181 protein-coding genes, 2 tRNA genes and 3 pseudogenes (2 of these 186 only partly in view) are annotated in these 230686 nt (G+C 42.3%); 80 read left to right on the top strand and 106 right to left on the bottom strand.

Annotated elements, in window-relative coordinates:
- Positions 1–639: the 5' portion of a fimbrial biogenesis chaperone gene (locus ES754_RS02090; protein ID WP_147221619.1), read on the bottom strand. Its footprint begins 123 nt before the window's first position; the window shows 639 of its 762 coding nt (coding positions 1–639); the start codon lies at positions 637–639; its stop codon lies beyond the left edge, outside the window.
- A 5-nt stretch (positions 640–644) separates the two neighbouring features.
- Positions 645–1148, bottom strand: a complete 504-nt coding sequence (locus tag ES754_RS02085; RefSeq protein ID WP_147221617.1) for a spore coat protein U domain-containing protein — start codon at positions 1146–1148, stop codon at positions 645–647.
- Positions 1149–1518: 370 nt separating this feature from the next.
- On the opposite strand from ES754_RS02085, the gene ES754_RS02080 reads away from it, so the two are divergent.
- Positions 1519–2271, top strand: coding sequence for an IS5 family transposase (locus ES754_RS02080; protein ID WP_147221615.1), 753 nt, complete (start codon positions 1519–1521; stop codon positions 2269–2271).
- 603 nt (positions 2272–2874) lie between these two features.
- Here the strand turns inward: ES754_RS02080 and ES754_RS02075 are convergent.
- Positions 2875–3351, bottom strand: a complete 477-nt coding sequence (locus ES754_RS02075) for a hypothetical protein (protein ID WP_147221614.1) — start codon at positions 3349–3351, stop codon at positions 2875–2877.
- Between the two features lie 222 nt (positions 3352–3573).
- Here ES754_RS02075 and ES754_RS02070 point away from each other — a divergent pair, with 222 nt between their 5' ends.
- Positions 3574–4236 carry a hypothetical protein gene (locus ES754_RS02070; protein WP_147221612.1) on the top strand — a complete coding sequence of 221 codons (663 nt, stop codon included), beginning with the start codon at positions 3574–3576 and terminating at the stop codon, positions 4234–4236.
- 146 nt (positions 4237–4382) lie between these two features.
- Here ES754_RS02070 and ES754_RS12065 read toward each other — a convergent pair whose 3' ends face one another.
- The 5 genes from ES754_RS12065 to yghU form a co-directional block, all read right to left on the bottom strand.
- Complete coding sequence (locus ES754_RS12065; RefSeq protein WP_170231081.1) at positions 4383–4511, bottom strand: hypothetical protein; 129 nt, start codon at positions 4509–4511, stop codon at positions 4383–4385.
- A gap of 76 nt (positions 4512–4587) precedes the next feature.
- Positions 4588–5832 (bottom strand): DUF819 family protein, encoded by a 1245-nt coding sequence (locus ES754_RS02065; protein WP_147221610.1) that lies wholly within the window; start codon positions 5830–5832, stop codon positions 4588–4590.
- A 273-nt stretch (positions 5833–6105) separates the two neighbouring features.
- Complete coding sequence (gene csdA / locus ES754_RS02060) at positions 6106–7755, bottom strand: DEAD/DEAH box helicase CsdA (protein WP_147221608.1); 1650 nt, start codon at positions 7753–7755, stop codon at positions 6106–6108.
- Positions 7756–8219: 464 nt separating this feature from the next.
- Positions 8220–9302 carry a DUF1176 domain-containing protein gene (locus tag ES754_RS02055; RefSeq protein ID WP_147221606.1) on the bottom strand — a complete coding sequence of 361 codons (1083 nt, stop codon included), beginning with the start codon at positions 9300–9302 and terminating at the stop codon, positions 8220–8222.
- A 321-nt stretch (positions 9303–9623) separates the two neighbouring features.
- The gene (gene yghU, locus ES754_RS02050) at positions 9624–10490 is read right to left on the bottom strand and encodes a glutathione-dependent disulfide-bond oxidoreductase (protein WP_147221604.1); all 867 of its coding nucleotides are present in this window, start codon (positions 10488–10490) and stop codon (positions 9624–9626) included.
- A 302-nt stretch (positions 10491–10792) separates the two neighbouring features.
- On the opposite strand from yghU, the gene ES754_RS02045 reads away from it, so the two are divergent.
- The gene (locus ES754_RS02045; protein ID WP_147221602.1) at positions 10793–12169 is read left to right on the top strand and encodes a DHA2 family efflux MFS transporter permease subunit; all 1377 of its coding nucleotides are present in this window, start codon (positions 10793–10795) and stop codon (positions 12167–12169) included.
- Positions 12170–12311: 142 nt separating this feature from the next.
- On the opposite strand, the gene bfr (ES754_RS02040) is transcribed toward ES754_RS02045, so the two are convergent.
- The 8 genes from bfr (ES754_RS02040) to ES754_RS02005 form a co-directional block, all read right to left on the bottom strand.
- Positions 12312–12794 (bottom strand): bacterioferritin, encoded by a 483-nt coding sequence (gene bfr, locus ES754_RS02040; RefSeq protein ID WP_147221601.1) that lies wholly within the window; start codon positions 12792–12794, stop codon positions 12312–12314.
- 68 nt (positions 12795–12862) lie between these two features.
- Positions 12863–13351 carry a bacterioferritin gene (gene bfr, locus ES754_RS02035; protein WP_147221599.1) on the bottom strand — a complete coding sequence of 163 codons (489 nt, stop codon included), beginning with the start codon at positions 13349–13351 and terminating at the stop codon, positions 12863–12865.
- A 366-nt stretch (positions 13352–13717) separates the two neighbouring features.
- The gene (locus ES754_RS02030) at positions 13718–13909 is read right to left on the bottom strand and encodes a (2Fe-2S)-binding protein (protein WP_147221598.1); all 192 of its coding nucleotides are present in this window, start codon (positions 13907–13909) and stop codon (positions 13718–13720) included.
- A gap of 474 nt (positions 13910–14383) precedes the next feature.
- On the bottom strand, positions 14384–15106 hold the full coding sequence (locus ES754_RS02025; RefSeq protein ID WP_147221596.1) for a sulfate/molybdate ABC transporter ATP-binding protein: 723 nt from the start codon (positions 15104–15106) through the stop codon (positions 14384–14386).
- A gap of 67 nt (positions 15107–15173) precedes the next feature.
- Entirely contained in the window at positions 15174–16121 is a 948-nt protein-coding gene (gene cysW / locus ES754_RS02020) for a sulfate ABC transporter permease subunit CysW (RefSeq protein WP_147221594.1), read from the bottom strand.
- A 1-nt stretch (position 16122) separates the two neighbouring features.
- On the bottom strand, positions 16123–17004 hold the full coding sequence (gene cysT / locus ES754_RS02015) for a sulfate ABC transporter permease subunit CysT (RefSeq protein ID WP_201538789.1): 882 nt from the start codon (positions 17002–17004) through the stop codon (positions 16123–16125).
- 235 nt (positions 17005–17239) lie between these two features.
- A complete protein-coding gene (locus ES754_RS02010) occupies positions 17240–18364 on the bottom strand; it encodes a sulfate ABC transporter substrate-binding protein (protein WP_147223197.1) in 1125 nt (374 codons plus the stop codon).
- A gap of 212 nt (positions 18365–18576) precedes the next feature.
- A complete protein-coding gene (locus tag ES754_RS02005; protein WP_147221592.1) occupies positions 18577–19692 on the bottom strand; it encodes a sulfate ABC transporter substrate-binding protein in 1116 nt (371 codons plus the stop codon).
- A gap of 385 nt (positions 19693–20077) precedes the next feature.
- On the opposite strand from ES754_RS02005, the gene ES754_RS02000 reads away from it, so the two are divergent.
- Positions 20078–20641 (top strand): hypothetical protein, encoded by a 564-nt coding sequence (locus ES754_RS02000; protein WP_147221590.1) that lies wholly within the window; start codon positions 20078–20080, stop codon positions 20639–20641.
- Between the two features lie 163 nt (positions 20642–20804).
- Here ES754_RS02000 and sat read toward each other — a convergent pair whose 3' ends face one another.
- Positions 20805–22076, bottom strand: coding sequence for a sulfate adenylyltransferase (sat, locus tag ES754_RS01995; protein ID WP_147221588.1), 1272 nt, complete (start codon positions 22074–22076; stop codon positions 20805–20807).
- Positions 22077–22541: 465 nt separating this feature from the next.
- Between sat and ES754_RS01990 the strand changes: the two genes are divergently transcribed.
- The 9 genes from ES754_RS01990 to ES754_RS01950 all read left to right on the top strand — a co-directional run bounded on the left by ES754_RS01990 (position 22542) and on the right by ES754_RS01950 (position 35574).
- On the top strand, positions 22542–24227 hold the full coding sequence (locus tag ES754_RS01990; protein ID WP_147221586.1) for a nitrite/sulfite reductase: 1686 nt from the start codon (positions 22542–22544) through the stop codon (positions 24225–24227).
- The gene (locus ES754_RS01985; RefSeq protein WP_147221584.1) at positions 24220–24810 is read left to right on the top strand and encodes a DUF934 domain-containing protein; all 591 of its coding nucleotides are present in this window, start codon (positions 24220–24222) and stop codon (positions 24808–24810) included. The genes ES754_RS01990 and ES754_RS01985 overlap by 8 nt, the downstream gene beginning before the upstream one ends.
- Before the next feature lie 75 nt (positions 24811–24885).
- Complete coding sequence (locus ES754_RS01980; RefSeq protein ID WP_147221582.1) at positions 24886–25524, top strand: phosphoadenosine phosphosulfate reductase domain-containing protein; 639 nt, start codon at positions 24886–24888, stop codon at positions 25522–25524.
- A gap of 235 nt (positions 25525–25759) precedes the next feature.
- A complete protein-coding gene (cobA, locus tag ES754_RS01975) occupies positions 25760–27505 on the top strand; it encodes a uroporphyrinogen-III C-methyltransferase (RefSeq protein WP_147221580.1) in 1746 nt (581 codons plus the stop codon).
- A gap of 180 nt (positions 27506–27685) precedes the next feature.
- Positions 27686–28015 (top strand): hypothetical protein, encoded by a 330-nt coding sequence (locus ES754_RS01970; protein WP_147221578.1) that lies wholly within the window; start codon positions 27686–27688, stop codon positions 28013–28015.
- Complete coding sequence (locus ES754_RS01965) at positions 28000–28413, top strand: hypothetical protein (protein WP_147221576.1); 414 nt, start codon at positions 28000–28002, stop codon at positions 28411–28413. Before ES754_RS01970 ends, ES754_RS01965 begins: the two co-directional genes overlap by 16 nt.
- 38 nt (positions 28414–28451) lie before the next feature.
- Positions 28452–30065, top strand: a complete 1614-nt coding sequence (locus ES754_RS01960; protein WP_201538790.1) for an exonuclease SbcCD subunit D C-terminal domain-containing protein — start codon at positions 28452–28454, stop codon at positions 30063–30065.
- Between the two features lie 80 nt (positions 30066–30145).
- Positions 30146–34150 carry an AAA family ATPase gene (locus ES754_RS01955; RefSeq protein ID WP_147221574.1) on the top strand — a complete coding sequence of 1335 codons (4005 nt, stop codon included), beginning with the start codon at positions 30146–30148 and terminating at the stop codon, positions 34148–34150.
- 104 nt (positions 34151–34254) lie between these two features.
- Positions 34255–35574, top strand: a complete 1320-nt coding sequence (locus tag ES754_RS01950) for a WG repeat-containing protein (protein WP_147221572.1) — start codon at positions 34255–34257, stop codon at positions 35572–35574.
- Between the two features lie 97 nt (positions 35575–35671).
- On the opposite strand, the gene ES754_RS01945 is transcribed toward ES754_RS01950, so the two are convergent.
- On the bottom strand, positions 35672–39031 hold the full coding sequence (locus ES754_RS01945; protein WP_227677754.1) for an NAD-glutamate dehydrogenase: 3360 nt from the start codon (positions 39029–39031) through the stop codon (positions 35672–35674).
- A gap of 445 nt (positions 39032–39476) precedes the next feature.
- Between ES754_RS01945 and purD the strand changes: the two genes are divergently transcribed.
- The 4 genes from purD (at position 39477) to ES754_RS01925 (ending at position 44289) form a co-directional block, all read left to right on the top strand.
- Positions 39477–40790 carry a phosphoribosylamine--glycine ligase gene (gene purD, locus ES754_RS01940; protein WP_147223193.1) on the top strand — a complete coding sequence of 438 codons (1314 nt, stop codon included), beginning with the start codon at positions 39477–39479 and terminating at the stop codon, positions 40788–40790.
- Positions 40791–41067: 277 nt separating this feature from the next.
- A complete protein-coding gene (locus ES754_RS01935) occupies positions 41068–42474 on the top strand; it encodes an ABC1 kinase family protein (RefSeq protein ID WP_147221570.1) in 1407 nt (468 codons plus the stop codon).
- A gap of 317 nt (positions 42475–42791) precedes the next feature.
- A complete protein-coding gene (locus ES754_RS01930) occupies positions 42792–42986 on the top strand; it encodes a DNA gyrase inhibitor YacG (protein ID WP_147221568.1) in 195 nt (64 codons plus the stop codon).
- 121 nt (positions 42987–43107) lie between these two features.
- Positions 43108–44289: an aspartate aminotransferase family protein gene (locus tag ES754_RS01925; protein WP_147221566.1), complete on the top strand. Its 1182-nt coding sequence runs from the start codon at positions 43108–43110 to the stop codon at positions 44287–44289.
- 232 nt (positions 44290–44521) lie between these two features.
- On the opposite strand, the gene ES754_RS01920 is transcribed toward ES754_RS01925, so the two are convergent.
- The 6 genes from ES754_RS01920 to ES754_RS01895 form a co-directional block, all read right to left on the bottom strand.
- Positions 44522–45421 (bottom strand): LysR family transcriptional regulator, encoded by a 900-nt coding sequence (locus ES754_RS01920; RefSeq protein WP_147221564.1) that lies wholly within the window; start codon positions 45419–45421, stop codon positions 44522–44524.
- A gap of 221 nt (positions 45422–45642) precedes the next feature.
- Positions 45643–47670, bottom strand: a complete 2028-nt coding sequence (gene dnaX, locus ES754_RS01915; RefSeq protein ID WP_147221562.1) for a DNA polymerase III subunit gamma/tau — start codon at positions 47668–47670, stop codon at positions 45643–45645.
- 188 nt (positions 47671–47858) lie between these two features.
- Entirely contained in the window at positions 47859–49382 is a 1524-nt protein-coding gene (lysS, locus tag ES754_RS01910) for a lysine--tRNA ligase (protein ID WP_147221560.1), read from the bottom strand.
- A gap of 173 nt (positions 49383–49555) precedes the next feature.
- Positions 49556–49951: a hypothetical protein gene (locus tag ES754_RS01905; protein ID WP_227677756.1), complete on the bottom strand. Its 396-nt coding sequence runs from the start codon at positions 49949–49951 to the stop codon at positions 49556–49558.
- 131 nt (positions 49952–50082) lie between these two features.
- Positions 50083–51174 carry a peptide chain release factor 1 gene (gene prfA / locus ES754_RS01900; protein ID WP_147221556.1) on the bottom strand — a complete coding sequence of 364 codons (1092 nt, stop codon included), beginning with the start codon at positions 51172–51174 and terminating at the stop codon, positions 50083–50085.
- Positions 51175–51454: 280 nt separating this feature from the next.
- Positions 51455–52600 (bottom strand): beta-ketoacyl-ACP synthase III, encoded by a 1146-nt coding sequence (locus ES754_RS01895; protein ID WP_147221554.1) that lies wholly within the window; start codon positions 52598–52600, stop codon positions 51455–51457.
- Positions 52601–52891: 291 nt separating this feature from the next.
- On the opposite strand from ES754_RS01895, the gene pnuC reads away from it, so the two are divergent.
- The 3 genes from pnuC to ES754_RS01880 all read left to right on the top strand — a co-directional run bounded on the left by pnuC (position 52892) and on the right by ES754_RS01880 (position 55477).
- Positions 52892–53623: a nicotinamide riboside transporter PnuC gene (gene pnuC / locus ES754_RS01890; RefSeq protein ID WP_147221552.1), complete on the top strand. Its 732-nt coding sequence runs from the start codon at positions 52892–52894 to the stop codon at positions 53621–53623.
- On the top strand, positions 53574–54164 hold the full coding sequence (locus ES754_RS01885; RefSeq protein ID WP_147221550.1) for an AAA family ATPase: 591 nt from the start codon (positions 53574–53576) through the stop codon (positions 54162–54164). The genes pnuC and ES754_RS01885 overlap by 50 nt, the downstream gene beginning before the upstream one ends.
- 419 nt (positions 54165–54583) lie before the next feature.
- A complete protein-coding gene (locus ES754_RS01880; RefSeq protein ID WP_147221548.1) occupies positions 54584–55477 on the top strand; it encodes a DMT family transporter in 894 nt (297 codons plus the stop codon).
- An 87-nt stretch (positions 55478–55564) separates the two neighbouring features.
- Here ES754_RS01880 and ES754_RS01875 read toward each other — a convergent pair whose 3' ends face one another.
- Positions 55565–56164 (bottom strand): class I SAM-dependent methyltransferase, encoded by a 600-nt coding sequence (locus ES754_RS01875; protein ID WP_147221546.1) that lies wholly within the window; start codon positions 56162–56164, stop codon positions 55565–55567.
- Positions 56165–56366: 202 nt separating this feature from the next.
- Between ES754_RS01875 and ES754_RS12455 the strand changes: the two are divergent.
- Positions 56367–56930 (top strand): annotated as a pseudogene (locus tag ES754_RS12455) (benzoate/H(+) symporter BenE family transporter); the annotation flags it as partial.
- A 378-nt stretch (positions 56931–57308) separates the two neighbouring features.
- Here ES754_RS12455 and ES754_RS01865 read toward each other — a convergent pair.
- From ES754_RS01865 to ES754_RS01815, 11 genes are all read right to left on the bottom strand, one after another.
- Positions 57309–57563, bottom strand: coding sequence for a hypothetical protein (locus ES754_RS01865; protein ID WP_147221544.1), 255 nt, complete (start codon positions 57561–57563; stop codon positions 57309–57311).
- Between the two features lie 404 nt (positions 57564–57967).
- A complete protein-coding gene (locus tag ES754_RS01860) occupies positions 57968–58327 on the bottom strand; it encodes a hypothetical protein (protein ID WP_147221542.1) in 360 nt (119 codons plus the stop codon).
- Positions 58328–58489: 162 nt separating this feature from the next.
- The gene (gene hrpA, locus ES754_RS01855) at positions 58490–62728 is read right to left on the bottom strand and encodes an ATP-dependent RNA helicase HrpA (RefSeq protein WP_227677758.1); all 4239 of its coding nucleotides are present in this window, start codon (positions 62726–62728) and stop codon (positions 58490–58492) included.
- Positions 62729–62914: 186 nt separating this feature from the next.
- Positions 62915–64306: a guanine deaminase gene (guaD, locus tag ES754_RS01850; protein WP_147221540.1), complete on the bottom strand. Its 1392-nt coding sequence runs from the start codon at positions 64304–64306 to the stop codon at positions 62915–62917.
- 108 nt (positions 64307–64414) lie between these two features.
- Positions 64415–65464 carry an XdhC family protein gene (locus tag ES754_RS01845; RefSeq protein ID WP_228267748.1) on the bottom strand — a complete coding sequence of 350 codons (1050 nt, stop codon included), beginning with the start codon at positions 65462–65464 and terminating at the stop codon, positions 64415–64417.
- Positions 65457–68036, bottom strand: coding sequence for a xanthine dehydrogenase molybdopterin binding subunit (xdhB, locus tag ES754_RS01840; protein ID WP_147221538.1), 2580 nt, complete (start codon positions 68034–68036; stop codon positions 65457–65459). Before xdhB ends, ES754_RS01845 begins: the two co-directional genes overlap by 8 nt.
- 98 nt (positions 68037–68134) lie before the next feature.
- The gene (gene xdhA, locus ES754_RS01835) at positions 68135–69802 is read right to left on the bottom strand and encodes a xanthine dehydrogenase small subunit (RefSeq protein WP_147221536.1); all 1668 of its coding nucleotides are present in this window, start codon (positions 69800–69802) and stop codon (positions 68135–68137) included.
- 176 nt (positions 69803–69978) lie between these two features.
- Positions 69979–71343, bottom strand: a complete 1365-nt coding sequence (locus tag ES754_RS01830; RefSeq protein ID WP_228267747.1) for a uracil-xanthine permease family protein — start codon at positions 71341–71343, stop codon at positions 69979–69981.
- Between the two features lie 377 nt (positions 71344–71720).
- A complete protein-coding gene (locus tag ES754_RS01825; RefSeq protein WP_147221534.1) occupies positions 71721–72410 on the bottom strand; it encodes a 1-pyrroline-5-carboxylate dehydrogenase in 690 nt (229 codons plus the stop codon).
- Between the two features lie 11 nt (positions 72411–72421).
- Positions 72422–75673 carry a bifunctional proline dehydrogenase/L-glutamate gamma-semialdehyde dehydrogenase PutA gene (gene putA, locus ES754_RS01820; RefSeq protein ID WP_147221532.1) on the bottom strand — a complete coding sequence of 1084 codons (3252 nt, stop codon included), beginning with the start codon at positions 75671–75673 and terminating at the stop codon, positions 72422–72424.
- A 616-nt stretch (positions 75674–76289) separates the two neighbouring features.
- Positions 76290–77585, bottom strand: coding sequence for an NCS2 family permease (locus ES754_RS01815; protein WP_147221530.1), 1296 nt, complete (start codon positions 77583–77585; stop codon positions 76290–76292).
- 481 nt (positions 77586–78066) lie between these two features.
- Here ES754_RS01815 and tolQ point away from each other — a divergent pair, with 481 nt between their 5' ends.
- The 4 genes from tolQ (at position 78067) to ES754_RS01795 (ending at position 81876) form a co-directional block, all read left to right on the top strand.
- A complete protein-coding gene (gene tolQ, locus ES754_RS01810; RefSeq protein WP_147221528.1) occupies positions 78067–78813 on the top strand; it encodes a protein TolQ in 747 nt (248 codons plus the stop codon).
- Positions 78810–79268 (top strand): protein TolR, encoded by a 459-nt coding sequence (gene tolR / locus ES754_RS01805; protein ID WP_147221526.1) that lies wholly within the window; start codon positions 78810–78812, stop codon positions 79266–79268. Before tolQ ends, tolR begins: the two co-directional genes overlap by 4 nt.
- Before the next feature lie 72 nt (positions 79269–79340).
- Positions 79341–80375 (top strand): cell envelope integrity TolA family protein, encoded by a 1035-nt coding sequence (locus ES754_RS01800; RefSeq protein WP_147221524.1) that lies wholly within the window; start codon positions 79341–79343, stop codon positions 80373–80375.
- Between the two features lie 202 nt (positions 80376–80577).
- Positions 80578–81876, top strand: a complete 1299-nt coding sequence (locus tag ES754_RS01795; RefSeq protein ID WP_227677761.1) for a translocation protein TolB — start codon at positions 80578–80580, stop codon at positions 81874–81876.
- 121 nt (positions 81877–81997) lie between these two features.
- Here ES754_RS01795 and ES754_RS01790 read toward each other — a convergent pair whose 3' ends face one another.
- The 6 genes from ES754_RS01790 to ES754_RS01765 form a co-directional block, all read right to left on the bottom strand.
- Positions 81998–82678 (bottom strand): c-type cytochrome, encoded by a 681-nt coding sequence (locus tag ES754_RS01790; protein ID WP_147223184.1) that lies wholly within the window; start codon positions 82676–82678, stop codon positions 81998–82000.
- A gap of 47 nt (positions 82679–82725) precedes the next feature.
- Positions 82726–84327 carry a flavin monoamine oxidase family protein gene (locus ES754_RS01785; protein WP_147221522.1) on the bottom strand — a complete coding sequence of 534 codons (1602 nt, stop codon included), beginning with the start codon at positions 84325–84327 and terminating at the stop codon, positions 82726–82728.
- Positions 84328–84447: 120 nt separating this feature from the next.
- The gene (locus ES754_RS01780) at positions 84448–85875 is read right to left on the bottom strand and encodes a cytochrome c (protein ID WP_147221521.1); all 1428 of its coding nucleotides are present in this window, start codon (positions 85873–85875) and stop codon (positions 84448–84450) included.
- Positions 85876–86637: 762 nt separating this feature from the next.
- The gene (locus ES754_RS01775; RefSeq protein ID WP_147221519.1) at positions 86638–87240 is read right to left on the bottom strand and encodes a flavodoxin family protein; all 603 of its coding nucleotides are present in this window, start codon (positions 87238–87240) and stop codon (positions 86638–86640) included.
- 63 nt (positions 87241–87303) lie between these two features.
- A complete protein-coding gene (locus ES754_RS01770) occupies positions 87304–88293 on the bottom strand; it encodes a purine nucleoside phosphorylase YfiH/LACC1 family protein (RefSeq protein WP_147221517.1) in 990 nt (329 codons plus the stop codon).
- 132 nt (positions 88294–88425) lie between these two features.
- Positions 88426–89550: an RluA family pseudouridine synthase gene (locus tag ES754_RS01765; RefSeq protein WP_420825344.1), complete on the bottom strand. Its 1125-nt coding sequence runs from the start codon at positions 89548–89550 to the stop codon at positions 88426–88428.
- Positions 89551–90292: 742 nt separating this feature from the next.
- Here ES754_RS01765 and ES754_RS01760 point away from each other — a divergent pair.
- The 4 genes from ES754_RS01760 (at position 90293) to ES754_RS01745 (ending at position 96792) form a co-directional block, all read left to right on the top strand.
- On the top strand, positions 90293–91522 hold the full coding sequence (locus ES754_RS01760) for an outer membrane protein assembly factor BamD (protein ID WP_147221515.1): 1230 nt from the start codon (positions 90293–90295) through the stop codon (positions 91520–91522).
- A 143-nt stretch (positions 91523–91665) separates the two neighbouring features.
- Complete coding sequence (locus tag ES754_RS01755) at positions 91666–93891, top strand: DNA primase (RefSeq protein WP_147221513.1); 2226 nt, start codon at positions 91666–91668, stop codon at positions 93889–93891.
- Between the two features lie 473 nt (positions 93892–94364).
- The gene (gene rpoD, locus ES754_RS01750) at positions 94365–96284 is read left to right on the top strand and encodes an RNA polymerase sigma factor RpoD (RefSeq protein WP_147221511.1); all 1920 of its coding nucleotides are present in this window, start codon (positions 94365–94367) and stop codon (positions 96282–96284) included.
- A 124-nt stretch (positions 96285–96408) separates the two neighbouring features.
- A complete protein-coding gene (locus tag ES754_RS01745) occupies positions 96409–96792 on the top strand; it encodes a YbeD family protein (protein ID WP_147221509.1) in 384 nt (127 codons plus the stop codon).
- A 9-nt stretch (positions 96793–96801) separates the two neighbouring features.
- Here the strand turns inward: ES754_RS01745 and ES754_RS12060 are convergent, their stop codons facing one another.
- Complete coding sequence (locus ES754_RS12060; RefSeq protein ID WP_170231066.1) at positions 96802–96939, bottom strand: hypothetical protein; 138 nt, start codon at positions 96937–96939, stop codon at positions 96802–96804.
- A 378-nt stretch (positions 96940–97317) separates the two neighbouring features.
- Between ES754_RS12060 and nrdA the strand changes: the two genes are divergently transcribed.
- The 5 genes from nrdA (at position 97318) to yfaE (ending at position 103065) form a co-directional block, all read left to right on the top strand.
- Entirely contained in the window at positions 97318–99594 is a 2277-nt protein-coding gene (gene nrdA, locus ES754_RS01740; protein WP_147221507.1) for a class 1a ribonucleoside-diphosphate reductase subunit alpha, read from the top strand.
- 705 nt (positions 99595–100299) lie between these two features.
- A complete protein-coding gene (locus ES754_RS01735; protein WP_147221505.1) occupies positions 100300–101001 on the top strand; it encodes a hypothetical protein in 702 nt (233 codons plus the stop codon).
- A 106-nt stretch (positions 101002–101107) separates the two neighbouring features.
- Positions 101108–101488, top strand: coding sequence for a hypothetical protein (locus tag ES754_RS01730; RefSeq protein ID WP_147221503.1), 381 nt, complete (start codon positions 101108–101110; stop codon positions 101486–101488).
- 106 nt (positions 101489–101594) lie between these two features.
- The gene (nrdB, locus tag ES754_RS01725; protein ID WP_147221501.1) at positions 101595–102728 is read left to right on the top strand and encodes a class Ia ribonucleoside-diphosphate reductase subunit beta; all 1134 of its coding nucleotides are present in this window, start codon (positions 101595–101597) and stop codon (positions 102726–102728) included.
- A 70-nt stretch (positions 102729–102798) separates the two neighbouring features.
- A complete protein-coding gene (gene yfaE / locus ES754_RS01720) occupies positions 102799–103065 on the top strand; it encodes a class I ribonucleotide reductase maintenance protein YfaE (RefSeq protein ID WP_147221499.1) in 267 nt (88 codons plus the stop codon).
- Between the two features lie 132 nt (positions 103066–103197).
- Here the strand turns inward: yfaE and ES754_RS01715 are convergent, their stop codons facing one another.
- On the bottom strand, positions 103198–104517 hold the full coding sequence (locus ES754_RS01715; RefSeq protein ID WP_147221498.1) for a S1C family serine protease: 1320 nt from the start codon (positions 104515–104517) through the stop codon (positions 103198–103200).
- A gap of 279 nt (positions 104518–104796) precedes the next feature.
- Here ES754_RS01715 and ES754_RS01710 point away from each other — a divergent pair, with 279 nt between their 5' ends.
- Positions 104797–105630 (top strand): Nif3-like dinuclear metal center hexameric protein, encoded by an 834-nt coding sequence (locus ES754_RS01710; RefSeq protein WP_147221496.1) that lies wholly within the window; start codon positions 104797–104799, stop codon positions 105628–105630.
- A 433-nt stretch (positions 105631–106063) separates the two neighbouring features.
- Positions 106064–107272: a transglycosylase SLT domain-containing protein gene (locus ES754_RS01705; protein WP_147221494.1), complete on the top strand. Its 1209-nt coding sequence runs from the start codon at positions 106064–106066 to the stop codon at positions 107270–107272.
- Between the two features lie 105 nt (positions 107273–107377).
- Here the strand turns inward: ES754_RS01705 and ES754_RS01700 are convergent, their stop codons facing one another.
- The 3 genes from ES754_RS01700 to ES754_RS01690 all read right to left on the bottom strand — a co-directional run bounded on the left by ES754_RS01700 (position 107378) and on the right by ES754_RS01690 (position 112419).
- On the bottom strand, positions 107378–110083 hold the full coding sequence (locus tag ES754_RS01700) for a lytic transglycosylase (RefSeq protein ID WP_147221492.1): 2706 nt from the start codon (positions 110081–110083) through the stop codon (positions 107378–107380).
- A 220-nt stretch (positions 110084–110303) separates the two neighbouring features.
- Positions 110304–110798: a hypothetical protein gene (locus ES754_RS01695; protein WP_147221490.1), complete on the bottom strand. Its 495-nt coding sequence runs from the start codon at positions 110796–110798 to the stop codon at positions 110304–110306.
- Between the two features lie 379 nt (positions 110799–111177).
- Entirely contained in the window at positions 111178–112419 is a 1242-nt protein-coding gene (locus ES754_RS01690) for a CNNM domain-containing protein (protein WP_227677763.1), read from the bottom strand.
- A 458-nt stretch (positions 112420–112877) separates the two neighbouring features.
- Between ES754_RS01690 and yajC the strand changes: the two genes are divergently transcribed.
- From yajC to ES754_RS01660, 6 genes are all read left to right on the top strand, one after another.
- The gene (gene yajC / locus ES754_RS01685; protein ID WP_147221488.1) at positions 112878–113204 is read left to right on the top strand and encodes a preprotein translocase subunit YajC; all 327 of its coding nucleotides are present in this window, start codon (positions 112878–112880) and stop codon (positions 113202–113204) included.
- Positions 113205–113567: 363 nt separating this feature from the next.
- Positions 113568–115445: a protein translocase subunit SecD gene (gene secD, locus ES754_RS01680; RefSeq protein WP_147221486.1), complete on the top strand. Its 1878-nt coding sequence runs from the start codon at positions 113568–113570 to the stop codon at positions 115443–115445.
- Between the two features lie 9 nt (positions 115446–115454).
- Complete coding sequence (gene secF, locus ES754_RS01675) at positions 115455–116744, top strand: protein translocase subunit SecF (protein ID WP_147221484.1); 1290 nt, start codon at positions 115455–115457, stop codon at positions 116742–116744.
- A 195-nt stretch (positions 116745–116939) separates the two neighbouring features.
- On the top strand, positions 116940–118358 hold the full coding sequence (locus ES754_RS01670; protein WP_147221482.1) for an MATE family efflux transporter: 1419 nt from the start codon (positions 116940–116942) through the stop codon (positions 118356–118358).
- A gap of 146 nt (positions 118359–118504) precedes the next feature.
- Positions 118505–119164: an AzlC family ABC transporter permease gene (locus ES754_RS01665; protein ID WP_147223178.1), complete on the top strand. Its 660-nt coding sequence runs from the start codon at positions 118505–118507 to the stop codon at positions 119162–119164.
- Positions 119154–119510 carry an AzlD domain-containing protein gene (locus ES754_RS01660; protein ID WP_147221480.1) on the top strand — a complete coding sequence of 119 codons (357 nt, stop codon included), beginning with the start codon at positions 119154–119156 and terminating at the stop codon, positions 119508–119510. The genes ES754_RS01665 and ES754_RS01660 overlap by 11 nt, the downstream gene beginning before the upstream one ends.
- Before the next feature lie 124 nt (positions 119511–119634).
- Here the strand turns inward: ES754_RS01660 and purF are convergent, their stop codons facing one another.
- The 11 genes from purF to ES754_RS01605 form a co-directional block, all read right to left on the bottom strand.
- A complete protein-coding gene (gene purF, locus ES754_RS01655; protein ID WP_147221478.1) occupies positions 119635–121170 on the bottom strand; it encodes an amidophosphoribosyltransferase in 1536 nt (511 codons plus the stop codon).
- A gap of 329 nt (positions 121171–121499) precedes the next feature.
- Positions 121500–121997: a CvpA family protein gene (locus ES754_RS01650; RefSeq protein ID WP_147221476.1), complete on the bottom strand. Its 498-nt coding sequence runs from the start codon at positions 121995–121997 to the stop codon at positions 121500–121502.
- A 102-nt stretch (positions 121998–122099) separates the two neighbouring features.
- A complete protein-coding gene (locus ES754_RS01645; protein WP_147221474.1) occupies positions 122100–123134 on the bottom strand; it encodes a quinone-dependent dihydroorotate dehydrogenase in 1035 nt (344 codons plus the stop codon).
- 152 nt (positions 123135–123286) lie between these two features.
- Positions 123287–123688, bottom strand: coding sequence for a DUF4870 family protein (locus ES754_RS01640; protein WP_147221472.1), 402 nt, complete (start codon positions 123686–123688; stop codon positions 123287–123289).
- Between the two features lie 221 nt (positions 123689–123909).
- The gene (gene gspM / locus ES754_RS01635; protein WP_147221470.1) at positions 123910–124455 is read right to left on the bottom strand and encodes a type II secretion system protein GspM; all 546 of its coding nucleotides are present in this window, start codon (positions 124453–124455) and stop codon (positions 123910–123912) included.
- Between the two features lie 119 nt (positions 124456–124574).
- A complete protein-coding gene (gene gspL / locus ES754_RS01630; RefSeq protein WP_147221469.1) occupies positions 124575–125870 on the bottom strand; it encodes a type II secretion system protein GspL in 1296 nt (431 codons plus the stop codon).
- 80 nt (positions 125871–125950) lie between these two features.
- Positions 125951–126409: a phosphohistidine phosphatase SixA gene (gene sixA, locus ES754_RS01625; protein WP_147221467.1), complete on the bottom strand. Its 459-nt coding sequence runs from the start codon at positions 126407–126409 to the stop codon at positions 125951–125953.
- 62 nt (positions 126410–126471) lie between these two features.
- Positions 126472–127812 carry an NAD(P)H-dependent glycerol-3-phosphate dehydrogenase gene (locus tag ES754_RS01620; protein WP_147221465.1) on the bottom strand — a complete coding sequence of 447 codons (1341 nt, stop codon included), beginning with the start codon at positions 127810–127812 and terminating at the stop codon, positions 126472–126474.
- 112 nt (positions 127813–127924) lie between these two features.
- Positions 127925–128584, bottom strand: coding sequence for a nitroreductase family protein (locus ES754_RS01615; protein WP_147221463.1), 660 nt, complete (start codon positions 128582–128584; stop codon positions 127925–127927).
- 87 nt (positions 128585–128671) lie between these two features.
- Entirely contained in the window at positions 128672–129772 is a 1101-nt protein-coding gene (gene zapE, locus ES754_RS01610) for a cell division protein ZapE (protein WP_147221461.1), read from the bottom strand.
- A gap of 252 nt (positions 129773–130024) precedes the next feature.
- On the bottom strand, positions 130025–130684 hold the full coding sequence (locus ES754_RS01605; RefSeq protein WP_147221459.1) for an alpha/beta hydrolase: 660 nt from the start codon (positions 130682–130684) through the stop codon (positions 130025–130027).
- A 299-nt stretch (positions 130685–130983) separates the two neighbouring features.
- Between ES754_RS01605 and ES754_RS01600 the strand changes: the two genes are divergently transcribed.
- The 3 genes from ES754_RS01600 to xseB all read left to right on the top strand — a co-directional run bounded on the left by ES754_RS01600 (position 130984) and on the right by xseB (position 133474).
- Positions 130984–131343, top strand: coding sequence for a hypothetical protein (locus ES754_RS01600; protein WP_147221457.1), 360 nt, complete (start codon positions 130984–130986; stop codon positions 131341–131343).
- A gap of 250 nt (positions 131344–131593) precedes the next feature.
- The gene (gene xseA / locus ES754_RS01595; protein WP_147221455.1) at positions 131594–133165 is read left to right on the top strand and encodes an exodeoxyribonuclease VII large subunit; all 1572 of its coding nucleotides are present in this window, start codon (positions 131594–131596) and stop codon (positions 133163–133165) included.
- A 57-nt stretch (positions 133166–133222) separates the two neighbouring features.
- The gene (gene xseB, locus ES754_RS01590; protein ID WP_147221453.1) at positions 133223–133474 is read left to right on the top strand and encodes an exodeoxyribonuclease VII small subunit; all 252 of its coding nucleotides are present in this window, start codon (positions 133223–133225) and stop codon (positions 133472–133474) included.
- 14 nt (positions 133475–133488) lie between these two features.
- Here xseB and pncB read toward each other — a convergent pair whose 3' ends face one another.
- The 5 genes from pncB to ES754_RS01565 form a co-directional block, all read right to left on the bottom strand.
- Positions 133489–134736 carry a nicotinate phosphoribosyltransferase gene (gene pncB / locus ES754_RS01585; RefSeq protein WP_147221451.1) on the bottom strand — a complete coding sequence of 416 codons (1248 nt, stop codon included), beginning with the start codon at positions 134734–134736 and terminating at the stop codon, positions 133489–133491.
- 330 nt (positions 134737–135066) lie between these two features.
- Positions 135067–136872, bottom strand: a complete 1806-nt coding sequence (gene msrAB, locus ES754_RS01580) for a bifunctional peptide-methionine (S)-S-oxide reductase MsrA/peptide-methionine (R)-S-oxide reductase MsrB (RefSeq protein ID WP_147221449.1) — start codon at positions 136870–136872, stop codon at positions 135067–135069.
- Positions 136873–137360: 488 nt separating this feature from the next.
- Positions 137361–138272 (bottom strand): ATP-binding cassette domain-containing protein, encoded by a 912-nt coding sequence (locus ES754_RS01575; protein ID WP_147221447.1) that lies wholly within the window; start codon positions 138270–138272, stop codon positions 137361–137363.
- Positions 138273–138333: 61 nt separating this feature from the next.
- Complete coding sequence (locus tag ES754_RS01570) at positions 138334–140295, bottom strand: glycine betaine ABC transporter substrate-binding protein (protein WP_147221445.1); 1962 nt, start codon at positions 140293–140295, stop codon at positions 138334–138336.
- Positions 140296–140613: 318 nt separating this feature from the next.
- Positions 140614–142089 carry a coniferyl aldehyde dehydrogenase gene (locus tag ES754_RS01565; protein WP_147221443.1) on the bottom strand — a complete coding sequence of 492 codons (1476 nt, stop codon included), beginning with the start codon at positions 142087–142089 and terminating at the stop codon, positions 140614–140616.
- Positions 142090–142409: 320 nt separating this feature from the next.
- On the opposite strand from ES754_RS01565, the gene ES754_RS01560 reads away from it, so the two are divergent.
- The 3 genes from ES754_RS01560 to ES754_RS01550 all read left to right on the top strand — a co-directional run bounded on the left by ES754_RS01560 (position 142410) and on the right by ES754_RS01550 (position 144702).
- Positions 142410–143249: a lipoyl protein ligase domain-containing protein gene (locus ES754_RS01560; RefSeq protein WP_147221441.1), complete on the top strand. Its 840-nt coding sequence runs from the start codon at positions 142410–142412 to the stop codon at positions 143247–143249.
- 261 nt (positions 143250–143510) lie between these two features.
- On the top strand, positions 143511–144041 hold the full coding sequence (locus tag ES754_RS01555; protein WP_147221439.1) for an inorganic diphosphatase: 531 nt from the start codon (positions 143511–143513) through the stop codon (positions 144039–144041).
- A gap of 196 nt (positions 144042–144237) precedes the next feature.
- A complete protein-coding gene (locus tag ES754_RS01550) occupies positions 144238–144702 on the top strand; it encodes a hypothetical protein (RefSeq protein WP_147221437.1) in 465 nt (154 codons plus the stop codon).
- Between the two features lie 58 nt (positions 144703–144760).
- Here ES754_RS01550 and dusB read toward each other — a convergent pair whose 3' ends face one another.
- From dusB to ES754_RS01530, 4 genes are all read right to left on the bottom strand, one after another.
- Positions 144761–145792 (bottom strand): tRNA dihydrouridine synthase DusB, encoded by a 1032-nt coding sequence (dusB, locus tag ES754_RS01545; protein ID WP_147221435.1) that lies wholly within the window; start codon positions 145790–145792, stop codon positions 144761–144763.
- 82 nt (positions 145793–145874) lie between these two features.
- Positions 145875–147920: a BCCT family transporter gene (locus tag ES754_RS01540; RefSeq protein ID WP_147221433.1), complete on the bottom strand. Its 2046-nt coding sequence runs from the start codon at positions 147918–147920 to the stop codon at positions 145875–145877.
- A 263-nt stretch (positions 147921–148183) separates the two neighbouring features.
- The gene (locus ES754_RS01535) at positions 148184–150232 is read right to left on the bottom strand and encodes a BCCT family transporter (RefSeq protein WP_147221431.1); all 2049 of its coding nucleotides are present in this window, start codon (positions 150230–150232) and stop codon (positions 148184–148186) included.
- Positions 150233–150621: 389 nt separating this feature from the next.
- Complete coding sequence (locus ES754_RS01530) at positions 150622–151062, bottom strand: HIT family protein (RefSeq protein ID WP_147221429.1); 441 nt, start codon at positions 151060–151062, stop codon at positions 150622–150624.
- Between the two features lie 221 nt (positions 151063–151283).
- Between ES754_RS01530 and ES754_RS01525 the strand changes: the two genes are divergently transcribed.
- From ES754_RS01525 to ES754_RS01515, 3 genes are all read left to right on the top strand, one after another.
- Positions 151284–152036 carry a hypothetical protein gene (locus ES754_RS01525; RefSeq protein WP_227677767.1) on the top strand — a complete coding sequence of 251 codons (753 nt, stop codon included), beginning with the start codon at positions 151284–151286 and terminating at the stop codon, positions 152034–152036.
- A gap of 198 nt (positions 152037–152234) precedes the next feature.
- Entirely contained in the window at positions 152235–154124 is a 1890-nt protein-coding gene (ilvD, locus tag ES754_RS01520) for a dihydroxy-acid dehydratase (protein ID WP_147221425.1), read from the top strand.
- A 244-nt stretch (positions 154125–154368) separates the two neighbouring features.
- Positions 154369–155619, top strand: coding sequence for a cation:proton antiporter (locus ES754_RS01515; RefSeq protein WP_147221423.1), 1251 nt, complete (start codon positions 154369–154371; stop codon positions 155617–155619).
- A gap of 195 nt (positions 155620–155814) precedes the next feature.
- Here the strand turns inward: ES754_RS01515 and ES754_RS01510 are convergent, their stop codons facing one another.
- Both ES754_RS01510 and surE read right to left on the bottom strand, forming a co-directional pair.
- On the bottom strand, positions 155815–156567 hold the full coding sequence (locus ES754_RS01510) for a M23 family metallopeptidase (protein ID WP_147221421.1): 753 nt from the start codon (positions 156565–156567) through the stop codon (positions 155815–155817).
- A 107-nt stretch (positions 156568–156674) separates the two neighbouring features.
- Complete coding sequence (gene surE / locus ES754_RS01505) at positions 156675–157568, bottom strand: 5'/3'-nucleotidase SurE (protein WP_147221419.1); 894 nt, start codon at positions 157566–157568, stop codon at positions 156675–156677.
- 683 nt (positions 157569–158251) lie between these two features.
- Here surE and ES754_RS01500 point away from each other — a divergent pair.
- Both ES754_RS01500 and ES754_RS01495 read left to right on the top strand, forming a co-directional pair.
- Positions 158252–158686, top strand: coding sequence for an MCR_0457 family protein (locus ES754_RS01500; protein WP_147221417.1), 435 nt, complete (start codon positions 158252–158254; stop codon positions 158684–158686).
- Between the two features lie 394 nt (positions 158687–159080).
- Positions 159081–159359 carry a hypothetical protein gene (locus ES754_RS01495; protein WP_147221415.1) on the top strand — a complete coding sequence of 93 codons (279 nt, stop codon included), beginning with the start codon at positions 159081–159083 and terminating at the stop codon, positions 159357–159359.
- A gap of 3 nt (positions 159360–159362) precedes the next feature.
- Here ES754_RS01495 and ES754_RS01490 read toward each other — a convergent pair whose 3' ends face one another.
- The 13 genes from ES754_RS01490 to ES754_RS01430 form a co-directional block, all read right to left on the bottom strand.
- The gene (locus tag ES754_RS01490; RefSeq protein WP_147221413.1) at positions 159363–161318 is read right to left on the bottom strand and encodes a sensor histidine kinase; all 1956 of its coding nucleotides are present in this window, start codon (positions 161316–161318) and stop codon (positions 159363–159365) included.
- A gap of 181 nt (positions 161319–161499) precedes the next feature.
- Positions 161500–162951: a ribosome biogenesis GTPase Der gene (der, locus tag ES754_RS01485; RefSeq protein ID WP_147221411.1), complete on the bottom strand. Its 1452-nt coding sequence runs from the start codon at positions 162949–162951 to the stop codon at positions 161500–161502.
- Positions 162952–163266: 315 nt separating this feature from the next.
- Positions 163267–164475, bottom strand: a complete 1209-nt coding sequence (gene bamB / locus ES754_RS01480) for an outer membrane protein assembly factor BamB (protein ID WP_147221409.1) — start codon at positions 164473–164475, stop codon at positions 163267–163269.
- Between the two features lie 144 nt (positions 164476–164619).
- Complete coding sequence (locus ES754_RS01475; RefSeq protein WP_147221407.1) at positions 164620–165456, bottom strand: YfgM family protein; 837 nt, start codon at positions 165454–165456, stop codon at positions 164620–164622.
- Positions 165457–165569: 113 nt separating this feature from the next.
- Positions 165570–166865 carry a histidine--tRNA ligase gene (gene hisS / locus ES754_RS01470; protein WP_147221405.1) on the bottom strand — a complete coding sequence of 432 codons (1296 nt, stop codon included), beginning with the start codon at positions 166863–166865 and terminating at the stop codon, positions 165570–165572.
- Positions 166866–166995: 130 nt separating this feature from the next.
- Positions 166996–168111: a flavodoxin-dependent (E)-4-hydroxy-3-methylbut-2-enyl-diphosphate synthase gene (ispG, locus tag ES754_RS01465; protein WP_147221403.1), complete on the bottom strand. Its 1116-nt coding sequence runs from the start codon at positions 168109–168111 to the stop codon at positions 166996–166998.
- 81 nt (positions 168112–168192) lie between these two features.
- Positions 168193–168978, bottom strand: coding sequence for a helix-turn-helix domain-containing protein (locus ES754_RS01460; RefSeq protein WP_147221401.1), 786 nt, complete (start codon positions 168976–168978; stop codon positions 168193–168195).
- Positions 168975–169850: a type IV pilus biogenesis/stability protein PilW gene (pilW, locus tag ES754_RS01455; protein ID WP_227677769.1), complete on the bottom strand. Its 876-nt coding sequence runs from the start codon at positions 169848–169850 to the stop codon at positions 168975–168977. Before pilW ends, ES754_RS01460 begins: the two co-directional genes overlap by 4 nt.
- 185 nt (positions 169851–170035) lie before the next feature.
- Entirely contained in the window at positions 170036–171301 is a 1266-nt protein-coding gene (gene rlmN, locus ES754_RS01450) for a dual-specificity RNA methyltransferase RlmN (protein WP_147221397.1), read from the bottom strand.
- 335 nt (positions 171302–171636) lie between these two features.
- Entirely contained in the window at positions 171637–172068 is a 432-nt protein-coding gene (gene ndk / locus ES754_RS01445) for a nucleoside-diphosphate kinase (protein ID WP_147221395.1), read from the bottom strand.
- 391 nt (positions 172069–172459) lie between these two features.
- Positions 172460–172876, bottom strand: a complete 417-nt coding sequence (locus tag ES754_RS01440; RefSeq protein WP_147221393.1) for a lysozyme inhibitor LprI family protein — start codon at positions 172874–172876, stop codon at positions 172460–172462.
- Between the two features lie 259 nt (positions 172877–173135).
- Positions 173136–174425, bottom strand: coding sequence for an adenylosuccinate synthase (locus tag ES754_RS01435; RefSeq protein WP_147221391.1), 1290 nt, complete (start codon positions 174423–174425; stop codon positions 173136–173138).
- A gap of 110 nt (positions 174426–174535) precedes the next feature.
- Positions 174536–175858 carry an ATP phosphoribosyltransferase regulatory subunit gene (locus ES754_RS01430; RefSeq protein ID WP_147221389.1) on the bottom strand — a complete coding sequence of 441 codons (1323 nt, stop codon included), beginning with the start codon at positions 175856–175858 and terminating at the stop codon, positions 174536–174538.
- A gap of 673 nt (positions 175859–176531) precedes the next feature.
- Between ES754_RS01430 and ES754_RS01425 the strand changes: the two genes are divergently transcribed.
- The 5 genes from ES754_RS01425 (at position 176532) to ES754_RS01410 (ending at position 181434) form a co-directional block, all read left to right on the top strand.
- Positions 176532–176921, top strand: a complete 390-nt coding sequence (locus ES754_RS01425; RefSeq protein ID WP_147221387.1) for a DUF2237 family protein — start codon at positions 176532–176534, stop codon at positions 176919–176921.
- A gap of 55 nt (positions 176922–176976) precedes the next feature.
- Positions 176977–178191 (top strand): magnesium/cobalt transporter CorA, encoded by a 1215-nt coding sequence (gene corA / locus ES754_RS01420; RefSeq protein WP_147221385.1) that lies wholly within the window; start codon positions 176977–176979, stop codon positions 178189–178191.
- 152 nt (positions 178192–178343) lie between these two features.
- Complete coding sequence (locus ES754_RS12155) at positions 178344–178745, top strand: hypothetical protein (protein WP_227677771.1); 402 nt, start codon at positions 178344–178346, stop codon at positions 178743–178745.
- A 43-nt stretch (positions 178746–178788) separates the two neighbouring features.
- Positions 178789–179730: an RCC1 domain-containing protein gene (locus tag ES754_RS01415; RefSeq protein ID WP_227677773.1), complete on the top strand. Its 942-nt coding sequence runs from the start codon at positions 178789–178791 to the stop codon at positions 179728–179730.
- Positions 179731–179901: 171 nt separating this feature from the next.
- Complete coding sequence (locus ES754_RS01410; RefSeq protein ID WP_147221384.1) at positions 179902–181434, top strand: di-heme oxidoredictase family protein; 1533 nt, start codon at positions 179902–179904, stop codon at positions 181432–181434.
- 121 nt (positions 181435–181555) lie between these two features.
- Here ES754_RS01410 and folD read toward each other — a convergent pair whose 3' ends face one another.
- Positions 181556–182458 carry a bifunctional methylenetetrahydrofolate dehydrogenase/methenyltetrahydrofolate cyclohydrolase FolD gene (gene folD / locus ES754_RS01405; RefSeq protein ID WP_147223177.1) on the bottom strand — a complete coding sequence of 301 codons (903 nt, stop codon included), beginning with the start codon at positions 182456–182458 and terminating at the stop codon, positions 181556–181558.
- Positions 182459–182908: 450 nt separating this feature from the next.
- On the opposite strand from folD, the gene ES754_RS01400 reads away from it, so the two are divergent.
- The 4 genes from ES754_RS01400 (at position 182909) to ES754_RS01390 (ending at position 184729) form a co-directional block, all read left to right on the top strand.
- Positions 182909–182982 (top strand) — tRNA-Cys (locus tag ES754_RS01400).
- A gap of 137 nt (positions 182983–183119) precedes the next feature.
- Positions 183120–183206 (top strand) — tRNA-Leu (locus tag ES754_RS01395).
- Between the two features lie 163 nt (positions 183207–183369).
- Positions 183370–183756 carry an integrase arm-type DNA-binding domain-containing protein gene (locus tag ES754_RS12150; RefSeq protein WP_227677775.1) on the top strand — a complete coding sequence of 129 codons (387 nt, stop codon included), beginning with the start codon at positions 183370–183372 and terminating at the stop codon, positions 183754–183756.
- A gap of 70 nt (positions 183757–183826) precedes the next feature.
- A complete protein-coding gene (locus tag ES754_RS01390) occupies positions 183827–184729 on the top strand; it encodes a tyrosine-type recombinase/integrase (protein WP_227677777.1) in 903 nt (300 codons plus the stop codon).
- 252 nt (positions 184730–184981) lie between these two features.
- On the opposite strand, the gene ES754_RS12145 is transcribed toward ES754_RS01390, so the two are convergent.
- On the bottom strand, positions 184982–185503 hold the full coding sequence (locus tag ES754_RS12145) for a helix-turn-helix domain-containing protein (RefSeq protein WP_227677779.1): 522 nt from the start codon (positions 185501–185503) through the stop codon (positions 184982–184984).
- Positions 185504–186422: 919 nt separating this feature from the next.
- On the opposite strand from ES754_RS12145, the gene ES754_RS01380 reads away from it, so the two are divergent.
- The 3 genes from ES754_RS01380 to ES754_RS01370 all read left to right on the top strand — a co-directional run bounded on the left by ES754_RS01380 (position 186423) and on the right by ES754_RS01370 (position 187905).
- Positions 186423–186731 carry a mobilization protein gene (locus tag ES754_RS01380; RefSeq protein WP_147221381.1) on the top strand — a complete coding sequence of 103 codons (309 nt, stop codon included), beginning with the start codon at positions 186423–186425 and terminating at the stop codon, positions 186729–186731.
- A gap of 25 nt (positions 186732–186756) precedes the next feature.
- Positions 186757–186879: a YHYH domain-containing protein gene (locus ES754_RS12450; protein WP_147221379.1), complete on the top strand. Its 123-nt coding sequence runs from the start codon at positions 186757–186759 to the stop codon at positions 186877–186879.
- Between the two features lie 711 nt (positions 186880–187590).
- Positions 187591–187905 carry a DUF421 domain-containing protein gene (locus ES754_RS01370; RefSeq protein WP_147221377.1) on the top strand — a complete coding sequence of 105 codons (315 nt, stop codon included), beginning with the start codon at positions 187591–187593 and terminating at the stop codon, positions 187903–187905.
- An 87-nt stretch (positions 187906–187992) separates the two neighbouring features.
- Here the strand turns inward: ES754_RS01370 and ES754_RS01365 are convergent, their stop codons facing one another.
- Both ES754_RS01365 and ES754_RS01360 read right to left on the bottom strand, forming a co-directional pair.
- Complete coding sequence (locus ES754_RS01365; protein WP_147221374.1) at positions 187993–189540, bottom strand: alanine/glycine:cation symporter family protein; 1548 nt, start codon at positions 189538–189540, stop codon at positions 187993–187995.
- Positions 189541–190132: 592 nt separating this feature from the next.
- The gene (locus ES754_RS01360; RefSeq protein WP_147221372.1) at positions 190133–192220 is read right to left on the bottom strand and encodes a catalase; all 2088 of its coding nucleotides are present in this window, start codon (positions 192218–192220) and stop codon (positions 190133–190135) included.
- Positions 192221–192575: 355 nt separating this feature from the next.
- Here ES754_RS01360 and ES754_RS01355 point away from each other — a divergent pair, with 355 nt between their 5' ends.
- Positions 192576–192821 (top strand): hypothetical protein, encoded by a 246-nt coding sequence (locus ES754_RS01355; protein WP_147221371.1) that lies wholly within the window; start codon positions 192576–192578, stop codon positions 192819–192821.
- A gap of 74 nt (positions 192822–192895) precedes the next feature.
- On the opposite strand, the gene ES754_RS01350 is transcribed toward ES754_RS01355, so the two are convergent.
- Complete coding sequence (locus tag ES754_RS01350; RefSeq protein ID WP_147221369.1) at positions 192896–193234, bottom strand: hypothetical protein; 339 nt, start codon at positions 193232–193234, stop codon at positions 192896–192898.
- Positions 193235–193571: 337 nt separating this feature from the next.
- Here ES754_RS01350 and ES754_RS01345 point away from each other — a divergent pair, with 337 nt between their 5' ends.
- On the top strand, positions 193572–194276 hold the full coding sequence (locus ES754_RS01345; protein WP_147221367.1) for a hypothetical protein: 705 nt from the start codon (positions 193572–193574) through the stop codon (positions 194274–194276).
- A gap of 685 nt (positions 194277–194961) precedes the next feature.
- Positions 194962–196266 carry an NAD(P)/FAD-dependent oxidoreductase gene (locus ES754_RS01340; protein ID WP_147221365.1) on the top strand — a complete coding sequence of 435 codons (1305 nt, stop codon included), beginning with the start codon at positions 194962–194964 and terminating at the stop codon, positions 196264–196266.
- A 23-nt stretch (positions 196267–196289) separates the two neighbouring features.
- On the opposite strand, the gene ES754_RS01335 is transcribed toward ES754_RS01340, so the two are convergent.
- The 3 genes and pseudogenes from ES754_RS01335 to ES754_RS01325 form a co-directional block, all read right to left on the bottom strand.
- The gene (locus tag ES754_RS01335; protein ID WP_147221364.1) at positions 196290–197486 is read right to left on the bottom strand and encodes a leucine-rich repeat domain-containing protein; all 1197 of its coding nucleotides are present in this window, start codon (positions 197484–197486) and stop codon (positions 196290–196292) included.
- A 229-nt stretch (positions 197487–197715) separates the two neighbouring features.
- On the bottom strand, positions 197716–198642 hold the full coding sequence (locus ES754_RS01330) for a dienelactone hydrolase family protein (RefSeq protein WP_147221362.1): 927 nt from the start codon (positions 198640–198642) through the stop codon (positions 197716–197718).
- Positions 198643–198732: 90 nt separating this feature from the next.
- A pseudogene (locus tag ES754_RS01325) lies at positions 198733–198933 on the bottom strand (IS982 family transposase); the annotation flags it as partial.
- 29 nt (positions 198934–198962) lie between these two features.
- On the opposite strand from ES754_RS01325, the gene ES754_RS01320 reads away from it, so the two are divergent.
- Positions 198963–199706 (top strand): ACP-like domain-containing protein, encoded by a 744-nt coding sequence (locus ES754_RS01320; protein WP_227677781.1) that lies wholly within the window; start codon positions 198963–198965, stop codon positions 199704–199706.
- Between the two features lie 165 nt (positions 199707–199871).
- Here ES754_RS01320 and ES754_RS01315 read toward each other — a convergent pair whose 3' ends face one another.
- The 5 genes from ES754_RS01315 to ES754_RS01295 all read right to left on the bottom strand — a co-directional run bounded on the left by ES754_RS01315 (position 199872) and on the right by ES754_RS01295 (position 204854).
- Complete coding sequence (locus ES754_RS01315; RefSeq protein ID WP_147221360.1) at positions 199872–200066, bottom strand: hypothetical protein; 195 nt, start codon at positions 200064–200066, stop codon at positions 199872–199874.
- 96 nt (positions 200067–200162) lie between these two features.
- Positions 200163–200909 carry a carbon-nitrogen hydrolase family protein gene (locus tag ES754_RS01310; protein WP_147221358.1) on the bottom strand — a complete coding sequence of 249 codons (747 nt, stop codon included), beginning with the start codon at positions 200907–200909 and terminating at the stop codon, positions 200163–200165.
- Positions 200910–201305: 396 nt separating this feature from the next.
- Positions 201306–202454, bottom strand: coding sequence for a catalase family protein (locus ES754_RS01305; protein ID WP_147221356.1), 1149 nt, complete (start codon positions 202452–202454; stop codon positions 201306–201308).
- A 54-nt stretch (positions 202455–202508) separates the two neighbouring features.
- On the bottom strand, positions 202509–204086 hold the full coding sequence (locus tag ES754_RS01300) for a Dyp-type peroxidase (protein WP_201538793.1): 1578 nt from the start codon (positions 204084–204086) through the stop codon (positions 202509–202511).
- Between the two features lie 150 nt (positions 204087–204236).
- The gene (locus ES754_RS01295; RefSeq protein ID WP_227677784.1) at positions 204237–204854 is read right to left on the bottom strand and encodes a hypothetical protein; all 618 of its coding nucleotides are present in this window, start codon (positions 204852–204854) and stop codon (positions 204237–204239) included.
- A gap of 1046 nt (positions 204855–205900) precedes the next feature.
- On the opposite strand from ES754_RS01295, the gene ES754_RS01285 reads away from it, so the two are divergent.
- A complete protein-coding gene (locus ES754_RS01285) occupies positions 205901–206143 on the top strand; it encodes a hypothetical protein (RefSeq protein WP_147221352.1) in 243 nt (80 codons plus the stop codon).
- 779 nt (positions 206144–206922) lie between these two features.
- On the opposite strand, the gene ES754_RS01280 is transcribed toward ES754_RS01285, so the two are convergent.
- Complete coding sequence (locus ES754_RS01280) at positions 206923–208179, bottom strand: LD-carboxypeptidase (RefSeq protein WP_147221350.1); 1257 nt, start codon at positions 208177–208179, stop codon at positions 206923–206925.
- Positions 208180–208763: 584 nt separating this feature from the next.
- Here ES754_RS01280 and ES754_RS12445 point away from each other — a divergent pair.
- A pseudogene (locus ES754_RS12445) lies at positions 208764–208860 on the top strand (YkvA family protein); the annotation flags it as partial.
- Positions 208861–209095: 235 nt separating this feature from the next.
- Here ES754_RS12445 and ES754_RS01270 read toward each other — a convergent pair.
- The gene (locus tag ES754_RS01270; protein WP_147221348.1) at positions 209096–209401 is read right to left on the bottom strand and encodes a hypothetical protein; all 306 of its coding nucleotides are present in this window, start codon (positions 209399–209401) and stop codon (positions 209096–209098) included.
- Between the two features lie 84 nt (positions 209402–209485).
- Positions 209486–210064, bottom strand: coding sequence for a hypothetical protein (locus ES754_RS01265; RefSeq protein WP_147221347.1), 579 nt, complete (start codon positions 210062–210064; stop codon positions 209486–209488).
- Between the two features lie 257 nt (positions 210065–210321).
- Between ES754_RS01265 and dnaQ the strand changes: the two genes are divergently transcribed.
- From dnaQ to ES754_RS01225, 8 genes are all read left to right on the top strand, one after another.
- Entirely contained in the window at positions 210322–211920 is a 1599-nt protein-coding gene (gene dnaQ / locus ES754_RS01260; RefSeq protein ID WP_147221345.1) for a DNA polymerase III subunit epsilon, read from the top strand.
- Between the two features lie 144 nt (positions 211921–212064).
- Positions 212065–213747, top strand: coding sequence for a hypothetical protein (locus ES754_RS01255; RefSeq protein ID WP_147221343.1), 1683 nt, complete (start codon positions 212065–212067; stop codon positions 213745–213747).
- A 157-nt stretch (positions 213748–213904) separates the two neighbouring features.
- A complete protein-coding gene (gene nudC, locus ES754_RS01250; RefSeq protein ID WP_147221341.1) occupies positions 213905–214957 on the top strand; it encodes an NAD(+) diphosphatase in 1053 nt (350 codons plus the stop codon).
- Between the two features lie 114 nt (positions 214958–215071).
- Positions 215072–215959, top strand: a complete 888-nt coding sequence (locus ES754_RS01245) for an RnfABCDGE type electron transport complex subunit B (protein ID WP_147223161.1) — start codon at positions 215072–215074, stop codon at positions 215957–215959.
- 136 nt (positions 215960–216095) lie between these two features.
- Positions 216096–216791, top strand: coding sequence for an endonuclease III (gene nth / locus ES754_RS01240; RefSeq protein ID WP_147221339.1), 696 nt, complete (start codon positions 216096–216098; stop codon positions 216789–216791).
- A gap of 395 nt (positions 216792–217186) precedes the next feature.
- On the top strand, positions 217187–218353 hold the full coding sequence (gene metK / locus ES754_RS01235; protein WP_147221337.1) for a methionine adenosyltransferase: 1167 nt from the start codon (positions 217187–217189) through the stop codon (positions 218351–218353).
- Between the two features lie 357 nt (positions 218354–218710).
- Positions 218711–219007 (top strand): DUF3144 domain-containing protein, encoded by a 297-nt coding sequence (locus ES754_RS01230; protein ID WP_227677984.1) that lies wholly within the window; start codon positions 218711–218713, stop codon positions 219005–219007.
- A 211-nt stretch (positions 219008–219218) separates the two neighbouring features.
- Positions 219219–219560 carry a hypothetical protein gene (locus tag ES754_RS01225; protein ID WP_147221333.1) on the top strand — a complete coding sequence of 114 codons (342 nt, stop codon included), beginning with the start codon at positions 219219–219221 and terminating at the stop codon, positions 219558–219560.
- 135 nt (positions 219561–219695) lie between these two features.
- Here ES754_RS01225 and ES754_RS01220 read toward each other — a convergent pair whose 3' ends face one another.
- From ES754_RS01220 to ES754_RS01205, 4 genes are all read right to left on the bottom strand, one after another.
- The gene (locus ES754_RS01220) at positions 219696–221351 is read right to left on the bottom strand and encodes a BCCT family transporter (protein ID WP_147221331.1); all 1656 of its coding nucleotides are present in this window, start codon (positions 221349–221351) and stop codon (positions 219696–219698) included.
- A 213-nt stretch (positions 221352–221564) separates the two neighbouring features.
- Positions 221565–223214 carry a BCCT family transporter gene (locus tag ES754_RS01215; RefSeq protein WP_147221329.1) on the bottom strand — a complete coding sequence of 550 codons (1650 nt, stop codon included), beginning with the start codon at positions 223212–223214 and terminating at the stop codon, positions 221565–221567.
- A 315-nt stretch (positions 223215–223529) separates the two neighbouring features.
- Positions 223530–226127, bottom strand: a complete 2598-nt coding sequence (clpB, locus tag ES754_RS01210; protein WP_147221326.1) for an ATP-dependent chaperone ClpB — start codon at positions 226125–226127, stop codon at positions 223530–223532.
- Between the two features lie 190 nt (positions 226128–226317).
- On the bottom strand, positions 226318–227433 hold the full coding sequence (locus ES754_RS01205; RefSeq protein ID WP_147221325.1) for a DNA topoisomerase IB: 1116 nt from the start codon (positions 227431–227433) through the stop codon (positions 226318–226320).
- 217 nt (positions 227434–227650) lie between these two features.
- Here ES754_RS01205 and ES754_RS01200 point away from each other — a divergent pair, with 217 nt between their 5' ends.
- Positions 227651–228106 carry a GNAT family N-acetyltransferase gene (locus ES754_RS01200; RefSeq protein ID WP_147221323.1) on the top strand — a complete coding sequence of 152 codons (456 nt, stop codon included), beginning with the start codon at positions 227651–227653 and terminating at the stop codon, positions 228104–228106.
- Positions 228107–228242: 136 nt separating this feature from the next.
- Here ES754_RS01200 and ppnP read toward each other — a convergent pair whose 3' ends face one another.
- From ppnP to ES754_RS01180, 4 genes are all read right to left on the bottom strand, one after another.
- Positions 228243–228527 carry a pyrimidine/purine nucleoside phosphorylase gene (gene ppnP, locus ES754_RS01195; protein WP_147221321.1) on the bottom strand — a complete coding sequence of 95 codons (285 nt, stop codon included), beginning with the start codon at positions 228525–228527 and terminating at the stop codon, positions 228243–228245.
- 50 nt (positions 228528–228577) lie between these two features.
- Positions 228578–229673 (bottom strand): peptide chain release factor 2 gene (prfB, locus tag ES754_RS01190; protein ID WP_147221319.1). Its coding sequence is split into 2 segments (ribosomal slippage): positions 228578–229600 and positions 229602–229673, totalling 1095 coding nucleotides; the frame shifts between segments, so codons are not numbered across the junction.
- 115 nt (positions 229674–229788) lie between these two features.
- Positions 229789–230481 (bottom strand): HAD family hydrolase, encoded by a 693-nt coding sequence (locus ES754_RS01185; protein WP_147221317.1) that lies wholly within the window; start codon positions 230479–230481, stop codon positions 229789–229791.
- 46 nt (positions 230482–230527) lie between these two features.
- Positions 230528–230686, bottom strand: partial view of a gamma carbonic anhydrase family protein gene (locus tag ES754_RS01180; RefSeq protein ID WP_147221315.1) — the end only. Its footprint extends 378 nt past the window's final position; the window shows 159 of its 537 coding nt (coding positions 379–537); the start codon falls outside the window, past its right edge — the gene reads right to left on this strand; it ends in the stop codon at positions 230528–230530.

Raw genomic sequence — 230686 nt, 5'->3', positions numbered from 1 at the left:
ACCAGGTAACACATAGCCCAGCAGCCCCGGATTAATATTTGTATTATCACCCGCAGTATTTACAAAGCTCAACCCAGCCAATTGGGCATGACCATTACCAGTATTGCTGACGCGGAGTTTTATCTCTTTGCTATCTGGTTGCAAATGGGTACTCCACTGCAGCTGCGGGCTAGTCTTAGCGACCCCAACGGGCTGCACAAAAACCGGTAAAGAGTAACTCAACGCAAATTGTAAGCCTGTTGTTTGATTGGCAGGTTTGATAGGTAGCTCATTAACCAAAACCCGGTAAGCGTCTTCTACAGCGCCACTGCCTTGCGGCGGAGCCTTAGCACGGATAATTCGGATGAGTTGTTTTTCACCCGGTTTTAGCTCAATCATTGGCGGGCTGGCCAATAATCCTCGTGAGGGAGTGATCTGGTCGCCTTTTTCGTCCTGTAACCACTGATACACCCGCACCTGCGCGCGTATCATATCGTTACCAGAATTACTAAGAGTCAGACCACTAGCACTCTCTCGAGCCTGCAGGCTCAATGAGGTGGGAGAGACCTGCAGCCCGCTTGCTACTGCCAAACTAGATGACAGTAGCAAGGCTGAGACAAGCGCAGGTCTAGCAACACGGCGTAACCAAATATTTAACATGAGTACTAGAAAGTTAAATTAACAGTAACAGTGTCAGTATAGGCACCAGGGGCAACGTCGGTAGCACTAGTGGTTGTAGCTGTTACACTATGAGATTCGCCAGCAAGTACGCCATCACCAATTTCGTCTAATGTATTTGTACCGACGATATTGCCCCAAACCGCACTGCCAACTGTTTGGGTTAGCTGATAATCAATACTTGTCCCTGCGCCTGCCACTTGCAAAGCGCCAATACCAACGTCGCTGTCACTGCTTGGTGTCAGTGCAAGCTGGTAAGGAGTCCCTAAACTGCATAATACCTCAATAGAAGTAGTTGCAGTTTTTATACTACCATCGTTAACCGTACCGAGATCAATATCAGCAGTAGCGCCTGTAGCGATATTACATGCAGTTTCAACTGCTAGTGTGATACCAAAAGTATCTTCAACTGCAGCATTCGCACCAGACATAGCGGCGAATCCACCAAAGGTAAGCAATGTAGCAGTCAGTAGGTTTTTATTAAATGTCATGGTAATTCTCCAGTGAGTATAAATTTCTTAGTGTTTCGGTGTCATAAAGGACAATATCAAATTGATCATTGACCTCTACCTTGCTAAATAACAAAAATCACGTATTTTGGTAATCCACTGGTATAAGGTACTTACCTGAGACCACCTCATTATTGCACTTACAAACTGTAAGCCATCTTTAATGTTTCTTAACTTATTGTAACATATCATGTAGGCCATTGCACGCTAAGTGATTGATTACTATTCTATATTCCTTTTAAAATCTTAATTTATTATATTAGGGCGTGTTGAACATTGGCGACAAATTAGTGGCAAAAAAATAGCAAACTATTAATCTTTAAGTTCTCACACAAAAAAGACTTCGTTTGCTATGCCTCGCACTATGCTCAAAGATGAACATTGGACAAGACTAAGACCCATATTACTAGAACGTAATATCTATGACAAAGGAAATCTTAGGAATACGGTTGAAGGTGTGCTGTATCGTATGCGTGTTGGCTGTCCTTGGCGTGATCTGCCAACTCACTTTGGCAAGCCTAATACGGTCTACAAAGCCTACCAGCGTTGGTTTCGCAGCAATAAGTTAATTCAACTGTTTGCTTTGTTAATCAAAGATGCAGACCTTGAATGGGTGTTTATAGATGGGACTCATATCAAAGCGCATCAGCACAGTAGTGGTGGTAATGAAAAGGCACAAGCTATCAGTAAAAGTGTAGCGGGTCGTGCTACTAAGATTCACTTAGTGGTGGATGCTCATGGTAACCCGATTAGCTTTATCTTATCAGATGGCACCACTCACGATGTGAAGGTAGCACCAGACTTAGTTGATAAGATAGATTTAAGCGAAACAGATATAGTGTGTGCTGATAAAGGCTATGACTCTGATGCGCTAAGAGAGCATATTAAACAAGCAGGGAGCTGTGATAATATCCCTAGAAAGCAGAATAAGAAATCAGATAACAACCATATAGACTGGGACTTGTACAAAGTCCGTCACTTAGTTGAGAATGCATTCGCTCACTTAAAACGGTTCCGAGCAGTGGCCACCAGATTTGATAAGCTTAAGCAAAGTTATGAGAATACGGTGGCGCTAGCTTGTGCCTTTATCTGGCTTAAATTATGAATGTTCAACAGACCCTAAATTTTTACAATACTTTTATTGATAGCAATATTTTGTTTCGCTAATCAAAACTCGACGCCTAAAGAAATTATATCGATTATTTACCATAGTTAGGTGCCGGTAGTAGAGACGATCATATATATTATTAATTTTAATAGAGTAGGGGTGTGGCAGGATGCATTAGTAGGACTCATTCTGTATAGAAAAAGACTAATCACTGTTAAAAATTTCAATATAACAATTAACTAAGCATGCCGACAAAGGAGTCAGCAATGTAGATAGAGCTATCAAGAAGTTTTTTGAGATCATAATCTTAAAGTTATATAACCTTAATGGGTAACTATAACTATAGGTGTCTAACAAAATGTTTTTAGCTGATTAGTAGTGTATGTAGTCGCATTTAATTATCAATTACTACAACTTTAATCTTATGCGTAGGTATACGAGATTCGGCTACGGCTTGGGGATAGTTACTCATAATAGAATATAATACATTCTATTTAACATAATATACATTATGCGAAAACATACTAACGGCTATAGAAATCACTATGAGTTAATATCAATACATTCCTTTGGTCCCAATATGCTGCAAACAAACTTTAGCTAACGACAAGCTTCAATCAAATACTCTCGTAAAGAAGTGCCATCGTCATCCACAATAACATCTGCCACGCTACACTCAGAATCATCGCACGATAACTTATAATAAATATCACTGCCTTGCGCTAAGCTGACCTTAACCAAGCCTTGCTTCGTCATTGAGATTCGCTTGTCTTGCCCATAGTCAGGATCTTGAGCATCCCATAATACATCGTAACCAATATGACAGGACATCTGCTCTCTATCAAAATACTCTCGTTCCAGTTGCATTGCTGCCTGTAGCTCTTGATTGCCGTATTGCTCCAGCGTCACCGGATAATCCTGTCCTTGATTGCTCGCATCTTGCTGATACATTTTTTCAATAGTAGCCACTGTCATAGCAGCCTGTGTCTGCATGTCCTCTGCTGGATTAGCAATGGCAGTAGTCGCAGTCGCGATTCCTACTAATAGGACCAGCGTAGATAATTTTAATTTTTGCATTGCGTTCTCTATAAGCTCTAAAGCGATGATTTCGTGATTGGCATTCCTTATTACACCATATCTATGACAACAATTTTCTGCTTCATTGTATTCGTTAGGTTCAACGGCTAAAACAACAATTAACACAGATTTGTCATTAATTTTGCTAACTTATTCTTACTATATTATTTAGTATCATTCAATCTATATTGATTCTGATATTGCTGCGTTAAGGATAATATTATGAAAATGCCATTTTATTACAAATTAGCTACTGGTAGCTGTTTAGCACTCCTACTTACGGCAACAGGTTGTCAATCTCCAGTCGCTACTATTCCTGTTGTACCAAATACTCAACATAACGCCCAAAGCAGCAACTCACCCAATCAAACCAACCCACAAGCCTTTCAGCAATCTCTTACCCAGCAAGCGTTACATATTCAGAGTGCACTGGCCAATAAAGACTATGCTAGCATCATTAATGACATTCATCCGACCCGTGGTGTCCGCTTTTCGATGTATGCGTATGTACATCTAGACAAAGATAAATTATTTAGTCGTGCACAGTTCGCTCAATATCTTAAAGAATCAAAAGTACGTTTTACGTGGGGCGAGCTAGATGGTGTTGGCGAAACATTTGTCGTGCCACTACCGGAGTATTTAGACACTTGGATCGATAGTAAAAATTATAATAACGCACGTATCACGGTCAATACCTTTGAAGCTCGCGGAAATATGATTAATAACGTTAATGAGGCCTACCCTAAGTCAGACGTGGTTGATTTTTATTATAAAGGTAGTGACAAGTACGACGGTGTGGACTGGCGTGGCGTGCGAATGGTATTCGATGACTATCAGGGAAAACGTTATCTCATTGCTATTATTAATGACCAGTGGACGGTTTAAGGCTGTAACTGTCTCGTAAAACATCAAAGATGGGCAGTGCATCGTTTGTATAATGCACTGCCCTTGCCTGTTATTATTACTCCATATTATTGATTGTAAAGTAAGGGTTAACTATCGAAGATTTAGAGTATAACTATCGCGTCAATCTACTGCATAATCGTGTGCGTCAGGCTTAGCGCAGCAATAATATTCATGTAGTGTTTAATGCCATTGTGATCTAGCATGCGCTCACGGCGGTCTTTTAGCCACTTTTGCGCAGGCTGGTAACCACCGATATAGAACTTCCATAACCCTCATTATAAAGCTTTTGTGGCTGAGCTTTTATTATGAGACTTAAGTTTTAAACTATACTTATGTCACTACCAATCGCATCAATTGAGTACTGATATAACCCCCTACTGTACCCATTGCATAACCTAAGATACCTAAAAACACCCCAACTGGCGCGAGCGATGGGTGAAAAGCGGTGGCAACAATCGGTGCTGACGATGCACCGCCCGTATTGGCATTGGAGCCGACAGCTAAGAAGAAAAATGGTGCCCGAATGATTCTAGCGACGATAAATATAATAATTATGTGGATAATCATCCATACAAAGCCGATTAATAGTAGCCTCCACTGGGAGACGATACCTGCTAAATTAATCTGCATACCAATAGCCGCAATCAATACAAAGATAAAGACGGTACCAATTTTAGACGCGCCAACATGATCCAGCCGTCGAATTTTAGTGAACGAGAAACCTACCCCTAGTAAGGTGATAATTACCACCATCCAAAAGAAGGAACTGGCGAAGCTATATTGCACTGCCCAATCATAGGGCGCAAAAAATCTAGCAATTTGTCCGCCAGCAAAATGTGCTAACCCAACCATGGCAAAGCACAGCCCAAACATCACCATCAAATCATTTAAAGTTGCCGGACGTGCATGGTCACGCTCATAACTCTCAACAGCAGCGATGACTTTATCGATACTGCTAGTATCTGCTTTGAGCCAGCGGTCAATCTTAGCACTGTGTTTTGCCATGACTAAAATTGCCAGCAGCCATAATGATGCATTAGTAGTATCAACCAATATCATCATCCCAAACAAGTCGTCACTGACCCCAAACAGCTCTTTCATAGCCGCTTGGTTAGCGGCCCCGCCTATCCAACTTCCTGCTACCGCTGAAAATCCACGCCATAGTGTATCGTCGGTGAACATCTCTGGAGATACCCATTTAGCCAGTCCTAAGCTAATTGGTCCGCTGATAATAATAGCGACACTTGCTGCTAAAAACATCGCGATTGCTTTCCAGCCTAAGCCGAGTATCTTTGGCACATCCATCGACAAAGTCATTAATAGCAAGCTTGCTGGTAGCAGATAAGTAGCTGTGAAGCCGTATATCTGTGAGCCAACACCCTCAGCAAACACGCCAAGACTATTGAGCGTTGCTGGTATAAAACAGCACAATACAATACCTGGGAGCACCGCATAAAAGCGTCGCCAGAACTTACCCGGTAGTCCTTGGGTATAAAACACTAAGCCAATAATGGCCATAATAATACCAAACGCTACCGGTAAACTATCAATGGCTAAATGGGAAATAGCGGGCATCAAATGGCTCCAAGTTACAGCAGATAATAAAAATTTGCCAGTATAGACAAAGGTCAAAACTAGCGCAAGCAGCGATTTAGCTTGTTTGAAGTGTCATATATAAACGAGAGAGTTCTCATAGGAATTTATTTAAAGGGAATAAACGAAGATTTTACAAAAAAACCATGCAAGCACAAAAAAGCCAGATAGCAAGTATCTGGCTTTTCTTTATTTAGAACTCATTGTTAGCGATTGGACTGGCTAAAATTAGCCTAGCTGCTAAAGATTCGCTTATTACGAGTTTTTGTTACGGTTACCGCCAGTTGGGCGGCCGCCTTGGCTATTACCTGAACCTGAACGGCCAGTAGGACGACCTTGGCCGCGACCCGTTGCTGCGCGATCACCGCGTGGTGCGCTTGTGCCATCACCACGGCTAGGAGCACCAGTGCGCTTGCCTTGATACGGCTTGCCACCTGAACGCTCACTTGGCTTGCCAGATGAATCACGTGGCTTACCTTGATAACCGCTGTCATTGCTTGCGCGTTGACCAGTGCCAGTGCTGCTATCGCCTGATGGACGACCACGTTGATTACTAGGCTTGCCCTGATAACCACCAGCTGAGCGACCACGGCCTTGACCGTTACCGCCGCCTGAGCGACCACGCCCACGGCCATTGCCTTTATTTTCGCTTGGAACATAAGTCTTTTTAGGTTCCATGCCTTCGATGACACAAACTTCCATTTTACGATCTAAATAACGGTTAATCGCGTTTAACTGTGGACGATCATCCATGCTACATAAGCTGATGGCTACACCAGTACGGCCGGCACGACCACAACGTCCAATACGATGCACGTAATCTTCAGTTTGGCGCGGTAGGTCATAGTTAATGACATGTGATAGCGCTGGTACATCAAGACCACGTGCAGCAACGTCAGTCGCTACCAAAATTTTGCATTTACCATTGCGTAGGTCTTGAACGATACGGTTACGCTTGCTTTGTGGCAAATCACCATGTAAGAAGCTGGCTTTATGACCCTCTTCTTGTAGAGATTTTGCTAATTTTTCAGTGCTACGCTTAGTTGCTGCAAAAATGATCACTTGTTCCATATCTTTTTGGCAAACGATTTTGTCAAGCAATCTGTTTTTATGATCAAAGTCATCACAGTAGTACACTTTTTCGTCAATATGTGCTGATTCTACTTTAATAGCAACGCGCTCAGGATTCTTAGTAAAGCTGGCTGCAATTTTGCCAACAGGACCATCCCAAGTTGCAGAACACATGATGGTTTGACGATCACTCGGTGCTGCTCGTAAGATATCACTGATGTCATCAGCAAAACCCATATCTAGCATACGATCTGCTTCATCAAGTACCAATACTTCGAGCTGTGATAAATCAACACGGCCAGCATTAATATGATCAAGTAGACGGCCAGGGGTTGCGACAATAACTTGTACGCCTTTTTTCAAAGCCGTAATCTGACCATTGTACGGTGCGCCGCCAACCAGTGGTACGCAGAACAAACCACGCATGTCTTTAGAATAGGTACGCACGCTGTCATGTACTTGCTGAGCAAGTTCACGCGTTGGCGTTAAGATAAGGGCTTTGGTATATTTATCGAAGCTAGTCGCACGGCTTAAACGGTCTAATAATGGAATAACGAATGCAGCCGTTTTACCACTACCGGTTTGCGCTGATAACAAAAGATCGCGACCCGCTAAAGCAAAAGGAATCGCTTGTGCTTGAATAGGTGTTGGGTGGGTATAGCCACTGCGTTCAAGCGCGGTAAGGATTGGCTTGGCAATGTTAAGATCAGTAAAGGTCACTTGATCGTCGTCAGTAGTAGTAGTAGCCGCTTCATTACTAGTAGCAGTATTTGGGGTGTCGGTGTTTTCGATGATGCCGTTTTCAGCTGCGATTGCAGATAAGATGTCAGTCATGATTATCCTTGGTAGTATAAGCTGCTGTAAATTCAACAAGCTTGATGCATACCACTGATAACCGTTCATCACGCAGCTTGTTTATCGAAATATCGATAAATAGTAAGCTTGCATGCTGTCTGACGTATTTTGGTGGTAATGCCGAGAGTCTCATCTTTGTTTGTTATAAACGGATTATCATTACTTTGTCTAAAGCACGTAAACCTAACAACAATCAATCTAGCCCGTTAAATACGGCACTGGTAGATAAGATATGAGTATTAAATAATAGGATTATTTAATCACACAAAATCATCGGCAACAATTACTCATGGTCATCCTAGACCCAAAATCGCAGGCGATGTTATCAATCTCATAATTCACGTCAGTCTATGCTAACGTGGCGACGCAGTATAGCACAGTAAATATGCCAACTGTATTTATTTTTTAATTTGTTTTAAAAACCTTTTTTATGTTAACCACTCTTAGCGCAGTGTTTTAACTTCTGTGACATAAGTGGGTAATTGCCAGGCTCCACCCGCCTCTACCATACGGCATAACCCTGTCGTACTTTCATGACTTTTCGCAAAGCTTGTTCCTGTCCATATCCAATATGTCTTACTCAAGCAATCACCGATACCGCGGCCTTTTTGTACCGAACTTATTTTGCCGTTATCATAGTCTGTCGCACTGGTGGTAACCAATATAGGGTTATAAGGTTTGCTATCTTTCATCACCCAAGCGCCAGTGCCAGCATTGTAAGCACCTGACCAGCAATTGTGCTGCACCAACAGCTGCGTACTATTTAGACGACTGACACGCCATGGCGAACTATCCCCTAAGCTTGGGCAGTCGTTACTCACCTCTTTTATAGTGCCTTGCATCAAGGCTGATAATTGTGAGGACTTCATGCTGAACTTTTTATCAGTGTTAGAGCGGGCTTTGGGGTTTGGGGTCACCAAGCGCAGCTGCGGGGTGGGTTTAGGTGCTAACACACTGCTATTATATTTATTAGCACTATCGGCACTAATAAAAGCGCTTGTGGTTCCTACGCGCCCTTGTGCCTCATCGGCCTTTAGCATCACTGCAGTTGCCCCTTTATCAGACAACTGCCAGCGTGAATTACGGAGTACCAGCTCAATCTTGCTAGACTTGGTTAATGCCTCAAGCAGCGCCGTAACTTGAGCAGGCGTAAAATCAGCATCGCCGGTCACGGTTGAAAATGCTTTGGTCTCGCCTAAGTCTTTATCATTGATAAACAATGAGATACGGTGACGACTACCTAACTGCAATAAGGCTTTAGATGAGCTGTCTTTAGCGCCGCCAAGTTTGACCTTTCCAGACACGCCAGCATTGACACCAGCACGGCGAATCAATAATACAGATACTGGAAAATCACTATTATTCTCAGCTTGATAGCCTGCCAGCCGGCACGTGCGCGTGTTGTCACAGACCACTTGCCAATCTTGGTGGATAAACTCAGCGGGTGCTGCTGCCATGCTCATAGGACTAACTAAGCCCGCACTCATGGCAGCCAATACCGAAAACAACATTTTATTCTTTACCATAGACAGGTCATCTTAGTTATTATTATAAAAGTAAGGGTCCAAAAACAATCCGTTGAAAACAAAATGATTAATAGTAAAACTATTAAAACCATAGACCGCGAAAATCTGTTTTCACGTCGTATCTTAACCTACCGATGTTTCTGACTGTTGTACTAATGTATCACTGTGTAAATATACAAGCAAATGTCTTTTAAAAATAACCTCTCAAACATAATTGCTGACCAAAGTTAAGGCCGATAAGTGATTACTTATCAGCCTTATTGGTATTCAAATTTTTATTAGTAACAGACAGTTCATACTAACTCACCTGCTAAACCCAAACTAACCAATTGGTTTTAATGACAAATTTACCGCACGTTTTACTGCAGGACGCTCCGCTATTTTTTGTGCCCAGCGTTGGACGTTTTTATAGCCGTCAACTTGCAGAAATTCAGCCGCATCGTATAACTTACCTAATACCAGCTGGCCATACCATGCCCAAATAATAATATCCGCGATATTATAGTCTGCTTCATTATTACCACACATGTATTCACTATTTTTTAGGTGTATATCAAGCACATCGAGCTGACGCTTGGTCTCCATAGTATAGCGATTAATCGGATATTCCATTGGCTCAGGAGCATAGGCATAAAAGTGTCCAAAGCCGCCACCTAAGAAAGGTGTACTACCCACTTGCCACATAACCCAAGACAGACACTCAGCGCGCGCTTGCCCTTGTTGCATCATGGGCACAAACTTGCCAAATTTTTCTGCTAAGTATAATAAAATAGCCCCAGACTCAAAAATTTCGACAGCTTCGCCATCCTTTTTATTGGCATCTTTTACAGCAGAGTAATCAACGAGCGCTGGAATTTTTGAGTTGGGGTTAATGGCGACAAAATCTGAGCCAAATTGGTCACCCGCAGAAATATCTACTTGGTAGGCATCGTATTCAGCGCCTTTGACGCCAATCTCAGCCAGCTCTTCTAACAGGATATTGACCTTAACCCCATTTGGAGTATTCAGTGAGTACAGTTGTAGCGGCGCCTCTCCTATCGGTAGGGTTTGCTTGTGACGCGCACCAGCCGTTGGGCGATTAGTGCTAGCAAACTTGCCACCATTTTCTTTATCGTTTGTCCACACTTTAGGAGGGGTGTAGTCAGCGTCCTGCACGTTAGTGGTATTATTTTTATTAGTATTACTCATGGAATATCCTTAATTATTAATGAACTTTATTTTGAGTAGGAATATAAGTGAAACACTTATATTAAATGGTTATAGTAAACACAGACGTTTCCTACTATAACGAGGGCTTGCCTGCCTATACAGGCCTCTCCTGTAATTAATGTAGCTGTTGTTTAAATCGTTGCTTTCAAACCATACGTTTGCATCGTTACCTTGCTTATCTTTTATTACCTGAAAGTTATTCTTATACTACGGGCATGGTAAGGCGTGCTTCATAATTAAAGACGCTATGATAAATAGATTAAAATTTTGGTGACAGTCGTATGGTGACGCTAACAGCAGTACAAAGCAAATATCTACCCTATGTGTTGGCAGTGGCGCTGTTTATGCAGATTTTGGATGCCACCATTTTAAATACGGCATTACCGCAAATGGCACAAGCATTGGGAGAGTCACCGCTAAAAATGCAGTGGGCAGTTATCAGCTATGCGTTGACTTTGGCTATCTTTATTCCGATTAGCGGCTTTTTGGCAGATAAATATGGCACGCGGCGCGTATTCTTAACGGCGATTATCATTTTTTGTATTGGCTCCATCTTATGTGCCGCCTCAACTAATTTAGATTTTTTGATTGGCTCGCGTATTGTGCAAGGTATTGGTGGCGCGATGATGACGCCCGTTGCGCGCTTGATTTTGGTCAAGTCCTATCCGCGCAATCAGCTACTAACTGTCATGAATTTTGCGGTAATTCCAGCATTGATCGCCCCTTTAGTAGGGCCGTTACTTGGCGGCTATATCGTACAGTACGCCAGCTGGCACTGGATATTTTTAATTAACATTCCGATGGGAGTAGTCGGCTTTATGCTGGGTAAGAAACTAGTTCCCGCATTATTTGAAGATACCAAACGCTTAGATTGGCGGGGTTTCTTCTTATTTGCTATTGCTGCTTGCGGCTTTACGCTAGCAGTTGAGTTTGGCTCACAAACTGGACGTGGAGTATATGGTTTGGTGCTTGCGCTAGTAGCGACTGTCTTAATAGGGGCTTATATTTGGCATGCTAAACGTCGACCAGCGGCCATATTTCCCTTGAGCCTATTTAGCATTCGTACCTTTCGTATTGGGATTACAGGTAACTTCTTTACCCGCTTAGGTATCAGTGCCGTACCATTTTTACTGCCGCTGTTATTACAAGTGGTCTTTAAATACTCACCCTCGCAGGCAGGTTGGCTGCTAGCCCCTATTGCAGTCGGTGCAATAAGTGTTAAGCCTTTTGTCAGCAAGCTGATTCAGCGCTATAGCTATCGTACCGTTCTGGTCTATAACACCTTTTTATTAGGAGTCTTAATTATCGTTCTAGCGCAGTTCAATGATCCGACACATTGGCCGTGGTTTATCCCTATTTTAACCTTGATGGGCGCTTGTAATTCGATGCAGTTTAGCGCTATGAACACCATTACGATTGGCGATTTACAAGGGACAGAAACCAGTAGCGGCAACAGTCTGATGGCGGTCAATCAGCAATTAGCGATTACCTTTGGTATTGCTTTTGGTGCTGCATTACTTAATTTATTGCGCGAGCGTTTGCAAATAGATACGTTAACGGCCTTTCATATTACCTACTGGATACTGGGCGGAATGACGATTCTTTCAGGGTTATATTTCTTGCGCTTACAGCCAGAAGATGGTCGCGGATTGTATTAAATATACGATACTGAACTGGGAACCCAAACGGCAAGCTCAGCCAAAATTTAGACCCAAAAAAGCCAGCATGCTCTCCTTTATAATAGAAAAGAGAGCATGCTGGCAAGTTTAACTTAAACTACCGCTATAGGTTGTTTAAGCATTAAGGCGCTTTATCATCACCCATCTGTGACTGGATATAATTCTGTATTCCAACTTCTTTAATAAGGTCTTCTTGAGTCTCTAACCAGTCTTCATACTCTTCGTTACCATCTTTGAGTGTTACCAACAGCTGGCGCGATACGTAATCATGACGCTCTTCACATAAGGTGATGGCCTCTGTAATGATAGCGAACTTTTGCTTCTCTAAGCGCAGGTTACTGTCAATAATCTCGGGTACATCTTCACCAACCAGAACTTTACCCAAATCCTGTAAGTTTGGTAGACCTTCTAACAATAAAATGCGCTCAATGAGATCGTCAGACCACTTCATCTCTGCAATAGACTGATGGTATAGTGAGTCATTAAGTAACTCAAGCCCCCAATACCGTGCGATGCGTGCATGCAAAAAATACTGATTGATCGCAATTAATGACTGACCAAGCACCTTATTTAGCGCACGAATAACGTCTTTATCACCTTTCATACTTTCTCTCCCTGTTTATTACCTTTATGCTCATATGACTGATTTTATACCGCTACTGTCTTAGACAATTAGACAAGATTGGGCGGTACTTCAGCCATCTGGCTTTGTAGGTAATTCGGTAGACCGATCATCTCAATAAGACGCAGCTGCTGCTCAAGCCAATGCGCATGATCTTCTTCAGTGTCTCTTAGCTGAACCACGAGCATCTCGCGAGTGACATAGTCGTGCTCTTCTTCACATATGGCAATACCGTCTTTAAGATGCTGTCTTACCTCATATTCAAGATCAAGATCGAGCTGCAACATCTCAGGGACAGTACTTCCAATATGAATATCATTGACACTCATGTTTGGCCTGCCGCCAAGCATCAAAATACGGCGGATAATGTCCTGTGCGTGCAAGGTTTCATCCTGCATTTCATGGCTAATACGGTCATACAACCTGCCATAATACCATTCAGCATACATCTCAGAATGAATGAAATACTGGTCACGAGCGGCCAGCTCACCACCAAGTAAGAAGTTTAAATAATCAATAACTTTTTGGCTGCCTATCATAACGTGTACTCCTCTATTCTTCAGATTACCCTATTATCATCACGGTTAACTTAAAGCTAATAACAACAATGCTAATAATAATGATACTAGGGGCAAACTGGTTGGTAAGACCAATTAGTAAAAATCAGACACCACAAAGTGTCTTATAACTTTAGACAGATAGTGTAACACATAGGCAAAATATGGCTTGTAATGTTAGGAACTAAGAATAAGGTGCTAATTGATAACCATAGTTAGCTAGAATGATTTTGAATAAACTTAGATAGGAAAGTTCAGAAAAAAGAGGACGCCTTACTTAATGTAAAAGGTAAGGCTATTGTGATAGGTTTGCTAAATCTCTCATACAGATATAGTAGAGAGTCAGTCTTAGACTGCGAAAGCCAATACATCAAGCTTGGCATGATACTCATGTAGATAGTCATTGACCATCGGCTCACAACAACCACAGCAAGTAGCAACGTCGAGCGTATCTTTTAAACCATCAAGGGTATCAACACCAGAGGCAATCGCTGCTTGGATTTGCTTATCTTTCACGTTATTGCAGATACATACGTACATGTGCTGGCTCCTACCGTTAAGGCTACTATTACTAGTTTTACTACTAAGGTAATGTTATCGGTTAATGAGCTCAATCGTTGTGTCACTAAAAATGAAGCTAATTATTAGACTGGGTTAAATAACGCTTTAAATAAACCTACTTAGCAATCAATATCTTACAACGTTTGGCTGAGTGGTTATTATAATAACGATAATTATTACCATTTACAATAACTTTTTATAATATTTATTAGCTAAGCCAGCCTCCCATGTGATACCTATCAATTTTAGGATAAAAAGTGGTAGTAGCAAATATCTTACCTGTATGAGGTAAAATGTTTTAGAGACCACGTAACAGACGCCAACCAAGCAAATGGATAGCCATAAACTGGGCTCGCTCATAGCATATTTCTATGTGGTATAAAATATGGGACACAAAAAAAGACCTGTACGTATAGGTCTTTTCTATTGATTCAACTTACAGTTAAAGTAAAACTATACTAAGTCCAAAAAATCGCTGACAAAAGCGTTGGCTGGCCGGTTTATCAGGGCTTCTGATGTCCCTACTTGTTCGACACGGCCATGGTTCATGACCACAATCTCATCGGATACGGCGCGGGCTTCTTCTTGGTCATGGGTGACCATAATGCTTGTGATACCCAGCTCATGATGGATCTCTTTTAGCCACGTACGTAACTCTTTACGTACTTTGGCATCCAGCGCCCCAAACGGCTCATCGAGTAATAATAACTTAGGCTTTACTGCTAAGGCACGTGCCAGCGCAATCCGCTGACGCTGACCACCTGACAATTGATGCGGATAAGCATTGGCCAGTTGCGGTAATTGCACCAACTCTAATAGCTCTGCCACCCGTTTATTAATATCCGCTTTACTTGGACGTTCTTTTTTTGGTAATAAGGTCAGCCCAAATGCCACATTATCGGCGATATTTTTATGACGGAACAACGCATAGTGCTGAAACATAAAGCCGATATGGCGTTTTTGTACTGGCGTATTAGTTACATCAATCTCATCAAACAATACCTGCCCTGAGTCTGCATACTCAAGCCCCGCAATAATACGTAGCAACGTTGTTTTGCCACAACCTGAGGGGCCAAGTAAGGTGGTCAGCTTACCAGTAGGTACGGTGATGTTGATATCATTTAGGGCAGTAAAATCACCAAATTTTTTATTAACGTGTCTAATCTCGATGCTCATAGTGGTGTCTCTTATAATGTCTTTTGTCTTATTATGGCCGATTATTTTTAGCAGTATCTTTAATCACTTATTTAGTACTGTCAGACTCATTATCAGCAGTACTCATCACCGTTGCGTTGGCGCTAACCGGTAGCTGGGGCGCACTCACCAGACGCTCAGATTTAGCAAACTTACGATCTTGTAGCTTAGTCATTACTTGTTGTACCAGCAGTGTGACCAGAGCCAAGGCAGCAAGTAAGCTCGATAACGCAAAAGCGGCCGTAAAGTTATAGTCATTATAAGCAATCTCAACCAATAGTGGCATGGTGTTGGTTTCACCGCGAATATGCCCAGAGACCACACTTACCGCCCCAAACTCTCCCATTGCCCGCGCATTGGTCAAAATCAAACCATACAGCAATGCCCATTTGATATTAGGTAAAGTCACATGCCAAAAGGTCTGCCAACCACTAGCACCAAGTGTCAATGCCGCTTGCTCCTCAGAATCACCTTGAGTTTGCATTAAAGGTATCAACTCACGAGCAACAAAGGGGAAAGTCACAAATAACGTGGCCAACACGATGCCAGGAACAGCAAAAATAACTTGAAACCCCATCCCCTCAAGCCAGCCGCCAATGGGAGAATTAAGACCAAACAACAAGATAAACATTAAGCCTGCGACCACCGGCGATACCGAAAACGGCAAATCAAGTAAGGTAGTGACCAGCTGCTTCCCTTTGAAATGATAACGGGTCACAAGCCAAGCAATTGCGATACCCATCACCATATTAATCGGCAATACGATAGCGGCAGTCAGTAAGGTCAGCTTAATGGCTTGCTGCGCTTCAGGCTCGACGAGGGAGGCAATATACAGCTGCCAACCATTTTTAAAGGCTTCATAAAATACAGCAAGCAGTGGAAAAACCAACATAACAATCATAAACAAGACGGCAATGGTAATAAAAATACGTCTTATCCACGGCGTGTCTTTAGTCGCAGGGTTGCTTTGGTAGTCATAGCTATTGGCTATTTGCATCTTAGCGTGCTCCTACGCGGCGCGACAGTTTCCACTGTACGATATTAATGGTTAATAAAATCACAAAGGATATCAGCAGCATAAACAATGCCACGGCGGAGGCGCCTTGGATATCAAATTGCTCAAGCTTACTAATAATAATAATGGGCAAAATCTCAGACTCCATCGGAATGTTACCCGCGATAAAAATCACTGAGCCATACTCGCCTGTCGCCCGCGCAAACATCATACCGGCGCCCATAAGTAATGCCGGCAGTAGCTCGGGCAAAATAACCTTGGTAAACGTGGTGAAGCGATTGGCACCCAATACCGCCGCCGCCTCTTCAAACTCAACGGATAGCTCTGCTAATACGGGCTGTACTGCCCGCACAATAAATGGAAAACTGACCACGACCAGCGCCAGCCAAATCCCAATAGGCGTAAAAGCAACTTGTATACCGATTTTTTCAAACCACTGCCCGATGAGACCATTCGGTGCATATAAAGTAGCAAGGGAGATACCCGTCACCGCAGTTGGCAGCGCAAAGGGCAAATCGACTAAGGCATTAATTAAGGATTTACCCCAAAATTCATAACGCACCAATACCCAGGCCACCAAAGTACCAAATACCATGTTGGTTAACATCGCTAAAAACGACATCCACAAGCTCAGCTTAATAGCAGCGGCAACCTGTGGCTGATTAATGGTTTCCCAAAAGCCCGTCCAACCCATCTGCGTTGTGGTATACGCCATCATCGCAAACGGCAATACCACCAATAACGATAGGCTAAAGACAGTGATGCCCATGCTCAGACCAAAGCCTGGCAGCACATTGCGCTGGCGCATGCGGGTCATCCAGCCCTTTTTGTTAGGTGTACTGGCATGAGAATTAGTTGCACTCATAGTGATGTCCTATTGCCTATCTGATGGCACTTGTCATCAAGCCCATGTCATATTAAAGGTGTGATTGTTTTTTACGTGCTTTTTTGCGTGCTTTGTTAAGGTAGTGTTTTGAGGCTGTTTTAAAATATCGTGCTAAGGTTATAAAGGAAATAAGGACATAGCGCGGTAAGCCATGTCCTTATGAACGCGTTGTTTAATCTGATGTTATTTGAAAGAATTGTGCCAATATAACGACTTACTGCGGCGCATTAACGGCCAATTGATCAAACACCCCGCCATCGCTAAAGAATTTACCCATGATGTCATCCCATGAACCAAAGGTGTCATTCGGACGGAAAGTGTCAATGGATGGCAATTTATCGCCATTTTTATCAAGGACGCTTTTCACGCTAGGACGTAAGTAGAGGTCAGCCGCCAACTGTTGCGCAGGCTCGCTCCATAAGTAATCAAGATAAGCTTTTGCTGCCGCGGTGCTGCCTTTTTTATCCGTCACAGCTTTCACAATAGCAACCGGACTTTCTGACTTGATAGAATATTTAGGATAAACGATGTCTACTTTACCAGCGCCAAATTGAGTCACGGCAAGATTGGCTTCATTTTCAAACGTTACCAGCACATCACCGATACCGCGCTGGACAAAGGTCGTCGTTGCCGCACGGCCACCATTCTCATAGACTTTGACGTTTTTGAGCATATCTTTTACGTAGGTTTTAGTCGCAGTTTCATCATTATTGAAGGCATGCAGACCATAACCATAAGCGCCTAAAAAGGCATAGCGACCATTACCGGTAGATTTTGGATTGGCCAACACAATCTCAAGCCCAGGCTTCGTTAAATCTGCCCAATCGTTGATGCCCTTAGGATTGTCTTTACGCACCAAAAATACGATAGTACTGGTAAAAGGGACGGCATTATCAGGAAACTGCCCTTCCCAATCGCTTGCAACCAAACCTTTTTTCTCAAGCAGCTCGATATCTGAGCCTTGATTCATGGTGGCGACATCGGCTTGCAGACCATTAGCAATCGATAAGGCTTGTTTGCTTGAGCCGCCATGAGATTGATTGACAGTCACATTACTGTTGGGGTTTTCGGCTTTGTAATGCTCAACGAACAAAGGGTTATAGTCTTTGTAAAAATCGCGCGCCACATCATAAGAGACGTTTAGCAACTCGATATTTTGACTCTCTGTTGTCGCAGGTGTGCCGTCGGCTGTCGCCTTGGTATCTGCTTGCTCACTATTGCTACAGCCTGCAAGTCCCAAAGTCATGGCAACGCCTGCAATACTTAAGACGTTAAGTGCTTTGTTGTTGTAAGGGCTGGCGGTTTTGCCGAGTGGTTTTCCTGCTGCGTAAGATGTCATAGCTGCCTCAAAAGTAGGTGTTGTCATGCAGGTATGCTAACAGTGACAGCTTATTATCTTTAATGACGAATATGCGTATATTATTGCCAAAATGGAATAAGCAAGAATATGGTGGTGGCATGACTGCTTCTACCACGTTATTTATTCATTAATTGTTTATTCCATTTTTGGCTTTGTGGCTTTGTGATTATAGATAAAGGCAAATACTTTACTTATTTTTTAGGTTTTACGGCAAGCTTATCAAACAGAGCGCCGTCAACAAAAAAGGTGGCCATGATATTGTTCCAATCTCCAAAAACGTCGACGGGCTCAAAGGTTTGAATATCTTTTAGCGTGCCTGCATGCGCAGCCAATACCTCTTTATTGCTGGGTCGCAGGTACATCTGCGCCATCAGCTCTTGCGCAGGTTTGTCCCAAAGCGCTTTAAGATAAGCCGTTGCTGCCTCCGTGGAGCCTTTTTTGTCAGTCACTGAGCTGACCACTGCTACTGGGTTATGGATGGTAATGGAGTAGCTGGGATAAACCACCTCAACTTGTCCTTTGGCATGCTGAGTGGCGACCAAATGCGCCTCATTTTCTGTAGTGACCAGTACGTCGCCAAGACCACGCTGGGTAAAGCTGGTCGTTGCGGCGCGCGCACCATTGTCATAAGTGACGACATTGGAGAGCACTTTTTTTATAAAGTCATCAGTTTTTTGCGGCTGATTGACCGGCTCTTTAAATTGATGCAGTCCTGCGCCATAAGCACCCAAAAAAGCATAGCGTGCGGTGCCGCTGGTTTTAGGATTGGGCATAATAACTTCGACATCAGCACGTGCTAAATCCTGCCAATCTTTGATCTGCTTTGGATTGCCTTTACGAACCAGTAATATCATGGTGGTGGTATAAGGGACAGCATTATCAGGAAAAGCCGTGCGCCAATCAGTTTTGACCAGCCCTTTTTTGACCAGCATATTCATGTCGCTTTCTTGGTTTAATGTCACTACATCTGCCTGCAAACCATTGGCAACGGATAGCGCCTGCTTACTGGCACCGCCATGAGATTGCTTAATATCGACGGTGCTATCAGGATACTGAACTTGATAAGCGCTGCTAAATAAAGGGTTGTATTCTTTGTAAAAATCGCGGGACACATCGTAAGAGACGTTCAGTAAGCTGACATCTTTGCTAGGGCTTTTCGCGCCCTCATTTTGATCGGCATTGGTAGGGCTACAGGCACTGAGCATCATGATGGCACTAATAGCGCTACCAGCAATTAAGGTACGCGGCACACGGGGGATAACTTTATTAGCTTGGTTGTTTGTAATAATTGGCGTGATGCTAGGCATAACAGTTCTCTATAAAGTTTAAGGAACAGGTCAAATTGGATTATTAGTGAGTCAGAATTATTCAACGTTTTTTATCATGCCATTCGTACCACAGATGCTGTTATGACTTGATGGGGTTATGCTATCAGCTTGTTGCGCGCAGGCTTAGTGACAAAAGCGCTTATCAAGTTATTAACTTGGCATAAGTGACTTTATTAGGTATTCTTTATTATTCAAGATTGCTAACTGGTTATGCGATAAGCTGATAAGCTTGATAACGTATAGGTTAGGCGACATATTTTGGTATACTCTAGCGTGACGCTGCGCCTCTGTTTAATGACTCACCTATGGCTATTAGCGTCTTTATTCCTAAGCCCCATCTCCTTATTCCTGTTAAGGCGCTTCTATGTCCACATTCTGTAGGTACAAACTCTGGCAACAACGCGTATTTTTGTCTTCTGCGACGATCGCCAGTGCCTTTCTGCTGTTGACGGGTTGTCAGACCGTGACGCCCAGTAGCTCAACTAGCGCTGCCGATACAACCTTACCGACCTCGGTAATTCAGCCGCTAACAGTACTCACGCCAGCTGTAAAAACTGTGGTCGGTGATTATGCTACTGACGGCTATGCCCCGAGCGACTATAATCAGCGCGCGCAAGGGTATGACTGGGTGGGCGTGATGGTGCGTCCGTTTGGTGATGCCGAGATTGATATTAAAGTACGCGCGCGTAGCGATATCAAAAAGCCCAGTTGTCGCTTTGATGGCAAGGCGACGCTGATGGGTCAGGATAGCGCGCATGGCGTTATTTTTCAGACCATCGCTAACGGTAGTGTGATGTTCTTGCAGTTTAAAGAGGGTGTCTTGACTATTGACAGCCAAGATAAATATGCGCTTAATTATTTTTGTTCAGGTGGGGCGACGCTTGCCGGTAACTATCAAAAGATTACTGGTAACTTAAACTTTAGCTAAAAACGCAACTAAAAATACTTTTGTTTAAAAGCTTATCACAAAACTAAGTTAATCAAAACTAAGCTAAAAGTCTTAATAGCTAATTCTAGAGAACAAAAAAGATGTCAGATGATAAATCTGACACCTTTTTCTATTGCCTGTTCTATTCAGTAAGGAGTTTAGTTTATACCGCAGACGCCCCTACTAATTTAACTTCAGCGCGTTCATCGATAGCAATGTTGGCATAGTAGCTGCGTAAAATATCCAACACCTCTGGACGGCTAAAGTTGTCTGGTACCTCTTCATCTTCTGATAATGCTTTACGTAACTTAGTGCCCGATACTTTGACATGTTGGCTGGCATCATGCGGGCAAGTTTTGCTGGAAGCCATCGCCTCGCACGCATTACACCAAAATGTCCAATCTATCTTTAACGGTTGAGTCAATAAATCATCTTTTTCGATTTTCTCAAAAATGGTTTGCGCATCAAACGCGCCATAATAATCGCCAACTCCAGCGTGATCACGGCCAACGATTAGGTGGCTACAGCCATAGTTTTGGCGGAATAAGGCATGTAGTAACGCTTCACGTGGGCCCGCGTAACGCATATCAAGCGGATAGCCTGCCTGAATGACCGTGTCTTGTTTAAAGTAATTATCAATCAAAGCTTTAATGGCTTCTTGACGCACTTCAGCTGGGATATCACCTGGTTTAAGCGCACCTAACAATGAATGTACCAAGACGCCATCACAAATCTCAATCGCAATTTTAGCTAAATATTCATGTGAGCGGTGCATGGGGTTTCGGGTCTGAAAGGCAGCAATCGTTTTCCAGCCTTTATCCGCTAGTATTTGGCGGGTTTGCTCAGGGGTTTTATAAGTGTCAGGATAAAGCGTTGGGAATTCGCCTTCGCTTAACACCTCAACACGACCGGCAATATTAACCTCATCTTGGCTCTGTACTTGCTGCACACCCGGATGCTCACTATCAGTCGTGGTAAAGACTTGCTGGCACTCATGTTCTTTATCGATGGTATAGGTTTCCTCTACCGTCAACACGCCCATTATTTCGCCGTTTTCCGCGATCAAAGCGACTTTATCACCTTGGTTTAAGCTATCAGCAGTCGTTTTTGGTGCAGACAAAGTAATCGGTATCGGCCAAAACAAGCCCGCATTGGCGCCAGTTTGCAAACGCATATCATCCACCACCCCTTGCCAATCGGCTTGATTCATAAAGCCATCAAGTGGGGTGAAACCACCAATGCCCAGCATAATTAAATCACCGCGCTCACGTGAGCTTAGGGTAATTTGTGGCAAAGTGCTGGCAAGTTTAAGGGCTTGCTTGCGCGCATCACCAGTTAACAATAATGGCTTTAGCTCACTGCTGCCATGCGGTGGCACTAAATTAGATTGGGAATTAGAGGTGGCGGTGGTTTCGGCTGCTATAGACTGGGTCATATTGATATTTAAAACCTTATATAAAGGAGAGTTGAATAAAATATAGAAAATAGTATCGACTAGATAGGTTAAGTGAGCGATTTGACAAAGATAAACGAGCGACTTTGAGAGCCTGCGAACAACGGAGTCGAGTAATCTTTACCAAGTTGTAAATGAAGTCTCGTCATTAAGTCATGCCGCAATTTTAATTTGGGATGCCCATAGGCTACCTAACTTTCGTTATGAAAATTTATGCAGTGTTTTACTATGGATATGACTTAAAGGAATTTATATTTTGAGACGCCAGCTTATATGATGTGAAGCTAAGTTGTCTTAAGCCTATTTTTTGAGACGCAACTAACCACTTTTTTTGGTGCCACTACCTAGCAAACCACCTTTTCCGCCGCTCTTTGCCTTGATTTATTGCACTGACTTAGCGCACTTTTTGATATCCTTTACGTTTGAAAACAAAATTGAGAGTACGTCATGTATCAATATAACTATGCCGACCAAGCCTTGGTTGAGGAACGGGTTGCCCAATTTCGCGACCAGACTGAGCGATTTTTGGATGGCTCACTGCCAGAAGAGCAGTTTTTGCCGCTGCGTTTGCAGAATGGACTTTATATCCAGCGTTATGCGCCTATGCTGCGTATCGCCATTCCTTACGGCCTACTTGCCAGCTATCAGTTGCGCAAATTGGCTGAAATCACGCGCAAATATGATAAAGGCTACGGGCATTTCACCACGCGTACCAATATTCAGCTGAACTGGCCGAAACTAGAAGACGTGCCTGATATCTTGGCGGAGCTTGCCACGGTACAGATGCACGCCATTCAAACGTCAGGCAACTGTATTCGTAATACTACTACCGACCCGTATGCAGGCATTCATCAAAGCGAGATTGCGGATCCGCGTCCTTATTGCGAGATTATTCGTCAGTGGTCAACTTTTCATCCTGAGTTTGCCTTTTTGCCACGTAAATTTAAGATTGCGGTTATCGGTACTGAAAACGACCGCGCTGCCACCCAAGTTCACGATGTGGGCTTGCATGTAAAAATGAATGATGCTGGCGAGATTGGTTTTGAAGTGATCGTCGGTGGTGGTTTGGGTCGTACGCCCGTGATTGGTAAAACGATTAATGAGTTTTTACCACGTGAGCACCTGCTGAGCTATCTAGATGCTATTTTGCGGGTTTATAATCTGCATGGTCGCCGTGATAATAAATATAAAGCCCGTATCAAAATCTTGGTCGAAAGCATGGGCGGCCGCGAATTTGCCAAATTGGTTGATGCTGAATGGGAAGCACACACCAAAGATGGCGCATTGACATTAACGGAAGACAACTTTGCTACCGCAGCAAGCTTCTTTACTGCGCCTGATTACCAGTCATTTGATGCGCTGCAAGTGCAGTCTGAGCTGGAAACCCTGTTAACCAGCAATAAAGACTTTGCCAATTGGTATACCCAAAATACTGTCGCTCATAAAGTGGCCGGTTACCGTGCTGTAGTGATTTCTCTAAAAGCCGGCTTGGTCGATGGTACTTATGTGCCCTCCGGTGATGTGAACGATACCCAAATGGACGCACTCGCTGACTTATCAGATAAATACAGCTTTGGTGAATTACGCGGTACTTATCAGCAGAATTTAGTATTTGCTGATGTACAGGTCAGCCATTTATATGAGCTATGGCAGCAACTTGATGCACTGCATTTAGCCCGCGCCAATATCAATACCTTAACCGACATGATTGTTTGCCCAGGTTGGGACTATTGCTCGCTTGCCAATGCGACGACTCATAATATCGCTGAACAAATCGAAAAGCAGTTCGATGACCTCGATTATCTTTACGACTTAGGCGATATTCGTCTCAATATGTCCGGCTGTATGAACGCTTGCGCCCATCATCACGTTGGCGATATCGGTATCTTAGGCGTCGATAAAAAAGGCGAACACTGGTATCAAATTAGCCTCGGCGGTAACTCTAGCGATGATGCTAAGCTTGGCAAAATTCTAGGTAGAGCGGTTCCTGCGACTGACGTTGCCAGTACCTTGCAAGTTATTTTAGACACCTATCTTGAGATACGTGCTAATAGTGAGAATGAGGTAGAAGGCTTTGGCGATGTGATCAATCGCGTTGGCATTGCCCCGTTTAAGGAGAAGGTCTATGGGTAATCACCATATTTTAAACAGCCAAGGTATTGATATTAGCAGCAAAGATACTTGGTATGCGCTCACCACTACTGAGTTACCAGATGGCATTGCGCTGACAGATATCTCATTGCTTGAGCTGCTACATAAACAAGAAAAGCTCGATGTGCTCGTACCTCTTGCTGATTTATTAAGTCCAACGGGTCTTCTTGTGAGCGGTCTATTGCAACAAGTTTATAAGTTACTCATCCATCATAGCAGTCGCCTTGGGATTTGGATTAACGCCGATACTGATGCCGATGCGCTCACAAATCTGACAGAGTTTTTATTAGAACAGGCCCTGATTGTCATTCATGTGCCCTTGTTTGCCGATGGTCGCGGGTTTAGCTTTGTGCAAACGCTGCGCCAGCTGGGCTATGAGGGTGAGATTCGGATGGCTGGCGCGTTTGGCCGAGATCAGATTGCTTATTTATTGCGGGTTGGTGCCGATAGTTTTGTGCTAAGCGAGCATGATATAAGGTCTGATATTAGCCAAGCATTTACCGCCCTTGCCAGCGCCTATGATGGTCAAAATGCAGCGGCCTTACCGATGTTTGCAGGTGTTTAGTTTTGATATTTAATGATTTTAAAGTTTTATATGAACCCCTACTAATTTTTATTTAACCTCAATCAAGGAAGAAACATGAGTAAATTACACCCAAATTTAGATATAGACCAAGCCAATAAAGAGTTGCAAGGCAAGACGCCTGAGCAAATCGTTGCATGGGCATTGACCCAAGCCAAAAACCCAATCATTACCACTAACTTCCGTCCTTATGAGTCAGCGATTTTGCATTTGGTTGCTAAGCAGCGCCCAGATATCACGGTATTGTGGGTAGATTCAGGCTATAACACTGATGCCACTTATCAATTTGCCAATAAAGTGATTCGTGATTTGAACTTAAACGTCATCACCTATATCCCTAAGCAAACCAGCGCCCATCGTGACGTGACGATGGAAGGCATCCCGGGTATTGATAATCCGCTACATGACGAATTCACTGACCAAGTAAAGCTTGAGCCCTTCCGCCGCGCGCTTGATGAGCTAAAACCTGACGTTTGGTTCAATGCCATTCGTCGCGACCAAACTGAGTTCCGTCAAGGTCTTGATGTGCTAAGTTTATCAAAAGATGGCGTGTTAAAAGTAGCGCCGTTGTTTGAAAAAACAGATACGGATTTAGATGGTTATTTGACTGAACATAACTTACCTAATGAGTTCGATTACTTTGATCCAACTAAGGTTGAAGAGCATCGCGAATGTGGTTTGCATACCCAGTTATAGTCAGCCAATCATTAAATGGTAATTTAAAAAATCAATACTAAAAATTCTGCTTACCTCAATAAATGAGTTAAGTGGGATTTTTTTACGTCATTATTTTATACCGCTATTCCCTTTATCATTAAAAACTATCATCAATAGGTAAAAAACGAATATGCTAATGCCAATTCGCTAGGTGAGCCATGGGAAAATTTAACCCATAATGGCTGCATAAATTGAATCGATTGCTGGTAATCCTATGAACACCTTTCCGCTATTTTTTAAATTAGAAGGCCGCAAAGTGCTTATCGTCGGTGGCGGCGATGTGGCGTTACGTAAAGCAGACTTACTGAGCCGTGCGGGTGCAGCAATTACCATTCTTGCGCCCGATATTTGTGCTGAATTGCAAGCCTTACTGACCAATGACAAAATCGATAATAACCATCATCTGATTTATGAAAATTACCACAAGTCTTATATGACAGGCGCACGGGTGATTATCGCAGGCACCGATGATGAGGCGCTAAATCACCAAATTCATGCGGATGCCACTGAGCTGAATATTCCGGTGAACGTGGTCGACACCCCGCATTTATGTGACTTTATCTTCCCCGCTATCGTTGATCGTAACCCGATTGTGATTGGTATCTCCTCCAATGGTAAAGCACCAGTGCTGGCACGTCTGTTACGGGCGCGGCTAGAGACTTTAATTCCGCAAGGTTATGGCAAATTGGCTAAACTTGCCGGCGATTTTCGCGCAGAAGTGAAAGTTAAAATACCAACCCTCACGGGACGGCGTCAGTTTTGGGAGCGCGCCTTTGAAGGTCAAGTGAGCGAGCTGATGTTTGCGGGTAACGAGACCCAAGCCGCTGCACAATTACAAGCGGATTTGGACAGTACCGCTGCAGATATTATTAAGAAAAATGCGCCTACGAGCCAGCACACTAACGTGGCAGACGCACAGGCAACAGCTACGACGCCCATGATTAAACACTCAATAAGAAAGCCAACCACAGACTCAATCATTACCAGTCACGATGATACAGCCGCCAAACATGTACAGCCGGTTGGTGAGGTGTATATCGTTGGCGCAGGACCAGGTGACCCAGAGCTACTGACTTTTAAGGCGTTACGCTTGATGCAACAAGCCGACATTGTGTTTTATGATGCGTTAGTGTCGCCGCAAGTGCTCGATTTGTGTCGCCGTGATGCGGATAAAGTGTTCGTCGGTAAAAAGCGCAGCAATCATGCCGTGGCGCAATTAGGTATCAATGAGCTACTGATCAATGAGGCCAAAAAAGGCCGGCGCGTGGTGCGACTCAAAGGTGGCGATCCGTTTATCTTTGGCCGTGGCGGGGAAGAAATTGAAAGCCTACGCGCACACGATATTCCTTACCAAGTCGTACCCGGCATTACTGCTGCTAATGCTGCTGCCAGCTATGCCGGTATTCCGCTAACCCACCGCGACCATTCACAATCAGTTCGCTTTGTGACTGGATTTTTAAAGGCAGGTGCACCCAATAACAACTTTAAGAACTTTTTAAATACCGATGAGACCGTAGTGTTTTATATGGGTCTGCATTCGCTGGCACGTTTGACTGAAGGGTTAATTGACGCGGGTCGCAGTGGTGATACCCCTATCGCCATCGTCTCCAATGCCAGCATGCCCAATCAGCAAGTCTTAACCGGGACGCTTGGCACTATCACCGCCCAACAAGAAGAGGCACAACTGCCCACGCCTGCGCTATTGATTATGGGCGATGTGGTCGCTTTGCATCATGACTTGGCTTGGTATAATTTACACCATCAGCAGCACAATCAAAATGCCAGCAATACTGATGACAATTGGTTACGTGGGGGAACGGCTGCTACGCCAAAAGATGACTTAACATCCAACAGCTCTATTAATAGCTCTTCTCGCCAGCAAGCGCATGCGTTATCGATGGTAGCCAATCTTGCCGAGCAGAAAGAAAGCGATAGTTTAGAGCAGTTGGTGATTAGTTGATTTATGTTTGCGTGGTAAAATAAACCACGACAACCAAAAAGAAAAATCACTATGCCACAGCCACAAAAATCACGTTTACCAATTATTTTTACAATAGGCTAGATTGCTATATAAGCAGCACTGGCTATTCCCTACTTCCCCTTAAACAATATTGGTAAACTAGGAGTTTATATTTCAGGTGTGTTCTCACCTTTAGCTTTGTTATGGTTTTACTTAAGCTATCAATCACAAAGCAAAGAATTAGAGTTGCAGCGTGAATCATTAGATAAACAAGTTACTGCTCAAAAAGGGTCTGAAGAATCATTAAGAATCTTATCAGGCGCTGTAGAAAAACAATTAGCTATGATAGAAAAACAGTTCCGTAATTATGAAAAAGCAGTTATAGGTAAGCAGCCTAATTTTGAGTTGGTTGAATATTTTGTAACCACTCTTTTTTATTCTGATTTAGAGGTAAGTCCTGATGAACAAAGAATTTCTAGAGCAGTAAAAAAATCTTGCAAAACACAATAGTTATTAGAGCTACTTTAAAGTTAAAAATAAAAAATATTGCGGATGATTGCAATTTAAAAGATATTAAACCCAACGAAAACCAAAAGCTTATAGAGAAAAACAACTTAGACATTATTTTTGATTCTCGCGTTAAAAATGACTCTTATAATGTAAAAATAGAACTGCGCTTAGGAAATGGAACTTCTGCCAAACGTCTACTTTCCTCAGCTTACACTGCATCTTTAAATTCAAAAGAAGTTTATAAGCAAGTAGACAGAACATTTTCAAGTTTTTTGTTAGATTTTTTCTACAGTTATGATGTTACTTCTTCGTCTGATATATATCAGCTACAAACGAAAAAAGATTCTGCTACTTTTTCTCTTATATCCAACACAGCAAACCCCGCTAATTCTTGCTAGAATAAAGGCTTTCTATTTACTCTAATAATAGCCTGCTTATGTCCCTATCCGCTGCTGCCATACCTTTGACTTCCAACACTCATACTAAACCTCTTAATATCCTACATACCTCCGACTGGCATTTGGGGCGACGGCTCTATGGACGTATGCGTTACGAGGAATTTGAGGCGTTTTTAAGCTGGCTACAAGAAACGATTAGCGCCCAACAAGTAGACATACTAATCGTTGCGGGTGACATCTTTGATACCATGACCCCAAGCAATCGTGCGCAAAACTTATATTACGATTTCTTAGGTAAGGTTTCAAAGACCTGCTGTCAGCATATCGTTGTTGTAGCAGGTAACCACGATTCGCCAACATTTTTAGATGCGCCCAATCAAGTATTAAAGTTTTTAAACGTACATGTCATTGGTATGGCTTGTGAAGACTTAAATGACGAAGTGTTGGTTTTAAATGACAGGCACGATATTCCATATTGTATCGTGACCGCTGTACCTTATTTACGCGATCGTGATGTCAGAAACAGCAGCGCTGGCGAGTCGATGGATAGCAAAGATGCCAATGTAATCAACGGTATTCGCGCGCACTATGATGGTGTGGCTGCTATAGCCAAAGCCAAGCAAGTTGAGCTTACTGAGACAGTTGACCACTATATCCCTATTATTGCGACAGGGCATTTATTTGCGGCAGGTAGTAATATTTCTGATAATAATCAAGGCGTACGTACTTCTGATGATGGCGTACGTGACTTGTATGTCGGCAACTTAGGTAAAATATCCGCCGATATGTTTGATGAGTGCTTTGATTATGTGGCGCTTGGACATTTGCATGTACCGCAGCGAGTTGGAGGGCGTGAGCATATTCGCTATTGTGGCTCACCTATTCCCATGGGCTTTGGCGAAGCGCGCCAACAAAAATTGGTGTTATTAGTACAGTTTGGCGCGGTAGCCCATAACGTTTATAGTGATTACAACAATAATAGTGACCATCTAATATCAGATAGCGACATTGACGTACCAAAGTGTCAACCTGAAATCATCTCAAGTTACCATGCTAATAGCAATAATGATTATATGGATGACTTGTTTGGCTTTGAGGATACTTCTAATGACAAAGTTATATCATCAGATAATAACGCTCATCTAGATAGTAATCGCCAGCCATTACCTTCGTTTATGAGTAATACAAATCCTAGTACGGCTTCGACATTGCTACATCATGACAATGACCATAATATGCAAGTCGTCTCTCTTCCCATTCCCTGCTTTCAGTCATTAGCGCAAGTCTTAGGTGATATGCAAACTATTGAGATGACCATTCGCACGCTTACGCAGTCGCGCTCATCGTCAGAACCAATTTGGCTTGAAATCACCTATACTGGCGATGACATTGTTGCCAATCTGCGTGAACAAATAGAGGCCATAGTAGACGGTTTGCCATGTGAGGTACTTATAAGTAAAAACCCGACCAAATATAATAAAGTACTCAACCAAGAACATTCCTCTGAAACCTTACAAGATTTAAATGAATTAGAAGTTTTTGAGCGCTGCTTGACGCTTAATGAGGTAACAGAGGCACAAAAAATAAGCCTACGCGACGCTTATGAGCAAATACTGTACGCCATTCATCATACAGACAGTCGCGCTGAATAAAATAAGTGCCAAATAGCATTAAAAATAATATCAAAACTACTATAAAAAATATCTCCTTAACTCATAAGTAAGACTTGCTCATGCGACTGATTGAACTGCGCCTAAAAAATCTAAACTCTCTCAAAGGTGAGTGGCATATTGACTTCACTGACCCCGCCTTTGTTAACGAAGGCATTTTTGCCATTACCGGGCAGACAGGAGCTGGCAAGACCACCATTTTGGATGCGATTTGCTTAGCGCTATACAGCCAAACGCCGAGACTGGGTGATATCACAGCTTCCTCTAATGAGATGATGACCCAAGGTACCGGTGAGTGTTCAGCTGAGGTGATCATAGAAATTAGTGGCAAGCATTATCGCTGCTTTTGGTATCAGCATCGCGCGCATAAAAAAGCTAAAGGCAATCTTCTACCTATCAGACATGAAATAAGTGATGTTGAAACCGGTGATATCTTAGAGGATGCCAAGTCTAAAACAACACCGTTTATTAAAGACTTAATTGGTATGGATTTTAGCCAATTTACACGCTCAATTATGCTGGCACAAGGTGGGTTTGCTGCTTTTTTAAAGTCAGAAACGTGGGAAAGAGCAGCTATTTTAGAGAAAATAACCGGCACTGCTATTTATGCACAAATCTCTAAAAATGTCTTTGAGAAAAAACGGGATATGGAGCATAAGCTTGCTAAATTGCAAGCTGGCGTGGACAGCTTACCCTTGTTAAGTGCTGAGGATGAAGCACAGCTGATAATAGATCTACAAACGCAGCAAAGCTTACAAAAAAAGCAGCGGCAAGACTTTGATACCGTCACTAAGCAATTGGGCTGGCTAGAGGATGTTGCGCAATTAAAGCAAAGCTTAGCGCAGAACCTCACCACACTGACGAGCGCCACACAAGATGAGCAAGACTTTATTCCAAATGCTTTGCGCCTAAATGCGGCAAATAAGGCACTTGAAATTGAAAGCGCTTTTCAAGCACTGACGCACAGTCGTGATACAAGCAAACAGCTCAAAAATGAACAACAAGGTTTACTTGATAAAACATCTACTCAAACCACATTACTAGAGAAATCCACCGCTAATTTTGACGCTGCCAATACGTCTGAATCACAACTGGCAAATGAGCTACGCGACACCCAACCCATTATCGATAACGTGCGACAACTCGATGCCAAGATACAGCAGCATATACATACATTAGCCGCTGACAATCAGCGCAAAAATACCTTAACATCGAGTATCCAGCGCTTATCACAAGAGATAAGTAGCCATCAATCAGCAGAGCAAGACATTAAGAGCGAGCTGACCTGCATCGCAAGCTATTTAAGCGAGCGCAGTGCGCTAAATAATATTGATAGCGATATTATTACCTTTAATAATAATTGTACTCGTATGAAATCATTGCTACAAATCAATATTCAATCAAGTGACAACAAACAGGCGTATCAAAACGCAAATAGTAAGTTGCAAAAACAACTCTCTACTCTCAATCAGCAGCAAGAAGCAGACGACAAAATCATTGGGGAGAAGCAACACGCATTCAAAGAGTTACAATATCAGCAATCGGTATTACTACAAGATAAGTCACTAAATGGGCTGCGCGCTCATATTGATTATATCGACGCCCTTATGCAGCACAACGAACAAGTACGCCTTGGGCTACAACAGTTAGCTGACGTCTCAGAAAAAATAACTATCGTCAGTAAAGCTGTGCCGGATATCCAACGAGCATTGAGCGCCCTTAAAGATACAATCGCTCGCCATGAATCAGATATTAAAGGTGCAAAAAATCAACGCCAAGACAAGCAATACTATCTTGAAGCACTACAAAAAGTCGCTAATCTTGAGAATTATATTATCGAGTTACAGGATGGCACACCATGCCCGCTATGCGGAGCGCTTGAACACCCCTATGGAGATGAGCACCCTCTATTAGACAGTCATGATAGCCAACATGAAACCTCGTTAACTGAGCAAACACGGGAACAAATTGCTAATATCGATACGCGTATAGATAATATGACGCACGAATTATCAGATTCTCAAGGTCAATATGCTGGCAAACAAAACCAGCTGCAACATGAAAACAATCAACTCGCTATATTACGTATGCAAGCGCAAACGCTTTGTACTGATATTAATAGTCATATCAAAAATGATATTAATGCGATAAGTGTAGCAATGTCTAGTTCAGCTAATGACACTGCTATTAACACTATCGTTCAGACTATAAAAGACATGAGTAATGAAATACTCCCTATTGTTGCTCAGCATTTAGCTGGTGATGTCGTCGATAGTATAGGCACAGATCAGCAATTGCTCAGTCATTTGTTATCTACCGTCAACGATACCAAATCAGCACTGAACCAAGAAAAAGAAAATATCAAAACTACGCTCAACCAATATGATAGTTTGACTCAAAAACTGTCCGAGACGACTAAAACGCTTGATAATGCTCAAAAACAACAGCAGCACTATTACAATGATAATAATAAGATAACTACTGATATCAAGCTCAACACTCAGAGAATAGACGACATAGATAACGTGCTACAGGCAAGTTTTGTAGAGCTGACTACCGTAACAGCTGCGGTAGCGACTGTGGTAGAAACCTATCCGGCTGATAAGTATCAAAATCACTTAAGCAAGATATCTAATAAGGGATTAAGCGACGGTGTAATAACAGATTCTAGCCCAATAAAAGATACGCTATTAATATTAAATAGTAGCGTTCAAGATAAAAAAATTGTTAATCAACAGGATAGCGATGCCCATATTGGTTACTTGCGCCAGTTTAGTCTGGGCTTAACACAACTCAAACAGTACTTTCATACTCAAAAAGACAACACCCAAACCTTACAAACGGAAAGTGGTAAATTATCCACTCTAATTGAGACCAAGCAGGTACAGTTAAATAATGAGAATACTGCGCTTAATAAGCTTAATAATGGTATCGAAGAACAAACAACAGCGCTTAAACAATTACAAGGCGATAGAACACAAAAATTTGCTGATAAAAATCCTGATAAAGAAAGCAATCGTTTGCATGAAGCACTTGATAACGCGAAGTCCAAAAAGGTAGAAGCACAAAGACAGCTGGATAATAGCGAACAGGCGCTATTGCAACTACGAAGTCGCACGCAGCAACTGTCAACTGACCTTATTAGAATTTCTAGCACACTTAACACGCAGGAAAGTGGGTTTTCCAGCTTATTAATGCAATCGCAATTTGCTACTGAAACTGATTTTTTCAATGCTCGTCTACCCAAAGCAACACGCGACTCTCTCCAACAGCAGTACGCCTCTATTGAACAGTCGTTAAATCATGCCAATATGCAATTAAAGCAGACGCAGCACACACTCGATGAAAAGGTAACTTTGGCATTAACTGAACTGACTGATGAAAATCGAGACAGTCTTGCCAGCAAACATACTGAACTAACACTAGAAACTGAGCAGCGATTGGGCACGATTGGGGCGATTAAGCAGCGACTAAGAGACAATGAGAAACAAAAAATGGCGCAGACAACACAGAATATTGCTATCAATGCTCAAAAAGAAGCGCTGCAAGTTTGGCAACAGCTTGATGAGCTCATAGGGTCATCAAGCGGCAAAAAATATCGCAATTTTGCACAAGGATTGACCTTCAAAATCATGATTGACCATGCCAACATTCAATTAGAAAAAATGAGTAATCGCTATTTACTGACACCTGATATCACTAATCCGCTAGAGCTCAACGTGATTGATAATTATCAAGGCGGCGATGTTCGCAGTACTAAAAACCTCTCAGGTGGCGAAGGTTTTATTATTAGTCTCGCTCTAGCGCTGGGCTTATCACAAATGGCAAGCCAAAATACGCGTGTCGATTCGCTATTTTTGGATGAAGGCTTTGGTACTTTAGATGAGGAATCGCTAGATATCGCCCTTGACACCTTAACTAACTTGCAACAAGAAGGTAAAATTATTGGTATCATCTCTCACGTACAAGCGCTAAAAGCACGTATTTTCACCCAGATTCACGTGAAAAAGCTCTCAGGTGGCTTTAGTGAAATCACCGGTCAAGGCTGTCATAAAATTGCCAGTTAACTTTATTTTTTAATACCAGTTTTTTGATATTAGTTTTTAAGATATATTTTTAACACGGGTTTTTAAAAAAAAGGCTTTAGCCCTATCATTTGAGGAGTTTTTGAATGGTTATCATAGTAAATAACGCTATTAAAAAGATTGTTAGGGCAGCTGGTATAAAATCTTCTAGCGCCCTACCCTTTGGTTTGGTTGTTTTGACAATGATGACGCTGGGTACGGCACAAGCAACCATCAGCTGTGCGGGTTATCTTCCCAATAGCTACTTTGAGCGTATTGACGATAATGAAGAATTTGCTGGCAAGTTGGTTGAACTCGCAGATGGTAGCCAGCAGCTAGAAGACTTAAATGGTAACGTCATTTTAGAGGGACTTACTGACGCTTATATTTTGATGGATAAGTATTTATGGGCGCAGCAGCTTGGCGCAAATGGCAAGAATTATGGAATCGTTACTGCCACGGGCGAAGTCATTGTACCGTTTGTTTATGATAATATTGCGACTCAGCCTGATATTAGCACCAGCTTTATCGTCAGTATTAAGGCGCCAAACGGTATAACCAAACAAGGTATTATTGACCGCAACGGCTATTGGATTTACCCTAAGCCCAAAATAAATCAGAAAGATAACGCCACTCACCGTAAGAAAAGCAAGCAACGCAGAGTGGATAATGGCTATGGTGATTACAGCGATGCTAAAGAAACGGCGCAACCTATAAAAGCGGGTGATGCACCATTTAACCTTATAGCTGCTAATATTAGTCACGCCCATTATGATAGCGATAAAGATGGCGACTATTTTTTAGTTAAGTCTTTATCCAATGATATTAAAAATAAAGATAATGCTGGCAAGTCAGCAATACAATCTGTAATAAATAAGACTGGCTTACTTGATGACCAAGGTAACTGGGTAATTGCACAGCAGTATGACGCACTTTATCCGTTGAATGCTTGTAGCGGTCAGCCGTTGTATCTACAAGCTGTACTTACAACAGCTGAACAACAGCAAACTGCCCTACTGGATCAAAATGCTCATATTATAATTCCGTTTGCGCCGAATCAGAATATTGAACTCTTTAATAACGGGGTTTTGAATAATGGTGACAAATCAACGTTATTTTTACGCAGTATTTTGATTGAAGGCAGTCACGCAATCGGCATGACTGAGGATATCAAAGACGATATTGTGAGCGCTCAAATTATTAATGCTACTGGCAAACTGATTCTAAGTTCTGATGCGCCTATCATTAGGCTTTTATATCATCAGCTTTTTACTTATAAAGAAGGCGGTAAGTACGGACTCATTAACGAGCAAGGTAAAATTATCTTAAAGCCGCAGTTCGATAGTTATCGTGATGAGGCCGATAAAGTTTGGGTAGAAAAAAACGGTGAGATGGTGAGTTTGGATACCTTAATTAAATTAGACTAGCTGTTTTGCATGCTGTTCTTTCTTATTCAATTGTTAGACAATAAAAACCACTCTTAAATTATTAAGAGTGGTTTTTATTTTACAAGATAAGTAGTTTTTACTTAGTAACTAGTCCGCTCAATTCACTCATCAATACCGATAGTGTGGACAAACTAATATGACTGTCTTTATTATCATTCAGCTTCTGCATTTCAGTTTTTACTGATTCAAGCTGATTTTCATGACGTGACTTCCAGTCATTAAACGCTTGGGCAGAATCAGGGTGTGATAATAGCGAATCCATCAATAAGCGCAGGCTACGAGTTGACTCGTTGATTAGTGCATGACGGGCGCGGCGATCCCAGTAGTCCTGCTGCGGTAAGGTGGCGATATTGTCTATCATCCAATTAAGTTGTAAGACTTGATAAGCTTCAAAGTACAAGGTTGCAATTTCATTGACTGGACGCTCATATTGCTCAGCGAGTCGCGCCGTATCAAGAGCATCGACATGGTACGGCAGCATCGCAAACAAGGCAGCATCATTATCAGACATACCATCTTGTATTAAGGTGGCGGTATCCTGTTGTAAATGCTCAGCAAACTGTTGCTCAATAAAGCCGCCGTTTTTAGTCAATTGTTCTACGCTATCTGCAAAACGATTAATCAGATCATTTACTTGTAAGTCTTGACCAAAGGCATTGATAAACCAGACCACGCCACGCTCAAGTGCATCACGCAGGCGCAGCTCAAGCTCTAGCAAACGCGTGGCATCGACTTTGTTATCAAGCGATTCTAGCAATTTCCACACGACTGATACGTCAAATACCTCCCGCGTAATCGTATACGCCCGAATGATGGTTGCGAGCGACTGGCCAGTCTCCTCAGTTAGACGGAACAAGGCTTCGATACCTAAGCGGTTGACGACGTTATTGGTGAGGTAAGTACTAATGATTTCTCGGTGTAAGCGGTGCTCTTTCATCTCATCAAAGAAGCGATTCGACAGCTCAGCGGGGAAGTATTTGCGTAACTCATTAACGAAATACGGCGCATCAGGCACATCCGACAATAGTAAATGATCGTAAACCCACATTTTGCCATAGGCCATGACCACGGCCAGCTCAGGATTGGTCAAGCCAGTACCTGCTTTTTGACGACGGGCGATTTCTTCATCTGATGGCAAATATTCAATGGCACGGTCGAGACGCTGCTCCGCTTCTAGCATTTGAATAAACCGTTGATGATCGTTTAAGTTAGCTACAGCACGAAGTTGACTCAGCTCAATGGCTTGTGGTTGTAAATAATTTTGACGTAATACCAGATTAGCAACACTATCGGTCATACTTTCAAGTAAGTCATTACGCTGCTCTACAGTCATATCGCCTTGCTCAACGACTTTGCCAAGTAAGATTTTAATATTGACTTCATGATCTGAGCAGTTAACACCGCCTGAATTATCGATGGCATCGGTATAGATACGTCCGCCGGTTTGAGCATATTCAATACGACCTCGCTGGGTAAAGCCTAAGTTGCCACCTTCACCAACGATTGCACAGCATAATTCGCCACCATTAACGCGTACAGCATCGTTAGCACGATCGCCAACATCCGCATGGGTCTCGATTGCGCTTTTCACATAAGTACCGATACCGCCATTCCAAATCAAATCAACAGGCGCACGTAATAAGGCGCTAATAAAGTCATTAGGCGCAAGGCTATCAGCACTAATGTCAAATAATGCTTTCATTTCAGGGCTGATAGTAATCGCTTTGTCCATGCGCGAAAATACCCCGCCACCTTGACTAATCAGTGATTTCTCATAGTCATCCCACGTCGAGCGCGGTAAGTTAAATAAACGCTCACGCTCTGCGTAAGAAGCAGCAGTATCAGGATTGGGGTCGATAAAGACATGCAAATGGTTAAAAGCAGCAACTAATTTGGTGTGTGTTGAGCGCAACATGCCGTTACCGAAGACATCCCCGCTCATATCACCGATACCAACGACCGTGAAGTCATCGCGATTTTGGATATCCATCCCGCGCATACGGAAGTGACGTTTAACGGATTCCCAACCACCACGTGCGGTAATACCCATCGCTTTATGGTCATAACCGACCGAACCACCTGAAGCAAAGGCATCACCAAGCCAAAAGTTATATTCAGCAGATAAGGCGTTGGCGATATCAGAGAAACTTGCCGTGCCTTTATCAGCAGCAACGACTAAATATGGATCATCGTCATCATGACGCACGGTGTTGGCTGGCGGGACAATTTTGCCATCGACAATATTATCAGTGACATCCAGCATACCGCGTAGGAATGCTTGATAACAGGCAATACCTTCCGCTTGAAACGCTTCGCGACCATCTGCCATGGTTTTGGACTTAACAATAAAACCGCCTTTAGAACCAACAGGAACAATCACCGCGTTTTTGACCATTTGCGCTTTAACCAGTCCTAAAACTTCCGTGCGGAAATCCTCTACCCGATCTGACCAACGCAAACCACCACGCGCCGCTTTGCCACCGCGCATATGTACCGCTTCAACACGCGGTGAATAAACAAATATTTCAAACATTAGCTTAGGTTTTGGCAAATTAGGAATTGCGGATGCTAAAAACTTAAACGATAAGCGGTCTTTACGCTCACCATTTTTATCCACTTGATAGAAGTTGGTACGCAACATGGCGTTAATCAAATCTAAATACCAACGCAAAATGCGATCTTCATCCAAACTGTCAACATCTGCCAGCGCTGTGCTGATTTGCTCTTGGATATTTGCGGTTTTATTATCTCGTTCATTATTACTATGATGAGGATTCACTTTTGCGTCAAATAACCCAGCCAGTAGCACGCTAATAGCGCTATGCTTGATCATTGTTTGTCTGATATAACGTATCGAAAACCCGGCGCGCGCTTGGTGCATATAACGTGACAGTGCGCGTAATACCACCACATCATACGTATCGAGTTTAGTGATCAACACCAACTCATTAAAGCCGTCATCATCAACGCGCCCAGCCCAAATCTCTTGTAAGCTATTCTCAAATTGGCTGCGAACTACCTGCATATCAACGTTATCGACATGCGCCAAGATCAGCTCATACTCTTGCATCCAGATTGGCTGATCCGCTAAGTCAAAGTCATAAGTTTGCATGGTGATAACGGATACCCCGAAGTTCTCGAGGACGGGCAAGATATCAGACAAGGTAACCGGCTGCTGATTGCCATAGAGCTTTAAATGTAGCTTGTTTTCAGCCTCAGCTGTCGATTGATATAAGTGCCAAATCATAGGTTTGGTGTCGGTTAAGCTTAATAATCGCTGGATGTCTTCATTTACCGTTTTATCATCAAAACGCGCTTGATGCGCCGCTGGAATGTGTTCTAAAAACTGTTCGAGTAGTCGTGGCTCTGGTTGTGTGTCATTCTGCATATCGTTTTTAGCGGCACACGTCTGTGTTGTGTGCGAAGAGTTTGGCATAACACCGATCCTTTTTATTATTGAGCGTAATTAATATTATTATAGCTAGCACTATTGCATTTAGTATTATTGTATTTAGAGCTTTTAAGCTGAGCATTGACTTTATTTCTGGCAATAGTTCATACTGGACTTCGTTTGTCCATTAGAGTGTAACGCACACGCAAGCCTAGCGATAGCATACAACATCATTTCATAGGTTAAGTAATCCTTGATAACCTTTATTAATACGACTATGGTTGTTTGTACAACTACAGTTATTTGTACGGGTGTATTACATACAATGAACTGCCATGATACTCGTGGCAATCGATGATGTATTTTTGTTAGAATACGGCATCGTAATTCTATTTGATGACTTGATCTTGAATAAATTGATATTTACTGAACATTGATAACTCTCTCGCTATTTAATAGCTATTAACGGATGCTAAGGGCAAGACGTATGATGAATATTTTGGTGATTGGTGCAGGCGGACGCGAGCACGCATTGGCGTGGCAGTGCGCCAAAGACAATAATGTGCAACAAGTCTGCGTCGCTCCCGGCAATGCTGGCACTGCCCTTGAACACAAATGTAAAAACGTGGTCTTAGAATCTGGCACAAGCGATGCTGATCACAGTCCCATCATCGAATTTTGCCAAAACAATGCAATAGATATGGTTATCGTCGGTCCTGAAGCACCACTCGTCACCGGTATCATCGATGCTTGCCGTGACGCTGGTATCCAAGCCTGGGGTCCAACCGCTTATTGTGCCCAGCTAGAAGGCTCAAAGACTTTCGCAAAAGAATTTATGGCAGCGAATAATATTCCAACTGCTGCCTATCAAGGCTTTACAGATGCAGAAAGTGCCAAAGCCTATGTTAATGAGCAAGGTGCACCAATCGTTATTAAAGCGGACGGGCTTGCGGCTGGCAAAGGCGTGATCGTTGCGGAAACCGTTGAGCAAGCGAATGAAGCCATTGACGACATGTTAGCGGACAACAAGTTTGGTGATGCAGGCAGTCGCGTGGTGATTGAGCAGTTTTTACAAGGTGAAGAAGCCAGCTTTATCTGCATGATTGATGGCGATAATATTTTACCCATGGCCACCAGCCAAGACCACAAACGTGCTTTTGAAGGCGACACAGGCCCCAATACTGGCGGTATGGGCGCATACTCTCCTGCACCAGTCGTTACCCAAGATGTTCATGACAGGGTTATGGCACAAGTTATTCAGCCAGTTGTTAATGCAATGAAAGCTGCCGGTCATCCCTATACTGGATTTCTATATGCAGGCCTGATGATTGATGACGCTGGCAATCCGTTTGTGATTGAATTCAACTGCCGTCTTGGCGACCCAGAGACGCAGCCTATTCTTATGCGCCTGAAATCTTCAATAGTAGACTTGGTTACTCAGGGGCTGGCTGGACAATTACCCAATCAAGCAGAGTGGGATACTCGATCCTCACTTGGTATCGTTGTGGCGTCTAGAGGCTATCCAGAGTCCTCTTCTAAAGGCGACGATATTACTGGATTACCAGCCATTAGTACCGATTATACGGAATCTGTAAAAGTATTTTATGCGGGTGCAGCGATTGACCCTAATGATGCGCAATCAGTTATTACCGATGGTGGGCGCGTACTATGTGTGACCGCCTTGGCAAATAATATTATAGGCGCGCAACAAAAAGCGCTTGCCGTTACCGCTGCAATTAGCTTTGATGGCGCTCATTATCGCCGTGATATTGGTCATCATGCGATTGCGCGTGATCATGCTTGATGTGAAATAAGCGGCTGGTAGAATATTAGACCGTTTTGGTTATCGTAGTTCAATACTTGATCTATTATTACGCTAGGTCAAGTATTTTGGTGCCTTACTATCTTGTCCAATACCAATTATAAGACGTAGACTTACAAAGCAAAGGCGATAAGCTACCCATAGCTTATAAATCGATGTGACTTTGTATGATACAATTTTGTATATGAATGCTATAGTTTCCTTGTATTGTTGCTCTTAGACCCGCAAATCATTATTAACCTGATAAACGATTATATTTATGGCAAATGAACCGTCTAAACCGTTGAATAATAAGCAGTCTATAGACAGCTTGAAAACGTCAGGCTTTGAGCGTCGCCTGTCGATTGCTAAAACGTCTTTAAATATTGGTCGACGTTGGGCAGGTAACAGTGTCTCTGGCATGTTTTTAGATAAAAAGGCACGCACAGCACGCAATCAGATATTTATGGAAGAGCAAGCGAATTATATTGCAGCAGAGCTGGGTAAACTAAAAGGCTCCGTGGTCAAAATCGGTCAAATGCTTGCATTGTATGGTGAACATGTTTTGCCGCCTGAAATTACCCGCGCTTTGCAAACCCTCAATGATGACACGGCAACGCTAGCATGGCCAAAAATAGAACAGACATTACAGCGCACTTTAGGTAATAAACTTAACGAGCTTGAAGTTGACCCAGTTCCTATTGGTACTGCTTCCCTTGCCCAAGTTCACCGTGCAACTGTGCTTGCAACTGGCGAACAAGTTGTCCTAAAAATTCAATATCCAGGGGTAGCAGATGCCATCGACTCTGACCTGGCTTTGTTCAAACGCTTATTAAAAGTCAGTAATGTCGTGCCACAAACACGCTCGCTAGATACGTGGTTTGAGGAAATACGCGACCTACTAAAAAACGAAGTGGATTATGAGGTAGAAGCGGCAACGACTGAACGTTTTTATGAGCGTTTGCTTGCTGATCCGCGTTATATTGTACCCAAAATAAATCGTACTTATTCAAGTAAACGCTTGTTATGTATGACCTATGAGCCTGGTGTTTCAGTCACATCGGAAGCACTACAATCTTTGTCTTCCGAGCGTTTGAATGCCATTGGTCAAGCGGCCATAGAAATTATGATGCAGGAAATTTTTGTTTGGGGAGAAATGCAAACAGATCCAAACTTTGGTAATTACCTCGTAAATATTAGTGATAATGATGCTTGTAATAATGGTGAAATCGATAAGCTGGTATTATTAGATTTTGGTGCTATTCGTCAGTTTGACAATGCTCTACTGACAATTGCTCGTAGTCTATTGCGTGCGGGTTATCATCATGACCATACAGCAATGATGGCGGCGATGACTGGCTACGACTTCTTCGATAGCATGAGTGATAAGGTTCGATCTAATGTCGCTTCTCTATTTTTATTAGCTACTGAGCCTTTTAGTAGCCCTGCCACCAATCCTGATATTCCTGAAAGCTGTTTAGATGGCCAGCAGCGTTATATCTGGGCGAATAGTAAACTGCACTCACGATTATCAGCATCCGCCACACAAGCCATGCAATCGTTTGAATTCAATTTACCCCCGAAAGAATTTATGTTTATTAGCCGTAAGTTTATTGGTGCTTATACTTTTCTAACAGTAATTGATGCTAGTACTGATTCTAGTAAATTGGTAAAACCTTATCTATAGTTGCTAATTTGTATATTGATTGCTTAATCTTTGGAACCGCTCTTTTGTAGCGGTTCTTGCATTTTTACGATTTTATTTAATTTATTCCTTAGGCTATTTTGCACTCATAGTTATTTCACTATTTTTTTGGTTAAATGTTAAATTTCCCTTCCTTCATTTCAGGCTAACAAGCCTTTAATCTTATTTATAATATTGTAGATTAGTCTTCTATCAGGCTTTAATTTTTATCGCTCTTTGTCTTTCAATAGCTGCGTGTTATTATGACAACCCCTATTCGCTGACAATACTTTAATAACTATGAGGATATCCTCACTTCTATGACCACTCCATCGAACCCTAACACCTTACCCAAAACGTATCCCTGCCCTAACTGCGGTACTAAAACAGCATGGCAAGATAACAAATCTAAGCCTTTTTGCAGTGAGCGCTGTAAGCTTATCGATTTAGGCGCTTGGGCAAGCGAAGAGTATAGTTTACCTGCTGAGATCTCACCATTTTCTGATGAGCTATAAATCTTATCATGAATGGTAGGATTAGTTTTATCAGGGCTTATGACGTTGACTACCCTTTCATTCGAAACGATCATCATAACTTTTTTATCATTTAACACTCTACCCTTCTAAGGATATCTGTATGTCAGCTACTTATCTGATGCCCACTTATAATCGTCAGCCGATTAGCTTCACCCGTGGCTCGGGCAGCTGGCTCTATACCCAAGACGATACAGCATATTTAGATGCGCTTACTGGCATCGCGGTATGCGGTCTTGGACATTGCCATCCAAAGGTGACGGAAGCCATACAACAACAAGCGGCGACTTTGGTTCATACCAGCAATCTATTTGGTATTGACTGGCAAGAACGCGCAGGTGAAGCGCTATGTACAGCGGCACAAATGGACAGCGTGTTTTTTGCTAATAGTGGTGCAGAAGCAAATGAAGCGGCATTAAAAATGACACGATTATATGCCTATAATCAAGGCTTTAAACGTCCAAAAGTGATTGTAATGGAACAGTCCTTTCATGGTCGCACCTTGTTATCCTTATCAGCAACGGCCAATCCGAAAGCACGCGAAGGCTTTTTTACTTTAGACGATGATTTTATTCGCGTGCCTTTTGGCGATATTGAGGCTATTAAGCAAGCTGCTAAAGATTTTGATGATATCTGCGCAATATTTGTCGAGCCTATTCAAGGTGAAGGCGGTCTCAATACTGCCGACAATGGCTTTGTCTATCTAGAGCAACTGCAAGCAGAATGCGATGCCCACAACTGGTTATTCATGATTGATGAAGTACAAACAGGTAATGGCCGTACGGGAAAATATTTTGCTTACCAGCATAGCAAGGCGCGTCCGGATGTATTGACTACTGCCAAAGGGCTTGGTAACGGTTTTCCAGTCGGTGCTTGTATGGTGAGTGGCCGTGCAAAAAATCTGTTTGGTGCGGGCAGTCATGGCTCTACTTATGGTGGTACACCTCTTGCAAGCCGTGTAGTGCATAGTGTTTACGATGTATTGACCAATAGCGATATAATGGAAAGCTCAGTACGTGAAGGGCAATTCATCCGTAAGACAATGACAGACGAGCTGCAGCAATATGGTATCAGTAGTCGCGGTGCTGGAACGATGATCGGTATTGTATTGCCAGAAACTATGGATTGCAGCCAACTGGTTGACCTTGCGCGTGATGAGCAAAAGCTAATTATCAATGTCACTGGCGGCCATGTCATTCGCCTGCTACCGCCTCTCAATATCAGCCGTAACGAGAGCGAACAGGTAGTTGAACGTCTGCTTAACTTATTAAAACCGTTACTTTAAACAGTGGATTTTAACGTAACTATTAATGATACAACTATTGACGACTTTATTAGTAATAACACAACTCTATAAAATTTTATCCACTTAATTATCAAATTACCACTCAGTACTGTCGTTAAAATTTAATACTAAAAAAGTCCTTAGAATATGATTAATCTAAGGGCTTTTTCTGACTATCTACTGCGTCCTATTAATATTAGTTGATAACTAAATTAATGCTTTAGCTTAATTACTAACTCGCATGAAAATATTTTTTGAGCACCTCTAAGCAGCGAGTAATTTTTGCAGGCTGCTGTTCACGGCTTAAGGTGACCGCATAAAGTACAAAGCTTGGCAACTGATAACCGGTTAGCACCTCAACCAGCTCTCCGCTCTCTAGCTCTTTTCTCACATCCATCTCCATCATTCTGACCAGACCATGACCTTCTTTAGCCAACGTTGTTGCCATAAAGACATTGTTAGTATGAATGCGTGAGGTCATTTTTGTACGGAGTTTTTTACCTGTTTCTGTCCGGGTTAAATCAACTTGGTTAGAGTCTTTCATGATATCAATACAAATCAGATGATGATCAATTAAGTCTTTTGGACTGTCAATTTTTGCATGTTGCCGTAAGTATTGCGGTGAGGCGACCAATACTTGGCGTACATCAGTAAGCGGATGGCTACTTAAAGTGGAGTCATTAATAGTAGGGCTCATACGAATAGCAATATCAATGCGCTCATCAATCATATCGATATAACGATTGTCTGCAAAATAAGTAATACTCAAATCATCATGCGCTGCCATCCACGTGGATAAAGCAGGCAATATATGATTGACCCCTAGCTCAGGCGTAGTCGCAATTCGAAGACTGCCAGCAAGCTCATCGCGCAACTGATTGACTTTGATTCTACCTTGCTCAGCGGCACTAACCACATCTTTTGCTGACCCATAAAAGCTTTCGCCCGCCTCTGTTAGGCTTAGTTTACGAGTTGAGCGATGTAGTAAAACGACGCCAAGCTCATTTTCTAACGATCGGATTTGTTGGCTGACCGCACTGGTCGTGATACCAAGCTCACGAGCAGACCCACTAAAAGAGCCGTGTCCGACCACACTGGCGAACACGGCCATACCGCGCAAATTATCTATCATACTGTCACCTAAGCTATTTTACATTTTTTAATATAACTTAATCATTATAGCTTATTCTAACTATTTTTTATATTGTTTCCTACAGTCATACTTTAGGTTATCTAACCAATAATCTTATCAATATCAAAGCTTTAGATTTAAACCTTATGAATCTATTAGTAGACGCTAGCGTTCATTTTTTTAATTTAATGGTTTTTTTACTGACAAATGTTGTCGACTGTTTAATATAGCTTAACCTTACCCATTTTTCCTTCACCGCGGCTTGTCAAATATTGCATGACTGGCGAATCTAATAATCGAGTCTGGGCAACAGCTTTGGCCTGCTCTAGGCGCTGGCTTTGACGCCTCTCAGGGGTTTTATTCTCAGCTTGAGCGATACTACTATCAATTTGTAAGCTAATTTCAGTTTGAGAAAATTGCTGCTGCACCTTTATAGCTAGCTCTTGAAAAGTAGCTTGCAGGTGTTTGCTGTCTACCCCAGTGATAAATATCGCTTCACCATTACATTGACCTGTCATCATACCTTGACGGGCAAGTGCCAATTCATCAGATGCAAGACTATTATCCTCACGCGCCGTTTGCAGCCAATAATCCCATTTTTCTGGTGTCCATTCACCTGTCAATTCCCGGGGCGAACAACGCAGTAAAATACGCGGGTCATCAGACTGCGCTATTAACTGAGAATCATTTCGGTCTGGTTCTGCAGTTGGTTCTGCAGTTGGTTCTGCAGTTGGTTCTGCAGTTGGTTCTGCAGTTGGTTCTGCAGTTGGTTCTGCAGTTGGTTCTGCAGTTGGTTCTGCAGTTGGTTCTGCAGTTGGTTCTGCAGTTGGTTCTGCAGTTGGTTCTGCAGTTGGTTCTGCAGTTGGTTCTGCAGTTGGTTCTGCAGTTGGTTCTGCAGTTGGTTCTGCAGTTGGTTCTGCAATTGGTTCTGGCTCTACCTCAGTATTGTAGGTAGCAGACTCATAGTCTGAATAAACATTATTAGAGTTATCTTCAATAATGTCATCATTAATATTACTATCTTGTCTAGTAACGTCGTAAGTTTGCAAATCATGCGCGGCTGCTACATTATGTCCAATGGCTGCTGTTGCAGGACTTGAACTATCAACATTATCAACCTTAGTAACTGAGGTGTTGATTAGCATCTCATTAAGCGGCAATGGGCGAAACGCTAGTAGACGTAAGATACACATTTCCAGCGCTTGCATCGGCGTACTGGCCAGCTTAATACCTTCACGTGCTTGCACCACAATTTCATAATACAGCTGTAAGACATCAGGGCTAATGTGCTGGGCCAAAACGTTAATTGTTTCTGCTTGAGCTGCATTCACATTAAGCGCAACTTCAGGCAGTAGTTGCGTTAAGGCCAATTGATGCAGTAACTCAGCGAGGCCATCAAACATACTACTCGCATCGACCATTTGCGCGCGCATCTGTTCAATATGTGCAGCAACAGCGGATTTATCATGGTTATAAATATCAGTGATTAAACGCACTAAGTCAGCGGCATCAATTAAGCCTAACATCTCATTAACCGTCACATCATCCAGCGCGCCTTGCCCAAAGGCAATCGCCTGATCGGTTAATGATAATGCATCCCGTACAGAGCCTTTAGCAGCACTTGCCAGCTGCCATAATGCTGGTTGAGTATAAGTCACATGTTCTTGGGTTAAAACATTGGCCAAATGCTCACTGAGCAAAGTTTGCGGTAGCGGGCGCAACACGAACTGCAAGCAACGTGAAATAATGGTAATCGGTAGCTTTTGCGGATCAGTGGTGGCTAGCAAAAACTTCACGTGTTCAGGCGGTTCTTCTAAAGTTTTGAGGAGCGCGTTAAAGCTGTGGGTTGACAGCATATGCACTTCATCAATGAGGTAGACTTTATAACGCCCTTGGCTCGGTGCATAAGGCACATTATCAAGCAGCTCGCGCGTGTCTTCAACCTTAGTACGAGAGGCCGCATCAATCTCAATAAGGTCGATAAAACGCCCTTGGTCAATCGCCACGCAATTATCACACACTCCGCACGGCGTACTGGTCACGCCCATATCGCAGTTCAAACATTTAGCTAAGATACGGGCAATAGTAGTCTTACCGACCCCGCGGGTGCCTGTAAACAGATAAGCATGATGCAGACGATTATAATCAATCGCATTGATTAACGCTTGCGACACGTGATTCTGCCCAACCAACTCATGAAAGTTTTTGGGGCGGTATTTACGGGCTAAGACTTGATATTGCTGCGTCATATCCATCCATTATGCCAAGTGGCTGCAAGTAAAGTAAACGATACTACTAGAGTGCTATCAGTACATAACAGTACTAATTTAGGGTGCTTATTATAGCAAAAAGCCAGCGCATGCGTCTGGCTTCCTGCTGGTTTGACCATGACTTAGTAGGCGCTAAATGCTCGCTAATAACTAAGTATTAAAGAGGATTATTGTTCTACTTTGCGGCGCATATGCGGGAATAAAATCACATCGCGAATACTGGCAGAATCAGTAAACAACATCACCAAGCGGTCGATACCAATACCTTCGCCTGCAGTTGGTGGCAGACCATAAGACAAGGCTTCGATATAGTCTTCATCAAAGTGCATCGCTTCAACATCACCCGCATCTTTTTCAGCGACTTGACCACGGAAACGTTCGGCCTGATCAGCAGGATCATTCAACTCACTAAAGCCATTGGCTAATTCACGACCACCGACGAATAATTCAAAGCGATCAGTAATCTCAGGATTGTCATCGTTACGGCGTGCCAGCGGTGAGGTTTCAGCTGGATATTCAGTGATAAAGGTAGGTTGACGTAATTGATGCTCAGCCGTTTCTTCAAAGACGATGGTTTTGAGTTTACCAGCACCGAAAACATCTTTCACTTGTTGCTTAAGGGTATTTGACACATAGTCCGCTAGATATTCGCGATCATCAATATGCGCCATATCAAAACCTTCTGCATATTGCGCGATAGCATCTGACATTGAAATACGGGCAAAAGGTGCTTTTAAGCTGATGGTTTCTTCTTGATAAGTTAGCTCAGTGCTACCTAAAATATCAGTTGCCAGTTGGTTAAATAAGCGCTCAGTTAAGTCCATCAAATCATGATAATCGGCATACGCTTGATAAAACTCAATCATCGTAAACTCAGGATTATGACGGGTTGATACCCCTTCATTACGGAAGCTACGATTAATCTCAAACACTTTTTCAAAACCACCAATTACTAGGCGTTTCAAGTATAATTCAGGCGCAATACGCAAATATAAAGGCATATCTAAGGCATTATGATGAGTCTCAAAAGGACGCGCTACCGCACCACCTGGTATAGGATGCATCATCGGCGTCTCAACTTCCATGAAACGCTCATTCAACATAAACTGACGAATGCCGCTGACCACTTGACTGCGAATAACAAAGGCTTCACGAGTCGATTCATTGGTCATCAAATCTAAATGACGATTGCGATAACGGGCTTCAACATCGGCTAAACCATGAAATTTATTGGGCATGGGGCGCAATGACTTAGTTAATAGCTGAATCTCTTCGATATGCACATATAAATCGCCTTTTCCCGAGCGACTAATATAGCCTGAAACCCCAACGATATCGCCTAAATCTAACGATTTGATGCTAGCCAGTACTTCAGGATCTAGCTCTTTTCGTGCAACGTACAATTGAATACGGCCGGTCATATCTTGTATGACAATGAACGCGCCACGGTTAAGCATCACGCGACCAGCGACGTTAACTTGGGTCTTAACAGGATTTTCATCAATCTCTTGCTTTGATAAACCCTCAAAAGCCGTTTGTAAATCTTGAGCATAATCAGTACGTTTAAACTGATTGGGATAAGGCTGTTGACCAGAAGCCTTTATCTCATCTAGCTTGGCTTGTAATTGCGCGATTAGCTCATTTGGATCTTCTACTACTGGAACTGGGTCTTGGTTATTGTTTTTTGACATAAAACTCTCAAAATTGTTAGTTAGTTAATTAATTAAATGAACAAAATAATGAATAAAAAGTAGCTATAAGAGGCAATGATAGAGATTGGCTATGACCAGTAACTATAAAAATGAGCTGGCCTAAAAATGATTTTTATTATTGATTGGCAACTATCAGACAGTATTAATAAATATCAATCAACACAAATCGCCGGTTGCGCCACACCTTTTTCAAGCAGTTGACGACACCCAAAAGGGCTGCTATCTAATGAGCACTGACCCGTTTGTTTGGTGGTTCCGGAATCAACAAACTCACCAGTACTAGCGCAAACTCCCTGACAGTCAGTACTGTCCTGGCAAGCCTTGCCTACATCAGCGTAGCTCACTACACACATATAGCACCCCAGCATACCTTGCTTTGAGAACTCACCACCCTTCACAGTACAAGCTTGCACAATCTCATCGGCTGGATAGACACAACCTTGATACGTTAAGGGGTCACTCTTCTCATCCGATACGGCAGCTGTTGGCGCTGGACTTTGTGGCGTTGATGATGGTGATACGCTACAGGCTGATAACCAAAACGCCATAAACATCGCAACCGCAATGGTTACGATACTATTAGACGTTTAGACGTTGCTCTTAAAGGTAATGCCTTATTTATTATCATAACAAGGGCTCACATGTTTTATGTTATTGGCTACTGCCTTACTTTTATAACTTATTGTTCACCGCCAATACTGGCCATCAAGTCGGCTTGATGCTCGCGTAGTAGCGAATCAAGCAATTCATCCATATCACCTTCCATAATCGCATCAAGCTTATACAAAGTTAAGTTAATACGATGGTCGGTCATACGTCCTTGCGGGAAATTATAAGTACGAATCCGTTCACTACGGTCGCCACTACCCACTAAATCTCGACGGATAGTATCCGCCGCGTCCACTTGCGCTTGCACTTTAACTTGTTGAATTCTTGAGATGAGCATTTTCATCGCTTGCGCACGGTTTTTATGTTGGCTACGTTCTTGCTGACACTCTACCACGGTTCCTGTAGGTATGTGAGTCAAGCGCACTGCTGAGTCTGTAGTATTAACATGCTGACCACCTGCGCCACTTGAGCGGAAGGTATCAAAGCGAATATCCGCTGGATTTAAATCTACAGTATCATCAATCTCAACTTCTGGCATGACCGCAACAGTACAGGCTGACGTATGTACGCGACCTTGGCTTTCGGTCTCAGGCACACGCTGCACACGATGCACACCAGACTCAAACTTTAAGCGACCATAAACGCTATTACCAGACACCCGAGTGATAATTTCTTTATAACCGCCATGCTCACCTTCGTTAGTAGATAGAATCTCCATCGTCCAACCTTGAGTTTGCGCGTATTTTTGGTACATCCGGAATAAATCACCGGAGAATATAGCGGCTTCGTCACCACCTGTTCCTGCGCGAATCTCTAAGAAAGCAGGCACTTTATCATTCGGATCTTTTGGCAGCATCATGACGTTGAGTGCCTCTTCCATCTCTACGATGGTATCACGTGCGCTATCAATCTCATCTTGCATCATCTCTTTCATGTCAGCATCAGCAGACTCGCCAAGCATAAATTCAGCATCAGCTTGATCCTTTTCTGCACGTCCATAGTTCAGCCACAAGGTAGTAATATCCATCAGATCACTGTGCTCAACAGACAGCTCACGGAATTTATTATTATCGCTAATGACACCAGGGTCTGACAATAAGGCGGTCACCTCTTCATAACGGTCTACCATCTGGTCTAAACGTAAGCGCAGGGATTCTTTCATAACGTAACTTTATCTAAATAAGGAAAATAAGAGCGTAATTATAGCAAACTTTTGCAACAAAATTAAAACCACTGCGTAAACTTCATACTTATATTAATAGACACGTCTAAATTTATTTAATAGCTCTCACCTATAAGCATAAGTAAGCCAAAATTCAGACATAAAAATAGCCAAGATTGCTCTTAGCTATTTCATTGAACTTACTTAATAATTGAAAGTATAATAATTGAAAATAAACTATTAGTATTATACTAAGCTCTACTTATCTTTATTATACATATTAAACTTTACGAACCAGTACAGAACCAATTGAATAACCGGCACCAAATGAGCAAATCACACCTAAATCACCAGACTGTAGAGCGTCTTTATAACGATGGAACACAATCATCGGACTGGCTGAACTGGTATTAGCAAATTCAGCAATAACGCTAGGCGCGATCGCTTTATCTGCATCACGACCAACGACAGTACGCAAAATTAAATCAATCATATTGGCATTGGCTTGGTGCAGCCACAGCATTTTGATATCACTGGCCTGCAAATCATTCTCTTGCAAGTGCTCAGTGATAATTTGAGAGACCTTAGGACAGACTTCACGGAACACTTTACGCCCATTTTGGGTAAATAACTTAATTGTGGCCGGTTTTTTAATATCAGGATACATCTCTGTTTCTGCTGCTAAAAATTCTGAGCGATCCATATAACCATATTCGTTTCTAATATTGGTTGAAAACTCAGTGAATAATTTAGCATTCAAAATCTCATAGCCTTTTGGGGTATCCAAATCCTCAATGATACAAGCGGTCGCCACATCACCAAAGATAAAGTGACTGTCGCGGTTACGCCAGTTCAGATGCGCCGAGCTAATCTCGACATTGACCATTGCCACACGTTTTGCCAAACCAGATGCGATAGAGCCTTGCGCTTGTGCTAGACCAAAAGTGGCGGCACTACAAGCCACGTTCATATCAAAAGCAAAACCGCCAACCATGCCAATCGCGTTTTGAATCTCAATTGACACCGCTGGATAAGTACGCTGAAAGTTTGAGCAGGCAAGAATAATACCATCCAAATCATTGGGCTCTAAACCAGCATCTTTTAGCGCTTCCAATAGCGCCGCTGTGCCCATTTCAGCCATTACCGACAACTCATTTTCTATATCACGGTAGGCAATGACCGGTGCCATAATTTCAGGGTTTAAGATGCCCTCTTTTTCCATCACATAGCGGGACTTAATACCCGATACTTTTTCGATAAATTCTGCTGACGAATGTTGCAATGCAGGAGTAGCCTCGCTTGCTATCTCATCAGCATGTTCTGCGTTATAGTTGTCAACATACTGGTTAAATGACGTCACCAGCTCTTCGTTACTGATGCTATAAGGGGGAATGTACAGGCCGGTACCGGTGATACAAGTCGTCATGATAAGCTTCCTTGTCTACTACTGTTGTGCTTAATGCTAAGCATAAATTTTTAGAAAATAGTAAATATCTACTTTCGGTGAATAGCTGTAAACTTAAAACCAATGCCTTTATTATGCCTGAATATTACTATTATTCTAATGGTTTGTTACAAATAAGCATTTTACAGCCGATAATAGGCAAAGGCTGACGTTATCCACACAGACCTACTATATAATCATGTTCACTCAAATAAACAATAGCACGCACTCAAAAGCAGTAAAGTTTATTAAAAATAATAATTAGGAGACATAATGGCAGGAATCTTTGATTGGCTATTTGGCCAATATGCTGAGTATCCCACGCTATTTATTATACTGGAAATCATTGGGGTTATCTTTGGTGTCGCCAGTGTTTTACTTGCGCGGCGCACCAATATACTGGTCTTCCCTGTAGGAATAGTCAGTACCGCTATTTTTGTTTATTTGCTTTGGCAGTGGCAATTATTTGGCGATATGCTTATCAACGCTTACTTTACGATTATGGGCATATATGGCTGGGTTAATTGGTCAAAAAGTAAGGCCAATATAAGTCAGGATAGTAAGCAAGCGTGCCAGCAAGTAGACCGACCCTCTCAAGATGATATTCAAATTGAGCATATTCAGGCAAGCGATGTACCTATGATGACCGTACTGGCCACCACTACCATCGCTTTTGTGGCGTTAGTATATTATTTCCGCCCGGTCATTAATAACAATTTTAGCTTCGAGGGAGCGGTATTGGGTCTACACTTATTTACTTGGGTCGACTATACCGATATGCTCACCACCGCGCTATTCTTAATAGCCATGTGGTTGATGGCTAGCCGCAAAATTGAGCATTGGTTAGTATGGATAGTCGCCGACACCATCTCAGTGCCGTTATATTTTTATAAAGGCTATACCTTCACCGCACTGCAATACGTAGTGCTGACTCTCATTGCAATCTGGGCTTATTATGAATGGCAACAACGTTACCGCCTTCAATTTAACGCAGCATACGCCTAAATCAGTTATCAATGTCGCTATTTTAGGCGCAGAAAGTACCGGCAAAACCACTTTATGTCGCGATTTGGCCGCATATTTTGATAGCCCTTGGGTGCCAGAATACATGCGGACTTATTTGCAAAAAAAATGGGATAGTGAGCAAAAAACCTGCTCATGGGAAGATTTGTTACCGATAGCGCAAGGTCAAATAGCGCTAGAAAACAAGCTCGCCCTACAAACTGAGCAGACGAATAGTTTTTTATTTTGTGATACCAGTTTGTTTGAACTGATGGTTTATGCAAATTGGTATTATGGCGATTGTCCAGAGGCCCTGACACAAGCAGCATTGGCGCATCATTACGATTTGATTTTATTAACCGAGGTCGACATTCCTTGGGTGGCTGATGATTTACGTGATAGTCCGCATGGACGTGAACAGATAAGCGCCCGCTTCGCTACAGAGTTGACGCGTTATGGGAAGCTGTTTTTTCGTATTGGCGGCGATAGAAATCAAAGAGTTCAGCAGGTAGTGAAGTTGCTCGCTAAACTGAAAAGTGATTAGTAAAAAATAAAAATGATTTTTAAAAGAAGATAAGTTTGAATAACTAACTATGTTTCTGTTTATTATTATTAAGAGTTGCTTAGCGAAGCTTTGAGTAAAGCGCCTATTGCGCTAGTTTCATTTACCTCATTTAAAGACGCGTTCAATAACTGGTCTCATTATACCTCAAACCAACTGCTTATATAATGTTTGGAGTGCTCAAACTAAAATGTACTTAGGGTAGATTTATGGATAGTAAATTCTCGATATAGTTTTTTGGATGAGTTTAGTTAGAGAAACATTTATGTTTTGATTCCAATTTTTATTAAGACTTATTTTTACTTAGGCTATTTATCAATATAGTATGTAGCTTAAATAGTTGTGGGCTTCGTTAGCGATGCGCTCTTATTACACAATTTAGACACTATCAGGAATAACTTTTGAGAGCCACGCTATACACGATTATTGCTTTAATTGCGTTTGCTGCCAACTCGCTTTTGTGCAGAATGGCGTTAGCAGAAGGTTATATCGACCCTTGGAACTTTACGGTTATTCGCCTGCTGAGTGCTGCTATCTGCCTTAGTATTATTATGGTGGTTTATACTTATAATCTAAAAAGTAAGGGCGACTTTAATCAGGCGGATAATAGTGACATTTTAAAAGACAAAGGCAGTTGGATAAGTAGTGTCAGCCTATTAATTTACGCGCTCTGTTTTTCGGTTGCCTACGTACAGCTAGATACTGGCACTGGGGCGCTTATTCTATTTTCAGCCGTGCAACTGACCATGATAGGTTGGGGTATTTATAAAAAAGAGCGTTTAAGTATCTTACAATGGGCAGCTTTTATAGTGGCAGTGGTCGGCTTTGTGTATTTAATGCTGCCTTCAGCGGCTCTGCCCTCTCCAATCAGCGCATTGCTGATGGCAGTCAGTGGGATAGCTTGGGGCATCTACAGCATTCGTGGCAAAGCCTGTATCTCACCACTGCGAGCAACAGGCTTTAACTTTATCAGAAGCCTAATCGCCATTCCAATATTGTTATTAGTAGGTATAAGCAATATAAAAAATATCAGCATCGAGGGCATATTATTGGCTTGTGCCTCGGGAGCGATAGCGTCTGGTCTTGGGTACAGCATTTGGTATAGGGCAATGCCACTATTAAAAAGTACACAAGCGGCGGTGGTGCAGCTCTGTGTACCAGTAATTGCCGCCTTTGCGGGTATGCTATTTTTATCTGAGCAGCTCACTATGCAATTTATTATAGCGAGCGTTGTCATTCTAGGAGCGGTACTAGTCTTTATATTGAATAAAAAAGCATTTAAAGAACCGATTTAAGACAGAGCATTAATTTATTACCTAGGCTATTTATCATTACGAACAGAGCTAAGGAGTTAATTATGCCTTTTGCAACCACTCGTATACTTACTTTTTAACCCCGATAAACTGAACGACTGCGCTCAAACCTTGATGGCGTGTGCCTTCTGAAATACTGCGATGTTTCTCAATAGCGACCACTTCCTCGAGTGCTATAAGTTCTGGACGCAATTTTTCTAATGACATAAACCGCTCTCGCTGCGTCGCAGGCGGCCCACCAATGGCTTCCATAGTAGTTTGCTCATAAGTATAAGCTTCAAGAATAAATACACCGTCCTGCTTTAACGCTGGTGCAATCTGTGCATGGAGACGTTGGCGTACAGCATCAGGTAAATGCGACCAAATGGAAATAATACCATCCCATTGTGCCTCCCCTAATGCATAATCGGCTAAATCTGCAACGTCAGTTGTTATCTCAACGCCTTTATCTTTGGCTAATTTTAGTGCTTTATTTAGGCCTACTTCAGAGAAGTCCATCGCAGTTACTTGATAGCCGTTTTGAGCTAAAAATACCGCATTACGTCCCTCACCTTCCGCTATACACAGCACACGCCCGCCTGCTGGTATCCTCTGAAACTCTTCTTTTAGGAAGTCATTAGGCTCTGTACCGAAAATATACTCTGGTTCACTATAACGTTTATCCCACATGTTACTTTCCTTTTGTTATTCGAGGTCAAGTATTTCAAGCTAAGTCTTATTCTACTATTTAATCCGTAGCATTATCACTCTTATAGTAAAGCTTGTACTCCATACAAATTAGTACTGTATTGTGTTTAGAGCAAAATCTAAATTATTCTTAACTGCTTAATATCTAACGATTAGTGATGACTGACATGGGTGCAATATGGCAGCTTTGATACAAATGCTTAAAGAAGATCGGTCACTTTCAGCGTCTGTTGCTGCTTATACTATTATTATTTTCATCGTCAGTGCAACAGGCTATCTTGATAAAATCCTGAGATTAATTCCCAATGGTATCGCAGCGGGAATGATGACAGGTATCTTGTTCCAGTTCGGCTTAGATTTATTTAAAGCTACTGATACTATGACATTTATCGTCTTTAGTATGTTGGCTTGTTTATCTGATAACAAAACGCTATATTGCAGGCATTTCTAATGCGGGTTTTTACTTATTAGAAGGGATATTTGCGAGTAGTATCGTGATGGTATTTGGCTTGCTGCCCATATACTTGGTGGCTGCATTAGCAGGTCTGGCACCAATCAGTGCCATTGCTGCCAATACTCCGTGGCGATGAAAGACGATACCCAACGAGAATCGGCGTTAATTACCTTTTTAGCCACCGCATCCGGTATGCAGTTTTTAGGACTCAGCTCAGTATTTTGGGATATTTGTATCGGGATGATTGCGCATTACGTGTTGACTAAGAAGCGTGTGGCGGAAGTTGGTGTTTAGTTGAAGATAGAGTTTGATTTATAACTGTTATGATAGGTAAGTTACTTATTAATTAATACGCTTTAATAATTTATGACTGACAAGGTAGCTTAATGAAAAAACTATATATTTACTACATTTCGGCATCACTGACTTATTCAAGCTTGAGTTCCAAAGTTTTTTCACACTCTCGATAGCTACAAGCTAACAAATTATCTAGATTTGATACGATATTATGCACATTTCCTCTTCTTGTATTTTTATTCTCAAGAATTTCCTTAATAGCTTTATGACAATTATTTTCGTATAAATATTTATGTGTATTATTCATAGGGACTGATACTATACGACGCTTATTCCTATCTCCATTTAGAAATACGTACTTAATAGGATAAGCCCTTATAGTTCCTCTAAGGTTAATATCATGAGAAACAAAAAAGGGATAAACACATCTTTTTCAAAGGTCATACCCTTTATAAAATCCTCCATAATCCTAGGTGCCATTAAATCCCAAGAAATATTTTTGACTTTCTTTGAAAAAACATCGATTTTCATTTCTTTATATATTCCTTTAAATACTTCAAGATTTTTATCTTTGAAATACTCTATAGCTAGAATAGATTCTCTATCTGAAAAACAGTGTTTATCATTCATAAACTCAACTAGTTTTAGGAACTTATTTTGATGAGATTTTTTGCTATCGAACTGAATATTGATAATCTTCAAGACTGTTAGCTCTATCATTTTAAATTTGGTTTTGATGTTTTCTAGTAAACCCTTAGCTTGAACATACACTTTAAAACAAAGATCCATAGCTTCTATTTTAGCATCAGATTCAGAAATACTAGTTTGAAAACTATTAGCATCTTCTGGTTTAATATGTTTAAACTTAATCAGATTTAAAAGATTTTCTTGAAAGCTATATCCTAGTAAACTCCACAGTTCATGACTATTATTTATATGACTTATTTCGAAGTTAAAATCTTTTGAACTTTCATATAAATAAAAAGTAAAGTCATAATTTATTTTTTTATGTGAAATATCTATCAGAGTAGGAACTATTTTTTACTACCTTCAAACTCTTTTCTTTTCATTATGGCATTAATATATGTGCAAATATTAGAATCAAACATCAAAGAGTAATCAATAAATATTTCTGGAACCTTTTTGTTTTCCAATTTGTTTATAATACTGTTATTAACAAACTGTATTTTTTTCGATTGAAAATAATCACATACTAATTCATTTGAAAAAATATCATTAAAACCTTCAACAAATTCAACATTACTCGCATTACCTATTACAAACATAGAACAGTCATTAGTCAACTTAGCTTTTTCCCAAACTCTATAAACTTGTTCTTTCGATGAACAGTTTTGAAGTTTTTCGCACAACTCTTCAACATTAATTAGTTCCATGGTTCTATCTCAGCTTTTATAATATAAATTTTTTAGTTTTTTAACTTACCGACAAAAAATATCATAGATAGATAATTAATATATTTTTAAAATAAAAGCTGCTATAGATATCTGAAAAGATAGTTACAATCAGCATTATAGTCTCAGCCACCCTCTATTATCCTAAGTCACCTTATCCCATATCTTACTCAGACGCTTCGGTGACACTGCCATTCGCGTTTTCATCGGTTGGGCAAACAATTGAATACGATATTCCTCAACCATCCATCGATATTCACTAATTTTTTCATTATCGGCACGACCCGATAAGCGCTCCATGTGTAAATCTAATGCATAAACGCCATCCAAGTCCGCCTCTATATTGTGCTCAAGGCGCTCAAGGCGAATCTCGAGCGCTTCTAGATAGCGCGGATACTGTTGCCAATGGCTGTAATCCATTCGGTAAACAAATTTTGCTAAGTGCAAATCCTCTAGCTGGTCTTCAATATCGTCAATAGACTCACCAAAGATTTCACGGTCAAGCATCAATAGTCCCTGCCGAATACGCTGCCAACGCGTATAGACATTTTTAAGGGTTTTAATCACCGTTTGACCAGTCAATAAGAAGTTACTCACCACTACTTCAACCGTTTGCTGGTATTCTTCCGCCGTAAATGGCAATTCTTCCGCCAAGCCAATCGCAATAGCGTCGGCGCTCTCAGGTAAGTCTGCACTATGGTCAAACAACACATAGTGCTCCTCAAGAACAGCATCTAGCGCCGCATCAATGACAATGGTTTTTAGCTTTTCCATATCGCCAAGCGGCGCAAAAGCCAGTTTAAACACGCTATCAATTTGACTGGTGAGCTGTTTTTTCTTCGCCCCAAGCTGCTTTTTAATCAGGGTCAATATACCAATACGATGTGCCTGCAGGGCAGCATTCACATCGGTATATTGATGAATCGATACGGCCTCTCCCGCCTCATCAGTCACTAACGCGGCAAACTGCTTCATGACTACACCTGCGCTATGATGATTTTTACTAAAACTAAAGTGCTCAGGGAAGCTGGTATGCGCGCCTTGCTGTTCATTCACCGCTTGGCTGGTCTCACTGGCATGACGAATTTGCAAGGTTTGCAGGTCACGACCCTTTTCAATAATACGGTTCTTATCATCGACCACACAGATTTGCGGTTGTAAATAGCGGTCAATGGTAGACGGATTAAAATTATCAGGTGTTACCGACATGATGCCGCGTCGGTTCAACGCTTGGCACAATTGTTTGAGCAACCCTTGTGATTGCGCAGGTTGTAGCTCATCAAATAAGCTGTCGGCGGTATCAGGAATCGGTACGATTTGGCGACGAATCTCTTTTGGCAAGGACTTAAGTAATTGCAATACCAACTCAAAACGCCAACCGGGTACGCCCCATAGCAGCTCAAGAGCATCAAGCTGTGGGAGCGCGGCCAATGGTACACGTATAGTGACGCCATCCTCATCACTTGAGGGATCAAAGACATAACGTAGCGGTAGTTTTAAATCACCCAACTTCCACACTTCTGGAAAATCGCCTGTGGTCGGCGCTTGGCTATTGAGTACGTCATCATCAGTGAAGAATAGATATTTGGTATCGGTTTTTTCGACTTCTGCACGCCAGTCTTCAAAGGCTTTGCGACTGGCGATATGCTCAGGTATTTTATGATCATAAAATTGATACAGCGTTTCTTCATCAACCAACAAATCACGGCGACGTAACTTATCCTCAATACGTTCAATGTCCGCAATTTTATCCATATTATGCTGTAAAAATGGCGCCGCGCGACCAAAGTTACCCGTCACTAATCCATCACGGATAAAAATTTCCCGTGCTTCGATTAAATTGACTTGTTCATAATTGGTCAGCTGCTTACCAATGATAATCAGCCCAAATAAGCTAATTTGCGCATACGCTTTAACGCGACCAGTTTTTTTCGACCAATGTGGCTCAAAGTAGTGATACTTTAACAAGTTGCCAGCCGCTGAGATAATCCACTCCGGCTCAATCTTGGCAACAGTGCGCATAAAGACTTGCGAGGTCTCTACCATCTCAAATGCCATTACCCACGGTGGTATCTGTTTAAATACCGTACTGGCTGGGAAAATTTTAGTCTTTTGCTGGCGCGCAGCTAGATATTCGCCGCGGCTTTCGGTCTTGTGCGCAATAATTGATAATAATCCAGTCAACAATGCACGATGCAAATTGGCATATTTAACTGCTTTAAGCGCTTCATCATTCACGCCCGTTGGATCACTATTGGCTAATTCACCATTTTTAGTATTAGATTTAGTGCTAGTCGCATCATCAGTCAGCTTAAGCTCAGTGACCATTTGCACTAACTGCTTATGAGTTTGATGCCATTCTCGTACACGTGGAAAGCTAAGATAATTCTTTTTAGTGAAATTTTTGCGCTGATTACCTGACAGCTTATTACCATCCTCGTCTTTTTCGAACAGCGCTTTCCATAGGCTGAGATAAAACAAGAAATCCGAATCATCTTGACGAAATTCTGCATGCTTTTGGTCGGCTTGCGTGCGCTTATTAGCAGGACGTTCGCGCGGGTCTTGCACGGCGAGCGCGGCGACTACAATCAGCATTTCACGGATACAATCAAAGTCACTACCGGCAACTAACATACGTGCTAGCCTTGGATCAATTGGCATGCGCGCCATCTGTTGCCCAATACGCGTCAGTTTTAAATGGTCTAATCCTTGGCGTTTTGGCTTGCTGCTTGCTGTGTTATTAGCATTTGAATGACTAGCTGCTTGCTCGTCTTTTTCGGTAATGGCACCCAGCTCATTGAGCAGCTTATGACCATCGGTTACTAGACGACTGTCGGGCGGCTCAATGAAATCAAAGTCATCGACACTGCCCAAGCGTAGGTTTGCCATTTGCAATATAACGGACGCCAAGTTGGTACGTAGAATCTCGGGTTCAGTAAACTCAGGACGACCACTAAAGTCTTCCTCGCTATAGAGACGAATACAAACGCCCGGTGCGACACGACCACAGCGACCTTTACGCTGATTGGCTGCTGCTTGGGCAATCGCCTCAATCGGTAAACGCTGCACCCGTGAGCGATAGGAGTAACGTGAAATCCGCGCAAACCCTAAGTCGATGACATAACGAATACCAGGCACGGTTAAAGCGGTCTCGGCAACGTTAGTCGCAATCACAATACGGCGACCACGACCAGATGGTTGAAAAATGCGCTGCTGTTCTTCGTATGTTTGACGTGCAAATAACGGCAGCACTTCGGTATGCTTGGGTCCATGCCGCTCAAGAACGTCTTGCGTCTCACGAATCTCAGCTTCAGTGGCAGCAAATATCAAGATATCAGCCTGATCTGGATGACCCTTACTTTGGGCATCGCTAAAGCATTCCTCGACGGCAGCAACCACGGCACGCGGCAGATTTTCCTCAAAATCATCATAGCTGTCATCGTCTGAGCTGGTCACTGGCTCATCAGTCAGCGGACGATAACGTACTTCAACTGGAAAGCTGCGCCCCTCGACATTAAAAATAGGGGCTGGTACTTTTCGTTTAAGCTTGGCGTCGTAATGGCTAAAATATTCACTAAAACGCTTGGTATCAAGTGTTGCTGAAGTAATAATGACTTTTAAATCAGGGCGTTTGGGCAGCAGTTTTTTAAGATAACCCATAATAAAATCGATGTTCAAGCTACGCTCATGCGCTTCATCAATAATAATGGTATCGTACTTACTTAAAAAACGATCATGACCCAATTCAGCTAACAAGATACCATCAGTCATTAGCTTAACGACGGATTGCGCAGTGCCCTGCTCATTGAAGCGAATTTTAAAACTGACCGTATTACCTAACTGCTCACCCAACTCTTCAGCAATCCGGTTCGCCACGCTGCGTGCTGCTAATCGTCTTGGTTGTGTATGCCCTATCTGCCCACGTATTCCTCGACCTGCCAGCATAGCAAGCTTTGGTAGCTGAGTGGTCTTACCCGAGCCAGTCTCGCCAGCAACAATAATCACTTGATTATCTATAATCGCCTGAATCAAATCATCAGCACGTTGGCTGACTGGCAAATCAAGATTTAGCTTAGCTGGCAAATTCGCCGGAATACTGTCCATGCGTGCTTGTACCGCTTGCTGTGAACGGGCTTTTAGTTTTTCAAAATTAGCACGTTTTTTAGTTAAATTCTCAGCAGGCTGTTTAGTAGAAGCGGCACGTTTCAGTTCACGCTCAAGGCGACTGAGATAATATTCATCTTTTGCGAGCACAGGTAAATTAGCAACAGAAATAGCGTTTTGAGCTATTGTATCTGCTTGATATTTATTATTTGCATCAGCGCTTAGACTTTCAGTTTGTAGTTGGCTATCGTCTTGATTATTTTTTAGAATATCAGGCATATTTGCTTAGGCTATTTATTGTTTGGAGTTAGGTAGATTATGGGGTTAATTGGCGCATGATTCAAGTTACCGTTGTTGTCCCTTTTTTTGCTTAAAACAAAAAATCCTAAGCCGCTACTTGTCCAATGCAAGTGACGCTTAGGATTTGGCTATACTTATACAAGAAACACTTATGTCATTAGCACTTTAAGTAGCACTCGTACGACTATAACGATTCACTCCCGCAATCATGGTATGCTCAATTACCCTATCGTCACCGAGCATCATTAACACAAATAGCTGCTCATCAAGCGTTTTGGTCTGTGCCATTCGGCGTTCCAACATTGGCGTTGCTGCCATATCAATGACCACAAAATCCGCTTCTTTACTAGGCATAAAGTTACCGATCTTACTGTCTAATACTAACGATTGTGCATTGCCAAGGGTGATATGATACAAACCTTGATGCGCGGATAAGGGATTACTTTGTAATTGCTGTACCTTGTACGCCTCTGACAAAGTCGTTAGCATTGATAGACTGGTGCCTCCACCAACATCAGTAGCGATACTCACGCCCGTGTAGCTTAAAGTTTTGGGTAAATTAAACAACCCACTGCCTAAGAATAAATTTGAGGTCGGACAATGGGCGATTTGTGTATCCGTCTCACGCAGCCGCTCATACTCAGCAGTCTCAAGGTGAATGCCATGCGCCAACGTCGTACGCCGGCCCAGCAATCCCATGTCATCATAAACGTCTAGATAGCCTTTATGATTGGGATACAGACTGCGCACAAAGGCGATTTCATCGTGATTTTCTGCCAGATGCGTTTGCAGATACACACTGTCATAACTGGCGTATAACTCGCCCGCCATCTGTAATTGCTTAGGCGTTGAAGTGATGGCAAAGCGTGGGGTAATCGCCACGTGCTGACGCCCGCGCTCATGCCATTTATCAATAATATCTTGCGTATCGCGAATGCCTTGCTCAGTTGGCACACACAAATTCGCCGGTGCGTTTTGATCCATCAACACATTACCAGTAATCATACGCGTATTCAGGCGCTGACTTTCGGTAAAAAAAGCTTCTACCGACTGCGGGTGACTGGTCGAAAACACCAATGCACTGGTCGTACCATTGGCAAGCAGTTGGTTTAAGAAAAATGTTGCCGTATCTTGTGCGACTTTTGGGTCAGAAAAGGTCGCTTCAGTGACAAATGTATAGTTATTTAGCCAATCGAGCAGTTGCTCACCAAATGCCGCCATCATATCAATTTGTGGATAATGCACGTGGGTATCAATAAAACCGGGCATGATAAGCTTATCTTGATAATCATGAATCTGTACGGGTGCCTGTCCTTCTTGAGCACTGGCATAATCGGCTAGTATAGTTTCACTATTGCCGTAATCGACAATAAGACCTGTTGAATCATCGACAACCAAGGCACCGTTAGCGATATACTCAGGATATACACTCACGCCCGCAACCACAGGCATTAGCGTGATGCTTTTATCAGCCAGTGGCGTTTTTAGTAAGCGCTTCTGAACATCCTTTTCAGTAAGATAATGTAGCAATTGAGCTTGGTAAATATGTAGGGTCATAATGATACCTCGTAGTGCTTTAGGAATACCAAGCTTATGAATGTCGAATAATTAGCATAACAACAAAATTCAGATTAAGGGTGCAGCCGCTAAGAAATTTAGCGAGTACTAAGCGCTATGATACTGTTGCAAGATTTGAGCGACAATAGAGACCGCCACTGCCATCGGCTCTTTACCACCGATTGGCAGACCAATTGGCATGGTTAACTTATCAACCATTTGCTCACTATAACCGCGCTGAAGCAATCGATCTTTAAAGCGCTTGGCTTTGGTCCCTGAGCTGATACAGCCAATATATGGCATCGAATATTCTGCGTTATCGTTTGCCAGTCCTACCTCAATAGTAGCGCGTACCAAATCAAAATCCAAACTATGGTCATGGGTCATAACTAAAATAAAACGCTGACCGCACTGCTCATTAAATGGCGCAAGAAACGGGCGAATACAATCAACAGGTTCATCGGTAACATATGGTCGAATATGCGCAGGAAGACGGTAAAGAGTGGCTATATTTGAATCATCCAAACCTTGTAGTAAACTTTCTTTTTTCTGCGGCGTATTTGCTAAATAAGGCGCAAACATCTCAGGGCGGCTGTCTACCCAATCCACTTGGCAAGGCAACTCGGCAAGTATAGTCATTAATGCGGCTGCCACGTGTCCTGCCCCAAAAACCAATATCGATAACGACGGTGTAATATTAAAGCATTCAAACATCACAGTGACACTACCCCCGCAGCACTGCGCTAATTTAGCACCCAGCGGATAATGTTTGGTATAGACACTATCACGGCGGACTGCTTTGGCTGGCTTTGACTCTATCTTATCTTCACTAACAGTAGCATTTCCAGTGCCATTAGCGTTGGCACTATTATTCTTAGCGTCTTTTTCTTTACCTTCTTTTGATACGGTCGTCTCTATTTCACCATGCAATAATTGCCGCGCGGTCATCATCACATCATGCTCAAGTCCACCGCCACCCAGCGTATCGCAGCAACCATCTTGTGTGATAATCATTTTTGCTTGTAAAGCGCGTGGTGCTGAGCCATTGACCGCAACCACAGTTGCCAAAACGTGCGCTATCCCTTGCTGCTGATAGTGCGCTAGACCGTCATACCAACGTGTGGGCGGCATTGTCAGAGCTAGTGATAAATCATTCACTGTGCGCAGGCCCTCTAGCCGTTGATACATTAGGGTTCTCTACTGCATCCGGTTGGTCGTCAACTTGCTGACCTTCAACCTCTGGCGGATTTATATCGCGAGCGTGAGGTACTTGCTGTGGTTTGACTTTATCGTCGTCGATGCCATCGTTGCTGTTATTACTATTATTATTAAGCAAGCTATCAATCGCTTCAACATTGACACTCGTTGCGATTTCCCACGGTGCACCTTGCATGCGCATGACTGCTTTTAGTACGGCTTCTGGGGTTGCAGGCATTGTAAGTTCGGGGTTTTTCTTATAATCACCTAAGCTAGCAACCGCATTATTAATAGCACACCAGACACTAGCCGCTAACATCAATGGTGGCTCACCCACTGCTTTAGAATTATAAATGGTTTGCTCTTCGTTTTTGCGATCAAACAGATTTACGCTCCACTGCTTCGGCAAATCATGAGCAGTTGGAATTTTATAATTCGCGGCAGCATTGGAAGCTAACTTTCCCGTTTTATCCCATGTCAGCTCTTCTGTCGTCAACCAGCCCATTCCTTGCATAAAACCCCCTTCAATCTGACCGATATCAATAGCAGGATTAATCGACTGTCCCACATCATGCAATATATCGCAGCGCAGTACCTTGTACTCGCCTGTCAAAGTATCAATCTCAACCTCAGAACACGATGCTCCCAAAGCAAAATAGAAGAACGGGCGACCCCATGCTTTGGAGCGATCATAAAATATCTTCGGCGTTTTATAGTAGCCGGTAGAAGATAAACTGATGCGATGTTGATACGCCAATAGAACCATTTCAGCAAAGGTGAATTCTTCTTTATCGCCGATATAAACATGATTGCGCTCAAAACGTATGTCCTCTTGTGCAACGTCGAAATGCGCAGCAGCAAACTCAATGATACGTGTCTTAATCGTTATGCAAGCATTTTGCGCCGCTTTACCGTTGATATCAGTACCTGATGAGGCAGCCGTCGGCGAAGTATTAGGTACTTTGTCCGTCCGCGTGGCTGAAACTTTAACCGTATCTAAATCAACGTCGAATTCATTAGCAACGATTTGGGCAATTTTGATATAGAGCCCTTGCCCCATCTCAGTACCACCGTGGTTGAGGTGAATACTACCATCAGTATAAATGTGTACCAAAGCGCCACCTTGATTCAGGGTCTGCACGGTAAATGAGATACCAAACTTCACAGGCGTCAAGGCAATACCAAGGCGCTTATCACTACCCTCAGCTTCGGCTTGCTGATTAGCAGCTATAATTTGCTGACGGCGACTCTCATAATCACAGTCTTCTGCCAGTGTATTGATGATCGTTGCCAAATCAAAATGCTCAATTGGCTGTCCATAATGGGTACTTTGGCCATTTTGATATAAATTAGCTAAGCGCACTTGCAGAGGGTCTTTTCCTAAAGTATAAGCAATATCATCCATCATATATTCAGCGGTAAGAAGACCCTGCGGGCCACCAAAACCTCGAAAAGCAGTATTAGATACCGTATGAGTCTTGCAACGATGTCCTGCAACATGGGCGTCAGGATAGTAGTAGCCATTATCACAATGGAACATGGCGCGATCGACAATAGCATCAGATAAATCTGGCGCATAACCACACAGTCCTGCTAACTGTATATCGACGCCAAGTACTTGACCGGACGCGTTGACACCGACCTCATAACGATTGGCAAATTCATGACGTTTACCCGTTACTACCATATCATCTTGCCGATCTAAACGCATGCTAACCGGCACATTATGGCGTTTGGCAACGATACCGCACAGGCAGGCCCATGCAGCGGCTTGGGTTTCTTTACCACCAAAACCGCCGCCCATTCTACGCACTACGGTATTGACTGCATGAAAAGGTAAGTCGACCACTTCAGCGACGAGCTGTTGCACTTCACTTGGATGCTGCGATGAGGTATAGACCTCTAACCCACCATCATCACAAGGCATTACATAAGCCACTTGACCCTCAAGATAAAAGTGTTCTTGCCCCAGCATATGAATGTGACCTTTAATACGAACAGGCGCATTCTCAAGCGCTGTCTCAGCATCACCGCGCTGCATAGTATGAGTGGGACGAACAAAATATTCTTGCTCTAACGCCTCCTCAATACTAAGTACCGCTGGTAAGGCTTCATATTCTACAACGGCTTTGAGCACCGCTTGTTTTGCAGCACGATGACTGGTCGCTACTACCGCAAATAGTGTCTGACCCACATATTCTGTGATCTCATCAACCATCAATGGCTCGCCGTCAAACACTGCGCCGATATCAGTTTTGGCAGGCAAATCTTTGAAACTTAAAACATCCACTACCCCATCGGCAGCCTTTACAGCATCTAAATCCATACTTAATACGCGTGCATGGGCGTGCTTACTTTTACCCACAGCTAGATGAAAAGTACCTTGCGGCTTTAAGATGTCATCCACGTAAGTTGCCGTCCCCAGGACGTGACTGATCGCGCTGTCATGCTTAGCCGAGGTACCGATTTTGTTTTTTGCCGGACGCACACGGCGAATACTGTAGCTGTCAAATAACGAGGACTGGTGGCTCATAGTGGTTCTCTTTTTTATTAATGCTCTTTTATTTTTAATAAAATTAGGCTGACAGTAGCAATTTTATAGTTGGCAGATTATCTAGCTAGCACTTTTTATTAAGCACTCTCAGTTTGTACATTTGCTATTAACTGCTTACCACACTTAATTAATAAGCGCTGTACCACATGCATGCGATACTCACGACTGGCTCTAACATCGGTTAATGGCGAGACATCTGAAGGTAGCGCTCGTGCCGCTTTTTCAAAACTTGTAACGTTAAGAGGTTGTCCAATAATAGCTTGCTGGCATTTTTCAGCTAATAAAGGTATCGCTGCCATACCGCCTAAACCGAATTTTGCTTGCTTAATAGTGTTGCAATCTGCTGACAGTTCAATTTTTGCCGCCAGCAAACAGGCAGAAATGTCATCCTCAAAACGCTTACTAATTTTGTGAATAAATAAATGCTGATGGTCTTGCATCAGTGGAATGTGGATGGCGACCACATAACTACCAGCGCGCAGTTTGGTCTTTTTATAATCTAAGAAAAACTCTGATAAAGGTATAGTCTCATCAGTATAAGGTTGTTCAGTGTCATGAGCACCGCAATGACGCAAATGTATACGTGCCTCTAATGCTAGTAAAATCGGCGGCAAATCCCCAATGGGCGATGCATTAGCTACATTACCACCAAGCGTACCCATATTACGGATTTGTGGGGAAGCAATACGCTCAAACAGTCGCGCAAATTCTGGAAAATACTGTTCTAGTACCGGCAGCATTTTTGCGTAGCTCATGCCCGCGCCAAAGATCAGCTCTTGACCTGCTTCTACTTGTTCAGTATGACTGTTAGCGGCTTCATCGATATCAGATAATGACCAAGATTTTAGCGCATCGATAGCCGATAGCTGAATAATTACTTCATGATCAATTAAATTTTGGGTGACACTCAATCCCAAATCTGTACCGCCAGCCCAAATAGTTGCTTTTGGATAGGTTGCTAACAGCTGATTTAGCTCATCAATTGATTGTGGAATAAATAGCTGTCGTCCAGCTTCTGTAAGCGCAGGCTCAATAGTCTCTGCTTCAGTAATCGTTGTTAGAGACTCAGTTTTAGATGCTGCTGGCTCTTTAGTGCTTGCCATCGCATCAGTAGCTAGGTTTATAGTTAAATCTTTTGTTGATGTTTGATTGGTCTCTCTTTGCTTACCGATCTCTTCCATCATCAAACCAGCCTCGATGATAGGTCGATAACCCGTACATCGACACAGATTACCTGATATTGAGGCAACAACCTCATCATAGCTTAAATTATTCTCGCTTAGCTCATCACTATTATCATTCTGCTTTTTTTGCATACGCTTATTTTCATAAACACTGGCCAGCGACATCACAAATCCGGGGGTACAAAAGCCGCATTGCGAGCCATGACACTCAACCAGCGCTTGCTGGGCTGGATGCAATAGCGCGCGCTCTGGATGGTTCTCAGGATTATCCGCTAGATAAGAGGCAGTCATAAGATGATGACCATCCATGAGAGATAGCAAAGTAATGCAAGAATTCAGGGTATAAAAAGGCGCGGTGCTATTAGTGCTGTTATTAGAATTGTCAGTAGCGTTAACAGGCAAGCGCTGCACCATCACGGTACAAGCACCGCAATCGCCACTACCGCAGCCTTCTTTGGTATCGGTTTGACGCGCGTGTAATCTTAGATACTCAAGTACCGTCGTATTGGGATTGAGGTGGGTTAACTCATGGTACTTCCCATTTAGATAAAAATTAATCATAGCAATACTCGGCTAACTTGATGAAAGGGATATAAAAAAAATTTAGTGATTTCAGAACGTATTAAATATTCAACCATGGCTCTAATAGTAATTTTTTTAGAAGGTGATATTAATTTAAGAGTAAGTAAAGACCTTTTAATTAATAACATATAGTAGCGACTTCAACAACTTTTTATTTATTGTTCATCAGCGCTATGTGTTTCAATGGGTAAAAACAAACTTAGTACTATTGCAGTTATAGCACCTATTGCCACTGGAGATATCAATACATTACGCAGTGCTTCAGGCAGTTGTGACAACACTTCAGGTACCATAGAGACGCCAATACCTATGCCCACAGAAGTAGCAATGATCAACATATCGCGGCGGTCAAGCTTGGCGCTGGCCAATACTTTGATACCAGCCACCGCCACTGTACCAAACATAACTAAGGTTGCACCGCCAAGTACGGGCTGGGGCATAGTCTGCAATATGGCGCCAAAAATAGGAAACAGCCCAATAACAATCATGAAAGTTGCAATGTAGATACCAACATGACGGCTAGCTACTCCGGTTAAAGCAATAACGCCATTATTTTGGCTAAAAGTAGTTGACGGCATACTATTGAGAGCTGCGGCAATCATAGAGTTGACACCATCTGCCAATACGCCGCCTTGGATTCGGTTAAGGTAGATCGGACCTTCGACGGGTTCTTTAGAGATAACAGAGTTAGCCGTTAAATCTCCTGTTGTTTCAAGGGCGCTGACGCAGTACAGAATGACTAACGGAATGAATGCTGCGAGATCAAATTGAAAACCGAACTTAAATGGAATTGGAACCGTAATAAAACCAACATTATTTAAGGTGGAAAAATCCAATCTACCCATAAAAAAGGCGGCTACCATACCTAAAATTAGGGCAATGACAATTGAAGAAAGTCTTAATAAAGGATTTTTTGAGCGGTTAAACACAATCACTGATACCAGCACGATCATACCTAAAAGAAGGTTTTGCAGGCTTCCGAAGTCCTCTGCACCATAGCCACCGGCAATATCAGTCATTGCGACCTCAATCAGTGGAATACCGATTAGAATAATAATCGTACCGGTAACTACGGGTGTAAATATTCTTTCTAATTTATGAATAAAACGGCTAAGAATAACCTCAATAAAGGCGGCACAAAAGCTAACGCCAAAAATAGTAGCTAAGATATCTTCCGGTGAGCCACCACGGCCCTTAACAATCAGTCCAGCAGCGATAATAGCCGTTAAAAAGGCAAAACTAGTCCCTTGCAGAGATAGCATGCCAGCGCCTATCGGTCCTATTTTTTTACATTGAATATAGGTACCGATGCCCGATGAGATTAGAGCGCAACTAATAAGATAGGGTACATAAGCGCCCAAACCTAAAGTTCCAGCAACGATTAAGGTAGGTGTGACAATAGCGACGATAGCAGCCAGTAAATGTTGTAAAGCGGCAAAGCTAGCTGGCCAAAAACTCGGCTTATCATCAAGTTGATACATCAACTCGCTATTATCTTGCGATTCTAAAGGTTTAGACACGGGTAATCATCCTTTTTAGTATGGCTTTAAGCCAATAAACAATCCATGTTTATAGTCTATGTCTGACAGCTCATTAATTAGCAATTTGCTATATAATCATCTGATAATAACTGACTGGCTTTAATTAGAAAAAACCTTGTATGTCTGTTATAGCATGCAAAGTAGCACTACGCCAAACAATTTGACTGTTTAGTCAGTTTTCAATGTACTATACCGCGTCTATGTACTTAATGACCTATAAAAATGCTAATAATAAAGGTGCATAAAAAAAGACCGGCGTTTATTAAGGATTCTGAAATCCCAATAAATAAACGCTGGTCTTGACCTAAGCAATACTCAACAAAGTTATTTAGTATTGTTTAAAGATTAACTATTTACTAAGTACCCAGCTCTAATAAGCTGGCATTACCACCAATAGCGGTAGTATTGATGGTTCTTACCCGTTCAGTGACAAAGCGATAGAGATAATCTGGGGTTAGCATTTCAGATAAACCGTCCATATCAGTCACCGCAATGACTTGGGTTAAGATACCATCAGTATTGGCCAGCTCTTGGCTGATTTCCTGTACTTCGCTATGATTGCCCGCAACTGCCACTTGAGCAAGACGGTCAATATATAACAAAGTAACCGTCTGCGAGTCATTCGCAATACTGATAACATCATCGCTGATGCCAGTAGCATAAAGCGCTTTTACCGCTTCAATGCACATCTCATCTTCGCTTGGCCAATGAAGTATTACTTCATTGCCGGTCAATAAGGCAGCTATAAGTTGCCCCAATACTGCCATAGTCTTGGCCGTTTCACCACCGGTAACCATTGTTTTACCACGAGCGGTCACATATAAATCGTTAGATTCGCCAGTCGCGCCTGTCATACGCTGGACGTCATCCAGCTGAGGGGCAGCACTTAATAAATGGTTAAATAAACGCCGCGCTTTATTAGCATCGCCAGTGAGCAAAGCCAGTTTTGGAATAGCCGCTTCTATATAAACAGCTCGCTCAACCGCACTCAGTAGTCGCCAAGCTTCACAGACTTGGGCATGATTGGTTTTGAATTGATTCGCCATTTTGCTGCTCCTTATGCGATATTAGTTTGAATGAATGTTGATGCTTGAGTGTTATTCACACTGTTTTCAGTGCTTGTTTGCTCAGTAGTAAGCTGCATCAAACGCGCCACATAATGCGGGCCACCCGCTTTCGGGCCAGTACCGGAGAGACCACAACCGCCGAAAGGCTGCACGTTGACCACCGCCCCAATTTGGTTACGGTTAACATAGGTATTACCAACAACAGCACGGCGCTCAATGTGTTCAACAATATTTTCTATACGGCTATGAATACCAAGTGTCAAACCAAAACCAGTGCCATTAATCGCATCAATCAGCTGGTCTAAATGGCGCGCTTGATAACGTAAAACATGCAATATCGGACCAAAATGCTCGCCGCCAATAACGTCGATGCTTTGTACTTCAATGACGGTTGGCAATACAAAGGTAGAATCCTCTTCATTGACTGCGGAGCTGGCGCTCATAGGGGTTTGCGCTAGAATAGTCGCCGTAGGCTCAGCTTGCATCCGCGCAATATGCGCTTCTAGTACTTTTTTAGCATCTTTATCAATGACTGGACCGACATCAGTAGTCACATAAGTCGGATTACCAACAATCAGCTCAGCCATACTTCCTTGCAGTAGCTCAATAATGCCATCCGCAACCTCTTCTTGTACGCAGAGAATACGGCAAGCTGAACAACGCTGACCTGCAGAACCAAATGCGGATAGCACGGCATCTTTGACCACTTGTTCAGGTAAAGCCGTTGAATCGACAATCATAGCGTTCTGACCACCCGTCTCAGCAATCAGGACTGGTAACTCACCATTCGATTGTGGATGGTCATTGAGACTCTGGTTAATACGTTGCGCGGTTTGGGTAGAACCCGTAAAAATAACGCCTGCTAAGTTGTCCGCTGCGGTCAATGCCGCCCCGACCTCGCCTGCGCCAGTAACAAACTGTAGCGCCTCGACAGGCACGCCAGCTTGATACATTAATTGTGCACCAAAATGGGCGATTAAGCTGGTTTGTTCGGCAGGCTTAGCAACGACGGTATTACCTGCTGCTAATGCAGCGACGATTTGACCGGTATAAATCGCTAATGGAAAGTTCCATGGACTGATACATACAAAAGTGCCACGGGCTTTATAAACTTGACGCGACTGCTTACCAGCTAAGTCGATAAACTCATGTACTTTGATATCTAAACGCTCAGCTTCATCGGCGTAAAAGCGGCAGAAATCGACTGCCTCTTTAATCTCGTCAATACTGTCCTGCGTGGTCTTGCCCGCTTCAACTTGGCATAGCGTCATTAACTCAGCGTAGTTTTCTTCATATAAATCGGCAATTTTGCGTAGTATCTCAGCACGCTTACTTGCAGGTACTGCTTGCCAGTTTGCTTGCCCAGCGACGGCTGCATCTATAGCCTGACGTGCAATATCAGTATTGGCATATTGTACGTCACCAGCAATGACTTGATGATTCCATGGCGCACGAATGCTGTGTTGTTTATCAAGGATTTGTTCGCCAGCCGTATCGCTGCTAACCGCTTGACCATTGATAATCGGTGTCGCTGTCCAAGTTTTGGACAACTGCTCATCAATAGCGGCTTTGAAAGGCTGCCACTGTGACTCTACAAATATATTAGGCCCAAAGCTGGCACGACGTTGGCCATAGATATCTAATGGCAACGGGATATCCGGATTATGCAAATTAGCATTGGCAAGCAGCTTGTCATACGGATGCACAACCAACTTATCAATCGGATATGTTTTGTCTAATAATTGATGTACAAATGAGCTATTAGCACCGTTCTCTAATAAGCGTCGTACTAAATACGGGAGCAAATCTTTATGTGCCCCAACTGGCGCATAAATACGTACAGGAATATTATATTCTTGTAAAATATGGTCGTATAACGCGTCACCCATACCATGCAAACGCTGAAACTCAAAGTCTCTATGGGGGCTCATGGTCATCACGGTCGCTAGCGTGTGCGCGTTATGAGTGGCAAATTGTGGCCAAATTAATCCACGCAGATGCTCTGACAGTAAGAAACGCGCACACGCTAAATAGGCCGTATCCGTACCTTCTTTACGCGTCCATACTGGATAGCCAGACAAACCTCGTTGCTGAGCCAGCTTAATTTCAGTATCCCAATACGCGCCTTTTACTAAGCGTAGCGGAATACGGTCACCAACTTCTGTCGCTAAACGTGCCAGCCAAGCAAAGATAGCAATCGCGCGTTTTGAGTAGCCTTGTACGACTAAACCCAAACCATCCCATCCCGCCGTCAAGGTATCATGATATAGCGATTCAAACAGCTTTAAAGAAATCTCTAAACGATCAGCTTCTTCCGCATCAATACTGATATCGACATTCACTTCACGCGCCGCTTCAATAAGCAATAGGCAGCGTTGGCGTAGTAGCCCCATTACTTGCGCTTCTTGAGTCGCCTCATAGCGGGGATGCAGTGCTGATAACTTAATAGATACAGAGGGCTTCGGCATGCCGTCTTTAACTTTGATATTGGCGGTAGACTTGACCGCATGCAGATAATCATTAAAGTACTTTTCAGCATCTTGATGGGTAACGGCTGCCTCACCCAGCATATCAAACGAATAGGTATAGCCTTTATTACGATAAACTTGGCTGTTCTTGTTGGCGTCTTCAATAGTCTCGCCCAACACAAACTGATGGCCCATCACGCGCATGGCTTTTTGCATGGCCGCGCGAATCATAGGCTCGCCCATTTTTTTGGTCATACGGTCCAAAAATCCTGAGGCAGTGGTAGCACTATCAATACTGACCACACGGCCTGTCATCATCAAACCCCAAGTCGAGGCATTAACAATGAAACCGTTGTCATCTTTAAGATGTTTTTTCCAATCAGCAACGCTCATTTTGTCGCGGATTAGCGCATCAGCCGTGTAGTTATCTGGCACCCTAATTAAGGCTTCAGCCAGACTCATTAACAAGATGCCCTCTTGTGTATCTAAGCTGTACTCTAACAACAACGAGTCGACCATTTTGACCGCTTTACCATCGTTGCGTACATATTCCACCAACTGGCGTGTTTGCTCAGCAGCAGCGTCACGCTCTTTATCAGTAGGCTTAGCAAGTGGCAGCAACTCAGACAACCAGCGGTCTTCATCGACGCTGTATAACGGTGATATACGCGCATACAGCTCATCTGCTGACTGCTTGATAGAATCAGGCACGAGCAAATCAGTGGGCTTAAATAAAATTGGCTCTTTCGGGGTAAACTGATCTATTGGGTTCATACCAACTCCATAACTGTCGTTTAATACCAGGATAAATAACGAGAAAATCCAGCATAAGCTGGAGACGGTTGGTTAAGTAGGTCGTCGAGAGTTGAACGGGCTACTACGTCAACAATCTAAAGGCAACAACGTCACGTTAAGCGGCATTAGTGCCTTCTTCTTGTTGGTAGTGAATGATGTAAGATCAGGAGATTTTTGAATGATAAATACTTTACTATTTATAGAGTCATGATGCCAAAAAACTGTGATCAAATCTGTCGCTAATTCACTGTAAGAAAAACCTCTACGGCGTTGATTGAGGTGATGCGCTTAACCTAATTATGGTATCACGAAAGAAGCTGTCAGACTAACGTTCTCAATTGTTTAGGCTCATAACCCTACCATTCAAAAACAAATAGAGAACAGAGTTAAACCTATAATACTGCTTGACTCATAAATTTTTGTTTACTAATGGCTAACCAGCAGGGTTTATATGCGCTTTCAAAGCTAAATTATAAAAAACGTTAATTTTAATTAAAAAAAGCCACCTTACTATAAGTAGATAAGGAGGCTTTAAAATAAAAGAATTAGCTTATAAAGAATCAAAAGCTATAGAGCTAAAACTATTAAGCTCAAATTATAGAAACATAATTTTAGCCAATAGCACTAGCGTTAACACCCAAACTGGAACGGTCACTTCAGAGAATTTGCCCGCTACTAATTTGACCGCAGTAAAGGTAATAAAGCCAAGAGCGATACCATCAGCGACAGAATAAGTGAGCGGTGTGAACAACAACACGACCGCAACAGGTGCCGCGTCCGTTAAATCTCCCCAATTGATATCTTTTAGCGTGCATAGCATTAATACTGCCACATAAAAGATAGCACCAGCGGTCGCATAAGAGGGAATCATACCGGCTAATGGCGCAAAGAAGACACTTAATAAAAACAGGACACCGACTGTTACTGCCATCAATCCAGTGCGACCACCTGCTGCGACCCCTGCGACACTTTCGATATAACTGGTCGTGGACGACGTGCCTAACAGCGCGCCTGTCACGGTTGCTGTTGAATCTGCTAACAGCGCCTTACCCATGTTAGGTATATTACCGTTTTTATCGATCAAATTGGCTTGGCTTGTCGTAGCCACCAACGTGCCTGCGGTATCGAATAAATCTACAAACAAAAAGGCAAAAATAACACTAATCATCGCCACATCAAACGCGCCAGCAATATCAAGCTGCATCAGCGTCGGCGCAATTGACGGCGGCGCGGACATAATTCCAGTGAATTGCGTATGACCTGTTAATAAACTAATCAAAGCAATGAGCAAAATACCAATCGTAACCGCACCAGGAATTTTTCTATAAGACAGACCAATAATAACAATAAAACCTAAAGCCGCCATCATGGGTGGAAACGTCGTCATATCACCGAGGGCAACCAAAGTTGCGTCACGCCCGACGATAACGCCTGAGCTTTGTAGCGCAATAAAGGCCAAAAACGCGCCGATACCTGCCACCACGCCTTGCTTAAGACATACAGGAATGGCGTTGATAATCCACTCGCGAATCTTAAACAAGCTTAACAGTATAAAAATACAACCGGACAAGAATACTGCACCGAGCGCCGTCTGCCATGCATAGCCCATACCCAGAACCACGCTGTAAGTAAAGAAAGCGTTGAGTCCCATGCCGGGTGCTAAGGCCACCGGCAGGCGCGCATAGATACCCATTATAAAACAGCCCAACGCAGACGCTAAGCAAGTCGCGACAAATACCGCGCCTTTATCCATACCCGCTTCTGCCAATACGTTGGGGTTAACAAAGATGATGTAAGCCATCGTCAAAAATGTGGTGATACCGGCAAGTATTTCTGTTTTGACTGTGGTGTTATTACCATTAATCCCAAAATAGCGTTCAATTGCGTTCATGAGCGTCGCTTCCAACTGGCTAGTAAAAAGTTACAAGTATTAAATATAATGAGAACTGTAACAGAAAAATGGCGATGTCACACTTAGAAAGCTGTAGTAACAAAGCTTAACATTTTAGAGAATTAGACTTACAAATTCAATCACTACGACTGTCTTATGGCATAAAACTACAATTTAGTCTGACTGCTAGATAATAGTCTACTCGAAGTCTCTAGAGTGAAAACCATTCTTTCTGACCATTTAACACATTATTAAATGACCTTTTCACCATTTAGCAGTACACTAGCGGGCTGAGGTATGCATGGGGCTATTATCATGCTCTATTCCTATTGGTTCTTTTTACAATCTCTTTTAGCAGAACTCTTAAATACCTATAAACAATAAGCTGTACATTACGTTTTTTGGGGTTTTATCTGGCTTAAAGGGTTACCTTCAATATGCCTTTAAGCAGATTATTATTCATCGTCAGTGAGTCCGTTACATGCCTGAATCATTAAATATTCTCGACTTAGTTACCCAAGCCAGCTTACTGGTACAGATTGTGATGGCGCTATTATTGTTAGCGTCGCTGGTTAGCTGGGTCATTATTTTTCGTTTAAGCTCTCGCTTAGGTACTGCCAAAAACTTCGATGAGCAGTTTGAAACGTGGTTTTGGTCAGGTGAGGATTTAGCCAAACTCTATCAAGGTATCCAAGGCTCACCCGACCGCCAAGGGCTTGAGCAGATATTCTATGTGGGCTTTTCTGAATACTTAAGAATGCATAAAAAACGTCAGCCTAAAGACGATATCATTGATGGTGTTGAGCGCAAACTACGAGTCGGACTGGGTCGCCAACAGCAGCAGCTTGAGTCGGGTATTGCGACTCTAGCCAGTATCGGTTCGGTTGCACCTTATGTTGGTTTATTCGGTACAGTATGGGGCATTATGAACGCGTTTTTGGGTCTCTCGCAAAGTGAGCAAGCGACTATTGCCTCCGTAGCCCCGGGTATCGCTGAGGCGTTGATTGCGACTGCGATGGGTCTGTTCGCGGCAATTCCAGCCGTATTGGCCTACAACCACTTTACCTCCAAATCTGGACGTTTGTACGATTCACGGGCGCTGTTTTGTGATGAGATGACCGGGATGCTGCAACGCGAAACCAGTACGGACAACCCTACCGCGGTGACCCCAACTACCCAGATTATGCAAGCAAATCAGGTAGCGGGCACTCAGGTAACAAGATTATGAAACCAAGTCCCTATGCTCGTAAGAAAATAGCCCTTAATTCTGATATGAACGTCGTACCCTATATTGACGTCATGCTGGTACTGCTGGTGATTTTTATGGTCACAACACCGATGATGACCACCGGTGTTGATGTGGACTTACCCAAAGAGCAGACCAACACCTTAAGCCAAAACCAGCTACCAGTAATCGTGTCTTTAACAGGCAGTGGTGAGATATTTATCAGTTATGAGGATAATGTTGACGTGCCTATCAGTGAGCCTGAGCTGATTGATACCTTATCCAATCTACAAGCACAAGGTAGCGCGGATGGGTTACAGCCACTGCAAGTCATGATTAATGCTGACCAAAATAACCAATATGGCGCGATTATGGGACTGATGGCAAACCTACAACAAGCAGGCATTCAAAAGGTCGGATTATTAACAGGTGCGCCCCTACCCACGCCTAAGTTATAATATATCCTCTATGAAGGATTACGTTTAATTAAGAATACCCTTTGATGAGTTACGTCCACGAGTATAAAAGCAATGAATAGTGCTCCTGCCGTCTATGTTCCCACCGATCCTGAAGGCGACGGCCTCACGCTGCCCACGCTCCTCAGCTTGCTGGCGCATGGTATCGTGATTGGGATATTGATTTATAGTTATCAACATACCGAACTAGATACTACTGGTAGCATTGAGACCACTATGGTGTCTCCGGAACAGCTGGCAGAGATGCAAGGGCAAATACTGGCCAATCGTGCTGCTGCCTCTGACGGCTCACAAATGGATGGCAGTTCGAGTGGTGCCTTAAGTAATGAGCCTTTTAATTCAAATAACTCAAATGTCGCTGGTGCCAATAGCTCGCAGTCAACTTCTCGGCGAGTCCCTGTCTTTACGCAATCAGACAATGATACCAATGCCAACTCTGACTATAGTACAGATGCGCCGATACTGATGAGCCAAGAGCAACAACAGCGCCTGTCCGAGCAATCCCAAGAGTATGAAAGCGGCCTTGCCGAATGGGCAGCAGAGCAAGATGACCTAACATTAGAGAAGCTCGACCGCATCGAGCAAAATAAAAAAAGTAGCGCTAATGAAGAGAATGAAAGGCTAAAAGAGTTACGAGGTAAACAGAACACCCCCCCAAAAGTTGAGAAACCAAACAGCTCTCAGCGTAATATAGAAATCACTGCTGGTAGCTCAGGGGGTGGCGGTAAAAATTACAGTTTATCAGATGGCCAATCAACACTGTCTGGTGACTCCTCGACCTCTAGCCCCTCAAAAGGTAGCGGACGCAGCGCTTCAAGTGGTAGCAGCGGCGCGAGTAACAGTCAGATTGTTAGTTTAATCAAACGTAATTACAATCCACCGACAGCCGCTAAAGGCTCAACCCAGCGTGCCACCTTAACCATTACTGTCAATGCCAGCGGTAACGTGGTCAGTGTTTCTGCTTCAGGTGCTGACAGTGCTGTCAATGAGGCGGCAAAGCAGGCAGTCCTGAACACGCGCAACCTGCCCATTGATACAGATGATCCCAAATATCCTACTTTCACCATCCAATTCAATGGCAGCAACTGATATGTGCAATGCCATATAAATACGCTACTGCACACTATTAGTTGAGTTATTCATTTAGCGATTTTATGATTCACTCATTAGATGGATACTCAATTTACGGTAAGCAGCTTGCGCCGTTTGTTATTTTGTCTTACCTTAATACCTAATTACCGCGTAAAAATATAATACATATCCAATTACTACCTGATTTTAGGAGCCTGATTTGGTCATACGTACCCATAAGAAGCTATTGATTGCTTTACTTGCCAGCGCTACAAGCGTACTACTTGCCCCAAGTGCCCTTGCTGCGCCTGTCGTTTTGCAGTTAGATTATGATATCCCTGTCCAGCAAACCCAAATTGCTTTTGTGCCGTTTGCTGGGGACTCTGTGCTATCGCCTATTGTGTTAAATGATTTGAGCAGAACCGAGCTGTCTGTAACCAGCAAAAACCTCCCGCAGCAACCGCGCAGTAGTAGCGAATTGGCTGGAACTTTACCCGTCTGGCAGCAGTTGGGTATTCCCTATTTAGTAGTGGGTAGCACGCGTACTGACCGCGGCAAAATCGTAACTGACTATGAAGTTATTAATGTAGAGTCAGGTCAAGTGCTTGGCGGTAAGCAAAGCTTATCGTCCGCTAAAGACACGCAAAGCATGCGTTATGCCGGTCATGTCATCGCTGATAAGATTTACGAGCTGATTACAGGCACTCCGGGTGACTTTTCAGGACGTATTGCTTATATTGAAGAAACTGGACGCGGTAAAGATAAAGTCTCGCGCTTAAAAGTCATGGACGCCGATGGTGAGAATGCCACCACCATTACAGAAGTTAAAGGCTCTATCTTCTCGCCAACATGGTCACCTGACGCCTCGCGCATTGCTTATGCCGTGCAGCGTGATAAATCCTACCCACTCATCTATGTTCAAAATGTCAGTGGCGGCGCGGCCAGTGTCATCACACCTTACCCTGGTAGTAATTTAAGCCCTTCTTTTTCTCCTGATGGTAGCAAAATACTCTTCTCTAGCAGCTTTGAGGGCAGTGCTCATATTTATGAGATCAGCTCAAGCGGTGGTACACCAAAAAGAATGACCAATTGGCCAAGTAGTGAAGTCCAGCCAAGCTACGCGCCAGATGGCAAATCTTTTGTATTCGTCTCAGATAAAGCTGGATTTAATAGACCGCAAATTTATCGCTATGAATTCGGTTCAGGACGTACAACTAAAGTATCAGGTAGTGGCTATGCAACCAGTCCACAATTTAGTAGCGATGGCAAACAAATTGCTTTCTTAAGTGGGCGCTCAGCAGCTATCATGAATAGCAATGGAGCAGTCACAGCCAATCTTGGTAATACGGGTATCGATGAAGCGCCAAGTTTCTCACCTAATGGCAAACGCGTCGTCTATGCCTCAACCCAAGGTGGCAAAGGCGTTCTAACCATTAAATCATTAAACGGTGGCCAATCTTTTGGCAAATCTGGTCAAGGCATCATCCGTTCTCCTGTCTGGTCTACTACTCCTAAATAGTACTGGTTTATAGAGAAACACTTTTACATGAAAAATTATTAATAAAAAAGCGCCTATCATAAGGCGCTTTTTTACATCTAAAATTAAAGTGTTTCTACTTAATTCTACGTATTAAGAAAAATTATTCACTAGGGTCAGCGCCCGGTGGATTGGCGTGACGTAATTGTGCAACATCAGCGGCTGTTACGGTATCTTTAAAGCCATTAAGCTCGCTATGCACGTATTGGGTAACCGCTGCCATTTGCTCATCATTCATCATCGTATGGAATGAGGGCATACCACGAAAGCCATTAATTAAGATATCAATAACGTAGTACTTTGACTCCATCTTGCTGTTATTGGCAAGCGGTGGATAATAGCCTGCTCCTATCGCGCCCTCGCCTTTATGCATATGACAGCCAGCACAAGAGTCATGATAGAGCTTTTCGCCGTCCGTCGTCACAAAGCCGTTTGTACTTTCAAATACAGTCTGTGCGTTGGCGCTTCCTTCTCTAGTTTTTACTTCTGTACCTTCAAATTTTGCTTGCCACTTTACCAGACTTGGATCGTTTGCAACTGTCGGTAGCGAGCTGACATTGACGATATTGGTCTTCGGCGCAGCCAGCTCATCGCGGCTCATATAGACCCCGCCCCATGCGCCAGCATTACGGCTTTCTTGAGTGTCAGTGGGTTGTACGGCGGCTTGCTTACTGCCAACCGTTTCTACATCATCGCCCGCACGTTGGCTACAGCCTGATAATACAGCGATAACACTGGCGCTCAGCAATACCATAGCAAGCGCTTTGGGTTTGATATTTTCCATGGTTATATTGTCCATGATAGCCTCTAAATGTATTATTGTGATGAATTTTAACCGAGCTTTTTAGCTTTTTGATGTAAGCGCTTCGCAGCGTCCATACCAGACAGAATAGCCCCTTCTTGCCATGCTGGAATGTGCGAGCAATGCTCACCTGCTAATACAATGCGGTTGTCAATACTGCAAAGCGTATCGTAATACTGGTCGCGGCTTGATTCACTCCAAATACCATAACAACCTAACGTCCAAGGGATGCGATGCCAGACAACAGAGGTGCCTGCACGGAATTCTTTTGGATATTGTGGATGGATATGTTTGCCATAGGCTAAAGATACATCAATACGTTCTTGTGGCGTCAAAGTATTAAACTTATAAGAGGTAGCACCAAAGCCATAAGCTCCTAATAACACACCTGAACCATCCTTGAACATATCTTGTGAGGGGTAAGAGATTTGGGTAATGGGCATATCAGTATAAGTCAGACCACCATAAATCCATTCATCCTCCTCCCAAAAACGGCGCTTAAACTCCAAGCCGACTTTATAAGAGGTGTCATAAGGAACAGCAGCCATGGCTTTTTTCATAGGGGCTGAGACGTTAATATCTATCTGGGTCAATATGGTTAGTGGGATATTACAGACACACCAATCGGCGCGGACAGTTTTAATTTCACCGTCAGGGTTATTACTATCAACATAGCTGACCGTCACGCCACTGTCATCTTGATTAATCTTAGTCACTTTAGCATTATACTCAATCATCTCTTGGCATTCGCGAGTGAACGCATCACCAATCTTACCCATACCGCCAACTGGCTGGAACATTGTAGGATGGTGTTCATTGACAGTATAGTTATTATAAATATCCGACCACATGCCTGATGCCAACAGCTCGTCCATGGGTAACGTGCTTGACGGTTCTGAGTTTGGCATTAATCCGCCCCCAGGATACACACTATATCCACGATGCTTACTGGTTGCATGGCTGGTTACATAGCGGTAATCCTTATCAAGAACACCCCAACCTTTTAAACCTTCTAACAGCATCTCTTTATCTTCAGTATTCACTGAACGATCGAGGCTACCAACATTGACTGCTTTTGATAACAGCTCTGAGACGTGACCACGGATGTCACTTTTGACATCACCTAGGCGCTGCGGCGCGCCGCCAAAGTGATTAGCACGGTGCAAATAAGCACGGTCATTAGTCTGAATAAAGGGCTGCATCTCGACGCCAAACTGTTTACAGTAATGAAAAACAGCGTAATGGTTGCTTGGCAGACGCCATGGGCCGCCATTAAAATAGTTACCTTCTTCAAAATCACAGGTGACTTTACCGCCGCCAAGCTCAGTGTATTCATCACCGCTGTTTAGTGTCCAGCTACGCCCGCCACCACGGTTTTGAAACTCAAGTACTTTAACAGTGTAGCCCGCTTTTCGTAGCTCATAGGCAGCAGTAAGGCCACCAAGGCCTGCACCTAAAACAATAATGGTGGCACCAGCAGGCGCACCTTTTAGATCCAATGTTTCTTTAAAACTGGATTCAGAAGCAAAACCTAATGTGGTCATTGCTTGATACATCGCAGTTGCCCCAGCGGTCTTACCAATCATACTAAGTAATTGCCGGCGTGTCGGGGACTTAAGAGTGTCTGTCATCGTACTATCCTTTTAGATCTTACTATCAGATCATTTTTAAACGGTCTTAATTGTTATCAACGGGTCATCAGTGAGTAAAGGTATGAGTATCAAGGCCAATACTGACCTTGCACACCCCTATTAATGAGAACGGCTCGCCCGACGCATTAACCACCATACTAATAAACCAAGCAACAGTACTGCCACAATAACGCCAAGCCATGCCAATATTCCTGCGTATTTAATCAAGAAAGGCTGCTCAGGTTTTGCAGTCATGATGCGATCAACATCAGCGGCACTCACCTTGCTATCTTGCAGACCACCCATATTAACGCGAACATAATTAGCAATACCTGCTATTTGTTCTGCATTCAGATCCTGTGAGAAACCTGGCATTTTAGGGCTGGTATTGCTCGCACTGTCAATACCATAAACAATGACATTAACGAGGGCATCAGGCTTATCACGGCGAATGCTGCTCAAACCAACAATAGGTGCATAACCTGAATCAGGCTGGGCGTACCCACTCACCCCATGACAGCTACCACACGCTGCAAGATAAAGCGCTTTTGGCGAATTACTATCGCTGCCCGCACTGGTTTTAGCGCGCGCTAAATAGTCCTTTTGAGCAATAAGATCATGCGTAATTGACATATTTATCGGTCTTGGTAGACGCGCAACATCAATTTCTGTGACTTTATCATCGGTTTGAATCGCAGGAACAGCCTTTAGATAAGAGGCAATTGCACCTAAATCTTCATCTTTTAGATAGCGAGTACTGTGCGCAACCGCCTCGCCCATAGGCCCGCCAGCGTAAGCGCGTTGATCTAGCTGACCAGTACGCAAGTAGGTGACAATATCTTTCTCACTCCAGCTACCGATACCACTGGACTTATCAGGAGTAATGTTCGGAGCGTGCCAGTTGCCTAAAGGTGCACCCGATAGATAATTGCCTTTATCAAAACCCATCGTGCTGTTGCGCGGGGTATGACAGGTACCGCAATGCTCTAGGTTATTGACCAGATATTCGCCGCGCTGCTGTGTCTCATTCAGTCCAGTACGTTTGGTTGTTGATGGCACGTTAATAGCATTCCAACCCAACATCAAACTACGAATATTAAACGGGAATGGTAAGTCAGTTTTATGCTCAGGCGCATTGTTAACTGCTGGTACGGTCTGCATATAAGCGAACAGGGCACTGATGTCCTCGTCAGTCATACCGTTATAAGACGGATACGGCATGGCAGGATAAAGCATGTGATTGGGCGCACGGCCTTTTTGCAAAGCATTTTTAAAATCTTTTTCAGTATATTTACCGATACCGTAACGCTTGGACGGGGTAATATTGGTTGAGTAAATATCGCCCATTGGGGTGGCGATAGGATTACCACCGGTATAGTCTTCATTATGACAGGCCATGCAGTCAGCAGCACGCGCAATATACGCACCGCGATTGACCAAATCACTATTAGCCGGGCTCACATTAGGTAGACTCGCACCGTCAGCCATCGCGGCGCTGGACGTGATACCGATAGCAAGCATCGATAGCATCACAGAAAATGGCTTCATAATATCCTCATATAGCTGGCTAACCAGATAACCTCTGATAACTGGCATCTGAATTAGCTTACTTATTTCAATTTTTCTTTACCTATTGCAGTCAATATTTAGCATCTACTGTCTAAAAAATTTTATTGACTACTATCAAAGTAAGACTATTTCGCTAGTGTTGCTTGAATATTAACTCATTTTCACCATCTTTTTACAAAAGTAAAAGTGTCGTCTAAATCTATTTTTACCACCATCTCAATAATATTTGTATCGATAGAATAAAAAACCTAACAGAATAAACCCTTAAAAAACAATAACTAACAATATTTGAATTAAGATAAACTAATCAATTGTTAAGATATTTTATTTAAAATTAGTCAAAAAACACAACTTAAACTCACATATGAATAATTTTACAGGTACATAATAGATACATTTCTGAAACTAAAAAATGCATAATGACGCTGAACCATCAATTTAAGTAATATGGTAAGCATCCAACTATTACTAATGAGAATAATTATGAAACTATACAGTTTTAGCTGTTTAATCACAGTTATGATATTAATGACGGGTTGTCAATCCTTTCAGTTTGTCGAAAGTCCCATCCCAGTTACTAGCCATATTACAAGTCCTAATGCCAACGTCACTATCAAATAATAGATATAAGTCGCAATAAAAAAGCAGATACTAAAATAAGTATCTGCTTTTTTATAATTTATGAATTAAGTATCACTATATTAATAGATGAGAACTGGAAAATGAGAACCAGATTCATTTTTAGGGTGCTGGCTGGTGTTTAATAATGGTCTTAGCTAAATGGTCGCCAAACCAAATAGCCGTGTCTATATCGCCTTGTCCCGGTGTTTCCTCAGGGGGCGCATTCATAGACTGAGTCATCAATCCTAAAAAGCTCGAGAGACGGTTTAAATCGTTTTCGCTGTGCCCCGTTGGCATAAGCGGCATGCCAATCCAATTCATCCCATGCTGCATGGCAAATAGACAAATTTGCTGTAATACTGCCAGCTTATCCCCGCTTAGACCGCCTGAATTGGCGAAGCCAGCGGCCCACTTCCCCTCCCATTTACGATGATACCAACGCTTTGAGGTCTCGTCCATAAATGTTTTGAACGCAGCAGGGGCGCTACCCATATAGACGGCACTACCGAAAATAAGCAGGTCTGCTTGATCCACAAAATCCCAATCGACATCGTGAATATCTACCGCTTTTACTTGTTCTGCTGGCAACTGTTGCTGCGCCCCAATAACTACCGCTTCTGCAACCCGCTTGGTATGACCATAGTTGCTATGATAAATAACGGCTATCGATACGCTTGTGTTCGTTTCAGGACTAGCAGAAGATGGCGCTACAGATGTATTCATACGAACTCTAATAATGGCTAATAATTAATTGAAAACGAGATAAAATAAACAGGTTACATCTTGTCAATTGTGCATCGCTATCGCTGCTGATGAGCTGCGCACAATAACCAGCGCCATACGCCCTGTGGCTGGCTGCCGCAAATGCGTCTGACGCCGATATGAATAATACTTCATATCAGCATAGCTACAAGGATAAGGCGCGTCAGAACATACGGTAATACCCGCATCTATCAGCTGGTAGGCCGCCAGTTTCGGTAAGTCTAGCTGCACTTTATCGGTGGTTACTGTAGCAGGAGTTGATAGTTTATCAACGGTATTATGTAAGTCTTTAGCATTAGTATCAGGGTGAGCGCTGGACGGTATAGAAAACAAACTATCAAAATTATGAATATGTGCTGCTGATAATAACTGATTCTCTATACAGCCTGTTAATAGCTTATCTTGAACTTGATGGCCCACCTCATAATGCGTTTGGCTGATACTAACACCAATCCATGCCATAATTCGCCCTGCTGCCGTAAAACACTCAGCGGTGGCTCTAATAACGCCGCACGCCAACCCTTGCCAGCCCGCATGAATGGCTGCTATTTTTCCGCTTGCTGGTTGATATAAAACAATCGGCACGCAGTCAGCAGTCATAATTGCTAAACTTAGATCATCTTGCTGACTAATGATCGCATCGGCATCTACCGGACGCATACTAAGCCTTGTAGTATTAACATCATGAATCTGCTGGCCATGAACTTGATTGACCCAGTGCAAGCTTTTGATAGGTAAACGTTGCTGTATCGCCAGTTGCTCATTGATGTATGATAATAAACGCATGCGATTATTCAATACTTTTGCGGCATCATCATTAACATGTAGACCTAAATTAAACTCACCATAACTTGACTGACCAGCTTGCCGCATTTGCTGGATATTTTGTATCCTCGGGTCAGCATCAAGACTTTCTGTTGTAGTATCAGCGACGACATCCGTAAAAGCTGCCGTTTGAAAAACAGTCACGTCACCGAGCTGAGCAAGCATCGTTATAGGAAATTTATTGGTCATGGCTGAGCTACCATCATGTATCTAGCAGTAATAATTTATATAACGGGTCAAAGCAGTACATTGTATATTTTAAAGTATTTAATAAGTCATTAGTTTGGCAGTAACTAATAATACAAATTAATTTACAAGCATTTATCCCAGATCGTAACCGTCATTTAATACCGCAATCAACTTTTGCATATCTTCAGGTATTGGCGTCGTCACTTCAACGTCTTCACCCGTGGTCGGATGAACAAAGCCTAACGCATACGCATGCAATGCCTGACGCGGAAAATTGCCGATAGCTTGACGCTGCGCTTCTGTTAAGCCAGCACGCAACTGGCGACGCCCGCCATATACCCGGTCACCCACTATCGGGTAGGTAATATGACTGAGATGCACACGAATCTGATGTGTGCGACCAGTCTCAAGACCAACATCTAATAGACAGTAATTATCGTTCAATGGCGTGACGCTTAGTAAATGAGTCACCGCATCGCGCCCCGCTGTCATTACTGTCATTTTAGTACGCTGATTGCGATGGCGACCAATTGGCGCATCAATACGGCGATGGCGCATTAGACTGGCCTCGTCACCAGCTACCACACATTGGTAGTGACGATAGACTGACTTGTCTTTTAACTGCGCCATCAATGCCATTTGCGCCGGTTTGGTTTTACCAATGAGCAGTAACCCTGAGGTGTCTTTATCAATACGATGTACCAACCCTGCTCGCGGCAAATGATGCTGCTGCGGATAGTGATAAAGTAAGGCATTAACCAGCGTCCCCGTTTGATTGCCTGCTCCGGGATGCACCACCATGCCGACTGGCTTATTAATGACCAACACCGCGTCATCCTCATAGACCACATCAATATCTATGTCTTCTGGCAAGTCTTCGCTATGCTGTTGTAAAATAGTGGTCAAATGGAGAACATCACCTATTTTGACCCGGTATTTTGGCTTCTGCGCGCTGCCATTGCACAATAAACTGCCGTCACTAATCCAGCCTTGCAATTGAGCACGCGAAAAATCAGTGAAGACTTGTGATGCCAGCTTATCAATGCGCAAGCCACTTTCTTTATCAGTGGCTGTATGACTCACATCAATCTCTTCTGGAACCGCTAGCCTTACTTCAGTTAGCGCATCGTCTTGTGCGTCATCTTCGTCATCATCAAGCAAGTCGTCATCAAATGACAGCTCATCAGCGTTAAGTGACTCATCATATAAGTCATCGTCATCTAGCACCTCATTTTCAGATGCTAGAGGCTCAGCCATGAGACCTTCTGGTTGATTTTCGTCTTGATCAGATGGATTTTGAGCTGATAGTTGCGCCGATAAAGGAGTATCTGACGACTGATTTGGTGGTAGTTTTTTGATCATAGCATCATTATTCATGGCAAATTCATATGTGGCAAAGTCACAATAGTGAGCTTTATAAAAGATAGATAGACCGTTTTTGACCGTTAAAAATAATAAAAGGCAAACTAAACAACAAGTCTAAGGTCGCCATAGTGTAGCATGCCGCGCGCTCAAGCCCTATAGCGGCTCACGGTTATCTACCACTTTCTAGATATAAATTTTAAACAAAGTTTTTGCGCTAATCGAATATAGCATTACTTTACACAATGCAACGTTGGCGTCATTTACGGGTTATTTCTTAGTTTAACGATATTCACTATCACCCAATACGACTGACCGTGCTAAACTATAAAAAATATTATCATGCCATAATTATGTTGCCATAAACGCTTGCCGACTCAGTACAAAATAGATAACGAAAAAATAGACGAGCCATGCTTTATTCTATAAAGTAGGCAATATTTTGCAGATTATGCTGTAAGAGACCAGGTTCATTATAAGCAAATAATGACAAGCAGATAACTTATTGGCTACTGCCGTAATAACACTTTTTATGATTTATCCATTCTATATTTTTGAATTTTTGATCTTTTAACCATTAACCTGTTCTATAGCATAATAGCGCTATTGCTATTATGCATTTTGTGCGGAGAGAAATATGCGCCCTGTTGGCAACACGTTCATCAAACTATCATCAGTAACTTTACTGGCTCTAAGTGTCAACTTAGTTGGCTGTCAGACCTTCAAAAAATTGACCACTAAAGATGTCGATGCGGTAGAAACTGCCGAGAAGTCAGAGCAAGGTTACTATCGTGACGCCATTAATCAACTCGATAAAGAACGCTATACGCAAGCGGTTGAAGACTTAACCAATCTGCGTACCTTCTATCCTACTGGACAGTATGCTGAGCAAGCGCTACTTGACATGATGTATGCGCAATATGCAAGTGGTAAATATGAAACTGCTGCATCTAGCGCTGACCAATTTATTCGCTTATACCCCTCTAATCCTCAAGTCAGCTATGCCTATTATGTACGCGGTGTGGCCAATATGCAGGGGTCAGCTGAAGGTATTAAGCTGTTTAAGACCAATCAAGCCGAGCGTGATACTGGTTCTCTTCGCCTTGCTTTCTCCAATTTTCAAGAGCTGGTCAATAAATACCCAAGCAGTCCTTATGCGCCAGATGCCGCCCAACGGATGACTTTCATTTATAATCAATTTGCCGAAAGTGAGCTGACTGCTGCGAACTGGTATATTGAGCGCGAAGCTTATGTCGCTGCGGTTAACCGCGCTAAATGGGTCTTCCAGTATTATCCACTCAGTGAGTCAATACCTGAAGCCATTGCCATTCTTGCCTATAGTCATGAAAAATTAGGATTGACGGATTTGGCAACTGAATATAAAACACTGCTGCAAATTAACTATCCAAATTGGCTGACTAAAGAGGGTCGCGTCAGGCTCAATACAAAAGGCGACCGCTCATTACTGAATAAGCTGACTTTTGGACAACTTGGCCGTGTCAATCTATCAGATGCACCAAACGCTACGGGTCAATATAGCGGCGCGACCAAAACGCAAACGATTCTTAACGCCGTTCAGCTAAGACTACCCGATGACAATGCCTCTGGTGCTGCTACATTTGGTAGTAGCAATGCTGCACGTACGGGTGGTATTAATATTGGTTTAGGTTTGCCTGAGAGTGCCACTGAACAAGTTTCAGGCCAAGGTAGCGCCAGCGCTGCTGCTATTGAGGCTGCTGTCGATCCTTTAAACACCAATCCAAGCCGTCGAACTACCCTGCCTAATGATGACGGTCGTGATCGTATTCGTTTAGGTGGTATCGAGAATAATAATATTGATATGAATGATGGTCAGAATAATAATTAGATTATATAAACAATTACTATTACTTTAAGCCATCTATAACTCACGATAAAAAAGTAAGGCCAACTATATAGTTGGCCTTACTTTTCCGTTTTTATTCTGTTGTATCGTTCTACTTACATTGTCTATGGTAAATTATTTTTTGTATGAGTATTCCCAATCATATCCTCGAACAATTAAATAGCCAAGCTGATCTTATCAGTATTATTGGTCGTCATACTACGCTTAAACGCGCAGGTAGTGAGTACAAAGGCTGCTGTCCATTCCACGGTGAAAAATCACCTTCATTTTATGTCAATCCACAAAAAAACATCTATCATTGCTTTGGCTGTAGCGTCGGTGGCAATGCCATCAGTTTTTTGCGCGATTATGAAAACCTAACCTTTATCGAAGCGGTCAATGAGCTATCAAAGCAGACCGGCATTGAGATACCTGTTGAGGAGCAGCAAAATGTCAGCTATCGACGCAATAAACCAACGCCTAAACCCATAATAAAGCCAACGCCCGAACCGCAACCGCAAAGACCTAAGCCGGTACCTAACACTTCATCGTCAGAAATTAGCCTACCTGATTACCCTTATTATGATAGTGATGCTCATTATGATAGTGAGGCTTATGACGATACTAATAACAACGGTCTTTCTACTTACGACAACGCAAGCTATGATAACGCGCCAAATCAGATTCCTTATGCGGACATCGATTACAGCACTATAGATTACAGCACTATAGATTATAGTAATACAGAGTATGGCAATGCAGAGTATGATTCTGCTGAGCAACAAGGTTACCCGCCTGCATGGTTAATGGATGACGATGCCCCAACTACAAGTAGCAATAGTATCGCTGCTGACAAAGACGGTAACTTATACGAATTATTAAGCCAGATTCAACAATTTTATCAGCACAACCTAACCACCCACCCGCATGCCAAACACTACTTTACGGCACGCGGGGTCTCTGAGCAAAGTTTAGACACTTTTGGACTGGGTTATGCCCCCTTTGGTTGGCAACATCTTGAACATCAGTTTCCGCACGATATCGAGGGTCTAAAAGCGTTGGGGCTTGTGCGCCAATCGGAATCTGGACGTGACTATGACTTATTGCGCGATCGGGTTATTTTTCCGATTCGTGATAATCAAGGACGGGTGATTGGCTTTGGTGGGCGGGCGCTTGATGATGAGGTTAAGCCAAAATATATTAACTCCTCGGACTCACCAGTCTTTCATAAACAGCACGTGCTATACGGCTATTATGAATCTCGCCAGCAGCGTGCTAATAGCTGGATGGTGGTCGAAGGCTATATGGATGTGATTGCTCTTTACCAAGCGGGTATTTATGGTGCGGTTGCCTCAATGGGTACGGCAATTAACGAGAGCCAAATCTCGCGCTTATTGACCTTGAATCCGACTTTAACTTTGAGCTTTGATGGCGATAGCGCGGGACAAAAAGCCGCTTGGCGCACACTTGAAGTCAGCTTACCAGTACTCAGTGACGATAAAGAACTGCGGTTTTTGACCCTGCCTAATAACCAAGACCCAGATACGTTTATTAAAAGTCAGGGCGATGAGGCCATGCGTGAGCAAATCACCAATGCCATGCCGCTGTCACAGTATATCTTTGCTTATCTAAGTGAACGCCACGACTTATCGTTGGTAGAAGGCAAAGCAAAATTGATGTCACAAGTGCGCGCACTGACCACATCCCTCCCTAAAGGCAGCAGCTTTCGTTACCTGCTAAATAACGATATTTATCAAAAGCTTGGTGGTAAACGCAGTCAAAATACTGAAGCAAAAGACGCCTTAGTAGATTTTATTGGTGATATGACCGCCAGTCAGCAGTTACAATTGTGCTTTTTATTTCAGCCACGGACATTATTGCAAGACGACCCTATCAAGGCTATTTGGCAGCAAGCGGGTATTCATAGTTTAGACTTGCCGGCCCATATTAAGCAAAGAGCACCTGCCGATGCTCTGCGCCCGTTAGCATGGGCTGACTTGCAGGACGCAGCGTTGCTTGATGTCGTAAGCACCATTCAACGCTGTTTGGCCTATTTGCCGCAAGATATAAATGCCGCTGCACATTTTATTTTGTCTAATGTGGAACCGATGACCCAGGAAATGCTCAGTCGCAGTTGGGGATCGTTTTATAAAACCCTAATTACAAGAAACATTCTAAGCCTTGATGGTTTAGTCGAGGAGTTAGTCAGTCAGCTTCTCGAACTTCATATGAAGAAAAAGATGCAAGAGCTGATCCAAAACCCTAATAATATCAAGCTTGCCGTTGTACGTAAGCAGACGCAGTTACTGAGTAACTGGCTACGAGCGCAGCAAGCGGAACAGTCAGCGCAAATGATTAGTATTCAAAATTAATTTTTTATCAATAACACTTAAACTATTTCTTAATTTTTACTTTATAAACCAGCAACCCTTTAAAACGATACTCATTGACCCCATTATTTATGATTGTGCATAACAACAATCTACTATGGATGGTAAGTTATTGCCGTTAAATAGCCCAGAAGTGATAGCCATAGTCTAGATTAAGTAGATTGTGTTAAAATACGGCGCTGTTATAGGTAGCGCCTTTTAATGATTACTAATTTTAGGGTTATTAATATACTGCTTACCACTATGACCCACATTTTTTAAATATTATTTATATGACTTAAGTACGACCTTGAACCATTTTATTATTAATTTTGAGCCGTTATTCACATTCATTTATTTTTATTATTGACTCACTTGACGTTTTTTGTGATCACTCTGTAGAGTAGATCAACGCCCGCATCACGTTGCAAGCCGTCATATAATGAAAATTCCCGACACAAACAAAGTGAGTATTTATGAACGATAAGTCAGTTTCTAAGTCCACATCTCAGCTGGCCACCTTAATCCAAATGGGTAAAGAGCAAGGGTATTTGACCTACGCTGAGGTGAATGACCAACTGCCCGACTCTATCACCGAAAGCGATCAAATTGAAGATATCGTCCAGATGCTGACCGACGTTGGTATCAAAATATTTGAGTCCGCACCTGACGCTGATGATATCTTGATGAACGATGAGTCAAGCGATGACGAGTCAGCAGCAGATGAGGCCGCAGCCGTATTGGCAGCGGTTGAGACGGATCCGGGTCGCACCACGGATCCTGTACGTATGTATATGCGTGAGATGGGTACGGTCGATTTGTTAACTCGCGAGGGCGAGATTGCGATTGCTAAGCGTATTGAAGAAGGTATCCGTGATGTGCAACACGCCATGTCTTACTGGCCAGGAACGGTGCAATATGTACTGGATGAATATCAAAAAGTGCAAGATGGCGAAAAGAAACTTTCTGACGTCATTACTGGTTTTTTAGACCCTGAAACTGAAGAAGATAAAGCTGCAGCAATAGTGGCCAAAGAAGTGGCAAAAGAAGAGAGAGAAGCGGCGAGAGAAGAAAAACTAAAGCCGCCAGTCATTAAGCCAAAAGTAGATCCTAAAGCCAAAGCTGATGGTGATGACGAAGAGGAAGAAGAAGTCGAAGAAGAAGCGGAAGAAGAAACGGGTGGTATTGATCCAGAAGAAGTACGCTTGCGTTTAGAGGAAATCGAAGGGCTGTTTATTACTGCCAAACAGGCCTTGCTTGATTTCGGTCGTGGTAGCGCGCAGGCTGTCGAAGCTTATGAACAACTTGCTGTACGCTTTATGATGCTCAAACTAAATAACCGCATGTCAGACCAAGTTATGGCCATTATGCATGACGTCTATGACGATGTGCGCAAGCATGAACGCCAAATTATGCGTCTGGTTATTCGCCGTGGTCGGATGCCGCGTGAGGAATTCCGCAAAACGTTCCCAAGTAATGAGACCAACGTTGACTGGTTAACTGAACGTCTTAAAGGCAAGCCGGCGTTTGCTGGCACGTTAGAGAAAGTGACCGATGATGTCATTCTCCTACAACGTCAAATTCTTGATTACGAGCATCAGCTCGACATGGAAATTCATGACATGAAGGACGTTGCGCGCCGGATGGCCATCGGTGAAGCCAAAGCACGTCGCGCTAAGAAAGAAATGGTTGAAGCCAACTTACGTCTTGTGATTTCAATTGCCAAAAAATATACCAACCGCGGTTTACAGTTCTTGGATTTGATCCAAGAAGGTAATATCGGCTTGATGAAAGCGGTTGATAAATTTGAATATCGCCGTGGTTACAAGTTCTCAACCTATGCCACATGGTGGATTCGTCAAGCAATCACCCGCTCTATCGCGGATCAGGCGCGTACCATTCGTATTCCGGTGCATATGATTGAAACGATTAATAAAATCAACCGTGTTTCTCGTCAATTGCTACAAGAAATGGGACGCGAGCCGACGCCTGAGGAATTAGGCGAACGCCTAGAGATGGACGAAGTCAAAGTCCGTAAAGTTCTCAAAATCGCTAAAGAACCGATTTCAATGGAAACCCCTATCGGTGATGATGAAGACTCGCACCTAGGCGACTTTATTGAAGATGGTACTATTTCAAGCCCGGTTGACGATGCGACGGCTGCCGGTCTACGTGAAGCCACGCGTGATGTGCTTAGCAATCTAACTGAACGTGAAGCACGCGTGCTGAAGATGCGCTTTGGTATCGATATGCCAACTGACCATACCCTCGAAGAAGTCGGTAAGCAGTTCGATGTGACTCGTGAGCGTATTCGTCAGATTGAAGCTAAAGCTCTGCGCAAACTACGTCACCCTTCACGCTCTGAGCATCTACGCTCTTTCCTTGAAAACGACTAGTGCTTGAAAATAGTAGAGTAAGTCCTTATAAAGTAAATAAGATATAGTATTAGAAGCTGAGCTAAGTCTCAGCTTTTTTGTGGCTTATTAAATCATAACACCCAACAACGATAAGGACTCAATTATGAGCGACAATCAAGATAACAAACCTGATCAACAAAACCAAAATTCTAAAAAAGAAGTCAACGTCTCTGATGTGTCATTAGGCAATGATAAAATCAAAGGTAAGAAAACAGATATTCAGAATCCTGAGCTCTGGAACTTCCCTATGGACTACCCATTAAGTATTATCGGGCATGAGGGCGAGCATGAAAGCTTACTCAATGAAGTTAAGCTAATTCTTGGTAGCCAGTTCCCTGATTTTGACTTGGCCTCTATTGAAATAAAGCCATCTAAAACAGGGCGTTTCCACTCTGCGCGCGTTAATCTATACTTGACTACCGCTGAACAAGTGAACACGCTATATGCGGCACTCGATGACGCTAAAACCGTACGCATTGTTATGTAGTTTGAGTTTTTAAATATTGTCTAATTTAGAAATTAAAACACTGATAGTAACCACAATCGTCACGCTTATGGGTGGCGATTTTTTGTGGTGTGCGGTACAATCAGCGCCCGTAATATGAATAGAGCCGTCACTATCGTAACGAATCATTTCTCAGGCCTAGTTAGATAAAAACGCAAGCCATTTATTTAATTTTATTTTATTTTTATTGATAATTCGCTTAACCCTTATCCCATCGTCCTTTGCTAAAAATTGAACACATCAAAGCTCTCCGGCAACATAGTTTGCCTCTAAAATCAATATAGTATTTTCAAAATATTCCCGCTATATTGTGCCTACTTAATAACAAACACGCTATATGTAGTGCCCAGTGACTTTATTCTCACTATGGGTAGTGCTTTACTTTTGTCTAAAAAAGCTTAACTAGCGTAATCGTTATTAATCATAGCAATCAATAATATGATAAAGAAATGTTGAGCGAGTTTATCCGCTAACAGACAATATCAGCAATAAATAACCGAGGGTAGCATGACACATATCGATAAAATTCAAGTGACCAAACGTGACGGACGTCTCGAGCCTATTGATTTAGATAAAATTCACAAAGTCATCGAGTGGGCCGCTCACAAGTTAGATAATGTGTCCGTGTCACAAATTGAGCTAAAGTCACATATCCAGTTCTATGAAGGCATCAAAACTCGTGATATTCATGAAACGATCATCAAGTCTGCCGCTGATTTAATCTCTGAAGATACGCCTGATTATCAGTATGTCGCTGCCCGTTTAGCGATTTTTCATCTGCGTAAAATTGCTTATAATAAATTTACCCCGCCCTCTCTATTTGATCATGTCACTAAGCTTACTGATGCTGGTAAATACGATCAACATATCTTAGCCGATTATAGCCATGCCGAATTTGATGAGTTAGACGAGTATATCGACCATTGGCGCGATATGAATTTGGCTTATGCCGCTGTTGAGCAAATGGCCGGTAAATACCTCGTGCAAGACCGCGTGTCCAAGACTGTCTACGAGAGCCCGCAGTTTTTATACATGCTCGTTGGCATGTGTCTATTTGCCAGCTACGACCAGTCAGAGCGTCTGCACTATGTAAAACGTTTCTATGATGCGACCTCACAATTCAAAATCTCTTTGCCTACCCCTATTATGTCAGGCGTACGTACGCCTTCACGCCAGTTCAGCTCATGCGTACTGATTGAGTGCGGTGACAACCTCGACTCTATTAACGCGACCACCAGCGCCATCGTACGCTACGTCTCGCAGCGTGCTGGTATTGGTATCAATGCTGGTCGTATTCGCGCCCTTGGTAGCCCTATCCGTGGCGGTGAAGCGCAACATACTGGTTGTGTACCTTTTTATAAACTGTTCCAAACCGCTGTTAAATGTTGCTCACAAGGCGGCGTTCGTGGTGGTGCAGCGACGTTATTCTACCCATTATGGCATCTCGAAGTTGAGTCGCTATTAGTGCTTAAAAACAACCGCGGCGTTGAAGACAACCGTGTCCGTCATATGGATTATGGCGTTCAGCTTAATAAAACTTTATATAGCCGTCTGATTAAAGGGCAAGATATCACTTTATTCTCGCCATCAGATGTGCCGGGTTTATACGATGCGTTCTTTGAAGACCAAGATAAGTTCGAAGAGTTATATACCAAATATGAGCAAGATAAAACGATTCGTCAGCGTCAAGTGCCAGCCACCGAATTGTTTAGCTTAATGATGCAAGAACGCGCCAGCACTGGCCGTATCTATATTCAAAACGTGGACCATTGCAACACCCATAGCCCATTTGATGCCAGCGTCGCTCCAATTCGCCAATCCAATCTCTGTATGGAAATTGCGCTACCGACCAAGCCACTTGATAATATCAATGACGAAGAAGGCGAGATTGCACTCTGTACGCTATCTGCGGTTAACTTAGGTAAAGTTGACAAGGTCAGCGATATCGAAGAACCCGCTGAGCTGATCGTCCGTGCGCTCGATGCCCTACTCGATTATCAAGACTATCCGGTTAAAGCCGCTGAAAATGGCAGTATGCGTCGCCGTACGTTAGGGGTTGGCGTGATTAACTACGCTTATTATCTGGCGAAGAATGGCGTGCGCTATTCAGATGGCAGTGCGCTTGGTCTGACTCATCAAACATTTGAAGCGCTACAATATTATCTCTTGAAAGCGTCGAATAAATTGGCAAAAGAGCAAGGCGCGTGCCCTGCCTTTAATGAGACCACGTATTCGCAAGGTATCTTGCCGATTGATACCTATAAGAAAGACTTGGATAAAATCTGCCAAGAGCCGCTACATTTAGATTGGGAAACCCTGCGCACTGACATCACTACTCATGGTCTACGTAACTCCACCCTAACCGCCTTGATGCCGTCTGAGACTTCTAGTCAGATTGCCAACGCCACTAATGGAATTGAGCCACCACGCGGTCTGGTATCTATTAAAGCGTCAAAAGATGGCATTTTAAAGCAAGTGGTGCCTGATATTGAAAAATTAAAGCATAACTATGAATTATTGTGGCAAATGCCGAATAATGACGGCTATTTACAACTGGTCGCTATTATGCAAAAGTTCGTCGACCAAAGTATCTCAGCCAATACCAACTATGACCCCTCGCACTTTGAAGGCGGCCGTGTGCCGATGAAGGTCTTGCTCAAAGACTTGTTGACCGCGTATAAGCTGGGCGTTAAGACGTTGTATTATCACAATACGCGTGATGGCGCGAATGATGCCCAAGCGGATATGGAAGATGATTGTGCTGGCGGGGCTTGTAAGATATAGATATACAAATTAAATGCTACAGTTAAGCCTAGTAGTTTGAAGAAATACTTATTGAAATTAAATGCTCAGATATAGAGCATGTGACCAGTGAGGTTGCATGTTCTCTGCTTAGTTAGATTGAAAAAAATATGTTTAAAAAATTTAACTAAAACAGAAACTTAGAAATACAGGCAAAAAAATAGCCCAGAATAGGCTGCTCGACACAGCTTAAAAAAGGCTATTTTAGCCAAAACCGGTGAATGATTTTCTAAGATTTAGATAGGACATTCACAGATTGTTAGCTTTGTTTTACTTTGGAATCGTACGGACAAAGCTTACATGATAAATCGTTGATTGTCACGTCGAAGACTTAGGGGTCATTATTTTATTTACTAATGGCAATTCCTAAGGAATTATTTATGAAGATTGAAGATACTTTTTTTATTATAAACTCTTCAATATTAATTTTACAGTACATGCTGACGACAGGTATCTGGAAACAATGGTGGGAAATTATTATGTCTTTCCTAACTCTTTAATATCCTTAAACTTATTTTGAAATATGGTAATGGCTTTCGAGCTGTTATCATCCTTGACCATTAAGCAAGTTCAATTTTCAAATACGATTAGGTTAGTCATACTTGAAAATTGAAGATAATAAGCTATCTCATATTTAATTAGCCGAAGTGCAATCGACCTACTTAGATAAAAAGGAAATATAACTATATGAACTATAAAAATTTAAACTTGGGTAATTCAATTTTCGACGGGTTCAACGACCAAAATGGCTTGATGATTTGTGGTTATGAATGGGGTTTTAGTAAGAAAGATGAGCAAGAGAAAGAATTAGGCAGTTGGGTTGAACCCAGTGAAGAAGTTGAGCATACTTTTGCAAATAAAGCTAGACATTGGGGCGCGGTTGCTAATACTTGGCGTTATGATAATAGTATTAAAAGATGGTTTGAACTCTGGGGTTTTCCACTAGATAGCCAAGATCTAGGGGGCGATTTTGAGAAATCTATAATTCAAACCAATTGGGCAGACACACAGGGCAACTCTATTAACGATAGTGACTCTAATAAATTTCTATTAGAAGAGCACGTAGATAACTTTATACGTCACGTTGAAGCTTTAAGACCGAAAGTTATTATCTTTATGGGTAGTAAACTAATGGACTACCTCCAAAACCCTGCTGTATTGACTAGATTTGAAGACATAATGGGTGAGATAACAGAGCCACACCATATCGTTCAAAAAGAGTCTTCTCACACAAGGTTCAAAGTCCAATTTCAATCATTTGATAATTGTCAGGTGATTGGGTTCCCTCATCCTAGTGGCAGCCATGGTATATCTTATGACTATATCGAACTGTTCCAGCCAGAGATGAACGAAATAATTTCTAAATTTAAAGATGAACGTAAGTTTTAATTAACCAACACAGTTTGCGTGAGTCGCACCCTATCAAACGAAAACACTGTGGCTTTATCGCTATAATCGAAACACAGACAGAATAAAACCGACGGAGGTCATAGACGTGCAATATACCGCAATCATTAAAGACGGTGGTTTGTTTATCCCTAATGTATTTGCAGACCTAAATAATGGCAACGATGGTGGCGCGCACATTGTACAAGTCACCGTCGACATCGCAGCCGTTCGTCAGCAGTTAAGTGCAAGTACAGAACCAACACAAGAGACACTAAAGACGACAGCGCCAAAAGAGACAAAAAAACCAGTCAAGAAGCAACCAAAAAAAGAAGCGCCAAAAGCAGCAGAAAACCTTGATTTGGGAACGCAGCGCAAGGGCGCTATCGATGAGCTAGAAGCATTAAATGATAGTGAGCTCAGCGAAATCTTCAAAGCGTATATGAATGATGGACAAGCACCAACACAAATATCTTTAGAGAACTTATAATAGAGAGCCTATAACGCATTTTTGCTAATATTTTAAAGCCACATTTTTAAAAAAAGCATATAAAACTTTTAGATTAATAATATGTATAACTTATAAAGGCAACCTCATGACCTACTCCATTTTTAATCAAACCCCAAATAATGCTATGAAAGAACCGATGTTTTTTGGTCAGCCAGTCAATATTGCCCGCTACGACCAACAAAAGCATCCTATCTTTGAGCAATTGATTGAAAAGCAGCTGTCCTTCTTTTGGCGTCCAGAAGAAGTCGATGTCTCGCGTGACCGTATCGACTTTGGTAATTTATCCTCGCATGAGCAGCATATATTCTTAAGCAACCTGAAGTATCAGACCCTACTCGACTCTATCCAAGGTCGTAGCCCAAACGTGGTATTGCTGCCTTTGGTATCTATTCCCGAGCTTGAGACATGGATTGAGACCTGGACATTTTCAGAGACCATTCACTCACGCAGCTATACCCATATTATTCGTAACATCGTCAACGATCCAAGCGTGGTGTTCGATGACATCATGACCAATGACCATATCCTTGAGCGTGCCTCTGATATCGCCAAATATTATGATGACTTATATTATAATTCCCAGCTCTATAACTTATATGGTGCAGGTACGCATACCGTTAATGGTGAACAAGTCACGGTTGATTTAAGGTCACTAAAAAAGCAGCTGTATCTGTGCATCATGGCGGTTAACGTCTTAGAAGCGATTCGCTTTTATGTGTCATTTGCTTGCTCATTTGCCTTTGCCGAGCGTAAGCTGATGGAAGGCAATGCCAAGATTATCAAGCTGATTGCTCGTGATGAGGCACTGCATTTAACCGGTACGCAACACATGCTCAATCTGATGCGTAACGGTAAAGATGATCCAGAAATGGTAGAGATTGCTAATGAATGCTATGAAGACAGCATTGAGATATTCCGCAAGGCAGCTGAACAGGAAAAGGAGTGGGCAAGCTACTTATTTAAAGACGGCTCGATGATTGGTCTAAATAAAGACATTCTATGCCAGTATATTGAATACATTACTAACTTGCGCATGGAAGCAGTTGGCTTGCCATCAGCGTTTCCAAAATCCAAATCAAATCCTATTCCATGGATTAATACGTGGTTATCGTCTGATAACGTCCAAGTTGCCCCGCAAGAGACCGAGATTAGCTCGTACTTAGTCGGTCAAATTGATTCGGACTTATCAAACAGTGATTTTGATGATTTTGAGTTATAAGACTCGATCATAAGTACAAGTGACGACTTTGATAAAAATTGTTGAGCGGTAGCGCAATATAGGATTAATGATGACTTGGGTAATGACCAGTAAGATGCAATTCTATTTACATGAGGATGAAAGCCTACTTGATGGCTTGCTGCGTACGGGGCATGAGGTGAATTACCAATGTCGCGAGGGCTACTGTGGTAGCTGCCGTGTTAGAAAAGTATCAAGCTCACATCCGATTGATTATCCCTTTGCACCGCTGGCGATGATTGAAGTGAATGAGATATTACCCTGCTGTTGTCGTGTGCAAGGCGTCATTTATATTGACCATGAACTGATACCAGAATAACCTCCTAAACCTTTAAAGTTTATTCTTTATTATCAGACTAACCATAAAAAAGCGCGCTATCTTGTTTTAGATAACGCGCTTTTTTTAGGCTTTGATAGATACCAGTCCGAAGCTATGAGCTTCTACCCCTACTTACTGAGTAGCGGCATTTTTTTCAAACAACTTTAGCAGCTCTTCACGCTGACGCAGACGCTCTTCTTCTGACATCGGCGGTGCATCTTGCGAGTCGTCATGATAGTTTGGTAACCCGCCAAAGCTTTCGTCATGAATAATGGTGGGTTGCTCAACCTCCTCTTGGGGCGGACGCTCCATTAGGATAATTTTGACTTGTTTACTTTTGCCATTGCGTAATATTTGCGCATGTAGCTCAGTATTGGGTGGCTTACGAGCCACATACTGCACCAGTGTATTGTCATCAGTCATCTCAACGCCATCGATGGATAGGATAACGTCACCAACTTTTAGACCACTTTTAGCCGCTGAACCTTGGGGAATAACTTTCAGTACTTCCACACCAGTCGAAGTTTCAAGAACAGTGGGGTCACGCATCTGCGACTGTATCTCAATTCCCAGCCAACCGCGACTGACACGGCCATCTTTAATTAACGCATTCATCACTTGCTCGACCAACGCAGTCGGAATGGCGAAGCCAATACCCATAGAACCACCTGAGCGTGAGAAAATCACGGTATTGATACCGACTAACTCACCATAAGCATCAACCAAGGCGCCGCCCGAGTTACCTGGGTTAATGGCCGCATCCGTTTGAATGAAGTCTTCAAATTTATTGACCCCAAGTCCCGTACGACCTGTCGCTGAGATAATACCTTGGGTGACCGTTTGTCCTACCCCAAATGGATTACCAATGGCCAATGCTATATCGCCAACGCGGCTGGGCGCTTCCCGAAAGCCAAGCGGCGTTAATCCTGTCATGTCCACTTTAATGACCGCTAGATCACTATCAGGATCAGTACCGACAATTCTGGCACGGCTCTTACGCCCATCGTTAAAAGCGACTGTAATCTCATCCGCTTTTTCAATGACGTGAGCATTGGTAACGATATAACCGTCTTGTGACACAATGACACCAGAGCCTAAATTGGTTGCGCCTTGATTTTCCTGATCGCCATGAAACTCAAAAAAACGTCGCAAAACCGGGTCATCTATGTAGGGATGTTCTTCCATCGCTTGCGTGGTATAAATATTAACCACCGACTGCGACGCGCGTGCAACGGCATTATGATAAGAGGATATGGGTTCTGCGCTACCTGCAATCGGAGCGGAAGCTTGTTGCTCTACCGTCGTGGTGACAGGCTTTTCCCACTTCGCTTCTGATGGCGCCCTCATACTGGTAAACAACCAGACAAATGCTGCAATCACTATCAGCAATAAGACCCAAGGCAACCATTTTACAAAAGCTGCCTTATCAGTGGTGTTCGGGGACGACGACATACAAAAACCTCTATACATGTAAGATATGAACGAGTGGCGGTGACAAGCATTACTGTATGGGCGCTGGCACTTGTGCAAATTATAACTGGCATCACGTTAGAATAGTAACGCATCGTGTACCATTTCAGTTATTACCTTTGCCTGACCGTTTACCACATTGTGCTAACATGACCGTTATAACCTTTTTAGCATATGATTTCATCTGAGTATTTTTAGCTAAAAGACATGAGCACCATACGCGCCTTTTAATAATAAAACCAAGAGTAATAAGGAAAAATAATGACGACAACAAATGCAACAATTGAAGCAACACATAAATCAATCACTGCACAGATATTAACGCAATTTTGTGATGATTATCTATCGGCTGACGCCTTTAAAGACTATGCCCCTAATGGATTACAAGTGGATGGCGGTCAGCCTATTCAGCGTATTGTTACCGGTGTGACGGCTTGTGAAGCTTTAATTGATGCAGCAATTACGGCCAATGCGGATGCTATTGTGGTGCATCATGGCTATTTTTGGAAAGGTGAGCCTGAGCCAATAGTAGGTATGAAGGGTCGCCGTATCCGCAAGTTATTACAGCATGGTATTTCTCTGATTGCCTACCATCTCCCGCTCGATGCACATCCGATCATCGGTAATAATGCCAAACTGGCCGAGGCCTTAGGATTAACCATCACTGGTGCCCTATATCCTCATGAATCACATCCGGTGGGTAATATTGCTACTTGTATACCGCAGAGTCCTAACGACCTTACTACTATCATTACCCATGCTTTAGGACGCGCGCCGCTACATATTCCAGCTGACTATACTTATTGTAATTCAGAAGACACTCATACGAATGCTCCTAGACTTATCAAGCGCGTCGGCTTATGTACAGGCGGCGCGCAAGATATGATTGAGCAAGCGGCTGCGATGGACTGTGATGCCTATATATCTGGGGAAATATCAGAGCGTACCACCCATAGTGCACGTGAGCTTGGTATTGACTACTTTGCATGCGGTCATCATGCTACTGAACGCGGCGGCATCGAAGCATTAGGTGAGCTAGTGGCGCAGCAGTTTGGCATTCCGGTGACCTTTATCGATATTGATAACCCCGCCTAATAAGAGGATTAAATAATCGGCTAACATATTATTTTTGATATTCAACCTTCCCAAAAAATGCTAACTTTTAAAGAAAATATTTTTCTATATGCTTTCGTGCATATATAACACTTAGAAGAAATTCAATTTTGGCCGTTTACATTTTTATTATTAAGTTTCGTCACTCTTTAGTTAACTTAACTTGAATAATACATATATATACCGCATATTATTATAATGTAAGAGAACCTTTCACAAAATAAATTTTATCAAGAAACGTTCCTATTACTACAACCTCCGGCCATGACATTAAGCGGACAGATAATAATGAGTGCGTTATTGTTTAAAGAATTAATTTAAACTTTGAAGACCTACTCTAAAGGCTATCTGTCACCCCGATATAGACGTTCTGCTTTTTAAAAGTAAGCAAAACGGCTAACATTAGGAGACCTGCATGCAGCGCATGACTTATCGTGTCAAAGTATCGACGCTAAGGGCTAAACGCCGTCTATCTTATCTACTACGCCCAAGCAAACGCACCCTTAACCTTAAGAGCAATCTTGTTCCTAGTATTCCCTATAGTCCATCAGCTCGTTTTTCTAAAACTAAAAAATTGGTACAGCTGTCTAGCATCGCCCTCTTATCGTTACCTGCTGACAGTCTAACGACGATGAAAGCGCAAGTACCGGCCTATAATAAGGTTATGCTCCAGAAAACTTTAATCATCGCAGCCGTACCAGGCGACAGTACATACTTTGCCACTGATGGTTTTCAACACGGCTTTGGCTATGATTTAGTCCGTGGCTATGCTGATGAGCTTGGAGTTGGTATTGAATTGAAGGCCTATGCCAGCGATAAGGCAGCATTACGCGCGCTACAGTCCGGTGCTGCTGACATGGCACTAACGACAGCAAGCTCACAACTTAAGAACCAGCTTGAATTGTCCTCAATTAATGTGAGCTGTGGTTATGATACCAGCTTGACTGACAATGGCTTGAATCCTAAAGTCAGCTGGACATTTAAACAAGCGGACGACCCATTATCGCAAAAGGCCAGCTACTTTTTATGTGACCGTATAAAACTGGAAAGCACCCAAAGTTTAGCCGCTTTTTATAATCAGAATTTACTTAAAGATGCCTATAGCCAGCAGCACTTTAAAAAAACGCTCACCGAAAAATTGCCTGATTATCAAAGCTCTTTTAAAAAACAAGCGAAAGACTATAATCACGACTGGGAACTGCTGGTAGCGATGGGTTATCAAGAATCGCATCTTGATGCTGATGCAGTGTCGCCAACGGGCGTGCGCGGTATCATGATGCTCACTAATAGTACCGCTGAGGCGATGGGCGTTGCTGATCGCGTTGATCCCCTGCAAAGTATCGGTGGCGGCGCGAGGTATTTAGAAGAGATGAAATCTACCTTTCAAGACGTCCCACAAACAGACCGTATTTGGTTTGCTCTTGCTGCTTATAATATGGGACCAAATGCTATTAAACGCATTCAAAAACATCTGGATTCGGACGGTATTAACGATAAGAATTGGGCAAATATCTATAACTATTTATCAGAAAATAAAGCGTCAAACAGTCGTTATGAGCAATGCATGCAGTATGTGAGTAATATTAGAAGCTATATTGAGACGATGAAAATGCAAACGGTATAATCTAAATGCTGTATAAAAAAAAGCTGCTCTTTAAAGAGCAGCTTTTTTTACGGAATAAATATTGATTAAAGATTTAATCAAATCTATGTCATACCTTGCTAATAACTAACGATTGGGCACAGTCATACGCTGACCAAGCTGTAACATTGCATCATTGGCAATCTTATTCATATCAGCAAGCTCCTGCGTTGAGACGCCATGTTTGCGTGCCAGACCAATCAAGCTATCCCCTGATACCACCGTATAACTGACCGTAGTTTTGGGTACCTTGATAGTTTGCCCAAGCTGTAATTGACCATCGATAGCCATATTATTAGTCGCTGCTAAATCCTCGACTGAGACGCCAAAACGTCGTGCTAATACAATCAAACCATCACCAGATTGAACTTTATAGCTTTCGATATTACTAATATTTTTACCACTACTAACGCTGCTGCTTGCAACACTACTACTAGCGCTGGTTTTATTCGCAACACTGCCATTACTACCTTTTGCAGGAATAGTGATGGTGCGCCCTAACATTAAGTTTGAAGTACTAGTCATGTTATTAGCAGTCTCTAAATCACTTATCGTAATATTATAGCGCTGCGCGATGCCACTTAAAGTATCCCCTGATACTACCGTATACTTGCTGGTAGCCGTTGAGTTACTGGCACTATTACTGTTACTAGGAGAACTGTTATTAGAAGTACTGCTACTAGAATTGCTACTGCTAGAACTATTACTACTTCCAGAACTACTGCTTGTTGGCGCGGATACTTTGCCAGGTACCAACCATAGCTTTTGTCCTATGAATAAATCAGCACGACTACTTAAATTATTATAGGTAGCAAGTTGACTCACTGATAAACCAAAGCGATTTGCGGTACCAATTAGAGTATCCCCTCCTTGTACAACATAGCTCTCAGTTCGACTCGTCGCATTATTGGATGTGCCTAATGGCTCTATTTTCTTGGCGTTATATAAATATAAACTATCGCCAGCGAAGAGTTTAGCGCTGGCATCTATCTGATTCCAATCAGCGATGTCACGCCAGCTAAGACCAGCGCGACTAGCAATGTTAGTTAAGTTATCACCGCTTTTTACCGTATAAGTTGTGCGGTTACCCGGTGGTTTTGGCGTGCTGGTTGGGGTATCAGCAAAGCTTAACTTCTTGTCTTTACCACTGGCCTCTAAAATGGACAGCTGCGTTTGTATCGCTGATAGATTAATATTACCATCAATAGCACTAATGACTTCCTTAACTTCAGGCGTTTGCCTCATGATTTGCGCAGCAATGAAGTCGCGCTCTTCTCTAGTTAGAGCCGGCTCTTGGACAATCGTATTGTTTTGGGTAATTTTAGCTGAAGTGGTCGGCAGGCTATTACTATTTTTTAGCTCAGCATTAATTCTGCTTATTTCTGTACTGGTAATAGGAGGCTCACGACTAATGGACGCATTACTACTATAAACAGAATTGCTGGTTGGCCTAGAAGTTGGTGGAATATAGCTGGTAGTTTGCTGCGGTACACGGGCGCTGGCAGCATAATCGGCTAGCCCCTTCCCTGTAGAGGGAAGTGATGAGCTGGTATAAGGCTGGTTATTGTAGCTTGGGGTCGTATTGGTAGGACTTGGACTTGGCGTGTAACTAGGGCTAGGTGTATAGCTTTGACTTGGGCTACTAGGCACACTTGAAGCAATCACATTACTGGTACCATTGCCGCGCAATGAGCTGAGCTTAGCATCAAGAGTCACACCAACATCATTTGGTATTACCACCCGCTGTGGACCTGACGAATCAATACGTGCTGAAGTTAGGGCAGGGTTAAGCTTTTCTAGCTCATCGTAGGCCACACCGGTCACCTGTGACACTTCAGCTAAGCTCACGCCATAATTAACGGGTACACTCCGGAAATGCTGACGGTTGGCAATCGCTGGTAAATACACATTATATTGTTCAGGTTTGGAGACAATATTTGCCACGGCCAAAAAACGCGGCACATAGTTCATCGTTTCAGTCGGCAATCGTAACGACCAATAATCGGTCGGTAATCCTTGGTTTCTGTTAACATCAATCGCTTTTTGCACCCGCCCTGGTCCAGCGTTATAAGCGGCTAACGCAAGCTCCCAACTGCCAAACTGATTATGTAAAGCGGTCAGATAATCATAGGCGGCACGCGTGGACTCAATCACATCACGGCGGCCATCATAGGTACTGCTCTGATTCAGACCAAATATTCGTCCTGTACTTGGAATAAACTGCCACAGTCCAGCAGCCGCTGCGGTACTGGTACCAGTCGGATCATAAGAGCTTTCAATCACTGGTAATAGTGCTAACTCGGTTGGAATATTGCGGCGTTCAGCTTCACGCACGGTATGATACAAATAACGACTTGAGCGCGCAGTCAGACGATTTAGATAATCCTGCCGACTGGTGAACCAGCTTTTTTGTGCCTCAATACGAGGATCATACATGGCTTTACCACCGTTCATTTGGTAGCCAGCACGTAATCTATTCCATAAATCTCCGTATTGTTGAATGGCAAGTTGGCTACTCTCAACCATAGTCATATCGGTAGCTTCTAGCAAATCTGCCAACTCGTCTAAGCTGTCTGCATCCAAATAAGCTGTAGAATAACCAGTGCTAGTCGTTGGTCTAGGCGTGGCAGCAGTCTGATTAACCGGACGTTTGCTCACCAAAGGTGCATTAGTATTTGCACCTGAATTTTTCGCCGTGGGCGTACTACTACACGCACTGATAAGTAAAGTTGACACCGCTAGCGTCAGTGGTAAAGCGATAAACGTGCGAGAAATTGATGACACAGTAGACATGATAGTGGAATTTTCCTAGCAAGATAGATATAAAAAACGGATTGATAGTATCGTCTGTAATACGAAACAAACAGTATTCATCTATAAAAAACAATGAGAAATCTTAATACGCTTCAGTTATTCTTTAACAAGCAACTTTATTAATCAATTATGGTAATAGACAGTGACCAAATAAATCACTTGTTCAATCGTTTATTTCATTAATTAATCATTTGTTTTACTAATTAATAGTCACTTGCGATACAGCACGTAATAACACGGCATTGCCAGTTGATACCGTTAAAGTCACTCTCGACGTGGTCACAAATGAGACCTCTTTACCATCTTTCACCCAACTCTCAATCGTATTAACATTGGCTTTAGCTTGCGAGCCAGTAGTGACAATATTGTCAATGCTAATGTCATAGCGATAGTTTGACGTTTGGTTCCAACTGTTTTGTAACAGTCTTAGATACGCACTTTTGTCTAAGCTAGTAGATTTTCCTTTTCTCGACAATGAAATTAGCGCATCATCAGAAACCAACTGGGCGACTTGATTGATATTTTTACTGTTGGCCGCAGACTTCATGGCAGCTGCATAATTTTGTACCAACCCTTCATTCATAGTTGCAGCCTGTGCACTGACAGCTACCGTACTTACGATGGCTGCTAAACCACTGACACTAACACTTTTTATCAACAAGGCCAATAGGCCTTTCTCCCAAATACGTTTCATCTTAGTCCTTAGCGATATTAGCAATGTTCTTTATTTTATTGACGGTCTATTCGTCATAATAGGTTAACTGTTTGAGACAGTCATTTACTTTTATCAATACTTATCTAAATTTTGCTGATGTAGAAATTGACGGTAGTCCTAAGCGTATCACTAAATTCTCACACCTATGTTACGTCATGTGCAATTCTTGATAGCACAAGTCGCTGTATACTTATTCGGCTGATATAGGTGAGGTAACATCTGAAAACGCTATCACTCAAACTCTCCACATTAAGGTTTTAGCTTGAATTACTACGTTATTATCATACTCATCATTGAGCTGTCTGTTATTACTCATGTTACTTAGCTATGGTTATTTAGCTATTAACCAATTATTCAGCTATTCATCTTCGTCAAGTTTCATGCCAAGACGCTCAACGCGTTTATCCATCATCTGTCGGGCCAGCGCCTGCATGTCTTCAACACGGTCTATTTCATCCACAATCTCAAGACCCAATAAAGTTTCAAAAACGTCCTCTAACGTGACCAAACCTTTAACCTCACCATATTCACCCACAGTAATGGCAATATGTAGACGGTTTTTTAGCATTAAATCCAAGAGATCAAACAATTTCATTTTAGAGAAGACAAAGGTAATCTCACGCTGAAACTGGGTTAATGGCTTGTGCATCGCATGATTGACTTTGGCTAATAGCATGTCAGTTTTTAATACAAAACCGGTGATATTATCCAAATCACCATCATAAATTGGCAGCCGCGAAAAAGTCAGTTTTGGTCGATCTACCAACAGTTCAGCCACTGTTTTATTCTCCTCGAACGCCAGCATTACTGAGCGCGGGGTCATGATGTCCTCAACCTTAATGGCACCAAACGCCAATAAGTTACGAATAATACGGGCCTCTAGCGGATCAATTTGGCCTGCGGCTTCACCGATGCTCGCCAAGGCAGAGAACTCTCGCCGACTAAACACATCTGTTTTTTTACCGCGTACCAAGAGCTTGGTCAAGCGCTCTGAGAGCCAAATAATAGGATATAGAATTACAATGATACCGCGTACAAAATAAGCCACAGGGCCGCTAAGCTGTCGCCAATATACTGTACCCAAGGTCTTGGGGATGATTTCAGAAAAAGTTAAGATAGCTAGGGTCATTAGTGCTGAAAACAAGCCAAACCATGCGCTACCAAAGACGATAGTTGCTTGCGCGCCAGCGCCAATAGAGCCTAAAGTATTGGCCATCGTATTCAAAGTTAAGATAGCCGCTAGCGATTGATCGACTTTATCTTGTTTTAAGCGTTTGAGCATTTGCGCTTTTTTGGGATTGCTCTCTTGGACATCGGCAATATACGAAGGCGTCATACTGAGCAGTACTGACTCTGCTAACGAGCATATGAAAGACAATCCAATGGCCATACTGACAAAACCAATCAACAATATTACGTTGCCAGTGGTTGGTTCAATTGTGACGTCGGCGGCTAATGCGGGATAAGGCAATAATAAAATTAAGAAGGCGACTACAACAGCCCAACGTGAGTGATTACGTATACATAATAGCGTCGGGGGAGGTTTGGCAGACGCCGCTTGACGACAAGTGCGTGGACGGCTTAAACGAGGGACAGACATAAAAGTGGGGTGCAAGTTAGATGACCTAAGCGAATAAAAGAATATAAAGAAGGCAAAAACTTGCCTCTTATAACTATAAATATAGCTATTTAATATTAACATTGATCATGAAATTTAACAATAAGTCCCTAATTTGTTCGACTTCCTTTATCGGTCATGTATATCCACATAAAACTTACTGCACTATTTTACTCAAACGCGCTTACTCACACTCTGTTTTCATAACGGTCTTCACTACTAGATCGTCCTCACTACTAGCTATTCTGAGAGCTTAAAGTAACCTACGTTTTATCACTCAAATTATCTTAAGGATATGGTTATTACCTATTGAAAAATCGACAGTGATAGAATAACGGAGAGAAAATACGAGTGTGGCATGATTAACAGTTACCAAGTCTGGGAATTTTTGTTACTATGCGTCTAATTTTATTATTATCTACCAGTCATTGAGAGAAATTATGAGCTTTTTTATTCAGTCTGCCCATGCCGCCGATGCGGCTGGCGGTGCTTCAATCTTTGGTCAAATCTTATTACCAGTCGCTTTTTTTGCTATTTTTTACTTTTTGGTGATTCGCCCGCAGTCTAAACGTACCAAAGAGCACCGTAACATGGTGAATGCGTTAACCGTCGGTAGTGAAGTTATTTTTGCAGGCGGCCTGATGGGACGTATTAAAAACCTTGAAGGCGACTACGCTATCGTAAGCTTGAATAACAATACCGATATTAAAGTACAACGCGCTTCTGTTATATCTGTATTGCCTACAGGTACTATCGAGAGCGTATAGTCGTCGGTATCATATTTTTCACTGTGATATCTATAACTATAATTGTTCGTATAATGATGACCGCTACTAATTTGCGGTCATTTTCTGCTATGAAGTTCTGATGTTCAGTCTTAAGATAGTGTCACGGTCTTAATAATGCGGACGCATTTTTATACTGCATATTTTTAATTAATACTCTTGACGTTCATTATTTATTTTAAGATTACAACCCCTAGCTTTACGCTTTAATATCGTAGCGGATGATCGCAATAATGGGTGATTGCAAGCGCTGAATATATATGGCCGCCCATTGTAATTATAAACGTCACATCTGCTGACTTTTGGCCTGCGTCGCCAGTCTTTTATCAACTTAAAGAAGTGATTATGCAATATCCTGCTTGGAAATACTTCGTCATCATCTTTGTGCTCATCATTGCCGGTCTATATGCTGCGCCTAATCTATACCCTGACGAACCTGCGGTACAGATTACTAGTGCGGCTGCAGGCACGCAGCTGTCTGAAGGCATCTTGACCCAATCACAAAGCCTGCTTGAAGAGGCGTCTTTGAATTATCATGACGGTACTTTTGAAGGTAATAGTGCCTTGGTACGTCTTGATAACCCAGTCGATCAGCTAAAAGCGCAAGAGGTTTTACGTCAGAATTTGGGCGATGACTATGTGGTAGCACTTAACGTTGCACAAACCACCCCGCAATGGCTACGCGATATCGGTGCCAAACCGATGAAACTGGGTCTTGATTTACGTGGCGGTGTGCGATTCGTACTTGAAGTTGACATGAATAAGGCGCTAGAGCAGCGTCTGACCAGTGCCAGCCGCGATGTGCGTCGGGACTTGCGTGCTGAGCGTGTTTCTATTAAAGGGATCAAAACTGAAGCGCAAGGTATTGTATTGCATTTCGCTAATACCGATATTCGTAATCGCGCTCAAAACATCTTGCAAGGCTCGATGGGTAATACCTTTACGCTGCAGTCGTCTATAGATGAGCAGGGTCCTGCACTAATTATGGCGTATAACGACGCTACTTTAGAAGAGATTAACAGCTACGCGGTCAGCCAAAACTTGACCACTTTACGTAACCGTATTAACGAGCTTGGCGTTGCTGAAGCGTTGGTACAGTCGCAAGGTGCCAATCGCATTGTGGTTGAGCTGCCGGGCGTACAAGACACTGCTGAGGCCAAACGTGTCCTTGGTCGTACCGCGAACCTTGAATTTCGTATGGTCGCTAAAGACAGCGAAAACTACATGGGTGGTATCCCGCCTGCAGGCACTGAAGCCTTCCCATTCAAGTCGCTTGATGGTCAGCCTGTACTATTAGAGCGTCAAGCTATCGTCACTGGTGACAAAGTAACCAATGCCCAGACCAGTCTCGACGAGAGCGGTCGTCCTGAGGTCAATATTACTTTAGACAGCGCCGGTGGCAAGCTAATGCAAAATGCTACCCGTACCGCAGTCGGTGAGCAAATGGCAGTGCTATTCATTGAGAATAAGCAAAAAATCACTTATGAAGCAGATCCAGCGACTGGTGAAACCGTAGAAGTACGCACACCTTATGCTGAAACTAAAGTCATTAATCGTGCCAATATCCAAGCAGTACTCGGCTCATCATTCCGTATTACTGGTCTTGATAGTAACGCTGAAGCAGCTGAGCTGGCATTATTGTTACGCTCAGGTGCGCTTGCTGCCCCGATGTATTTTGTTGAAGAACGTACAATTGGTCCATCTTTGGGTCAAGAGAATATTGATAAAGGCCTGTTTTCAACCCAAGTTGGCTATCTGTTAGTTTTTGCCTTTATGATTATTTTCTATCGTCTGTTTGGTTTAATGGCTAACATCGCGCTGGCGATTAACGTTGTTATTATCATGGCAATCATGTCTATTTTAGGCTCATCTTTAACGCTACCCGGTATCGCTGGTATTGTATTAACCATTGGTATGGCGGTGGATGCCAACGTCTTGATTTTTGAGCGTATACGCGAGGAGTTGGCAAACGGGGTCAGGCCCAAGTCCGCTATAGGTGCAGGCTTTGACCGTGCTTTTAGTAGTGTTTTCGATGCTAACATCACTACATTATTGGTCGCCTTTATCCTGTTTGCTATCGGTACCGGTCCGATTAAAGGTTTTGCGATTACCTTGGCAATCGGTATTGTCAGTTCGCTATTTACCGCGCTCTTAGTCACACGAGCACTTATACAAATTGCTTACGGTAAGCGTAAATCTATCAAACGTTTGAGCATCGGCTAGGAGAAAAATATGGCGATTGAACAGAATATCCCCCCAAGAAAAGAAAATACGCCAGCTTCTAACAGCTCAGGTGGCGGCTCAGACGGCAATCCGAATGACCCAAATGACAAAACGCGCCGCCGCCGTGGCAAGCCGCGCCGTGATGGTAAAGGCAGTAATAATAAGGACAGTAAACAGACGTCGCCGGCAGCTGGTAAGAATAAAACGCGCCTTGCTAGCAAAAGCAGTGAAGCATTAACCATGCAAACGCTTCATTCTGACACTGACACTGACATTGATGGCAAAGGTACACTAGATAGCGCCGATGATAACGCGGCGGCAAATGCTGAAGGTGGCATCAAATCCATCGGTGATCGACGTATTATTCCTTTTATGAAGATAGAAAAGCCAATGGCAATTTTATCTATCTTCTTAGTCATTGCTAGTATTATTGCAATTGCAGTCAATGGTCTGAACTTTGGTCTCGACTTTACAGGCGGTGTCTCTACAGATGTACGCTATGAGCAGCCAGCTGAGCAAACTGAGGTGGTTAAAGCATTAGCAGATAATGGCTTTAACGATGCTGTCGTACAGTATCTTGGCACGCGTCAGGAGTTACTAGTGCGTCTGCCACCACAGTCAGATAATATCGAAGGACTCAATACCACACTTGGACAAGCCCTAAACTTACCGAATAATACAGCTGAAATCAGTAACGTTAATATTATCGGTAGCCAAGTTGGTAACGAAGTTTATTTAAACTCAGTGATGGCGTTAGGCTTAGCCTTACTTTCTATGCTGGGTTATGTCGCCCTGCGTTTCCAATTCAAGTTAGCACTCGGCGCAGTAGTATCATTATTTCATGATGCTATCGTCACTATTGGCGTCTTTGCTTTATTCGGCTTCCCGTTTGACTTAACGGTATTAGCAGCGATATTAGCGCTAATTGGTTATTCGTTGAATGATACTATCGTCGTTTATGACCGTATTCGCGAAAACTTCCGCCGTGTCCGTGGTATCAGTCCAAGGCAAACTATTGATTTATCGCTAACAGAGACGTTGCGCCGTACTATTATGACCATCTCGACCGTTATGCTGGTCGTGCTTGCCATGATGTTCTTAGGCGGTGACGGTCTTTATTGGTTCGCTGTAGCGCTATTCATTGGTCTGATTGCAGGTACTTACTCGTCAACTTATATTGCAAGCTCTATTCCATTAGCGATGGGATTGTCACGAGATGACTTTGTGGTAAAAGTGAAACCTGAGTTTGAAGAAGAAATTGTCTCTTTTAATGACCCAAAAATGTTTGAACAAGACTGACAGTCAAACAATATGTTTGTTTAAACAACTGACTTAATAAAGACAATGAAAGTTTTAAATAAAAGCACCTAACCTTATAGGTGCTTTTACCTTTATATTCTTCACGCATTATCACCTTTAGCTCGTACTTTTATACTGACATAGTCCAATCCTTGAGACGTAATTTTTACGCACTTCTTTATAAGTGATTATTTCATGCCCTCTACTACGCCGACAAGTGCCATGCCACCTATTGATACTCGCTATGCTCGCATTATCGCGATTGCAGTACCGGTTATACTGGCCAATTTAGCCATGCCGCTACAAAGCGTTATTGACACGGCGATTGTAGGTAATATGAATGATGCGGCTAAGCTTGCGGGAATGGGGCTTGCAATTCAGCTGTTGTCATTATTACTGGTCAGCTTTAATTTCCTGCAATATGCCTCCTCTGGCTTATCCGCACAAGCCTTAGGGCAACTTGCCGAAAATAATCATGCGCTAGGTAATCATTCAAAAAACAGCTCGCAGAAACAATCGCCATTATTATCGATTTTGCAGCGTGCCCTATTACTAGCATTTGCGATTGGGACAATATTATTACTAGCAAAGCCATGGTTGATTGTTTATGGGCTACAAGCATTAGCCGCCAATCCTGAAAGTGGACTCGCTGCTAAAACCTATTTAGACGTGCGTTTTTGGGGTGTGATTGCAGAACTAATGAACTTTGCCTTTATTGGCTGGTTTGCAGGCCAAGGTAAAACCCGTTACATGCTGTATCAGCAAGGTTTTATTGCCATTCTTAATATTATTTTAACCCTGTTTTTTGTCTATGTTATGGATATGGGTATAGGCGGTGTTGCTTTAGGAACGACTATTGCCTTTTGGTCGGGCGTGGTCTTAGCGTTATGGCTGAGTCGTCGTCACCTACAACTTACTTGGACGGCTCTATTCACGGCAGACCCTCAGCACTTTGCTAAAGAAAAAAAGCTTAGGCTATTCTCGCTAAATAAAGATATCTTTATTCGTACTTTAGTTTTAACTTTAAGCTTTGCTTGGGTCACGCGTTTATCGGCGCAAAGTGGTGACTTAGTGTTGGCCGCCAATGCCATTTTATTGCAAGTATTAAGTATTTCAGCCTTCGCTCTCGATGGCGTGGCGGTGTCAGCGGAGACTCTAACTGGGCAAGCAGCAGGACGACGAGACTGGCGGCGTTTTGGTATTATCGTGAAGCGTACAGGCGTAGTGAGCTACGGTCTCGCCTTAGGATTAAGCCTCATTTGGTGGCTAGCTATGCCCGCCTATTTGCAGATGATGACCAATATTGAGCAGGTCTTTCAACTTGCATCAATCTATCAAGGCTATGCAATACTATTACCTTTGATTGGTGTCGGAGCATATTGGCTCGATGGCGTGTTTTTTGGCTTAACGGCTGGTCGAGTGATTCGTAATGCAGCTTTAATGTGGGCAGTTATTTTCTTTCCACTCAGCTGGATGTTATATCAGCAATGGGGTATGACCGGTATTTGGCTCAGTGTGTGGAGCATATTATTGTTACGTATGCTGGTGCTTAGTGGATTTTTATATTATGCACATGCTAATGGTGGTTATGAAACATTATATCCAAGTTCATAATTTATGATTAAGAACTTTCAACATCACTAGATTATTATTTATACCGCTAGAAAATTTTAGGATAGCACGTGACTTCTTATTCTAAGCAGCAACGACAGTCAGCGTATCAATGGGCTGAAGGGTTTAAAAAGAGTATTCCGGTCGCTATGGGTTATTTACCAGCTGGCATCGCCTTTGGTGTGCTGGCACAGGTTGCAGGCGTACCCATATGGGCAACCATTATGCTGAGTATCGTCTTGTACGCAGGTGCGGCGCAATATGCTTGCCTGCCGATGATTAGTGCTGGCCTACCCGTTGGGAATATAGCCACCAATATTGCCGCTATCAACCTACGCCATGTTTTTTATGGTGCGCCGTTATTGCAATACTTACCCACCCAAAAGCTGGCAAAAACTTATTGTTTATTTGCGCTAACAGACGAGACCTTCTCAGTAATGACCAGCTTACCGGCTGACACAAGGCAAGCACTGATACTACCGATAAGTTTATTCAATCAAAGCTGGTGGGTCTTAGCCACTGCCATTGGCGTGGTAATAGGCAGTGCTCTCGATGATTTAGTGCCGCATTTAGATTTTGCTTTGATATGCTTGTTTGTTATTTTAGCCTATGAGCAATTTCAAACGATTAAACGTTATTTTCCGATTAGTATTGCTGTGATCGGTTTAATAATTGCCTCATTTTTTACCAGCCATTGGTTATTATTAGTCGCTATTGCAGTTTGTATGATGCTGATTTTAGCGCGTGCATTTTTGATGCAAAGTAAGGTTGTAGAAGATAAAACGATAGGAGGTTCTCATGACGAGTAGCTACCTTATTGCAGCGACTTTTGCCATGGCGGCCGTCACTTTTGTTACCCGTGCCATCCCCGCATTAATACCGCAAAAACTGCTGGATAAACCTTGGCTGCATCGTCTTAATGAGAGCCTGCCTTTATCAGTCTTAATATTATTGATTCTAACCAGTCTCGCCTATCAAGATTTATCATTGACGACCGGCTTAAATTCTGCCGAACTGCATTTATTACTAGCACAAATTGGCGCTTTAGGACTGGTATTATTTATCTATCATATCAGTCGCCAGCTACTGGTGAGTATGGTAGCGGGTATAGCTGCTATTAATGGATTACTCTGGTTATTTAATCACTTTTTATAGTTGGTTTGTGTTTTAAAAAAAGCTAGGTTAAATTAAACGTAATAAAAAAGGCTAAATCCTATAGAGGGTTTAGCCTTTTTTATCACGTTTTTTACCCAAAACCAGCTTGTTATTGAGCGTTCGACTACATCTCTTCTACACCCGTCATATCAACAGGGGTATCAGAAACTATCTGCATGCCTTCTTTACCAATTTTAGCAGTCTCACTGCGCCGCTCTTGCAGATGCTCAAGGTACGCTTCGTTAATCTGACCGGTGATATAGCAACCGTTAAATACCGCACAGTCAAAGCCTTCAACCTTACTATGCTTGGTGTCTTTTACCGCATCAATCAGGTCATTTAAGTCCTGAAAAATCAAGCGATCAGCACCGATAATCTGGCGTACTTGTTCTACCGTATGACCTGAAGCAATCAGCTCGCTACGTACTGGCATATCAATACCATAAACATTCGGGTATTTTACAGGGGGTGCAGCGCTTGCAAAAAAGACTTGTTTCGCACCCGCATCACGCGCCATTTGGATAATCTCGTGGCAAGTCGTTCCGCGCACAATAGAATCATCGACCAATAGCACATTTTTACCTTTAAACTCTAAGGGTACGGGGCTTAGCTTTTGACGCACTGATTTTTTACGCTGCTGCTGACCTGGCATAATAAAAGTACGGCCAATATAACGGTTTTTCATAAACCCTTCACGGTACTTGATATTCATCATCAGCGCAAGTTCCATCGCTGAAGTACGTGACGTATCAGGAATGGGAATCACCACGTCAATATCATGATCCTTACCCCACTCTTTAAGAATCTTTTGGCCAAGCTTTTCGCCCATACGTAAACGTGCTTTGTAGACTGAAATATTATCCATGATCGAGTCTGGACGCGCAAAATAAACATACTCAAAAATACACGGCGTATACTCTTTGGGCTCTACACATTGATGCGTATGCAATTGGTGATTGAGATCAATAAATATGGCCTCACCCGGTTTTACATCGCGAATAATGCTAAAACCTGAACCGGTAAGTGCCACTGACTCTGAGGCCACCATATATTCTGTGCCGCCGTTTGCTGCTAGGCGCTCACCAAAAACTAGGGGACGAATACCGTTCGGGTCACGAAATGCGAGCAGACCATGACCAGTAATCAACGCTACCACACCATAAGCCCCTTCACAGCGGCTATAAACTGCGGTTACCGCTTCAAAAATATCATCGGGCGTCGGATGGGTTTTATTCAAGTTTTGCATTTCGTGTGCAACGACGTTCAATAGTACTTCAGAGTCTGAGTCAGTATTTAAATGACGACGATCATCTTGATATAGAGATTTTGCCAAACTCTCCGCATTGGTCAAATTACCATTATGCGCCAACGTAATACCATAAGGCGAGTTCACATAAAAAGGCTGCGCCTCAGCACTGCTAGAGGTGCCAGCAGTAGGGTAACGTACGTGACCAATACCGAATTTACCCACCAAACGCTGCATGTGGCGGTTCATAAACACATCACGTACCATGCCATTTTCTTTACGTAAATATAAGCGCCCATCCTGTAAAGTCACAATACCTGCGGCATCTTGCCCGCGGTGTTGTAACATAGTTAAGGCATCATAAAGAATTTGGTTAACTGGCTCATGAGCTGCAACCCCAACGACTCCACACATAGTTATATCCTATTTTTAGCCACGCATTAGTAAGGCAATAATAGCACGGTCACTGACAGCACTATCTGTCAGACAATCGGCACTGATGATGTTGCTTGCTGAAATTAGATTGTTATTAAAGATAAATAATTGGTGGTTTATGAATGCTGCTTGATGACTATTAAAACTGTAACGTTGGAAACCACAAAAACTGGAAGCTGTGAACATTAAAAGTTACAGGTGCTAAATGAGGCTAGCGAACCATTGACTGTCTATCTGATAAGGCTTAATTTAAAAACCCATTTATCAAAGCTTTTATTTATATTTAAAAAATCTTTAAGCATCAAAGCTTAAGACTTATTAATTTGCTCCCAAGCACCACCTAGCATATCTGAAGCTAAGGTCTTGGCCATTGGGGCATAAGGCAGCAGTTCAGGCGCTAATACTGACGTTTGCCATTGCGGCATCTGTACTAATAAGGGGGCACTGACACTGAGTATAACTAAAATAATAAGCACATTTTTAGCCGCGCCAAGTACGCCGCCAGCCATTTTATCCAATATACCTAAGCGCAAGGTTTTGAGCACCCCTGAGAATACAAATGCGACCAGATGCATAATTGCCAATATAACTATCACTACTAATAAAAATGCCATTGCCATTTGCAGCACAGGGTTTTCCACAAATCCAGGCAACTGCGGCGCAATAGCACTTGCCAGCCGAGTCGCTGCAATCAGAGCAATAAACCATCCTACCAGACCCACTGCTGTTTTAATCAAACCCACTTGAAAGCCGCGCCATAAGCCAATTAAGACAACAACGGCAATCACAATATCTAGACCACTCATGTTTACCACCCTGTCTTTATTACTATTGATATCTTGATAGCTATTAAGGTTCAATTCACTTATTAATACACAAGTTACTTAGCAAATAGTTTGATAGGTTCTTTAACCTTCCATCGCGTCGTAATAGCCGCCAATTGCTTGGATACAGGACTGTACCAAGCCGGGACCTTTATAGATAAGACCAGTATATAGTTGCACCATGTCAGCGCCGGCTTTGATTTTTTTCACCGCTTTCTCGCCGCTGTCGATACCACCAACCCCAATTAATACCACTTTATCATCCAGCTGGTCAGAGAATTGTTGTAGTATTTGGGTGCTGATGTGGCTGACCGGACGACCTGATAAGCCGCCAGCTTGGTCGCCATCGGTTAAATCTTCGACGCCCACTCGGCTCAAAGTCGTATTGGTCGCAATCAAACCATCAATTTCAAAGTCTAGTAGCTGCTGTGAGATATAATCGACTTGTGTAGGGTCTAAATCTGGGGCAACTTTGAGCACGATTGGCACATAAAAACCATATTCGGTTGCCAGCTGATGATGACGATTCATGATGGTATCTAAAAGATATGTTAAAGCCTCACCACTTTGTAAGTCGCGTAAATTTGCCGTATTAGGCGATGAGATATTAATCGTAATATAGGAGGCATGAGGATATACACGCTCAAGGCAATAGACATAATCGTCTGCTGCATTCTCAACTAGCGTGCTGGCATTTTTACCGATATTTATACCAATATTACCTTTATACTTGCAGCGTTTGACATTGTTAATCAGGTAATCGACGCCCTGATTGTTAAAGCCCATCCGGTTAATAATGGCATCCGCTTGTTTAATTCTAAATAAACGGGGCTTCTCATTGCCAAGTTGCGGCTTTGGAGTGACCGTACCTATTTCAATAAAGCCGAAACCTAATTCGGCAAGCGCATCAATATAATCACCATTTTTATCCAAACCTGCTGCTAACCCAACGGGATTAGAAAATTGCAATCCCATACAGTCTATCGGCTGCATATGTTGACCATAAACCAAGCCTAGAGTGCGTGCTTTATGCGCTTTGGACAATAAAGACAAGGTCATGTCATGAGCGTGCTCAGGGTCCATCTTAAACAAAAACGGGCGAAGTAAGGCGTAGGACATAGTAACAATGAACCCTGATTAAAGAAAAATGATGAATGGAACAAAAGGTATCAAATTAAGCGCTGCGATTATATCAGCTTAACAGAAATAAGACTCAAGTTTCACGTAGTAAATAAAATCAGCCGTTGTCTATAAAAAACAGTTAAATGACTCTAGGGTACAGGACGATTATCTGTGAGCGCGATCCAGCCACGTACAATACGATATAAATGCCAAATGAAAGTAAAAGCCATAATTAGCAGACCTAAGCCAGTCAATACAATTGATACTATCGCGCTGTTGCCACTATCAGCCATCATGCTCACGCCTAGACCCCCTACCGCAAATACTAGTAATAGACCACCGATCAAAAATAAGACGATGCTGTACCAAAAGGTCTTAATCTGCCAATCAAAATGCGTTGCTAACCAAGTTCCATCGGCATTGTGGCGCTTGGTATAATTCATAACAATAGGCACAATCCACAGTAGCCCCGCGGTAAAATAGCTCAATACATATAACAAGTAAGTCACATGGTTATAGGTAATTAAAGTGCGTTGTTTAACATCAGTCATTACACTACCTTGACGATTATTGTTAGATTAATAGTTATTTTTTTAGCTGGTTTTAGCTGGATGATCATCGCTGTTCTTTTAAATTATAGCTGCTTATCAGACAGCCTTTAGAACCGCTATATCTTTATTATCATTGTGGCAACGATAACTGTTTTCAAGATGATGGCTCCATCTTATAAAAAGACATTATAATAATAAGTTGTATCTTATGACAGACCAGCCTAAGGAGTCACCGTCGCTTGCACCTGAATACTCTTAGTGACAACGTCTTGCTGCATGGATAACTGTGTAAACTGCCACCCTTGCTGCTCAAGCTGGGCAAGTGCCGAACTAACGATAGCTTGGCTAGGATAGTTAAAGCTAAGTTGCACCGCATCGCCGGCAGCGATGACTTGCGCATTATCGATACCCGAACTATTAAGTGTAGCATTGACGCTACTCGCTGGGGGCATCGCTACGCCATCTTGGGCAGTAGCAGTATTCATAGTGCTGTCAATATTGCCCGCTTGCGCACGTAGCCAAAAATAATCAGCCACTTGTTCTTGATAGTCCGCTTTACTATCTGTCGCTGCTTGGTGCACACTGTAACCACCATAGCCGCCTATAAACAGCAATAAAAACACCATCAATGCACCCAAAGCCAGTTGATCACGTGGCGACAATAATAACCATCGTGACCACAGCAGGTTTTGATACTGAGCAATAGGCCCTGACACTACACTTTTGGTTAGGGTGCGGCTTTTAACACGGCGCTGTAATATTTTCATCACTCAACCTTGGTTACTTATGCTACTTACTTATTATTAAGCACTAATTACTATTATGTCTAAATGATGTGAACTGCAAAGAAGAGGAAATATATTATTACTGCGATGGCTACTCAGTTTTAGGAGTCGGTAACCGAAGTAGGTACTGAGCTGTCTGTTGTCACATTCACGGTTATTTGACCACTTAACTGCCCTTGCTCGTTACTATTTACCCCCTCTAAATTAGCACTCAGACCTTGGGTACTCAATATATTGGCAAACTCATCAAGGCTATTTCGGTCAGGTGCAATTAGAGTAAACCTTAATACAGACGGCTCCATCACTAAGGATTGGGCTTGCAGAGAGGACTGTTTAATGAGTGGGGCTATGCGTGCCAATACGGCAATATGTGAAGCTGGTGCTTGGCTATCGTTGCGTAATTTTGGCTGCATTTGTGCTTGCAGTTTTGTACGAGTGCTTAGCGCTTCATTAGGGAACCATGACTGATATTGCACCACAACTTCTGTCTGCGTGGCCGTAGCCGCCTCACTATAGCGATACCACTCCACGCCATCAGTAGCTATTTGCAGCACCAAAGCCAATAACGCCACCATCATGGCCACACGTAAATAAGGCGATACATGCGAGTCTGATGACTTAGTAAAAAAGTTGAGCGCATGACGCTCAGGACTGTCGATAGGAGTAGGTATAACTGGTAGAACGGTTAGTAATAACTGGTACTCAGTAAGTAAGGCAACAGTTTCCGCGGCTATATTGGTTACTGAATTTAATCCTGTTTTTTGTAAGTTAATCGTATTATCATCATTGTCTGCACTCACAATCAAACTATCAGCTACGGAATTGGTAGAGATATCGAGCACTGGTAGCACGCAGACTTCATTTAATTGTGGCAAACGTTCAAATATGAGTGGTAAATAGCTGACCGCCAGTCCTTGGTAAGACGACTGGCGTAGTAAGGTAGTACAGTCATCTTGATATAAAACCACCTGCTGACCTGCTCCTTCTTCGGGAATAGGTAATAATAAAAAGTCTGGTAGTAATGCTTGAATGGTCAAACCTGCCAGTAACGCACTTTGCTGCCAAGTCTCGATATCATTTTGCGCCAGCGCATATAAATACTGACTACTAGCATAGCCAATCTGGCGTACGGCTAACTGCTCAACCGGAGCAATGGAGGTCTCCTCAAATAAATACTGTTTGCCAACAAGACCTAATTGCTTAAGCTGGGCACTACTCAGTTCAGTCTCTACTTGTAATAAATGGCTGGAAGGAAAATATAAGCACAGCGTTTTATGACCATGAATACTATAAATATCATGCAGCTGTTGCCAGCCGTCGACTGCATGCCAGTTCTTTGTATCCGAGTGCCAAACAGCTAACGAGCTGTGCTGCGCTCTTAACCAAACGTGTAACACTAAGCGTATCCTTATTGGTTATAGCGCTTACTAACAACTGAATTTAGTTTTTACCACAAATACTGTTAAAGCTATCAATATTAATCAGGCTGCACAGGAACAAAGCGATCACTTTCAGTGGCCATACCTGACATGACAAACTCCATCTCAAATACTCGGGCTTCTGCCAATGAAAATGACTCAGGGCTGATACCGGTAAGTAGACTGGCAATATGCGCCACAATCGACATATGGCAGACTACGACTAAACATTCTGCTTCAATATTTGCAAGCTCTATTAATGCGGTATGGGCATCGTCTGCTGGGGTAAGATTGTCTTGGACGGTCGCTAGCACATTAGGCGCTCGCGTTTGCAGTTGAGCTAAGGTTTGTTGCGCTCTATCGTAAGGGCTGACCACAAAAAAATCTGGCGTATAATGCGCCATAATATAATCAGCCGTTTGCGCTGCTTGCTGTTGGCCAAATTCAGTGAGTTGCCGTGCGCTATCTGGACGCATCTCATCTTCTGCTTGTCCATGACGCATTAATATAATTTTCATGATAGTTCCTAGTGCCTTATCTTTCTCATGTTTTTTGAGTACTAATTATAATCTTAAGTTTTTTATTTATCGGGATTATCGTTAGTACTACTATCGTCATCATCACCACTATCGCTTGCTGCCTGCATTTGGGCGGTAAGCGAGGCATTGCTGTGGTCATGTGCCATCACAAACTCGACGTCGCTACGAAAGCCAGCTTCCATCAAATTTAGAGCAACGCCAAGTGCTGCTTTATCTTCATAAATGACCGCATATAGCGCATGAGTAATCGGCATATAAATGCCTTCTTTAGTCGCCTTTTCATGTACTTGCTGAATGGTATTAACACCTTCAGCAGTTTGTCCTAATTTCTTCACAGCGGCATCAATAGTCATGCCACGCCCTAGCATGTTGCCTATGCGATAGTTACGGCTCAGCTCTGAGCTACAAGTGGCGTATAAATCACCAACGCCCGATAACCCTAAAAAGGTTAATGGGTTCGCGCCCGCTTCCACTCCGAAGCGGCTCATTTCTGCTAAAGAACGCGTTAGTAGCATTGCTTTGGTATTTTCACCAACATCATACGCGGCTGCCATTCCCATAGCGATAGCGTAGATATTTTTGAGCGCCCCGCCAAGCTCAACACCGCGAATATCATCACTGGCAAACACACGGAAAAATGCACTGTGCAGCGCCGCCTGTACAGCATGGCGCAAGGGTTCTGACTCACTGGCAATCACAGTAGCAGATGGCATATTTTTCATAATCTCTACCGCAAGATTCGGACCCGACATCACCCCAAAATTTACTTCCGGTAGCTCGTCTTTAATAATGTCACTCATCAATGCAAAGGTATCTTTTTCCATACCTTTAGTTAGGGACACAACCGACTGCCCTGTCAGAAAAGGCGCAATATTTTTTAAGGTTTCTCGAAAAGCCAAACTCGGAACGGCAAGAAAAATAATGTCTTTATCTTTAATCGCAGCTTCTAAATCATGACTGTATTTAAGGCGATCATCAAGCTTGTAGCCGGGCAGATACTTTTTATTCATCTGCAGCTTTGCCATCGATTTGACCGTACGCTTATCTCGTACCCATAGCGTCGTATCGCAACCATTGCGCGCCGCTAAGTTTGCCATCGCAGTACCAAAGCTGCCGCCACCCAAGAACGCTAAACGTAGCTTAGTCGGACTCTTATGTATTTTCTCCATATTCTTAGCAACATCTACTTCAACGGCGCTAGGATTAAGCTTTTTACGTCCAAGTCCTGTTTTGATCGCGCGTTCAATGATACCTGCGAGCAAGCCACTTGGCTTTTCATCATTGATTTTATCGATACTTTCATCAATATGAGCGTCTGTGCTGGTCGCTTTTTTCTCAACACCAGCTTTATCAGATTTCGTTTTCTGAATAGGGTTTGTCATATCTTATTATCCATGTTGGCCGGCTTATATTATAAATGCAGCTTATACATTTGGCATAAGAAGGTATAGCATTATATTGTGCTTCAATATTCAATGATATGACGATACAAGCTTACGATTCAAAGCGTAACAGGGGCTCAATATCAAGGGGTTTGTGCGGAGGCGTACGGCGAAGACTGGTGCCGGTATAAACAAAAGCGGTCACATAATCATCTACGCCTACGTCAAAATAAGCTTTTACAGCAGGCTCATTACATAGCAATCCAGTACGCCAAACCGTACTAAATCCTTGGGCTTTTAAGGCGAGAATAAGATTTTGAACCGCAGCACCAGCACTAAGCATTTGCTCAAAGAGCGGTACTTTTTTATGCTCTCGCATGTGGGTAACGACGGTAATGATAACGGGTGCGCGTAGCGGCAAACTGGCCGCTTTTTGGCGCTCTTTATCAGATAATGTATCGCCTTCTCTAATTGCTTTGGCTTCAGCTGCAGCCACTAATGCTTGACCAAAAGCGTGACGAGCATCTCCTTCAGTCACAATAAAGCGCCAAGGTTGCAATTTCTTGTGATCAGGCGCGGTTGCCGCACAACCAATAGCAGCCGTAACTTGTTCATGAGTTGGCGCAGGCTCGTTTAAATTGCCAATACTACGCCTTGAATTTATCCAGTTAATCAGCTGCTCGTCGGTTACAGTGGCATCTGCTAATGCAGCATTTGCAGCACCCTTCGCCTCGTCTATCGAGATATGTTTATCATTCTTAGCATCACTCATAGTTCGTCCTTATTCATTATTGTCATTATTAAGATAATTTTATGAACACGTTTTTGATTATAGTATAAAGCAGTTTTGATCATAGGGTTATGCGGCATCATCAAGACGATGCTTCATTTTTAGATAGTCTTCTGACTGCATCTCAAGCAATCGTGAACGCGTACGCTCAATCTCAAACGCCAGTTTTTCACCTTGATATAAGTCAAGAATGGATTGCTCTGCACGAATCAACAGCTTCACCCGCCGATCATAAAACTCATCAACCATATAAATAAAGCGGCGGGTTGGATCGCGTAAATCATCATCTAGTGCGGGCACCGCATTGACTAAAACCGTACTATAACGGTTGGCAATTTCGATAAAATCAGCCGCTGAACGTGGCTGCATACATAGATGACGGAAGTCACAGAATAAAATGGTTTCCGTTCGCGCATTGATTAGGATTTCACGACCGTTGACTTCGATTGGCTCATTACTGATTTTTATATTGTTAGAGAGACTGGCAAAACGGTTCGCTAGCCAATGGTGATTACTTTTAGTCATTGGCGATTTGTACAGCTCAGCTTGCTGCAATACGCGCAAACGGTAATCAATGCCAGAATCAATATTCATGACCAACGTATGACACTCAACCTCAGCAATTGCCGGCATAAAACGGTCACGGTGGAGGCCATCTTTATAGAGTCCAGACGGTTCAATATTAGATGTGGCGACCAGAGTAATACCACGATCAAAAAGCATAGTAAATAAGTCACCCAAAATCATTGCATCGGATACGTTAGAGACAAAAAATTCATCAAAGCAGATAATCACGGCTTCTTTATAAATAATGTCAGCCACTTTCTCTAATGGGTCAGACTCTCCATGAATATCATTGAGCTCTTTATGGACGCGCTGCATGAAATGATGAAAATGCTGACGCATCTTACGCTCTATAGTCAACGAATCGTAGAACATATCCATCATCCACGTCTTACCACGCCCTACCCCTCCCCACATGTACAGACCTTTTGGCGCGACAGGTTTTGCTTTTAAAAAGCTAAAAAAACCCTTCTTTTGTTCCGCGCCATTCTCAAGCTGATGATATAACTCATCAAGGTAACTCATGGCCTGGTACTGCTGGTCATCTCGAGTAAAGTCATCGGTACTAACGGCTTGCTCGTAGCGCTGCAATGGAGATAATCTCATAAGGCGACTCGTCATTGAACAAAATAAATAATGAAGTAATGTGTTGAAACCGTCAGTCGCTACTAACTTATGTCTTTTACACTGAGACAGTAGCAACTGAGATGTCAGAGTGGCTTATCAACGCCACTCTTTAGGTTAGCACGGCTTAAGGCTATACGAACACTCAATTAAATTTATCAAAATACAGTAAAACCAATCACTTCAATGTCAATTAGAATTGTTTGAAATCTCTACAGTATTTATCAGATGATACTATATATCACTATCAAAACTATGCTGCTGTAGTAATTTCTTCAACTCAGACAAACGTCCGTGAAAAAAATGCCCAGCACCATCAACCACACTAACATCAATGCCCAAATGCTCAGCAAAGGCTTGCATATTAGCGGGCGCAATCACCTCATCAGCATTACCATAAATCTCGAAAGTCTTATCAATGGGTAAGCTGATGTCATTACTGTCGTTTTTTTCTATCGACGGTGAAATAAGCGCAACTTTAGATATCTCGAACTCACTTAAACCCCACACGTGTGCAGAGGTTAATACTTGCTCAGCGACGCGTGCCGTCACATAACCACCGAAAGAAAAACCGCCCAGCCATAGCTTGCGCGCAGTGGTTTGACCTGCCAGCCATTGTAGCACGGTCATCGCATCAAGCACTTCACCATCAGCGTAATCATGCTCACCCGTCGATTGCCCCACGCCGCGAAAGTTAAAACGTACCACATGCATACCATTGTCACGCGCAAAGCGGTACATAGTCGTCACCACCTTATTATTCATCGTACCTTCGAACAGCGGATTAGGATGACACAATAACGCCACCGTATCGGTATCTGGATGATTAGGATTGTCTTGTTGCCAAAGCGCATCGACCTCTAACACGCCGGCAGGAGCTGAAATTAATTGCATAGGTATCATTATTAATTAAGAATGGATGAGGTGATTATCCTAGATATGAGTTATATTTCAAGTCATTTGCTGTGTATCTGCTTGGTTTGCTATCTATAACCATTAAAATAACCGCTTAGAATGGCTAAAAACTTCCAGCTGTTATGCTTACTTTTTATTAATGAGCACAGGCAACATGGCGGTAACACCACACACAATAACTGTCTAGACGTTAATGAGTCAAATAGGCTAAATTCATAATGCTAGTTGCGCCATTCTTGAATGACTTCATGTCTTTTGACTTGTTTATAGGAATAATTATGATTACTTTTAATAAAACGGCCACTTTGGCTGCCACCTTAGCAGCAACACTGGCTTTGAGTGCTTGTCAATCTACTACTCCATCCTCTCCTGTTATTCAACGCGCCAATTCTATTTACGAAACCACAGGCGTTAGCAACATTAAAGTAAAGGCGCAGCAAAACGCTCTCGACAGTGCCAAAAAAACCTGTGGCTCACGTCAAGTCATTATCGTCGATGATAAGTTTAAATATAATGGTATTTTAGGTGAGCGCACAGGTCGTGTGATTGGACAAATCGGTGGTATATTTGGTAAAGACACAACTAATACTGCCCGCAGCGATGATTATGAATATATGATTAACTTCCGTTGTCAGTAACCTATTTTGGCGTAAGTCTAAATAGTTAATAAATAGAAAATCTGTTCTTGATAAATAAAAAGCAACCGCTAGCCAATAAGCAGGTGATAAATACATTGTCTAAAAAGGGCACTGTCTGAATCGATTGTTTATTGGCTTTCTTTTTATAAATAATATGAATAAGTTGTTTGTCAGCCTGCTTTTACGCTAAGCTATCATGCTAACTTGTTCATTTTTATACTCCCTACCTCTATCGCCTTGGTCTGATATTATGCGCAAACCCAATCTTGCTAGTCTGGCACATGCAAACGCTAAAAATGCAAAGGCTGCAAAGGTATTAGTACCTGCTAAGAACTTGGCGACTCTTGAAGCGGAGCTTGCTGAGATTGATGACAGTCTTGTAGAAAACCTTGAAGATACGGTGCTGCGTCTTAGTGATTATTTAGCCGCAGTTGACATGGTTATTAAACAGACTTTTGACCATAGAGTGTGGGTCAAGGCGGAGATTCGTAATCTATCCAGCAAAGGTGGACACTATTACTTTGAATTGGCGGAAAAAGACGACGATGGTAAAGTGGTGGCAAGCTGCCGTGGTAATCTTTGGCGCTTTAAAGCGACGCGTGTATTGGCAAAGTTTGAGCGCGCAACGGGTATGGCGCTCGACCGCGACTTAACCGTCTTGCTGAAAGTATCCGCAGGTTTTCATGCGCAATATGGTTTTTCGCTGACCATCGAAGATATCGACCCCAGTTATACGTTAGGCGACTTAGCACGACAATATGCTGAGATGGTAGATCGCTTAACCGGTGAAGGACTGATTCATATCAATCAGCAACTGCCTACTCCGTTTGATATCGAACATGTTATTGTCATTGCTCCTGAAAAGGCTGCTGGATTAGGAGACTTTCGAGCGGATGCCGATAGACTCGCCCGTACGGGTGCGTGTCAATTCCATTATTATCATGCGACATTTCAAGGTAATCATGCGCCGATGGAAATACGCCAAGCGATTGTCAGCGCGCAGAAACAATTTTATGCGATTTACCATCGCCTACCGGATTTGCTAGTCATTATTCGTGGTGGTGGTGCCGTCGGTGACTTAGCGTACTTGAACGATTATGAACTCGCCGCGTTGGTGGCAGAGCAGCCTGTGCCCGTCTGGGTCGGCATCGGTCATGAGCGTGACAAAGTGATTTTAGATGAAGTGGCGCATACGAGCTTCGATACGCCATCAAAAGTCATTGCCGCCATAACTGCGCACTTAACCCAACTAATAGCGCAAGTGTTAAGTTACCAAACACAGATTAAACAAGCCACGCAACGACAGCTTAAAACTGCGGAGCAACAAACGACGCGACAACTCAATCGAGTACAGTCGCAGACCATTGGACAGCTGACCGCGCTACAAAAAGACAGTGATTTTGCGTGGCGCAGTATTCAACTAAGTGCTCAACGACAGACTAAGCAAGCAGCACAGCATATCATTGAGTGGCAAGCGCAAACAAAAATAGCCGCTTATCAACAAGTAGTTATAGCTCGTGATAATAGTACTGACTATCAAAGAACAATCATGCAGAATGTGCAGCAGCAAGTCCTACAAGCGCAGCGTGATAGTCAGCATTTACGCGATATTATACTGCTTCATCAACCTGCACGTGTACTCAAACAAGGCTATGCCATGCTAACTACTGAGACTGGCAAGCAGATATTGACTAGCAGTACGCAACTCAATCCTGACCAAACTATTAAAATTATATTAAAAGATGGCCAGGCGACCGCATGCATCAGCCACATTGAAAATGCTAATACTGAAACGATCCCAACTGATGATTCACCAAATTAATCACACATTACTACCTGATTATTATTTTTATAACGCTTCTACAATTTAGGATAACTTATGACCAGCACTACTTCCCCAACGCGCAAACGTAAAAAATCCGCCCCAAAGACTTTTAAGGCAGCTTACAATATTCTAAAAACCAATGCGGCTGAACTACAGCAGCAAGACGAGCCAGATATTGATAATTTGATGAGCACGGTCGAAGAATCCATCGCCGCTTATCGCGTGTGTGAGACCCGCATTAATGCTATTCAGCAAGCATTAGATGCCGCCTTTGCAGAAGAAGTGCCTGATAATAACGGCAGTTAAGTTAAACTTTAACCTTATTTAAGCTCGTCCACTTCAAACACTTGGCGTAAATAAGCCAGATAAGTGTCATTATTAATCATGGTTTTACCGGGGCTATCGGACAACTTAGCCACCGGCTGGCCATTACACTCGACCAATTTAAGGACGATATTGAGCGGCGTTATGCCCATATCATTAGTTAAATTGGTGCCAATACCAAAGCTGGTCTTAATGCGGTCATTAAAATACTGATGCAGCTCCCACGCTTTATGTAAATCTAAGCCATCGCTAAAGGTCAGTATCTTAGTCTTAGGATCTATCTTTAATTTTTGATAATGGGCAATGGCTTTGTCACCCCAAACATAAGGATCGCCGCTATCATGGCGTAATCCATCAAACAGCTTAGCAAAGTACAAATCAAAATCGCGTAAAAACGCATCCATGCCGACCACATCGGTCAACGCAATACCCAAGTCACCACGATATTCATGCACCCATGATTCTAAAGCCGCCTTTTGTGAGTCGCGCAAACGCACATCTAACGCCTGAAATGCCTGCATGAACTCATGCGCCATCGTCCCAATCGGTGTCATGTTCAGCTTTTTGGCTAAAAACACATTGGACGTACCACTCACAATCTTTGGTTCAGCTTTATGTAAAGTTTCAACTACATGCGCTTGCCAAACTTTGCTGAACCGTCTGCGCGTCCCAAAATCAGCGACGATAAATGGTGGCTCATCTACAATCTTTTTCTGAGCGGTTTGTTGCTCGGTATAGTTATGTAATAACGCCACCTTTTCGTCCAGTCGGCGTTGCCCTTCTTCAATGACACTAGGATTTGATAAGGCATTAAAATACAACTCATTAACGATAGCCAATACAAATACTTCAAAAAACATGGCCTGAATCATCGGTCCTTCGATGTCAATAAATAGGCGACCTTCATCGTCAGTGCTCACGGTGATAAATCGGCGTTTTAGCTTAAACAGCTCTAGATAATCAACAAAATCTGAACGCATAAAGCGCAAACCACGTAAATAATCGAGCTCATCTTGTAAAAACCGCAATTCACATAAGCTGTCTAACTGTTGCTCTAAAGCGTCTTTAATATCAGCAAGTGGATACGAGGCATCTTCATTATTGCGACAACGAAAGCGATAAACGCCATGCGTCTGCGGGAATTGATGCAGCATGGCTTGTAACATCGTAAACTTATAAAGATCGTTATCGAGTAATGAGGTAATAATAGGGGCAACGGTAATAGGTGCATGGATAACGGTCATGTTACAGCCTTAAACGTAAGATAAAGAAATGAACGTCGCGCAATTCGGTAAGCGACAAAACTAGTAACAGATATTAATTAGTATCTAAATACGATTAATCATATTATTAAGTTATAAATAGCGAGCCATTCATGGATTATTGAGTATACCGAAATTAAGATTAGTTTTCATAACTCAACCGTTATAACAGCAAAATTACTACGAATAGCAAGACTATTTACCGCGTTATTAATAGCCTATAACCTATAAAAAAGACGTTAAGGATATCCTTAACGTCTTTTTTTTAAACTAGATCATGGTCATATAATTACTATTAATCATTGTCAATAACTATGGTTTCGCTGGTTTAACCAGTTTCACCAATGGCGCATAGCCTGATTGTGGCATCACATCGACAGGGATAAATTGTAACGACCCGCCATTAATACAGTAGCGCAGACCACCGCGATCTTTAGGTCCATCAGGGAATACGTGACCTAAATGAGAGTCCGCAACCCGTGAGCGAATCTCAGTGCGTACCATATTAAACGCCATATCGTCATGCTGAGTAATCACTTGCATATCAATCGGTTTAGTAAAGCTCGGCCAGCCACATTGTGAGTTATATTTGTCTGTCGATAAGAACAACGGCTCACCGCTCACCACATCAACATACAAACCCGGTGCAAATAAGTTATCGTATTCATGACTGAATGCGCGCTCAGTACCGGCATCTTGAGTAATATTATATTGTTCTTTGGTCAAGGTATTTTTAAGCGCACCTTTATCAAATCCAGTATAACGCTTAGCAGATAAGGTTTCAGCAACAGTCGTAACCGGCGCAAGCTTAGTCTTTGCAGTACCAGCAGGTTTATCATCAGCGAGGCTTAAATCAACATGACAATAACCATTCGGATTTTTGGCTAAATAATCTTGATGATACATCTCAGCCAAATAAAAATTATCTAACGACTGATTCTCGACCACAACTTTTTGTTTATATTTGTTTTGTACTTGCTTAATGGCAGCATCAACGACCGCTTTATCCTTGCTGTCTGTGTAATAAATACCAGAGCGATACTGCGCGCCGCGGTCATTACCCTGCTTATTAAGGCTGGTTGGATCAACCACACGGAAGTAATACTTCAATATGGTTTCAAGATCCGTTTTATCGGCATCGTAAGTCACTTTTACCGTTTCAGCATGGCCTGAACCACCCATCACTTGCTCATAGCTAGGATTCGCTCTATTTGCATTACCATTCGCGTAACCTGATACGGCATCGACAACACCCTCAACGCGTTCCATATAAGCTTCAACACCCCAGAAACAGCCGCCCGCTAAGTAAATCGTACGCGTATTAATCGGCTTGCCTTGGGCATTATAGTAGACATCACCTTTTTGCTTAATAGTCTCAATTTTGCTGTTATTGTCTAGTGCTTGGGTCGCTGCAGGTTTAGCACTACCCGCTTTTAGCTCAGCGAAGTCGTTACCCGCATTTTCAGCCAAAGCATAAGCTTGTTGTTCAGTCATATTACCTTTGACCAAATGCACAAGATTGCCTTTTTTATCCAATATTGCCCAGCTTGGATAAACTTGTATGCCAAGCTTATTAATTAGCTCGCCTGACGTATCGACCAAGACCGGTAGCTTAGGATAATCAGCTTGCACACCCGCATACCATTTCTCAAATTCGCCTGCCGCTTTTTCATTCAGATGACCAGGACTGGCAACGGTTACCACATTCAGGTTCGCAAACTTAGGATCAGTGCGCCAGCTCTCAGTCTCCTCTAGTGTACCCAAACACAGTGGACACCAACTTGCCCAAAACTTCACTAGCGTTGGCTTATTAGGGTCAATGACTGCTGCCCCATTTTTACCAAGACCTTTAGTGAGTTGGGGCAACGCTTGCATTTGCTTAAGCATATCGGATGGCAGCATATCGCGTGAGCTTGTCACACCACTATTCTGAGTGCCTGATTTAGCGCCACCATTAGCTTTATTTTCTGCACTGCTCATTTGCCCACAGGCTAATAATAATCCTGCACTCAACACACTGGTCACCCCAATTGTGCTGACGTTTTTTAACCAACGTGATGGTTGACGCTGCGACTCTGACGTTGAGTCATTGTCATTCTTAGAATCTTTATGTGACATGGTATGTCCTTTTTACGAAGCCTTACGGCTAAATGTTACATGGTAGCCCATGATCTGCTTAAGCATTTCATAAGTAGTAAAGGTGGTTCGATAATAGAATTTTTTTACAGAAACGAGCTTATCAGGATAGGATTAGCGCTGAAATTTAAATAGATAATGCGCTTATATGTAGATACTACGAGGATTAAGGGATAATTACAATTAGATAATATTAATATTAGTCATTGACAATTTAGTTTATTTTAACAGTAAAATAGAAGTGGATACATTTACTTGACGGGTCTGTAAGATTAGAGATAAAGAGTGGTCACTAAAAGTAATATCGGTGGATATTTAAAATTTACAGAATAAAGTGTATGCAGATAAATGCATAAAGTTAAATATATTCTACAAATAATGAGAGAGGAATAATAGTGTCTTTTCCCTAAAATTAGGAATTGTACTTAGGCTATTAATAATCAAATCATCATAGGATAAGGCATGAGTTGTTACTTTTTTGCTTTCATAAATTGAGCGACATAATCATCAGCAGGATTATTACGCAACTCAATTGGGGTGCCTGTCTGAATTAGACGCCCGCCATTTAAAATACTAATACGCTGACCGACTTTGACGGCTTCATCAATATCATGAGTAATAAATACAATAGTTTTATTAAGCCGCGCTTGCAATTCTAACAATTGGTCTTGTAATTGAGAACGAATCAAGGGATCAAGCGCTGAGAACGCTTCATCCATAAGCAAAATCGGTGTGTCAGTAGCTAATGCTCTTGCTAACCCCACTCGCTGCTGCATCCCGCCGGATAACTCATCAGGATAACTGTTTTCTAAGTTTGGCAAACCCACTTCATTAAGCCAGTGCCGCGCAATGTCATGGCGCTCGCTAACGCTCATTTTACGCACACGTAGCCCATAAGCGACATTTTGAATCACAGTCATATGTGGTGTTAAGCCAAAGTGCTGAAATACCATACTGACGTTTTGTTGTCGATACTGCTGTAGTCCTTTATCGTCAAGCTCTAAAATATTAATAACGGTAGATGGCATATATTTTGAAAATGCAGTTTGTGCAGACGGCGTAGCTTGTGCAGAATCATATTCTGCAATATTAGTTTGCGCATTAATGGCAGTATCCACCCAAATTTTACCGCTGGTCGGATCAATAAGGCGATTAATATGGCGTATTAAGGTTGATTTCCCCGAACCTGACAACCCCATAATACAATGCAACTCACCCGCTTTAATGGCTAGATTAATATCATAAAGTCCTACTGAATAGCCAGTTTGCTCTTTTACTGCGACGCTGTTCATACCTTCAGCCAATAGGGACAGCGCCACCTGTGCTTGGGTATTGGTCGCATTATAGATTTTACTAATATTCTCTAGCCGAATATGGTCCATGATTGCTCTCGTCATTTATATATTATTTAAGTACTGTTTAAACATCAGTTAATCAATCCGGCTAACCAGCAGGGCGTTTGCCTGCTTCGATCGTTTTTTGCCGTGCACGCTTGCCTTGACCAAAAGCTTGAGTAATACGGTCGATGATAATCGCTACAATGACAATCGCTGTACCCGCTTGTAGACCTTGACCGATATTAAGGGTTTGAATAGACTGTAATACGTCCTCTCCAAGGCCCGGTGCGCCAATCATAGACGCTAGAACTACCATTGCTAGCGACATCATTACTGCCTGATTGATACCCGCCATAATACTGGGTAATGCTTGCGGTAGTTTAATCCAAATTAATAATTGCCAATGCGTACTACCAAATGAGCGCCCCGCTTCAACCATTTCGTGATTAACTTGAGTAATACCTAAAGTGGTTAGTCGAATCAATGGCGGTAAAGCATAAATAACGGTGGCAAATAAGGCTGGCACTTTGCCTATACCAAATAGCATGAGCACCGGTATTAAATACACAAAGCTTGGCATGGTTTGCATCACATCAAGTATGGGCGTAACGATTTTACGCAGCAGCTTGCTCCCTGACATGGCAATACCAATAGGAATCCCAATCACTACGGTGACCAATACTGAAACGATTAATAGCGCTAGCGTATCAATCAATGCGCCCCACAACCCAAAAGCACCAATTAAAAACAACCCCGCGCCGCATGCCAGCGCAAACCATATCTTGCGCACGCCAAACCATGCCAATATAGTCACCAGCGCAATGATTAACCATGGTGGAATAATCGTTAGCAAACGCTCAAGAGGTAATAATAAATACGTTAAAGCTATATGGCTGATACTACGAAATATATCGCCATAGTTTTTGACGAGACTGGCGAGAGACTTGTTAAGCGGCGTTTCAAGCGACCACGAGGGAAAGCTCGATGATAATCCTAACATAGTATCAGTTCGTGACTTTGATGCTGTGTTATTGAGCGGTGAGTTGATGCTGGTATTTCCCGCACTATCTGCAAGTAAGCTAATTCCTAAAGCATCAGCAAGGTTATTGGCGGCGGTATCAGATATCCATGCTTGCCAGACTGTTGGGTTGTCACGTAGAAACTCTAATGCCTGCTCATCGCCACTACGCTTACTTTCACTCATTGCCAAAATAGCACCATTGAGCGCATCAGGCGTAAACTGTACTTTTTTAAAGACGTCAGACAATTCAGGATTGGTCGTCATAAAGGATGTTGATACTGCGATGCCTAGCGGTGACACTGGGAAGCCAGAGACACAATTAGCGTTGCCATCTGCTCTTAGCAAATCTTGCCAGCACGCATCATCATGAGCAGGAAACTCTAGCGGTGCAAAGTCATACTTAGCAATTAATCCTGTCGGCTGCCAATAGTAAAATAATAATGGTTTGCGCTGCTCAAATGCCGAAGCAATCTCAGCATCGAGAGCTGCACCTGTACCGGGATGAACGTTGTTAAAGGTATTACCAAGACCCGTATTTTTGAGCAATCGGGTGTTAAAAACCTCACACGCCCAACCAGATGGACAATTCATAAAACGTGATTTTTTGGGGTCTTCAGGATCTTTAAACAGATGCGCATATTTTGGTAAATCTTGATAGCGACGTAATCCTGGGTTGTCTTCCATCACATATTTGGGCACATACCAGCCCTGAGTTGCACCACCTTTGAGCGTATCACCGATAACCGCCACCTTATTATCCTTGATGGCCTGCTCCATGATAGGCGAACGTCCCACCCACTGCTCTCCAATAACTTGGATGTCGTTTTGTGATAACGCCGTTTCTATTGCCGGTCCCGCCCCTGGAACCTCTTCAATCTGACAGTCGTAACCACTCTCAGCAATATACTTCAGCACCCCAGTCGTAAATTGCCCGCTCTCCCACGTCAATGCGCCAAATTTAATCGGAGTCTCACATGCTGCCGATGCGGATACAGGCAGTAACCACGAACTAAGTAACAGTAAACTTAACGCAATCCATTGGCGCATGACATGTCCTATTTATAGGTATTCTAGTTACTGAAGTAAGGCTACTGAAAAATACGAATTAACATTTACTACTTATATTTTAATAGTCTAAATTAAAGGTAATAGCAAACTTAGACGTACCATAACTGACGTTTAGACTTACTACGAAGTGTAGCGATTTATACTATTGATAACAAATGTTTATTTCAGAGTTATTAAATACTATTTTCAGGAAACAGCAGGTCTAAACTTAATAGATTTTAATGTTTTTTCACAAAAAAAATAGCGTCTATATTAATAGACGCTATTTTAAATTAAGCTTTAATAATTATACAAAAATCACTTCAACAACAGCGCCATGCCTTTTTTAAAAAAATCGCCATAAGGGGGCAATAATAAATTCATACCATTGATTTTAGCTTGTACAAATACCGGTTTCATATGGCTAAGACGCTCAAAGCCAGCTTTGCCATGATACGCGCCCATACCAGAATGCCCAACGCCACCAAAGGGCAAATCATGCTGTGCCACATGAACGATGACTTCATTGATACAGACGCCACCTGATACTGTATGGTTGCGCACTTTTTCTATAGCACGGTCATTATTGCCAAAGACATATAACGCCAAGGGCCGTGGACGCGCATTGATAAACTGAATGGCATCATCAAGGGTTTCATAATGTATTAGCGGCAATATCGGCGCAAAAATCTCATTTTGCATCAGGTCGCTGTCAAGCGCAGGTTCAGTGATAATAACTGGCGGCATCAGACGAGTTTCGGTATTAATGGCCACTTCGGTTAGCGGATGCACACTATCCTTTGGCAGTTTTTGTAGATAGCCTTGTACCCGCTCAAACTGCTCATCATTAATAATATGAGTATAATCTTGATTGTTAGCAATATTAGGATAATGCTCTTGCATCCACGCTTTCGCTAGACTGATGAAACGTTGATGATGCTGACGCGGAATCAGCACGTAGTCAGGGGCGATACAGGTCTGTCCTGCATTGAGCGTTTTACCCATCATAATCCGATTGACGACACTGTCAAGATTGGCATCATCCAGCACAATCACAGGTGATTTACCACCAAGCTCAAGGGTGACTGGAGTCAGGTTAGGCGCTGCCGCAGCCATTATCTTCTTACCGACCGCAGTCGAACCCGTATAGAGTAGATGATCGAAAGGTAGTTTGCTAAAAGCTTCTGCAATATCGACTTCACCAAGCACTACACAAACCATATCGGATGAGAAATAATGGGCGACCGCTTTAGCAAAGGCTTCTGCAAATTGCGGTGCTGACTCACTCATTTTAATCATCACCCGATTGCCCGCAGTTAAGGCATCAATCATCGGTCCTATTGCTAAATATAGCGGATAGTTCCATGGCACTATAATACCTACCACCCCTAATGGCTGCGGCTGGATTTCATTATGAGCCGGTAGATACAGCGGTGATATAGATGCGCGGCGAGTTTTCATCCATGCTTTACCATGCTTTTTAGCATGAGTAATACCCGTGAAGCTGGGAAACAATTCTGCAAATTGCGTCTCTGACACACTACGATGCCCGAAGTCAGCGCTAATAGCTTTTGCTAGACCCGTTTGATTGTCACTTAACATCGCCTCTAGATTGTCTAATTGAGTAGCACGTGTTGCCCAGTCTAGTATCGGCTTGGTACGGCTGATTGTATGCAAACGTGAAAACTGTGTTTGTAATTGCTCAGAGGTCGTAATAATGCCAAGCGCATGGTCAGTAACGCTGATGGTTTGCTTAATATTGGCTTCATTGTTGTCAGTTTTATTATCTGTCATCGGTCATCCTTGTTATACACCTTAGAATTAAGGCGCTATATTTGGTTACAGCTTTTGATTATCACTCAATGTAGCGTATTGATTGGTGAATGAAAAGCGCATTTAGCACACTGACAGGTTTGTAAAAGGCTTCAGGAGTGTCATTAATGACAATTGAGATATATTATTAAGTCGCATTTTTAGCTTTATTAGTACTTGGGTAGGCCACTTAAAAACTGCTACACTCGACTGCTACGCGAGATAATATCGGAGTATTAATCTTACCTATTATTAAGTACATTACATCTATTACCATTATAAAATAAGAAGTTGCTACGCTAATGACTCAACAAATCAATGATACTGTTATCAGTAAAACCCTCCTCAGTAAAACCTTGATAGCCGCTGACTACAATCCCACTCACGATGCCATGCTAGCCCGTACCCTTGAACGTATCGCCTTAAAAAAAGACCAAAATTTACGGTCGCCAGATGAGCTATGGATTGTCGATCATAACGATGTTTATACGCTCGGACAAGCAGGTAAAGAAGAGCATGTTTTACAGCATACGGATACGCCGATTATCAAGACCGATCGCGGTGGACAAGTGACGTGGCATGGTCATGGACAGCTGGTGATTTATTGGCTGTTTGATTTACACAGTCTGGGCTGGAGTGTGCGTCATTTAGTGTCTCATGCCGAGCAAGCTATTGAAGATGTGGTCAATGAGTGCCTAAATAGTCAGTCATCATCTAATGACCCGGATACTAACAACGGTAGCAAAATCAGCGCTCATGCTCGCCGTGATGCACCGGGTGTATACCTATATGCTGATGCATCGGAAAAAGCTAGCGTAACTGCTGAAGATAATGAACTTAACTTACCATCTGACGACGCTATTATGCTTGGCAAAATTGCCTCACTAGGCTTTAAGATTAAGCATGGCTTTAGTTATCATGGTATTGCGCTCAATATCAATTGTGATTTGTCTGCATTTAATGCGATTAATCCTTGTGGCTATGCCGGTATGCAAATGCTACGGCTCTCGGGCTTTGTAGCTATACAGGAAAACACCAACGAGGCGTTAAGCTATGAACAAGTCACGCAAAAGCTTATTGATAATATTGCTCAGCGTCATGCAGGATTGATTGAGCTGCGGCCAGTAGCGCCTAAGCGTTAATTGTGAATCTTTATTATCAACAATAATAGTCTGAGTCCAATTATGCATAATATCGTGCCTGCTTGGACTAAAGCGGAACGAGAAAATATTTTCCAAACTTGTTATACTCGCGGGTGGCACAGAATTAATGCAGCAATAACCTTGCCGCGTTAATATAGCTTTCATATGGCCTAAAAATAAATGGCTAGTGATATTTATGTGCATATCTTTACCACTTCCTTAAATTTCAGTATAAACAACAAAAGCAAACAGGAGCACTTTATGGCAGATTTTAATAAAATTTTAGACGCAGGCGATGTTGATGGCGGCATTATTAATGTGGTCGTTGAAATCCCAACAGGTAGTAGTCATAAAATTGAATGGAATCGCGAACTGGCCGTATTTGAGCTAGACCGTATTGATCCACAGATTTTTGCTAAGCCTTGCAACTATGGTTTTATCCCACGCACTCTTGATGAAGATGGCGATGAGCTTGATGTACTAATCATCACTGAATATCCTTTAACCACTGGTATATTCTTAAAAGCCAAAGTTATCGGCGTCATGAAATTCGTTGATGATGGCGAAGTTGATGATAAGATTGTTGTCGTACCAGCTGATGACCGTAATAACGGTAACGCTTATAACAGTTTAGACGACTTACCAAAACAGCTTATCAACCAATTACAGTTCCATTTTAGCCACTATAAAGATTTGAAAAAACCAGGCACGACTGTGGTCGAATCATGGGGCGACGTCGCTGAAGCTAAAGACGTGATTAAAGATTCTATTCAGCGCTGGAAAGATATGTAATCTTTCATCTCGATAGACAGTAATAACTTGAAAATTTGCCGCAATCATAAAAAAGGTTGCGGTATTTTTTTGCATACGTTTTATAGGTATAAATTTACTAAGATAAAGTTACTGGCATAAAATTGCTATAATGACTCATATTATGCATACGCATGTTCGCGCCAGTAGACGATAAGAATAATTATGAAGGACAATCATGTTTAACTCCGACCCCAACTCAAAGCCTGTCAACGCCAAGCTGCCAAAAGCGGTCATCATGATGGTAGAAAAAGGCAACTTAGTCATTGCAATCAAAACATTAGTGGCAGACGAAAATATAAGTATGGACGCTGCAAAAAACCGTATTGATGCCTATGAGACTGAGCTCAAGGTTAAGCAGCAGCAAAAACTCAATGCCATTGCTAACAAACAAGGCATTCCGCATGATGCCCTTACCTTTGATACCGAACAAACGAAAGACAGTATGGATGTATTAATTAAAGACCGAGTGAAAACAACCCCGCCGGAACAGAACTTTAAAAGCCTACAAAAGGGGCTTGACAGTCAACTCAATGATTTGGGTTATAAAAAACCGCTCATCCCTTATTGGGCCAAGCGTTTATTGGTCATTGCTATCATTATGGCCGGACTATTTTGGATATTATGGCGGGTGTTTGGCTAGTAATTTGTTTTGAGGTGGTTGACGGTTATTCAAATATTCAAACTGTATAAATGACAGCCTATTCATGAGCGCATAAAAATGCTTCGACCACGCGGAACTGTCCGGCGGTGCTATCTTCGAAATACATAGCTTGTCGAAAAACATTAGAATTTGGAATACCGGTGGTATACCATGCGATATGCTTACGGGCAATACGGCAGCCAGAATATTCACCATAAAACTCATATAATTCTTGCAGATGCGCTAAGACGATTTCTTTAATCTCGCTAATAGTTGGTGCTGGTAACGTTTCACCGGTTTGCAAAAAGTGCCTAACATCACGGAATAGCCACGGTTGCCCTTGTGCGGCGCGCCCTATCATGACCGCATCACATCCCGTTAACTCATAGACACGCTGTGCTTTTTGCGCGCTATCAATATCGCCATTGGCAATCACCGGAATACTGACACTTTCTTTCACTTCACGTATTAAATCATAACGCGCCTCCCCAGTATACATATCTTCGCGGGTACGCCCATGAATGGCAATGGCGGCAATACCTGCTTGCTCCGCTCGACGCGCAATACGCAAAATATTCTCACGCCCATTCTCGTAACCCAGTCTTGTTTTTAATGTTACGGGGGCATCAACGGCATTGACGGCGGTGTCAAGCAAACGCGCCACCAAATCCTCATCTTGCAATAGTGCTGAACCTGCCAGCTTACGGCAGACTTTTTTGGCCGGGCAACCCATATTAATATCAATAATCTGCGCCCCATTATCAATTTGATAGCGGGCGGCTTCAGCTAATTTATCGGGTTCTGCGCCAGCAATTTGTGCGGAAATAGGCGCTATTTCATTATCAAAGTTAGCACGATATAAGGACTTTTTACGTGCATAAAGCGCGGTATCCGCAATAATCATTTCGCTGACGGCATGACCTGCACCAAATGATTTACACAATCTACGAAATGGGTTATCAGTTACCCCTGCCATCGGCGCCACGATCAGGCGATTTTCAATCGTTAATCCGCCAATTATTAATGGCTGTAATAAAGGATGATCGGATGCTGACAGAGATGAGGGTAAAAATAAAGGCTTGATAGACATAAAAAACGGCTTGATTTGTAATAAAAACAAGCCGTTATTCTAAGCATTCGTACGCATATTGCAAGCGCTTAACCTGAATAACTTACTTATCAAACACACTGCCCTGCTCAAGCGTAATATCATCATCGTGCTCCTGCATACGCCACGGCAAAGTATCTGGTGAGATATTTATGAAGTGTAAGTATTTCTCAAACTGATCAATAATGTCATTGTTAACTGCCTCAGATTCGTAACCATATAGATCATAGGTTTGGCCACCACGGCGCAGGTACACCTCAGCGCGATGATCGTGCTGCTGCGCCAATTCATCCGCACCCTCTTCAGTATAATAATCTGGTGCCTCATGCTCAGATAAACGAACTTCATACCAAAACTCAACATCATCGCCGCGTTGTAGCTCCAACACCACACGATTATTGACTGCGTCATAGTTGACCTCAGTTATCCAGCCCGTTTCTGCAAACTTAGTAGACACTTCAACCATTGATGGCATCACTGTCTCTTTAATATAGTTTAAAACCTTATCACGCGTTGGTTGATCGTTAAGATAATCAATCCGGTCACGCCACGATGAGGCCTTGAGTAGATGTGGCGGTATCCTATTATTATTGCCTAAACTTTGATTGCGATGCCCTTCAATTCGTAGAGCCTTCCACATGCCAAACATCGCCATCAGCATAATAATTGCAAACGGCAGCGCACTGACAATAGCAGCGGTTTGCAACGCCGTCAGTCCCCCTGCAAGTAACAATACAGAAGCGACCAACCCCTCGGTCACTACCCAAAAGGTGCGTTGCCATGCTGGTGTATCACTGCGACCACCTGCGGCAAGCGAATCAATAACCAATGAGCCTGAATCTGACGAGGTGATAAAGAAAGTAACAATAAGAAGCACTGCAAGTGAAGATACAATCTGGGTGAAAGGTAGTCTTTCTAATAATTTAAATAACGCAATTGCTTGATTGTCTTGTACATCAGTGATCAATGAGGTATAGCCGTCAATCATAATCATATGTAGTGCCGTATCACCAAACACGGCAAACCAAAAGAAGGTAAAAATGGTCGGGACTAACATCACACCGACAATGAATTCACGGATAGTGCGACCACGGCTAATTTTCGCAATAAATAGCCCTACGAAAGGCGCCCAAGAAATCGTCCATGCAAAAATAAATAGTGTCCAGTTACTAATCCAGTCGCTGAGCTGATAAGCCTGTAAGCTAAAAGTGCGCTCAACAAGGTTGCCTAAATAACTACCCGTATTTTCCATGAAGGCATTCAAAATAAATATGGTTGGGCCAACGATAAATACGAATAACATCAGCGCAGTTGCCAGTCCCATATTTAAGATAGACAGCCGCTTCACGCCTTTATCCATTCCAGCAAGCACTGATACCAATGCCGCTGCGGTAATAAGTGCAATAGCTATGACCTGTACCGTGTTATTAACCGGAATCAAATCAGGTAGTAGGTAGTTTAAACCTGCATTAATTTGTGAGACAGAAATACCTAAACTGGTTGCTAGACCAAACATTGTGCCCAAAATTGCAAACACATCCACTGTATGCCCAATAGGGCCGTAAATTTTATCGCCAATGATAGGATACAAAGTTGAGCGCATGGACAATGGCAGTCCATGACGGAATGAAAAATAAGCTAGTGTTAATGCGACCGTAGCATTAATGCCCCAAATATGAAAACCCCAGTGAAAATAAGCAATCTGCATCGCCTCTTTTGCCGCCTGAATAGTCTGCGGGTCTGAGAGTGGCGGACTGGCAAAATGTAGCACCGGCTCTGCAACCCCGAAGAACAATAAGGCAATACCGTAACCAGCTGAGAACAGCATCGCAAACCATTCGCCAAATTTATATTCAGGCTCTGAATGATCGGGCCCCAGCTTAATGCTACCATAAGGCGAAAATGCCAACGTAATAATAAACATTAAAAACAATGCCGTTGCCAGCATATAAAACCAGCCAAAGGTATCGGTCATAAAACTAAGCACGTCTGCAAATAACGCGCCAGCGGCTTCAGGATTGATAGAGGTGCCAACAACCAGTAATATAATAATGACTGCTGCCGGTACAAATACGGGCAGCAGAATAGTTGAGCGCGGAAGTTTACTCATAAGTGGGTCTCGCAGAAATAAAACTCTTCAAACAGGCTTTTAATATTAGTCTCTAGAAAGTTTCTTTTTCAAGTGTAAAAGTTAAAGTATAAAAGCCTATTTGATGGTCGAAAATAGGCGCGGCTGATATAAATTGGAAATAGTACTACTACCACCCAACAAAAAAGGCAACTTATCAGCTGCCCTCATTGTGCATTGAAAAAACCAGCTATTTAATACTAAAGTTTCAAAGAAATCAATTCAATCATACCTTGGTGGAATAGCTATTTATCAAACACACTGCCCTGCTCTAGCGTAATATCATCATCATGCTCTTGCATGCGCCATGGTAAAATATCTGGCGATATATTGACGAAGTGTAGATATTTCTCAAACTGATCAATAATGTCATTAATAATTGACACTGATTCATAACCATATAAATCATAGGTTTGACCGCCGCGGCGCAAATACACCTCAGCACGATAATGGTGTTTTTGCAGCAGTTTATTTGCCATATCTTCGGTGTAATAATCAGGAATATCATGCTCTGATAAGCGAACTTCATACCAAAATTCAACGTTGTCGCCACTTCTCAATTCCAACACCGCACGATCATTGACTTCATCGTAGTTCACATCAGGCAACCAACCTGTGTCGGCAAACTTTTCAGCAACTTCACTCATAGAAGATAAAACCGTTCCTTTGATATAACCAAGCACTTTATCGCGCGTTGGCTGTTGAGTCATATAATCAATACGCTCGCGCCAAGCATCTAGTTTCAGCAGATGCGGCGGTAAATGATTGTCATTACCCAGGCTCTGATTACGATGCCCTTCAATACGTAGCGCACGCAACATACCAAAGGTCGAAATCAATATAATGATAGCAAAGGGCAAAGCACTAACAATCGCTGCCGTTTGCAAGGCTTCTAGCCCGCCCGCTACTAGTAAAGCCGCAGCGACCGCCCCTTCAGTGACCACCCAAAACGTACGCTGCCACCATGGTGTATCGGTACGTCCGCCAGCCGCTAAGGCATCAATGACTAATGAACCTGAATCTGATGAGGTCACAAAAAAGGTGATAATCAATAATACGGTTAATGATGAAACGATTTGCGTAAACGGCAAGTTCTCCAGCAATTTAAATAACGCAATTGCTTGGTTGTTTTGTACCTCACTAATCAGCGACTCATATCCATCAACCATAATCATATGTAACGCGGTATCACCAAATACCGAAAACCAGAAGAAAGTAAATAAGGTTGGTACTAACATCACACCCAATACAAACTCACGAATGGTACGACCCCGACTAATTTTAGCGATAAACAGTCCAACAAAGGGTGCCCAAGCAATCGTCCATGCAAAGATAAATAGCGTCCAACTGCCTATCCAATCACTTGATTGATATGCTTGTAAACTAAACGTACGCTCAACGATATTGCCTAAATAACTACCGGTATTTTCCATAAAGGCGTTTAGAATAAATATGGTTGGACCTACCACAAACACAAATAGCATTAAGGCAGTTGCTAACAGCATATTTAGAATAGATAGCCGCTTTACACCTTTATCCATCCCAGCCAGCACCGATGCCAAAGCGGCTAAGGTCACCAACACAATGATAATAATTTGTACGGTAATACTGACCGGAATCATATCTGGCAGCAGATAATTTAAGCCGGCATTAATTTGCGATACTGAAATCCCTAAACTGGTCGCGATACCAAACATCGTACCAACAATGGCAAATACATCAACGGTATGGCCTATAGGACCATAAATCCTATCGCCTATTAATGGATATAGCGTTGAGCGCACCGACAGCGGCAAGCCATGACGAAAAGCGAAATACGCCAGTGACAAGCCTACCACCCCGTAAATCGCCCAAATATGAAAGCCCCAGTGAAAATAGGCAATTTGCATCGCTTCTTTTGCTGCCCCAATGGTTTGCGGTGTCGATAACGGTGGACTGGCAAAGTGAATTACTGGCTCTGCTACCCCGTAAAACAGCAAGGCTATCCCGTAACCTGCCGAAAACAGCATCGCAAACCATTCAAGAAACTTATATTCAGCTTCGGCATGGTCAGGCCCTAGCTTAATATTGCCATAAGGCGAAAATGCCAGATAGATAATAAACATGAGGAATATGGCCACTGCCAACATATAAAACCAACCGAAAGTATCGGTGGTAAAATTCAGAACGGTACCGAATAGCTCGCCAGCAGCTTCAGGATTAACGGCAGTGCCAATCACTAGCAACAACATGATGGCCGCTGCGGGTAAAAATACCGGTAATAAGATAGTAGAACGGGATGATGTACTCTTCATAAAGATGTTCTCATTAAAACGGACACCTTAAATAGACTCTTAAAACTAGCCTCTTAAAAAGATATATCCTCAAAAAATTAAAGTATTCTCAAAGTTTGTAAAAGCGAGGTTTCGTTTAAAACGCTGAAGTGGAATGAGCGACAATGTCAAAATAAGCAACAACGCCCAAATAGAAGTACTGTTTACCACAAACTATTTACAAACCCTAGGATTACCGTCAGTTTGTAACATTATTTTAACGTTTATTACATGACTATTACCAAGCAATAAAAAAGGCAACTTGCTGGTTGCCTTTTAATAAGTAGTTAGAAGCATTAAAAAACTTAGATTATTTTACTAAAACCCTTTAAAAAAACGGTCATATTATTCGCAATTATAACATTATTAAGTTATGCCTCAATCACAGCAGCAAGTTGTTTGGCAGTCTCAGCCAGTTTTTCATGATCGACTTCTATAGCTGCATGACGACCTAGCTCATGAATACTAGAAGGAATCAGATGCACATGATAATGAAAAACCGTTTGTCCAGCTTGTGCACCATTTAACTGCATCTGAACAATACCGTCACGCTCAAAGACTTGGCGCTGGGCTTGCATAATTTTCTTGGACGTCATCAGTATAGCTGCAGCATATTCAGGCTCTAGATCGCTTAAATCCACTGCTTTTTGCTTCGGAATGACCAGTACGTGACCCTCTGCTTGCGGCATAATGTCCATAAAGGCCAAAGTTTTGTCATCTTCATAAACCTTGTGGCAAGGAATATCACCATTAAGCATTTTGGCAAAGATATTATTATCGTCATAAGCAGTTTGTTGATTGGCTTGACTCATTATATTGTTCCTTTAGCATTGGCTGTTTTTGATATTAATTATGATGTGTATAATATAGTGGACGAAATGCGCGGTCAGTACAAGTTACGGTTAACATGACTACTTCTCAATTACGCTATACTGTTCATTGTTTAAACCCACTAATTTGTTGGCGAGCAACCCCTATTAAATGTTATATTAAGGCATTGCTTGTCTAACTTACGTTTATGGATTTGACTACTTTGCCGACTCAACTATCAGATTATACTGACCCTTATACAGAAACCAATACGGCTATGCCAGCATCTAACTCTAATAACGAGAGGCAAGAGCCTGCTGCCGACAATAGCCAAGCCGTAACGATTGGCCCAAATACGATTATTTTGGCACAAGCACTGACGGATGCTGCTATTAGTTGGCGTATTCACAATTGCAAAATTAGTAAAAAAACGATGACACAAGAGTTACCGATGCTATTCTTATATCACTATGATAGTTTAGATGATGCCGTTAAACAGGCTCACCCATTAACGCCGGTGCTGCTTGCACAATTTAATACCCCTATGACTGCTGATGCTGCCGCTAATATTATTGGCATTACAAGCGACTTACTTGCAAGCCCTTGGCATGTAAAAATTATTGGCTCGTTAGTGGTATTTAGTGAAGCGCTACAATTAGCAGTACGGTTGCATTGGACCAATACGGGTAAAAGTACCCAACAGATTTATACTAAAAGTGCAGAAGAAGCCGTAATTGCTGCTTTTAAAGACTGGCAGTTTTTTGGTCGTATTGATGTTCTATACAAGAATGACAAGCAAGCCTTAGTCAGTATTGATGAAGACAGTGCAAGTAATGAGCCATTACTTACTATCCATGCCAGCACTGATTATCAGTTCCTGCCAGCGCCTCATACATTGGGGGTCATCGCCAAACTCGAGGCGGATAAATCTGAGCTGCCTTGGTTTGAGACCGCAATTTTAGAGCGCCTTGAGTAGTTTTTTGACATTAATCTTCTTATCATCAACATCTCATTATTTTTACTTACCCATATCTAATGATATGGTAGCTACTTAGTATTATTCACTAACTTAGTATTCTCTACTAATAACCACTCACCATAAAAAGCACACTATTAATATAAAACCTAAAGGCAAAAACATTAAGTCACCTCGCCTCATTATAAGGAATATCACATGGATTATCGCTCAAAAACCTCTACCGGTGGTCGTAATATGGCAGGCGCACGGGCATTATGGCGCGCCACTGGCATGACGGATGATGACTTTGGCAAGCCTATTATTGCCATTTCCAACTCCTTTACCCAGTTTGTACCCGGTCATGTGCATCTTAAAGACTTAGGACAATTGGTCGCGCGCGAGATTGAAAAAGCGGGCGGCGTGGCAAAAGAATTTAATACCATTGCTGTCGACGATGGTATTGCCATGGGTCACAGCGGCATGCTGTACTCACTGCCGAGCCGTGACTTAATTGCTGACTCTGTTGAATATATGGTCAATGCGCATTGCGCCGATGCGTTAGTGTGTATTTCTAACTGCGATAAAATCACCCCAGGTATGCTGATGGCAGCCATGCGCCTTAATATCCCAGTGGTATTTATTTCAGGTGGCCCAATGGAAGCAGGGAAAATTCTTGCCAGTACGGTCGGGGCAAGCCACAATGTCGACGACAGCAACAAAGGCAATGCCATTCGTAAATTAGACCTCGTTGATGCGATGATGGACGCGGCAGATGACAGCATTAGCGATGAAGACGTGCTCGCTATTGAAAGCTCAGCGTGCCCAACTTGTGGTTCATGCTCTGGTATGTTCACTGCCAACTCGATGAACTGCTTGACCGAAGCATTAGGCTTGGCATTACCGGGCAATGGCTCGTTACTCGCCACGCACTCACTACGCCGCGAGCTGTTCTTAGAAGCGGGACGCACGATTGTGGCACTCGCCAAACGTCGCTATGAGCAAGATGATGATTCGGTGCTACCACGCTCAATCGCGACTAAAGCTGCCTTTGAGAATGCCATGACCTTGGATGTGGCCATGGGTGGTTCAACCAATACCATTTTGCATTTACTGGCTGCCGCCAATGAAGCCGAAGTCGACTTTAAGATGCACGATATTGACCGGTTAAGTCGTAATGTGCCGTGCCTAGCTAAGGTTGCACCAGCTTCACAAAAGTATCATATGGAAGATGTGCATCGTGCGGGCGGTGTATTCGGGCTGTTAGCCGAGCTTGACCGTGCGGGCTTGCTGCATACTGACTTACCGACCATTCATAGTGCCACGATGAAAGAAGCGATTGATAAGTGGGATATCATGAATCCTGACAATCTTGAGGCGCGCGCACGTTATATCGCAGCGCCAGGTGGCGTACGTACCACTCAGGCGTTCTCCCAATCAAAAGAATGGTCAAACCTTGATGTCAACCGTGAGTCAGGCTGTATCCGTAGTGCTAAGCATGCGTATACCGCAGATGGTGGCCTTGCCGTACTGTACGGTAATATTGCTGAGCGCGGCTGCGTGGTCAAAACTGCCGGCGTCGATGACAGCAACTTAGTCTTCACTGGACGCGCACGCATATTTGAGTCACAAGATGACGCAGTAGCCGCAGTATTGGCTGATAATATCGTCGCTGGTGACGTGGTTATCATCCGCTATGAAGGTCCAAAAGGTGGCCCGGGTATGCAAGAGATGCTCTATCCCACTACCTACCTTAAATCTAAAGGTTTGGGTAAAGAGTGTGCCCTCTTAACAGACGGTCGTTTCTCTGGCGGTACATCAGGCTTATCGATTGGTCATGTTAGCCCTGAAGCAGCTGAAGGCGGTGCGATTGGTCTAGTACAGGAAGGCGATATCATTCATATCGATATCCCAAATCGTACCATTAACATGCAAGTGAGTGATGCAGAACTTGCCGCACGCCGTGAAGAGATGGAAAGCCGTGGTAGTAAAGGATGGAAACCAGTGAACCGTGAACGTCATGTAACCCAAGCTCTGCGTGCTTATGCAGCGATGACCACCAGTGCGGATACTGGTGCGATACGTGATGTGAGTCAAGTTGAGCGTTAAGCGGCTGCTTATATTGTTGTAAGTCTTTTAATAAAAATAACTATTTTAAAAAGTCTGCCTCGAGCAGGCTTTTTTTTCACCAAAAAACAACGTAGTAACACCTCTGATAACGTTTATTTGCGAAACTCAGCGGCTTTTGCAGTCATGATAAGCGGCTTGTCATAAGCCCACTAGAAAACTCTTCAACGTTCATTTTAAGCGCTTATTCCTAACTGAAACCAACACACTGGTGTGCGCAAACGTTATGCTTGAAAACTACAATTTATTTTTACTTATTTGCGGTATCGCGTTCTTATTTGGGGCGCTGTTCCCCATTATGTTCAAACGCCTGCCTATCTCCTTACCTATGCTACAAGTCAGCTTTGGCATGATAATGGGCTATTGGTGGACGACACTGTCGTTTTTAAACCCGCTAGATAACGGTTTTATTATTGAGAAGCTTACCGAAATCGTAGTGTTAGTGTCCTTAGTTGGTGCCGGCATTAAGATTGATACCGCTCTCACTTGGCAATTATGGCGTCCTACTGTACGTCTATTGCTGATCACCATGCCGATTGGTATCTTTGCAATGGCATTTTTGGGCTATTATGCGTTTGGCCTGAGTATGGGTGCAGCGATTTTATTAGGCGCAGTATTAGCACCTACGGATCCGGTGCTGGCCTCCAGCATTCAAGTAGGCCCGCCCAATACTGGCGGTGAAGATGCGCCCCGCTTTACCTTAACCTCAGAGGCTGGATTGAACGATGGCTTAGCCTTTCCGTTTGTTTATCTCGCTATTAAAATCGCAGAAGCTTACAGTGCAGGTCAACATTTTAATGGCGAGATGTTATGGTCGTGGTTCACCCATGATGTACTGTGGAAGATTGGTGCAGGCTTGGTAGTTGGCGTCGTCGTTGGTAAAGCTGTAGCCAAATTGATATTTTCAAAACGCACTAGAGGAACAGCTATATCCCAAGGCTATGTGGTCATCGCGCTGACCTTGTTAGCGTACGGATTGGCTGAATTTGTGCACAGTTATGGCTTTATTGCCGTTTTTGTTGCCGCATTTGCGTTTCGCCGCTCAGAGTGTGAGCATGAATATCATCATAAGCTACACGACTTTGCCGAACAGTCAGAAGGTCTGCTGATGTCGTTAGTGCTAGTGACTTTTGGTATGTTTATCGGACAAGGCTTGCAATCTGGGGTCGAGCTGACATGGCGAGTGTATGCGGTTAGTTTTACATTCTTATTATTAATACGTCCCATTGGTGGATTTATTGCGTTATCGGGGCTAAACATGCAGCGTACAGAGAAATACGCCATATCTGCTCTTGGTATTCGCGGTATTGGGACGCTGTATTATTTATCATATGCGCTCAACCAAGGATTTTTTCGCGATGAGGATGCGATTAAATTATGGGTAGTCTGTTCTATTGTTATTTTAATATCTATCTTTATACACGGCTTAAGTGCGCCAAAGCTGCTACAAATGACAATAAGCAAGGAGCGTCGCTAATGCTGATAGTATTTGCAAAGTCTAATCACTAACAATTATTTTAAATATACTGCTTATAATGATTACCTTTTACAATTAATTATCGGCCCTAAAAAAGCCCACTACTCCCTTTATATCGACCCAAAAATAAATGTCAATATAAAGGGAATAGTGGGGCTTTTAAACGCTTATCAGCGTCATAAGCCAAGCAGCTAACTAACGCCCTAGCACCGCACGGGGATCAATAGGATTGCCATTAAGGCGTACTTGAAACTCGAATCCCACCTCGTTAGTTTGAGCATTCCTACCCATGCTAGCAATACGCTGGCCTTGTTGTACGGAATCGCCCTCTTTTACTAGAATCTGACTGTTATGCGCATAGGCAGTAATGTAGTTATCATTGTGACGAATCATGATTAGGTTGCCATACTCTTCTAGTCCGCTACCGGCATAAAGTACGATGCCAGCTTGACTTGCGAGTACTGGTTCGCCTTCTTTACCTGCAAACCACATACCCAAACTGTTCGCCGCCTCGTCAAAATTACGGGTGACTTGATTGCGACTTGGGTAATCATAGCCTAGAGTAGAATTAGCCGTCACTTCATAAGCTGGACTTGAGGGAGTGCTTATTGTTCCACTATTATTAGAGGCATTGACGTTATTGTTAGTAGACTGATCTCGGCCACCTTGCCATAACTTAAGCATCTGACCACTATAAATAGTGTACTGACTATCCAATCCATTTAGCGCACCAACTTGACGATAATCCAAGCGATAACGTGAGGCAATTTGACTGACAGTATCGCCGCGCGCTACCACATGATAGTTTGGCACACCTTGAGCATTCGTAATTATTTTTGAGCCTGACGACGGCGTCTGATAGGTAGGCTTGGTAGCACAGCCGGTCAGTGCCATCGTACCAACGAGTGCTAAGGTCGCAAGCTGCGATCCAAAATTGAGCTTTTTCATACAAGATTTCCTATACTTTATGTTATTCATGAGCAGGCTATGGCTTTGTATATCGCTTAAATCATAGTCAGAGTGAGAAATACGTGAGCCATTATATAGGGCACAACTTATAATGCCAACGCCGATAACTGGTCAAGCGTGCTAGCTGGAGTATGATGCAACCTAACAGGTGACAAACTAATATAGCCTGCAGCTACGGCCTCCTCATCAGTAACATAAGACAGAGGTTCATTATTATCTGCCGGCTTAACCGGCTGACCAGTAGCGGTTTCAGTTTCTTTATCCAGCATCTCATTGTTTAGGGCATTATCTAACACTAATCCTTTATTTAACAACGATGAAGACACGCCTTTACGCAGACTTAACCAATAAGCATCACGCCCACGCGGATCAACCACATGATGCACTGGTTTTGCCAGCAAGCTGTGGCTTAAACACGTAATCTTGCGCCCTTTAATGTCTTTGGCGCTATGTACCTCAGGTATATTAACGTTTAACACATGATAGGGTAAACGCCTCATTTCTTCTAATAATGGCGTTTCAGTCAATAGTTTAACGATTTCTTCTGCTGCCATTTGATACTGGCTGGTATTGTCTTGACCGTCACCTCTAATAGCACCGCCAACTAACGAGGTAGCAATTGCTGGTATGCCAAACAATTGCGCCGTCAATGCTGCCCCAAAAGTACCTGAGAATAATACATCTTGCCCTAAGTTTGCCCCTGAATTGATACCCGTAATCACGCAATCAAAATTAATATCACTATACAGTTGGTGCAGCGCTAAATAAACACAATCAGCCGGCGAGCCATTAACGGCTATAAATCCCGATTCTGATTTACGCGTATATAAGGGTTGAGAGATACTCAGCGCACTAGCACAGCCGCTTTGTTCGGAGTCAGGTGCAACAACTATTACCTCCCCAACCACACACAGCGCCTGATATAAAGCCTGTAACCCTGGCGCATGTATACCATCATCATTACTAATCAAAAACTTCATATCTACTCAATATATTCATATCTGCCCGTCTATCGGCTTATCTGGTTTGTTATTATAAAATTGCTATAATGGGTCACTATTTTATAGTTGTTTTTATTGTCTAAATCTACTGCTCGTGGCTACTATGATAATGAAAGGATTTTCTCAAGGATTTTTCTAGTCAGAAAGCTACCACATATCTGCACACATATGAATTAGCAGCAGGGGTTTTGCGACAGTCAATAACAGCATGGTTTTATCTATAGACTGTAGAATATCACTAAGAAGAACGATACTTTTTTCAAGATAAAATATGAGCTACAGATATAAATCTAAGCTAGTTAGTGCAGTTTTACTGAACTTGCTTATAATCTCAGAGTCGATTATACCTGAATAATAAATTGTCACAAACTAGACCGTAAATCAATAGATTAAAAAGCTCTGCATTAATTATCATTTTTAAAGCAAGTAAACAATCATGCTGTAATGAACAACCTCATTGTACCGCTCATGTTACAAGGGCCAACAAATTCTGCTCATCCATTCATAACAGCGTAACTTGTTAGCACATGCTACTGGTATGTTGCTGCAAACCACCCTCAGGTCACAATACGTCTACACATAAGCCCATATTTTATGTGACATTTGTTTTTTTTCCTATTACCATATTACCATCAAATAATGCAAAGTGAGTGTGATACCGAATGAACAAGCAATCGATATTATCTATAGTTTCCATGGCGTCAAAAATAGCATCAAAGGTTGGGGTTGCGGGGCTAATAACTTCGGTTGCCATGCTGTCCCAAACAGCCAATGCGGCAAATAATGTCTCAACCACTATTCCGCTTGATATGTCTGGGATGAATATCACCAAACACGAAATTGCAGTAATGCAAGTCTTGTCTGAGATTTGTCCGCCAATGTTAAATAGCAAACAAAAACAGCGCTTCTATAAGGCCTATAACGTTCAATTGCATGAACTTATGCCAACTTTAGAGGATCCAAAAGCGGCGATTCAGTATTTATCGACTCAGCAAGACTATCGTCAGATTTTACAAGGCATGCGTAGCTGGACGCTTAGCTTCCCTAAGCAAGACAATAAAGCATTATGTGAAGACATGGCTAACGCCGCATTTTAAAAAAGTGCTTGTATCAAAGCTTTACACCAAATAAAAGCCAATAATAACTAAGCTTCTTTATTGGTGATTTATACAAATGCGTGTTTAACGAAACGAGTTAGCTTCTTGTAGTAAACCTTCTTCTGTCACAAGTTAATCGGCCTATAAATAATCAAACTTGCTGTCATCCGTTTAAATATTTGATGATGTCGCAAGTTTTTTTATGTCCGTAATTTAGTAAATAACTTTAATTGCAGTGTTAAGACCATTCGTCTTCATAATAGGTCGTAAAAGTTTATGATAATAACGCAGGTGAAAAAACAGTATGGGCAGCTGATAGTAGCTATCATTTTTTCTATGGCTGCCATGCCAACGCTGCTAGTTATTGCTTAGCAGCTCCAGCAATCGCGATGATATGCGCCTGATATTGCTAACTATAGGAACAAAGAGTCAGCAAGCGCTTGAGCTGCTCAACTGGGGCTATAGTCATTTTACGGCGGTTACTGAAGCGCTAGCAGGACAGTTTGTCAGTAAGCCATCGGTACGATTTAGAAAACACAAGGAATTAGAGATAGTAACTGGTGATCATCTGCGTGTTTTAATTAACGAAAACCAGCAAGCTAAAACAACTACCGTAGTCAATATTAAAGATAGTGTAGAAGCATCCGTTAAAAAAGGTCAGGAAACCTGTTAAAAACTACCACCAAGCCAGCCATTCTTTAAGCAAACTGTATAGTACCTTACTATCGTTCGTGGCACTGTGACAAAAATCTACACCCACCGCTTTTAAGCCAGACTCAAAACGATTCAAAGTATGCGCCTTATGCGGTGGATACCAGTAAATTAATAGTACCCGATGCGTGCTTTCTTGCTCACGAATATAGCGTGCTAACTGCGCCGCACTCTCTGGTAATATATCCTCTGCAATCATTATCATATCTACATCAGACATTGTTAACTGCTCTGTTAACGACAACCCAAACTGCTTACAGCTTACTGAGGCGCCGAGACACTGTAACTCATCAACTATGAATCCCGTCTTCTCGAGATGATAATAAACAATATTAAGACCTACAAATGAGAACAGTTTCTGCTGATTTTGATAAGTATTACGTAAGGGCATAATGACCATAAACTCACTGCCCATATCAAGCTCGCTGCTAACTTTAATAGTGGCACCAATCAGCTGTACAATCTGCTTAATCACAGGCAACCCTACCCCAACCCCCTCATAATCGCGTGTATGGCTTGGATCTACTTGAAAAAATGGGGTAAAGATATCTTCCATATAGTTAGTATCGATACCGATACCGGTATCGATGACCTTAATCTCCCAACGGATACTTTCAATAAAATGAGTCAACTGCGACTCAACAATAACTTGCCCCGATTCGGTAAATTTAATCGCATTATCTATCAAGGTTGAGATAACCTGCCTGATTTTATTGGTATCCCCTTCAAGCGTATAGTCGATATGCTGGATTCGGGCGATTAACTCTATACCTTTATGCTTAGCGATAGGCTCAAACTCAGACAGTAACTCTGCGAGTAGCTGTAGAGGGTTAAAGTCACTGAGGCTAACCCCAATTTGACCTTTCTCTATTTTATTCAACTGAATAATCTGCTCAAGCGTATTATCCAAATGCTGGCTGCCTTTACGAATAATAGTTAAGACGTCTTGTTGTTCCTCATTTAGAGTTTGAGGATCTAACAGCTGCAAACCACCAGAAATCGCATTTAATGACGTTTTCAACTCATGAGTGATCATGCTTTGAAAGTTGTTACGCTGAACATCCAGAGACAAATCTTTATTACGCAACTGCTGTTCAAAGGCGGCGAGTTCATTCACCTTTTGCTCCGCTGTTTTTAGGCGATTGAATAAGGTTATAAACGCCAGCTTAATACGAGCCAACTCTTGAAACTCAAATTGCTGCTGGATAACAGGTAACTGTTTTAGTTGTGAATTATCAATGACAATTTCGCAGACCTTTGCCAGCTCAGTGATGTCTTTGGACGGCCAGTTCAGCTTGCGTATTATAAATATAATGAGGCCATTACTTAAAATCATAGTTGCAAGCCATAACCAAATATTTTTACGAAACCAGTCTATGCGCAGCTTATTTACATTTAAAGTAATATTAATATAACCGACTAACGCAGTAGAATTTGGTACTTTATCATTGATTATATTGGTTTTAATCGCACTACTAGATAAATCACTTGATAACTGCTGACGACTGTTAGAGTCTTGAAGCGTAATGCCATTCATGTAATCGCTTGTTACTGCTCTGTCGAAACTGACCGTATCAGCAAATAAAGCTTTGTACCAATTGTTACTCTCTTGCTCAATGAGTGCTTGATCAAGGGTGAGAATTGGATGGTCGGTAGAATAAAATGAAATACTTTGAATACTCGAATTGTCTTCTAATAAGATGCTAACTTGTCGCGCGACCAAACTGGCCCCGTCGGCAGTAGAAGCACTGGTTGCCAGTAGTTCAGCCAGTTGTTGCAGGTGTAGACGCTGTTGTTGATAATGATAGACAAAACCACAGACAAGAGACAGCAGAAAACATGCGATGATAGCAACAGCTATCGCTTGGAGGACAGAGCGCCTAATAAGAGTAGGAATACTTCTAGCAGAATATGTGTACATGTAACTCAAGAACGTTAGGACAGCCAAGACCTATCTTATACGATGAGAATAGGAGTTATGTTTGTTTAGTGAAAGTTTATAATGATGGTAGAAATCACCATCATTATAAAGTGTAGGCAAAATATTATGAGAGAAGACTTAAGGAGTGTGAATTAATATTAACCCACGCTACCTACCCTTTTTAACGTTTTTTAGTCGGCTTTGTATCATGACGGACATTCTTTTTATCTCGGGTAGTAAACTTCTGCGTCCGATTACGCTCACGCTGTTTCAGCTGCTGAGATTTCGCTTTGGTTGGGGTATCGCTTTTATTAGCAAAAGGATTGTCATTGAGTTTAAAGACCACATTGAGTGGCGTGCCCTCTAACTTAAATACTTGACGGAATTGGTTTTCAAGGTAACGCTGATAACTCTTAGGTAGCGAGCCGGTTTGGTTACCATGAATGACTATCACCGGAGGATTATGTCCACCGATATGCGCATAACGCAGTTTAATCCGTCGACCACCAACTGTAGGCGGCGGGCTTGCAGCAACGGCATCTTGTAGAATTTGAGTTAGACGGTTGGTTGACACCTCGAACATTGACGATTGATAAGCGCGTAGAATTGACGGATATAAATTACCCACATTCGTACCGTGCAAAGCAGATATTTGATGTACTTTCACATACGGAATAAAGTTAAAACGGCGATCCATTTCTATCTTGATATAATTTTTTTGATCAGAAGTCAGACCATCCCACTTATTAATAGCCACGACTAATGCGCGACCAGCATCAAGCGCATAACCAATCATATGCAAATCTTGATCGACGATACCTTCTTGCGCATCGATAACAATGACAGTAACGTTTGAGTCCTCAATCGCCTGCAAAGTTTTGATGACCGAGAACTTTTCGACCTTGTCATCGATTTTGCCACGGCGACGTACACCAGCAGTGTCAATCAATACGTAGTCTTTGCCATCACGCTTGTAAGGAATATAAATACTGTCACGAGTAGTACCGGGCATATCAAATACGACAACTCGGTCTTCACCTAATAAGCGATTTACGAGCGTTGATTTACCAACGTTAGGACGACCAATAATAGCAAGCTTAAGACCATCAGGCTCATACATATTGTCTTGTTCAGGCATATCAGCTGTCAGAACCTCTAACAGATTACCAACACCGCGACCATGGCTGGCGGCCATTGGATACGGTTCACCCAATCCTAACGCGTAAAACTCAGCAGGTGCAGAATCATGAACGCCATCAACTTTATTGGCAACGACGTATACTGGCTTACCGAGCGTGTGCAAAAATTTGCCAATCTCAGCATCGGCGCCAATCATACCTGCGCGCGCATCAACCACAAAAACAATAATATCGGCTTCATGAATGGCCGTATATGACTGCTCAGACATATAGTCATCAATATCACCTCTGCCATCGTCTGCTTCACCAATACCACCGGTGTCTACCACGATAAATGCTTTACCTTCATATTCAGCATCACCATATTGACGATCACGGGTCAGACCTGATAAATCGGCAACCAATGCCTGACGACTTTTGGTAAACTGATTAAACAAGGTGGATTTACCGACATTTGGGCGACCAATTAAGGCGACCACAGGCTTGATACTCATGCGTTACTCTCGATGATAGGCAGTGACGGACAATGATGCCAGCGAATATGCTGCACTTGACCGCAAACTTAAATAAATAATAAAAATAAAAAGGGTATAAATAAAAAAATAGCCAATAAACCATTGGTTATTATTATCATTTAAATTAAAACGAATTCAATAATCAACCAGCAATTAATCAGCCGAATTCAAATTTTCCAAGGGCGCATAGATTACGACAAACCAAGGTTTTAAACAAGGCATTAAACGCTGACCAAGCAGCGTTTAAATTTTATAAAAACTAGCATTCTTTTATTTAAAGCTTAGATTAAAGGTTTAACGTGCCAGCTGCCAAATAGCCACTTGCCCTGATGTACTTTGGGTCATCAAGCGGCTACCTTGTACTTGTAAATTGGTAAGCGAACCTTTGGTCTGTACGCGGCTTACAATATTGCCAGTCGCAGGATCAAATAAATGCACCACTCCATCAAGGTCACCGACAGCAATATAATTGCCAATCATGACTGGATTGGTCAACTCGCGATACGCTAGTGCTTCACTTTCCCATAACGGCTGACCAGTACGACGGTTATAGGCGATGACTTTACCGTCTAAACTAGTACCAATCACTTGCTGGTTGTTGACTGTCAGAGCCTTAAGACTGGCAAGCTCGTTGACGAACATAACCTGCCGCGATGCCAAATCGATACCTAATAACTGACCGCTATAGCTAACTGCAAACAGCTGATTGTTATCAACAATGGGCATACCATCGACATCGCTCATACGCTCGACTTCACTGCTACCTGTGCCGACACCGATGCGACGTGACCACTGCGGCAGACCACTATCAGTAGTAATAGCATGCAAACGTCCATCAGCGGTAGCTATCAGTGCGGTCTTGTCATCTAATAAGGTCGGTGCTGCTGCGCCACGCACACTAATTGCTGGTACTTGGGTGGTAAACTGCCAAACAGACTGACCTGTTTGTAGCGACAAGCCATGTAACAGGCCATCATTGCCCGATAAAATCACGCGATTATTACTGATTAAAGCTGGCGTTAACACTGAGCCTGTTAGCTGCTGCTGCCAGCGTTGAGCACCTGTCATACTGTCAAAGGCCACTACTTGCCCACCACGGGTACTGATAACTGCAGTTTGACTAAACGCATCTAAAGCAACGCCGCCAGTGATTTGTTCACCGACATTAATTGACCATAGGCGCTGACCAGCATTATCGAAACCTGTCAGGTCACCGCCGCGTGATGCAATGACAATTTGTCCATCGTCATAGCCTACTTGCAAACTAAGCGGATCTTTTTTGTTGGCTTTCTTATTACCAATATCAACATTAAATACCGGCTGCAACACACTAATTGGCTGGGCAATCTGGACTAACTTTACCGGATCATTAACAACCGGTTTGATACCACGGTTACACCCAGCGACAGCAGTCGTCATCAGTGCCAACACGGCTACCTGCATAACAGTCGCTTTTATAGTCTTGCCTGTTATCATTTTATTGGAGCGAATAGAGGGGTTCATTATATGTTCTCACTACGAATAAATGGACTATTATTTAACCAATAAAAGACTAATATATTTGCTAGCAATAAAAAAGCGCTATGCATTAATATTAATAATATAACAGTATAACCTGTCTATATTATCTTATATTATTCTACCGGTTTACTGTACAGCTTTAGCAGGTATGCTTGGAGCATTGGAAACGTTAGCAGTACTAGAAACTTCACTTTCTTCAATATTTTCAATGACTAATGGCTGCTCAGGAACAGTAGACGCCTGTATAAGACTGGCCTGCTCACTGATTGGTTCAGGCACAATACCTAAGCTTTCCATTTTTAATGCCAATACTGCACGGGTTTCATTGCGAGCGCGCAATAATTCCCAAGCATTATTATAAGACTTAATAGCAGCATCTTTATTATTTTTTGCTACATAAATATCACCCAATAGCTCTTGCTGACTGGCTTCAAACGAGCTTGGCATATCATTGTTAGCTTCAGCTAACGCGGCATCCACATTGCCGGAAGCCAGCAACGTTCCGGCATAACGCAAACGGGTAACTGCACTCAAGCCAGCATCACCTAAGTCAATTGCCAAGGCTTTTTTCAAACTATCCGTTGCGCCTTTAAAATCATCACTATCGACTTGCCCGCGCGCTTTAATCATGAGCGCCTGCCATGCATAGACAGAATTTCCATGACTACTAACCAGCGCATCAATATTTTTATTGAGCTTTACGCGGCTCTCTGCTAGCGCTGTTTGTGCTGGAGCCTCTAAATCTGGATTTTGCCCAGTCAAACTTACTTCTTCATTGAGCCTTTGGATATCTGCATATTGATCAGCGGCAACGGTATCTACCCGCGCATGATTATCTTGCCAATATGTCCAGCCAAAATAGCCGGCAAGCGCCAATAAGATGACGGTAATAATGTAGCTACCATATTGCTTAAGCGCTTGCATTGAGTTGTCTGTATTTGGCGAATTAGGGGTCAAAGCCATGTTTTTTACCTGATAAAATCTAGTGTCTAGAGGTAGAGTTGCTATAAGACTCGTTGCTATTAGCATATAACTTCTAGCATATAACTACGGCAACTGAGTTTAATTACAGTCAATTATATTGAGAAATTTTCTGCATGCGATAACCAATCTTGTGCGGTAGTCGTTTGCTCACCAGTCTGCATGTTTTTAATACTAATAGTATTATCTTCAAGCTCTTGCTGCGCCAAGATCACAGTCAAAGCGGCTCCCGACTTGTCCGCCTTTTTCATTTGCGCTTTTAAGCTTGTAGCACTCGCCATTTTAATTCTTAAATCTGGACGATCATAACGTAGTTTTTGCGCATAGTTGATGCCAGCGCTATACACTTCAGGATGAGTGACCACAAAGATATCACAAGCTGACGTCTCAGCAAAAGGCGCAACCGCATCAATCAATAATAACAAGCGCTCAAGACCCATCGCAAAGCCAACAGCAGGCTCCGACTTAACTGGCTTATCATTACTATCATCACGAGCGCCGATAGATTTTAATTGCCCAACCAGACCATCATAACGACCGCCAGCACAAACTGTCGCTTGGCTACCCAGCTTATCCGTTACCCATTCAAAGACGGTTTTATTATAGTAATCAAGGCCACGTACCAAATGCGGATTGATTTCATAATCAATCTCAAGCGCTGTGAGGTAAGTTTGCACTTGTTCAAAATGCGCAATGCTATAGGCCCCCAAGAAGTCAGCCAGCTTAGGTGCATCAACCAATACCGCTTGGGTGCTTGCCTCTTTACTGTCTAGAATACGTAGCGGATTGGTGGTCAAGCGGCGTTTACTGTCATCATCTAACTGATCATGCTTATCCGTTAAATAGTTAACCAAGGCTTCACGGTAAGCATGGCGCTCGTCAAGCTCGCCTAAGCTATTCAGTTGCAGACGCATTTCGTCTTTTAGACCCAATTCTTGCCACATTAGATGAGTCATCGCAATCAATTCAGCATCAGCATCTGGCAACGGACTACCGAAGCTCTCCACCCCTAATTGATGAAATTGACGATAGCGACCTTTTTGTGGACGCTCATAGCGAAACATTGGCCCGATATACCATAATTTTGGGGTGTCTCCACGCAATAGGTTGTGTTCAATAACTGCACGTACGGCCCCAGCTGTGCCCTCAGGACGTAGTGCGAGCGGCGTCGGTGGCTCCGACTTGTCGGTAAAGCTATACATCTCTTTTTCGACAATATCAGTAGCACCGCCGATAGCACGAGCAAATAAATCAGTCTGCTCAACAATAGGCAAGCGAATATGCTCATAGCCATATCTGGCTAACACATTTGCCAATACCGCTTCTAAATGCAGCCACTTTGCCGATTGTTCTGGCAAAATATCGTTGAACCCTTTAATTGCTTTAATCATGGTACGATGACACCCTTAAACGTTATTGCTATTGTTTTTATTGTTGCAGTTAAAACTCATGCTAGTATTTAAAAGCTTTTATATTTAGAAGCTTCTAAACATCGACGCTCTCTTACCTTAAATATCGATGCTATCCTACCCGAATGATTTCGTTTTCACGTGATTTCTCTAACTCTTCGGCATGAGCGCGTACCATACTTTCAATCTCATCGACCAAATTATTGGTATCGATAAGATGGCTTTTTTCACCCATACGGTATACGAGCGATCTTTTTGCGGCACCAACGATGCCAATATCTGCCTCTTTTGCCTCACCTGGGCCATTGACCTTACAGCCTATGACTGACAGATTCATGGGTTCACGGATGTCATCTAAGCGTGATTCTAAAGCAGTCATTACTCGAATGACATCAAACTCTTGCCGTGAGCAGCTCGGACAAGCAATAAAGTTGACGCCATTAGAGCGAATATTAAGCGACTTTAAGATATCAAAACCAATTTTGATCTCTTCTTCAGGTTCAGCAGCCAGGGAGATACGAATAGTATCGCCAATACCATCGAGCAACAAGCCACCAAGCGCAATAGCAGATTTAACTGCACCCGTACGATAAACACCTGCTTCTGTAACCCCTAAATGCAGCGGATTATCAATTTGGGCGGATATTAAACGGTAGGCATCGAGAGTTAAAAACACATTACTGGCTTTAACCGAGATTTTATATTGATCAAAATTTAGGCGCTCTAAGATATCAATATGGCGCATTGCTGACTCAAGCATCGCCTCACCTGTCGGCTCACTATACTTGCGCTGAATCTCTTTTTCCAGCGAGCCCGCATTGACGCCAATGCGGATAGGAATATTGTGATAACGAGCACAAGCAACCACTTCTCGAACTTTAGCATCGCTACCAATATTACCGGGGTTAATACGTAAGCAATCGGCACCCGCTTCAGCCACCGCAAGGGCAATCTTATGGTCAAAATGGACGTCTGCTACTAATGGCACACTAACTAGTTTACGGATTTTGCCGAAAGCTTCAACGGTATCCATCGTTGGCGTAGATACCCGCATAAAGTCGGCACCAGCCTCAACACAGCGCTCGATTTGCGCGACGGTCGCTGCTACATCACAAGTATCCGTATTGGTCATACTTTGCACACTAATTGGCGCATCGCCACCAATGGCAACATCACCGACATATATTTTTTTGGTAAGACGACGGTTAATAGGCGCTGACGTTGACATACAAGAATCCTTAGGTTGAGCAAAACACATAGAAAATAAAAACAACTGCTTATAAAAACGAATGCTTAAATAAGTTATAAATTAGAGTGACAATTCAAAACTTGCGCGCTTGCCTATTGCATATTGATCTAAAACAATTATCTGCTGGTTTAATAATAAGCGCACATTATCTACATTATTAATATCAATTTTGAACGGCGGCATACCACTTAACTTGTAATCACCAGAAGTCTGGCTGCCACTAATAAGGTTGTTGCCTGAAGCGTCAGTGATATTAATAGTGGCCGTATCGGTTAGTGTTACCTGTAAAGAGGTATTGCTTAAATTTTGACTGTCATTAGCATCAGTACCTTGAGTGTTAATCGCCGCGCCTTGCGCTTGTTCTGTAGTAGTCAATTCATTAGTAACTACAGTTGGTGCTTGGTCATCTTTACTGGCATTACTGACCATACGAAATAAAAACACCACTAAAACAATTAGCGCAATAACCGCCAATATCAGTAGTGGATTAAAATGGATCCGGCTCTGGTTATCATGCTGCAAGGTGCCCATCGGTCGCAGCGGTAACTCACTACTGCTTGCTAAATGCTTAAGCGCGTCAGGATAAACGGCATCAAAACTAGTCGCTACTTCAGCGGCGTCTAAACCCAAAAACTTCGCGTAATTAATCGCAAAACCGCGCGCAAAAGCCGCTTGCGGTAAGTCAGCAAAACTTTCATCTTCAAGCGCCTGCAGATGACGCTTCAAGATAAACAGCTCACTTGATGCCTCCTCTAGGCTCAGCTTTTTACTTTGACGGGCGTGCTGCAATAGTGCCCCAAAGGATAGTTGAGCATTAGGCTGATTATCTGACGGTGATTGGGTCATGTCCAAGGAGCCTGTGGATTACTAAGCCAAGTTTTAAGCTTTTTTGCCTCATCACTTAGCGGGTAAGCGGACAAAAGCTGCTGCGCTAATTGCTGCCGTGTAGGGATATCTTTTTGAGCAGCAGCAAGCTTAATACCTTGTAATAGCAAACGCGGGCTAATACCCTGACCTTGCACCAGAATCAAAGTCTCATCATATAAGCGCTGCGCCTGCTCGATACGCTGTTGTTCAATTAACAAATCCACCAATTCAATATGGGCAATAACACTATTACGATTGCCCTCTAACGCTCGCAAAAATGCTTTTGCTGCTGCCGGATGATTATTCAGCTGCAAATAAGTGCGCCCTAAGTTTTCAAGCGCACCAATACGACCATCATAACCAAGAGTTGACCCTGCAATCTCAAACTGCTCTACCGCTTCACTATGGCGGCTCATCTGTGCCAAATAAACCCCATAGTTATTGCGTGCTTGCACAAAATCTTTATCAAAGCCAATAGCTTTCTTAAAATATCCATCTGCTTTTTCAAGATTAAGGCGACTGCCTTCTTGCTGCAATAAGACGCCCATCATATCATAGGCAGGCGCGTACCTGCTATCAGCAGCAAAAGCTTTTTCCAGTTGTTGCTGCGCAGAATCAAGGTCATTTTTACGAATATATTGCGCAGCCAGTGAGGTGCGAACCCGTGCCACTTCTTCTTTATTAGTATTACGGCCATTGTTTGGCTTTGTTGACGCTTGATACCCTGTGCCACCCAGCAAATCATTTGTTGGAGAGCTTTGACACCCTGTAAGCAGCACAGCCACTAGCGCAGTTGCTAGTAAGCAACCGTATTTTTGAGATTTGATCTGACCAGAACATACAGAACTCATTATAGCCGCCATCATAAATCTAAGGATCCGTATTAAAAAAAACACTAAAGATCATTGCTGTCATTTAACGAGACATCAGTTTAATGGATTTAGCCCGCATAAGTACAGTTTAGTTGCTATAACTACATTTCTATTATTATTGATGCAAATAAATATCTACTAGTATCCTACAAGTGGCCCATTTTTTAAGTGTTTTCACGGTCTTTAATACTTTGCTGCCAGGCCGCAGAACGTCTGGTGCGATCCGCTACTTGCCCAACCAACTGACCACAGGCAGCATCAATATCATCACCGCGTGTTTGGCGAATAGTACAGACAAATCCCGCTTCACTCAAAATATTACTAAAAGAATGAATACGGTTGTTACTTGATTTATCGTATCCTGCATGTGGAAACGGATTAAAAGGAATTAGATTAATCTTACTTGGTAAGTCACCTAATAATGCCACCAATTGCTTAGCATGGACATCACTGTCATTGACGCCATCTAGCATGACATATTCAATGGTAACGTGTTTCTTATGGCGCGGATTCACATCAAAAACGTAGTTTCTCGCTGCCGCCATCAGCTGATCTAGCGGATATTTTTTATTAATCGGTACTAATTCATTGCGCAGCTCATCATTTGGCGCGTGCAAAGATATGGCCAGTGCCACATCAAGCTCTTGCGCTAATTCATACATTTTAGGGACAACACCTGAGGTCGACAAGGTCACACGGCGCTTAGACAAACCATACGCATGGTCACTGAGCATCAACTCCATTGAGCTGACAACCGGACGATAATTCAATAGTGGCTCGCCCATGCCCATCATGACGACGTTGGTCACGTTATTTTCCCATAAGCTATGATCGACATCATCCAAACTGTCCTGAGCATCAGTCATATAAGACGCATTGGCCACCCACAACTGACCAAGAATTTCGGCGGCAGTCAAGTCACGCTCAAAGCCCTGCTTACCGGTACTACAAAAACTACAATCTAGTGCACAGCCGACTTGCGATGAGACACACAAAGTCTTACGGCCATTGATTTTGCTATCATCTGCCGGTATCAATACGGTTTCGACCAACGAACCACCGGTCACTTCAAACACCCATTTACGCGTGCCATCCTCACTATATTGGCGATGAATAACTTTAGGCGGAATCACACAGGCGTTGGCTGATAATTTATCACGCAAGCCTTTGCTTAAATTGGTCATCTGCTCAAAGTCAGTAACTCCTTGCTGATAAATCCACTTAATTACTTGGGTTGAGCGAAATGGTTTTTCACCAATACTTTTAAAATAATCAGCGAGTTGCGCTTGCGTCATTCCTAACAGATTGGTTTTTGCCTGTGCCTCATCTAATAGCTTGATGCTATTGTTACGTTTAGCTGGGGTGTGCGCTTGTACTGGCTGAGCGCGCGTGGCAGTGGTTGCGGCATTAGTTTTGATGAGAGTTGACATAAACGGTGACCTGTTAGCATAGGATTAGGTATGCAATAAAATGGGCTATTAGCAATCCATTATGAGCGCAGATAGTATGGTTTATTATATAGTAAACCTATGCTGATAAAGGATTGATAACGTTATTTAATTTTTAGTAGTTAGTTTTATAAACAATGGTTAACTACTAAAATCCTATTATAGGATAAAGAAATATTTATAATGAGGGAGGTTATTAACTATTTCAATGAAAAATCGACCGACTGACACAATCAGTAGTAGGTCAAACGGCTTATACCCTCTTGGATATAAGCCGTTTAGCAATGCTATTTTATTGCAACACTACTACTTAATACCTAGCGCGTACGTGCACATACTTCATCATCATTGAAGAAGTAGCTAATTTCACGTTTGGCTGATTCAGCTGAATCTGAACCATGAACCGCATTTTCGTCGATGCTGCTCGCAAAGTCAGCACGGATAGTGCCTTTGTCAGCATCTTTTGGGTTAGTTGCACCCATGATTTCGCGATGTTTAGCAATCGCGTTTTCACCTTCTAACACTGATACTAATACTGGACCTGACATCATGAAAGATTTTAGGTCGTTGTAGAATGGACGTTCGGCATGCTCAGCGTAAAAACCACCCGCTTTTTCATCATCTAACTGTTGCATTTTAGCTGCAACAATTTTTAAGCCAGCTTGTTCAAAACGGTCATAGATAGCACCGATATGGTTGCCGCCAACAGCGTCAGGTTTGATGATGGATAGAGTGCGTTCGATAGCCATAAAAAGCTCCTAATAAATAAGTGAAAGAATGAATGGTTTTATTGTCTGTAACCACAGCACTTAACCACTTTATAGTTGGTTTACTAAGTGTGTGACTGTTAGCTATTATAATGATTGGCGCTATAAATGATAGGGGCAATTTAAAATCAGCGTTGACCTGAACGTAAACTTGACCATGATTAATAGCAGTTATCGCGCTCACTTACAATCATAACGCTTAATGGAAACCACTTGTAAGCGCTAGAATAAAAAATCTCTAGCGCTTAGGTCTAGAGATTTTTTATTCTTGAGTAAAGCATAGGTAGTAGGATTATAGAACGATATTTTATGCGGCAAAGTGCAAGTTAATGTTTAACCGCACTGTATTCATCTATCTAAATTAATTATCAGGCTACTCTCCTAAGCGACTGTCTCGGCAACTCCCAGCGGCACATTCACGCACCCGTTCATTTAAGAAGTTCACCCGATTAGTAGTCGTGCGGGTAGCGCAGCCTATGTTGACATAAAAACCCGCTTCATTATTATAACTACACTTATTATTACGCTCGCGCATCCAAGCAAGTTGACCGCGTTTTAGGATGGCTTTTTGGCTGTTATTGAGCAGTTTGTTTAATTTACCGTAAGAATTATTGAGCTCTTTGTCTGCTTCTAAATATACTTTAGTTAGACAATATAATCCGTCAAAGTCATTAATAGGCTTATCACAGTTTTGCGCACCCCAAGACAGCGTGGGAAGCATAAAGATTGCGGAAGTCAGCAGTACTAGAGATGAGTTGCGAATAGAATGCTTGATAATATTGATTGTCATATTTATTCCCTCTTATCATTTGAGCGTTGGTAAAACTCCTTCTCACCGAATGATATTTACTCAGATAAAAACAATATGATTAAACTTTATCTTAACCCTTTTCAACCCACTGTATCTTGATTTAATGTAATTAATAAGATAATAAAATTTATCCAAACTGATACTAAAAAGCTGATATAAAAATCCCAATGCTGAGCATTGGGATTTTTATATCATAACGAACTGTTTTGGCTATATTATAAGTAAATTGGCAACCAAATTAAGCATCGTACGGATCACGTAGAACGATAGTTTCTTCACGGTCAGGACCGGTTGAGATGATATCAATTGGGCAATCAATCAACGCTTCGATACGTTTGATATAAATTTTGGCATTTTCAGGCAAATCATCATAATTGGTGACACCAACGGTTGATTCGCTCCAGCCTTGTAGGGTCTCATAGATGGGCGTTACCGACTCATAGAACTCAGCATCATGCGCGCCAGCACATTCAGTTTCTGGCAACTCATAACCAACGCCGATAAGTAGCTCTTCTAAACCGTCTAAGACGTCAAGTTTAGTCAAGCAGATACCCGTTAGTGAGTTTAATACCACAACACGGCGTAAACCGGCGGCATCAAACCAACCACAGCGACGCGCACGTCCTGTGGTTGCACCAAATTCATGACCAACTTTGGCTAAATGGGCGCCAACATCATCAAATAATTCAGTTGGGAACGGACCGCTACCCACACGCGTGGTATAAGCTTTAGTGATACCAAGCACGTAGTCTAAATACAACGGACCGATACCGGTACCCGTCGATACGCCACCAGCGGTGACGCTTGAACTGGTCACAAACGGATAAGTACCGTGATCGATATCAAGTAGCGTACCTTGCGCACCTTCAAACATCAGATTTTTACCGGCACGGCGCAACTGGTCAAGCTCTTCGGTCACATCAGTAACCATGCCTCTGATTTCTTCTTTCCACTCTTTACAAAGCTTAAGCGTCTCATCAAAATCAATCGCATCAACTTTATAATACTGCGTCAGTTGGAAGTTATGATATTCGATTAAGTTATGCAATTTTTCTTCTAAATCATCACGGAACAAATCAGCAAGCTTAATGGCACGGCGCGCTACTTTGTCTTCATAAGCAGGCCCAATACCACGACCCGTCGTACCGATTTTACCGCTACCGCGCTTGGCTTCACGTGCTTGATCAAGTGCCACGTGATACGGCATGATAAGTGGGCAGTTTGGAGAAATACGCAAACGCTCACGCACTGGTACGCCGTTATCCTCCAGACCTTTCATCTCTTTAAGTAGCGCATCAGGTGCGAGCACCACGCCATTACCAATAAAGCAGGTAACGCCTTCGCGTAGAATACCAGATGGGATTAAGTGTAAAACAGTGGTTTTACCATCGACTACCAATGTATGTCCAGCGTTATGTCCGCCCTGAAAGCGTGCAACTGCTGAGGCTTTTTCAGTGAGTAGATCGACAATTTTACCCTTGCCTTCATCGCCCCACTGGCTACCTAAAACTACGACATTCTTACCCATGATCAATCCTTACCTTTATGTATTGAGGTGTGTGCAATAACCATTTAAATGCTAAAAAAAACAAACGTTAATAGTATTTGCTGCTAAAACTAAGTTTAAAAAACGATAAATTAAAGGGTTGCTAACTGCCATTGTTTGTTCGCCACGCTTAGTCGATGCGTAACGCCTACAGGACAGTCGTCGGCATCAAGCGGCATGGTCACGCGATAGCCTTGCTGACGTAGGCTAGCAACTTGCTGCTGTAATGTCTGTAGCTCTGCATCATCGGCAGTATTCATAGCGCTATAATCAACAATAACAACGGTCGGCTTATCGAGCTCAATATGAGCCAACAAACGGCTGACATCCATACTAAAGCCCGTTGCAGCGCGAGGCTGTTGCTTATTACTATGACCGCTGCTTTGACTATTACTGTGCAAGCTGTCAAAACGTCCACCGCGAACCAACGGTTGGGTTTCGCTATTGATATAACCGTTAAAAACGATACCAGTGTGATAGTGATAACCTGATAGCTCAGTCACGTCAATACTAACCTGGCATTGCCATTGATCTTGCAAATGACGGGTTAAGCGTTGCAACTCATCTACGGCTTCTGCAATTTGTGTATCTTGTCGGGCGGCATCTGACAGCTTGGTCAATAACGTTACCATATTATGCCCAAAACGCGCCAACACATAAAAATCATCACCCATCGATAATGCTTGGCAGACACATTTGAGCTCAGGCAAGTTCTTATTAGCATATAAGTGCATGAGCTGCTTAGTGTCACTATCAGACAACTGCGCCAATACTGCCAAGCGCTTGAATATGGCCACATGACCCAAGTCAATATGTAATGCTGCACTCATATTTAAGCTATTTATCATACTAAACAGCACATCTATGAGCTCAATATCAGCGGTCAGCGACGTACAACCAAAAATCTCCGCGCCCAATTGGAGCGGGATACGTGAGCCAAATAAGCCTGATGGCAAGGTATGAACAACGTGGCCTGCGTAACAATATCGTGCAATACCTTTGCCACCCCAATGCGCATCAATACGCAAAATTTGCGGCGTAATATCCGCCCGCAGACCCATTAAACGACCAGTAACTTGGTCAATAATCTTAAAAGTTTGACGTTTTAAATCTTCTGATGCCTCACTGAGCAACGACTCAGTGAACTCAATCATGGGCGGACACACCATCTGATAGCCGTGAGTAGTAAGCTGTTGGGTCAACTGATGACGTAGCATTTCTTGTTTTTGGGCATCTTCAAATAAGACGTCAGCCACGCCATCGGGCAGCAGCCAGCTATTGGCGACTTCAGCAGCGTAATTGCTTAAAGAGAAGGTACTTAAATCAGAGATAGAAGCAGATACAGAATCACGGTTAGGCGCACTGTTACTAGGGCTTAACGAGGCGGGTACAGCAGAATTAGAACTTGCAGACACAATAAATCCTTGTTTGGTGTATCGCTTACCAAAAAACGCGGCATTATAAGAGAGTGTTTATTATTAAATCAATGAGACGCACTTGCTGTTTTTAGGACAGTGTTTTTAACGCGCAACCTCATCAGCCCAATTATCATAAACGAGTTAGGTAACACCAAAATGGCAATAATAAATATTGACTTAAAACTGAATTAGAATAACAAAACGACTCAATTAGTGCGATAAAGAATCACGGCACTTTATGCCCAAGTTTAGCATAGCTGCCAAGTTTCGCCTAGTCGCAATTAAGGTTAATATTGAATTGAAACAGTCCTAATATTTAATGGCATCGTTATTGATAGTCAGGGTTATCTAGCAAAATACAGTCAGCATATATAACAATTTTTGAGAGTAGTCGGTCAACTTTTTAGCTTTTATATTGTAGTTATACTAGGTCTTAAATACCACTTATTAACTGACTTAGATCCTACTCTAGTATCGTTACCGACGCTATTTACACTACGCCTACACGCTGGACTCATGTTACACTGACGCAACTTTTTATAGGCTCATTATTTTGGCTCATCCTTTATAACCAACTATTATAACCAATTATTTGTTGTTTTATAATGAATGGTTTATAGCCAATATTTTTCCACCACTCATCTATCCTATTATATATCACGGAGATCTTATGTCCTCTGACTATCATCCCAATCCTGCCATTAACCAAACCAACGTGTTAGGTACTGAGCTTGCCAGCTGCTGTTTTGACCCCATTACCGGTTATTACCGTAATGGCTTTTGTCACACTGGCAATCATGACGTCGGTCAACATACCGTTTGCGTCAAGATGACCAGTGAATTTCTAAACTTCTCCTCTAGCCGCGGTAACGATTTGATTACCCCCTTGCCTGAATACAACTTTCCGGGTCTACAACCAGGCGATTATTGGTGTATCTGCGCCCTACGCTGGGTTGAAGCGTTAGACTTCGACGTTGCACCACAAATCAAGCTGACTGCTTGTCACGAAAGCTTATTAACCCTAGTTGATATGGACACCTTAAAACGCTATGCCTTATAAAGCATAGATAGGTTTTCATTAATAATACTAATTTATCACAAATTAAGGGAGGGCTATGAATCAGGATAACGACCTGTTGGTCAGCACCAAAACTCGCATCACCCCTGACACCAATCTCAGCCGTATTTACTCTGATAATACGGCCGAACTGCCATACACAGACAATTTTGACAGCTATATCTATGGCGATGCGGATGCAACACCAGAAGATACGATTGAGACCATGACGGTCTATGACCCCGAATCTGAGCGCTATGAAGACATTGATGTCTCAAGCGATGATGAGGTGGTCAATTGCTACGCCTATTCACGTAAAACCGGTGAGCCCATTAGTAAAATAGGGCTGAGTGATGTCAGCCGCGCCTTGACCAATAATGGACAGTTTATTTGGTTGGGTCTGTATGAGCCCAGTCTGCAAACTATCGCTGAGGTACAAGATGCATTTGATTTGCATGAGCTGGCGATTGAAGATGCGTTCGCTGATCATCAACGTGCTAAAGTCGAAAGTTATGATAACGACACAATATTTGTAGTGATACGTACCGCTAAGCTTGAAGATAACGTGATTCGCTATGGTACGACCGCGATATTTATGGGTAAAAACTATCTGATTACTATCCGTAATGGCCCCTCAAACTCTTATGCCCCAGTACGCGAGCACTGTAACCGACGCCCTGAAAAATTACGTATGGGGCCTATTTTTGTCCTGCACGCTATTCTTGATTTTATTGTCGATAACTATATGCCGGTTACAGATCGCTTAGGCAGCTATCTGCGTGAGCAAGAGCGTAATATTTTTACCTATGAGTTTAATAAAGAAACGCTAAAAAACTTATATGAATTAAAATCACAATTGGTGCATATGCGCGCGGTTATTTTACCGGTACAAGATATCTGTAAGTTTTTTATCAATCACAATAAAAGTGATTTGGTATCCCCATTTTCGCATGCTGCTAAGCCCTACTTTCGTGACGTTAATGACCATTTGCTCCACTCTTTAGATGCCATTAATGGTCTTAATGAGATGCTCAGCGTCGTCATGAATACTTACTTGGCTATGGTTAACATGGGACAGAATGAGGTGGTACGTAAGCTTGCTGCGTGGGCTGGTATCTTAGCCGTACCGACCGCGATAGCAGGTATATATGGGATGAACTTTGACTTTATGCCTGAGCTTCATTGGAAATATTCATACCTTTTTGTCATTGGATTTATCGGTTCATTGTGTAGTTTCTTATATCTTAATTTTAAAAGGTTGGGCTGGTTGTAGCGATAAAATAATAACTCAAAAACAGCATTCTTACGCATGCTGTTTTTTTATTTAGATGATTGATAATAATTATCATTTGTAATAGTATTCGCAACGTTTGTTACCATTACTCTGCCGACATTTACCTATTGATACTTATTACCGAGGATTCTATGCGTTTATCCCATCTGGCCCAGACATTAGCTTTCACTACAGCAGCATTGTTACTTACTGCCTGTGGCAATGACTCTGAGGAACACACGACTGTTCGCGATGTGACGCCGCCGCTACTAACCACTAATGGTGACTTTAACGACGGTTATACCGGTGTGGCAGCGGTATTCTTATCAGGACAAGTGCAAGACGATGGTGGTTTAAAATCAGTGACTTATCATCTTAACGAGCAGCCAGTGGAGTCCTTGAACGTCGATAGTGAAGGATATTTTGACGATCGTGTTTTATTAAAATTAGGCAGTAATGAGCTAACGTTAATGGCAACCGACAATGCGTGCAATGTTATGCGCTCAGCTAAGACTATTTATCTTGGCGATAAAGTAGCAGCCTGCGGGACGTGATAGCTGCACTAGCAGTAAGAATGATTGCCGCCTTGATATCAGCGTGATAGCAGGTATTGATAACGCAGTCATGGTAGCACCTGGCTACAGCCATAACTTAGTGCTCACCGAAGATGGAACGGTTTGGGCATTTGGGGCCAACGGTCAAGGCCAGCTTGGTAATGGCAATACGACTAATACCACCAGTAATAGCACACCTACCAAAGTCGATTTCTCGGCAGCAACTGATATTGGTCATATTGTACAAGTAGTGACGAGCGCTAACTCCTCTTACGCGCTTGATGATAGAGGGCAGGTTTGGGGTTGGGGCAGCAACGCTTATGCCAACCTCGGTAATGGCCAAGAGTGTAATAAAGCCAACAACTGCATCAATATCAATGCGACTCCAATGCTTATTAAGGTCATAACCACGGATGATAATAACGCTACTGTAACTGCTACTGAAAAAGTGATTCAACTGGCCGCTGGCAAGGATCATGTCTTAGCACTCACCAGTAAAGACGCGGTTTATGCTTGGGGACTCAATACCGCCAGCCAAGTGGGATACAATGCTGAGAAAAATGGCGAAAACAATGCCAATACGGCTAACGCTTGGGCAGATATCATCACCACACCAACCAAACTGCCATGGTTTGCGGATAAAGATGTGCGCCGTGTGTACGCCAATGGCAATGCCAGCTATGTATTGCTAGACAATGGCAAAGTCTATCCTTGGGGTATGTTTGGTGAGACTGATGGCACAGGTAAAACCATCTATAACGATTTAAATGAGCCAACTGACAAGCTACCAAGTTTAACCAACATCGATAATATGGCGATGGGAACCATGCATCTGATTGCCCATGAAAAAGCCGATAACCAGAATAAAAATGGCAGCCTATTCACTTGGGGGTGGAGCTTTGAGGGCTCATTAGGCAATAAAGACACCACCCATATCTGGATGTATAACAACCCTATTCCAGTGAACTTATCGAGTCAGCTATAAGCCCGCGCGGCTTGTTAATAAATATTTAACAGCAATGGTTTCAAAAAAAGGGCGCACATCTTATGCTGCCCTTTTTAATTTTAGAGAACCTTGCACCATTGTTATTTATTACCTAGCTATTGTTTATACCCTCATTATTTTGATAAAACCATACTTTGTTCAGGTAACCCCATGTCCTTGCTGTTCAGCCCACTACCCCGTTCAACACCTCAATCACCTTTATTAGCAGCAATCTTGCGTATGACTCTATTAAACTTGAGCATATTAACTATAGCCTTAAGCCTCATTGCTTGCGGTAACTCAGATGATAATAGCCCTGGCGTACCCAGCACGCCTGATACCCCAAGCAACCCTACTCCGCCGACCTCCCCAGATACAGGTGAGAATCATGGTGGCGAGAGCGATAATGGCAGTAACGATACAGCAGATACCAATTGGCTACCAACTGGTGGAGCGGCCACGATAGCTGCGGACATCACTCGTCCGTTTTTGCAAATTATACCCAACCTACCCAGCAACACTTTAGGCGGTGTGTCACCAGGGCGTGAACTCTTTATTACCCATTGGACACCCGCTGGTGAAGGTCGGGTATTATTCGATGGAGTCGGCCCACTCTTTAACGCCAATGCTTGTACTCAGTGCCATAGCGCCGAAGGTCGTAAGCCGGTTTATGCTGCTAATGGCGAGTTAAATGATGCCATTTTATTTAGACTGGGCAATAAACAAGGGCTGGCACACGGTTATTATGGCGAGCAAATGCAGCATCAAAGTATCACTGATAGCACAGGTGTGAAGATTGCGACTGAAGGTAAAATGCAGTATGTCAACACAGCCGCCACTGACAATACCCCAGCCGGTATCCGCTTTAACTTTACCCCTACCGATGCCAATCAGCCTTTAGGAGATACGGCCATTAGCGGACGCATTTCTCCACAACTGGTCGGTATGTGGCTGCTTAATTTGATTCCTGCGGCCAACATTATTGCAGCTTCTGACCCCGATGATAGTAATAATGACGGCATCAGTGGCCGCGTACATTGGGTTAATGAAGGCCGTGAGCAAAAAATAGGCCGCTTTGGATGGAAAGCCATTAATACTAGCCTGCGTATCCAAAATGCCAATGCGATGTCACAAGATATGGGCCTGACAACTTCTGTATTTATGGAGCCTAACTGTACGGTTAATCAGCCCATTTGTTGGACAGCTGCCAACGGGGGTAACCCAGAGGTGTCAGATAGTAGCTTGGATGCTGTGACAGATTTTATGACCGCTTTGGCAGTGCCAGAGCGTCGAACTGGTGATTTACAGACCTTTAATAAAGGCGCGAATTTATTTGCGCAAACGGGATGTGCCAGTTGCCATACTCCTAAGCAAAAGACTGGGGACAGTATCCGCTTCCCCCTATTATCGCAGCAAACCATTTATCCTTATACTGATTTGTTACTGCATGATATGGGTGCAGGTCTAGACGATGGGGTAAAAGAGAAAAATGCAGAAAGCTTTGAGTGGCGTACGCCGCCACTTTGGGGCATAGGTATCGTCGCTCGTGACGCGCAGGCACGTTTTTTACACGACGGTCGCGCCAGCACTTTAACCGAAGCCATACTCTGGCATGGCGGTGAAGCTGAGGCTACTAAGTTACGTTTTAAGCAACTACCATCTGAAAAAAAAGAGACATTGTTAACCTTTTTACAAGGTATTTAACTTCACTTAAAAGACGATTTATTGAAGTTTAATATAAACATAAGACTAAAATTTAGGCATAAAAAAGGGCTGAATCATTAGCCCTTTTTTATGCCTAAACATTTTGTTTACTATTTAAAGCTTAGCTAATCATACTGGCATCAAGACCAGCAGACTTTTCAGCAGCAGCGACCGTTTGACGAATAAGAGTATTGATTGTCATAGGACCCACACCGCCCGGTACTGGAGTATACGCACCAGCAACTTCCTTCATACCGTCTCGTTGCGTGTCGCCCACACCACCATTTTCTGAAGGATGGAAACCAGCATCGATAACGACTGCCCCTTTTTTAATCCACTCTGTACGAATCAGCTCCGGCACACCCACTGCCCCGACAATGATGTCAGCACGCTTAACATAAGCGGCCAAATCTTCAGTATGTGAATGGCACATGGTCACGGTACAGTTAGCGTTGAGCAGCATCATTGCCATCGGCTTACCTAAGATAGGACTACGACCGACCACAACCGCTTCTTTACCTGCCAGCTCAATATTATAATGACGTAGCAGATGCATGACGCCTTGCGGGGTGCAAGAACCGAAAGCTGGCTCACCCATGCTCATACGCCCAAAACCCAGACAGGTCACTCCATCGACATCTTTTTCTAGATCAATCTGCTCAAAGCAGGCACGCTCATCAATATGGGCAGGCACTGGATGTTGCAATAAAATACCATGCACGTCTTGGTTGTCATTAAGCTCATCAATCTTAGCCAACAGCTGCTCAGTAGTAGTAACGCTTGGCAATTCCACCTTCATAGAGTCCATACCAACACGCTTACAAGCGTTACTTTTCATACGTACGTAAGTCGCTGAAGCAGGATCATCACCTACCAAAATGGTCGCCAAAATTGGCGTGCGACCCGTTTTTTCTTTAATAGCATCAACGCGCACGCGCAGATTTTCCTCTATCTGCTTTGCTAGCACTTTACCGTCCATCACAATAGCTGACTTAGGATCAGACGACGGCTTATCCTCTTCCATTTTAGTCTCAGTTAACGTAGCATTTGGCATAGCAGGTGACATAGTAACTCCAGCGATTAAGCGACAAAAAGTAAAGACAGTGCGAGCAGACCCTCTACACATCTGCCTTGTACTCGCATTTATAGGAGCCGGAATCTATAAAAGCTATCATTTATAAATCCAACCTTAACCCCTAAAACAAGCACTAAATTAAGCATGGTATTGTACCTGCATCACAACCAAAAGCCCAGTCGATCACACCTCTTAGCTCGAAATCCTTTGCTCACACCCATAATAACATAAGAATAATAGTTAGCCTTCTCATAGAAAACTTAATATTATCTCCGATATAAGATAACGTTTTTAGTAATAATGTGGCTATAAAAGCTACAGGTATAATAGATAAAGAAAATTTGGCAAAGAAATGACTTGTAATTTAAATTATTTTTGCTAATATAGTCCACCTTGATTGGCTGGATAGCAAAGTGGTAATGCACTGGACTGCAACTCCTTGATCGTCGGTTCGATTCCGACTCCAGCCTCCAATTATTTTGGTCAAATTAATTATAAATGATGCTAATTTTGTCTTGCATTGTTAGTATAATCGCTTATAATAGCGACCACTATCTAGCAAGTTGATTGCTTATTTAATAGCTTTCATCTTATAGATAATACAAGTTTTGCCCGGGTGGTGAAATTGGTAGACACAAGGGATTTAAAATCCCTCGCTAGCAATAGCGTGCCGGTTCAAGTCCGGCTCCGGGTACCATTACATAGTTCTATACTATCTTATAGAATAACTAAAGCCTCTGATATCAGGGGATTTGTTGTATCTAGTGTTCTATACTGTCCTACTGTATCTATCCCAATCCATGCATCTGATGTACACTGTCATGTACACCGGTTTTTAAATGTACATTGGGGTATCAGTCATGGAACAGCGTAAGCCTATCAGCTCCGATAGGAGCATCAGTAGTCATAAAGCTGAAGACAAAGAATACTTGGTTCCTGTCAAAGGATGTCCCAAGCTATATCTAATGGTTAGACCGAACGGTACTAAGTCTTGGGTCTATCGCTACCTATCCCCTACTTACTCAAAAAATCGAAGACTTTCCCTTGGCGTTTATCCAAACGTCTCGTTTGCTCGTGCCTGTGATATTTGGCGAGAGAATGAAGACTTCATTACTAAAGGACTAGATCCAAAAGAGCATCGTGAAGAGATAAGACATATTCTTGTTAGTAAAACTAAAAACTCTTTTAATCACTTTGCTTGGGAATACTTCGATACTCTCGAACAAACTCAAAAAGTTAATTCGTAAGAAGGGTCGCTTAGAGCTTATATGCTCCTACATTGGCAATGAGCCAATTAGTGAAATTGACTCACCTAGAATGCTTAAAGTGCTTTTAGACATCCAAACCAAGTCTTTAAATAAAGAGGGTAAACCTACTGACAAAGCTGAACGCTGTGCAGGTATCGCTAGTGACGTATTTGTGTACGCTAGTGCTCGTGGGTTCTGTAGTACCAATCCCGCCTCATTAATTAAAAGCCAATTAGCAAAATCCAGTTACGGCCATCGCCCAGCTGTTACCAAGCCAAAAGAATTAGCCAAGTTATTACGAGCCATCGAAACAGTAGAAGGGGATTTGAATACGATCAACTCCCTTAGGCTATTAGCATTACTCTTTGTCCGTAATGGCGATCTACGACGGATGAGATGGTCGGATTTGGACCTAGAGGCTAGCAGATGGCAGTTTAAGCCCTTGAAGGGACAAGGCAAAGTAAACATGGTTAAAGATATGGTTGTCCCTCTACCACGGCAAGCAGTAGCAATACTACGTGAGCAGCAAAAGATTAATGGTCATACTGAATACGTTTTTTTTAGCGAAACGGCAAAAAAACATAATATCATTTCAGACGCTACCGCTAATAATCAACTACACAAACTAGGCTATCAAAACATACATTGTGCGCATGGCTTTAGAGCCACTGCAAAGACCATCATGCAAGAGCACCTTAAGTACCCTCTCTTGCTTGTAGAGATGGCATTAGGACATACCACTAAAGATCCTAATGGGGCTGCTTATGGCCGTTTTGAGTATATTGATGATCGTAGTGATATGATGCAGAAGTGGGCTGACTACTTGGATGCTTTAAGGGATGGTAAAGATACAGCAGAGTTTAGAGCAGATGCGCACACCAAAGCCGACTCTACTGCTCAGCTGCAATCATTGATTGATCAGCTAGGAGAAGATAAAGTGTTTGAGTTGCTTAATAGCAGGGTCTCAAACTAAGGTTTAAAATTTATTAAGTAATATACTATTAATTAAAAAACCTTATCAACTACTACTTAAACGATTAATTTATTGTACTTTAAACTATTCGGCTAGAATAGCTACAGTTTTTCGCAAATATCTAAATTTATTTAAACAAAATCCTCCCAACCTATTTGCTCAGATAAGTAGGTTATATAATAACCCTCTACTCTTTACTGAATAATAAGGATTTAAGATTTTAATCCTTATTAATACTTGACCGATCTTAGGTTAGTTACTCTCTACCAATCCACTACCCACAACGTGTCTAAGACTATGTATAAAGGCAGCCTGAAAAGATTCGTCTTGAATAAACTGCTTATAAAAGTCTAGCTCCTTTCGGCGACCTGCCACGACTATTTCTTTAACCATACTTTCAAACTCAAGCTTCTTATGCTGTGCATCATTGGTATCAACGTATTTATGTTTAAAGTCAGCACGTTCAGTTAGCCGTTTAGCAAGGCTTATGAATTTGACTCGCTGCTCTTCAGGGGTGAGACCCCAGTTTTTAAACCAACGCTCATTAAAGTCATTAATAATTTTCTCTAATTGATCCTCTTCATTTTTTAAGAGTGCTTCATTCGGTATTTTAGTCGGTGACTTATCCCGAGTTTGTTTGATACTTGGGTTTTTTAGCCAGCGCTGTAACGCGGTTTTACTAACGTTATAAAAAGTACAAGCCTGACGGATACTCATGTCTTTGTTTTTAACACTTTTAATCACTTGTGCTCGAAAATCTGCTGAATAGGTCATTTGTTCTTCTGCTATTTCGCTTGTTTTAAAACGATTGTATTTTATTTATAAAGAACTGACTATAAGAACAAAGTTATTTTAATAATGAAGAATTGAGAACTAACGATGCACTAGAAGCTGGTGCACATACATAGCTTATCTCATTTGGGTTGTTGAAGTTATTTAGCCACTTTCAACCGCATGATTTTGTAACATTCAAATCTATCATATACTTCATATCTAGATAGATTAATACCGATAGTTCTGTCTTAAAGTTATACGTGAAGTAACATACTTCATGTATAACATCATAAAAATATTAATTATAAAAGACTTTTTTATCGTCAAGAGACACCCTACACCCCTTTACGCTACTGACTTTACGTAAATTAATACAAGAAAGACTATTAGGTTAATCTGCCGCCCGTAATGGCTTTTAGTTGTTGTTATCTCCGGTACTATATCTGCCACCTGATATACACCGCAATTATGAAATTCTCATCATATAAGTCTCGCTAGAGATGCATCTATTTTTAGTAAATAATCTCATATATTCAAAAACACTCCTTTAAGAGTTTTTACAGCAAGATGCTTGGAAACTACTTTAGATAATTCATCTTAATTTATTGTCACTGTTCCATCTTTGTTTGCAGTGAAATCGTGAGACTCAACTTCTATCTTTGTCTAATTGCTCATGTTCATTACTCTGCCTAAGTGTATATCGTATTAAAAATATACTTCTGACTAAGTAGCTGAACTCTTACGGAGACATAAAAAGGCTTGGGAAGAGGCTAAGTCTTGACTAAAGTAGGTGATACACCCCGCTACAAGGGAAAATAGCTTATGATGGATATTACCATTTACACAAAGGAGTGTGAAAGTCCGAAGACAAGAAATTACTGTTACACTGGTATAGGCAACAATAAAAAAGGATAACGACATGCTAACTATAGATCAAAAAATAGCGCAGAAAGAACATGAACTAAGCCTTCTTAAATCTCAAAAAAGCGAACTAAAAACAGAACAAAAGGTCGTAATAGGTGGTATGTTTTTATCACTATCCAAAGATAACCCTGCAATGGCTCAAATGGTATTAGACAACCTTAGAAAGCACATAATAAGCAATGATGATGTAGGCAGGATTAAACCATTGCTAGACGAATTGCAAGCCTTAGCCAACAATCCCACCCGTAATAAAGATTTTAGTATCTTCAACGAATTTATAAATAAGCCTGGAAACTCAATCTAAACTTAACCCTAAAAGATTCAAAGCTATGAAGAAGATACTTGTTGTATTACTTACTATCACATTCGCTACCTCTGTGTTTGCTACAAGTGGACGTACTAACTCCGCTGGGTGTCACAAGTCAAAAACTGAAGGTTACCATTGCCATTAAGATTGGTTGATTACAATTACGGCACATCATGACAGGCTTAAGTTTTAAAATGTAAAAATAGCCATTAGGCAAAATCCTAATGGCTATTTTTTTACCTATATCGTAATATATAAAATTTGGAATACATTGAGTTTGATGAGATGTTATTAAATGCAGTTATAGAGTATACCTAAAAGAGATATGTTCAGCACTGTCTAAGGATATGTTCCCCCTAGTGAAGACTTGAATGTTCGGCTGTGTGCTATATACGCCAATAAATTGAGCTATTAAAATAATGCCAGTGTACTTCGTTGTGTACATGCAGTAAGCTTTTCGAGGGTATATTAAGTTATTTTTGATCTACCATAACGTCTGTTATGGGAATATATTTGGTGCGCTATTAAGGTATTAAACCGTGGGCTGTATGCCTATAACTTACGGTCTTTTTGCATCTGTTATTCTAATTTAGACAATATTATTAGCAACTATAGACTTACGATACCCTGCCTTTAGACACAATCCACGCAACGTTATTTTTATATCAAATACTTTTCAGGATTCACATGCTCTAGATACGATTTAAGACAAGGATTATGATCAGCCCAGCTTGCAGAAACATGCAATTCCTTCTTAATATTACTGTTTGGGAAAAAGCCTCCTATTTCTTCAATAGTAAGATCATATTAATTATAGGGCCAGCTGTCACATGATGAATTTTTTACTGAAATGCGCATGCAAGGTATTAAGCATTTAAGTCAGGTTCGTACCGACTTACTAGAAACTACAGGTGGCTTTAGCGTATTGTTATATCCGCACGATGAGGTGCGTTATGGCTTACCCCTACTCCCCAAGCAATATCAAGCTGTCACTCAGATAGATGCGGAACATCTCTATGCTTGTACGTATTTTGGCCATGTTGATCGTCCTTCAGCGCCTGATGAGTTCTGGGGTCGCTGTTATAATAAATGTAGGAGCCAGAGTAGAGCTATCAATAATAGGATTGTCAGACAATTCAATTTTATTAATTTCTCCCTTTATCGATATTAAAAAAGCCTATGACTGCGGTCACAGGCTTTTTTTAATTAGACTCACTTGATTAAGAGCGTTTATTTAATAGGCATGACCGTACAAACATTATTTAGCGTCTTTACGTAGTAGGTCGCTTTTAAGAGCTTGCTGTTCTTTTAGATGACGCTCTTCCCAATAGAGGGCATTTTTAATACCGATTTTAACGGGGTCAAAGGTATAGCGTGTCACTCCCGCTTTACGCTGGGCTTCATAGTCTTTAAGAACTTTCATAGTGGGCCGTGCCATAAAGAAAATGATTAAAATACCAACTATGTTTAGCCACGCTATCAATCCAACTCCGATATCACCAATGGCCCAAATATAGCCTGCTGAGTTGAGCGCGCCATAAGCAATCATCACCATCATCAAGATTTTGACAAGGAATAAACCAATTCTATTGGCTTTAGGACCAATAAAGCGAGTCAGATAGACCACGTTTACTTCAGCAATGTAGTAGTTGGCCACAATGGTGGTAAAGGCGAAGAAGAAGACGGCAATGGCAATAAAAATATTACCGAAAGCACCATATACAGACTCCATTGCCATTTGGGTAAAGGCGGGTGAGTTAATTTCTGTCCCAGCAACGAGGTTTTGTACCAAGTATTGGCCTTCAGGTAGTGTGCCTTGAATGTTATAGGTACCCATGGTTAAAATCATAAACGCTGTTGCTGAACACACCAATAACGTATCGACATAGACGGAGAACGCCTGTACCAAGCCTTGCTGCGCCGGATGATCAACTTCTGCAGCCGCCGCGGCATGAGGGCCTGTACCTTGTCCAGCTTCGCTGGAGTAAACGCCGCGTTTCACACCCCAACCAATGGCTGCCCCTAAACCTGCTTGAGCGGTAAAGGCATCGCCGACGATCATACCGAATACCTGCGGGATCATCTCGAACCTGCTAATCATAATGATCAAGGCCAAAACAATATAGCCGATCGCCATAAAGGGCACCGCAAACTCGGTAACCGTTGCAATGCGTTTAATACCACCGAAAATGATAATACCAAAGACGACTAGGATAATCGCTAGTGCGCCTAAACGCGTGGCACCAACCTCTGCGCCCAAAATATTCATGGTCGTGCCTTCACCGATCACCTGCGTGACGGCATTGACCACGCCATTCGCCTGAATTCCGGGTAAGAACATACTTAAAGCGATAAGAGCTGCAATCGCAAAAATCACTCCATACCAGCGCTGCCCGAGAGCGCGCTCAAAGTAGTAGGCGGGACCACCACGATACTGACCGGTATTGACGTCTTTTTCTTTATATATTTGGGCAAGCGTAGATTCAACGTAAGCGGTCGAGGCTCCTAAGAAACCCACCACCCACATCCAAAACACCGCTCCTGGGCCGCCAAAGCCGATAGCTGCTGCTACGCCTGCAATATTACCCATACCTACGCGTCCTGCTAAAGATAGGGTTAGCGCTTGAAAGGAGGAGATACCATCAGCACTGGATTTACCTTTAAAGATTAAACGTATCATTTCACCAAACAGACGTACTTGCGCAAAACGCGTCATAATGGAATAAAACAGACCAGCGCCCAAACACAGATAGATCAGTGCTGGGCTCCATATAATCCCATTTACTGTATTGACTAAACCTTCCATAGATTTATTCCTAAAATGGTCTTAAAGCGGCAAGCTTAGCGTAAATAGTGTTGTTAGAACGATTGACTATCAAACGCTGAGAATGGTTTGTAGTTATCTGCTAATCTTATTGTAATAATAAGGGTTTCAATCACAATGGTTTTAATAATGGGCTAAGCGGCGGTCGCAATTCCTTTTGCTTTAGCTGAGTTCTTTTTAGGTGTTAATGACCAATAAATATGCTATTAACTTCATATCTACCTTGCCGTTACGAGACTACAATTTGGCATAGTTTTTAGAAAATTGCTAGACGGTTTTGTAGTCAGTTCTGTTTGAATAAATAGGCAGTTACTTTGTATTAACAAGTATTTAACGAAGACCTCAATATGGTAGCTACGTTTAAAAATAAATTTATTTCAGGAAATGCTTGTAACTATTATTTCTTTAGGACCCTGTAGCTTAAGCAAGTATTTCAATCAGGACCCTGTTTGCTTCATCGACCCTTAACAGTTGTCTAAATATAATTGACCTCCATAAGAGCAAAAACTCAGCACATAGGCTGAGTTTGAGGTTGTAGCATATTGAATTAATTCTTGTCGCTAACTGACTTGGATTACGCCAAGTCACGAACCTTAGGCTCACGCTCCCATAGACGCGTTTTGGCATTGTTGATAAAGTCCTCTATGTCAGACAATGGCGTGACAAAAGCATCTTTTTTAATGGGAAGTTTACTTAATATGAACTCATCAGTTGCACCGCAATATGCAATCGCTTTGCAATGCACATAAGCGTCAGTGAACCAATCTAGCGTTGAGCTGTCATGAGCCAGCTTCTTAGCTTGTTCTGGCATAATGATGCTGACAACTGCGTCGAATAGTACGGACGGCGCCCCTTCGATACGCTCATCAGATTGTATGCGAGTACCGTCATCAAGCACGACTTCGCGGCCAGGAGCCACAATCTTCACGCTTGCGCCTTCAACTTTTGCTGCACTCTCATATTTTTCTATTTCACTGCGCTTTGAGCCTTTTGCGACAAGAATACCAACCATGCGACCGTTTAAGGTTTTAGGCGTAACACCGATCGTTTGCACGGCTTTTGATTCTGGCAAATCTTGAATCGGTGCCTGTGGTGTCGGGGCTTCTGGAAGTTCCATACCAAGTGCATCAGCGACACGATTAGCCAGACTCTCGTCGATATTAATGAGGTGACCGAGCATGCGTGTACGAATGTGCGGGGTATCTACTTTACCTAATTCAAAGGTAAAAGCACTAGCAATGTGGGCTTTATCAGTTGGCGTTTGGCTACGATAGAACATACGCGATTGACTATAATGATCCGCGAAACTTTCAGCCCGAACGCGACCTTTAACACCATCATCGAGCTGTTCTTTGAAGGACTCAAAGCCACGTTTAACACTCTCGCGTGGTCGTGTTGGATCTAGACTTTGCGGATCATAAAGCGCGCGCGTTTTTGGCACCTGCATTTGCATATGACCATCTTGCTGATTATTAGCAAACGGACATTTCGGTGCATTAATTGGGATTTGGGCAAAGTTAGGCGAGCCTAAGCGTTTTAATTGCGTATCTAAGTAACTAAACAGTCGACCATGTAGTAATGGGTCATTACTAAAGTCAATACCAGGTGGCACATGTGAGGCACAAAATGCGACTTGTTCCGTTTCAGCAAAGAAGTTATCTGGATAGCGATTAAGTACCATTTTACCGACGATTTTAACCGGTACCAATTCTTCTGGGATCAGCTTGGTCGCATCTAGATGATCAAACGGAAATTGAGCGGCTTCTTCTTCAGTAAATAACTGTACACCAAACTCCCATTCTGGGAAAGCACCCATCTCAATAGACTCAAATAAATCACGGCGATGATAATCAGGATCGGCACCTCCTATTTTTACCGCTTCATCCCATGTGGTCGACTGTACACCAAGTACTGGCTTCCAGTGATAGCGCATGAAGGTGCTTTTGCCGTCTTTATTCAGTAGACGAAAGCTATGAATACCGAAGCCTTCCATCATACGATAACTGCGCGGTAGGGCGCGATCACTCATGGTCCAAATTAAGTTATGCATGGTTTCAGGGGTTAAAGAGACGAAATCCCAAAAGGTATCATGGGCGGAAGAGGCCTGCGGAAAACCACGATCTGGCTCTGGTTTGAGCGCATGGACCAAATCTGGAAACTTAATCCCATCTTGGATAAAGAAGATGGGCATATTATTACCTACTAAATCCCAAATGCCCTCATCTGTATACACTTTCACGGCAAAGCCGCGAACTTCTCGCGCGGTGTCTTTAGCACCTTTGCTGCCAGAAACTTCAGAAAAACGGGTAAACAGAGGGGTTTGTTTGCCTGTTTCAGTTAGAATTTTTGCGGTTGTATACGCTTCCAACGATTCAGTCAGCTCAAAATAGCCATGTGCGGCACTACCGCGAGCATGTACCACACGTTCAGGGATACGCTCATGGTCAAAATGAGTGATTTTTTCACGTAAGACGAAATCCTCTAATAAGGTTGGTCCAAGGCTACCGGCTTTTAATGAGTTTTGATTGTCAGCGATGACCACCCCTTGCTGGGTAGTTAATGCTGCAGTGTCAGCGTCTGCACGCTGATGGGTCTCGCCACCTGTACCATATGTGGTATTCATTGTCTTGGCAGGGTCGGTATGATCAATACTTTTTTTCATTATCCATCCTAGTTATTATTTTAGTTAACGTTAAGTCACATAAAAACTTTGTTATGGTTCAAATACGCCAAATCATATTAAGCAAATATCCATCTTGAAGTTGTTGATATTTGGTTAAAACTACTTAGTTTAACAGGCATTAATTGGCCTAAATATTTGATAGTTAACGAATATTTAGTATAAAAAACTAGAGAAGTTTTCTTTAGTTCGATTCAAAAATTTCCCATTTGTATTACAGAGATTAGCACACCTTACCTATTGAAACTTATAACATACAGACAGTTAAAGTAACAGAATGGTAAAGTTTGTACTAGTCATATAGAAATGAAAAAAACTTCATTAAAGGGATTGAATAATGAGTAATTCTAAAACTACGGACGATAACAAGTACGACGATACTAAACACGAAGACACTAAAAGGTCTGACTCTGAAAACAGTAAAGATGACAAAGGGTCTGACACTAAAGACGATGAAGACGTATCTTTAGTTGAGACTGCTACAACTACAGCAAAAGATGTGGTCGGGTCAATGGCTGACAAAGCAGCTGATGGGATGGAATTTGCTGCAGAGAAAATCAAAGAAGCTCGTAAACAAGACTAGTATCTCTGGCTAATAAAAAGCCCTGCAATATGCAGGGCTTTTTATTAGCCAGAGATATGCCTCTGCTTCATCATTTACTGTAATCCATCTGCGGCTGTTTGATCAGCATTTGGATTCTCGGCAATATCGTTATCTGAACTATCATTTGTAACGCTATCCGTAGACTCTGACATGTCCGTATCTGCAGTGGTCGCCCTATATTCTGCTTCGGCCGCCAGGTTATCATCACTCGTCACCATCGGTGCCGTTCCTTCAGATGCATTTTCTTCATCTTGATCTACTGCCATGGCTTCGCTTGATTGTGCATTAGTGTTCTCTTTCTCACTACTACAGGCACTTATTCCAACAAGAGTGAATACGAGTGCTGTAAATACTACGGTTCGTAATGATGTATTCAATGTTATTTTTTTCATCTCAATACCCTTAATAAATATGACGATACCGCTTTTTATTAGCATAGCGTAGACTTCATCTGGACCATTACACACTGTAAGGGCTTTTTGTCTGTTTTTATTAACTATTTATTAAGATAAATAAAAACACTAGGGGTTATATAGAGTTTAGTAATAATTGAAAAAACGAGTAACGCCTTACAACAATGTAAACCCTAACAAACAATTATAGCTTAAAATTTATAAGTTGTATAACACATTGCGTTAGATCAACATACATTACTAGCTTCATCTAGGTGAGTCTATACTTTAATAGAGCCTTTAGAAAGCAATCAAACTATAAAAATCGGAGCATCACATGAAAGTCATCGACCTAGCACAACACTTTGATGAAAACCTCAACCGCGGCGAACAAATAACAATAGAATGGCTGGCATCAACCCTTAGCGTCAATACACGTGGTACAGAAAACCCAGTAGGATTGCTTGGCGACTACTCGTGCAATCATACAGTGCGTATTAGCGCTAAGACCCACCTATTCCACTACGAGTTTATGTCAACCCTTAGCACCTCATTAATAAATGGTCATGAATGCATGAAGAATGGAAAACTTAGTGTGTTAAATTTTATGCCAACCTTCTTCAATGACCGCGAAGTGATACAGAGTTATCCAGCACGGCTTTTCACTGTGAGCAATCTTGATAATATCACTGGCACAAACGATGATGAGTTGATGGCAGCAATTACATGGCTTAATGCTTTTAGCAATAAGACTGATGAAAATTCGTTTGAAGTTGAGATGGTGGATTCCTCCGAAGCTATTATTAATGATAGCTATAATGTGCTTGCTGGTAGTGGTGGATTTGGTACGCCTGAGTATCAGTTGCGATGTGCCATTACTAATAAAGCAAATCGGATATTGCAGGACAGTGAATCAAACAGACATGACAGAAAAACAGAGCTTATGTATGCCGTCTACAACATGCACAATCAGGGCATGTCGTCAGTTATAAACTGCTTAGCAGATCTACTTAGTAATACTGCGATACCGAACTACACTTAAGTTTCAACTTAATAAAAGAGAGATGTATTAGCCCATCTATTTAGATGAACTTTTTTTTGGGTTATGCGTGAGATATTAGGCGATTCTACTTGGGGCATAGCCCAAGATTTTTAGCGGTTTTCACGTTTTAGATTTTTGCTATGCACAACACTATTAACAACATTTGGCTGTCGCTACCCATCAAAAATAGGCGTTCACTTGTCCCGAAAGTCGCTGTTTTAGCAGTTTGATCTGTAAGTAAGGAAGTAAACAGACAGCCGTAAGCATTGATAGATAATGCTGTTAGCTATTGGCTGTTGAAATATACCGCAATTTATACCGCAATCTTACAAGGTCACTCACATTTTGAGGGTGTTTTCAAGCTATCGGATCGGTGACTTTTTTGTGTGTAAAACCATTTACCATAAGCGTATTTTCTAAGTAGAGATCAATTACCTGAAGTTTGCGTAGATCGCTGAAAGATAAACAGCAGATTCTAAACAACTTCGAACTAGCCACTTTTAGTCTAGTTGATTGGTTCAATAAAAAGCGTCTGTACAGGGCGGTTGTTTATCGCCTTTTGAGCTTGAAGAGGTGTATTATTAATATTTAATCCTGTTAGGTTTAGCGTCCTGACTCCAATTAAATAGTCATTAATATAGTCATAGCGGTCTATATTTGGTTATGTTATTTTCAGGACCACATGATGAGTATTATTATACCTAAAATCGTTGTTATTGGCGGTGGTGCGGGCGGATTAGAGCTTGTAACCCAATTAGGGCACAAGTTAGGCAGAAAAAAACACGCAGATATACTACTAATAGATAAAAATCGTACCCATATTTGGAAGCCATTATTGCACGAGGTGGCAACAGGCTCTATTGACCCTGATTTGGATAGTGTGGTGTACTCAGCGCATGCTGCTAAGCATTACTACCGTTTTCAGCTTGGGACATTTTATAATATTAACCAAAGCGATAAAACCATCACTCTTGCCCCTCTTTATGATAAGTTAGGCCACACTATTCTGCCAGAGCGGCGTGTCCACTACGATTACATCGTTATTGCCATAGGCAGCGTTAGCAACGATTTTAATACTCCTGGTATAAAAGAGCATTGCTATTTTTTGGATTCAAACCAGCAAGCACAGCGTTTTCAGCTGTCACTACTCGACAGCTTTACGCGCCTTCACCAAGACGACAATCAACAGCAAGCACTCAATATTGCCATTGTTGGCGGCGGTGCTACGGGAGTGGAGCTTTCGGCTGAGCTGTATCATGTCTCTGGTTTATTGAAGCTATACGGCTTGACGAACATGTCACCTAAACGCCTACACATTCATTTGATTGAAGCGGGTCCACGTATTTTACCTGCCTTGCCGGAGCGTATTGCGACCAGCGCTAAACTTGAGCTATTAAAGTTAGGCGTTAATGTACATGAGCATACCCAAGTCAAAGAGGCTACCGAGCACGGCTTTATCACTAAAGACAACAAGCAGATTGATGCCGACATTATGGTATGGGCGGCAGGTATCAAGGCGCCTGACTTTATTAAAGATTTGGGGGTTTTTGAGATCACTCGTAGCAATCAAATTCAAGTAAACCAATTCTTACAGAGCACGGTCGATGACAGTATCTTTGTATTGGGCGATTGCTGCGCCTTTACCCAAGCCGATGGTACACAAGTACCGCCACGTGCCCAATCGGCGCATCAAATGGCACAATGTATCGAGAAAAACCTGATTGCAACATTAAAAGATCAGCCCCTTAATAGCTTTGAATATAAAGACCATGGATCGCTGGTTAATTTGTCTCGCTATAACACGGTAGGGAGTTTAATGGGCAATTTGACCAGTAATAGCTTTTTTATTGAAGGAAAAATTGCTCGTTTTATGTATATATCGCTTTACCGCATGCATCAACGGGCCATTCACGGCATCGTCAAAACATTTATCTTATGGATTATTGAAAAAGCACTGCGCGTCGGGCGACCAAAAATGAAGTTACATTAACCAGATTGATAGTGATAAATTGATTATCGCTGTCCTTTCAAACCAGATACTGAATCTATAGTGAGCAGATGGTCTAACAACGGCGTAGATAGATTCTCAAGCGGATTCCCATCGAGGTTAATCCATTCCAAATTGGTTAGCTGTGCAAGACTGTCAGGCAGGTCACTAAGAACACAGTGAATAACATCGAGTTTAGTGAGCTTCGTGAGTTGACTAATACTGTCAGGCAAATACTCAAGCTGACAGCTAATAAGATTGAGCTCAGCCAAGTTAGCAAGGTGCCCAATACTATTAGGTAACTCATTAAGCTCACAGTGAATAAGATCAAGCTTAATTAAGTTGGTAAGTTGCACAATGCTGGTAGGGAGCTGTTGAAGAGGGCAATGGCTGATAAAAAGCTCAGTTAAATTATGAAGTTGCCCGATGCTCTCAGGGAGCTCTATAAGCCCGCAGTGATTAATATAAAGCTTATGGAGATTCGTGAGTTGACCGATACTATCAGGCAGATGTCTAACATCACAGTGAATAAGATCAAATTCAGCAAGATTAGTGAGATGACCAATATTAGCCGGTAAGTGTTTAAGCGGACAATAGCTAATAAAAATCTTAGCAAGATTGGTGAGTTGCCCAATGCTATCGGGCAGCTCGCCAATATCACATTGAATGAGATCAAGTATCTTAAGTCTGCTCAGTTGCCCGATGCTGCTGGGCAGAGCACCAAGTTTACAGCGACCAATAAACATCCTGTTAAGGTTAGTGAGTTGTCCAATGCTGTCAGGTAGCTTTTCAAGCTGACTTTCATCAATAAAAAGCTCAGTGAGGTTAGTGAGTTGTCCGATACTATCAGGTAATGCTATGAGGTTAGAATGCCTAATAGACAGTTTGGTCAGATTAGTAAGCTGACCTATATTCTGCGGTAAATGACTGGCATCAATACCACTAATATTTATTTCTGTGAGATTTGTAAGATTAGTGAGTTCCTCGGGTATATAGCCCACTCTATAAACGTCTCTAGAATGTCGTTCATTCATTTCAGGCTCTAGAATCTCCAGCTTTTTTATAGCTAGTAATGCCTCTTTATGACGAGGAACCTCAGAGTCGATCAATTCAAATTCGTCTGCCCATTCCCATATTTTCTTAACCCAATTATCGTCAGTATCTAACGTTTTGTTAGAAGTATTAGAGATTTCCTGATGATAGTTATTATTATTTTGAGTCATAGCCTCGCTCCTTAGCTTGCTTGGTCAATCTGCACACTATGTAAGTTACCAATTCCTTTAGTTGGGTTCAACCCCTTTGGACAATACAACACGCATTCATAATACTTCGGCAACGGGATAAAATAAATGGATATTCTGAACGAGCTAGACGAGCTCGAGTATCCGCAGGGTAAAAAAGGTGTGGTAAAGCTTGTAATAGTTATCGAATATTAATCCCGTTAAAATGCGCCTATAAGCAATTTTCGTAATTATAGGAAGATATACGAGGACTGCTATTATAGTTCTCACTGCTACATAAGAATTGATCGAAGCGAGTATCACCATTTATATAACGCTGCATCCATGCGATACCAGGCTTACTGAGCAATATTTCGTGAAAACCGTGGCTTGCGCAGAAATGACTGCCGTTGTTAACCTCAACTTTCATTTTAGGGCCAGCAGCATTGTTATAGAAAACGTTGGTATATTTCTTGTTGGGTGCAATACGGTCGTTCTCACAAGCAATGAATAAAGCGGGTGTGTCCATAGTGGGATAGCTAGTATCGTGATAGGGCGTTTGCGCAATAATGGCACGAACTGTACTCCGATCGGTTGCCAGTTTAAGTGCACCGCCACCACCCATTGACCAGCCGATAGCGCCCAAGCGATCTCGATCTACCATATTACCAACCGTACTATCGAGTAGAAGGTGATCCAGTGCTGCACTTAGCTGAGTTGCCCTGCTATCTGGATTATCAGAGATATCGCTTGTATTGATAGTGATAACAACAAATCCCCAAGAAGCCAGACGCGGCCCCCACCATTTTATAGAGGACTCATAAGAGACATAACCAGGAACTACGGCGATACCACCTAAAAGGCCACAGCCGCTAGCATTAGTGGGGTAATGAATGGTGCCGCCACCGAAGCCATCGGCTGACTGACGAGGTACGCGTTTGGTACTTACCGTAAAAGGACCATTATCACGAGTATTTGAAAGGGCATCAGCAGTGATTGCGCTGTCTGCGATACAGTTCGACAGAGTCAGTGCCGGTAATACTTCGTTTGACATCACAACTGTAGTCTCAGATACTGTGAGCTCAGCTAAAGTCGGCATAGAAAAAATAAGAGTGCCTGCAACGATAATTACCCTTGAAAGTAAGGCATTTTTTATCATGATAAACAGTCTTTTATAGGGTGGTTGTGTTGTTGTGCTTGTGCTAATTTATCTATACTAAGGCAAAATAATAGTAGATAACCCGCCTCTTCAACTTGAAATAAGCAGTTCAAACTGAATAGGCGGGTTTCCAAGTTGTTTATCGAGTACAAGACACAGGTTATACGACAGAATTTTACGAATAAATCGATGCTACAAATGCCACAAGTCCTTGGCTCGTACCTTTTAAATATTAAATCGTTCTAACAGCTGACCAATGACGGTGTCAACGATAGGACGGGGTTTCATCAGTATTACAAAGATTATATAAGGTTTAATAAATGAAAAAAATTATGGGTTTCTTGGCAATAGCCATTTTTGTAACAGCAGGCTGTGCTTCTAATGTAAACAGCAATACTGGTAAGAAACATGATGTTCACATAGATGATAGAAGTGTGCCTACAAATCAAGGTTCAAATAACCCAGTTTTAAATATAGAGGGCAATCTTACTGGCTATAACTCTCAAGAATATACATTCAAAGCAAACTCAAACCAAGTTTTAAGAGTGGTTAGAGAAAATACATCCGATAATGTGGTTTTGACATTACAATATTTAGGCACTAATACCAATATAGAAGCATTATCTGGAGACTTTCAGGTCTTACCTTATAAAGGGGAGTATAAACTAGTAGTCAGCCAAACTCGTAATGATGCTCGTCATAACCCCAACGCCGAAATTAAATTTAACTTAAAAGCATATATTACAGATCAGCAAAGTAATTCTAACCAGCATAACTCCGTAGTAAACTACAAATGTGATAGCAATAAAACATTAGATGTGACTTATCACCTTGCAAATCGTAATTCCACTGCAACTGTAAGTTATGAAAATACCTTACAACTTTTAAAATTCGATCCCCAGTATAGTAAACAAAATAACCCAGTCTTTTCAAACAGTCGTTATATGTTAAGTATAGGTACAGTTAAAGAGGGTGTATTTGGAGACTCTACAGTTTATTCACTAATAGATTTGCAGAAATCTAAAGATGGATATCTATTGCTACAAAATTGTCAGAAAATATAAATATGATATGACACCCTATTTAAACATAATTTTAAGGTCAAGTATTGGTAAAGCTAGGCACCAACACTTGACCCAACAACCACAGGACATTGGCGTTCCATGCCATAATCTTTAATCTTAGCATGGCTATGTTCTCTGAGAATTTACTCAAAATTACCTTTTCCGTTACGATCCTAAGTAATTTTTAAGATTTTCCTCATGCTTAGGTTTAAGACTAATATTTTCAGGGTCATGAAACATCCGTTTACCTAGCTTAGTGTGTTGTATTATTCCCCTGTCAGTAATTGCAATAATTTCTTCTGTATAAGTACTTCCATAAAGTGCGCACACTAGATATTTTGTTTCTATTTGATTGTCCATAATTATCCTTTGTGCAAACAATAGGCGGTTTTGGGGTTTAGCTAATACTCTAATAATTGCTCTATATTGGCTTATTTCTCCTTAAATTAAGTGCTCTTAAATTAAATTTATATATTTGTAATCCTTTTCAGATTTCTTTATATCCCTCAAATCTATATTCACTTCTACTATTTCTTGCATTGAATCAAGTTTTTTTATAATTTCTCCTGTAGGAGATACAACAAGGCTTTCTCCAACAAATTTACCTCCATGGCCTACGCCTACACTATTACACGTAATCACAAAACATTGGTTCTCAATGGCACGAGCTTGAGTAAGTACATAATGTACATTTGCATATGGAGACATATTGCCATTTGGCATAAAAATAATTTCTGCACCCAGTTTTGCAAGTGATCTTGAGCCTTCTGGAAATTCTAGTTCAAAGCAGATCTGAGCACCACAAACTACATTATCAATTTCAATTACTGACAAATCATTTCCATTCGTAAATATACCGATATCATCAAGCCAAAGTTTTGATTTTCTATGCTTGTGAATAACCTCTCCATTTTTTATAAAAAAGCATGAGTTATAAAAAAACTGATCTTGTTTTTCGATATGCCCAATAATTATTGTCGAACCTGTATTTTTGCTTGCTAAAAGTATATTTTGAAAGTGTTCTTCTGATTCATCCCATAAGTACTCAATATTATCTTTCGTAGGAAAGCCTGTAAGAGCTAGCTCTGGAAAAATCATGAAATCATTACAAGCTTTATGGTCATTTATCGATTTCAATATTAATGTAGAATTTATTAATACTTGATAGTCGATAATATTAATTTGGTTAATTATTATTTTCATAGAATTTCCTTTTCGTTTTTTGCTTAAAGTTAACTAAGATTCTAAAAAATTAGGAGCTTCATAAAGCCTTCAGCTCGCCTCAATCGGTGTTTTAGATGGCAGTTATTGTCTTCTATACCACGGTATACCTTTTACCAAACCTGTTTTGGGTATACCTCAAACGAATCCTATATCGGAATAACCATAAGACCTACCAATCATTATATCGTCATACATGATGAGATAATGATTGGTAGGTCTTATGGTTGGGATGATTACCTAATAACAGCGGCATTTTCAAGAAAAAGAGCAACCATACCGACTCCCTTTATTAAAATTTGCTCATAATAAAAGAGCCAGAAGATAGATTACTGGCTCTTTTATTATTTACCCGTACAGCTTAACAAAACCTTTGGTCTAGAAGAATGACTTATCAAAGACTTCCTTTAACCTTTTAGGTTCCTGACGCTTAACATCATTAAGCTCATGACGAGTTTCAGAGGCTATTTGATAAGCTTTTAAGCGTGATTGCTGTAGATTGCCAATAGGACGGTTTTCTTCTAAGCAGCGAAATGGTGTGAACGATAAGTTCTCCATGATGTCAAAGTTACCGTCATCAGGCACATCTTGACAAGGAATCGTTAATCGCGCCACGGTCACAAAGGGTGCATCGGACTCCTTCCACTCAGTGGTTAGCTCTTCAATAGGCTGCTTCTTAGGATTACGGCAAAGCTGAATTTGTACTTCAAACTCATAATCATGCTCACGTATCTCATTAATAATCAGCGGACGAATCGCTTCTTCTTTGGTGGCAAGGTCTAAATCACGGCGTTTAACTTTTTCGTTAGAAGCCTCAGTTGGCTTTACACGAATTTTTGCCATATATTCGCCATGGCGAACAACACCTTGCGAATGAAAGTCATAGAGCAAAGTGTTTTTGGGCTCAATCGAGGTGAAACCGCCCAGTGTTTTAAAGGTTTTCAATGATTCTTTAGTTGGCAGCCTTGAGCCATAGTTGGTCAACCAATTAAATGCTAATTGAGCTTTGCCGATTGCGCCTTTTTCAGAGTATTCAGGTAATTCTAAAAATAACTTAGAGATATACGCATAATCTTCGATTCTATTACAGAAGAAAACCGGATGGTTGATTAAGTTAAAATCGAAAGTGGTGCTATCTTCTTCACCTGGTGCAAGCTTTTCACCGAGTACATCGAAAACCTTTATAGCCAAGCCTTGTGCCAACCCCAACTTACGATCGGGCGATACGCGAGAGGCACCATTAGAGAAGCGAATGACAGCATCGTGGATCCCTGATTTGGCATAAAGACCTTGCGCATATTCTTTAGGAATATTGTCTAAAATCTCAAACTTAGCCTTCAATGCGCAGTAGCCTTTGGCATGGGCATCTCGCGTATGGTAATTAACGTTACTGGCTTTATCACTTCTAGTGATGTAGTTTCTAATATCGTCAGTGATAGTCCGAATATTGCGCTCATCCTGTTCTGACAACTCAATATATTTAGTATCGTATGGCACATACTTAGGTTTGAATAATTTTTTTAACATAGTTTTCCAGCCTTTTTTATAAGTAGATATCCATTTTTTATAAACTAGCGTGGTTCAAGATAACTCGCTAATCCATTTCAAGGCGGACAAGCTTGGGATGAATAAATATTCGCCACCGTACAAGGTATTAAAGGTTTCAATACCATGATAGCGCTTGCGTATAGGGTCAGTGGGCACAGTAAAAGTGTCAGCAGCGCTATCTTTATCGCCATGATGCAAGCCTATCATTGGGTCTTTTTCTTCCCCTAAACTCATAAAGTTGCCATCATTAATCCATTGGGATTGTAGGTACTCCACAGTTTCCATGGCATGGGCATTGATACCAATAAAGAATAAGCCGCGCTCTTTCCCATCCTCTTCAGTGACATCAGCTGGTAATACTTCCCCAAACCCAACGCTACGTCTAACGATGCGGTGGATACGCACATCAGATAGGATGAAATCCTTACTATCTCTTGGGTTCATGCGCCGCGCATGGGCACCGAATGGGCATTTTTTACCATAAGGGTCATCCTTGTAGCCAAAGTCATTATTGCGGCTAGGGTCATCTCCCAAATCTTCGTCATCATGATCAGGAGATAAAACAAGCGGCGCACCTGAGCGCCAGCGCCCCCACATTTTGGCACCGAGTAACTCAGCTTCCTCATCGCTATCACTATTATCTTTTAGGAATTTATTAAAAGCAGCGACATGGCTATTGTAAGCACGCAGTACCATAAACGAACCGTTCTTTCCTAAGACCTCAGGTTGCGGCATTGGCGGAACCGTGCCTGCTTCACCCTCATAACCCAGTACAAACTCCCCTGCCGCTATGGCTTCGTCCATATTGCTTGGCGGCGTCTGAATGCCACTGCCTTTAATCTCTGGATTACTAATACCATCACGATAGCCAAAGACGTTTTTTACATTATTATCTGAGCCAAAGTCATGCTCCAACAGAATCTCAATATTGCCATTTTCAGGAGTGTCATAGTCGATATACGGCTTCATATTGCTCTTAAGCTCATCAAACTTTGCTTGCCATTTTTCTTTAGTATCAGCGATAACGGTAGCGCAAACATGGATATCGCCTTTATCACCAAATGGCGCTACCCAATTTTCTGGCGCGTTAACATCGGCATCACGCAACTTGTTGGCTCTATTTGCCATACCTGCTTTGAAAGAGTCAGGAAAGCTATCTAATGACGATTGCGGCACGCCCAATGCTTGCAGACCTTCATATGTCATAACGATGGACAGCGTTGCTTGCGTGTCTTTATGCCATTCTTTACTACCGGTCACGTCAGGCAAAACGTTAGCTAGTATTTGCCGTCCGACTTCAGCATTATTAATTTTGATTGCGACCACCGTACCAAAATAAGGCGTAGGACGGTCACGTAAAATAATGGACTGAATATCTTCTAGCTCCATCGTGACCAAATTAGGATTGAATACCCCGCGCGCTTTACGGGCGAATGTTTCAACACCATCACCGACGTCTTGTTTGATTTCTTTAAGCCACGTATCAAATTTGCTGTCTTCGATACGATTGCCAAATTCATCTTTTAAATCCTGCCACTTGTCTTTCAGCGGTTGGTTAGTTTCGCTTTTAGAGCTGTTTCCAAAGCTGTTTTTAGAATTATCGTTACTCATAGGTAAACCTATTATTATAATTTTCTTGATACGTTTCATATTGAAAGCTATTTATACTTGAAAGCCATTTATATCTGAAATCCACATAGCCCTCTCATATTGAAAAAGGGCGATACAGATTGGATAAATTGCACTTTAAGAAATAGCCAGTTAAGACTGAGCTTCGTCTAAAGCTTTATTAATGCCTTTCACAATACGATCTTGGCGGCGAATATCTTGGATAGTCAGATGAGGGACGCCCACATACCAACCCGCTGCGGTGATTTGATGGTCCAAAATAAACTGCTTTACACTTGGGTCTTTAATCCCAGGCCAGCCTTGGACACTACCGAATAATATGTCCATTAGCGCAGGAATTTTGGTCGCAAAGTCGTCAATATAAGGATCCCAATCGCCATCATAGGCGGTACAAAACAGCACTCTACTGTCATCGTCTAGGAACACAAAGCGTAAGTCATGGAGCGTTCCAACCCGCGTCGCACCCTCTAAATTACCGCCAGCGATTTCTAAAACCTTTCTTAGACGTTTAGCACCGCCTTCTTTTAATGGTGCAATGACAGTTAGCTCTGACACCTTACCTGACTTCAGACCTTTTTCACCGGTAGTGGTAGTTGAGTGATCATAACCATCATTACCGCCTTCTTTTAAATTGGCTATCAGTAGCTCAGCACGAAGCTTAAAATCATCAATGGATTCAGTAATTTTATCTTTTAGATCTTCACTGTTATCGATGATATGCTGTTTTTTATTTTTAGATGTGTTACTCATAATAGCCGCCCTTATAGTTATCTTTTTTTGATGATCTTATTAATTATATTATTTAACGCCACTCTCAACTTCTTAGAAACGCTTATGTTTATTACCCTAACGAATATAACAAACGACTTAAAACAGAGCAATTCACCTTAACAAAATAAAGCATATGTTGAGCAATGGAGTGAGAAAGTTACAAGGTGTTTCCCGCTCCAAATACTTAAAAAGCCTCACTGTGAAGTGAGGCTTTTTTTGTCCTGTTTTTAGTGCTGAACATATCTATTTTGGGTATACCCAAAATAGACCCACTAAAATAATTTTTAATTTCAAGTTCTGTTAACTTTAATTTGTCATAGTCACCAAGCCAAACATCATTATCATCTGCAATGCATGTCAATCATGTAATTTTGTTGACTAAACTATCTACTACAAGTTTTCTTAGACTGACTAATCTTGCCGTTCTTACAGACAAACTTACCATCCTTGCAATGCGACACTCCACCCATCTTTCCAGAACAAGGATAATTTCTAGCATTAGCTTCCATCATTGGAGCCATCATTAACATAGAAACAAGAAATGCTGACCACATTTTAATAAGCGACAACCTTAATAAGCAAAGAGTATAAATCCGAACAATACCACTGCGAAACGCTTTCATCAATAATTATTTGATTTATGTTTACTACTGTTTATATAATCCTATGTTGTCCTTAGAGAGCTTCTAGAGGTTTTGGCATAGGTGGATAGAGATCGTTTATAAGGATAATGTCACCACCTCAAACACAGTCTAAAACGTAAGTGACTTTTGCATAATGCGGTATAAATTGCGGTATATTCCAAGCAAAGAAAACCGATAGCTATACTTAGCAAAACTAACAGCCTACGGTTTACCTCCTTGAATAGAGTCACACCCAAAAAACAGATTGATGCCTGTATAGTGGATAAATCGCAATATACCGCTCATTACATAGTTTTAACCTTTTATCTGTTTTTTAAACTATCTGTTTTTTAAAGATTTTCATAGGTATACTATTAAGTTTTTCTTAATTGGATAGAGGTTATGATAAGTACAGGTGATAACCTACTATGTATATTTGGTAATGATTTTTATGTTGAAGGCGGTGTCTACACTGTAGGCGATTATATAAATTCAAAATTTTTTGAAGTAATGACAGGTGATAATGACGAGTGTTGGTATGCTAAAGCAGAGTGTGCAAGTGATTGTATAAATATTCGCTTTAACTCAATAAACGATGCTTGTTTTGAGCACCACACTTGTTCAGTAGAGATAAAATCAATTTAAGGTATTTTTGAGCAGCTAATCACCATTAGTAAATATTTCGTCAAACGAAAAAAAACACTGCATACCAATCAAATACAAGCCCACTTGATATGTGATATGTGGATTTTTTATTGTCTGATGATTATAAAAAAGGCGCACTAAAAGAGCTGATTTAATCGATGTACAAATCTATTGTTGGCACCCTCGTTCGTATAGAACAAAAACTAAAACAAGAAATGCCGTAAACACTGGGTCTACAGCTGACAGTTTACTTCCTACCATGACCGTCCACACTCAAAAACTAGGTAGGTAAAATGCTTATATGGGTTGCACTTTATATTATTATTTGTTTGTTCTTTAGGTGGCTTATATTCTCTAATTCTAATATGGCACATAGACTTGGTTCTTGGGGTTGGACTCCAGACCAAAACAAACTCTACTTTTCAATTATGTGGTTGTTCTCAACTTTTATATTTTTATTTGGTATGTTCAATAGTAGTTTTCGTAACTCTTTTTTATTAGAGTATTTACTCTAGACGCATCTCAAGCAATGGGGATTGGATATTCCACCGCCCAAAGTTGGACTTTAAAAACTTCACAACCTAGTCAAAAATACTTCGAGTTGATCGCAACAAGTACACCCATAAGTACACTGAGTAAACCCATCAAACAACATTACCTTATTAATCAATAATTTACACTACATGTTCAAGTCCTAACTGGGGAACCATTATAGCAGTACAAAAAATACCGTTAACAGCTCATTGTTAACGGTATTTTTTGTACTGCTTATTTTTTAGCTATCCTGTCTGCCACAATCCTGCACTATTGATAGTGTTTGCCTGAATAGTCGGATAATCTGTGAAACTTAATGTATACCCACCTTGCATATTTAGACTAATTTGACATTGAGCCCCTAATGGGAAGCTGTGCTTACGTTCAATATGACCGAAACTCATGCCGCTGTAGATGGGCAAGCCGGTCAGCTTATGCAATTGACGGATAACGGTTGCCACATCATAACGCGCATCGTAACTGTCCTCACCCGTACCTGACAGTGCACCAAATACGATGGCTTGTTGGCCTTTAAAAACACCTGACAAGTACAAGTTATACAGCATGCGCTCAATACGATAAGGCTGCTCGCCGACATCTTCTAAGAATACGATGCCACCATTAATACGCGGCAGGTACGGACTGCCTGCTAGCGCTGAGACCACGCTTAAATTACCACCCCAAATTGTTCCGTTCAGTGTTTGAGCTTCATCGTCTGCTAGAATAATTGGTAACTGCTTACTGGTTAAGTCCACACTTTGAACACTGATATTCAAATTAGGATTGCTTAATGCTGCCACAAACTGACGGCAGCTAACGTCATCCGGCTTGGTTTTCCCAAACTCGCTATACAGCATGGGTGCAGCAAGCGAGCTCATCCCCCCTTTTGCAAGCAGGGCACATTGAATGGCCGTGACATCACTAAAGCCGGCCAGTATCGTACCACGCTCTTGCATAATACGACCTAATGTCTGCCAATCAATCAGTGGCAGCAAACGCATTGCGCCATAGCCACCACGTACACCAAGCAATAGTTTTGGCGCCGCAATAGCACCGGTCGCAATATTTTGTAAATCACTCGCCCGCTGGCCATCTGTACCAGCAAAGCGCAGATACTGGCGACTAACGATAGTAGGGTTCGCCACCTTAAAACCAGCACAAGCCAAGCGCTGTAATGCCAATTGGTTGCGCGCGTCATTGCTGCCGACATTGGAGCTGGCAAACAGACGGGTCTCAATAGTAGGTATCGCGCACTTTAGTGTGGGTGGTATAGTCGGTAATACATAACTATCGTTACTCGATGACATGGGTAAATCGTCTTTAGTAAAGCGTGTGTTGGCGACCGCACTCTCTTTTGTAGTGGCCAACGCCTGTGTCATACTTTGCGCCACCAACAAACCCGCCCCTGTCCCAATTTTGGTTAAGAACTTCCGACGGCTGAAAGCAGAATTTACGGTTTTATCTGTCAAAGGTTGCTGTAACCTCTGTTTAATTGCTCGCATGTTGCACCATTACTTTTAAATTATTACTTTTAAATTATTACTTTTAAATTATTACTTTTAAATCACTGCTTTTAGGTCATTGCCTTAAAAAAACCTATCATGAGAACTTTTACAGCATCGCTTACTCAACTGCAAATACAATAGTAAAGCCTTTATTAAATGTGAACTCTTCGATCGCATAAAATATAATTATTGTCTGCACATTAACTAGCTTCGGCTACCGACGTACAACAAATAAAAGATAATGACGTTTGGTATGCCGCTATGCTTGCTATAGTATAGACTCGATAATTAATCAACAATAAGGAATAATGATAATGACGGATAAAAAGAAAGACGATACTAATCTTAGCAACAACATGCTTTATAACGATAAAATGAATGATGTCAAAGAAAGGATGCAGAACAACGTACGAGAGAAAAAACTACTGGAAGCCGATTTTGCGCACATTCTTGAAGAAGAAGAAAGACTGAGAGAAAAGCTAAAAGAGAGTACCCATCTTGAGCGCTTTACCACTGACGTGACGCTATTCATAAGCTTGGTTAAGGATTACTCTCAAGGTAATTACCGTGACATTCCTTATAAAACCATATCAGCCGTGGTCTTAGGTTTACTCTATATTCTAAACCCTATAGATATCATTCCAGACTTCATCCCAGTCATTGGCTATATTGATGATGCTATCGTTATCGGCTTCTGTTTAAAAATGGTCGAAAAAGATTTGCTAAAGTATCAAGCGTGGAAAAATGTCCAATCTTCTACAGAATCTAGCACTATAGACAAAGAAGCTTAAAAACTGCGCTGTATAAAAAGCAGTTTGACAAAATAATTTAAGCTTGAAATTTAATCCTAATGAAAAGTGTCGTTATTTTAAAACAGCATGTTTATCTTAAAATAATTGAGTCATGTTACAAGCTAGTCTGGGACATCATAACGCACTTTTTCTGGATTAAGCCCAAATGAATAGACAAAGGTCGCCACAGCGCTATTCATCAGAATAAAAGGCAAATCAAGGGTCACATGACCCAGCAAATAACGCCCTATCATCCAAGAAACAATCAGCATAATAATAAAAAACCCACCTAAGTATCCCAAAATAGCCGGATGCTTTAGATTGTAAGGCTGCGCGGGCGCCACTTGTTTGTCCAATACATAAGTGCGTATCGCCCAACCCGCTGCATAAGAGAACCCACCTAACACCACATAACTGAAAAAATTCATATCATTTGACCATGCTGTTATTAATTAACTGCGGATTAACTACCCGCTTACTATTTGCCCTTTACTGCCTAACAATTTCAGATATTAAAGTTCTTTAGTATTGCGTACATTATCAATCTTAATATTAGCGTGCGGATTGGCTAAAATGTCGGTGTTTACCTCATCGCACTCTACCCGATAAATGGTGTTTGCCCCTTTATAAATATAAGATAAGTATTCACTATCGAGTAGCGGATCAATATTGGCATAAACTGGTTTGACATGGGCCATCACCAGTACTCTATCAGGACGCCCAATGACCGCATCGACATTATCAGGATCAATAGAGAAGTATTTAGAAATATCGCTGTTATCAAGAACCTCTAACGGCTCAGGCGTATCCCAAACACGATTGGCGCTGGCAGGCTCTTTCATCTGCATGACCCATGCGCCATTTTGCTCACTGACTTTGATTTGGGCGGGCTCGTCATTACTGACGGTATAGCATCCTTCAAATATAGATAAATCGGGCTTGGTGGCAGTAATGTTACTATCTGCTGTCGTAGTCGATTTATTGTTATCGCTACTGTCACAACCCACCAAAAATAACGCACTGCAAGCGGTAATACTGACCGCGAGAATGGATAGCTTTTTACTAATAATGTCTGTGCGTCTGCTCATCATAAGATCATCCTGCATGAATGCGTTAAAATATTTTACTATCACTGTTATTTTAACAGAAAATTAGGGCACTGCTATTTTGATATGTGATTTTGCAGTTTTATTTATATAGTGAGAATGCCCATGATTGCAGCAGATTTGTTATAATCACGCACAGTAAACTCTGTATCATTTAAACACTATAATAACGTTTGAACCCTGCTCTGAAAAGAGCGCCTGTTTACTCCCCATCGAGCCCTTTATTAAGCCAATGAGTTTTTATGTCAGACACCTTTATTCCGTCAGCACAAACCGCAAAAAACACCACTGTTAATCCGCTTGCCGCTAAAACGAACACCACGGTGGCTTATACCGATGGCGCTTGTAAAGGCAACCCCGGTGCGGGTGGTTGGGGCGCGCACCTAATATTTAGCGATGGGCAAACGCAAGATTTATATGGCGGTGACAAGGAAACCACCAACAATCGCATGGAGCTGATGGGTGCAATTCAAGCGCTCAAGCACAGTCCGCGCGAACTAAAACTTGAAATTTGGACAGACTCAAGTTATGTCAAAAAAGGCATTACCGAGTGGATTGACGGTTGGAAAAAAAGAGGCTGGAAGACGGCCAGTAAAAAACCAGTTGCCAATCAAGACTTATGGCAGCAGCTTGATGCGCTTTGCCGAGCACGCGATGTTGACTGGTACTGGGTAAAAGGGCATGCTGGTCACGCTGGTAATGAAAAAGCGGACGAGTTGGCTAACCTCGGCGTTACTTCTAGTAGCGATAACTCATTAAGCAATAATAATTATTCATCCGTTGCTACGAATGACCCTATGACTAAAAAAAAAGAGCACATAATGTCTGATAATAACCCCATAGTAAATCATAGCGACTGGCTTCTGGATGACCCACTCGGTTTAAATATGATGGATGATGAGTCAGTTTATGATTTTCCGGTGCACGCTCATGACGACATTTTAGTAGAACTGCCTTTCAGTCAACCAAGTGCCAAGTTGAATAACGCCATAAAACAGACGAGTGCTCATACGATGACAGTAGATAGCTTGACCACAGATAGCAGTGCATCCAATACGTCAGAGGACTTGCCACAATTTGATGGCGATACCAGCCGCGCCAATCCGTATTTTCGCCCATTATTACCCAAGCCTATTCATCGCCATGAAGCCAATCGACAGCTAATCATGGATACCGAAACTACAGGACTCGACCCGCTTAAAGGCGACCGCGTTATCGAAGTCGGTATTGTAGAGATGATCGACCGCAAATTTACCGGCGAAAAGCTTCATGTTTATATTAATCCACTACGTGGGATGGATGAGGTGGTCATCCGTATTCATGGTATCTCTGAGGCGTTTTTAACCGATAAGCCAACCTTTGATCAAATCGCTCAACCTTTATATGAGTTTATGGATGGCGCAGAAATCATTGCCCATAATGCCTCATTTGATATGGGCTTTTTGAATATGGAATTTAACAAAGTAGGGATGACAGATTTTGCCCAACGAGTTCAGGTTACCGACTCTTTAATAATGGCAAAGCAGCAATATCCTGGGCAGAAAAACACCCTTGATGCGCTAGTACGCCGATTAAATGTGGGCAAGCAAGACCGTACCTTTCACGGCGCTTTATTGGACTCAGAAATTTTAGCTGAGGTTTATTTAGCGATGACCGGTGGTCAGGTGTCTTTAGCAATTGAAGAAGACAGTCACTCTGACAGCGGACGCACAACTCATGCCCGTTTTGCCGATCTTGCAGCGTTATTATTGGAATCCACTACCGACAGCACCGCCAATCAAAGCTGGTTTGCAAGCTTGGTAGATGAATATCCAGAGCTTAAAAACAAGGTTACGCACTGAAAGTCAGGGACTGATAAGTATTACAAATTTCATTAAAAAATATAAACTTAATTTGAATGTGTTTCTTATAAAAAACGGTGGTATAAACTCCGCCTTTATGATTATAAATAACTTATATTATCAGCATATTATGGATAAATTATTATGAGCCAGTCTGAACAAGTCACGTTAACCACCCCTACTTTGAGTATCACTAACTTCGACTTGCCCTCATTACATTTATTACATGATGAAATTATAGTCACCCTAAAAGATACAGAGACGCACTTAAGCGAATTTAATGATGATAAAGAACAAGCGCCATTATTATTAGACTCTATTGGTGTCTTAACCCAATTGTCTCGTATCTTTGAGCTCATCTCTCTTGGTGGCGGGCAAGTGTTAAGTTCTGCTATTGTACATGGCTTACAACAGCTCTATAACAGCGGCGATAATAATAATACGGCGCTGATTATGGACTTGTCGGAGGCGATCATGACCCTTGACCGCTATATTGAGTTTGTACTGTTGACTGAAACAGTCGAGCCGACGTTACTGCTACCGATTATTAATAAATTAAATCGGTACGGGTCGCAGACGAATATTGCCGAGGACTATTTTGCTGACTTTGGTACGGGTAGCGTCATTATCGCCAACCCTGAGCAAAACTTTCAGCCATTAAGCGAGTTGAACCTTGATACCAAGCTAATGACCAATGCCTTTCGCAGTGGTTTTTCAGTAGCGCTCACGCATAAAAATGGGGCAATCTCTGCTGAGGATAAGCAGAAATTGGTTGCTATGAGCGCTGCATGTGAACTGATTGCTGCTCACTCTAGCAGATTATTTTGGCAAGCAGCTTCAGCAGCAGTTACCGATATTGAGGCGATTTTACCGTTAAGTCTCAGCCAAAAACATACGCTGGTTTATTTAGAGCAGCAGTTTCATAATTACTTACCTATAATGGACGCCAAATTTGCCGAATTGGTTAGTTTGGCCTGTCAGCGTGATGGGCAACAAGCGCATAGTATCCGCGCGCAATATGCTGTTAACCGATTAGATGGACCGCAGCGTGAACAGCTGAAGCGTTTTTTATTCGGCCCTAACCGTCAGGTGACAGACACGTTAAATGACTTAATTCAAGCTCAAATCTACACGATCAAAGAAAAAGTTGACAGTTACGCACGTGGCGGTTCGCTGAATCCATTAGCCCTACAAACTTCGCAAATAGCCGATGAGCTGGTCGAGCTGAGCTCAACCCTACGCTTACTAGGATTAAGTACAGCAGCCACGGCGCTGCATACTGCAGGAGAAGCGGTAGCAAAATGGCAAACCCCGACTCCAAATGACTTTGACCATCTACTACTCGCGTTGATGAGTGCGGAAAATGCGACCATCGCTATGGCAAAAATGCATACACCAGGGATTGTAAAACTACCGCTGAATAATAAAGATATTTCTTTACATCAGCTCGATACGGCTTATGATACTTTGATTCAAGAAAGTCGTACCACTATTGCCAGTGCTGAACAGGCGCTAAACGACTATTTAGCCGATGCCAATCGCGATGTGCTCAACATTCAAAACATTCCAGAGATGATGCGCCAAGTTTCCGGTGCAGTACGTTTCTTACAAATGACCATCTCGGCCAGCATGTTAAGCCAATTGGCCAATTATCTAGAGCAGCGCTTGACTGTAGATTATCCTATTGACGAGCAAATTCTCGCCCATATGGCTGATATTATGATGTCAGTAGACTATCGCTTGAATGGCTTTGAGCACAATCGTCCAGTAAGTAAGCGTACACTAGACCTTGCTCAGCAAAGTTTAAGCCAATTATTAGCCGCTTAATATTTAATAAAATCATTTAAACAACTCTTTATTAATGGATAGTTGTTTAAATGATAATTACCATCCAAATTGCGTTCAAATGAATCATTGATAACGCTCACCTAATTAAACTTATAGACAGTAAGCATGCACGCTGCTGCCTGCTTTGGATTGTGTTATGACTACTGCTTTTGTATTTGATACCGAAACTGTCTTATGTTGCCATACCCCTGATGGTTGGTGGCCAATACAAGTTAAGTTACCGCAGCCAAGCGTTTCTGCCACCCCAAAATTCACTTCTACGAATATTCCTAATATAAGCGTTGAGAGCACGCATAGCACTGCTCCTAATGTTGCTGCCGATAGTATTGATGTTATTAATGCCTATCAGCTTGGCTGTGTCGAACTTGCTGAGAGTCTAGGACCCAGCGACTGCTCAGACAAAGATTTAGAAACTGCTGAAAACACTTTAGAAAGTACGTTAGAGAATACCCTAAAGAATAAAACAGCACCTGCCACTAGGGCAATTACTCATAATTATGCTATCAATAATAATATTGCCCTTCCTAAGATAACAACAAATTTAGACAGTTCAGCTAATGTAGACAGTGCGGTATTTATTTCATACCGTCAGTTAATAACCCACTTGCCCGTTGCCTTAGCCGCGCAACTGAGCCAAGCGATACAACTGCTACGCTGGCAAGCTGATACGCAGTTCTGTAGCCGCTGTAGTGCGCCGGTCAGCAGTGCTCAATTTGCTGAGCGCTCGATGGTCTGCGCAGTATGTCGCCTGCGCCAGTATCCACGCGTGCAGCCGTGTGTTATCACTGCTATTACTCGACCCAATCCTTTAACAGGTGAGATGCAGATTTTACTGGCGCATCATCATCGTTATGGCACACAAAGCGCGCCTCTACAATATGGGCTGATTGCAGGCTTTGTGGAAGTTGGTGAAAGCTTGGAGCATGCTGTGGTACGGGAAGTAGCTGAAGAGGTTAGCATTAGCTTAACCGATATTCGCTATGTGAGTAGCCAGCCGTGGCCATTTCCCTCTAACTTAATGCTAGGCTTCCGGGCAACTTATGCGGGCGGAGATATTTTGGTACAAAAAGATGAGCTATCGCATGCTGAATTTTTTGATATCTCAAACTTGCCAAAGATACCATTTAAGGGCAGTATTGCTTATGATTTAATCGCCCAGATTTTGCATGAGCAAGGCGTTTGTCTTTAGGCATTCGTTATAACGTTTAACTTTTATTAATGTTTGTTGCTATTATAATGAACACTTGATATGTTCACTTTTTTATACCAGCCTATTTTGACTGATGTTAAGGCCAGTAATTACATGCCCAGTACTGTACATACCACCGCACGCGCCACTACACATGCTCGTTTAACTAATCTGCCAATATTATTTGATACGTTAGCGCTTGACACCTTACCTATTGACGTACAGCAACAAATTGCGCGCATTGATGCGTGTCTGCCGCAAACCCAATGTGGTCTTTGTGATCATCCAGACGGTTGCTTGCCTTACGCTGCAGCTATCGTTATGGATGGTGAACCTTATAATAAATGTGTGCCCGGTGGACAGCCTGTGACAGATGCCATTGCGCAGATTATTGCTCCGAATGCCTTAGTTAATTTGAGTGACAGTATCAGTCATGATAAAGAGCGCCTCATTGCTGCTCCTTCAAAATGGTCAATAGACAACACCTCGCAGCGCCCTCAAGAAGTCCGTGCAATTATCCGTGAAGATGATTGTATTGGCTGCACCAAATGTATTCCTGCTTGTCCAGTCGATGCGATTGTTGGCACCGGTAAACATATGCACACTATTTTTACCGATTTGTGTACGGGCTGTGAGCTATGTATAGCGCCCTGCCCAGTTGACTGTATCGACTTAGTCATTATTGAGCGCGAGCTAACAATATCTGAGCGCGAGCAAGAACAAGACGATCTGCGTCAGCGTTATCATACTCACCTCAAACGCGTTACTGAGCAGCTTGCAGACAGCAGCAATGCAAAGCCGGTAGTCAGTATGGTCGAGGCCAAATTGAATAACGCCACCAGCCAAATGCTCGACATCTCTGAGCAACAAGCAAAAGATACCATCGCTGCAGCGAAACTGCGTAGTAAAATTAAGAGATTAGAGAAACAGCTAAGCGTACGTGAAAATTCAGTAAAACAAGCGGAACTTGAGACGCTGCAAGCAGAACTTGCGCAACTATAAAGTTGAATTAGCTTGGAAAAAACATAGTGTTATAAACGACTCTCTTCTATTTTTAACGACCTACAACTTTTTAAAACATGCTGACTTAAAACAAAAACAACTTAAAAATTTAGCTAACAACGATAGCCAAAATGCCATGAGTAAAACTGTCAAACATAAAACTGCCGATACCCCACCATCACGGCGCATGCCCAATCGTGATGTACACCCCTTTTTTGAAAAGCTAGCGGCCACGATTGATGAGCCAGTTACTGAGCTGCATTATAAAAGTAACTTTGAATTGCTCATTGCCGTGATACTTTCAGCCCAAGCAACCGATATCAGCGTTAATATTGCCACTAAGCAGCTATATCCAGTTGCCAATACGCCTGAGTCCATTTTGGCATTAGGTGAGGAAGCACTTAAAGCGTATATTAAAAATATTGGCCTATATAATGCTAAAGCTAAAAATGTTATCAAAACTTGCCAAGCTTTAATCGATAACTTTGACAGTACTGTCCCTGATAACCGTCAAGACTTAGAGTCGCTAGCGGGTGTTGGCCGTAAGACGGCTAATGTGGTATTAAATACAGCCTTTGGGCAACCCACTATGGCAGTTGATACTCATATCTTTCGAGTAGGCAATCGTACAGGACTGGCAACGGGCAAAAACGTATTAATTGTTGAGCAAAAACTGGTAGAGCGTATTCCAGAGGAGTTTATGCTGGATGCTCACCATTATTTAATTTTGCATGGTCGCTATACTTGTCAGGCGCGCACGCCCAAATGCGGCGCATGTCCGGTGTATAACGAGTGTATGTTCAAGGACAAAGCCGCCTTTGTAGCAATATAATTACTAGCGAATTATTGGTTAAGTTTGACTATAACAAACACCTTATTGAGTATTACTTATAATAGCTTAAGCCCTGCTCACTAGAGTTTTGCGACTTTTCAAGGTAGAATAAGGCTATTTTACGTTAAGATGTCTTAGCCATAAATACGATATTGATAAGGTGATAACCGTATAAATAACGGTAGCTGAGCGTTAGTTTTATCACGATTGCCCTGCGTTAAAACCACAGAAACTTAACAATATACTTATTAGCTTCTAATTATGCAGAACAGTAAACAAATTAAACAATACCAATTACCTGCCGCGTAAATAATTGCACGGCCGATATTAATTAAAGCGGCGCTCAGACGTTATGCTTTTTCCTACTTTTATTGATTCAATTAAGCGACCCCATTATGCGTGAATACAGTTTATTTACCTCAGAATCCGTAAGCGAAGGCCATCCTGATAAAATGGCTGATCAAATCTCAGATGCCATTCTCGATGCTATTTTACGTGAAGACTTGAACGCACGTGTTGCCTGCGAAACTTTAGTCAAAACAGGTGCCGTAGTATTAGCCGGTGAAATTACAACCACCGCCAACATCGACTTTGAACGCATTGTCCGTGATACGGTCAATGGCATTGGCTACCACCATTCAGACTTAGGCTTTGATGGCGAGACTTGCGCCGTCATCAATATGCTGGGTAAGCAATCTCCTGAAATTGCCCAAGGTGTGGACCGTGCTGACCCTGAAGAGCAAGGTGCTGGTGACCAAGGCCTCATGTTTGGTTATGCCAGTAATGAAACCGACGTTCTCATGCCAGCGCCAATTGAATATGCGCACCGCTTAATGGAGCGTCAATCGCAACTGCGCCGTGCTGGTGAGCTGCCGTGGTTACGTCCCGACGCTAAAGCCCAAGTTACCCTTAAATATGACGGCAACCGCCCAACTGCTATCGATGCCGTCGTATTATCTACGCAACATGATCCTAGTATCTCGCAAGCCGATTTACAAGAAGCGGTAATGGAAACTATCATCAAGCATGTTTTGCCAGCCGAATTATTACATGCTGGAACGCGCTACCATATTAATCCAACGGGTAAGTTTGTCATTGGCGGCCCTGTAGGAGACGCCGGACTTACTGGTCGTAAAATTATCGTGGATACTTATGGCGGTATGGCACGTCATGGCGGCGGTGCATTCAGTGGTAAGGATCCTTCTAAAGTTGACCGTAGCGCCGCTTACGCCGTACGTTATGTTGCCAAGAACCTTGTCGCGGCAGGTATTGCGGATCGTTGTGAAGTCCAAATCAGCTATGCCATTGGTGTGGCTGAACCGACCTCAATTTCGGTCAATACTTTTGGTACCAGCAAAATTAGCCACGAAGAAATTATTCGCCTGATTCGTAAGCATTTTGATCTGCGCCCTTATGGACTTACCCGCATGCTTAATCTATTACAGCCCATGTATCAACAAACTGCCAGCTTTGGACATTTTGGTCGTCCAGGCTCTGACACTGCTTTTACGTGGGAAAAAACAGATAAAGCAGAAATCCTAAAAGCGGACGCTGGTCTGTAACTAAAATTAGCTATTATAATGAATAGCTATAAACGCTAGTGAGCAACAAATAAAAGCCGCACTTCATAGCAGCATAATGCTTAAATAGAAGTCCGGCTTTTATTTATTGTTCATATATCTAAGTTACACTTTTATATTAGTGTTTCTACCTTTAAGCGTTACTATTACTTCAATACAATATTTCAATACATGATTGTGATACATAGTTGTGATACTTAGTTTTAACAAACCACTTTATAAATCCACCTACCTTACCCTTACCCTTAATAGGAATAGCTTATGTCTGAAGATAACCTTGCAAGCCTTAATGACAAAAACAATGCAGCTGTTGAAGCAAACGTTGAGATTACCCCTGAAATGCAAGGCTTTTATCAACGCGCCGATGCTATTATTGGGATGGCTAATAGCCAGTTGGGTTCTGATGCGCATTCAGGCCAAGTCGGTGCCTCTTTACTGTATGCTGCCGCCCGCTATAGTGCCTCTGTCGCCTCAATTGGTTTTGTAAAAGGAGACGACTTCGCTAAAGAAAAAGACGATATCGTTGAATTTTATGTGAAGCAATACCGCCAAATGCTCAGTGACAACTTAACGGACTATGCGCAGAATTTTGATCAATACGTACAACTAAATAAAGATGACAAACCTGCTCAATAACCGTTACTTTTTATTTAAATAGCGTCTTTAGAGCGTATTTACTCTGTTAAAAAGCAAAACCCCTAGTCTATTATTGGACTGGGGGTTTTTATTGTGCCAATAAGATAACTATCGTACGGTGTAGTCTTTTATAATCTCACCAATGCGGTATGATTAGAGTTTACCTCTGCTTCTAACAGGACGTTATGACTTTGATAAATAAGGATATCTTATGTTTACTAAAAACTATTCAACCTTGTGGCGGTCGAGCTTTTCATTACTAGGATTGTCGCTTGCGATCACTCTAACCGGCTGTAGTAATATGCCAAGCATTAATGCACCCGATACCACTCCTATTCATACACCCACTACTAATCAGCAAACCTCTAGCGATAAAAATTTTACCAGATGTCCGCCTTATAATCCTGAACAAACCATGTGTACTGCACAATATGATCCGGTCTGCGTTACCGTGAACAATGGGGCAACTATCAGCTACCGAACTGCAGGCAATGCGTGCTCTGCATGCGGCACCACATCGGCGGTAGGTTATGTGAAAGGGCAATGTATATGACCGATATTCTCATGTCAGAACACTATTTCCTTAATAATATTTGGTTGACGACAAATAAATGAGATATACAACCTCACACAAAAACCCCAGCCTAATAAGCTGGGGTCTTTTTATTATTGAAAATTTATTGATTATCTATTCACTAGGGTCTTTAATTTTAGGCGGCCCTGTTAACAGATGCTCATCGACGAACTCATTAGCGGAGTTATGCTCTGCTGATTCCTCAGTGATAAACCATTGCTGATTGCGATATAGAATCAAGCGATCTCGACTTAGGCCGCGCAGTAGTGAATACAGCATCACGACTATCACAATAGCAAATGGGAAGCCTGAGACAATGGATGCCGCTTGCAACGCCCCTAAGCCCCCTGCTGCCAACAATACCGCCGCAATAACACCTTCAGTACCTGCCCAAAATAGACGCTGAATCTTTGGTGGGTTGGCATCACCACCTGAGGTTAGCATATCAATCACAAAGCTAGCCGAATCTGATGAGGTCACAAACCAAAGCACAATCATCACAATAATTAATAGCGTTACGGGCTGAGTTAGCGGATATAGCTCCATTAACTTAAAGATAGCACTACCATAATCAGCCTGCACCGCCTCAATAAGACCTGGGCTAGCCAAATTAGGGTCAGCAGCCGCTAGTAACTCCAGATGTACTGCTGAACCACCAAAGGCTGTAAACCATAAAAATAAAATAGTAATAGGAATTAATAATACACCTAATATAAACTCGCGAATAGTACGACCACGAGAAATACGAGCGACAAACACCCCAACGAATGGCGACCAGCTAATCCACCATGCCCAATAGAAAATCGTCCATGACGACTGCCATTTGTCCACACCAGCATAAGATTCAGTCCAAAGACCTAATGGAATAACCTGATGTAAATAATTACCGATATTTTCAACAAAGCTATTAAAAATAAACTGCGTTGGGCCCAAGATAATCACAAAGCTTAACAGTATAAAGGTGAGGAAAATATTGATATCGCTTAAACGCTTGATACCTTTATCCAATCCCAAAAATAATGAAAGACCTGCCAGCATGGTAATAAAGACAATCAAAATAATTTGTACGGTAATGGTGTTCGGAATACCAAATAAGGTTTCGAGGCCAGAATTAATCTGTAATACCCCAAGACCTAACGTGGTGACCACCCCAAACATCGTACCAAATACAGCCAAAGTATCAACCATGTGACCCCATGGACCGTAGATTTTTTTACCAATCAGAGGATACAAGGTCGAGCGAATAGCCAACGGCAGACCACGGCGATAATGAAAATAGGCTAATGATAAGGCTACCATGCCATAGATTGCCCACACGTGCAGACCATAATGTAAGAAAGAAATATTCATTGCTTGCTTAGCAGAAGCAATGGTTTCCGGCTCGCCGAGTGGTGGCGCCATAAAATGTTGTAGCGGCTCTGCAGTACCCCAATAGAGCAATCCAATACCGATACCGGCTGAGAACAGCATACCAATCCAAGAAATTAGTTTGTATTCCGGTTTCTCTGTCTGATGCCCCAATCGAATATCACCGTATCTACTAAATATTAAGTAAATACTCATGACCAATGCTAAATTAACCACCACAATAAAGAACCAGCCAAAGCGCACAGAAAGGAACTCTTTTGCTTGACCAAATACTTCATTTGCCAACTCATTAAAAAAAGCGCCAAAGATAATAAAGGCAAGAATTAACAGGGCTGAAGATAAAAAAACAGGTTTACTGACGCGTGGAAAGGGTCCTAAGCGCCCAACTTTCACATGATCCATAAGTAGTCTCAATTTTTTGAAGGGCCTACCTTAACAAGATAGTTAATAACTATCAAATCTTAGCAGACGCCTTATGACGTTGAAAACGCAAAAGCCCTGAGGCAGCGTTCTACCTTAGGGCATAGTATTGCAGTAATTTAATTGTTATATTTTAGTAAACAGTTCCTTGGCACACATAACATCAAAAAGGATCTGCCTAGTAACCGGCTTTTTTTAGTCACCTTTGACAATCTTCGGTGGCCCTGTTAACAAATGCTCATCGACGAACTCATTGGCCGAGTTGTGATCCGCCGACTCCTCAGTGATAAAGTACTGCTGCGCCCGATAGAGAATCAATCGATCTCGACTTAATCCGCGTAATAGCGCATACATCATCACAAAAATAACCAACGCAAACGGCAAACCCGCAATAATAGCAGCCGCTTGTAGTGCAGACAGCCCACCAGCTGCAAGTAATATTGCGGCAATTAAACCTTGTGTCGTTGCCCAAAATAGACGCTGAATCTTCGGTGGATTAGTATCGCCGCCCGCCGTCAACATATCGACAACCAGACTGGCTGAATCTGACGAGGTCACAAACCATAGCATAATCATTACTACAATTAGCAAGGTGATGGGCTTAGCCAGTGGATAATACTCAATCAGTTTGAAGATAGCGCTACCAGTATCAGCTTGTACTGCTTCAATGAGTCCAGGGCTAACCATACTAGGATCAGCGCCCGCCAATAACTCCATATTAATAGCAACACCGCCAAAAGTGGTGAACCAAAAAAACAAAATCATCATAGGTATAAGGAGTACGCCAAGCGTAAACTCTCTAATGGTACGACCACGGCTGATACGCGCAATAAATATCCCAACGAATGGCGACCAACTGACCCACCATGCCCAATAGAATATCGTCCAAGCGCTTTGCCAATCTGTACCACTATACGACTCGCCCCATGTGCCTAAAGTAGCAATTCCTGAGACATAATTACCGATATTTTCAATATAACTGTTAAAAATAAATAAGGTTGGTCCCAGCACGACCATAAATATCAACATGATAAGAGTTAGGGCAATATTGATTTCACTTAAACGCTTAACCCCTTTATCCAATCCCATCATAACTGACAATGCTGCCATCGCAGTGACAAAAGCAATCAGCATAAACTGTATGGTAATATTATTGGGAATATCGAACAAACTAGTCAGACCCGAGTTGATCTGCATCACCCCAAGACCCAGTGACGTTACTACCCCAAACATCGTGCCAAATACGGCTAAGATATCAACGGTATGTCCCCATGGACCATAAATCTTCTTACCTAATAGTGGATATAGGGTTGAGCGAATAGATAATGGTAGGCCACGGCGAAAGTGAAAATAAGCCAAGGCCAAAGCGACGATAGTATACAGCGCCCAAGCATGCAAACCCCAATGCAGGAATGATAGATTCATCGCTTGCTTAGCAGCAGCGACGGTTTCAGCTTCCCCAAGTGGTGGTGCCATAAAATGTTGTATCGGCTCTGCAGTTCCCCAATACAGCAGCCCAATGCCGATACCAGCAGAGAACAACATGCTAATCCATGAGAACAAGCTGTATTGCGGTGTCTCAGTTTGAGCACCCAAACGAATGTCACCATAGCGGCTCATGGCCAGATAGATACAGAGTAATAATGCCGCATTGACTAGGATAACAAACATCCAACCAAACTTATGGGTAATAAATTTTTGTAAAAAACTAAATAGCAGGCCCGCAGTTTCGGTAAAGAAAGTTCCAAAAATAATAAATCCGACGATTAATACCATCGATACAATAAACACAGGTTTACTCACCCGTGGAAAAGGGCCCAATCGGCCTACTTTTACCTCATCCATTCTTTGCTCTCATAATATAAGGAGCATCACCTTAACAAATTGACCCTTAATTATCAATTTTTACAAAATAAAACTTGATAAAAACAATGTCTTTATCTCTATAGTATGAGCCTCAAACTTATTACCTTATTTGCCCAGTTGTATAGTACAAAAGACTTAACAAGGAAGATATATAATTTAAAAACGCTCATTATTTCTCAATCATTATTTAGGCTAGTATTTTAAATGTAAATAATAACTCTCAAAAAAACCCGCACTTGCTGAGTCAAATGCGGGGTCGAGTTTGGTAGTGTGATTACAATGGAAAACTTGTCTTTAGCTCATTCTAAGCTTATCAAAGGTCAGTTTATGGTCAGTACCAACATCGACTTTGATGATATCACCGGCGACAAAATCACCAGCCAGTAATTTTAATGAGAGTGGATTTTCAATCTCTTGCTGAATAGCACGTTTTAGCGGACGCGCACCATATACAGGGTCATAGCCTACTTCTACCAGCTGATTCATCGCAGCATCAGATAAGGTAATATCTAGTTCACGCTCTTGCAAACGACTACGCAAGCGTTCCATTTGGATATCAGCGATACCTGCCATTTGTGCTTGACCGAGTGCATGGAAGACCACAATCTCATCAATACGATTGACGAACTCTGGACGGAAATGCTCACCAACTGAATCCATCACTTCCGCTTTAATATCCTCATAGCTCTCGCCAACCATCTCTTGGATTTTATGCGAGCCCAAGTTACTGGTCATAATGATAACGGTATTTTTAAAATCAACGACTCGACCTTGGGAATCAGTCAAGCGTCCATCATCCAGTACTTGTAATAAAATATTAAACACATCTGGATGCGCTTTTTCAACTTCATCAAATAATACAACGCTATACGGCTTACGACGTACGGCTTCTGTCAGCGCACCGCCTTCTTCATAGCCAACATAACCGGGAGGCGCGCCCACTAAGCGACTAACGCTGTGTTTCTCCATATACTCACTCATATCGATACGCACTAGCGAGTCTTCACTATCGAACAAGAAGTTGGCCAAAGATTTAGTCAGCTCCGTTTTACCTACCCCTGTAGGCCCTAAGAATAAAAATGACCCAGAAGGACGGTTGGGATCTGACAAGCCAGCGCGGCTACGGCGTACCGCATTGGCAACGGCTTCTACCGCTTCATCTTGGCCAATAACGCGCTCATGCAATTGGTCTTCCATCGCCAATAATTTATCACGCTCACCCTGCATCATTCTATTAACTGGAATACCCGTAGCAGCGCTGACGACTTCAGCAATTTCGTTATCGGTGACTTTAGTACGCAGCAGCTTGATTTCAATAGGCTCACCGTTTTGCTCTTTTTGCTCTGCTAAATCAAGCTTAGCAATTTGTTTTTCAAGCTCAGGAATGACGCCATATTTCAAACGTGACATCTCAGCAATATCACCTTCTCGAGTCACTTTTTCTAGCTGAATACGTGCTTTTTCCAAGTCTTCTTTATGCTGCTTACTACCTTCAACCAGTGCTTTTTCTGCTTGCCAAATTTCAGTTAAGTCTGCGATCTCTCTTTCTATCTCTTCTATTTGCGCATCTAGTAATTTAGTTTCGGCTTTAGCGCCAGCATCTTCCTCACCTTTGAGTGCTTCACGCTCCATTTTCAGCTGAATCAAGCGGCTATCAAGCTTTCCTAGTGATTCAGGTTTGCTGTCCATCTCCATCCGTAAACGACTGGCGGCTTCATCAATTAAATCAATCGCTTTGTCGGGGAGCTTGCGATCGGTAATATAACGATGGCTCATGCGCGCCGCAGCAATAATAGCGCTATCTTGAATACTGACAGCATGATGGAGCTCATAACGCTCTTTGAGACCACGTAAAATCGCAATGGTATCTTCAACCGTGGGCTCATCGACCAGTACCTTTTGGAAGCGACGCTCAAGGGCGGCATCTTTTTCAATATATTGACGATATTCATCTAAAGTCGTTGCGCCGACACAGTGCAGCTCTCCACGCGCAAGGGCTGGCTTGAGCATATTACCGGCATCCATCGCACCGTCTGCTTTACCCGCACCCACTAAGGTATGCAGCTCATCAATAAATAAGATAACGTTGCCTTCTTGCTTTGATAAATCGCTGAGTACCGCTTTTAGACGCTCTTCAAACTCACCACGGAATTTTGCGCCCGCAATCAAAGCACCTAAATCTAATGACAACACTTCTTTACGGCGCAACCCTTCTGGCACATCGCCATTGATGATTTTTTGCGCTAGGCCTTCAACAATCGCCGTTTTACCAACACCTGGCTCACCAATGAGCACCGGGTTATTTTTGGTACGGCGTGAGAGCACTTGAATGGTACGGCGTATCTCTTCGTCACGACCAATCACTGGGTCAAGTTTGCCAAGTTCTGCTTGTTCAGTCAGGTTAATGGTGTATTTATTTAGCGCATCACGCTGGTCTTCAGCATTTTGGTTATTAACGGTTTCATCACCGCGTAGCTGTTCAATGACCGCTTTTAGCTTAGCAGCAGTCACGCCAGCACTTTCAAATATTTTTTTGGTCTCACCTTGTTCAGCTAAAGCTAACATTACCCATTCAGTCGCGATAAAATCATCGCTTTCTTTTTGTGCTTGGCGATCGGCAAGGTTAAGAATCTTCACTGAGTTCGGGTTTAGATTGACCTCACCTGTTGGCTCGCTAATAGTTGCTTGATTATCAAGTGCTTTAGCAACGCCATTTTTTAGTGCAGGAATAGAGGCGCCTGCCTGCTGACAAATAGACAAATTCGATTCATCTTGTAGCAAAACCGCAAGCAAGTGTACTGGATCAATACCCGTATGATCGCGTCCTAATGCCAAACTCTGTGCTTCTTGAATAGCAGATTGCAGTTTTTGAGTAAATTTATCGAATCTCATGTTTGTGTCCTTTTATAATTAGTATGAGTTAATATGTACAGTAGCACTTTTATTAAGTAACTCTTTTATTAAACAGTGCTCACCGTAATCTATCATTTATATATGGCACTATTAGTGAAATTTCAACTCAAATTTTATAAGTTAAGCTTATAAAACTTATTAATAAGAATGACTCCATGCAAACTTATTCTTATAAAGCTCTTAAAAACCCAAGCAGCGCTTTTTCCTCAGCGCGCTGATATTTCTTAGTGCGTCCACGCCGAGCTTGTTTATAACGCTCAAAAAACTGACCCGCTAAGAACTGTTGAATAATAATAGGGTGAATATAAGAAGAACGACAAACAGCGGGCGTATTGCCCAGCTCGTCAGCGACGTTTTTGACTATTTCTGTCACCAATGAGTAGCGCTCCTTACTGTCCGCCGCGCTGGCTAATGTCTCGCTTCCTGCTGGCGTTTGCAGCTCATCGTATAAATAACTGGCAGCGAGGACACTTGCCATCCATGTGCGAAAGTCCTTGGCGCTGTATAAATTACTGCCGTTGCTACCATTCTTATCGCAAGTATGCTCTCGCAGATAGTTGTTAATATCCGAGCTGTCTACAATTTGTTTATGACCTTGTTCATCTAAATATTTAAAAATCTGATAACCGGGCAGCTCTGAGCACGCTTGTATAATGTCAATTAAGCGCTCATCTTGCAGTTCAATATGATGGGTTTTTGCACTTTTACCAACAAAATCAAAGGCTAAGCCATCATCAGTTCGACTAACATGCTTACTGCGGAGGGTGCTGAGTCCATAGCTTTTATTCAGCTTGGCATAACGACTATTACCGATACGAATTAAAGTGGTTTCCAGCAATTTAACCACAGCCGCAAGAACATTAGTGCGTGATAAAGGCGCGGCATCCAAATCCTGCTCAACCTGAGCGCGCAGGTTTGGTAGCGCTTCTGCAAAGCCTATCATGGCATCAAATTTGGCTTGGTCGCGTACATTGTCCCACAGCGCATGGTACAGATACTGCTTACGTGCTTTATCGTCACGCCCTGTTGATTGTAGATGCCCACTATCATCTTGGCATATCCATACTTCCGACCACATCGGTGGAATTACTAAAGCGTCAAAGCGCTGACGTAAAATTTTATCTTTAACCGTCTTGCCAGTCGTATCACGATAAGTAAACCCACGTCCGTGTCGTCTACGCTCGTAGCCGGGTTCATCGTCGCTCACATAGCGTAAATTGGCACGCTGTGCTAACTGTTCATAATCGTGGCGCAAGTCGTCACTGCTGGTATTTTTATTAATCATGAAATATTCACCTTAGCTTTAAATTATCAACAATTTTAGATATATATTTAGGATAATTAAAACTCATTGTTTTTGCTGTTTATTTGCCAGCTACAATGTGTAAGGCTGTGTAAAATATAAGGGGTTTAAACACCAGTGAGATGACAGATAAAAGCCAGTTAATTTTAAACCTGATTGCTTCAATTTCTTCTATATCCACCTTTAAGCCGAATATACTATGAAAAACAAAACTTCAATAAAAATAGCGCCCCTCTCCAGCGCCAATTACGAAGCTTGGTTACGTCTATGGCAAAGCTATCTCACCTTTTATAACACTAGCTTGCCATTGGAAACCACAAACGCAACATGGCACAATTTAATCGATGACAAAGTATCTATTTATGGATTTGGCGCGTGGAATAATGATGTGCTAGTAGGCATGACTCATGTAGTGCTACATCCCAATACTTGGAATACAACTGAGTGTTGTTATTTAGAAGACTTGTATGTCAATGAGTCTGTACGTGGAAAAGGTGTAGGACGTGCATTGATTGAGTATGTATACGAATTTGCTGCTAAAAAAGGCTGTAATCGTGTTTATTGGCATACGCAAGAAGGCAATACGCCAGCTCGAGCTCTGTATAAAAATATTGCAACTGAAACTGATATGATGCAATACCGCAAAGATTTATAATGGCTAATGTAGTCTAAGCTGTGAATAGTTTTTAACAAATACCAGTTGTTAGTAGCTATTAAGAATTAGCAACCATAAAAAAACGCCAAGCACAGAACACTTGGCGTTTTTTATCATTGGACTTTAGTTTAAGATTCTATTTACCATATACGCATAAATAAGCAGTTTCTATTTCCACTTTAACGTTGAATTTTTTATTGGCCTCAACGGTAAATTGTTGACCGGCATCAAAAGTTTGCCATTCATCACTTTCAGGCAACTTAACCGTTAGTGCGCCGCTAACTACAGTCATGGTCTCAAATTCACTGGTACCGAACTCATAGTCGCCGATTTCCATAACCCCAACGGTAGCTGGCTTAGTTGCCGTTTGAAAGGCAATAGAAGTCACTTTATTATCGAAATAGTTATTAACGCTTAGCATCGTTTTTTCCTTGAAATTTTATGATTAGTATTAACCGTTAAGTTCTGGCTTTATAGTCCCGCTTTTAGGCTGGCTTCAATAAACTGGTCTAAATCGCCATCGAGTACCGCGCCAGTATTAAAAGTTTCAACGCCAGTACGCAAGTCTTTAATACGTGAGTCATCAAGCACGTATGAGCGGATTTGACTGCCCCAACCGACGTCAGATTTACCATCTTCCACCGCTTGTTGCGACTCCATGCGTTTTTGCATTTCCAGCTCATACAGCTTGGCGCGCAGCATTTTCATTGCTGTCGCTTTGTTGCCATGCTGACTACGCTCATTTTGACAGGTAACGACGACACCCGATGGTTCATGAGTGATACGCACCGCAGAGTCCGTAGTGTTCACATGCTGACCACCTGCGCCCGATGAGCGGTAAGTATCAATGCGCAAATCGGCTGGATTGATGTCGATTTCGATATCATCATCAATTTCAGGCGAGATAAAAACAGCGGCAAACGAGGTATGACGGCCATTATTACTATCAAACGGTGACTTACGAACTAAGCGATGTACACCAATCTCGGTACGTAACCAGCCAAAGGCGTAATCGCCTTTGATGGCAATCGTTGCCGATTTGATACCCGCGACGCCGCCCGATGAAATCTCAATCACTTCAACTTTAAAGTCATGTGCCTCAGCCCAGCGCGTATACATACGTAATAGCATCTCTGCCCAATCTTGTGCTTCGGTGCCACCACTACCTGATTGAATATCTAAGTAGCAATTGTTGGGATCCATCTCACCGCTAAACATCCGGCGGAACTCTAAGTCAGCCACGCGTTTTTCAGCATTGTTTAATTCTGCTTGTACCTCTTCGAGCAGGGTTTCATCGCTCTCTTCTACGGCTAAATCTAGCATAGCAGACGCGTCTTCTAAAATGGTCTCAAGTGATACGACCACATCGATGACGCCATCTAAAAGGCTTTTTTCTTTATTAATGGCAGTCGCGCGCTCAGGATTATTCCACAGCTCAGGGTTTTCTAGTTCTAAATTGACTTCTTCTAAGCGCTCTTGCTTACCATCAAAGTCAAAGATACCTCCGAAGGTCCTGTCCACGCTCGGATAAGTCTTTGATTTGTTCTTGGTACGGATTGATTTCCATAAATTTTCCTATAAATACATTTGATAATGATTACTATAATGACAATTGAGAATCGCTTGGTCTATATGATAGATATATAAAACCAAATTAAAGTAGGTGTTTGATATTAAATAGACTAAAGCGACCAGTCCTCTACTGCCCAGCGGTGTGCTAATGCATGCGCATGCAGCGCGTCATCAGGTGATATGCAGATGGCAACATCCGCCCACTCTAGCAACGGAATATCATTTTTAGAGTCCGAATAAGCATAGGTTTTCTCAAAGCTAACACCTGACGCTTGCTGCTCACCAATCCATTTATCCAAATGATAAACCTTACCTTCTTTAAAATTGGGCTTATCGGTCAATTTACCAGTGTATCGATCTTCTTTAATCTCTAGTGGCGTCGCTAACACATTGGCTTCTTCAATACCAAAACGTTTAGCGATTGCCGATACGACAAAATCGTTAGTGGCAGAGATAATGACCACATCGTGACCTTTCTCAATATGCTGACACAATACTTCCATCGCTTTTGGTCGAATATGCGGCTCAATTTCAGACTTGATATAATCTTCGCGCAGCTCATGCAAACGCGGCATCGGTAAGCTTGCCAAAAACTGCGCGACAAACTCATTATACTCCGTCGCATCAAGCGTGCCTTCAATGTAATCATTATAAAACTTTTGATTCGCCGTGCGATATTCAGCCTCATCGACCAGATTATGTTTGACGATATACTCGCCCCATAAATAGTCGCTATCGACATCGAGCAAAGTATGGTCTAAGTCGAATAGTGCAAGCGTGTGCTGATTGTTTAAAGAATTCATGTGTGACTAACTCGTATTTAAAATTAAGAAAAATTTACGGTGAAAATTATTCTGGCTGCTCAATCTCAGTGAGACCGTTTTTAAACTTTTGGCAGCACTCAGCGTAATGCATAGCAGACAGTTTCAGCATAGCCGCTTGCTCATCAGTCAAGGTTTTGACCACTTTAGCAGGTGCGCCCATCACTAGCGAGTTATCAGGAATCTC

Origin of the sequence: Psychrobacter frigidicola (assembly GCF_007997305.1) — a bacterium.
Lineage (GTDB): Bacteria > Pseudomonadota > Gammaproteobacteria > Pseudomonadales > Moraxellaceae > Psychrobacter > Psychrobacter frigidicola.
The sequence above is the reverse complement of the archived record's forward strand: the minus strand, read 5'-3'. Positions and strand labels throughout refer to the sequence as shown.

What these genes read in the sequence shown, in the direction of transcription:
- ES754_RS02085 (WP_147221617.1), bottom strand. Translation starts at nt 1,148, where the DNA reads ATGACATTTAATAAAAACCTACTGACTGCTACATTGCTTACCTTTGGT.
- ES754_RS02080 (WP_147221615.1), top strand. Translation starts at nt 1,519, where the DNA reads ATGCCTCGCACTATGCTCAAAGATGAACATTGGACAAGACTAAGACCC.
- ES754_RS02075 (WP_147221614.1), bottom strand. Translation starts at nt 3,351, where the DNA reads ATGCAAAAATTAAAATTATCTACGCTGGTCCTATTAGTAGGAATCGCG.
- ES754_RS02070 (WP_147221612.1), top strand. Translation starts at nt 3,574, where the DNA reads ATGAAAATGCCATTTTATTACAAATTAGCTACTGGTAGCTGTTTAGCA.
- ES754_RS02065 (WP_147221610.1), bottom strand. Translation starts at nt 5,832, where the DNA reads ATGCCCGCTATTTCCCATTTAGCCATTGATAGTTTACCGGTAGCGTTT.
- csdA (WP_147221608.1), bottom strand. Translation starts at nt 7,755, where the DNA reads ATGACTGACATCTTATCTGCAATCGCAGCTGAAAACGGCATCATCGAA.
- ES754_RS02055 (WP_147221606.1), bottom strand. Translation starts at nt 9,302, where the DNA reads ATGGTAAAGAATAAAATGTTGTTTTCGGTATTGGCTGCCATGAGTGCG.
- yghU (WP_147221604.1), bottom strand. Translation starts at nt 10,490, where the DNA reads ATGAGTAATACTAATAAAAATAATACCACTAACGTGCAGGACGCTGAC.
- ES754_RS02045 (WP_147221602.1), top strand. Translation starts at nt 10,793, where the DNA reads ATGGTGACGCTAACAGCAGTACAAAGCAAATATCTACCCTATGTGTTG.
- bfr (WP_147221601.1), bottom strand. Translation starts at nt 12,794, where the DNA reads ATGAAAGGTGATAAAGACGTTATTCGTGCGCTAAATAAGGTGCTTGGT.
- bfr (WP_147221599.1), bottom strand. Translation starts at nt 13,351, where the DNA reads ATGATAGGCAGCCAAAAAGTTATTGATTATTTAAACTTCTTACTTGGT.
- ES754_RS02030 (WP_147221598.1), bottom strand. Translation starts at nt 13,909, where the DNA reads ATGTACGTATGTATCTGCAATAACGTGAAAGATAAGCAAATCCAAGCA.
- ES754_RS02025 (WP_147221596.1), bottom strand. Translation starts at nt 15,106, where the DNA reads ATGAGCATCGAGATTAGACACGTTAATAAAAAATTTGGTGATTTTACT.
- cysW (WP_147221594.1), bottom strand. Translation starts at nt 16,121, where the DNA reads ATGCAAATAGCCAATAGCTATGACTACCAAAGCAACCCTGCGACTAAA.
- cysT (WP_201538789.1), bottom strand. Translation starts at nt 17,004, where the DNA reads ATGAGTGCAACTAATTCTCATGCCAGTACACCTAACAAAAAGGGCTGG.
- ES754_RS02010 (WP_147223197.1), bottom strand. Translation starts at nt 18,364, where the DNA reads ATGACATCTTACGCAGCAGGAAAACCACTCGGCAAAACCGCCAGCCCT.
- ES754_RS02005 (WP_147221592.1), bottom strand. Translation starts at nt 19,692, where the DNA reads ATGCCTAGCATCACGCCAATTATTACAAACAACCAAGCTAATAAAGTT.
- ES754_RS02000 (WP_147221590.1), top strand. Translation starts at nt 20,078, where the DNA reads ATGTCCACATTCTGTAGGTACAAACTCTGGCAACAACGCGTATTTTTG.
- sat (WP_147221588.1), bottom strand. Translation starts at nt 22,076, where the DNA reads ATGACCCAGTCTATAGCAGCCGAAACCACCGCCACCTCTAATTCCCAA.
- ES754_RS01990 (WP_147221586.1), top strand. Translation starts at nt 22,542, where the DNA reads ATGTATCAATATAACTATGCCGACCAAGCCTTGGTTGAGGAACGGGTT.
- ES754_RS01985 (WP_147221584.1), top strand. Translation starts at nt 24,220, where the DNA reads ATGGGTAATCACCATATTTTAAACAGCCAAGGTATTGATATTAGCAGC.
- ES754_RS01980 (WP_147221582.1), top strand. Translation starts at nt 24,886, where the DNA reads ATGAGTAAATTACACCCAAATTTAGATATAGACCAAGCCAATAAAGAG.
- cobA (WP_147221580.1), top strand. Translation starts at nt 25,760, where the DNA reads ATGAACACCTTTCCGCTATTTTTTAAATTAGAAGGCCGCAAAGTGCTT.
- ES754_RS01960 (WP_201538790.1), top strand. Translation starts at nt 28,452, where the DNA reads ATGTCCCTATCCGCTGCTGCCATACCTTTGACTTCCAACACTCATACT.
- ES754_RS01955 (WP_147221574.1), top strand. Translation starts at nt 30,146, where the DNA reads ATGCGACTGATTGAACTGCGCCTAAAAAATCTAAACTCTCTCAAAGGT.
- ES754_RS01950 (WP_147221572.1), top strand. Translation starts at nt 34,255, where the DNA reads ATGGTTATCATAGTAAATAACGCTATTAAAAAGATTGTTAGGGCAGCT.
- ES754_RS01945 (WP_227677754.1), bottom strand. Translation starts at nt 39,031, where the DNA reads ATGCCAAACTCTTCGCACACAACACAGACGTGTGCCGCTAAAAACGAT.
- purD (WP_147223193.1), top strand. Translation starts at nt 39,477, where the DNA reads ATGAATATTTTGGTGATTGGTGCAGGCGGACGCGAGCACGCATTGGCG.
- ES754_RS01935 (WP_147221570.1), top strand. Translation starts at nt 41,068, where the DNA reads ATGGCAAATGAACCGTCTAAACCGTTGAATAATAAGCAGTCTATAGAC.
- ES754_RS01930 (WP_147221568.1), top strand. Translation starts at nt 42,792, where the DNA reads ATGACCACTCCATCGAACCCTAACACCTTACCCAAAACGTATCCCTGC.
- ES754_RS01925 (WP_147221566.1), top strand. Translation starts at nt 43,108, where the DNA reads ATGTCAGCTACTTATCTGATGCCCACTTATAATCGTCAGCCGATTAGC.
- ES754_RS01920 (WP_147221564.1), bottom strand. Translation starts at nt 45,421, where the DNA reads ATGATAGATAATTTGCGCGGTATGGCCGTGTTCGCCAGTGTGGTCGGA.
- dnaX (WP_147221562.1), bottom strand. Translation starts at nt 47,670, where the DNA reads ATGACGCAGCAATATCAAGTCTTAGCCCGTAAATACCGCCCCAAAAAC.
- lysS (WP_147221560.1), bottom strand. Translation starts at nt 49,382, where the DNA reads ATGTCAAAAAACAATAACCAAGACCCAGTTCCAGTAGTAGAAGATCCA.
- ES754_RS01905 (WP_227677756.1), bottom strand. Translation starts at nt 49,951, where the DNA reads ATGGCGTTTTGGTTATCAGCCTGTAGCGTATCACCATCATCAACGCCA.
- prfA (WP_147221556.1), bottom strand. Translation starts at nt 51,174, where the DNA reads ATGAAAGAATCCCTGCGCTTACGTTTAGACCAGATGGTAGACCGTTAT.
- ES754_RS01895 (WP_147221554.1), bottom strand. Translation starts at nt 52,600, where the DNA reads ATGACGACTTGTATCACCGGTACCGGCCTGTACATTCCCCCTTATAGC.
- pnuC (WP_147221552.1), top strand. Translation starts at nt 52,892, where the DNA reads ATGGCAGGAATCTTTGATTGGCTATTTGGCCAATATGCTGAGTATCCC.
- ES754_RS01885 (WP_147221550.1), top strand. Translation starts at nt 53,574, where the DNA reads ATGAATGGCAACAACGTTACCGCCTTCAATTTAACGCAGCATACGCCT.
- ES754_RS01875 (WP_147221546.1), bottom strand. Translation starts at nt 56,164, where the DNA reads ATGTGGGATAAACGTTATAGTGAACCAGAGTATATTTTCGGTACAGAG.
- ES754_RS01865 (WP_147221544.1), bottom strand. Translation starts at nt 57,563, where the DNA reads ATGAATGATAAACACTGTTTTTCAGATAGAGAATCTATTCTAGCTATA.
- ES754_RS01860 (WP_147221542.1), bottom strand. Translation starts at nt 58,327, where the DNA reads ATGGAACTAATTAATGTTGAAGAGTTGTGCGAAAAACTTCAAAACTGT.
- hrpA (WP_227677758.1), bottom strand. Translation starts at nt 62,728, where the DNA reads ATGCCTGATATTCTAAAAAATAATCAAGACGATAGCCAACTACAAACT.
- guaD (WP_147221540.1), bottom strand. Translation starts at nt 64,306, where the DNA reads ATGACCCTACATATTTACCAAGCTCAATTGCTACATTATCTTACTGAA.
- xdhB (WP_147221538.1), bottom strand. Translation starts at nt 68,036, where the DNA reads ATGAGCCACCAGTCCTCGTTATTTGACAGCTACAGTATTCGCCGTGTG.
- xdhA (WP_147221536.1), bottom strand. Translation starts at nt 69,802, where the DNA reads ATGATTAATTTTTATCTAAATGGGAAGTACCATGAGTTAACCCACCTC.
- ES754_RS01825 (WP_147221534.1), bottom strand. Translation starts at nt 72,410, where the DNA reads ATGGCGAATCAATTCAAAACCAATCATGCCCAAGTCTGTGAAGCTTGG.
- putA (WP_147221532.1), bottom strand. Translation starts at nt 75,673, where the DNA reads ATGAACCCAATAGATCAGTTTACCCCGAAAGAGCCAATTTTATTTAAG.
- ES754_RS01815 (WP_147221530.1), bottom strand. Translation starts at nt 77,585, where the DNA reads ATGAACGCAATTGAACGCTATTTTGGGATTAATGGTAATAACACCACA.
- tolQ (WP_147221528.1), top strand. Translation starts at nt 78,067, where the DNA reads ATGCCTGAATCATTAAATATTCTCGACTTAGTTACCCAAGCCAGCTTA.
- tolR (WP_147221526.1), top strand. Translation starts at nt 78,810, where the DNA reads ATGAAACCAAGTCCCTATGCTCGTAAGAAAATAGCCCTTAATTCTGAT.
- ES754_RS01800 (WP_147221524.1), top strand. Translation starts at nt 79,341, where the DNA reads ATGAATAGTGCTCCTGCCGTCTATGTTCCCACCGATCCTGAAGGCGAC.
- ES754_RS01790 (WP_147223184.1), bottom strand. Translation starts at nt 82,678, where the DNA reads ATGGAAAATATCAAACCCAAAGCGCTTGCTATGGTATTGCTGAGCGCC.
- ES754_RS01785 (WP_147221522.1), bottom strand. Translation starts at nt 84,327, where the DNA reads ATGACAGACACTCTTAAGTCCCCGACACGCCGGCAATTACTTAGTATG.
- ES754_RS01780 (WP_147221521.1), bottom strand. Translation starts at nt 85,875, where the DNA reads ATGAAGCCATTTTCTGTGATGCTATCGATGCTTGCTATCGGTATCACG.
- ES754_RS01775 (WP_147221519.1), bottom strand. Translation starts at nt 87,240, where the DNA reads ATGAATACATCTGTAGCGCCATCTTCTGCTAGTCCTGAAACGAACACA.
- ES754_RS01770 (WP_147221517.1), bottom strand. Translation starts at nt 88,293, where the DNA reads ATGACCAATAAATTTCCTATAACGATGCTTGCTCAGCTCGGTGACGTG.
- ES754_RS01765 (WP_420825344.1), bottom strand. Translation starts at nt 89,550, where the DNA reads ATGGCTGAGCCTCTAGCATCTGAAAATGAGGTGCTAGATGACGATGAC.
- ES754_RS01760 (WP_147221515.1), top strand. Translation starts at nt 90,293, where the DNA reads ATGCGCCCTGTTGGCAACACGTTCATCAAACTATCATCAGTAACTTTA.
- ES754_RS01755 (WP_147221513.1), top strand. Translation starts at nt 91,666, where the DNA reads ATGAGTATTCCCAATCATATCCTCGAACAATTAAATAGCCAAGCTGAT.
- rpoD (WP_147221511.1), top strand. Translation starts at nt 94,365, where the DNA reads ATGAACGATAAGTCAGTTTCTAAGTCCACATCTCAGCTGGCCACCTTA.
- ES754_RS01745 (WP_147221509.1), top strand. Translation starts at nt 96,409, where the DNA reads ATGAGCGACAATCAAGATAACAAACCTGATCAACAAAACCAAAATTCT.
- ES754_RS12060 (WP_170231066.1), bottom strand. Translation starts at nt 96,939, where the DNA reads ATGATTCGTTACGATAGTGACGGCTCTATTCATATTACGGGCGCTGAT.
- nrdA (WP_147221507.1), top strand. Translation starts at nt 97,318, where the DNA reads ATGACACATATCGATAAAATTCAAGTGACCAAACGTGACGGACGTCTC.
- ES754_RS01735 (WP_147221505.1), top strand. Translation starts at nt 100,300, where the DNA reads ATGAACTATAAAAATTTAAACTTGGGTAATTCAATTTTCGACGGGTTC.
- nrdB (WP_147221501.1), top strand. Translation starts at nt 101,595, where the DNA reads ATGACCTACTCCATTTTTAATCAAACCCCAAATAATGCTATGAAAGAA.
- yfaE (WP_147221499.1), top strand. Translation starts at nt 102,799, where the DNA reads ATGACTTGGGTAATGACCAGTAAGATGCAATTCTATTTACATGAGGAT.
- ES754_RS01715 (WP_147221498.1), bottom strand. Translation starts at nt 104,517, where the DNA reads ATGTCGTCGTCCCCGAACACCACTGATAAGGCAGCTTTTGTAAAATGG.
- ES754_RS01710 (WP_147221496.1), top strand. Translation starts at nt 104,797, where the DNA reads ATGACGACAACAAATGCAACAATTGAAGCAACACATAAATCAATCACT.
- ES754_RS01705 (WP_147221494.1), top strand. Translation starts at nt 106,064, where the DNA reads ATGCAGCGCATGACTTATCGTGTCAAAGTATCGACGCTAAGGGCTAAA.
- ES754_RS01700 (WP_147221492.1), bottom strand. Translation starts at nt 110,083, where the DNA reads ATGTCTACTGTGTCATCAATTTCTCGCACGTTTATCGCTTTACCACTG.
- ES754_RS01695 (WP_147221490.1), bottom strand. Translation starts at nt 110,798, where the DNA reads ATGAAACGTATTTGGGAGAAAGGCCTATTGGCCTTGTTGATAAAAAGT.
- ES754_RS01690 (WP_227677763.1), bottom strand. Translation starts at nt 112,419, where the DNA reads ATGTCTGTCCCTCGTTTAAGCCGTCCACGCACTTGTCGTCAAGCGGCG.
- yajC (WP_147221488.1), top strand. Translation starts at nt 112,878, where the DNA reads ATGAGCTTTTTTATTCAGTCTGCCCATGCCGCCGATGCGGCTGGCGGT.
- secD (WP_147221486.1), top strand. Translation starts at nt 113,568, where the DNA reads ATGCAATATCCTGCTTGGAAATACTTCGTCATCATCTTTGTGCTCATC.
- secF (WP_147221484.1), top strand. Translation starts at nt 115,455, where the DNA reads ATGGCGATTGAACAGAATATCCCCCCAAGAAAAGAAAATACGCCAGCT.
- ES754_RS01670 (WP_147221482.1), top strand. Translation starts at nt 116,940, where the DNA reads ATGCCCTCTACTACGCCGACAAGTGCCATGCCACCTATTGATACTCGC.
- ES754_RS01665 (WP_147223178.1), top strand. Translation starts at nt 118,505, where the DNA reads ATGGGTTATTTACCAGCTGGCATCGCCTTTGGTGTGCTGGCACAGGTT.
- ES754_RS01660 (WP_147221480.1), top strand. Translation starts at nt 119,154, where the DNA reads ATGACGAGTAGCTACCTTATTGCAGCGACTTTTGCCATGGCGGCCGTC.
- purF (WP_147221478.1), bottom strand. Translation starts at nt 121,170, where the DNA reads ATGTGTGGAGTCGTTGGGGTTGCAGCTCATGAGCCAGTTAACCAAATT.
- ES754_RS01650 (WP_147221476.1), bottom strand. Translation starts at nt 121,997, where the DNA reads ATGAGTGGTCTAGATATTGTGATTGCCGTTGTTGTCTTAATTGGCTTA.
- ES754_RS01645 (WP_147221474.1), bottom strand. Translation starts at nt 123,134, where the DNA reads ATGTCCTACGCCTTACTTCGCCCGTTTTTGTTTAAGATGGACCCTGAG.
- ES754_RS01640 (WP_147221472.1), bottom strand. Translation starts at nt 123,688, where the DNA reads ATGACTGATGTTAAACAACGCACTTTAATTACCTATAACCATGTGACT.
- gspM (WP_147221470.1), bottom strand. Translation starts at nt 124,455, where the DNA reads ATGAAAATATTACAGCGCCGTGTTAAAAGCCGCACCCTAACCAAAAGT.
- sixA (WP_147221467.1), bottom strand. Translation starts at nt 126,409, where the DNA reads ATGAAAATTATATTAATGCGTCATGGACAAGCAGAAGATGAGATGCGT.
- ES754_RS01620 (WP_147221465.1), bottom strand. Translation starts at nt 127,812, where the DNA reads ATGACAAACCCTATTCAGAAAACGAAATCTGATAAAGCTGGTGTTGAG.
- ES754_RS01615 (WP_147221463.1), bottom strand. Translation starts at nt 128,584, where the DNA reads ATGAGTGATGCTAAGAATGATAAACATATCTCGATAGACGAGGCGAAG.
- zapE (WP_147221461.1), bottom strand. Translation starts at nt 129,772, where the DNA reads ATGAGATTATCTCCATTGCAGCGCTACGAGCAAGCCGTTAGTACCGAT.
- ES754_RS01605 (WP_147221459.1), bottom strand. Translation starts at nt 130,684, where the DNA reads ATGCAATTAATTTCAGCTCCTGCCGGCGTGTTAGAGGTCGATGCGCTT.
- ES754_RS01600 (WP_147221457.1), top strand. Translation starts at nt 130,984, where the DNA reads ATGATTACTTTTAATAAAACGGCCACTTTGGCTGCCACCTTAGCAGCA.
- xseA (WP_147221455.1), top strand. Translation starts at nt 131,594, where the DNA reads ATGCGCAAACCCAATCTTGCTAGTCTGGCACATGCAAACGCTAAAAAT.
- xseB (WP_147221453.1), top strand. Translation starts at nt 133,223, where the DNA reads ATGACCAGCACTACTTCCCCAACGCGCAAACGTAAAAAATCCGCCCCA.
- pncB (WP_147221451.1), bottom strand. Translation starts at nt 134,736, where the DNA reads ATGACCGTTATCCATGCACCTATTACCGTTGCCCCTATTATTACCTCA.
- msrAB (WP_147221449.1), bottom strand. Translation starts at nt 136,872, where the DNA reads ATGTCACATAAAGATTCTAAGAATGACAATGACTCAACGTCAGAGTCG.
- ES754_RS01575 (WP_147221447.1), bottom strand. Translation starts at nt 138,272, where the DNA reads ATGGACCATATTCGGCTAGAGAATATTAGTAAAATCTATAATGCGACC.
- ES754_RS01570 (WP_147221445.1), bottom strand. Translation starts at nt 140,295, where the DNA reads ATGCGCCAATGGATTGCGTTAAGTTTACTGTTACTTAGTTCGTGGTTA.
- ES754_RS01565 (WP_147221443.1), bottom strand. Translation starts at nt 142,089, where the DNA reads ATGACAGATAATAAAACTGACAACAATGAAGCCAATATTAAGCAAACC.
- ES754_RS01560 (WP_147221441.1), top strand. Translation starts at nt 142,410, where the DNA reads ATGACTCAACAAATCAATGATACTGTTATCAGTAAAACCCTCCTCAGT.
- ES754_RS01555 (WP_147221439.1), top strand. Translation starts at nt 143,511, where the DNA reads ATGGCAGATTTTAATAAAATTTTAGACGCAGGCGATGTTGATGGCGGC.
- ES754_RS01550 (WP_147221437.1), top strand. Translation starts at nt 144,238, where the DNA reads ATGTTTAACTCCGACCCCAACTCAAAGCCTGTCAACGCCAAGCTGCCA.
- dusB (WP_147221435.1), bottom strand. Translation starts at nt 145,792, where the DNA reads ATGTCTATCAAGCCTTTATTTTTACCCTCATCTCTGTCAGCATCCGAT.
- ES754_RS01540 (WP_147221433.1), bottom strand. Translation starts at nt 147,920, where the DNA reads ATGAGTAAACTTCCGCGCTCAACTATTCTGCTGCCCGTATTTGTACCG.
- ES754_RS01535 (WP_147221431.1), bottom strand. Translation starts at nt 150,232, where the DNA reads ATGAAGAGTACATCATCCCGTTCTACTATCTTATTACCGGTATTTTTA.
- ES754_RS01530 (WP_147221429.1), bottom strand. Translation starts at nt 151,062, where the DNA reads ATGAGTCAAGCCAATCAACAAACTGCTTATGACGATAATAATATCTTT.
- ilvD (WP_147221425.1), top strand. Translation starts at nt 152,235, where the DNA reads ATGGATTATCGCTCAAAAACCTCTACCGGTGGTCGTAATATGGCAGGC.
- ES754_RS01515 (WP_147221423.1), top strand. Translation starts at nt 154,369, where the DNA reads ATGCTTGAAAACTACAATTTATTTTTACTTATTTGCGGTATCGCGTTC.
- ES754_RS01510 (WP_147221421.1), bottom strand. Translation starts at nt 156,567, where the DNA reads ATGAAAAAGCTCAATTTTGGATCGCAGCTTGCGACCTTAGCACTCGTT.
- surE (WP_147221419.1), bottom strand. Translation starts at nt 157,568, where the DNA reads ATGAAGTTTTTGATTAGTAATGATGATGGTATACATGCGCCAGGGTTA.
- ES754_RS01500 (WP_147221417.1), top strand. Translation starts at nt 158,252, where the DNA reads ATGAACAAGCAATCGATATTATCTATAGTTTCCATGGCGTCAAAAATA.
- ES754_RS01495 (WP_147221415.1), top strand. Translation starts at nt 159,081, where the DNA reads ATGCGCCTGATATTGCTAACTATAGGAACAAAGAGTCAGCAAGCGCTT.
- ES754_RS01490 (WP_147221413.1), bottom strand. Translation starts at nt 161,318, where the DNA reads ATGTACACATATTCTGCTAGAAGTATTCCTACTCTTATTAGGCGCTCT.
- der (WP_147221411.1), bottom strand. Translation starts at nt 162,951, where the DNA reads ATGAGTATCAAGCCTGTGGTCGCCTTAATTGGTCGCCCAAATGTCGGT.
- bamB (WP_147221409.1), bottom strand. Translation starts at nt 164,475, where the DNA reads ATGAACCCCTCTATTCGCTCCAATAAAATGATAACAGGCAAGACTATA.
- ES754_RS01475 (WP_147221407.1), bottom strand. Translation starts at nt 165,456, where the DNA reads ATGGCTTTGACCCCTAATTCGCCAAATACAGACAACTCAATGCAAGCG.
- hisS (WP_147221405.1), bottom strand. Translation starts at nt 166,865, where the DNA reads ATGATTAAAGCAATTAAAGGGTTCAACGATATTTTGCCAGAACAATCG.
- ispG (WP_147221403.1), bottom strand. Translation starts at nt 168,111, where the DNA reads ATGTCAACGTCAGCGCCTATTAACCGTCGTCTTACCAAAAAAATATAT.
- ES754_RS01460 (WP_147221401.1), bottom strand. Translation starts at nt 168,978, where the DNA reads ATGACCCAATCACCGTCAGATAATCAGCCTAATGCTCAACTATCCTTT.
- pilW (WP_227677769.1), bottom strand. Translation starts at nt 169,850, where the DNA reads ATGAGTTCTGTATGTTCTGGTCAGATCAAATCTCAAAAATACGGTTGC.
- rlmN (WP_147221397.1), bottom strand. Translation starts at nt 171,301, where the DNA reads ATGTCAACTCTCATCAAAACTAATGCCGCAACCACTGCCACGCGCGCT.
- ndk (WP_147221395.1), bottom strand. Translation starts at nt 172,068, where the DNA reads ATGGCTATCGAACGCACTCTATCCATCATCAAACCTGACGCTGTTGGC.
- ES754_RS01440 (WP_147221393.1), bottom strand. Translation starts at nt 172,876, where the DNA reads ATGACAATCAATATTATCAAGCATTCTATTCGCAACTCATCTCTAGTA.
- ES754_RS01435 (WP_147221391.1), bottom strand. Translation starts at nt 174,425, where the DNA reads ATGGGTAAGAATGTCGTAGTTTTAGGTAGCCAGTGGGGCGATGAAGGC.
- ES754_RS01425 (WP_147221387.1), top strand. Translation starts at nt 176,532, where the DNA reads ATGTCCTCTGACTATCATCCCAATCCTGCCATTAACCAAACCAACGTG.
- corA (WP_147221385.1), top strand. Translation starts at nt 176,977, where the DNA reads ATGAATCAGGATAACGACCTGTTGGTCAGCACCAAAACTCGCATCACC.
- ES754_RS12155 (WP_227677771.1), top strand. Translation starts at nt 178,344, where the DNA reads ATGCGTTTATCCCATCTGGCCCAGACATTAGCTTTCACTACAGCAGCA.
- ES754_RS01410 (WP_147221384.1), top strand. Translation starts at nt 179,902, where the DNA reads ATGTCCTTGCTGTTCAGCCCACTACCCCGTTCAACACCTCAATCACCT.
- folD (WP_147223177.1), bottom strand. Translation starts at nt 182,458, where the DNA reads ATGGAAGAGGATAAGCCGTCGTCTGATCCTAAGTCAGCTATTGTGATG.
- ES754_RS12150 (WP_227677775.1), top strand. Translation starts at nt 183,370, where the DNA reads ATGGAACAGCGTAAGCCTATCAGCTCCGATAGGAGCATCAGTAGTCAT.
- ES754_RS01390 (WP_227677777.1), top strand. Translation starts at nt 183,827, where the DNA reads ATGCTTAAAGTGCTTTTAGACATCCAAACCAAGTCTTTAAATAAAGAG.
- ES754_RS12145 (WP_227677779.1), bottom strand. Translation starts at nt 185,503, where the DNA reads ATGACCTATTCAGCAGATTTTCGAGCACAAGTGATTAAAAGTGTTAAA.
- ES754_RS01380 (WP_147221381.1), top strand. Translation starts at nt 186,423, where the DNA reads ATGCTAACTATAGATCAAAAAATAGCGCAGAAAGAACATGAACTAAGC.
- ES754_RS12450 (WP_147221379.1), top strand. Translation starts at nt 186,757, where the DNA reads ATGAAGAAGATACTTGTTGTATTACTTACTATCACATTCGCTACCTCT.
- ES754_RS01370 (WP_147221377.1), top strand. Translation starts at nt 187,591, where the DNA reads ATGCAAGGTATTAAGCATTTAAGTCAGGTTCGTACCGACTTACTAGAA.
- ES754_RS01365 (WP_147221374.1), bottom strand. Translation starts at nt 189,540, where the DNA reads ATGGAAGGTTTAGTCAATACAGTAAATGGGATTATATGGAGCCCAGCA.
- ES754_RS01360 (WP_147221372.1), bottom strand. Translation starts at nt 192,220, where the DNA reads ATGAAAAAAAGTATTGATCATACCGACCCTGCCAAGACAATGAATACC.
- ES754_RS01355 (WP_147221371.1), top strand. Translation starts at nt 192,576, where the DNA reads ATGAGTAATTCTAAAACTACGGACGATAACAAGTACGACGATACTAAA.
- ES754_RS01350 (WP_147221369.1), bottom strand. Translation starts at nt 193,234, where the DNA reads ATGAAAAAAATAACATTGAATACATCATTACGAACCGTAGTATTTACA.
- ES754_RS01345 (WP_147221367.1), top strand. Translation starts at nt 193,572, where the DNA reads ATGAAAGTCATCGACCTAGCACAACACTTTGATGAAAACCTCAACCGC.
- ES754_RS01340 (WP_147221365.1), top strand. Translation starts at nt 194,962, where the DNA reads ATGAGTATTATTATACCTAAAATCGTTGTTATTGGCGGTGGTGCGGGC.
- ES754_RS01335 (WP_147221364.1), bottom strand. Translation starts at nt 197,486, where the DNA reads ATGACTCAAAATAATAATAACTATCATCAGGAAATCTCTAATACTTCT.
- ES754_RS01330 (WP_147221362.1), bottom strand. Translation starts at nt 198,642, where the DNA reads ATGATAAAAAATGCCTTACTTTCAAGGGTAATTATCGTTGCAGGCACT.
- ES754_RS01320 (WP_227677781.1), top strand. Translation starts at nt 198,963, where the DNA reads ATGAAAAAAATTATGGGTTTCTTGGCAATAGCCATTTTTGTAACAGCA.
- ES754_RS01315 (WP_147221360.1), bottom strand. Translation starts at nt 200,066, where the DNA reads ATGGACAATCAAATAGAAACAAAATATCTAGTGTGCGCACTTTATGGA.
- ES754_RS01310 (WP_147221358.1), bottom strand. Translation starts at nt 200,909, where the DNA reads ATGAAAATAATAATTAACCAAATTAATATTATCGACTATCAAGTATTA.
- ES754_RS01305 (WP_147221356.1), bottom strand. Translation starts at nt 202,454, where the DNA reads ATGTTAAAAAAATTATTCAAACCTAAGTATGTGCCATACGATACTAAA.
- ES754_RS01300 (WP_201538793.1), bottom strand. Translation starts at nt 204,086, where the DNA reads ATGAGTAACGATAATTCTAAAAACAGCTTTGGAAACAGCTCTAAAAGC.
- ES754_RS01295 (WP_227677784.1), bottom strand. Translation starts at nt 204,854, where the DNA reads ATGAGTAACACATCTAAAAATAAAAAACAGCATATCATCGATAACAGT.
- ES754_RS01285 (WP_147221352.1), top strand. Translation starts at nt 205,901, where the DNA reads ATGATAAGTACAGGTGATAACCTACTATGTATATTTGGTAATGATTTT.
- ES754_RS01280 (WP_147221350.1), bottom strand. Translation starts at nt 208,179, where the DNA reads ATGCGAGCAATTAAACAGAGGTTACAGCAACCTTTGACAGATAAAACC.
- ES754_RS01270 (WP_147221348.1), bottom strand. Translation starts at nt 209,401, where the DNA reads ATGAATTTTTTCAGTTATGTGGTGTTAGGTGGGTTCTCTTATGCAGCG.
- ES754_RS01265 (WP_147221347.1), bottom strand. Translation starts at nt 210,064, where the DNA reads ATGATGAGCAGACGCACAGACATTATTAGTAAAAAGCTATCCATTCTC.
- dnaQ (WP_147221345.1), top strand. Translation starts at nt 210,322, where the DNA reads ATGTCAGACACCTTTATTCCGTCAGCACAAACCGCAAAAAACACCACT.
- ES754_RS01255 (WP_147221343.1), top strand. Translation starts at nt 212,065, where the DNA reads ATGAGCCAGTCTGAACAAGTCACGTTAACCACCCCTACTTTGAGTATC.
- nudC (WP_147221341.1), top strand. Translation starts at nt 213,905, where the DNA reads ATGACTACTGCTTTTGTATTTGATACCGAAACTGTCTTATGTTGCCAT.
- ES754_RS01245 (WP_147223161.1), top strand. Translation starts at nt 215,072, where the DNA reads ATGCCCAGTACTGTACATACCACCGCACGCGCCACTACACATGCTCGT.
- nth (WP_147221339.1), top strand. Translation starts at nt 216,096, where the DNA reads ATGAGTAAAACTGTCAAACATAAAACTGCCGATACCCCACCATCACGG.
- metK (WP_147221337.1), top strand. Translation starts at nt 217,187, where the DNA reads ATGCGTGAATACAGTTTATTTACCTCAGAATCCGTAAGCGAAGGCCAT.
- ES754_RS01230 (WP_227677984.1), top strand. Translation starts at nt 218,711, where the DNA reads ATGCAAGGCTTTTATCAACGCGCCGATGCTATTATTGGGATGGCTAAT.
- ES754_RS01225 (WP_147221333.1), top strand. Translation starts at nt 219,219, where the DNA reads ATGTTTACTAAAAACTATTCAACCTTGTGGCGGTCGAGCTTTTCATTA.
- ES754_RS01220 (WP_147221331.1), bottom strand. Translation starts at nt 221,351, where the DNA reads ATGGATCATGTGAAAGTTGGGCGCTTAGGACCCTTTCCACGCGTCAGT.
- ES754_RS01215 (WP_147221329.1), bottom strand. Translation starts at nt 223,214, where the DNA reads ATGGATGAGGTAAAAGTAGGCCGATTGGGCCCTTTTCCACGGGTGAGT.
- clpB (WP_147221326.1), bottom strand. Translation starts at nt 226,127, where the DNA reads ATGAGATTCGATAAATTTACTCAAAAACTGCAATCTGCTATTCAAGAA.
- ES754_RS01205 (WP_147221325.1), bottom strand. Translation starts at nt 227,433, where the DNA reads ATGATTAATAAAAATACCAGCAGTGACGACTTGCGCCACGATTATGAA.
- ES754_RS01200 (WP_147221323.1), top strand. Translation starts at nt 227,651, where the DNA reads ATGAAAAACAAAACTTCAATAAAAATAGCGCCCCTCTCCAGCGCCAAT.
- ppnP (WP_147221321.1), bottom strand. Translation starts at nt 228,527, where the DNA reads ATGCTAAGCGTTAATAACTATTTCGATAATAAAGTGACTTCTATTGCC.
- ES754_RS01185 (WP_147221317.1), bottom strand. Translation starts at nt 230,481, where the DNA reads ATGAATTCTTTAAACAATCAGCACACGCTTGCACTATTCGACTTAGAC.